This window comes from Demequina aurantiaca, assembly GCF_000975135.1.
In the GTDB taxonomy this organism is placed as follows: Bacteria; Actinomycetota; Actinomycetes; order Actinomycetales; family Demequinaceae; genus Demequina; species Demequina aurantiaca.
The window spans coordinates 808,380-1,037,937 of the sequence record NZ_BBRF01000001.1 but is presented as its reverse complement, the minus strand read 5'-3'; the positions used below and the strand labels follow the sequence as shown (position 1 = coordinate 1,037,937).

The 229,558-nt window shown below is 64.9% G+C and carries 205 protein-coding genes, 6 tRNA genes, 1 other RNA gene, 1 pseudogene and 1 riboswitch (1 of these 214 running past the window's edge); of the genes and pseudogenes, 109 read left to right on the top strand and 104 right to left on the bottom strand.

Annotated elements, in window-relative coordinates; translation table 11 throughout:
* Positions 1–596, top strand: partial view of a potassium channel family protein gene (locus AOP73_RS04650; RefSeq protein WP_061963413.1) — the 3' portion only. Its footprint begins 70 nt before the window's first position; the window shows 596 of its 666 coding nt (coding positions 71–666); its start codon lies beyond the left edge, outside the window; the stop codon is at positions 594–596.
* Positions 597–629: 33 nt separating this feature from the next.
* On the opposite strand, the gene AOP73_RS04645 is transcribed toward AOP73_RS04650, so the two are convergent.
* The 4 genes from AOP73_RS04645 to AOP73_RS04630 all read right to left on the bottom strand — a co-directional run bounded on the left by AOP73_RS04645 (position 630) and on the right by AOP73_RS04630 (position 3,849).
* Positions 630–1,493 (bottom strand): anti-sigma factor, encoded by an 864-nt coding sequence (locus AOP73_RS04645; RefSeq protein ID WP_061963412.1) that lies wholly within the window; start codon positions 1,491–1,493, stop codon positions 630–632.
* Positions 1,480–2,079: an RNA polymerase sigma factor gene (locus AOP73_RS04640; RefSeq protein WP_084626561.1), complete on the bottom strand. Its 600-nt coding sequence runs from the start codon at positions 2,077–2,079 to the stop codon at positions 1,480–1,482. Before AOP73_RS04640 ends, AOP73_RS04645 begins: the two co-directional genes overlap by 14 nt.
* A 41-nt stretch (positions 2,080–2,120) precedes the next feature.
* Entirely contained in the window at positions 2,121–2,843 is a 723-nt protein-coding gene (locus tag AOP73_RS04635; protein WP_084626560.1) for a class F sortase, read from the bottom strand.
* Positions 2,844–3,024: 181 nt separating this feature from the next.
* Positions 3,025–3,849 carry a DUF4397 domain-containing protein gene (locus AOP73_RS04630; protein ID WP_061963410.1) on the bottom strand — a complete coding sequence of 275 codons (825 nt, stop codon included), beginning with the start codon at positions 3,847–3,849 and terminating at the stop codon, positions 3,025–3,027.
* A gap of 179 nt (positions 3,850–4,028) precedes the next feature.
* Between AOP73_RS04630 and AOP73_RS04625 the strand changes: the two genes are divergently transcribed.
* The gene (locus tag AOP73_RS04625) at positions 4,029–5,060 is read left to right on the top strand and encodes a DUF4349 domain-containing protein (protein WP_160295433.1); all 1,032 of its coding nucleotides are present in this window, start codon (positions 4,029–4,031) and stop codon (positions 5,058–5,060) included.
* Positions 5,061–5,211: 151 nt separating this feature from the next.
* Here AOP73_RS04625 and AOP73_RS04620 read toward each other — a convergent pair whose 3' ends face one another.
* On the bottom strand, positions 5,212–7,635 hold the full coding sequence (locus tag AOP73_RS04620) for a glycoside hydrolase family 94 protein (RefSeq protein WP_061963408.1): 2,424 nt from the start codon (positions 7,633–7,635) through the stop codon (positions 5,212–5,214).
* A 218-nt stretch (positions 7,636–7,853) separates the two neighbouring features.
* Between AOP73_RS04620 and dcd the strand changes: the two genes are divergently transcribed.
* The 6 genes from dcd (at position 7,854) to AOP73_RS04590 (ending at position 13,910) form a co-directional block, all read left to right on the top strand.
* A complete protein-coding gene (dcd, locus tag AOP73_RS04615) occupies positions 7,854–8,429 on the top strand; it encodes a dCTP deaminase (protein ID WP_061963407.1) in 576 nt (191 codons plus the stop codon).
* Positions 8,430–8,579: 150 nt separating this feature from the next.
* A complete protein-coding gene (locus AOP73_RS04610; RefSeq protein ID WP_061963406.1) occupies positions 8,580–9,671 on the top strand; it encodes a DUF2510 domain-containing protein in 1,092 nt (363 codons plus the stop codon).
* Positions 9,672–9,779: 108 nt separating this feature from the next.
* Positions 9,780–10,184, top strand: coding sequence for a DUF2510 domain-containing protein (locus AOP73_RS04605; protein ID WP_061963405.1), 405 nt, complete (start codon positions 9,780–9,782; stop codon positions 10,182–10,184).
* A 110-nt stretch (positions 10,185–10,294) separates the two neighbouring features.
* Positions 10,295–10,412: riboswitch (TPP riboswitch) on the top strand.
* A 24-nt stretch (positions 10,413–10,436) separates the two neighbouring features.
* Positions 10,437–11,546, top strand: a complete 1,110-nt coding sequence (locus tag AOP73_RS04600) for a thiamine ABC transporter substrate-binding protein (RefSeq protein WP_061963404.1) — start codon at positions 10,437–10,439, stop codon at positions 11,544–11,546.
* Positions 11,547–11,580: 34 nt separating this feature from the next.
* Positions 11,581–13,221: an ABC transporter permease gene (locus AOP73_RS04595; RefSeq protein ID WP_061963403.1), complete on the top strand. Its 1,641-nt coding sequence runs from the start codon at positions 11,581–11,583 to the stop codon at positions 13,219–13,221.
* Positions 13,218–13,910, top strand: a complete 693-nt coding sequence (locus AOP73_RS04590) for an ABC transporter ATP-binding protein (protein ID WP_061963402.1) — start codon at positions 13,218–13,220, stop codon at positions 13,908–13,910. Before AOP73_RS04595 ends, AOP73_RS04590 begins: the two co-directional genes overlap by 4 nt.
* Here the strand turns inward: AOP73_RS04590 and AOP73_RS04585 are convergent.
* Entirely contained in the window at positions 13,907–14,401 is a 495-nt protein-coding gene (locus tag AOP73_RS04585; RefSeq protein ID WP_061963401.1) for a rhodanese-like domain-containing protein, read from the bottom strand. The genes AOP73_RS04590 and AOP73_RS04585 overlap by 4 nt on opposite strands.
* Positions 14,402–14,609: 208 nt before the next feature.
* Between AOP73_RS04585 and dnaK the strand changes: the two genes are divergently transcribed.
* The 7 genes from dnaK to AOP73_RS04550 all read left to right on the top strand — a co-directional run bounded on the left by dnaK (position 14,610) and on the right by AOP73_RS04550 (position 20,930).
* Entirely contained in the window at positions 14,610–16,490 is a 1,881-nt protein-coding gene (gene dnaK, locus AOP73_RS04580; RefSeq protein ID WP_061963400.1) for a molecular chaperone DnaK, read from the top strand.
* Positions 16,491–16,571: 81 nt separating this feature from the next.
* The gene (locus AOP73_RS04575; protein WP_061963399.1) at positions 16,572–17,186 is read left to right on the top strand and encodes a nucleotide exchange factor GrpE; all 615 of its coding nucleotides are present in this window, start codon (positions 16,572–16,574) and stop codon (positions 17,184–17,186) included.
* A 33-nt stretch (positions 17,187–17,219) separates the two neighbouring features.
* Positions 17,220–18,179 carry a DnaJ C-terminal domain-containing protein gene (locus AOP73_RS04570; RefSeq protein WP_061963398.1) on the top strand — a complete coding sequence of 320 codons (960 nt, stop codon included), beginning with the start codon at positions 17,220–17,222 and terminating at the stop codon, positions 18,177–18,179.
* A gap of 45 nt (positions 18,180–18,224) precedes the next feature.
* On the top strand, positions 18,225–18,638 hold the full coding sequence (locus AOP73_RS04565; RefSeq protein ID WP_061963397.1) for a heat shock protein transcriptional repressor HspR: 414 nt from the start codon (positions 18,225–18,227) through the stop codon (positions 18,636–18,638).
* Positions 18,639–18,686: 48 nt separating this feature from the next.
* Complete coding sequence (locus tag AOP73_RS04560; protein WP_061963396.1) at positions 18,687–19,073, top strand: VOC family protein; 387 nt, start codon at positions 18,687–18,689, stop codon at positions 19,071–19,073.
* Between the two features lie 58 nt (positions 19,074–19,131).
* Positions 19,132–20,127, top strand: coding sequence for an ATP-binding cassette domain-containing protein (locus AOP73_RS04555; RefSeq protein WP_061963395.1), 996 nt, complete (start codon positions 19,132–19,134; stop codon positions 20,125–20,127).
* Complete coding sequence (locus tag AOP73_RS04550) at positions 20,124–20,930, top strand: ABC transporter permease (protein WP_061963394.1); 807 nt, start codon at positions 20,124–20,126, stop codon at positions 20,928–20,930. The genes AOP73_RS04555 and AOP73_RS04550 overlap by 4 nt, the downstream gene beginning before the upstream one ends.
* 124 nt (positions 20,931–21,054) lie before the next feature.
* On the opposite strand, the gene AOP73_RS04545 is transcribed toward AOP73_RS04550, so the two are convergent.
* A complete protein-coding gene (locus tag AOP73_RS04545) occupies positions 21,055–21,828 on the bottom strand; it encodes a hypothetical protein (RefSeq protein WP_061963393.1) in 774 nt (257 codons plus the stop codon).
* Between the two features lie 174 nt (positions 21,829–22,002).
* Between AOP73_RS04545 and AOP73_RS11720 the strand changes: the two genes are divergently transcribed.
* Positions 22,003–25,218, top strand: coding sequence for a sigma-70 family RNA polymerase sigma factor (locus AOP73_RS11720; protein ID WP_084626558.1), 3,216 nt, complete (start codon positions 22,003–22,005; stop codon positions 25,216–25,218).
* 40 nt (positions 25,219–25,258) lie between these two features.
* Here the strand turns inward: AOP73_RS11720 and AOP73_RS04535 are convergent, their stop codons facing one another.
* The 4 genes from AOP73_RS04535 to AOP73_RS04520 form a co-directional block, all read right to left on the bottom strand.
* Positions 25,259–25,876: a DJ-1/PfpI family protein gene (locus tag AOP73_RS04535; protein ID WP_061963392.1), complete on the bottom strand. Its 618-nt coding sequence runs from the start codon at positions 25,874–25,876 to the stop codon at positions 25,259–25,261.
* A 22-nt stretch (positions 25,877–25,898) separates the two neighbouring features.
* Positions 25,899–27,200, bottom strand: coding sequence for a multidrug effflux MFS transporter (locus tag AOP73_RS04530; protein WP_236683502.1), 1,302 nt, complete (start codon positions 27,198–27,200; stop codon positions 25,899–25,901).
* 287 nt (positions 27,201–27,487) lie between these two features.
* Positions 27,488–28,474, bottom strand: a complete 987-nt coding sequence (locus AOP73_RS04525; protein WP_061963391.1) for a ribonucleotide-diphosphate reductase subunit beta — start codon at positions 28,472–28,474, stop codon at positions 27,488–27,490.
* Positions 28,475–28,501: 27 nt separating this feature from the next.
* Positions 28,502–31,471 carry a ribonucleoside-diphosphate reductase subunit alpha gene (locus AOP73_RS04520; RefSeq protein WP_439645228.1) on the bottom strand — a complete coding sequence of 990 codons (2,970 nt, stop codon included), beginning with the start codon at positions 31,469–31,471 and terminating at the stop codon, positions 28,502–28,504.
* A gap of 597 nt (positions 31,472–32,068) precedes the next feature.
* On the opposite strand from AOP73_RS04520, the gene AOP73_RS04515 reads away from it, so the two are divergent.
* Both AOP73_RS04515 and AOP73_RS04510 read left to right on the top strand, forming a co-directional pair.
* The gene (locus AOP73_RS04515; RefSeq protein ID WP_061963390.1) at positions 32,069–32,722 is read left to right on the top strand and encodes a TetR/AcrR family transcriptional regulator; all 654 of its coding nucleotides are present in this window, start codon (positions 32,069–32,071) and stop codon (positions 32,720–32,722) included.
* A gap of 29 nt (positions 32,723–32,751) precedes the next feature.
* A complete protein-coding gene (locus AOP73_RS04510) occupies positions 32,752–34,548 on the top strand; it encodes a sulfatase (protein ID WP_061963389.1) in 1,797 nt (598 codons plus the stop codon).
* A gap of 149 nt (positions 34,549–34,697) precedes the next feature.
* Here AOP73_RS04510 and AOP73_RS04505 read toward each other — a convergent pair whose 3' ends face one another.
* The 4 genes from AOP73_RS04505 to upp all read right to left on the bottom strand — a co-directional run bounded on the left by AOP73_RS04505 (position 34,698) and on the right by upp (position 40,753).
* Positions 34,698–36,158, bottom strand: coding sequence for a sulfatase family protein (locus tag AOP73_RS04505; RefSeq protein WP_061963388.1), 1,461 nt, complete (start codon positions 36,156–36,158; stop codon positions 34,698–34,700).
* Positions 36,158–38,809 carry a glycoside hydrolase family 3 protein gene (locus tag AOP73_RS04500; protein ID WP_061963387.1) on the bottom strand — a complete coding sequence of 884 codons (2,652 nt, stop codon included), beginning with the start codon at positions 38,807–38,809 and terminating at the stop codon, positions 36,158–36,160. The genes AOP73_RS04505 and AOP73_RS04500 overlap by 1 nt, the downstream gene beginning before the upstream one ends.
* Positions 38,810–38,897: 88 nt before the next feature.
* The gene (locus AOP73_RS04495; RefSeq protein ID WP_061963386.1) at positions 38,898–40,049 is read right to left on the bottom strand and encodes an ROK family transcriptional regulator; all 1,152 of its coding nucleotides are present in this window, start codon (positions 40,047–40,049) and stop codon (positions 38,898–38,900) included.
* Between the two features lie 68 nt (positions 40,050–40,117).
* On the bottom strand, positions 40,118–40,753 hold the full coding sequence (upp, locus tag AOP73_RS04490; protein ID WP_061963385.1) for a uracil phosphoribosyltransferase: 636 nt from the start codon (positions 40,751–40,753) through the stop codon (positions 40,118–40,120).
* Between the two features lie 88 nt (positions 40,754–40,841).
* On the opposite strand from upp, the gene AOP73_RS04485 reads away from it, so the two are divergent.
* The 3 genes from AOP73_RS04485 to AOP73_RS04475 all read left to right on the top strand — a co-directional run bounded on the left by AOP73_RS04485 (position 40,842) and on the right by AOP73_RS04475 (position 42,705).
* On the top strand, positions 40,842–41,297 hold the full coding sequence (locus AOP73_RS04485; RefSeq protein ID WP_439645227.1) for a nucleoside deaminase: 456 nt from the start codon (positions 40,842–40,844) through the stop codon (positions 41,295–41,297).
* Positions 41,298–41,386: 89 nt separating this feature from the next.
* Positions 41,387–41,477, top strand: a tRNA-Ser gene (locus AOP73_RS04480).
* 148 nt (positions 41,478–41,625) lie between these two features.
* Positions 41,626–42,705: an FUSC family protein gene (locus AOP73_RS04475; RefSeq protein ID WP_152650530.1), complete on the top strand. Its 1,080-nt coding sequence runs from the start codon at positions 41,626–41,628 to the stop codon at positions 42,703–42,705.
* Here AOP73_RS04475 and AOP73_RS04470 read toward each other — a convergent pair.
* On the bottom strand, positions 42,702–43,412 hold the full coding sequence (locus AOP73_RS04470; protein WP_152650529.1) for a LytR C-terminal domain-containing protein: 711 nt from the start codon (positions 43,410–43,412) through the stop codon (positions 42,702–42,704). The two genes, AOP73_RS04475 and AOP73_RS04470, sit on opposite strands and share 4 nt — an antisense overlap.
* A 265-nt stretch (positions 43,413–43,677) precedes the next feature.
* Positions 43,678–43,765: transfer RNA gene (locus AOP73_RS04465), tRNA-Ser, on the bottom strand.
* Positions 43,766–43,830: 65 nt separating this feature from the next.
* Between AOP73_RS04465 and ffs the strand changes: the two genes are divergently transcribed.
* Positions 43,831–43,927, top strand: an RNA gene (ffs, locus tag AOP73_RS04460) — signal recognition particle sRNA small type.
* A gap of 61 nt (positions 43,928–43,988) precedes the next feature.
* The gene (locus AOP73_RS04455) at positions 43,989–46,142 is read left to right on the top strand and encodes a DNA polymerase III subunit gamma and tau (RefSeq protein ID WP_061964842.1); all 2,154 of its coding nucleotides are present in this window, start codon (positions 43,989–43,991) and stop codon (positions 46,140–46,142) included.
* Positions 46,143–46,151: 9 nt separating this feature from the next.
* On the opposite strand, the gene map is transcribed toward AOP73_RS04455, so the two are convergent.
* The gene (gene map / locus AOP73_RS04450; RefSeq protein WP_061963381.1) at positions 46,152–46,934 is read right to left on the bottom strand and encodes a type I methionyl aminopeptidase; all 783 of its coding nucleotides are present in this window, start codon (positions 46,932–46,934) and stop codon (positions 46,152–46,154) included.
* A 67-nt stretch (positions 46,935–47,001) separates the two neighbouring features.
* On the opposite strand from map, the gene AOP73_RS04445 reads away from it, so the two are divergent.
* Complete coding sequence (locus tag AOP73_RS04445; protein ID WP_084626555.1) at positions 47,002–47,325, top strand: helix-turn-helix domain-containing protein; 324 nt, start codon at positions 47,002–47,004, stop codon at positions 47,323–47,325.
* Between the two features lie 4 nt (positions 47,326–47,329).
* The gene (recR, locus tag AOP73_RS04440; RefSeq protein ID WP_061963380.1) at positions 47,330–47,926 is read left to right on the top strand and encodes a recombination mediator RecR; all 597 of its coding nucleotides are present in this window, start codon (positions 47,330–47,332) and stop codon (positions 47,924–47,926) included.
* A 131-nt stretch (positions 47,927–48,057) separates the two neighbouring features.
* Here the strand turns inward: recR and AOP73_RS04435 are convergent, their stop codons facing one another.
* Both AOP73_RS04435 and AOP73_RS04430 read right to left on the bottom strand, forming a co-directional pair.
* Complete coding sequence (locus AOP73_RS04435) at positions 48,058–49,221, bottom strand: ABC transporter permease (protein ID WP_061963379.1); 1,164 nt, start codon at positions 49,219–49,221, stop codon at positions 48,058–48,060.
* Positions 49,218–50,171 carry an ABC transporter ATP-binding protein gene (locus AOP73_RS04430; RefSeq protein ID WP_236683501.1) on the bottom strand — a complete coding sequence of 318 codons (954 nt, stop codon included), beginning with the start codon at positions 50,169–50,171 and terminating at the stop codon, positions 49,218–49,220. Before AOP73_RS04430 ends, AOP73_RS04435 begins: the two co-directional genes overlap by 4 nt.
* 191 nt (positions 50,172–50,362) lie before the next feature.
* Between AOP73_RS04430 and AOP73_RS04425 the strand changes: the two genes are divergently transcribed.
* The 4 genes from AOP73_RS04425 to AOP73_RS04410 all read left to right on the top strand — a co-directional run bounded on the left by AOP73_RS04425 (position 50,363) and on the right by AOP73_RS04410 (position 55,616).
* A complete protein-coding gene (locus AOP73_RS04425) occupies positions 50,363–50,938 on the top strand; it encodes a TetR/AcrR family transcriptional regulator (protein ID WP_061963378.1) in 576 nt (191 codons plus the stop codon).
* Positions 50,939–51,042: 104 nt separating this feature from the next.
* Positions 51,043–52,314 carry an aspartate kinase gene (locus AOP73_RS04420; RefSeq protein WP_061963377.1) on the top strand — a complete coding sequence of 424 codons (1,272 nt, stop codon included), beginning with the start codon at positions 51,043–51,045 and terminating at the stop codon, positions 52,312–52,314.
* Positions 52,311–53,348 carry an aspartate-semialdehyde dehydrogenase gene (locus AOP73_RS04415; RefSeq protein ID WP_061963376.1) on the top strand — a complete coding sequence of 346 codons (1,038 nt, stop codon included), beginning with the start codon at positions 52,311–52,313 and terminating at the stop codon, positions 53,346–53,348. The genes AOP73_RS04420 and AOP73_RS04415 overlap by 4 nt, the downstream gene beginning before the upstream one ends.
* Positions 53,349–53,408: 60 nt before the next feature.
* A complete protein-coding gene (locus AOP73_RS04410) occupies positions 53,409–55,616 on the top strand; it encodes a RecQ family ATP-dependent DNA helicase (RefSeq protein ID WP_061963375.1) in 2,208 nt (735 codons plus the stop codon).
* A 14-nt stretch (positions 55,617–55,630) separates the two neighbouring features.
* Here AOP73_RS04410 and AOP73_RS04405 read toward each other — a convergent pair whose 3' ends face one another.
* A complete protein-coding gene (locus AOP73_RS04405; protein ID WP_061963374.1) occupies positions 55,631–57,253 on the bottom strand; it encodes an L-lactate permease in 1,623 nt (540 codons plus the stop codon).
* 101 nt (positions 57,254–57,354) lie between these two features.
* Positions 57,355–58,470: an ROK family protein gene (locus AOP73_RS04400; RefSeq protein ID WP_236683500.1), complete on the bottom strand. Its 1,116-nt coding sequence runs from the start codon at positions 58,468–58,470 to the stop codon at positions 57,355–57,357.
* 247 nt (positions 58,471–58,717) lie between these two features.
* Between AOP73_RS04400 and xylA the strand changes: the two genes are divergently transcribed.
* The 4 genes from xylA (at position 58,718) to AOP73_RS04380 (ending at position 64,726) form a co-directional block, all read left to right on the top strand.
* Complete coding sequence (gene xylA, locus AOP73_RS04395) at positions 58,718–59,911, top strand: xylose isomerase (RefSeq protein ID WP_061963372.1); 1,194 nt, start codon at positions 58,718–58,720, stop codon at positions 59,909–59,911.
* Between the two features lie 111 nt (positions 59,912–60,022).
* Positions 60,023–61,441 carry a xylulokinase gene (gene xylB / locus AOP73_RS04390; RefSeq protein WP_061963371.1) on the top strand — a complete coding sequence of 473 codons (1,419 nt, stop codon included), beginning with the start codon at positions 60,023–60,025 and terminating at the stop codon, positions 61,439–61,441.
* An 88-nt stretch (positions 61,442–61,529) separates the two neighbouring features.
* Positions 61,530–63,191, top strand: a complete 1,662-nt coding sequence (locus AOP73_RS04385) for a DHA2 family efflux MFS transporter permease subunit (RefSeq protein WP_061963370.1) — start codon at positions 61,530–61,532, stop codon at positions 63,189–63,191.
* Positions 63,192–63,463: 272 nt separating this feature from the next.
* The gene (locus AOP73_RS04380) at positions 63,464–64,726 is read left to right on the top strand and encodes an IS481 family transposase (protein ID WP_236683499.1); all 1,263 of its coding nucleotides are present in this window, start codon (positions 63,464–63,466) and stop codon (positions 64,724–64,726) included.
* Here AOP73_RS04380 and AOP73_RS04375 read toward each other — a convergent pair.
* From AOP73_RS04375 to AOP73_RS04365, 3 genes are all read right to left on the bottom strand, one after another.
* A tRNA-Pro gene (locus AOP73_RS04375) sits at positions 64,708–64,781 on the bottom strand. The genes AOP73_RS04380 and AOP73_RS04375 overlap by 19 nt on opposite strands.
* A gap of 51 nt (positions 64,782–64,832) precedes the next feature.
* Positions 64,833–65,738, bottom strand: coding sequence for a metallophosphoesterase (locus AOP73_RS04370; protein WP_061963369.1), 906 nt, complete (start codon positions 65,736–65,738; stop codon positions 64,833–64,835).
* A 3-nt stretch (positions 65,739–65,741) separates the two neighbouring features.
* Positions 65,742–68,312 (bottom strand): penicillin-binding protein, encoded by a 2,571-nt coding sequence (locus AOP73_RS04365; protein WP_160295432.1) that lies wholly within the window; start codon positions 68,310–68,312, stop codon positions 65,742–65,744.
* Between the two features lie 118 nt (positions 68,313–68,430).
* Here AOP73_RS04365 and sp36 point away from each other — a divergent pair, with 118 nt between their 5' ends.
* Entirely contained in the window at positions 68,431–68,589 is a 159-nt protein-coding gene (gene sp36, locus AOP73_RS11715) for a Sp36 family protein (protein ID WP_084622294.1), read from the top strand.
* Positions 68,589–69,062 (top strand): RidA family protein, encoded by a 474-nt coding sequence (locus AOP73_RS04360; RefSeq protein WP_061963367.1) that lies wholly within the window; start codon positions 68,589–68,591, stop codon positions 69,060–69,062. Before sp36 ends, AOP73_RS04360 begins: the two co-directional genes overlap by 1 nt.
* Here AOP73_RS04360 and AOP73_RS04355 read toward each other — a convergent pair.
* Entirely contained in the window at positions 69,059–69,694 is a 636-nt protein-coding gene (locus tag AOP73_RS04355) for a Crp/Fnr family transcriptional regulator (RefSeq protein WP_236683498.1), read from the bottom strand. The two genes, AOP73_RS04360 and AOP73_RS04355, sit on opposite strands and share 4 nt — an antisense overlap.
* A 49-nt stretch (positions 69,695–69,743) precedes the next feature.
* Positions 69,744–70,118, bottom strand: coding sequence for a hypothetical protein (locus AOP73_RS04350; RefSeq protein WP_152650528.1), 375 nt, complete (start codon positions 70,116–70,118; stop codon positions 69,744–69,746).
* A 169-nt stretch (positions 70,119–70,287) separates the two neighbouring features.
* On the opposite strand from AOP73_RS04350, the gene nth reads away from it, so the two are divergent.
* Complete coding sequence (gene nth / locus AOP73_RS04345; protein ID WP_061963364.1) at positions 70,288–70,986, top strand: endonuclease III; 699 nt, start codon at positions 70,288–70,290, stop codon at positions 70,984–70,986.
* A gap of 16 nt (positions 70,987–71,002) precedes the next feature.
* Here nth and nhaA read toward each other — a convergent pair whose 3' ends face one another.
* Positions 71,003–72,358 (bottom strand): Na+/H+ antiporter NhaA, encoded by a 1,356-nt coding sequence (gene nhaA / locus AOP73_RS04340; RefSeq protein ID WP_084626553.1) that lies wholly within the window; start codon positions 72,356–72,358, stop codon positions 71,003–71,005.
* A 45-nt stretch (positions 72,359–72,403) separates the two neighbouring features.
* Positions 72,404–73,123, bottom strand: a complete 720-nt coding sequence (locus AOP73_RS04335; protein ID WP_061963363.1) for a response regulator transcription factor — start codon at positions 73,121–73,123, stop codon at positions 72,404–72,406.
* A 55-nt stretch (positions 73,124–73,178) separates the two neighbouring features.
* On the opposite strand from AOP73_RS04335, the gene AOP73_RS12005 reads away from it, so the two are divergent.
* The 11 genes from AOP73_RS12005 (at position 73,179) to AOP73_RS04280 (ending at position 82,059) form a co-directional block, all read left to right on the top strand.
* Positions 73,179–73,913 (top strand): hypothetical protein, encoded by a 735-nt coding sequence (locus AOP73_RS12005; RefSeq protein WP_061963362.1) that lies wholly within the window; start codon positions 73,179–73,181, stop codon positions 73,911–73,913.
* A 59-nt stretch (positions 73,914–73,972) separates the two neighbouring features.
* On the top strand, positions 73,973–74,407 hold the full coding sequence (locus tag AOP73_RS12000) for a thioredoxin family protein (protein WP_061963361.1): 435 nt from the start codon (positions 73,973–73,975) through the stop codon (positions 74,405–74,407).
* 51 nt (positions 74,408–74,458) lie between these two features.
* Positions 74,459–74,935 (top strand): DUF4395 domain-containing protein, encoded by a 477-nt coding sequence (locus AOP73_RS04320; RefSeq protein ID WP_084626551.1) that lies wholly within the window; start codon positions 74,459–74,461, stop codon positions 74,933–74,935.
* A 150-nt stretch (positions 74,936–75,085) separates the two neighbouring features.
* Positions 75,086–75,715 carry a heme-binding beta-barrel domain-containing protein gene (locus tag AOP73_RS04315; protein ID WP_061963360.1) on the top strand — a complete coding sequence of 210 codons (630 nt, stop codon included), beginning with the start codon at positions 75,086–75,088 and terminating at the stop codon, positions 75,713–75,715.
* 34 nt (positions 75,716–75,749) lie between these two features.
* Positions 75,750–76,913: a CAF17-like 4Fe-4S cluster assembly/insertion protein YgfZ gene (gene ygfZ, locus AOP73_RS04310; protein ID WP_061963359.1), complete on the top strand. Its 1,164-nt coding sequence runs from the start codon at positions 75,750–75,752 to the stop codon at positions 76,911–76,913.
* Between the two features lie 45 nt (positions 76,914–76,958).
* The gene (locus tag AOP73_RS04305; protein ID WP_061963358.1) at positions 76,959–77,219 is read left to right on the top strand and encodes a type II toxin-antitoxin system Phd/YefM family antitoxin; all 261 of its coding nucleotides are present in this window, start codon (positions 76,959–76,961) and stop codon (positions 77,217–77,219) included.
* Between the two features lie 3 nt (positions 77,220–77,222).
* The gene (locus tag AOP73_RS04300; protein WP_061963357.1) at positions 77,223–77,654 is read left to right on the top strand and encodes a type II toxin-antitoxin system VapC family toxin; all 432 of its coding nucleotides are present in this window, start codon (positions 77,223–77,225) and stop codon (positions 77,652–77,654) included.
* A 4-nt stretch (positions 77,655–77,658) separates the two neighbouring features.
* Positions 77,659–78,000, top strand: coding sequence for a DUF2516 family protein (locus AOP73_RS04295; RefSeq protein WP_061963356.1), 342 nt, complete (start codon positions 77,659–77,661; stop codon positions 77,998–78,000).
* A gap of 62 nt (positions 78,001–78,062) precedes the next feature.
* Complete coding sequence (gene dtd, locus AOP73_RS04290) at positions 78,063–78,488, top strand: D-aminoacyl-tRNA deacylase (RefSeq protein ID WP_061963355.1); 426 nt, start codon at positions 78,063–78,065, stop codon at positions 78,486–78,488.
* A 174-nt stretch (positions 78,489–78,662) separates the two neighbouring features.
* The gene (locus AOP73_RS04285) at positions 78,663–79,265 is read left to right on the top strand and encodes a Clp protease N-terminal domain-containing protein (protein WP_061963354.1); all 603 of its coding nucleotides are present in this window, start codon (positions 78,663–78,665) and stop codon (positions 79,263–79,265) included.
* 223 nt (positions 79,266–79,488) lie between these two features.
* A complete protein-coding gene (locus AOP73_RS04280; RefSeq protein ID WP_061963353.1) occupies positions 79,489–82,059 on the top strand; it encodes an ATP-dependent Clp protease ATP-binding subunit in 2,571 nt (856 codons plus the stop codon).
* Between the two features lie 252 nt (positions 82,060–82,311).
* On the opposite strand, the gene AOP73_RS04275 is transcribed toward AOP73_RS04280, so the two are convergent.
* Both AOP73_RS04275 and AOP73_RS04270 read right to left on the bottom strand, forming a co-directional pair.
* Positions 82,312–83,040 carry an endonuclease domain-containing protein gene (locus AOP73_RS04275; RefSeq protein ID WP_160295431.1) on the bottom strand — a complete coding sequence of 243 codons (729 nt, stop codon included), beginning with the start codon at positions 83,038–83,040 and terminating at the stop codon, positions 82,312–82,314.
* 342 nt (positions 83,041–83,382) lie between these two features.
* The gene (locus AOP73_RS04270) at positions 83,383–83,760 is read right to left on the bottom strand and encodes a DoxX family protein (RefSeq protein WP_061963351.1); all 378 of its coding nucleotides are present in this window, start codon (positions 83,758–83,760) and stop codon (positions 83,383–83,385) included.
* Between the two features lie 135 nt (positions 83,761–83,895).
* On the opposite strand from AOP73_RS04270, the gene AOP73_RS04265 reads away from it, so the two are divergent.
* Positions 83,896–84,909: an aldo/keto reductase gene (locus tag AOP73_RS04265; protein WP_061963350.1), complete on the top strand. Its 1,014-nt coding sequence runs from the start codon at positions 83,896–83,898 to the stop codon at positions 84,907–84,909.
* Between the two features lie 30 nt (positions 84,910–84,939).
* Here AOP73_RS04265 and AOP73_RS04260 read toward each other — a convergent pair whose 3' ends face one another.
* The gene (locus tag AOP73_RS04260; protein WP_236683497.1) at positions 84,940–85,878 is read right to left on the bottom strand and encodes an HhH-GPD family protein; all 939 of its coding nucleotides are present in this window, start codon (positions 85,876–85,878) and stop codon (positions 84,940–84,942) included.
* Positions 85,879–85,935: 57 nt separating this feature from the next.
* On the opposite strand from AOP73_RS04260, the gene AOP73_RS04255 reads away from it, so the two are divergent.
* Entirely contained in the window at positions 85,936–86,574 is a 639-nt protein-coding gene (locus tag AOP73_RS04255; protein ID WP_061963349.1) for a hypothetical protein, read from the top strand.
* Between the two features lie 15 nt (positions 86,575–86,589).
* Here the strand turns inward: AOP73_RS04255 and radA are convergent, their stop codons facing one another.
* A complete protein-coding gene (gene radA / locus AOP73_RS04250; protein ID WP_061963348.1) occupies positions 86,590–87,975 on the bottom strand; it encodes a DNA repair protein RadA in 1,386 nt (461 codons plus the stop codon).
* 82 nt (positions 87,976–88,057) lie between these two features.
* Here radA and AOP73_RS04245 point away from each other — a divergent pair, with 82 nt between their 5' ends.
* Positions 88,058–89,644, top strand: a complete 1,587-nt coding sequence (locus tag AOP73_RS04245) for a hypothetical protein (protein ID WP_061963347.1) — start codon at positions 88,058–88,060, stop codon at positions 89,642–89,644.
* 23 nt (positions 89,645–89,667) lie between these two features.
* Positions 89,668–90,516, top strand: a complete 849-nt coding sequence (gene proC, locus AOP73_RS04240; RefSeq protein ID WP_061963346.1) for a pyrroline-5-carboxylate reductase — start codon at positions 89,668–89,670, stop codon at positions 90,514–90,516.
* A 3-nt stretch (positions 90,517–90,519) separates the two neighbouring features.
* On the opposite strand, the gene AOP73_RS04235 is transcribed toward proC, so the two are convergent.
* Genes AOP73_RS04235 through AOP73_RS04225 form a run of 3 tightly spaced genes read right to left on the bottom strand, consistent with a single transcriptional unit; the run spans position 90,520 to position 93,631 of the window.
* The gene (locus tag AOP73_RS04235; RefSeq protein ID WP_152650527.1) at positions 90,520–92,214 is read right to left on the bottom strand and encodes a CDP-glycerol glycerophosphotransferase family protein; all 1,695 of its coding nucleotides are present in this window, start codon (positions 92,212–92,214) and stop codon (positions 90,520–90,522) included.
* Between the two features lie 30 nt (positions 92,215–92,244).
* Positions 92,245–92,952 (bottom strand): SDR family NAD(P)-dependent oxidoreductase, encoded by a 708-nt coding sequence (locus AOP73_RS11705; RefSeq protein WP_084626550.1) that lies wholly within the window; start codon positions 92,950–92,952, stop codon positions 92,245–92,247.
* Complete coding sequence (locus AOP73_RS04225; RefSeq protein WP_061963344.1) at positions 92,945–93,631, bottom strand: IspD/TarI family cytidylyltransferase; 687 nt, start codon at positions 93,629–93,631, stop codon at positions 92,945–92,947. Before AOP73_RS04225 ends, AOP73_RS11705 begins: the two co-directional genes overlap by 8 nt.
* A gap of 204 nt (positions 93,632–93,835) precedes the next feature.
* Here AOP73_RS04225 and AOP73_RS04220 point away from each other — a divergent pair, with 204 nt between their 5' ends.
* Together AOP73_RS04220 and pntB are read left to right on the top strand one after the other, a co-directional pair.
* Positions 93,836–95,386 carry a Re/Si-specific NAD(P)(+) transhydrogenase subunit alpha gene (locus AOP73_RS04220; protein ID WP_061963343.1) on the top strand — a complete coding sequence of 517 codons (1,551 nt, stop codon included), beginning with the start codon at positions 93,836–93,838 and terminating at the stop codon, positions 95,384–95,386.
* A 1-nt stretch (position 95,387) separates the two neighbouring features.
* Positions 95,388–96,815, top strand: coding sequence for a Re/Si-specific NAD(P)(+) transhydrogenase subunit beta (gene pntB / locus AOP73_RS04215; protein WP_061963342.1), 1,428 nt, complete (start codon positions 95,388–95,390; stop codon positions 96,813–96,815).
* Between the two features lie 43 nt (positions 96,816–96,858).
* On the opposite strand, the gene AOP73_RS04210 is transcribed toward pntB, so the two are convergent.
* On the bottom strand, positions 96,859–97,902 hold the full coding sequence (locus AOP73_RS04210) for an aminotransferase class V-fold PLP-dependent enzyme (protein ID WP_061963341.1): 1,044 nt from the start codon (positions 97,900–97,902) through the stop codon (positions 96,859–96,861).
* A gap of 79 nt (positions 97,903–97,981) precedes the next feature.
* On the opposite strand from AOP73_RS04210, the gene AOP73_RS04205 reads away from it, so the two are divergent.
* Positions 97,982–98,860, top strand: a complete 879-nt coding sequence (locus AOP73_RS04205) for a LysR family transcriptional regulator (protein WP_061963340.1) — start codon at positions 97,982–97,984, stop codon at positions 98,858–98,860.
* On the opposite strand, the gene AOP73_RS04200 is transcribed toward AOP73_RS04205, so the two are convergent.
* The 8 genes from AOP73_RS04200 to AOP73_RS04165 form a co-directional block, all read right to left on the bottom strand.
* Positions 98,857–99,258, bottom strand: a complete 402-nt coding sequence (locus AOP73_RS04200; protein ID WP_061963339.1) for an FKBP-type peptidyl-prolyl cis-trans isomerase — start codon at positions 99,256–99,258, stop codon at positions 98,857–98,859. The genes AOP73_RS04205 and AOP73_RS04200 overlap by 4 nt on opposite strands.
* A gap of 75 nt (positions 99,259–99,333) precedes the next feature.
* The gene (locus AOP73_RS04195) at positions 99,334–99,828 is read right to left on the bottom strand and encodes a GyrI-like domain-containing protein (RefSeq protein WP_084626547.1); all 495 of its coding nucleotides are present in this window, start codon (positions 99,826–99,828) and stop codon (positions 99,334–99,336) included.
* Between the two features lie 55 nt (positions 99,829–99,883).
* Complete coding sequence (locus tag AOP73_RS04190; RefSeq protein WP_061963337.1) at positions 99,884–100,372, bottom strand: methylated-DNA--[protein]-cysteine S-methyltransferase; 489 nt, start codon at positions 100,370–100,372, stop codon at positions 99,884–99,886.
* Positions 100,372–101,901, bottom strand: coding sequence for an AlkA N-terminal domain-containing protein (locus AOP73_RS04185; RefSeq protein WP_061963336.1), 1,530 nt, complete (start codon positions 101,899–101,901; stop codon positions 100,372–100,374). The genes AOP73_RS04190 and AOP73_RS04185 overlap by 1 nt, the downstream gene beginning before the upstream one ends.
* Positions 101,902–101,934: 33 nt before the next feature.
* A complete protein-coding gene (locus AOP73_RS04180) occupies positions 101,935–102,375 on the bottom strand; it encodes an HNH endonuclease (protein WP_061963335.1) in 441 nt (146 codons plus the stop codon).
* A gap of 221 nt (positions 102,376–102,596) precedes the next feature.
* Positions 102,597–104,492 carry a carbohydrate-binding domain-containing protein gene (locus tag AOP73_RS04175; RefSeq protein ID WP_084626546.1) on the bottom strand — a complete coding sequence of 632 codons (1,896 nt, stop codon included), beginning with the start codon at positions 104,490–104,492 and terminating at the stop codon, positions 102,597–102,599.
* 13 nt (positions 104,493–104,505) lie between these two features.
* Positions 104,506–105,300 carry a polyphosphate polymerase domain-containing protein gene (locus AOP73_RS04170; RefSeq protein ID WP_061963333.1) on the bottom strand — a complete coding sequence of 265 codons (795 nt, stop codon included), beginning with the start codon at positions 105,298–105,300 and terminating at the stop codon, positions 104,506–104,508.
* Positions 105,297–105,926 (bottom strand): DUF4956 domain-containing protein, encoded by a 630-nt coding sequence (locus tag AOP73_RS04165; protein WP_084626545.1) that lies wholly within the window; start codon positions 105,924–105,926, stop codon positions 105,297–105,299. The genes AOP73_RS04170 and AOP73_RS04165 overlap by 4 nt, the downstream gene beginning before the upstream one ends.
* A 184-nt stretch (positions 105,927–106,110) precedes the next feature.
* Here AOP73_RS04165 and AOP73_RS04160 point away from each other — a divergent pair, with 184 nt between their 5' ends.
* From AOP73_RS04160 to AOP73_RS04150, 3 genes are all read left to right on the top strand, one after another.
* The gene (locus AOP73_RS04160; RefSeq protein ID WP_061963332.1) at positions 106,111–106,794 is read left to right on the top strand and encodes a response regulator transcription factor; all 684 of its coding nucleotides are present in this window, start codon (positions 106,111–106,113) and stop codon (positions 106,792–106,794) included.
* A complete protein-coding gene (locus AOP73_RS04155; RefSeq protein ID WP_061963331.1) occupies positions 106,791–108,200 on the top strand; it encodes a sensor histidine kinase in 1,410 nt (469 codons plus the stop codon). The genes AOP73_RS04160 and AOP73_RS04155 overlap by 4 nt, the downstream gene beginning before the upstream one ends.
* A 75-nt stretch (positions 108,201–108,275) precedes the next feature.
* Positions 108,276–109,922 (top strand): SulP family inorganic anion transporter, encoded by a 1,647-nt coding sequence (locus AOP73_RS04150; RefSeq protein ID WP_061963330.1) that lies wholly within the window; start codon positions 108,276–108,278, stop codon positions 109,920–109,922.
* Between the two features lie 11 nt (positions 109,923–109,933).
* Here the strand turns inward: AOP73_RS04150 and AOP73_RS04145 are convergent, their stop codons facing one another.
* Positions 109,934–110,494, bottom strand: a complete 561-nt coding sequence (locus AOP73_RS04145; protein ID WP_061963329.1) for a TetR/AcrR family transcriptional regulator — start codon at positions 110,492–110,494, stop codon at positions 109,934–109,936.
* Positions 110,495–110,700: 206 nt separating this feature from the next.
* Here AOP73_RS04145 and AOP73_RS04140 point away from each other — a divergent pair, with 206 nt between their 5' ends.
* On the top strand, positions 110,701–112,164 hold the full coding sequence (locus AOP73_RS04140) for an MFS transporter (RefSeq protein WP_084626543.1): 1,464 nt from the start codon (positions 110,701–110,703) through the stop codon (positions 112,162–112,164).
* Between the two features lie 105 nt (positions 112,165–112,269).
* Here the strand turns inward: AOP73_RS04140 and AOP73_RS04135 are convergent, their stop codons facing one another.
* The 4 genes from AOP73_RS04135 to AOP73_RS04120 all read right to left on the bottom strand — a co-directional run bounded on the left by AOP73_RS04135 (position 112,270) and on the right by AOP73_RS04120 (position 116,899).
* Positions 112,270–113,361, bottom strand: a complete 1,092-nt coding sequence (locus tag AOP73_RS04135) for an alanine/ornithine racemase family PLP-dependent enzyme (RefSeq protein ID WP_061963328.1) — start codon at positions 113,359–113,361, stop codon at positions 112,270–112,272.
* A complete protein-coding gene (locus tag AOP73_RS04130; RefSeq protein ID WP_061963327.1) occupies positions 113,358–114,482 on the bottom strand; it encodes an N-acetyltransferase DgcN family protein in 1,125 nt (374 codons plus the stop codon). Before AOP73_RS04130 ends, AOP73_RS04135 begins: the two co-directional genes overlap by 4 nt.
* Positions 114,483–114,629: 147 nt before the next feature.
* Positions 114,630–115,202 carry a dienelactone hydrolase family protein gene (locus AOP73_RS04125; RefSeq protein ID WP_061963326.1) on the bottom strand — a complete coding sequence of 191 codons (573 nt, stop codon included), beginning with the start codon at positions 115,200–115,202 and terminating at the stop codon, positions 114,630–114,632.
* A 59-nt stretch (positions 115,203–115,261) separates the two neighbouring features.
* Positions 115,262–116,899 carry an ABC-F family ATP-binding cassette domain-containing protein gene (locus tag AOP73_RS04120; RefSeq protein WP_201774491.1) on the bottom strand — a complete coding sequence of 546 codons (1,638 nt, stop codon included), beginning with the start codon at positions 116,897–116,899 and terminating at the stop codon, positions 115,262–115,264.
* 295 nt (positions 116,900–117,194) lie between these two features.
* Between AOP73_RS04120 and AOP73_RS04115 the strand changes: the two genes are divergently transcribed.
* The gene (locus AOP73_RS04115) at positions 117,195–119,027 is read left to right on the top strand and encodes a cation:proton antiporter (protein ID WP_061963325.1); all 1,833 of its coding nucleotides are present in this window, start codon (positions 117,195–117,197) and stop codon (positions 119,025–119,027) included.
* Here AOP73_RS04115 and AOP73_RS04110 read toward each other — a convergent pair.
* From AOP73_RS04110 to AOP73_RS04100, 3 genes are read right to left on the bottom strand one after another with little or no spacing between them, the layout of a single operon-like run.
* Positions 119,024–119,299, bottom strand: a complete 276-nt coding sequence (locus AOP73_RS04110; RefSeq protein ID WP_084626541.1) for a DUF4287 domain-containing protein — start codon at positions 119,297–119,299, stop codon at positions 119,024–119,026. The genes AOP73_RS04115 and AOP73_RS04110 overlap by 4 nt on opposite strands.
* Positions 119,296–120,273, bottom strand: coding sequence for an SRPBCC family protein (locus AOP73_RS04105; RefSeq protein ID WP_061963324.1), 978 nt, complete (start codon positions 120,271–120,273; stop codon positions 119,296–119,298). Before AOP73_RS04105 ends, AOP73_RS04110 begins: the two co-directional genes overlap by 4 nt.
* 2 nt (positions 120,274–120,275) lie before the next feature.
* On the bottom strand, positions 120,276–120,641 hold the full coding sequence (locus tag AOP73_RS04100) for an ArsR/SmtB family transcription factor (protein WP_061964828.1): 366 nt from the start codon (positions 120,639–120,641) through the stop codon (positions 120,276–120,278).
* A 184-nt stretch (positions 120,642–120,825) separates the two neighbouring features.
* On the opposite strand from AOP73_RS04100, the gene AOP73_RS04095 reads away from it, so the two are divergent.
* A complete protein-coding gene (locus AOP73_RS04095) occupies positions 120,826–121,905 on the top strand; it encodes a Fic family protein (RefSeq protein WP_061964826.1) in 1,080 nt (359 codons plus the stop codon).
* 20 nt (positions 121,906–121,925) lie between these two features.
* Here the strand turns inward: AOP73_RS04095 and AOP73_RS04090 are convergent, their stop codons facing one another.
* Positions 121,926–123,971: a GMC family oxidoreductase gene (locus tag AOP73_RS04090; protein WP_061963323.1), complete on the bottom strand. Its 2,046-nt coding sequence runs from the start codon at positions 123,969–123,971 to the stop codon at positions 121,926–121,928.
* A gap of 72 nt (positions 123,972–124,043) precedes the next feature.
* Positions 124,044–124,610: a helix-turn-helix domain-containing protein gene (locus tag AOP73_RS04085; protein ID WP_061963322.1), complete on the bottom strand. Its 567-nt coding sequence runs from the start codon at positions 124,608–124,610 to the stop codon at positions 124,044–124,046.
* Positions 124,611–124,766: 156 nt separating this feature from the next.
* Between AOP73_RS04085 and AOP73_RS04080 the strand changes: the two genes are divergently transcribed.
* From AOP73_RS04080 to AOP73_RS04055, 6 genes are all read left to right on the top strand, one after another.
* The gene (locus AOP73_RS04080) at positions 124,767–125,195 is read left to right on the top strand and encodes a hypothetical protein (protein ID WP_061963321.1); all 429 of its coding nucleotides are present in this window, start codon (positions 124,767–124,769) and stop codon (positions 125,193–125,195) included.
* On the top strand, positions 125,192–125,737 hold the full coding sequence (locus tag AOP73_RS04075; protein WP_061963320.1) for a hypothetical protein: 546 nt from the start codon (positions 125,192–125,194) through the stop codon (positions 125,735–125,737). The genes AOP73_RS04080 and AOP73_RS04075 overlap by 4 nt, the downstream gene beginning before the upstream one ends.
* Before the next feature lie 2 nt (positions 125,738–125,739).
* Positions 125,740–125,973 carry a helix-turn-helix transcriptional regulator gene (locus tag AOP73_RS04070; protein WP_061963319.1) on the top strand — a complete coding sequence of 78 codons (234 nt, stop codon included), beginning with the start codon at positions 125,740–125,742 and terminating at the stop codon, positions 125,971–125,973.
* Between the two features lie 96 nt (positions 125,974–126,069).
* Positions 126,070–126,786 carry a DUF4386 domain-containing protein gene (locus tag AOP73_RS04065; protein WP_061963318.1) on the top strand — a complete coding sequence of 239 codons (717 nt, stop codon included), beginning with the start codon at positions 126,070–126,072 and terminating at the stop codon, positions 126,784–126,786.
* On the top strand, positions 126,783–127,802 hold the full coding sequence (locus AOP73_RS04060; protein ID WP_061963317.1) for an NAD(P)-dependent alcohol dehydrogenase: 1,020 nt from the start codon (positions 126,783–126,785) through the stop codon (positions 127,800–127,802). The genes AOP73_RS04065 and AOP73_RS04060 overlap by 4 nt, the downstream gene beginning before the upstream one ends.
* 79 nt (positions 127,803–127,881) lie before the next feature.
* Positions 127,882–129,240 (top strand): MFS transporter, encoded by a 1,359-nt coding sequence (locus AOP73_RS04055; protein ID WP_061963316.1) that lies wholly within the window; start codon positions 127,882–127,884, stop codon positions 129,238–129,240.
* Between the two features lie 52 nt (positions 129,241–129,292).
* On the opposite strand, the gene AOP73_RS04050 is transcribed toward AOP73_RS04055, so the two are convergent.
* The 3 genes from AOP73_RS04050 to AOP73_RS04040 form a co-directional block, all read right to left on the bottom strand.
* Positions 129,293–129,643 (bottom strand): putative immunity protein, encoded by a 351-nt coding sequence (locus tag AOP73_RS04050; RefSeq protein WP_061963315.1) that lies wholly within the window; start codon positions 129,641–129,643, stop codon positions 129,293–129,295.
* Between the two features lie 98 nt (positions 129,644–129,741).
* Positions 129,742–129,972, bottom strand: a complete 231-nt coding sequence (locus tag AOP73_RS04045; protein ID WP_061963314.1) for a DUF6458 family protein — start codon at positions 129,970–129,972, stop codon at positions 129,742–129,744.
* 162 nt (positions 129,973–130,134) lie between these two features.
* Positions 130,135–130,707: a hypothetical protein gene (locus tag AOP73_RS04040; RefSeq protein ID WP_152650526.1), complete on the bottom strand. Its 573-nt coding sequence runs from the start codon at positions 130,705–130,707 to the stop codon at positions 130,135–130,137.
* Between the two features lie 124 nt (positions 130,708–130,831).
* Between AOP73_RS04040 and AOP73_RS04035 the strand changes: the two genes are divergently transcribed.
* The 7 genes from AOP73_RS04035 to AOP73_RS04010 all read left to right on the top strand — a co-directional run bounded on the left by AOP73_RS04035 (position 130,832) and on the right by AOP73_RS04010 (position 138,039).
* The gene (locus AOP73_RS04035; protein WP_061963312.1) at positions 130,832–131,767 is read left to right on the top strand and encodes an aldose epimerase family protein; all 936 of its coding nucleotides are present in this window, start codon (positions 130,832–130,834) and stop codon (positions 131,765–131,767) included.
* Positions 131,768–131,777: 10 nt separating this feature from the next.
* Positions 131,778–134,003: a phage holin family protein gene (locus tag AOP73_RS04030; protein ID WP_061963311.1), complete on the top strand. Its 2,226-nt coding sequence runs from the start codon at positions 131,778–131,780 to the stop codon at positions 134,001–134,003.
* Between the two features lie 87 nt (positions 134,004–134,090).
* The gene (locus tag AOP73_RS11840) at positions 134,091–134,246 is read left to right on the top strand and encodes a DUF6131 family protein (protein WP_152650525.1); all 156 of its coding nucleotides are present in this window, start codon (positions 134,091–134,093) and stop codon (positions 134,244–134,246) included.
* Between the two features lie 109 nt (positions 134,247–134,355).
* On the top strand, positions 134,356–135,237 hold the full coding sequence (locus AOP73_RS04025; protein ID WP_201774490.1) for a diacylglycerol/lipid kinase family protein: 882 nt from the start codon (positions 134,356–134,358) through the stop codon (positions 135,235–135,237).
* A gap of 65 nt (positions 135,238–135,302) precedes the next feature.
* Positions 135,303–135,373: transfer RNA gene (locus AOP73_RS04020), tRNA-Gly, on the top strand.
* A 42-nt stretch (positions 135,374–135,415) separates the two neighbouring features.
* The gene (locus AOP73_RS04015; protein WP_160295430.1) at positions 135,416–137,152 is read left to right on the top strand and encodes a SulP family inorganic anion transporter; all 1,737 of its coding nucleotides are present in this window, start codon (positions 135,416–135,418) and stop codon (positions 137,150–137,152) included.
* A gap of 59 nt (positions 137,153–137,211) precedes the next feature.
* A complete protein-coding gene (locus AOP73_RS04010; protein ID WP_236683496.1) occupies positions 137,212–138,039 on the top strand; it encodes a Cof-type HAD-IIB family hydrolase in 828 nt (275 codons plus the stop codon).
* A 22-nt stretch (positions 138,040–138,061) separates the two neighbouring features.
* Here the strand turns inward: AOP73_RS04010 and AOP73_RS04005 are convergent, their stop codons facing one another.
* Both AOP73_RS04005 and AOP73_RS04000 read right to left on the bottom strand, forming a co-directional pair.
* A complete protein-coding gene (locus tag AOP73_RS04005; RefSeq protein WP_061963309.1) occupies positions 138,062–138,430 on the bottom strand; it encodes a DoxX family protein in 369 nt (122 codons plus the stop codon).
* Positions 138,427–138,948 (bottom strand): MarR family winged helix-turn-helix transcriptional regulator, encoded by a 522-nt coding sequence (locus AOP73_RS04000; RefSeq protein ID WP_061963308.1) that lies wholly within the window; start codon positions 138,946–138,948, stop codon positions 138,427–138,429. The genes AOP73_RS04005 and AOP73_RS04000 overlap by 4 nt, the downstream gene beginning before the upstream one ends.
* Positions 138,949–139,011: 63 nt before the next feature.
* Between AOP73_RS04000 and AOP73_RS03995 the strand changes: the two genes are divergently transcribed.
* Positions 139,012–139,890, top strand: a complete 879-nt coding sequence (locus AOP73_RS03995) for an NmrA family NAD(P)-binding protein (protein WP_061963307.1) — start codon at positions 139,012–139,014, stop codon at positions 139,888–139,890.
* A 660-nt stretch (positions 139,891–140,550) separates the two neighbouring features.
* Here AOP73_RS03995 and AOP73_RS03990 read toward each other — a convergent pair.
* On the bottom strand, positions 140,551–142,419 hold the full coding sequence (locus AOP73_RS03990) for a bifunctional copper resistance protein CopD/cytochrome c oxidase assembly protein (RefSeq protein WP_061963306.1): 1,869 nt from the start codon (positions 142,417–142,419) through the stop codon (positions 140,551–140,553).
* Positions 142,420–142,524: 105 nt separating this feature from the next.
* Between AOP73_RS03990 and AOP73_RS03985 the strand changes: the two genes are divergently transcribed.
* Entirely contained in the window at positions 142,525–143,658 is a 1,134-nt protein-coding gene (locus tag AOP73_RS03985) for a winged helix DNA-binding domain-containing protein (protein WP_061963305.1), read from the top strand.
* A gap of 48 nt (positions 143,659–143,706) precedes the next feature.
* On the opposite strand, the gene AOP73_RS03980 is transcribed toward AOP73_RS03985, so the two are convergent.
* The 11 genes from AOP73_RS03980 to hisC all read right to left on the bottom strand — a co-directional run bounded on the left by AOP73_RS03980 (position 143,707) and on the right by hisC (position 157,671).
* Positions 143,707–145,221, bottom strand: a complete 1,515-nt coding sequence (locus tag AOP73_RS03980; protein ID WP_061963304.1) for a dihydrolipoamide acetyltransferase family protein — start codon at positions 145,219–145,221, stop codon at positions 143,707–143,709.
* Positions 145,222–145,231: 10 nt separating this feature from the next.
* On the bottom strand, positions 145,232–146,263 hold the full coding sequence (locus AOP73_RS03975; RefSeq protein ID WP_061963303.1) for an alpha-ketoacid dehydrogenase subunit beta: 1,032 nt from the start codon (positions 146,261–146,263) through the stop codon (positions 145,232–145,234).
* Positions 146,263–147,393, bottom strand: coding sequence for a thiamine pyrophosphate-dependent dehydrogenase E1 component subunit alpha (locus AOP73_RS03970; protein ID WP_061963302.1), 1,131 nt, complete (start codon positions 147,391–147,393; stop codon positions 146,263–146,265). The genes AOP73_RS03975 and AOP73_RS03970 overlap by 1 nt, the downstream gene beginning before the upstream one ends.
* Before the next feature lie 112 nt (positions 147,394–147,505).
* Entirely contained in the window at positions 147,506–148,774 is a 1,269-nt protein-coding gene (locus AOP73_RS03965; protein ID WP_152650524.1) for a DUF6716 putative glycosyltransferase, read from the bottom strand.
* A gap of 21 nt (positions 148,775–148,795) precedes the next feature.
* Complete coding sequence (locus AOP73_RS03960) at positions 148,796–151,558, bottom strand: glycosyltransferase family 4 protein (RefSeq protein WP_061963300.1); 2,763 nt, start codon at positions 151,556–151,558, stop codon at positions 148,796–148,798.
* Between the two features lie 88 nt (positions 151,559–151,646).
* Complete coding sequence (locus AOP73_RS03955) at positions 151,647–152,522, bottom strand: N-acetylneuraminate synthase family protein (RefSeq protein WP_061963299.1); 876 nt, start codon at positions 152,520–152,522, stop codon at positions 151,647–151,649.
* Entirely contained in the window at positions 152,515–153,684 is a 1,170-nt protein-coding gene (locus tag AOP73_RS03950; RefSeq protein ID WP_061963298.1) for an acylneuraminate cytidylyltransferase, read from the bottom strand. The genes AOP73_RS03955 and AOP73_RS03950 overlap by 8 nt, the downstream gene beginning before the upstream one ends.
* Entirely contained in the window at positions 153,677–154,648 is a 972-nt protein-coding gene (locus AOP73_RS03945; RefSeq protein WP_061963297.1) for a hypothetical protein, read from the bottom strand. The genes AOP73_RS03950 and AOP73_RS03945 overlap by 8 nt, the downstream gene beginning before the upstream one ends.
* A 96-nt stretch (positions 154,649–154,744) precedes the next feature.
* Positions 154,745–155,506: an ABC transporter ATP-binding protein gene (locus tag AOP73_RS03940; RefSeq protein WP_061963296.1), complete on the bottom strand. Its 762-nt coding sequence runs from the start codon at positions 155,504–155,506 to the stop codon at positions 154,745–154,747.
* Positions 155,499–156,359: an ABC transporter permease gene (locus tag AOP73_RS03935; RefSeq protein ID WP_061963295.1), complete on the bottom strand. Its 861-nt coding sequence runs from the start codon at positions 156,357–156,359 to the stop codon at positions 155,499–155,501. The genes AOP73_RS03940 and AOP73_RS03935 overlap by 8 nt, the downstream gene beginning before the upstream one ends.
* Positions 156,360–156,567: 208 nt before the next feature.
* Entirely contained in the window at positions 156,568–157,671 is a 1,104-nt protein-coding gene (gene hisC, locus AOP73_RS03930) for a histidinol-phosphate transaminase (RefSeq protein ID WP_061963294.1), read from the bottom strand.
* Positions 157,672–157,708: 37 nt separating this feature from the next.
* On the opposite strand from hisC, the gene AOP73_RS03925 reads away from it, so the two are divergent.
* Positions 157,709–158,101 (top strand): phage holin family protein, encoded by a 393-nt coding sequence (locus AOP73_RS03925; protein WP_160295429.1) that lies wholly within the window; start codon positions 157,709–157,711, stop codon positions 158,099–158,101.
* On the opposite strand, the gene AOP73_RS03920 is transcribed toward AOP73_RS03925, so the two are convergent.
* Both AOP73_RS03920 and AOP73_RS03915 read right to left on the bottom strand, forming a co-directional pair.
* Positions 158,098–159,540, bottom strand: coding sequence for a hypothetical protein (locus AOP73_RS03920; RefSeq protein ID WP_152650523.1), 1,443 nt, complete (start codon positions 159,538–159,540; stop codon positions 158,098–158,100). The genes AOP73_RS03925 and AOP73_RS03920 overlap by 4 nt on opposite strands.
* A 41-nt stretch (positions 159,541–159,581) precedes the next feature.
* The gene (locus AOP73_RS03915) at positions 159,582–159,881 is read right to left on the bottom strand and encodes a hypothetical protein (protein WP_061963291.1); all 300 of its coding nucleotides are present in this window, start codon (positions 159,879–159,881) and stop codon (positions 159,582–159,584) included.
* 117 nt (positions 159,882–159,998) lie between these two features.
* Here AOP73_RS03915 and purB point away from each other — a divergent pair, with 117 nt between their 5' ends.
* Positions 159,999–161,432 (top strand): adenylosuccinate lyase, encoded by a 1,434-nt coding sequence (gene purB / locus AOP73_RS03910; protein WP_061963290.1) that lies wholly within the window; start codon positions 159,999–160,001, stop codon positions 161,430–161,432.
* A gap of 92 nt (positions 161,433–161,524) precedes the next feature.
* Here the strand turns inward: purB and AOP73_RS03905 are convergent, their stop codons facing one another.
* Together AOP73_RS03905 and AOP73_RS03900 are read right to left on the bottom strand one after the other, a co-directional pair.
* Complete coding sequence (locus tag AOP73_RS03905) at positions 161,525–162,922, bottom strand: mercuric reductase (RefSeq protein WP_061963289.1); 1,398 nt, start codon at positions 162,920–162,922, stop codon at positions 161,525–161,527.
* A 109-nt stretch (positions 162,923–163,031) separates the two neighbouring features.
* Positions 163,032–163,730, bottom strand: coding sequence for an MOSC domain-containing protein (locus AOP73_RS03900; protein WP_061963288.1), 699 nt, complete (start codon positions 163,728–163,730; stop codon positions 163,032–163,034).
* Positions 163,731–163,802: 72 nt separating this feature from the next.
* Here AOP73_RS03900 and AOP73_RS03895 point away from each other — a divergent pair, with 72 nt between their 5' ends.
* On the top strand, positions 163,803–164,600 hold the full coding sequence (locus AOP73_RS03895) for a CPBP family intramembrane glutamic endopeptidase (protein WP_061963287.1): 798 nt from the start codon (positions 163,803–163,805) through the stop codon (positions 164,598–164,600).
* A gap of 29 nt (positions 164,601–164,629) precedes the next feature.
* On the top strand, positions 164,630–167,179 hold the full coding sequence (locus AOP73_RS03890; RefSeq protein WP_061963286.1) for a lysylphosphatidylglycerol synthase transmembrane domain-containing protein: 2,550 nt from the start codon (positions 164,630–164,632) through the stop codon (positions 167,177–167,179).
* 31 nt (positions 167,180–167,210) lie between these two features.
* Here AOP73_RS03890 and AOP73_RS03885 read toward each other — a convergent pair whose 3' ends face one another.
* Entirely contained in the window at positions 167,211–167,549 is a 339-nt protein-coding gene (locus AOP73_RS03885; protein ID WP_061963285.1) for a hypothetical protein, read from the bottom strand.
* Between the two features lie 225 nt (positions 167,550–167,774).
* Here AOP73_RS03885 and AOP73_RS03880 point away from each other — a divergent pair, with 225 nt between their 5' ends.
* A complete protein-coding gene (locus AOP73_RS03880) occupies positions 167,775–168,803 on the top strand; it encodes a cytochrome c biogenesis CcdA family protein (RefSeq protein WP_061963284.1) in 1,029 nt (342 codons plus the stop codon).
* Between the two features lie 93 nt (positions 168,804–168,896).
* On the opposite strand, the gene AOP73_RS03875 is transcribed toward AOP73_RS03880, so the two are convergent.
* The 7 genes from AOP73_RS03875 to rpsF all read right to left on the bottom strand — a co-directional run bounded on the left by AOP73_RS03875 (position 168,897) and on the right by rpsF (position 173,803).
* Entirely contained in the window at positions 168,897–169,577 is a 681-nt protein-coding gene (locus AOP73_RS03875; RefSeq protein ID WP_201774489.1) for a redoxin family protein, read from the bottom strand.
* Between the two features lie 145 nt (positions 169,578–169,722).
* On the bottom strand, positions 169,723–170,301 hold the full coding sequence (locus tag AOP73_RS03870) for a redoxin family protein (RefSeq protein ID WP_061963283.1): 579 nt from the start codon (positions 170,299–170,301) through the stop codon (positions 169,723–169,725).
* Between the two features lie 67 nt (positions 170,302–170,368).
* Complete coding sequence (gene dnaB, locus AOP73_RS03865; protein ID WP_061963282.1) at positions 170,369–171,736, bottom strand: replicative DNA helicase; 1,368 nt, start codon at positions 171,734–171,736, stop codon at positions 170,369–170,371.
* A gap of 512 nt (positions 171,737–172,248) precedes the next feature.
* A complete protein-coding gene (gene rplI / locus AOP73_RS03860; protein ID WP_061963281.1) occupies positions 172,249–172,692 on the bottom strand; it encodes a 50S ribosomal protein L9 in 444 nt (147 codons plus the stop codon).
* Positions 172,693–172,706: 14 nt separating this feature from the next.
* Entirely contained in the window at positions 172,707–172,943 is a 237-nt protein-coding gene (rpsR, locus tag AOP73_RS03855; RefSeq protein ID WP_061963280.1) for a 30S ribosomal protein S18, read from the bottom strand.
* A 29-nt stretch (positions 172,944–172,972) separates the two neighbouring features.
* Positions 172,973–173,455: a single-stranded DNA-binding protein gene (locus AOP73_RS03850; RefSeq protein ID WP_061963279.1), complete on the bottom strand. Its 483-nt coding sequence runs from the start codon at positions 173,453–173,455 to the stop codon at positions 172,973–172,975.
* Positions 173,456–173,512: 57 nt separating this feature from the next.
* Positions 173,513–173,803: a 30S ribosomal protein S6 gene (gene rpsF / locus AOP73_RS03845; RefSeq protein ID WP_061963278.1), complete on the bottom strand. Its 291-nt coding sequence runs from the start codon at positions 173,801–173,803 to the stop codon at positions 173,513–173,515.
* Between the two features lie 221 nt (positions 173,804–174,024).
* Here rpsF and AOP73_RS03840 point away from each other — a divergent pair, with 221 nt between their 5' ends.
* Positions 174,025–175,245 carry a carboxylate--amine ligase gene (locus AOP73_RS03840; RefSeq protein ID WP_061963277.1) on the top strand — a complete coding sequence of 407 codons (1,221 nt, stop codon included), beginning with the start codon at positions 174,025–174,027 and terminating at the stop codon, positions 175,243–175,245.
* Here AOP73_RS03840 and AOP73_RS03835 read toward each other — a convergent pair.
* Positions 175,226–176,395 carry a DegT/DnrJ/EryC1/StrS family aminotransferase gene (locus AOP73_RS03835; protein ID WP_061963276.1) on the bottom strand — a complete coding sequence of 390 codons (1,170 nt, stop codon included), beginning with the start codon at positions 176,393–176,395 and terminating at the stop codon, positions 175,226–175,228. The two genes, AOP73_RS03840 and AOP73_RS03835, sit on opposite strands and share 20 nt — an antisense overlap.
* A 63-nt stretch (positions 176,396–176,458) precedes the next feature.
* Here AOP73_RS03835 and AOP73_RS03830 point away from each other — a divergent pair, with 63 nt between their 5' ends.
* On the top strand, positions 176,459–177,505 hold the full coding sequence (locus tag AOP73_RS03830; RefSeq protein ID WP_061963275.1) for a lipid II:glycine glycyltransferase FemX: 1,047 nt from the start codon (positions 176,459–176,461) through the stop codon (positions 177,503–177,505).
* Here the strand turns inward: AOP73_RS03830 and AOP73_RS03825 are convergent.
* Positions 177,502–179,868 (bottom strand): transglycosylase domain-containing protein, encoded by a 2,367-nt coding sequence (locus AOP73_RS03825; protein ID WP_061963274.1) that lies wholly within the window; start codon positions 179,866–179,868, stop codon positions 177,502–177,504. The genes AOP73_RS03830 and AOP73_RS03825 overlap by 4 nt on opposite strands.
* 264 nt (positions 179,869–180,132) lie before the next feature.
* Between AOP73_RS03825 and AOP73_RS03820 the strand changes: the two genes are divergently transcribed.
* Together AOP73_RS03820 and AOP73_RS03815 are read left to right on the top strand one after the other, a co-directional pair.
* Positions 180,133–180,723 carry a PadR family transcriptional regulator gene (locus tag AOP73_RS03820; RefSeq protein ID WP_061963273.1) on the top strand — a complete coding sequence of 197 codons (591 nt, stop codon included), beginning with the start codon at positions 180,133–180,135 and terminating at the stop codon, positions 180,721–180,723.
* A gap of 10 nt (positions 180,724–180,733) precedes the next feature.
* Positions 180,734–181,825 (top strand): inositol-3-phosphate synthase, encoded by a 1,092-nt coding sequence (locus AOP73_RS03815; RefSeq protein ID WP_061963272.1) that lies wholly within the window; start codon positions 180,734–180,736, stop codon positions 181,823–181,825.
* Positions 181,826–181,908: 83 nt separating this feature from the next.
* Here AOP73_RS03815 and AOP73_RS03810 read toward each other — a convergent pair whose 3' ends face one another.
* From AOP73_RS03810 to AOP73_RS03790, 5 genes are all read right to left on the bottom strand, one after another.
* Positions 181,909–182,289, bottom strand: a complete 381-nt coding sequence (locus AOP73_RS03810) for a DUF805 domain-containing protein (RefSeq protein ID WP_061963271.1) — start codon at positions 182,287–182,289, stop codon at positions 181,909–181,911.
* 104 nt (positions 182,290–182,393) lie between these two features.
* A complete protein-coding gene (locus tag AOP73_RS03805; protein ID WP_061963270.1) occupies positions 182,394–183,068 on the bottom strand; it encodes an SDR family oxidoreductase in 675 nt (224 codons plus the stop codon).
* Between the two features lie 137 nt (positions 183,069–183,205).
* Positions 183,206–183,829 (bottom strand): DUF805 domain-containing protein, encoded by a 624-nt coding sequence (locus tag AOP73_RS03800; protein WP_061963269.1) that lies wholly within the window; start codon positions 183,827–183,829, stop codon positions 183,206–183,208.
* A gap of 79 nt (positions 183,830–183,908) precedes the next feature.
* Positions 183,909–184,322, bottom strand: coding sequence for a DUF805 domain-containing protein (locus tag AOP73_RS03795; protein ID WP_061963268.1), 414 nt, complete (start codon positions 184,320–184,322; stop codon positions 183,909–183,911).
* Positions 184,323–184,398: 76 nt separating this feature from the next.
* Positions 184,399–184,800: a DUF805 domain-containing protein gene (locus tag AOP73_RS03790; protein WP_061963267.1), complete on the bottom strand. Its 402-nt coding sequence runs from the start codon at positions 184,798–184,800 to the stop codon at positions 184,399–184,401.
* Between the two features lie 174 nt (positions 184,801–184,974).
* Here AOP73_RS03790 and AOP73_RS03785 point away from each other — a divergent pair, with 174 nt between their 5' ends.
* Complete coding sequence (locus tag AOP73_RS03785; RefSeq protein WP_160295428.1) at positions 184,975–186,267, top strand: MFS transporter; 1,293 nt, start codon at positions 184,975–184,977, stop codon at positions 186,265–186,267.
* Positions 186,268–186,324: 57 nt separating this feature from the next.
* On the opposite strand, the gene AOP73_RS03780 is transcribed toward AOP73_RS03785, so the two are convergent.
* Positions 186,325–187,803, bottom strand: coding sequence for a CCA tRNA nucleotidyltransferase (locus AOP73_RS03780; protein WP_061963265.1), 1,479 nt, complete (start codon positions 187,801–187,803; stop codon positions 186,325–186,327).
* An 87-nt stretch (positions 187,804–187,890) separates the two neighbouring features.
* On the opposite strand from AOP73_RS03780, the gene AOP73_RS03775 reads away from it, so the two are divergent.
* The 8 genes and pseudogenes from AOP73_RS03775 to AOP73_RS03745 all read left to right on the top strand — a co-directional run bounded on the left by AOP73_RS03775 (position 187,891) and on the right by AOP73_RS03745 (position 197,440).
* Entirely contained in the window at positions 187,891–188,436 is a 546-nt protein-coding gene (locus tag AOP73_RS03775; RefSeq protein WP_174435861.1) for an NUDIX hydrolase, read from the top strand.
* Positions 188,436–190,478 carry a DUF6049 family protein gene (locus tag AOP73_RS11995; RefSeq protein WP_160295427.1) on the top strand — a complete coding sequence of 681 codons (2,043 nt, stop codon included), beginning with the start codon at positions 188,436–188,438 and terminating at the stop codon, positions 190,476–190,478. Before AOP73_RS03775 ends, AOP73_RS11995 begins: the two co-directional genes overlap by 1 nt.
* Entirely contained in the window at positions 190,471–192,204 is a 1,734-nt protein-coding gene (murJ, locus tag AOP73_RS03765; protein WP_061963263.1) for a murein biosynthesis integral membrane protein MurJ, read from the top strand. Before AOP73_RS11995 ends, murJ begins: the two co-directional genes overlap by 8 nt.
* 32 nt (positions 192,205–192,236) lie before the next feature.
* Positions 192,237–193,673: a protein kinase family protein gene (locus tag AOP73_RS03760; RefSeq protein WP_061963262.1), complete on the top strand. Its 1,437-nt coding sequence runs from the start codon at positions 192,237–192,239 to the stop codon at positions 193,671–193,673.
* 95 nt (positions 193,674–193,768) lie between these two features.
* A pseudogene (gene trxB, locus AOP73_RS03755) lies at positions 193,769–194,728 on the top strand (thioredoxin-disulfide reductase); the annotation flags it as partial.
* Positions 194,726–195,088, top strand: a complete 363-nt coding sequence (gene trxA, locus AOP73_RS12165) for a thioredoxin (RefSeq protein ID WP_236683549.1) — start codon at positions 194,726–194,728, stop codon at positions 195,086–195,088. The pseudogene trxB and the gene trxA, both read left to right, overlap by 3 nt.
* A gap of 94 nt (positions 195,089–195,182) precedes the next feature.
* Positions 195,183–196,484, top strand: coding sequence for an aminotransferase-like domain-containing protein (locus tag AOP73_RS03750; protein ID WP_061963261.1), 1,302 nt, complete (start codon positions 195,183–195,185; stop codon positions 196,482–196,484).
* 20 nt (positions 196,485–196,504) lie between these two features.
* Entirely contained in the window at positions 196,505–197,440 is a 936-nt protein-coding gene (locus tag AOP73_RS03745; RefSeq protein WP_061963260.1) for a D-alanine--D-alanine ligase family protein, read from the top strand.
* A 77-nt stretch (positions 197,441–197,517) separates the two neighbouring features.
* On the opposite strand, the gene AOP73_RS03740 is transcribed toward AOP73_RS03745, so the two are convergent.
* From AOP73_RS03740 to rpmH, 8 genes are all read right to left on the bottom strand, one after another.
* Positions 197,518–198,570, bottom strand: coding sequence for a ParB/RepB/Spo0J family partition protein (locus AOP73_RS03740; protein ID WP_061963259.1), 1,053 nt, complete (start codon positions 198,568–198,570; stop codon positions 197,518–197,520).
* Positions 198,567–199,781, bottom strand: a complete 1,215-nt coding sequence (locus tag AOP73_RS03735; protein ID WP_304524099.1) for a ParA family protein — start codon at positions 199,779–199,781, stop codon at positions 198,567–198,569. The genes AOP73_RS03740 and AOP73_RS03735 overlap by 4 nt, the downstream gene beginning before the upstream one ends.
* 1,388 nt (positions 199,782–201,169) lie before the next feature.
* Positions 201,170–201,913, bottom strand: a complete 744-nt coding sequence (gene rsmG, locus AOP73_RS03730; protein ID WP_084626534.1) for a 16S rRNA (guanine(527)-N(7))-methyltransferase RsmG — start codon at positions 201,911–201,913, stop codon at positions 201,170–201,172.
* 83 nt (positions 201,914–201,996) lie between these two features.
* Positions 201,997–202,488: a Jag family protein gene (locus tag AOP73_RS03725; protein WP_061963258.1), complete on the bottom strand. Its 492-nt coding sequence runs from the start codon at positions 202,486–202,488 to the stop codon at positions 201,997–201,999.
* A 100-nt stretch (positions 202,489–202,588) separates the two neighbouring features.
* Positions 202,589–203,536 (bottom strand): membrane protein insertase YidC, encoded by a 948-nt coding sequence (gene yidC, locus AOP73_RS03720; RefSeq protein WP_061963257.1) that lies wholly within the window; start codon positions 203,534–203,536, stop codon positions 202,589–202,591.
* 8 nt (positions 203,537–203,544) lie between these two features.
* Positions 203,545–203,901, bottom strand: coding sequence for a membrane protein insertion efficiency factor YidD (gene yidD, locus AOP73_RS03715; RefSeq protein ID WP_084626533.1), 357 nt, complete (start codon positions 203,899–203,901; stop codon positions 203,545–203,547).
* Positions 203,898–204,242, bottom strand: coding sequence for a ribonuclease P protein component (rnpA, locus tag AOP73_RS03710; protein WP_061963256.1), 345 nt, complete (start codon positions 204,240–204,242; stop codon positions 203,898–203,900). Before rnpA ends, yidD begins: the two co-directional genes overlap by 4 nt.
* 3 nt (positions 204,243–204,245) lie before the next feature.
* The gene (rpmH, locus tag AOP73_RS11700) at positions 204,246–204,383 is read right to left on the bottom strand and encodes a 50S ribosomal protein L34 (RefSeq protein WP_084622331.1); all 138 of its coding nucleotides are present in this window, start codon (positions 204,381–204,383) and stop codon (positions 204,246–204,248) included.
* Positions 204,384–204,621: 238 nt separating this feature from the next.
* Here rpmH and dnaA point away from each other — a divergent pair, with 238 nt between their 5' ends.
* Positions 204,622–206,007: a chromosomal replication initiator protein DnaA gene (gene dnaA, locus AOP73_RS03705; RefSeq protein WP_061963255.1), complete on the top strand. Its 1,386-nt coding sequence runs from the start codon at positions 204,622–204,624 to the stop codon at positions 206,005–206,007.
* Here the strand turns inward: dnaA and AOP73_RS03700 are convergent.
* Positions 206,004–206,498, bottom strand: a complete 495-nt coding sequence (locus AOP73_RS03700; RefSeq protein ID WP_061963254.1) for a tetratricopeptide repeat protein — start codon at positions 206,496–206,498, stop codon at positions 206,004–206,006. The genes dnaA and AOP73_RS03700 overlap by 4 nt on opposite strands.
* Positions 206,499–206,959: 461 nt before the next feature.
* On the opposite strand from AOP73_RS03700, the gene dnaN reads away from it, so the two are divergent.
* From dnaN to gyrA, 5 genes are all read left to right on the top strand, one after another.
* Complete coding sequence (gene dnaN, locus AOP73_RS03695; protein ID WP_061963253.1) at positions 206,960–208,087, top strand: DNA polymerase III subunit beta; 1,128 nt, start codon at positions 206,960–206,962, stop codon at positions 208,085–208,087.
* An 11-nt stretch (positions 208,088–208,098) separates the two neighbouring features.
* Positions 208,099–209,301, top strand: coding sequence for a DNA replication/repair protein RecF (gene recF, locus AOP73_RS03690; RefSeq protein WP_061963252.1), 1,203 nt, complete (start codon positions 208,099–208,101; stop codon positions 209,299–209,301).
* Positions 209,294–209,851 carry a DciA family protein gene (locus tag AOP73_RS11695; RefSeq protein ID WP_160295426.1) on the top strand — a complete coding sequence of 186 codons (558 nt, stop codon included), beginning with the start codon at positions 209,294–209,296 and terminating at the stop codon, positions 209,849–209,851. Before recF ends, AOP73_RS11695 begins: the two co-directional genes overlap by 8 nt.
* 136 nt (positions 209,852–209,987) lie before the next feature.
* Positions 209,988–211,979 (top strand): DNA topoisomerase (ATP-hydrolyzing) subunit B, encoded by a 1,992-nt coding sequence (gene gyrB, locus AOP73_RS03680; RefSeq protein WP_236683494.1) that lies wholly within the window; start codon positions 209,988–209,990, stop codon positions 211,977–211,979.
* Between the two features lie 73 nt (positions 211,980–212,052).
* Complete coding sequence (gyrA, locus tag AOP73_RS03675) at positions 212,053–214,668, top strand: DNA gyrase subunit A (protein ID WP_152650594.1); 2,616 nt, start codon at positions 212,053–212,055, stop codon at positions 214,666–214,668.
* A 137-nt stretch (positions 214,669–214,805) separates the two neighbouring features.
* Here the strand turns inward: gyrA and AOP73_RS03670 are convergent, their stop codons facing one another.
* The gene (locus AOP73_RS03670; protein ID WP_061963249.1) at positions 214,806–216,209 is read right to left on the bottom strand and encodes an MFS transporter; all 1,404 of its coding nucleotides are present in this window, start codon (positions 216,207–216,209) and stop codon (positions 214,806–214,808) included.
* A gap of 80 nt (positions 216,210–216,289) precedes the next feature.
* Here AOP73_RS03670 and AOP73_RS03665 point away from each other — a divergent pair, with 80 nt between their 5' ends.
* From AOP73_RS03665 to AOP73_RS03645, 5 genes are all read left to right on the top strand, one after another.
* Positions 216,290–217,279, top strand: coding sequence for an alpha/beta hydrolase (locus AOP73_RS03665; protein WP_061963248.1), 990 nt, complete (start codon positions 216,290–216,292; stop codon positions 217,277–217,279).
* A gap of 45 nt (positions 217,280–217,324) precedes the next feature.
* Complete coding sequence (locus AOP73_RS03660; protein WP_061963247.1) at positions 217,325–218,095, top strand: glycerophosphodiester phosphodiesterase family protein; 771 nt, start codon at positions 217,325–217,327, stop codon at positions 218,093–218,095.
* A gap of 65 nt (positions 218,096–218,160) precedes the next feature.
* Positions 218,161–218,646 carry a Fur family transcriptional regulator gene (locus AOP73_RS03655; RefSeq protein WP_061963246.1) on the top strand — a complete coding sequence of 162 codons (486 nt, stop codon included), beginning with the start codon at positions 218,161–218,163 and terminating at the stop codon, positions 218,644–218,646.
* Between the two features lies 1 nt (position 218,647).
* Positions 218,648–220,159, top strand: a complete 1,512-nt coding sequence (locus AOP73_RS03650) for a catalase (protein ID WP_061963245.1) — start codon at positions 218,648–218,650, stop codon at positions 220,157–220,159.
* A gap of 384 nt (positions 220,160–220,543) precedes the next feature.
* A complete protein-coding gene (locus AOP73_RS03645) occupies positions 220,544–222,157 on the top strand; it encodes a SulP family inorganic anion transporter (RefSeq protein ID WP_084626530.1) in 1,614 nt (537 codons plus the stop codon).
* A 98-nt stretch (positions 222,158–222,255) separates the two neighbouring features.
* Here AOP73_RS03645 and AOP73_RS03640 read toward each other — a convergent pair whose 3' ends face one another.
* Positions 222,256–224,616 carry a bifunctional lysylphosphatidylglycerol flippase/synthetase MprF gene (locus AOP73_RS03640; RefSeq protein WP_061963244.1) on the bottom strand — a complete coding sequence of 787 codons (2,361 nt, stop codon included), beginning with the start codon at positions 224,614–224,616 and terminating at the stop codon, positions 222,256–222,258.
* A gap of 236 nt (positions 224,617–224,852) precedes the next feature.
* Between AOP73_RS03640 and AOP73_RS12160 the strand changes: the two genes are divergently transcribed.
* The 4 genes from AOP73_RS12160 to AOP73_RS03625 all read left to right on the top strand — a co-directional run bounded on the left by AOP73_RS12160 (position 224,853) and on the right by AOP73_RS03625 (position 225,959).
* A complete protein-coding gene (locus tag AOP73_RS12160) occupies positions 224,853–225,566 on the top strand; it encodes a DUF3566 domain-containing protein (protein WP_236683492.1) in 714 nt (237 codons plus the stop codon).
* An 84-nt stretch (positions 225,567–225,650) separates the two neighbouring features.
* Positions 225,651–225,724 (top strand) — tRNA-Ile (locus tag AOP73_RS03630).
* Between the two features lie 12 nt (positions 225,725–225,736).
* Positions 225,737–225,850: a DLW-39 family protein gene (locus AOP73_RS12155; RefSeq protein ID WP_236683491.1), complete on the top strand. Its 114-nt coding sequence runs from the start codon at positions 225,737–225,739 to the stop codon at positions 225,848–225,850.
* A 36-nt stretch (positions 225,851–225,886) separates the two neighbouring features.
* Positions 225,887–225,959, top strand: a tRNA-Ala gene (locus AOP73_RS03625).
* Between the two features lie 51 nt (positions 225,960–226,010).
* Here the strand turns inward: AOP73_RS03625 and AOP73_RS03620 are convergent.
* Complete coding sequence (locus AOP73_RS03620; RefSeq protein ID WP_061963243.1) at positions 226,011–226,547, bottom strand: PH domain-containing protein; 537 nt, start codon at positions 226,545–226,547, stop codon at positions 226,011–226,013.
* A gap of 218 nt (positions 226,548–226,765) precedes the next feature.
* Between AOP73_RS03620 and AOP73_RS11990 the strand changes: the two genes are divergently transcribed.
* A partial coding sequence (locus AOP73_RS11990; protein ID WP_500778257.1) for a lamin tail domain-containing protein occupies positions 226,766–229,558 on the top strand: 2,793 nt, incomplete at its 3' end.

The window sequence follows — 229,558 nt, the reverse complement described above, 5'->3', positions numbered from 1 at the left end:
CGGACACGTTGGACACCATGGACGTCGAGGTGCTCGCTGTCGAACGCGACGCGGATCTCGTCGAGCGCTGGTCCAAACGTCTGCCGGTCGTCGAGGCCGATGCGACTGACCCCCGCGCCCTCGAGCAGATGGGCGCCCGCGAATTCGCCGCGGCCGTCGTAGGAGTCGGTACGTCACTTGAGGCCTCCGTGCTGATCACCGGAAACCTGGTCGACATTGGCATGCCAGAGATCTGGGCCAAGGCCATCAGCGACGAGCACGAGCGCATTCTGCGACGCATCGGCGCCCACCATGTGGTTCTTCCCGAGTCCTCAGCCGGCGCCCGAGTGGCCCACTCCGTTGGGGGCAAGATGCTTGACTACATCGAGGTCGAGGACGGTTTTACGGTCGTCAAGATGCGCCCGCCAAAGGAAACGCACGGCTTCACTCTCGATCAGATGGATCTGACGGAGAAGTATGGCGTCCGTGTCATTGGCGTCAAGAGCCCCGGGCGCGACTTCGAGTACTCCGGCCCGGACACCGTGGTTAACTCCGACGACCTGCTGGTGGTGGCGGGCGACGGCGAGCTGCTCGAGCGCTTCGCACAGCGCCCGTAGGTAGCACCCAGTCCAACCTGGTGCGCCCGGCTCCTAGGACTCCAGCACTCCGCGCGTGACCGAGTCGCCGCTGTGCGTCGGCACGCCGTCCAGCGGTTCCACGGAGATGTCCACGATCGGGAACGCCGCCACGGAGTAGCCATTGGGGATGACGAACTCCTCGTTAGCCTGGGTGAGGTGCCCCAGGCTGACCATGCCCTCGATGTTCGGGTCGATGAGCCACACCTCGAGGTAGCCGTCGGAGACGTCCTCAAAGTCCGTCGTGGTGTCCACCACGAGCACCTCGCGGCCGTCGTCGAGCGTCTCGACGCGCGCGGTGCCGGCGTCGGCCTCGGTTGCGAGATCAGTCAGCGCGGCCTGCGCGATGATGCTCCCGGTGGGGTCGGAATTGTCCAGAATACCGGCGACGATGCCGCCGCCTACGACCACACCCACGACACCTGCGGCGACGCCAATCAGCCAGGGGGTGTAACTCCGGTGGCTCGCGTGAGCACCCTCGGCGCCGGGCTCGCCGCGCGACTCCGCCTGTGCATCCCTGCGCGAGGAAAGGTCCGTGATGAAGTCCTCCGTAGCATCGGCCGATGCCGTGGCTTGTTCCGTGCGGTCGTCCCCACCGGCGACGGGCAGGTTGGTCACTCCGGTCGCGGGCGGTACCTCCGCAGCGGATCCGGCGAGGAGCTCGTCGCCGAGCTCGTTGGCAATCTGCTCCCACACGCGATCTGGGGGCGTCAACATTCCGGAGGTGCGGCCAAGGGCGCCAATGCGGTCCGCGAGGGTGCGCATGTGCTCGACTCTCTCCGTGCACTCCGGACATTCGGCGGCGTGGATTGCCGCCGTGGCGTCCTGGTCGTCCCCGACCGCGAGGCTGGCGACGGCCTCGTCATCAAGATGCGACATCGGACACCTCCCAGCGGTTGCGCAACGTTATGAGGCTACGGCGTATATGGCTCTTCACTGTCCCCAGCGGCATTTCGAGCTGCTCCGAGATCTGCTCGTGAGTCTGGCCGTCGACGAACGCGAGCGCCATGATGGTGCGTCGCGGGTCCCCCAGCGTCTCGAGCTCATAGGACAAAAGCACCTGGTCAAGTTCTGCATCCAGGCTCGACGAGTCCTCGACGACAGAACGCACGGCATCCACCTTGCGGTTCTCGCGACGGCGCTTGTCGAGGGCGTCTGCGATGCGGCGACGGGCGATTCCCACGACCCATCCGCGGACCTCGCCGCGCGACGGGTCGAACGTGTCGCGAGCACGCCACGCGGAGACGAATGTTTGCTGTGTCACGTCTTCCGCCTCGTGAGGGTCCCCGAGGGCGCGCACAGCGAGCGTGTAGACCAGCGCCGATGCGTCGCGATAGACGCGTTCCAGCGATCCTTCCGCTCCTGCGGCAAAGGCAATCCCAGCATCGTCCGCTGTGACGTTGTCGGCGGGTAGGTAGTCCGGGCGCTCATCAGCGGGGCCGTCGTTGGGCGGCTGTGAAACCATCCGCGTAACCCCCTGAATTGAACCGACTGTCCCGCGCGCAGCTAGTCATTGATCCGCTCCGCCCAGACAATCACATTGTCATCGTAATGACGAGTATTCCAATTAAATTCCCCTCCACACGTGACCAACACGAGGTGATGGCCCAGCGAGCCGTCCAGGATGCGTTCAAAGTCCACAGTGTCCTTGGATGTCTGCTCAACGGCCGCAACCCGGTAGCGCGCCGTGGCGCCGTCCTCAAGCCCCACATCCACCTCGGCGCCCTCGCTCACGTCCTTGAGCGCAGCAAACGGCCCCAGCCCAGTGGGCGAATCCACGTGCGCAGCCAGAAGGGCGATTCCGTCGTCGGCCCCCGGGGCGGCCATGGCGCGGTACCAACCGGCGACCGTTGCGGTCTCGGGGATCTCGAGCGTGCCGTCGCGAAGGAGTCCGACGTCGGTGACGTCCATGTCGATGCCGAGTTCTGGGACGGTGAGGCGCACCGGTTCTTGGTCGCGCTGTTCGGCAAGGTAGTCGAGGTCGGCGGTGTACACGGGGGTCCGCGGCGCGACGACTGGTGCTCCCACGCTCGGGATCTCTCCGGAGTCCGTCCCTGCCGCCGCATCGCCGCTGTCATGGGGCATCAGACTAGAGGTGGCCGCTCGCTCAATCGCGCTGGGGACACCCGAGCGCTCGCTCGTCGTGGTGGCACAGCCCGCGAGCAAAGCGACCATCATCAACGCTCCTGAGACGGCTACGGCGAGGCGACGGGGATCCGCAGAACGCATGGATCCTCCCACCGCGCGCTTACCGCGGTGGGCGAGATCTGTTGAAACACGCACCTGCTCACACCCTTCGTAAGTCCCCCTGCGTGGGCTCGCATCTGACGACGCGAGCGGCAGGGACGCCCCCGGGGGGAGAGGGACGCCCCTGCCGTGAGTGTCACGCGACAGCCACGTGACGTCCTCTTTAGCGGCGGCTACGCGCCACCGCCGCGGTTGCACCAAAGCCTGCGAGCCCCAGTGCCGCGATGATCCCCACCGTCCAGATGACGGTCGAGTTGGAGCCGGTGTCGGCAAATCCCGAGGTTCCGGCCTGGACAGCGGTGGGAGCCGCTCCAGCAGTGGCAGTATCAACCGTCTGCACCGCGAGCGCGAGGTTGTCATCTGCCGCACTGCCCCACGCATAGACGATGGTGTTGACGCCATCCTCGATCGGCACATCGGCCGGACCAATGACAGGGTCGCTCTCGCCGGCGAGCGAGACCGCCGCCTCATACGTCGCAGCGGGCACGTCGGCCATCATCTCGTTCGGGTTGGAAAGGTCCTTGAACAGCACCTCACCATCGGCCCAGATGTCGACCGCGGGAGCCGCGGCGACGTGACGGACCGTGAGGCGGCCATTGCCGGACGGGACCGACGAGATGTCGTTCGTGAAGAGCGTCGCGGTGGGATTGGCGTCCGCGTCGAGGTGAGCAACTGCGGTGTAGCTCATGTCCGCCTCAAGTTCGAGGTCAATAGGCCCGAGCACGGGATCCGAGTCGTCTGCCGCATCGGCCGCAGTGATGGCGACCGAATACGTGTCCGGCGCCAGCTGCAACGGTCCGCCCATGTCACCGGGCTTGAAGTCGTCGAGCGTGAGGTCGCCGTTCACATAGACGTCGACGGTCAGGTCGGGAACGCCGTGCAGTACTGACAGTTCCGCCTTGCCATCGTCAACAGCCATTGCGGGTGCCCCAAGTCCAGCGGCGAACACTGTGCCCGCCGCAAGTGAGGCGAAAATAGTCTTGCGCATCTTGCCTTCTCCATTCCGGGGGTCACGTTGTTGTGACCCGCCTTCATGAAGTACTTCCGACGCAGTGACCGATCTGGATGCAGCGCCTTCGATAACTTTTTGGGTAGCCCTGATACCAGGATGATTACAGTTGCACCCAACGCTTTCGCGTCGGCATGCGTCTCCCTACTATGAACACCATGACAAGCACTCGCACCCACGCACCGTCGCGCCGCGTTCGCATTGGCGGGGCCCTCACCTCACTCGTCGTCATGGCGGGGATACTCACCGGATGTTCGTCATCGAGCGAGGACTCCGCAGGCACCTTCGAGGGCGGTGAAGCGGGAGCAGATGCCGCATACATCGATGAGTCCATGGCCCAAGCGCCCGACTCTGAGATGGCTCAGATGCCCGGCTCCGAGATCACTCAGACGTCGGCCACCGACCGCTCCGTCATCGTCACCGGCTCCATGTACATGACCGTGGAGACGCCGATCGCGGCCGCAGACCAGGCGGTAGGCATTGTGCAGGGCTCGGGCGGGCGTATCGACGCCCGTAGCGAGACGGCACCCGACGAGTTCAACGGCGGCTCGGCCTACCTCACTATGCGGATCCCGTCGAGCAAACTCGACGCAGTGGTCGACGACCTGCGCGAACTCGGAACGGTGGACGAGTTCAGCACCCAGTCCAGCGACGTCACCACTCAGGTGACGGACCTGGAGGCGCAGATCTCAACTCTGCGCGCCTCGACGGCGCGCATCGAGGCCCTGCTGGTGGAAGCCGAGGACATCTCTGACATCATCAAGCTGGAAGCCGAACTGGACAGCCGCCAAGCGGAGCTTGAGAGCCTCGAGGCGCGCCAGCGCGGGCTCAATGACCTGGTGTCGATGTCTACCATCGACCTGTCTCTGACCACCGAGCCGATCGTCATCGTGGATGACGAGCCACAAAACTTCTGGGATGCCCTGGCGTCCGGGTGGAATGCGCTCGTCGCGTTCCTCTCCGGAGCTTTGATCGTGCTCGGGGTCGTACTGCCCTGGCTCGTGGTGGCGGCAATCGTCGCCCTCGTGATCCTCCTCCTGATCCGCGCCGGACGGTCGCGCAGGGCTCGCCGACCCGCGAAGCCCCAGCACCAGACTCCCGCTTACGCTCACGCTGGAGCACCACCCCAGCAATACGACGCCGCCGGATCGGACGCCCCCAAGCCAGCATCGGCCGACGAGGACAAGTAGCCAACCAAACGCCCACCAAGGCTCCTGCGCTTACATCTGAGCGCAAAATCAGCCAATCTTGGGCGCAGATGTAAGCGCAGGAACAAAGAAGCCGCCTGGCTCACCCATGGAGAGGTGCGCCAGGCGGCTACGTCTTTGAGCCGACGGGTTGCTAGACGACCGCGTCAACCACCACGGTCGAACCGGCGGGCGCATACGGCACGGTGGTGCCGTCGATGGCCTGGCCGTCCACGGTGAGCTTGGCGCCCTTGCCGCCCGAGTTCGTCACGTTGATGACGTACTCCGCGCCGCGGATCTGGCGCTTGACGGTGAACCGGTTGATCTCCGCTCCGATGCACGGGTCGACGACCAGGCCGTCGTAGTCCGCGCGCACACCCAGCAAGTACTGCGACACAGTCACGAAGTTCCACGAGGCGGTTCCGGTCAGCCACGAGTTCTTGGCCTGGCCGTGCCGCGACGCGTCCTTACCGGCAATCATCTGCGCGTACACGTACGGCTCGAGCTGGTGAACCTCGGACATCTCCTCGCGATACGCGGGGGCGATCTGCTTGTAGTACTCCCACGCATACTCGGCGCGACCCACGACGGTCTCGGCGATGATCACCCACGGGTTGTTGTGGCAGAAGATGCCGGCGTTCTCCTTGTAGCCCGGTGGGTACGTGGAGACCTCGCCCAGCTCGATCTTGTATTCGGTGAAGGCCGGGTTCAGCAGCACGATGCCGTGAGGCGTGTTCAGGCGCTCGCGCGTCGCGTCCAGCGCCTTGATGGCGCGGCCGTCCTCGACACCCAAGCCACCCATGATGCAGTAGCCCTGCGGCTCGATCCAGATCTGTGCCTCGTCGTTCTCGTGGCTGCCAATCTTGTTGCCGTAGAAGTCGTAGGCCCGTAGGAACCAGTCGCCGTCCCAGCCGTGCTCCATGACGGCCTCGCGCATCGTTTGAATGGCCGCCTCTGCGCGGTCAGCTTCGGCATCGTCACCGCGACGGCGAGCCAGCTCGACGTAGTCGGGGCCAATGGCGACAAACATGCCCGCGATGAACACGGACTCGGCGACACCTCCGGCCTGGTTCTCCGTGGTCTGGAAGGACTCACCGGGAGTGTCAGAGAAGCAGTTCAGGTTCAGGCAGTCGTTCCAGTCAGCGCGACCAATCAGCGGCAGGCCGTGGGGGCCCAGGTTGTTCGTCACGTGGTCGAACGAGCGCTTGAGGTGCTCCATGAGCGGAACCTCAGTCGCGGGATCGTTGTCGAACGGCGTGGGTACATCGAGGATCGAGTAGTCGCCCGTCTCCTTGATGTACGCCGCGGTGCCGAGCACCAGCCACATGGGGTCGTCGTTGAAGCCCGAGCCCACCGCGTTGTTGCCACGCTTGGTGAGCGGTTGGTACTGGTGGTAGGCGCTGCCGTCCTCGAACTGCGTGGACGCGATGTCGATGATGCGCTCCTTGGCGCGCTCAGGCACCAGGTGCACGAACCCGAGCAGGTCCTGGTTGGAGTCACGGAAGCCCATGCCGCGGCCAATTCCGGTCTCGAAGTATGAGGCCGAGCGCGACATGTTGTACGTCACCATGGACTGGTACTGGTTCCAGATATTGACCATGCGGTCGAGCTTCTCGTCGTTCGAGCTCACCGTGTAGGAGCCCAGCAGGTGGTCCCAGTAGGAGTTGAGCTTCGCGAACTGCTCGTCGGTCTTCTCGTTGGTGTCGAACTTCTCGAGCAACTCCAACGCGGGCGCCTTGTTGACGATGCCCTTGGACTCCCACTTCTCATCCTTGGGGTTCTCCAGGTAGCCCAGGGTAAACGTGTAGGTCTTGGACTCGCCGGGGGCCAGCGTCACGTCGAGCGAGTGTGAGCCGATCGGGTACCAGCCCGAGGCAAGCGAGTTCGCCGATGCGCCGGCAGCCGGCACCTCCGCCTCGCCAAAACCGTTCTGGTGGCCGAGGAAGGTGTCGCGGTCAGTGTCGAAGCCCGCGATGGGCGCGTTGACGCCGTACACGGCGAAGTGGTCGCGACGCTCGCGGTATTCGGTCTTGTGATAGATGTTGCCATCGACTACCTCTACCTCGCCGATGTTGAGGTTGCGCTGGTAGTTGGTCTGGTCATCCTCGGCGTTCCACAGGCAGAACTCGACGAAGCTGAAGAGCGTGACTGACTTCTCAGCATTGGATTCGTTCGTCACGGTGACCTGGTGGATCTCCGCGTTGATGTCCACGGGCACAAAGAACAGCGTGGAGACCTTGAGCCCACCGCGCGAGCCGGTGATGCGCGAGTAACCCATGCCATGGCGGGTCTCGAAAAAGTCGAGTTCTGCCTTGTACGGGAAGTAGCCGGGGCTCCATACGTCGCCGCCGTCGTTGATGGAGAAGATGCGTCCGCCGGAGTCCACGGGGGTGTTGTTGTAGCGGTACCGCGTGAGGCGACGCATCTTGGCGTCACGGTAGAACGAGTAGCCGCCGCCGGTGTGGGAGATGAGTCCGAAGAACTCCTGCGATCCGAGATAGTTGATCCACGGATACGGAGTGTGTGGTGTGGTGATGACGTACTCGCGTGCGTCATCGTCAAAGTGTCCGAACTTCATTATGCCCTTCCCCATTGAAGGCGGTGCTACCCAGCCCTCGACTGCCCGAGCGGGGCAAGAGATGCTGGATCGCGCCCAACCCGTGCGTTATCGAAACGATTCGTTATCGCCCTACGGTACACGCTCGCGGACGTATCCGGGAAACTTTCTTTCACTCAACACTACGCACCACGCGCTTCCGTGCCACCTCGTGCGCGCTCGACCGGTAGGTTTGGCACATGCTGCTGTCAGATCGCGATATCCGGGCCGAACTCGACGCGGGCCGCGTGGCCCTTGACCCCTACGAGCCGGACATGATCCAGCCGTCGTCCATCGACGTGCGGCTCGACAAGTTCTTTCGCGTGTTCGACAACCACAAGTACGGCGTGATCGACCCGTCTATCGACCAGCCGGACCTGACGCGCCTGGTCGAGGTCGAGCCGGAGGCTCCCTTCGTGCTGCACCCTGGAGAGTTCGTGCTGGGCTCAACGTTTGAATCAGTCACACTTCCCGATGACATCGCCGCGCGGCTCGAAGGCAAGTCTTCGCTGGGTCGCCTGGGCCTCATGACGCACTCGACCGCAGGCTTCATCGACCCCGGGTTCGTGGGCAACGTGACACTCGAACTCGCGAATGTCGCGACCTTGCCGATCAACCTGTGGTCCGGCATGAAGATCGGTCAGCTGTGCTTCTTCCGGCTGTCCTCCGCCGCCGAGCACCCCTACGGGTCGGCAGCGTACGGCTCGCGTTACAGCGGCCAGCGCGGCCCCACGGCCAGCCGAGGATCACAGAACTTCCACCGCACCGAGATCTGAGGCCCTCCGCAGCTGTCACGAGTCGCTGGCGAGCCAGACGCGCCTAGTCGCATCGGCCAGCCCGAATGGACCCCCGGGGCCCGTGACACGCGAACAATTGACATGTGGGACCCTACGGCTAGGCTGATGCCGTCTTGAGGAGGACCAACAATGACTGACTCCCCCGTACCCGGCTGGTACACCGACCCGCACGACTCGACCGGACTTCGATACTGGGACGGCGCACGCTGGACCGAACACACCCACAGCGCGGCCGATGCCGCGGCAGGTGCGGCGACCACTTCGCCTGTGCCCGAGCAGACTGCCGCCGCCCAATCTTCTTATGCCGCCCCGGTCACCGCATCGGGTGGATACGGGGCGGGCGTCGCCGCCAGCGAGGGCGCCGCGCCAGCTGTCGCCTACGGCTCCTATGGGTCACCAGAACAGTCCGCCGTCGGAAGCCCCCACGAGCCTCAGAGTGGCCTGAGCAAGGGCGTACTCGTCGGCATCATCGTCGGCGCTGTCGTCGTCCTTGCCGCAATCATCGGCGCCGTGATGCTGTTCATGAACAGCGGCTCCGACGACACCGTGGACAACGACCCCGTCGCCGGTGAGGACTCGGGAACCGTCACCGACGACACCACGGCGGACGATGCGACGGGCACGGATGCAGCAGAGGACGACACCCCTGCGGAGGACACCCCGGCAAACGATGCGGCATCCGCCCATGGCGCCGCCGTGATCCCCGATGGCTGGACGTCAGTCACGAGCGAGAGCGGCGCGGTCACGTTTGCGCACTCTCCCGACATGAGCGACGCCTCCGAGTTCATCGACCTGGGCGCGCTCAACGATCAGATGTCAGCTGCCCTGCCCGGCTCGACCTCCGAGATCAGCGGGATGTGGGTAGACGTCACCGCGACCGACACCTCGGGTTCGTCCGTCATGGTCCTGGCGACTGACAGCCCAGTGAACTCCAGCGACCCCTCGGTAGAACTCGAAGCGTTCGCGCAGTCCGCGACCGGGGGCGCCGAGGACCTCGTCATGGGCGAGACCGTGGACTCTGTGACGGCGGCTGGCTACGACGCTTCTACCCTCGACTATTCCTCGACGTCACTGGACGTCAAGGGGTACTCATCGGTGACGATCCTCACCAGTGACGACGCCTCGTTGTTCGTGTTCGCCTCGAGCACTCACGACGCCAACCAGGCGGCGGAGCTCAACCAGAAGACGGTCGACTCCGTCGTCATCAACCACGCGCCGTAACGCGTGCCTCGTTCGGCGACGCCTCTCGACCTCGGCGGCGCCGGTCTCTGCGACCGGCGCCGTTCGCATGCGCCCCAGTACGCTCAGAGGAACTGAGAAGGAGATGCCATGACACACATGCCCGTATCAGGCTGGTACACGGACCCATTCGACGTGAGCGGACTGCGGTATTGGAGCGGCGAGCGGTGGACCACAGAGACTCGTCGGTCGAGCGGGGTGGCTTCTGCCCCTCCCCTGGAGTCCGAACTTGCGGTTGCGGTGCCGCCTCCCGGGGCGCCAGTGCCCGACCACATGTCGGCCCCGCCTCCCACCTCACACTCCGAGAAGAAGGGCATTGGTGCGGGGGGCATCATCGGCATCCTGATCACGGTGGGCGTGGTCATCATCGCGGTGATCGTCGTGTTCGCCGTGCTGCAGAACTCGAGTGACGACGGCGGGCTGGATATCAAGCCCAGCAACATCGAATTACCTGCTGGCGGCGGTGGCGACTCAAGCCCTGCACCGTCGAACTAGGACACGTCCTTCCCTATCCGCCGGTGCGTGAACGCCGCATCGGCCCTCTCCCAACCCCCGCGGACGGGCCGAGGGGAATTCTGCTGCCGCGGCATCGGCGCTATGCTGGCGGCTTACGACAGGGGAGCGTTTCCCGCGAGGGACTAGAACGCTGAGAGTGCGGAACCGCCGCAGACCCTCGAACCTGATCCGGCTCACACCGGCGTAGGGAGTCGAGTCTCGTCCCCTCCTTGAGTTTCGGGAGGATTCACCATGCGCACACTGCGCACCGCCGCGATCGCGGCAATCACCATGTCCACGCTGGCGCTCGCCGCTTGCTCATCCGACGATCCGGACACCGAGTCGAGCGACTCGCCCACCGCCGCTGTGACCGGATCCTCTGAGCCAACCGCCGCAGCGGGAGGCCTGGGCACCGAGGTCACAGTCGTGACGCACGACAGCTTCGCCGTGCCCGATGACGTGATCAGTTCCTTTGAAGAGGAGAGCGGGCTGAAGGTCACGTTCGTCGCCCCCGGCGATGGCGGCACGCTGGTGAACCAGCTGATCCTCACCAAGGACGCGCCGCTCGGCGACGTAGTGTTTGGGGTGGACAACACATTCGCATCGCGGGCCATCGACGAGGATGTCTTCGCCGACTACACCTCGTCCGCACCGGCCGCTGCGCAGGCAGCGCAGTACGCCGTCCCGGACAGCGCCGCACTCACCGCCATCGACTTTTCGGATGTCTGCCTCAACATCGACACCACCTGGTTCGATGCTGAGGGAGTAACGCCGCCGGCGACGCTCGAGGACCTGCTCAGCCCCGACTACAAGGGCCTGCTCTCCGTGACCAACCCCGCGACGTCCTCGCCCGGACTCGCCTTCCTGCTCGCGACCATCGCGGCCGAGGGTGATGGCTGGCAGGACTATTGGAAGGCGCTCGACGAGAACGACCTGCGCGTCACGTCCTCCTGGTCGGACACCTATTTCACGGACTTCTCCGCCCCCAACTACGGCGGCGACTATCCTATTGTGCTGAGCTACGCGTCGTCCCCGCCCTCCGAGGTCACCGAGGACGGCACTCCCACCACGGCGGCACTGCTCGACACGTGCTTCCGTCAAGTGGAATACGCCGGCGTGCTGAACGGTGCCAAGAACCCAGCCGCAGCTGAAGCCGTCGTGGACTGGATGCTGTCCGATGCCTTCCAGGCCTCCATCCCAGGAGAGATGTACGTCTACCCGGTCTCTACCTCGGTCGATATCCCCGCTGCGTGGGAGGAGTTCGCCCCCCTCGCCACGACGCCGTGGACCCTGACCCCCGCTGAGATCACCGCGAACCGCGACGACTGGATTCGGCAGTGGACGGACATCGTCACGCCGTAGCGCGAGACTGAACCGTCGAGGCCGAGAAACGCCGATGCTGCGCCGCCGCCCCCTCCACCCCGCGTGGTGGGCACTTGCGCTAGCGCCCGTGGCGTTTCTCGGCCTCTTCTTTTTGTGGCCGTTGCTCACGATCCTGGGGCGTGGTCTCGTGGTCGACGGGCACCTGGACGTGGCCGGCGCATGGGAAGTACTGAGCGAGCCGCGGACCGGCAAGGTGGTCGCCACCACGATCTGGCTCGCGGTGCTCGGCACCACGGGCTCTCTGCTGCTGGGAGTGCCCGCCGCCTATGCGCTCTTCCGCCTGCGCTGGCGCGGCCAAAAGGTGGTGCGAGCGCTCGCCACCGTGCCGTTCGTGCTGCCCACCGTGGTGGTGGCCGCGGCCTTCTCCGCACTGCTGCGACCGTCCGGGCTGCTCGGACATTTCTCTCTCGACCAGTCGTTGGCGGCAGTAGCCGCCGCGCTGGTGTTTTACAACGTGGCCGTCGTGTTGCGGGTCGTGGGCGGCACCTGGGCGGGCCTCGACCCGTCAACCGTCGCCGCCGCGCGCGTCCTCGGCGCCAGCCGTTGGCGAGCCTTCCGCGAGGTGACGTTGCCAGCGCTGATGCCAGCCGTGGCATCGGCCGCCGCCATCGTTTTTCTGTTTTGCGCCACGTCCTTTGGGGTGGTGCTGGTGCTCGGCGGCACGCGTGTGTCCACGGTTGAGACCGAGATCTACCTGCAGGTCAACCAGTTCCTGGACCTGCGTGCGGCGGCGGTGTTGTCGATCCTGCAGTTGCTAATTGTGGGGCTCGCGCTGTGGGTCGCGGACCGGGCGCGCAAGCGTCGCGAGCGGGCGACATCGGGCAGGCGCCTGGATGGGACTCGGGCCGCACGGCGGCGCGACCTGCCCGTGGTCGCAATGATTCTGGTGGCGCTGGGACTAGTGTTGCTGCCGCCGCTGTATGCCTTGGTGGAGCGCTCACTGCGCACCGCTTCAGGCCATGGCTTTGACCACTACGCGGCGCTGTTCCAACAGCCGGGTCGATCGATTCTGCCCGTACCAGTGTGGGAGGCGGCGGTGAATTCCTTGGTGACGGCCGCCCTCGCCGCGGCCGTGGCGACCGTGCTGGGAATTGTCGTGGCTCATCTCGTGACGCACCGGTCACGGCGCTCGGCCCTGCTCGACACCCTGGTGATGCTGCCGCTGGGAGTCAGTGCGGTGATGGTGGGACTGGGCATGCTGCTCACCCTGAACCGCCCCATCTTTGGCGTGAACATCGGTGGCTCGTGGTGGCTGGTGGCCGCCGCGCAGGCGGTGGTCGCGCTGCCGCTGGTGGTGCGCAGCATCGTGCCGACGGCGCGGGCAGTGGACCCGCGGCTGCGTATGGCGGCATCCTCGCTGGGCGCGAGTCCATGGCGCGTGTGGCGGGCCGTGGACTGGCCACTGCTGCGTGGGACCACTGGGCTGGCACTGGGCTTCGCGTTCGCGATAGCGCTCGGCGAGTTTGGGGCGACGAGCTTTCTGGCACGCCCGGACCGACCCACGTTGCCCACGGCTATCTATCGACTGCTGGGGCGCCCCGGCCTGGAGAACATCGGCATGGCGTTTGCGGCCTCGGTCGTACTCGCCATCATGACCGCATCCGTCATGATGGCCTCGGAGCGTATGCGTACGCAGGTAGGAGCTGATCTGTGAATGATTCAACGCTGAGCGATGCGCCCACGGGGACGGCGGGAACGGGACTCGAGGTCTCGGGACTGCGCGTGACGTATCCCGGCAAGCCGCCCGTCGAGGCGGTTGCTGGCGTGGATTTAGGTGTCGCGCCGGGTCAGATCGTGGGCTTGTTGGGGCCAAGTGGTTGTGGCAAGTCGACGCTGCTGAGCGCGATTGTGGGGGTGGTGGAGCCCGATGCCGGCACCGTCGCTTGGGACGGCGTCGACGTCACGCGCACGCCCATCCACCAGCGGGGGTTCGGCTTGGTGTTCCAAGACGGACAGTTGTTCCCTCACCGCACGGTGGCGGGCAATGTGGGCTTCGGCCTCGACATGGCAGGGGTCGCCCGCGAGGAGCGCGACGAACGGATTTCCGAGTTACTCGACGTCGTGGGGTTGGCGGGCTACGGAGCTCGCGAGATCACTGAGCTGTCCGGCGGGCAGCGTCAACGCGTGGCCGTGGCTCGGTCTCTGGCCCCGCGTCCGCGCCTCTTGCTACTGGACGAGCCGCTGTCCGCGCTGGACTCGGAACTGCGCGGGCGCCTGGCAGCGGACCTAGGCGAGATCCTGCGGCGCTTCTCGATGACCGCCGTGATGGTGACGCACGACCCGCGCGAGGCGGAATTGGTGTGCGACCGCGTGGTGCGGATGCGGGACGGGGTACTGCTCTAGCAGTCGCAGGCGATGCGATTGCCGGCCTGAAGCGCCGGTGCCGTGAGCGAGTCCGGGGCGCGGGTCGCATCCACGGTCGTGGCAACGCCCGTGATGGGGTCGGAACCCGCGGCGTCCACGGGGTAGCCCTCGCGGGCCCAGTACTCGAAGCCGCCGATCATCTCGCGGACCTCGTAGCCCAACTCTGAGATGATCAGGCCCGCGCGGGTGGCACCATTGCAGCCAGGTCCCCAGCAGTACACGACGAACCTCGTACCGGCGGGGTACTCAGGGATGCGCGCGAGCATCGCGGGCTTGGGCATGTGAGTCGCGCCACGCGCGTGACCCTGGTCCCAGGCGATCTGGTCGCGGGTGTCGATGAATACGAAGCCCGCGTCCTCGCGCTCGAGTGCGGCGTGCACGTCTGAGGCGTCCGTCTCGTAGGCGAGCTTGGCCGCGAAGTGGGCGGCAGCGGCGGCCGTATGGGTTGTCGAAGCGGCATCGATTGTCATGGGGCGAATCTACCCGAGCGTCCGATTTCTCATCGCAACGGAGCCGCGTCAACCAAAGTTGAGCGCTATCGGCTCAAGTTTTGCGTTTTCGCTTGACAACTCGCCCCAGATCCGCATACTTGAGTGTAGGCGGCTCAACTTTGAGAGCCGGACTCAACCGTGGGCCACGAAGGGCCCAGCGGCGCAAGCCGCAGACAAGGAGAATCACATGTCACGTGCAGTAGGCATTGACCTCGGCACCACGAACTCGTGCGTTGCCGTACTTGAAGGTGGCGAGCCCACCGTTATCGCAAACGCAGAGGGCGCCCGCACCACCCCATCGGTGGTCGCGTTCTCGAAGACCGGTGAGGTGCTCGTAGGCGAGATCGCCAAGCGCCAGGCCGTCACCAACGTTGACCGCACCATCGCGTCGGTCAAGCGTCACATGGGAACCGACTGGGACCAGCAGGTGGACGACAAGAAGTACACCGCGCAGGAGATCAGCGCCCGCATCCTGGGCAAGCTCAAGCGTGACTCCGAGGAGTTCCTGGGCGAGAAGGTGACCGAGGCGGTCATCACCGTTCCCGCATACTTCAACGACGCCGAGCGCCAGGCAACCAAGGACGCCGGCGAGATCGCGGGCCTCAAGGTTCTGCGCATCGTCAACGAGCCCACCGCTGCCGCGCTTGCCTACGGCCTCGATAAGGGCAAGGAGGACGAGCTCATTCTGGTTTTCGACCTCGGTGGTGGAACGTTCGACGTCTCGCTGCTCGAAGTTGGCAAGGATGAGGACGCGTTCTCGACCATCCAGGTCAAGGCAACCGCGGGTGACAACCGCCTCGGTGGCGACGACTGGGACCAGCGCATCGTTGACCACCTGATCAAGGAGGTCAAGAACTCCGAGGGTGTGGACCTGTCCAAGGACAAGTCCGCGGTCCAGCGACTGCGCGAGGCATCCGAGCAGGCCAAGAAGGAACTCTCCACGGCCAACTCGACCAACATCTCGCTGCAGTACCTCTCCATTGGAGAGAACGGCCCGGTCCACCTGGACAGCAAGCTCACGCGTGCCCAGTTCCAGGAGATGACGAAGGACCTGCTCGAGCGCACCAAGGCTCCCTTCAAGCAGGTCATCAAGGACGCTGGCGTTCAGCTCAGCCAGATCGACCACGTCGTGCTCGTGGGTGGTTCCACCCGCATGCCCGCCGTGACCGAGGTCGTCACCGAACTCACCGGCGGCAAGGAGCCCAACAAGGGCGTCAACCCCGATGAGGTCGTCGCCGTGGGTGCAGCCCTGCAGGCCGGTGTCATCACCGGTGAGCGCAAGGACGTGCTGCTGATTGACGTCACTCCCTTGAGCCTCGGCATCGAGACCAAGGGTGGCGTGATGACGTCGCTGATCGAGCGCAACACCGCGATCCCGACCAAGTCCTCCGAGGTCTTCTCGACGGCCGACGACAACCAGCCGTCCGTGATGATCCAGGTCTACCAGGGTGAGCGTCAGTTCGCCCGCGACAACAAGCTGCTCGGCACGTTCGAGCTCGGTGGCATCGCACCCGCACCCCGCGGCGTGCCGCAGATCGAGGTCACGTTCGACATCGACGCCAACGGCATCGTGCACGTGCACGCCAAGGACCGCGGTACGGGCAAGGAATCGTCCATCACCGTGACCGGCGGCTCGGCACTGTCCAAGGAAGACATCGAGCGCATGGTTCAGGATGCGGCCGAGCACGAGGCAGAGGATAAGCAGCGCCGCGAGGACGCTGAGACCCGCAACAACGCCGAGTCGTTCGCGTACTCCACGGAGAAGATTCTGGGCGAGAACGAGGACAAGGTTCCCGCCGAGGTGGCCGAGGACGTGAAGGCCGCGATCGCCGAGGTGAAGACCGCGCTCGAGGGCGAGGACACCGCAGCAGTCAAGACCGCGCACGACTCACTGGTCGAGAAGGCTCAGAAGATCGGCGAGGCCGTGTACGCGGCTCAGCAGGCCGAAGGTGCCGAGGCCGGCGAGGGCGATGCCCCCACCGGTGACGACGCCGCTTCCTCCAACGACGAAGAAGACGTCGTTGACGCCGAGATCGTCGACGACGAGGAAGACGAAGAGAAGAAGTAGCGCCCGATGCGACGGGCGGGTTGGCATTGGCCGCCCGCCCGTCGCGCGCTACCCCCACTCAACGCTCCTTAGGAGGACACCGTGAACGACACACCAGAAGACAAGCCCAACGACGACGCGACCCCCAGCGACGCCACCGAGAACACCGCGGCACCGCACACTGAGCCCGCGGTCAGCACCGGCGACGATGCGCTCGCGGACGTCGAGTCGATCCTCAACGAGGCCGGCGCGAACCTCGACGCCGACCAGGATGGCGCCGGAGACGCACTGACCAAGGCGGCAAACATGGCAGCCGAGCACCTCGAGGATCTGCGCCGACTGCAGGCCGAGTTCGTGAACTACCGCAAGCGCGTCGACCGTGACCGCGCCGTGCTTGGTGACCAGGCTCAGGCCAAGGTCATCGAGTCCCTCATCCCCGCCCTCGACGACATTGCCGCCGCGCGTGAGCACGGCGACCTCACCGAAGGTCCGTTCGCATCCATCGCCACCAAGCTTGAGGAGTCCCTGGGCCGGCTTGGATGGGAGCCGTATGGCGCCGTCGGCGATGAGTTCGATCCCCAGATTCACGAAGCACTGATGTCTCAGCCCAGCGCTGAGGTCTCCGTGCCCACCGTTCAGCAGGTTGCCCAGCCCGGCCACCGCATCGGCGACAAGGTCTTGCGTCCCGCACGCGTCATCGTCGCTCAGCCCGAATAATCATCCGCTAGTGCTTCGCGAAGGGAGGCGCCCATGACGAGTCAGGACTGGTTCTCAAAGGACTTCTACAAGACGCTAGGCGTCCCCAAGGATGCCGACGAGGCAACCATCAAGAAGGCGTATCGCAAGCAGGCCAAGGAGCTGCACCCCGACCGCAATCCGGGCAACGCTAGTGCCGAGAAGCGCTTCAAGGATGTGGGCGAGGCGTACGCGGTGCTGAGCGACAAGACTCAGCGCGAGCAGTACGACTCCGTGCGCGCGATGGGCGGCGGACCCCGCTTCCAGGCGGGCGGCCAAGGCGGCGGCGGCTTCGAGGATGCCATGGGCGGCATGTTCGGTGGCGGGCGCACGCAGAGCGGATCGTTTGGCGGAGGCCGTGCCCAGACCGGCGGTGGTTTCGAAGATATTCTGTCGAGCATGTTTGGTGGTGGACGTCGTGGGCCCACTCCGGGCCAGGATGTGGGCGCCACCACTGAGGTGGCCTTTCGCCAGGCAGCGGATGGCGCGACGATCTCACTCACGCTGGACGGCCACAAGTTCTCCACCCGCCTCCCGGTGGGCGTCAAGGATGGTCAGAAGATCCGCATCCGTGGCAAGGGACGTCCGGGGCAGAACGGTGGCCCTCCCGGCGACCTGATGCTGACGGTCCGCGTCGCCAAGCACCCCGTCTTCACCGTGGACGGCAACAACCTGCGGTTGACCCTGCCCGTCGCCTTTGACGAGGCGGTGCTGGGAGCGAACGTCGAGGTCCCCACTCTGGACGGCACTCGCGTCAAGGTCAAGGTCCCCTCCGGCACCAACTCCGGTCGCGTGCTGCGCGTCAAGGGCCGTGGCCTGAATGGCGCAACCGGGACGGGTGACCTGCTGGCGACGGTCAGCGTGACGGTGCCCGGCAAGGTCTCACGCGCAGCCAAGGAAGCGTTGCAGGCATTCGCCCTAGAGACCGCCAAGGACGACCCGCGCGGCGACCTCTACAAGGACGCCGTCAAGTAGTTTTGGCACAGTAGGCCCGGCACGAGTTCACGAAAGGAGTCAGGCATGGAACGTCCCGACGTTGACGAGCCTGTCTTCCTCATCTCCGCCGCGGCCGAGTTGGCCGGCATGCACGCTCAGACTCTGCGGCAATACGACCGTGTGGGGCTCGTCGTTCCTCGCCGACGTCCCGGAGGCGGACGCCGCTACTCCTTGCGGGATGTCGCCGTGCTGCGCGAAGTTCAGCGCCTTAGCCAGGACGAGGGAATTAATCTCGCCGGCATCGCACGTATCCTCACACTGTCGCGCGAGGTGGACCGGCTCGAGGCCGAGGTGGAGAAGTTGCGCCACCGTGCGGACCCCGGATCCCGCGTCTTTGCGACCGGTTCCCGCGGCAACGTCGTGATCGTCGAGCGTGGCCAGCGCGGCGCGCGCGATGAGGGACGTGCGCTGGTGCTCTGGCGCAGTCACCACGAGTAGCACGCGGCTCTCTCTTGACACCAGCACCAGGCCACGCCAGCATGAGGCATGGCTGACGACACCCCGCACCTGCATCACTCGTTCGACTACATCGAGATTCCCACTCATGACATCGGTGCGGCGGAGGCGTTCTATCGGGACGCGTTCGGCTGGCGCTTTACCGCCTACGGACCCGGCTACCTTGGCATCGTGAGCCCCAATGGCCGCGAGATAGGCGGCATCTCGCTAGGTGGCCAGGCTGGCTCGGGCGACCTGCTCGTCATCTTGTACTCCCGCGACCTCGAGGCCAGCCGTGACGCAGTACGGGCGGCTGGGGGAACGATTCGCCGCGATATCTTCCAGTTCCCCGGCGGTCGTCGTTTCCACTTTGCGGACCCGAGTGGGAACGAGTTGGGCGTCTGGGGCCACGAGGTTGACCACCCCGTCGCGCACTAGCGGGGCGGTCGGCCCGCATCCGTTGCCGCGTGTCGGTTCCTAGTCGTAGGCTCGTCCCATGACTTCAGACAATGCGGTCGAGGCCGAGGGCCTCGTCAAGAATTTCAAGGAAACCAAGGCGTTGAAGGGCATCGACCTGGCGGTGCCTCGCGGTAGCGTGCTGGGCGTCCTGGGACCCAATGGCGCAGGTAAAACTACTGCCGTGAGGATCCTCGCCACCCTGTTGAGGGCGGACGGTGGCCACGCCAAGGTCGCGGGCTACGACGTCGCCAAGAAGCCATCGGAGGTGCGCAAGCGCATCGGCCTCACGGGGCAGTACGCATCGGTCGACGAGGAACTGACGGGCCGCGAGAACCTGCACATGATCGCCGCACTTCTCAACATGTCCGGGCGCTCTTCCAAGGCGCGCGCCAAGGAGCTGTTGGAGTGGTTCGACCTCACCGATGCCGCCGATCGCACGCTGAAGACGTATTCGGGGGGCATGCGTCGCCGGCTGGACCTCGCCGCTTCACTCACCGGCCACCCCGAGGTGGTGTTCCTCGACGAGCCGACCACCGGCCTTGACCCCGCCAAGCGTGAGGACATGTGGGACGTGGTGCGTGACATCGTCAAGCGCGGTACGTCGGTGCTATTGACAACGCAATATCTCGAGGAGGCCGACGCATTGGCCGACGACATCGTGGTGATCAACCACGGCGAGGTCATCGCACACGACACCGCCGACAAGCTCAAGCGCGTGGTCGGATCGCAGACTCTGCGGGTACGTCCCAGCGATGCGTCTCAGGTGGACACGGTGAACGCAATTCTCGCGGAGGTCGCCACCGACGGGGCTCCCGTCGACGAATACCGTCCCGGCGAGTACTCGGTTCCCGTGGTCGACGACTCCGCTCTGGCGACCGTCGTGGGCAAGCTCGCTGCTCAGCAGGTCGCGGTCACCGAGCTGTCACTTCAGTTACCCAGCCTTGACGAGGTGTTCTTTACCCTCACCGGAGAAAGGCAACGGCCCACGGCGGACGATGCCACGGCCGGCCAGGAACAGGAGGTGTCGGCATGAGCACCGCATCCGTCACGCACGACGTCGACGTCATCCAACAAGGACCCTTCGACATGTTCCGCCACTCGTGGGTGCTCGCCAAGCGATCACTGGTGAAGACATGGCGCACGCCCGAGGGCCTGATTGACGTCACGCTGTCGCCGATCATGTTCACACTGCTCTTCACATTCATCTTTGGTGGCGCCATCGCGGGATCCACCGCCGACTATTTGGTGTTCCTCATTCCTGGGTTGATCGGTCAGAACATTGCGTTTGCATCCGTCGGCATCGGTATCCAGCTGAACTCAGACATGTCCAAGGGTATTTTTGACCGCTTCCGTGCGCTGCCGATCTCGCGCGTTGCACCGCTACTCGGCGCGGCCCTGGGCGATGTGGTGCGCTACGTGCTGCTGATCGGAATCATGGTCGGTACTGGCTATGCGCTGGGCTACCGTGTCACGACGGACCCCTTGAGCTTCCTTGGTGGTTGCCTGCTCGCCATCCTGTTTGCACTGTGCCTGGCCTGGGCGCCCATGCTCGTGGGCCTGATCGCACGTTCTGAGCGAGCGGTGCAGGGCATCGTGTTTATGACCCTCTTCCCGCTGACATTCGCATCCAACGCCTTTGTGCCCACCGAGACCATGCCCAGCTGGCTCGCCGCGTTCGCCAATGCGAACCCGCTGTCGCACCTCATTGAGGCGCTGCGCATGCTGTGGAGCGGCGGCGACTGGCACGCGCCCGTGGGGTGGACGCTGCTGTGGTGCGCGGTTTTCGTCATCATCTTCGCGCCGCTGGCGATCAGGGCATACAACCGCAAGGCGTAGCGAAAGCCGATGGGCCGGCCGCCCTGGTCGGAGCATCGGCGCCGCGTGTTTGCCATACCGGCCCCAGAGACAGGAATGGCCGATGGCGCCCTCAGCGCGCCATCGGCCGTCCTCCCGCACTGGACTATCGCTGCAGCGACTCCAGCAAACTTGTGATGTAACTGTGCTCGGCCGGCAGTGACTCGATCCAGACCCGCGGGGGCTGGCGCATGAGGTTGCCGACGCGCAAGGCGGTCGCGCGGTCCGAGATGTGATCACGCAGTGTCGCGATTCCCGTGCCGAGCGACATCCCGCGTTCGACCAGAACGGCGTAGAGGCCATCCGAGATACGAGCCATCGGGTAGCCCTCGCCGTACGCGTTCGTGAGGGCTTGGCCCACAGCGGCGTTGCGTGCCATGCGCTGCCAAGGGTCAGGGTCAGCCACGGCCACATCGACCACGACGAGCGCGTGAGTCTCCGTGACGAGATGTCCACTGCGCTGGGCTGCGCCGTAAACCTCGGCAAGGCGACGCGTCAGGTACTCGGAGGTGCCAAGTCCCGACTCGGGGTCCTTCATGGCCGGAGTGGCCACCGGTGCGGTATCGCCCTCGGTCCACCCCTCGCACAAAGCGCGAATGCTACGAATGGGGGCCGACTCGTATCCGGCTGACTTGAAGAGCACAGCCATGTCGTCGATCGCCTCGGTGATACCCACGCCTGCGACGGATCGTGCCTGCCCCAGACGGAATGCCGCGGGCGCGGTGTCGAGACGGGCTTCGAGCGCCTCGACCAGCGCCTCCGCGGCGGGCGTGTACCAGTCGCCGGGCCGGAGCCAGACGGACTCGACGCTCGCGCTCTCCCACTGGCGCAGCAGCACATCACTGGCTGGGCGCCCCGGGAGATTCGCTTCGGTGGTCATGCACTATGAGACGCGCTTCATGTTGGGTTATGACGCAACCTTTGAAAAAACTTTTCTACAGCCAACTGAGCCCGAGTGTGATCAATGCCTCTCGGAGACCCTTGCGCTCACCAGTGCATTAAGGGGACTATAGGGGCTGACTATCTATAGGCGGACGAGGAGCAACGCTGATCCATGAGTTCTGAGGCGATCGCGCTATGGACGGAAACGTCCAGCGACCCCGAGTTGATCGCTGGCGTGCGCGCCGGCGACACGACCGCCTTTGGCCTGCTCTACGAGCGTCACGCGGACGCCGCGCGCAAGGTGGCGACGCAGTACACGAATAGCGCCGCGGACGTCGATGACGTCGTCTCTGAATCCTTTTCGCGGGTGTTGCGCGCACTCCAACGCGGCGACGGCCCTGACCTCGCCTTCCGCGCCTACCTGTTTACGATTGTCCGTCGCACAGGCATGGACCTGATCAACAAGGGCATCCGTACCAAGCCTCGCGAGGATATGGGCGAGTACGAGGCGAACCTCGGATATGAGGCATCGTCCGACGAGCCGGCCCTCGAGGGCTTTGAGCACGGCATGGTCGCCGGCGCCTTCAAGTCGCTGCCCGAGCGCTGGCAGGCAGTGCTCTGGTACACCGAGGTGGAGAAGAAGAGCCCCAAGGAAATCGCCCCGCTACTCGGCCTGAGTGCCAACGGCGTCGCCGCTCTCGCCTACCGGGCACGCGAGGCCCTCCGCCAGGCGTACCTCCAGCAGCACCTCAATAGCGCCGACACGCTGAACTGCCTTGAGGCCAACACCCAGCTGGGCGCCTACGTCCGCGGCGGCCTCAACAAGCGCGAACACGGCCGCATCGACGAGCACGTCAAGGAATGCGAACGTTGCACCGCCCTGGTGCTCGAACTTCAGGACGTCAACCGCGGTATGCGCGGAATCATCGCGCCCATCGTTCTTGGCACGCTCGGCATGGGTGCACTCCAGGGCGGAATGCCCGTCGGAGGCGCTTTTGGCTCCGGTGGTGCTGCCGGAGGTACCTCGGCAGGTGCTGGTGGAGCTGGCGTTGCCGCCGGATCGTCCTCCGTAGGTGCCTCTGGACTCGCGGCCGCATTCGCCGGAGCGTCGAGCTTTCTCCTGCCCACCGCGGCTGTAGTCGGCGTCGCCGCGATCGCGATCGGCGGCGCCAGCTTCCTCGGGTTGATCGACCCGCTCCACACCAACTCGCCGGAATCCGCGACGCAGCAGACGGGGGGCGGCTCGGAGAGCGCCCCGAGTGCGGGCACCAGCTCAGCTGCGGACGATGCTGCGGATTCCGACTCCTTGGTCGATGGGCTTAGCGGCGACGATTCTCTCGTCGACGGGTCGGGACCCGGCGCCGATGCTGATGGGTTGGGCGTCGATTCTGGTGACCCGAGCTTCAGTGGTGGCCTAGGAGTCGACAGCGGAGTGGGATCTGCTCCATATCCCGGGCCCGGCAACTACTTCACGAACCCGTCTGTTGGCGGCAATGGCCCTGGCTACACCGGCGGAACCGGACCCGGAACGGGTGCGGGAACTGGAGCGGACGCCGGAAACGATAGTGGGACTGGCACCGGCGCTGGATCCGGCACCACTGCCGGGTCGGGGAGCGGAAGCGGCACTGGAACCGGGACGGATAGCGGTAGTGGCTCTGGCAGTAGTGCGGGAGCCGGCGACGGCAACGGATCGGGTACTGGGGCCGCGCCCGGACCGGGCACTGGCAGCGGAACCGATTCTGGAACGGGAAGCGAAACCGACTCCGGCACAGGTTCCGGCACCGACTCGGGCACTGACAGCGGATCCGGCACCGACTCCGGCTCAGGGTCAGACACGGGCTCGGGCAGTGGCGACGGCACAGATGCTGGCGACGGATCAGGCACTGCTTCAGGCACGGACACCGATGACGGCGGCTCGACAACGACTCCGACTACTCCCCCAAAGTCTTCGGCGAACGTCACCGTCGAGGCACCGCTCAATTTCCTTGAGGTCTCTCAGAACTCACCAAGGATCGCGGCCGCCGTGAAGAACGACGGTGAGTCAGACGCCGGCTCGGTGCAGGCGACTGTCACGCTCCCGACTGGTCTGCTGTTCTCCGCCCCCAGCGGGTCGGGTGGTGGGTCCACTGATGCGCTCCGGTCAACGCCCAGACTCGCGAGTTTCCTGGCCTATGCCTCCACGGGCACGTTCACCGCTGACGACTGGACGTGTGAGCTGAGTTCCGACCACTCCGCAGCTACGTGCACGATCGATGAATTGCTGGCGGCTTCCACTGCGGACCTGACCCTGCCTGTCTCGATTGACACCTTTACCGGGTTGGCAGACGACGCGGAAACCTCGTTCGACGTCTCTGTCGGCGAGGTCGCAGCGCGGTTCAAGGTGCCGACCGGACTCCAGCGGGTCGACGACAACCTCGACGTCGCCTTCGCAGCTCGGGGCCATGTCGCCGCTAAGACTGTCGGCTCGCCGCTGATGGGCTGCGACCTCACCAAGGTCGCGTGCCGAACCACGATGCAGTCGATCACGAGCACCGCAGGCAACAATAGCCAGACGATGGTCCCCATCAACCAAGCGGACGGCGTACGCAACTCCGCGTCCACGCGACTGGAGTTGCCCGAAGGCGCGAAGGTTCTCTATGCGGCCCTTGAGTGGTCCGCGAATGCCAGCGTCAAGGACGCGCCCCAGGGGACGGAGAGTTCGCCTGAAAAGTGGTTCGACTCCGATATTTCGAAGGCTCAGATCAAGGTGCCCGGCGCCAGTACTTGGACTGCCATTGAGGGTGCCGTGGTGTCCCCCGTGTACCTCGACGGATCCAAGCGTGCGTACTACCAATCACGTAAGGACGTCACGGACCTGGTCCGGGAGTACGGTGCGGGCGACTGGGCCGTCGGGGACATTGCGCTCAGTCTGTCGCGCAAGGACAACGACCCGACCTACTACGGCGGCTTTGCCCTCACCGTGATCTACGAACAGGCAGATCTTCCGATGGCCCGGGTAGCCATGTTTGACGGCAGCCGTTGGGTAAGCCAGGGAAATAGCGCGGAGTTCTCCTTCTTTACGGGCTCGACTTCCTCGGTCGACTTGTCGTGGGTCGCGTGGGATTCGGACCGGAACAACACTGGTGATGCCGCGAAACTTGATGGCTCCCCGCTCGTACCTCAGCGTTGGGACGGAACCAAGAGGGCCTTCACCACTGGCGGCGTCACGAAAGATGCCGCCGATGCGACGGCCGTGGGATCGGAGTTCTCGAACAGTCTCGGCGTTGACGCCAAGCCCTTCGTCACGAGCAACAACATCGCAGCAGGCAAGCACACCCTGACCGCCACGAGCAGCGGCGACAATTACCTGCTGAGCTCGGTGACCGTCACGGTGACTTCGGCGAACTAGTAGGTCGCGGTCTCGCGCCCCTCAGTTGCCCGCCACGTGCCTAGCGGACGCTGCGCTCTCCCGCGGGATCCCAGTCGACATCAAGTTGGCGTGCCGTGCGTTGTGCCATCTCACGCCCATAGTCGCGTTCGACGAGGTGCAAGGCCATGTGGATTCCGGACGTCAATCCGCCACTGGTCACGACGGCACCGGTGTCGACCCAACGAACGTCCGTGACTCCCGAGCCGATTCTTCCCTCGCTAGCCAGCAGGTCAACATCCTCCCAGTGCGTGGTTGCTGGTCGCCCCTCCAGCAATCCCTGATCGGCGAGAAGGAACGCGCCGGTGCACACGGACGCCACCACCGTGGACGCCGCCGCGATCGACGCGACGGCCTCACCAACGGCGGGGTCGTTGCGCGCCGCCTCAATATCCACGAGCCCCGGCACGATCAACGTGTGGAGGGAACCAGCATCGGGCGCTGACGTCGTTCCGGTGACCGTCATGCCGCCGAACGCGGTCACGTCACTCCCCTGCGGAGAGATCAGCCGAACGTCGTACAGAGCCGCGTCCCCATCGCGCTCCGCGAGCCTGGAAGCGGTGAGAAACACCTCGTAGGGGCCACCCGAGTCGATCAGGTCGAAACCGTCGTAAAGCAGAATGCCGATGCGTAGCGCCATGGCCCTACGTTAGCGCGACAAGCTACGCGACAACGGTGGTCTGGACACGAGGGCGCACGACGAACCAGTAGGTAGCGTGAGCAACGAGCAGGGCACCCACCATCACGATTCCCATGGACAGCACCGAGATTCCGAGGATCCCGACGAGCGGTGAAATCAGGCCCGCGATACCGAAGTTGGCTGCGCCAATAAGCGAAGCCGCCGTTCCGGCCTCCTGGCCGTGATTGGCCAGTGCGGTCACCTGCACGGCCGGTCCGATCAATCCCACGGACGCGACCACAAAGAACAGCGGGACCATGACGCCCAGAAGACCCAGGTCAAAGGCGGAGCCAATCAACAACGCGAGCGCACCGGTCATCATCACGGACAGACCTAGCGCGATCACGGCGCGCGGCGGGAAACGACGCATCAGGCGGCTCGCGACCTGCGTGCAGATCATGATGCCGGCCGAGTTCACGCCAAAGACGATGCCGTACTGCTGCGCGCTCAAACCATAGATGTCCTGCAACACGAACGACGAGGACGACAAGTACGCGAAGAGCGTCGTAAACGTCATGGCGCCAACGATGGCGACACCCACAAAGGCAGGATCGGTCAGTAGCTTCCGGTAACGCTTGCGGACGATGCCGGGCTCAGAGGTGCCGCGGCGCTCCTTGGGCAGGGTCTCCACCAGACGGGTGGTGACGATCAGGCCGATCAGAATTCCGTACGCCGCGAGCACATAGAACACCTCGCGCCAGTCGACAACGCGCAGCAATTGTGAGCCGATCACGGGGGCGAGGACCGGCGCCAAGCCCGTCACGAGAGCCATGCGCGAGAGCATGCGGATCAGCGACTGGCCAGCAAAGAGGTCACGCACCACGGCCATGGCCACGACCGCGCCACCCGCGGCACCGATTCCCTGGAACACCCGGCCAACCATGACCCACTCGACGGTGGGTGCCAGCGCAACAGCGATACTCGCCACGACGTGAAGCGTGGTGGCGATGATGAGTGGCTTCTTGCGCCCAAAGGAATCGCTCAGGGGCCCAACGATGAGCTGCCCCAAACCGAAGCCGATCATCGTGGCAGTCAGCGTGAACTGGATCGCGGCATCGCTCGCGTTGAGGTCCGCGGCCACCTCAGGGAAGGCTGGCAGGTAGAGGTCGATCGTGAACGGCCCGAGTGCCACGAGTGCGCCGAGCATAAGGATGTAGCCGATGCGTCCACTGCGTGACAGGGTCTCGCCGAGCTGGCGAGTGGGCGGCAGCGGGGGCGAGGTCGCCTCAGCGGCAGTCGTTTCGTTCGCGTCTGGCGCGGGCCTGGTGGCGAGGTCTGAAGTCACGGTGTACGTCCTTGAATGGTGATGGCATCCGGCGACGCTGCCGTGAAAGATGTTGGGCAAGACAATGGGCGTCCCGTGACGCCCTTCACAGACGAAACGTTCATGCACTCAATAAGATTCCGGCATGCGAAAAACTAACTGAATATCAAACTTACCATGTGGTCAGTTTCGTTGCCTAGTGTCTACGCAAGATAATTCGCCTGGGCACGCAAAAGGCGATGTCAGCACATGGACGTCGGTAGTAGACCACCCTCGTGCTGGCACCGCCTTGTCGCGGCCGTATTGGCTTACTTCTTGGTCGACTGCGCGTTGACCTCGTACGACGTGTTGGTGGCCTCGAAGAAGTTCACCAGCTGCAGGGTGTCGTTCGCGGTCGCCATCCACTTTGCAGGGTTGGACACGTTGTAGTGCGCGTCGAAGCCCAACTCTTCGAGACGACGGTCGGCCAGATACTTCACGTACTGGTTCACGTAGTCAGCGTTGAGGCCCAGGATTCCGGTGGGGAGAAGGTCGCGGTTGTACTGCTCCTCCATCTCGACGGCATTGATGATCATCTGACGGATCTCTTCAGCGAAGTCGGGATCCTGAAGATCGTCGTTCTCCTCGAGCACCGTCAGAATCAGGTTGATGCCGAACTGCAGGTGCAGCGACTCGTCCCGAATAACCCAGTCCATGAGGGAGCCAAAGTTGCGCAACAGGTTGCGCTGACGGAAGCTCAACGCGACCATGAAGCCCGAGTAGAACCAGATGCCCTCGAGGATGACGTTGTACGCGACCAGGTTGCGGACAAAGTCCTTCTTGCCCTCGGTCGTCGAAATGTCCAGAGTCTCTTCGGTCATCCGCTTGATGAAGTTGACCTCGAACTCTTCCTTGGCGGCCATGGAGGGCACGGTGACATGCGAGTCGTAGGCTGCTGCGCGGTCGATCGGGAACGTCTCTAGGACGTACTCGAAGGACATGCAGTGGTTTGCCTCTTCCCACATCTGCTTCGCGAGGTACAGGTGACACTCGGGAGCGTTGATGTACGGGTAGACGCCAAAGGCGAGTGCCTTGTTGACGAGCAACTCGTTCGGGTTGAAGTACGACATCAGGAAGGTGATGGCGTGACGCTCTTCGTCCGTCATCTTCTTGAAGTCACCAAGGTCCTCGCCCAACTGGATCTCGTTGGGGAACCACGTGTTCGCGACGGCCTGCTCGTACAGGTCCATTGCCCACGGGTATGTGACGGGCTTGAGCAGCAACCCATCCTGAATGCCTGTTCCTAGAATTCCCATAATCTGTTCCTCACTCTTCCTGGGCCGCTACTGGCAAGACTCGCACTGCAGCGCTTCCATGGGATCGACGGGGCACGCCACGCCACCAATCATTTCAGTGTCACCACCGGCGACACTCGAGACCACATTCAATTCGGCGACGCCGGCCGGAGCCGCCGCCTCCGACACAGGTGCGGAGTCATGTGACTCAACTGCTTCGGGAGCCGCTTCCTGCTCGGGGAGCGAGGTGGGCGGAACCGCGGGCTGCTGGGTAGGCGCAGATGAGAACGCCTGCGTAGCAACTGCAGACAACACTGCCGCGGGTGCGGTCGTGATCGCAGAAGCTGCGGGGGCCCCGGCTGGAGCGGCAGCTGCCACCGCACCGAACCCCTTGCGAGGTGCCGTCTCAGCTGCAGGCGCGGCGGAGATTGGTTCGGCAGCCACAGCCTCGGCAGGAGCGTCGGCGATGGCGTCAGCCACCACGGCCTCGACCTGTGCGACCGCAGCTGTCGCCTTGGCTGCGCCGAAGCCCTTACGAGCGCCGAAGCCCTTGCGTGACGGTCCGCCTGCCGAGCCACCGCTGGGCTTGTTGCCCGCGCTGTTGGTGGGCATCTTCTCCGACTTGTTGACACGCACCGTGGACTGCTCGGCGGTGTGACGCGGCTTCATGTGCAGGTAGTACGTGGTCTTGACGCCACGCTCCCAAGCGGCCGAGTACAGCGCCATCATGTCGTCGATGTCGCGCGACTCGAGGTAGATGTTGCGGCTGATGGCCTGGTCGATCCACTTCTGAGCGCGCGCGGCAACCTCGATGAAAGCGTACGGCGACAGCTGGAACGAGGTCTTGTAGACCTCCTGCAGGTGCGCGGGAACCTCCTCGATCTGGCTCAGGTCGCCCTGAACCTCGAGCAGACGGTCGCGCACGTCCTCCCAGATGCCCTCGGCCTGCAGGTCGCGGACCAAGTTGCGGTTGACCTCGAGGAACTTACCCGACGAGGTGGCTCGGGAGAAGATCTGCGAGAACTGGGGGTCGAAGCCGGGCGTGGTGCCGGCCACGAGGCCGATGGAGGCGGTGGGTGCGACGGCCAACAGGGTGGCGTTACGGATGCCGCCCTTGACCTTCTCACGCAACACGTCCCAGTCGAGGCGCATGGTGCGGTTGACGTCAATCTTCACGCCACGGTCCGCCTCAGTCGAGGCGATGGTGTCGAACGGCACCTTGCCCTGCGACCAGCCGGAGCCGGCGAAGTTGTTGTACGAGCCACGCTCGCGAGCGAGATCCGCGGACGCATCGATCGCGTGATACGACACGAACTCCATGATCTCGTCGATGAGGTCGTAGGAGGCCTCCGACTCATAGGCGAGGCCGAGACGCTCCGTCATGTCGGTGAAGCCCATGACGCCCAGGCCGACCGCGCGGTTCTCGCGATTGGCGTGGTCAGACTCCTTGACGGCAGACAGGGTGATGTCGACCAGGTTGTCGAGCTGGCGCACCGCGAGGCGCACCGAGCTCTCCATGCGGTCCCAATCGATCTTGCCGTCGACGAAGTGCTCGGAAAGATTCACCGATGCCAGGTTGCAGACTGCGATGTTCTCGCGGTCCTGAGGCAGGCAGATCTCGGTGCACAGATTCGACAGGTGGATGGTACCGGTGTTCGTGTTAAGAGCACGGTTGTTGATGGTGTCCTTCCACGTCAGCCACGGGTGCGATGAGCCCTGCAGCATGAGCAGGATCGACTTGTACTGCTCGCGGGCACGCATCTTCTTAAAGGTGCGTAGCTTGCCGGCCTCCGCCAGCGAGACGAGCTCGGCGTAGCGTGCGGAGAACGCGGAGCCAGTGAGCTCGACGAGGTCAGGCGCCTCGGCGGGGTCGAAGAGGTACCAGTCCTGGTCGGCAGCGACGCGCTTCATGAATTCGTCGGAGATCCACACCGCGGTGTTGGCGGTGCGGGTGCGGCGGTACGGGTCACCGGAGTTCTGACGCAGGTCGAGGAACTGCGCGAAGTCCATGTGCCAGTTCTCCATGTAGAAGCACAGCGCACCGAACTTCTTTCCGCCACGGGACACGGCGCGCAGCGTCGAGTCGATGGTGTGCATGAAGGGGATGGGACCGGTCGAGGTGGTGTTGTTCGACTTGATAGGCGAACCCTCGGAGCGCAGCTTGGTGACCGACAGGCCGATGCCGCCCGTGCCCTTGGTGAGCCACATGACGTCGCCGACGGTCTTGGCGATGTGGTCCATGTCGTCTTCCATCTGCATGACAAAGCAGTTGGACAGCTGCGGGTACGAGGTACCGGCGTTGACCAGAGTCGAGCCGGCAGGAAGGTAGTCGAGCTTGGAGATCTTGTCGTAGAACTTGAGCGCCATCTCCGTGGGGTTTTCCTCATTGAGGGAGAGCCCCATCGAGACGCGCATCCAGAAGTACTGGGGAACCTCGAGCGACTTACCGTGGCGGTCGGTGATCATGTAGCGGTTGCGCATGGTGACAGTGCCGATGTACTTGAGCAAGTCGTCGCGCTCGTGGTCGATCGCGGCGGCGAGGGCGTCGAGGTCGAAGATCGTGGTGAGGCGCGTGTCAAGCAGGCCCTCCTCCACGGCGTCGCGAATGTAGCCCGGGAAGCGTGCCTGGTGCAGCAGGGCCAGCTCGAGCGAACTGTCGAAGCCACCAAGGACGCGCTTGTAAATGACCTTGCGGAGCAGGCGAGCCGCGATGATGTCGAAGTCGGGGTCATCCTTGACGTTCTGAACGGCCACACCGATGGCGGCCTCGTCGAGCTGCTCCGTGGTGATGCCGTCGAACAGGGTGATGCCCAGCTCGGTGGCGATCTGAGTGGTCTTCGAGATCTGGTCAGAAAGGCCCTCGGCCGAGCGCTCGATCGCCTTGTTGATGCGGTCGGCGTTGTAGGGCTCGCGGGTGCCGTCACGCTTGGTGACGTGGATGCCCGGCTTGGTGAGTGCCGCGGTGGCCGAAACGTCGCCGTTGACGTCGGTGTTTGCGGAGTTTTCGGTAATCGTCACAATGCTCCCCTGCAAGTGATTGGAACGGTGGCCGTGCGGCCCTGTATGGATACTGCGTGACACTCTGAGTGAGGGTCTCGATGGGGCGTGCTCACGGCATCGAAATCCTGGTGAAGCGTTCCTAGAATGTATCTCGAATTACAACGGTGTGCAACTAGATATGGGGGTGTTTTCTTAAAACAGCCCCTAGATGTTGTGGTCCTGTGTAAAACCCTGTGGATACGTTGTGTACAACTCGGCGTGTCCTCCACAAGCGCACGAAAACTCTGGGGAAGGATAAGCCACCTCGAGTTTTTGGGCATGAGTCAAGTATGCCAACGGGGTCTGACATCGCGACTCGATGAGCCCCGATCGCCGCGCCGCACGTGACGCCACCCAGCCCCTCCAGCCAACGGCCACCCGTCCACTGCCGCGCGCCCGAAAAACCTTAAACCTACTAACCAGTCAGATTATGAGTTAGACTGCACTCGCACCCTGGCTGAGCACCGGCCAACCCGCGCCATCGACATTGGAGTCGACGAATGCACCGTCTACCGAACCCCGTCAGTTCCGACAGGACTCCGCGCACACGCGACACCTCGCACCAGGACAATCACTGTGAGTGAGACGACGGAGATTCGCAGACGCCGCAGCCCCAAGGGCGAGCAACGCCGCGAGGCCATCATCGACGCCGCCGCAGAACTCTTCGCCCAAGGCGGCCTGGACTCTGCCAGCGTTGCCGACATCGCCACCCGAGCCGGGCTGACTCAGGCCGGTCTGCTGTACCACTTCCCCTCCAAGAATGCGCTCCTGCTCGCCGTGCTGGACCGGCGCGACCAGGAACCCGCCGCGGAATTCACCCCCGAGGGCGTCGCCTTCGTCATCGGCTACCTCGAGATTCTCCGAGGTCACGAAGCCGACCGGCGCGAGATGCAGTTCTTCGCGATGCTCTCCACGGAGAGCATCGCGCCTGACCACCCAGCGCACCAGCACTTCCTCACACGACACCGCAACCTCGTCCAGGCGTTCGGTCACGCCCTGGAGACGGTGTTCGACGCGACCAAGCTCCCCAGCATCGTCCAGATCGCCGACATCGCGGACTGGCTGATCGCGATGTCCGATGGGCTCCGCGCGCAGTGGCTCCGCGATCCCGATTCCGTTGACCGGTCGGAGTCGATCATCCGCCTTCTCGAGTCCCTCAGCCCCTACATGTTCGACGATGCTCGCGCCGAGCTCGACACCTATTTCCAGGAGCGACGCAAGGAAGCGTAGCTCCGTGTTCCACTCGAAAGGGGAACCCAATGAAGGCCATCATGGTCATGTTCGACAGTCTCAACCGCAAGTACCTCCCGCAGTATGGGGCAGACTTCAACACGCTGCCCAACTTCCAGCGCCTGCAGGACCGCAGCATCACGTTCGACACCTGCTACGGCGGATCGATGCCCTGCATGCCCGCGCGCCGCGAGATGCACACGGGACGCTACAACTTCCTCCACCGTTCGTGGAGCCCGCTCGAGCCCTTTGACGACTCGATCCCGGAGATGCTTAAGAACAACGGCGTCTATACCCACCTGGTCACCGACCACGGGCACTACTGGGAAGACGGTGGCGCTACCTATCACAACCGTTTCTCCACCTACGAGTTCTTCCGTGGCCAGGAAGGCGACCCCTGGAAGGGTCAGGTCAAGGATCCTGAGATCCCCGACACCGTCAACTGGCGTGCGGGTGCGGCATGGCGCCAGGACTGGATCAACCGCGAGTACATGCAGACCAAGGAGCAGCACTCGCAGTACCAGACCGTCGAAGCCGGCGTCGAGTTCATTGAGACCAACAAGGCCGAAGACAACTGGTTCGTCCAGATCGAGTGCTTCGACCCCCACGAGCCGTTCTTCAGCTATGACGAGCACAAGGAGCGCCGCCCGCACACCTACGACGGCGATCACTTTGACTGGCCCGACTACCGTCGCGTGGTCGAGGATGAGCAGACGGTCAACCACGTCCGCGAGGAGTACAACGCGCTACTAACCTTCTGTGACGACTCGCTGGGACGCGTGCTCGACACGATGGACGCGAACAACATGTGGGAGGACACGATGTTGATCGTGTGCACCGACCACGGCCTCATGATTGGTGAGCGCGGCTGGTTCGGCAAGAACATCCAGCCTTGGTACGACGAGACCATCCACACGCCGCTGTTCATCTACGATCCCCGCAATGTCGCCGCCGGCGAACGTCGTGAGTCGCTGGTACAGACGGTCGACTTCGGCCCCACACTGCTCGGCTACTTTGGCGTGGACCTCACCGATGACATGCGTGGCAAGGATCTTGCGCCCGTCATCGCGAATGACGAGCCTGTGCGCGAGAGCGGCTTATTCGGAATGTTTGGCGGCCACACCTGTGTGACCGACGGCAAGGTGGTCTACATGCGGGCCTGCGCGACTCCGCAGAACCAGCCGCTGTTTAACCACACACTGATGCCGATGCACATGAATACTCTGATGTCCGTGGAGGAGCTATCGAAGTCCGAGCTCATCGATCCGCTTCCGTTCACCAAGGGTGCGCCGGTGCTCAAGCTTCCTGCCGGTTCGTGGGGAAGCCCCGTGGCCTTCGGCACACTGCTGTACGACCTCGAGACGGACCCCGATGAGCTCGAGCCGCTGCGCGACCCAGAGTTGGAGCTTCGCATGATCCGCCTGATGGTGGACGCTATGGTGGCCAACGAGGCTCCCGAGTCGCAGTTTGAGCGCATGGGCCTGCCCCTGACCTCCGACGCCGTCACCGAAGAGCACTTGCTCATCGAGAAGCAGTGGGCACAGGTGCAGAGTGGCCTGCAGCAGGCGCTCCCCGCGGAGGAGTTCCCCAAGGATCGCCTGGGCGTCCACACGCCCATCAGCGAACTGTTTGAGAATCCCGCAGTCAAGGGCATGCTGACCCAGGCACTCCCCATCCCGGCCGGCATGATGAGCCGTCTTGGATCCATGACGTTGTGGCAGATGTCCGTCATGAACCCCGCCATGGGCGAGCAGGCACTCAAGGGTCTGGATATGGGCATTCAGCAGGCGGTGGCAGCAGGCGCGGCCGCAGGACAACCCGCCTAGGTCACACTCCCCTCGCGTGAGAAGAAGACCCCGCCTCCTGAGGGAGACGGGGTCTTCTGCGTTGGCGACGCCCCAAAGAGCCGCGTGAGAACACCAAAGGCCGGTAGCCGGACACCACGTGTCCGGCCACCGGCATGGGAGGTCGTGGGTCAGGCCAGTTCAGGAACTGACTGACTCACGTGCGGGGCGTCGCCCAGCTCGTGCTGTGCACGCCACATCTTCGCTTCCATGTCCTTCTTCACCTCGGCGTAGGCGGGGTCGTCGGCGACATTGTTGAGTTCCTCGGGGTCCTCCTGCATGTCGTAAAGCTCCCACTCGGCGGAGTACGTAAACGGGCCAGTTCCCGGGATGCCAAGGCCATCGTTGTAGAAGTAGATGAGCTTGTAGCGATCGGTGCGGTACCCGTAGTGCGCCGGCGCTTTGTGAAACACGTCGTCATGCTCCCAATACCGGTAGTACATGCCCTCGGCATCGGGCAGCGGCGCGAACGACGGCGCAATGTCTCCAGCGAACGACCGTCCCTGCATGCGGTCGTGATGGTCCACGCCCGCGAAGTCGAGGATGGTCTGCGCGAAGTCCACGTTCGTGACGATCCCCGTGTGTTCCTGACCCGCCGGCACGGCACGCGGGTAGGACATCACGAGCGGCATCTGCAGCGACTCCTCGTACATGAAGCGCTTGTCGAACCAGCCGTGGTCGCCCAGGAAGAAGCCTTGGTCGGAGGCGTACATCAGCACCGTGTCGTCAAGGTCGCCACGCTCTTCGAGCCAATCGGACACGCGTCCCACGTTGTCGTCGACGCTCGCAACGGTGCGCAGGTAGTCCTCCATGAACCGCTGGTATTTCCACAGCGCGATTTCCTCGTAGGTCAATCCAGCGGGGGGATCAATCTTGAGGTCTTCTGCGTTGAGGTGCTCGGCGATGCGCATGGCGGCCCGACGGGCGGAGATACTGCGCGTCGACAGGTCGTCATTGAACGTCGATGGCACCGGGATGGGCTCCTTATACATGTCCTCGTACTGCTCTGCCGGCTCCCAGGGGCGGTGAGGCGCCTTATGCCAGATCAGGATGCACCAGGGCTCATCTCCTTCGAGGGACTCCACCCACTTGGTGGACAGGTCCGTGACGATGTCCGTTGCGTAGCCCTCCTCGATGCGCAGCCCTTCCTTGGAGAGCATGCGGGGGTTGTGATATTCCCCTTGCTCGATGAAGACGTCCCAGTAGTCGAAGTTCTCCGGGTTGTGGCCCTCGCCATCACCCATATGCCACTTGCCCACCATCGCGGTGCGGTAGCCCGACTCCTTGAGCTGGGAAATGAAAGTGGGCTGGCTGGCATCCAGTGGGGTCACCAGGGTGGAGACGCCATTGACGTGGCTGTAGGTGCCGGTGAGGATGCTGGCACGGCTAGGCGAGCACAGGGAGTTGGTCGCGAAGCAGTGATCGAAACGCACGCCGCGGTTGGCGATCTCGTCAATGCGCGGCGTCTGATTGACCACCGATCCGTACGCGCTGATCGAGTGAGCCGCGTGGTCGTCAGTCAGGATCACCACGATGTTGGGGCGCCGGGCGGGCGCCTCCGCATGTGCCTCGTTGGTGGTGGGATCGGCCATCATCGCACCTCGAATCCAATGGCTGCGTTGAGATCGGCAGACGACGTGCCGACGTGGAGTGTGAATGAGCCAGGGACGAAGGTCCAGCCACCGGAGTGAATCTGGAAGGCCCTGGCCGGAACCGGTAGGGAAACCACTGCGGACTGACCGGCATCAAGCTCGACACCGTCGAAGGCGGCCAGCGACGGCGCGGGCTCCTCGGCGACGGTGGGGAACTCTAGGTAGACCTGCGGAACGGCACGGCCGGCCCGGTCACCGGTGTTGGTGACCTTGACGGAGACGGTGACCACGGCATCGTCTAGCGGCACAGCCTCGAGGTCGGTAGCGGCAATGTCGCTGCCACCCACAACCACGTCGCCAAATTCGAAGGTCGTGTACGACAGCCCAAAGCCGAACGGGAAGGCTGGAGCAGGACCACCATCGGCGAGGTAGTGGCGGTAGCCCACGCGCAAACCCTCAGTGAACTTGCTCACCTTGTCCACTCCGGGGAACTGCTCGGGAGCAGCGGCGGGCAAGTCGGCATCGGACTGGGGGAAGGTCACGGGCAGGCGGCCAGCGGGCGCCGTGGCCCCGGTGAGGACCTGGGCGACTGCCGCGCCACCGCGGGAGCCTCCGTACCAAGCCTCGATGACACCCGCAACATCGTCGCGCCACGGGGTCAGAATCGCACTCGACGTGCACAGCACCACGATGGTGTTCTTGTTCGCTGCGGCGACGCGTTCAATGAGCTGATCCTGGCCAGCGGGCAGCGCGAGGCTGTCACGGTCGAGGCCTTCGGAGGCGGCGTCGCGAACAACGACGATCGCAAGATCGGCCGATGCCGCGGCGGCTACCGCCTCTGCCTCGCCCGTTCCACGCGTTGCGTCGGTACGCTCCAGGCCGACCTTGAAGGACTGGGGCGTGTGAGACATGAAACCAAGACTGTCCAGACTGCTGACCGCAAAATCTGCGTGGATGTCATAGACGCCCGGCTCGAGGTCGATCGATCCGTCGACCGAACTGAGTCGCGGTCCTTCCGCCTTCTCGAGGAAGGTGCGACCGTCGATGGAGATGGACACGCTTCCGGAGGTGGTCGCGTCAAAGCGATAGGTGCCAGCAGTGTCGATGGTGATGGTGCCGCGCCACTGGACCACGGTGGCCGTCTGAGCGGCGAGGCTCGAGGGTTCGGCGTCCAGCGGGGTACCGAAGGACATCCCAATCTGGTCAATGCGGTCGGTCTCGCGACGCTTCACCTCGGCACCTGAGGCATCGAAGCTGACCTCGGTGATACTTGGGGATCCATCGGCGTTGCGGAACATGTGGCGTGGGACCGCTGGCAGGCCGGGGATCATGTCGGTGAGCACGAGCGGATCGTGGCCAACTGCGGTGCTGATCGTGGCATCGGGAATCGCACTGGTCAACGCGCCCAGGACGGTGTCACACCCCTCAAGTGCGGCGAACGGGCCACCCGCGATCTGGTCGTCGCTGGCAGCGGCTCCGATCACGGCAATGGTGGCAGTCGAGGAGGCATCGAGCGGCAGGACGCCGTCGTTCTTCAGTAGCACGATGGCGCGTGCAGCTGCTTCCTGAACAATTGCGCTGTGCTCATCGAGGCTCTCGATTCCCGTGCGCTCGGGCGGCGAGTCGAGCATGCCGTAGTCGGCCATCGTGGTGAGGATTCGCGTGATGGCGGCATTGACGTAGTCCTCGGAGATGCGGCCCTCGGCGATCTCAGTGCGCAGGACGGCGCCAAACTTGTCCTCGTCGCGGAACTCCTGGTCGAGCCCGTAAGTGAGCGACTCCACCGTGCGGTGGGCTCCGGCGTCGGTGCGCACGATGCCCTCGAAGCCCCACTCCTCGCGCACGATGCCGCGCATCAGCGAGGGGTCGTTATGGAAGTGCTCGCCGTTGATCTGCGCGTAGCAGGTCATCAGCATCGCGGGAGAGGACGTGCGAATGACGTCGCGGAAGGGAGCCAGGTAGATCTGGTGCAGCGGGCGCTCGTCGATGTGGCAGTCGACCTCGAGGCGATCCGTCTCGACGGTATTGAGGCCCACGTGCTTGAGGTCGGCCATGATGCCGGTCGCCTGGACCGCGTCGACGTATGCGGCGCCCATGGTGGCGTTGAGCTTGGGGTCCTCGCCAAAGTTCTCGTGTGAGCGACCGTGGCGCGGATCACGCGTGACGTCCATGGTGGGAGCGTGGATCACGGCATATCCAAGTGCGCGGAACTCCGCCGCGATCACGCCGGCGGCCGCCTTCACCGTCTCCGTGTCAAAGGTGGCACCCAAAGCAACTTCGGACGGAATTCTGGTCGCCTTCTGTGCGCCGAGCAGGGGCGCAGCAGGACTATCAGCCTGGGTAAAGTCGGGCACGCCCAGGCGGTCGATGCCGTGGACGAATACCTGCCAGATGTCGCGTCCGCTCATGCGCAGGCCCGCGCCGTAGAGCAGCGACGTCTTCTCGTCGAGCGTCATCTCGGCGATGAGCGCCCTCACGCGCTCAGCCGTAGGCGCTTCGGTGTTGGCCCAGGACGCACCCTCGGGGAAGTCCACGTTGATTGCGTCACGCTGCACGGCGGATCGCGACAGGATGGCCCAGATGTCAGTTCCGGGCCCGAAGGACTCTACGTCGGAAAACTCTGAACCGGTCGGCTCTGAGGACTGCGTCATGGTTGCTCCAGTTGAATAGGTTCCGCCACGTTGCGGATCGCCATCAACGCTATGACAGTCCGTCATTTCCGTCAAAGGTCGGATTAATTCAGCGTCGGTACCCATCGAGGAGGTGAGAGGAGCGCAGCGCGAGCGCAACTCCGCCCCGTGCAGGCGCGTCGTCTCCCATGGCCGAGCGCACCAGCACGACGCCATCGGTGGCGTGGCGACCGGCAGTCGCAGCTACCTGCTTGGCGACTGCCGCGACAAACCCCGGCACCTGCGCAACCGAGCCGCCTAACACCACGCGCCCCACATCCACCACTGACACAATGCCGGACACCGCTTGCGCAACCCTGAGAGCCGCATCATCGACCGCCGGCACCACGCCCTGGGTCGCCGCCTCCGCCAGTTCGTCGCTCGACTGCAGCCGGGCCGCCTTGAGGATCGCATCCATCGACGCGTACATCTCGAGGCATCCCACGCCGCCGCACCAGCATCGGGGGCCGACGGGGTCGACACACAGGTGACCAAACTCCGAGCCCGTTCCACGCGCTCCGGTCGCGAGGCGACCGTCAAGAATGAGCCCGCCACCCACGCCGCGGTCGAGGTGAAGGTAGGCGAAGTCCCGGTATCCGCGACCGGCGCCCCACTGGGCCTCCGCCAGCGCCGTCAGGCGAGAGTTGTTGTCCCACTCGGGATGCACGCCTACTGCCTCGGCGAAAGCCTCGCCGCGTTCAGCAGGAGGTCGTCGCCGCCCCGGCCGCGTTGCCGTAATCGGGCGCGGCAGCCCCACCGCCAACGCAGCAAGGCCGTGCTCGCCATCGGCGCCTCGCAGCAAACCTGCCAGCGCCGTGGCCGCATCGGAGGTCGCCGCAGCAAGGTCGAAGGGTTCGGGGGCGGCAATCCGCGTCGCCGCTGTCACCTCGCCGTCAAGGCCGGCCACGAGAATGGTCGAACCCGCGCGGGTGAGGGCCACTCCCGCGACTCTCGCGATCTCTCCGCTGAGTCGAAGGGGTCGCGTGGGGCGCCCACGACCCTGGCGTTCGGGGGCTGCGTCAAGCTCCTCAACTACCCCCTCGGCGATGAGCGCCTGCAGGACGTCGGAGAGGGTTGAGCGCGACAATCCCGACTGTGATTGGATCTCGGCGCGACTCAGTTGAGCCTCGCTGATGAGGCAGTCGATGACCGCCTGCTGGTTCTCGCGGCGCGCACGGTGCGGCGCGCGCCCGGACGGCTGGTTCTCGACAGTGCCACTCATAGTGGCACCACCGTAACCATTTTTTCCGAAAGTGGCCACAATTCGGAAGAAGAAGGTCGGTGGAGGAGTTAGACCAGACCGTAGAGGCGGTCGCCCGCGTCGCCCAGTCCCGGCACGATGAAGCCCTGCTCGTTGAGCCTCTCATCCACCTGCGCCACGACCACAGATACGTCGACACGCTCGCCCATCGCGGTCCGGACGCGCTCGATTCCCTCGGGGGCGGCCAGAAGACAAACACACGTCACGTCAGTCGCGCCACGCTCGAGGACGTACTCGATCGCAGCCACGAGCGAGCCGCCCGTCGCCAGCATCGGGTCGATGAGGAAGACCTGGCGCCCGGTGAGGTCGTCCGGCAGGCGGTTCGCGTAGGTAATCGCCTCGAGGGTCTCCTCATCGCGCTTGAGCCCCAGGAATCCCACCTCGGCGCTCGGCAGCAACCGCGTCATCCCGTCCAGCATCCCGAGTCCGGCGCGCAAGATCGGCACGATCAACGGCGCGGGGCTCGCGATCTTGGTGCCGGTCGTCGGCTGGAGCGGCGTCTCTACCTCACATTCGACTACGCGCACCTGGCGGGTCGCCTCATATGCGAGGAGCGTCACCAGCTCGTCAACCAACAGCCGGAACGTCGGCGACGGCGTGTTCTTGTCCCTCAGGACGGTGACCTTGTGGGCAATGAGCGGGTGATCCGCGACGTGAAGCTGCATGGCTTAACCCTACTTCGTAGCGGCGCCGCGCGCGCCTGCCTGGCCCCAGCATCGTCCGCCGGCAAGTCGCCCCGGTAACCTGACCTGCATGCACGGTTTCTACGAAGCAGCCATGGGCGAGGCGCTGATGCTCGCGCGCGCGGCAGGCAACATCGGCGAGGTGCCCGTGGGGGCCGTCGTGCTGGACGCCGAGGGATCGGTGATCGGTCGCGGGTTCAATCAGCGCGCCGTGAGGTCCGACCCCACCGCGCACGCCGAGGTCTTGGCCTTGCGAGAAGCGGCCGAGCACGTGGGCAGTTGGCGCCTTGAAACGTGCACGCTCGTCGTGACGTTGGAGCCATGCGCGATGTGCGCTGGCGCGTTGCTTGCGGCACGCATCCCCCGCCTCGTGCTGGGCGCTTGGGATCAGAAGGCGGGCGCCACCGGGTCGCAGTGGGACCTGGTGCGTGACGCTCGGATTGGCGCCAAAGTGGAGGTCATCGCGGGCATCCGCAGCGACGAGTCCGCCCTGATCCTGCGTGAGTTCTTTGAACAACGCCGCTAGCGGCGCAAGCGGCGCGGCCGATGCCGGGGCCAGGCACACAGGTGCGCCCAGTTTGGTCGGGGCCACTCCCAGCAGGTATCCTCTCCCACGGTGACGTGTCCGAGCGGCCGAAGGTGCAACACTCGAAATGTTGTGTACGGTACCCCCGTACCGCGGGTTCAAATCCCGCCGTCACCGCCACTGACCCGGTCCCGATTCTCGCGAATCGGGGCCGGGTTCTTTGCGTTCTCAGCGGGGCTGGGCGGGACGCTCGTCCCGACGTAACGCGGCGCACTCTGGCAATAATGGGAGACAGGGGCCGTCAGCGTGCCTCGCGAGGGGAGCACCGATGAGTCACAGCGCCGCTCGCGAGCGCCGTGACCGCTGGACGCATGGAACGCACCGGGCGGTGAAGAGCCTGCGGACCTTTCAGCCGTACACCGGCCCTCGATGGCACTTGGGGCTGCAGGCGGCCCTGGTCATGGCGGTGCCCATCGCGGTTGGCGCGGCGCTTGGCTCGGAGACACTGGGCATCTTGGCCGCCACCGGCGGATTCACGGTGCTTCACGTCACCAACCTCAACGTCCTCGAACGGATCCGGGTCCTCCCCCTAGTCGCGGCCTTCCTGCTTTTCGCCTCTACTCTTGCGACCGTGCTCGCGCCATACCCCCTGGCGGCTTCCGTGGGCCTCGTGGTGGTGACGGTCGCCGGGGCGGCGCTGTCCTTCGGGTATCGCATGGGCGCCCCGGGACCGCTCTTTGTCGCCCTCGCCTATGGTCTGTCCGCACGCGTGACCGCGGTGGTCGACGGCGAGAGGGCCATCGCTCCGGCCTCGCTGATCATGGCGGTAGCGGCCGGCATGCTGTTCGCGCTCGCGGTCGCGGCGTCCCCGATCCTGCTGGCGCGCAATCGCCACCTCCCCGCGCGTCCGCTGCGTCAGATCTTGTCCGTGTTCAACCTGGGCCGCGACGGTCGCACCCTGTTGATGCGCGTCGCGATCGTAGCTGTGGTGGGCACGGCTATCAGCGTCACGGCCATCGATCCGGAGCGCGCGTACTGGACCGTGGGAGCGGGCATAGCGGTCATCGGCACCCGGGCGGGGCGCGGCGATGCAGCACGCCGCGGACTCCACCGCATCGTCGGCACTGTCGCCGGTGCGCTCATCTTCTTGGCCTTCGGCTCGCTCGACCTGGCGCCTCTCGCCCTTGCGGTAGTACTGGGGTCGCTGCAGTTCGTCACGCAACTCGTCACGGTGCGCAACTACGCGCTCGCGCTGCTCTTCATCACGCCGATGGTCCTGCTGTTGACAGGTGCCGCCACGGGCACCATCGGCTCATTCTCAACCCTCACGGAGCGGGTTGTAGATACCGTGATCGGTGCACTGCTGGGCACCCTGACCGGGTTGCTACACCGGCCACACGCGCGTTAGTTGTCGCCCTCCTGGGGCACGTCGCTCGCCTCTGCGCTGGGGCTGGAGCTCGCTTCAACCAAGGGGTTGTCTGGGATCACGCGAGGCGCCGGCTCAGGCGCGACTAGCTCGACTGGCACACACTGCTGGGGACGAACGAAGGGCGTCTCGGGGTCGAGCTCGGGCGCACCCTGCGCGCGCAAGGTGGTTGCGGGGTCGTAGGCGTCACCGATCACAAGGTCAGACACGGCGCTATCGCGAGTGTCCAGAACCATCTCAAACTCCGTGAAGTAGTTCGACAGCGTGTACGCCTCAACCAGCCCCTCTTCGCCGTAGATGATGCGCACGCTGCCGTCGTAGGGGCGCGGATAGTTGCCTGCTCCGGTCACCACAAAGCCACGACCCTTGAGGTCGGCCGCCGTCGTGCCGGCTAGACCGGACTTGTCCGTAGCGTTCAGCACCCGGATCGGGATCTCGGTGGGCTCCATGGGCAGGGCGCCACCGGGAGGACACGCGACGTTGACCTCAGTCTCAAACTCGCTGGCGGGAGTGACGAACGGTTCGGCGAAGGGACCTTCGGTGTCGCCCTTATAGACGGAGGCAAAAAACACTCCGGCGACCGCCATGCCGATGAGGAGTAACCCAAACAGCAGGATCTGACGCTCGCGCCGATGCCGGCGCACGGTCGCGCGCTTGCTGGCGGTTGGGTCCATCGGGGGCTGAGTCACGGGCACCACTTTAGTAGAGAGACAGTTCTTCACGGAACGAAGCGCGCTGAGTACGGTTGTCCGCACCTACAACGAACAATGGTGACCACGCGCTCCAGTTCGAATCGCAACACCCGTAAAAGCACTTTGGACCCCAGCAAAAAGCGCTGAGGTCCAAGATGCTATGGCGGAGGATAGGGGAGTCCGTCGCAGGCTCCTCCTCGAATCGCAGCACCCGTAAAAGCACTTTGGACCCCAGCAAAAAGCGCTGAGGTCCAAGATGCTATGGCGGAGGATAGGGGATTCGAACCCCTGAGGGCTTGCACCCAACACGCTTTCCAAGCGTGCGCCATAGGCCACTAGGCGAATCCTCCAGGCTCATGAATGGTACCCGAGCGGCGGCGTTATAACGAATCACGCGGTTCTGGTTAAACTTGAGCCCGGCCCCTCACGTGGCGCCATCTCGCTTAACTCCCCCAGGGCAGGAATGCAGCAAGGGTAGGTGGGCTCTAGCGGGTGCGTGAGGGGTCCTTTTATGTCCCGATGCTTTTCCACCGGCCGATGCGACTGTCGCAGGGCGGCACTAGAGTCGTCTCTGTGACTGCCGCCTTGTACCGCCGATACCGCCCCGACACCTTCGCAGACGTCGTGGGGCAGGAACACGTGACGACGCCGCTCATGCAGGCACTGCGGGCCGACAAGGTCAACCATGCCTATTTGTTCTCCGGCCCCCGTGGCTGCGGCAAGACCACGTCCGCCCGTATCCTCGCGCGCTGCCTCAACTGCGCCGAGGGCCCCACGGACACCCCCTGTGGGGTCTGCGACTCGTGCACCGAGCTCGCCCGTGGAGGCACTGGCTCGGTCGACGTGGTGGAGATTGACGCGGCCTCCCACAACGGCGTCGACGATGCTCGTGAACTGCGCGAGCGCGCCGCCTTTGCTCCCGCTCGCGACCGCTACAAGATCTTCATCCTGGACGAGGCCCACATGGTCACTCCGCAGGGCTTCAATGCGCTTCTGAAGCTAGTAGAGGAGCCGCCACCCCACGTGCGGTTCATCTTCGCGACCACGGAGCCGGAGAAGGTCATCGGCACCATCCGCTCCCGTACGCACCACTACCCGTTCCGCCTCGTTCCCCCCGGCGTTCTCACTGACTACCTTCAGAGCCTTTGCGAGGCCGAAGGCGTAACCGTCGCTGCGGGAGTACTGCCCTTGGTCGTCCGCGCGGGCGGAGGTTCGGTGCGGGACTCCCTGTCGGTTCTGGATCAACTCATGGCCGGTTCCGGCGTCGACGGCGTGACGTATGACCGAGCCATTTCCCTCCTGGGCTTCACCGATGCGACTCTCCTCGACGACGCGATCGACGCGATCGCTGCGGCCGACGGCGCCTCGCTATTCGAGGTCGTGGGCCGCGTGATTGGCATCGGCCACGAGCCGCGCCGGTTTGTCGAGGACCTGCTGGAGCGCTTGCGTGACATCCTCGTACTCACCGCGTCCGGTGAGGCCGGCGCGAAGGCCCTGGGCGAAGTGCCCGAGGACCAACTCGAGCGCATGAAGGACCAAGCCCGCCACTTGGGACTCGCGCGTGCCTCACGCGCAGGAGACCTGGTGAACGACGCGCTGACAAACATGGTGGGAGCGACGTCACCCCGCCTTCACCTGGAACTTCTTTGCGCCAGGCTCATCGCGGCCGATGGTGCGGGTGCCCCCGGTGTCACACGCGAGGCCGCGTCGGCTCCAGAGGGCAACGCACCCGTGGCTCAGGCCGCGGCCCCGTCGCGACCTGCCCCCACCACTGCCGCTGCGCACGATCCCGCCTCTTCCACGCGCTCCGCCGCCGCAGAGTCCACTCAGTCTGACTCGACCCCGCCTGCGGCGGCCCCAGCTCAGGGCGCGCCCACCGGTGCTGCGGCCGCGCGGGCTGCGGTGGCCAAGCCTGCTACCGAAACTGCCGCCCCCGTGGCACCTGCTCCCGCGCCAACACCGGTCCCGTCCACCCCTCCTTCCCCCGTCACGTCGACCCCGACCGCCACTCCCGACTCCAACACGGGTGCGGGCGATACCGCCGGTGGCCCCGAGGACTCCGAGCTGGTGCGTCGACGCTGGGACGAGGTCCTCGGCACGCTCGAGCGCCGTCGCGTGACGTGGGTACTCGTCAAGCAGAGTGCCCAGGTAGCCGAGGTCGACAACGGCGTGCTCAAGCTCGCCTTCGATGGCGCTCCATTGGCCTCCCGCTTTGCGACCGGCAATCACGCGGAGAACGTGGGCCTCGCGGTGCGCGAGACCTTGGGGCTGCACGTGCGCGTCGAGGGCATCGTCGGCCCAGCCGGCGCGTTCCCGGCCGCGGCTACGGCACGCCCTGCCGCATCGGCGCCCGTCGCCTCTGCTCAGGACTCGGACCAGTCGCCACCCACGGAATCGATTCCCACCCAACCCGCGACGAGTGCGATCCCCCAGCCTCCAGCATCAGATGTACCGCCGTGGGATGACGCACCACCGGAGGACGACGAACCGCCCCGTGAGCCCTCCGGGCGCGCTCCCTCCAAGCCCGAGACCGGCGCCGCTGCACCCGTCAGCCGTCAATCGGCACCACCATCTGCATCGGCTCCCGCGGCGCAGGCCGCAGGAGGTTCCGCGCCGTGGGACGACGACGAGGAGGTCAGCGAACACGACGCCGCTGCACCTGACGCCGGACTCAGCGGCGCGGACATGGTCGCCAAGATGCTCGGCGGCAAGATCATCGACGAGTAAGCGCTCCGGCTAGCGCAACGACCGTGGTGCGAGCGTAAGGATTTCTGCTCCTTTGGGCGTGATCGCGATGGTGTGCTCACTGTGGGCGGTGCGGCATCCGGTCTCACTGCGAAGCGTCCAACCATCCGAGTCGGTCACCAGGACGGACGTATCCGCCATGACCCAGGGCTCGATGGCGAGCAACAAACCCGGACGCAACTGATATCCGCGGCCTGGGCGACCAGTGTTGGGTACATGCGGGTCCTGGTGCATCGTGGACCCGATACCGTGCCCACCGAACTCAGTGTTGATCGAATACCCCGCCCCGCTCAAAACCGTACCGATCGCGTGCGCAATGTCGCCGATTCGGGCACCGGGCTTGGCCGCGGCTATTCCCGCGGACAGGGCGCGCTCCGTCGCCTCGATCATTGCAACGCTTTGCGCGGGTCGCGCATCGCCAACGATGAAACTGATAGCCGAGTCCGCAGCGATCCCTTGCTTGGCCACTGCCAAATCTAAGGTCAGTAGGTCGCCATCGACCAGGGCATAGTCACGCGGAAGGGCGTGCAGGACTGCGTCGTTGACCGCGGTACAGATGTAATGCCCGAACGGGCCACTACCAAACGAAGGCGCGTAGTCGACGTAGCAAGACTCTGCGTCGGCATCGAGGATCATCTCCTTCGCCCACTGATCAATTTCCAGGAGGTTGGTCCCCACCGTCACGCGCTTCTTGATCGTGTGCAGGATGGTGCCCACCAAAGTGCCAGAAAGCTTTGCTCGGCCCAGTTCGGTGGGGTTCAGAATCTCGATCATGTGCTTCCAATTCTCAAATCACGGATAACTATCCCGGTAATAGTATCCCGGTATTACAATAGGCAGCATGGTTAGATTGCCCCTCACTGAAGAAGATCTGGAGCGTGGCCAGCGACTGGGCGCCCTCCTTCGCCAAGCTCGCGGACAGCGGCCGATGCTGGCGACCGCGCTTGAGGCAGGCATCTCGCCAGAAACGCTACGCAAAATCGAGTCCGGACGGGTGGCCACGCCGTCCTTCCCCACCATTGCCGCGATTGCGCAGGTACTCGACTTGTCCCTTGACACCGTCTGGGCGCAGATCAGTCAGACCGACCCTCCCATGGGGATTCCACGTGAGGGCGACCCGGACGGCGCAATGGCATCAGTCGCTGGCGCGCACGCTTACGCTTGACCCCATGTACGACGGCGCCATTCAAGACCTCATCGACGAACTCGGGCACCTGCCCGGGGTCGGCCCCAAGAGCGCCCAGCGCATCGCGTTCCACGTGCTCGCAGCTGACCCGTCGGACATCTCGCGTCTCGCGGACGCACTGCGGACAGTCAAGGACAAGGTCCGCTTCTGTGCGACCTGTGGCAACGTCGCGGAGTCCGACCAATGCCGCATCTGTGCCGACCCTCGCCGTAGTGACGACGTCATCTGCGTGGTCGAGGAGCCCAAGGACGTCATGGCCGTGGAGCGCACCCGAGAGTACCGTGGCCGCTACCACGTGCTGGGCGGCGCTATCGATCCCATGAATGGCGTGGGACCCGACGACCTGCGCATCCGCGAGCTCCTCACCCGCCTGGGCGACGGCACGATCGAGGAGGTCATCATCGCGACGGACCCCAACATCGAGGGCGAGGCCACCGCGACCTACCTTGCCCGCATGCTGTCACCGATGGGGCTGACTGTTTCACGGCTTGCCTCGGGCCTGCCCGTGGGCGGCGACCTGGAGTACGCCGACGAGGTCACCCTGGGCCGCGCCTTCGAGGGACGCCGCAAGGTCTCCTAGAACCCCGCGACCATTGAACAGCGGTGCGAGGCGCCTCTCTCGCAACGCGGGCTGCCGGGATCTGACTCCGGAGCGTTGCCCGGCACGAACGTGGACCGTGGGGGCGTTGCGAAAGTGGCGCCTCGCGACCTCTAGGCCACGCGGGTTCCCGCGCGAAGCTTCTTGTAGGGCACGCGGAGTCGGCGTATGACGATTCCCATCGCGCCAACGAGCAGCACCGCCTGGAGCGCGAGACCCAGCCACGGGTTGCGGGGGAACAGCGCCTGCTCCTCCTGCTGCTGGTCCCACTGGTCCGACCATGCCTGGCTATTGGGATCACCGCACTCGTCATAGCCCAGCGGCGCACCCTGTGACCCCAGTTGCGCGCCCCCCACCGCCTGATGCATGAGCGCGAAGGCGCCTGGGGCGGCGCGGTCATCCTCCTCGTACGTGTTCGGGTTCACCACTGGCGCTGCTTCACCAATGACCACCACAGGGTTCAGAAGCAACAGCCACGCGATCGTGTCGGTGTGCACCACGGAGGTCTCATAGGTCTGTTCGGTGCACTGCACGGTGGAGTAGTCGAGCTCTCCCGCTTCGTACGCCTCTTGCTCGTCAGGTGTCAGCGTGCCGTAATCCACATAGCGATCGGTCACCGTCACATTTTCAGAGACCAGCGGCATCGCGAACGCGTAGATCACCAGCGTGCCAAGCACCAAGAAGCCGGTCGTAAGGTGCGCCAATGACACCGACGCGACTGCGCGAGCGGCAAGAGCCGACCACGCCAATCCAATGGCCGTGAACGTCAATACCGCGAACAAGATGGCGCCAAGCACAGCAATCAGTTCGTACCAATGCCAGCCGGAACGTGAGAAGGCATAGACCAGCAATGGGGTCGTGGTGATCAGCACCGCAACCGCAAACAGCCACGAGGCAAGCAGTTTCCCCAACGCGAGATCACCGGCGGTGAGCCGGGTCATCTGCATCGGCGCGAGGACTCCTTCGCTGGAGTCGCCATTGATGGAGGTTGATGACAGCGACGGGGCGATGAGAAGCCCCGCGCCCAACACAAGGATCAGCACGAGCTCCATGGGGGTGGAGGTCTTTCCTGGTGGCGCCAACGCCGCGACCAGTATCCCCAGACCGAGAATTGCGGCCACCAGGATTCCGTAGAAGATGTAGCCCTTGGTGGTGGGGCGGCGGCGCGTGAGCTCGATCCGGGTCACCAGGCCCACGCCACGCCACGAGGGCCACCAAGGGTTGCCGCGAGGCGCCGCAGAAGTTGTCGGTGTTGCGCGTTCCGCCGTGGTGGTCATCGTCGCTCCTCGTTCATTGCCATGTACGTCTGTTCGAGCGCACTGCCGAAGGGTCCAAAGCGGTGAACCTTGGCCCCGCCCTTGACGAGCGCCTCGAGGATCGACGCCGCGTGCTCCTTGTTCTGCGCACGAATCACGAGTCCGCCGTCCACCTCCTCGAAGGGCATGTCCCAGTGAGCAAACGCGTCACGAAGCACGCTGTCGTCGAGCGACTCGATTCGGTACCGGGTGCGGGCATCGGCCACCATGGCATCGGTGTCCGCACCCAGCGTCTTGCCCTTGGACATGAACACGGCCTCGTCGACCATCTCGTCGAGCTCGCTCAGCACGTGGCTGGACACCAGGACGGCACGTCCCTGCGCAGCGAAGCCGCGCACCAGCTGGCGCAGCTCAACCCGCGAGCGGGGATCGAGTCCGTTGGCCGGCTCGTCGAGCATGAGGACTTGAGGGTCATTCATCAGAGCTCGCGCCAGTGAGAGTCGTTGCTTCTGGCCACGCGACAGCACCCGCGCCGGCCTGTCGGCAAACTCACTGAGGTGCACCGTGCCCAGCACCTCGGCACCACGCTCACGCGCGACGGCCTTGGGCAGCCGGTAGGCGCGACCTACGAGGGTGAGCGTCTGCAGACACGTGAGGTTGTCCCACGCGCCCAGCTGATCGGGCATCCAGCCGATGGCGTTGCGCACCGCGGCAGAGTCTTTCCGTGGGTCCGCTCCCCCGACGGAGATCTCGCCGTCGTCGGGTAGCAGCAGCCCCGCGAGCATCAGCATCAGCGTGGTCTTGCCGCACCCGTTGGGACCGATGAGCGCAGTCACCGTACCCGGCGCAACCTCAAGGTTGGCGTCCACGACCGCGTGAACCGCGCCAAACGATCGCCGCACCCCATGGGCACTCATCACGGGTGGCAGAGCCACCAATGTGGCACCCGACTTTTCGTCTAGTTTCTCCATGTACCTGACCTTAGTGAGTCAAGCATCACTTTCGCGTGATGCTGCGCTATCGAGTCTTGCCCGTTCTCCGGGACCATGCCATCGGGTAATCCCCCGATATCCACCCTGATTTCTACGCGTCCACCCCTTGCGCCTAGACACGTAGCGGGATAACTTACTATTACCAATACCGAGACCAGCCAGGAGACGCCATGCCCCGCCCCGCCAGCGACAAGAAGCAACGACTCACCACCGCAGCGACCACGCTGACGCTAACCCAGGGATTCGAGCGCACATCCATCGCGGACATCGCGCGCTCCGCGGACGTCCCCTCCGGCTCGGTCTACTACTACTTCAAGACCAAGGAGGACGTGGGCAACGCGATCATCGATGCACTGCTCGCGGAGAACCGCACCCTCATGGCGGAATGGGACGGCGGGTCCGGCCCGCGTGAGCGCCTGTTGGCTTACATCGACAGTTCCGCCGGTGCTACCGAGGCCCTGGTTGCCTACGGCAGCCCTGCCACGGTGCTCGCCGCAGACCTGCGCCGCCACAGCGACGACCTGGGCGTCGCAGCATCGGCTGTCCTGCAAGAACTCATCGACTGGGCGGCGGGCCAATTCGAGCAACTCGGGTTCTCCACCGAGGCGGCGGGCGCGCGCGCCATGCACCTGGTCGCCGGCTTCGAGGGGGGCGCGGCACTGTCGCACACACTCGGCACTACGGCACCGATCGAGCGCGAGGCGGCTCACCTGCGCCGCTGGGTCGAGAACACCAAGACTCAGTAATCGCGGCCTCACAGCGCGGTTTCGGCCCCACGCATGCTTCCGTCTAGAATGGGGCACCGTGCCCCGCGTAGGCGCACACCCCCTTTTTATCTCGGAGATTTCGCATGTCCCTTGTGGTGCAGAAGTACGGAGGCAGCTCCGTCGCGGATGCGGACGCGCTCAAGCGCGTAGCGCGCCGTGTCGTGGAGACCGTCCGCGCGGGCAACCAAGTGGTCGTGACCGTCTCCGCGATGGGTGACACCACGGATGAGCTGATTGACCTGGCGCAGGCCGTCACCGACTCTCCCGACCCGCGTGAGATGGACATTCTGCTCACCGCCGGAGAGCGCATCTCCATGGCACTCCTGGCGATGGCCATCCTCTCTGAAGGCATCCCCGCTCAGGCTTTCACTGGTCCGCAGGCCGGCGTCATCACCACCGAGCACCACGGTCGCGCCCGCATCATCGACGTCACTCCGGGTCGCCTCAGCCGCGCGCTCGACGAGGGCAAGGTTGCGATCGTCGCCGGCTTCCAGGGCCTGCACCCGGAGACCCAGGACGTCACCACGCTGGGCCGCGGCGGCTCCGACACGACCGCCGTTGCACTGGCCGCCGCCCTCAACGCGGACGCCTGCGAGATCTATACCGACGTGGACGGTGTCTTCACCGCCGACCCCCGCATCGTCCCCGCGGCCCGCAAGCTGGATCGCGTCTCCTATGAGGAAATGCTGGACCTCGCAGCATCGGGCGCAAAAATCCTTATGCCGCGCTGCGTCGAGTACGCGCGACGTTTCAACGTACCCATCCACGTGCGTTCGTCTTTCTCGGGTCTTGAAGGGACCTGGGTCATGGGCGAACCTGAAGAGGGAGATGACATGGAAGACCCCATCATTGCCGGAGTGGCACACGACCGTTCCGAGGCCAAGATCACGGTCATCGGCGTCCCCGACGTGCCCGGCAGTGCCGCGCGCCTGTTCGAGGCCGTGGCCTCCGCGGACATCAACATTGACATGATCGTGCAGAACGTATCCGCCACCATCACGGGTGTCACGGACATCTCGTTCACGCTCCCCACGGCGCAGGTGCCCGAGGCCCACGCCGCCATCGCGGCCGATGCCGCGGCCATCGGGTACGCCGAACTCACCGTCGACGACACGATCGGCAAGATCTCCCTGATCGGCGCCGGCATGCGCTCCAACGCGGGTGTCAGCGCGCAGTTCTTCTCCGCACTACGCGACGCGGGGGTCAACATCGAGATGATCTCTACCTCGGACATTCGCATCTCCGTCATCACCCGGTCCGAGAAGTTGGACGATGCCGTGCGTGCCGTCCACACGGCCTTTGGCTTGGACACCGAGGACGGCGAGGCCGTCGTATATGGAGGTAGCGGACGATGACCGTCACTATTGCGATCGTTGGGGCCACCGGCCAGGTGGGTTCCGTCATGCGTGAGCTCGTCGAAGCCCGCTTTCCCGATGCCGAGGTTCGCTTCTTCGCGTCCGCTCGCTCCGCGGGCACTACCTTGCCGTTCCGTGGCCGCGACATTACCGTCGAGGACACCGAGTCCGGTGAGTACTCCGGTATCGACATCGCGCTGTTCTCTGCCGGCGGGGCGGCGTCAAAGGTCTTCGCCCCCAGGTTCGCCGAGGCCGGTGCGATCGTCATCGACAACTCGTCTGCATTCCGGTCCGACCCCGACGTGCCACTGGTGGTCTCCGAGGTGAACCCTGACGCGCTGAACGACATCCCCAAGGGCATTGTCGCGAACCCCAACTGCACCACCATGGCGGCCATGCCGGTCCTCAAGGTGTTGGCCGATCACGCGGGCCTCGAGCGCCTGGTGGTGTCGACGTACCAGGCCGTTTCAGGATCCGGGCTGGCCGGGGTGCGCGAGCTCGACTCGCAGGTTCAGGCCGTAGCGGGCGAGGCGACCAAGCTCGCCCTCGACGGCGAGGCGGTCGAGTTTCCGTTGCCTAAGACCTACGTGGAGCCCATCGCGTTCAACGCGCTGCCCATGGCCGGATCGGTGGTGGACGACGGTTCCAACGAGACCGACGAGGAGCAGAAGCTCCGCAACGAGTCACGCAAGATTCTTGGCCTGCCCGACCTTCGCGTGAGCGGAACGTGTGTGCGTGTGCCCGTGTACAGCGGTCATTCGCTGTCCATCAACGCGGAGTTCAACGAGGCCATTAGCCCGGAGAAGGCGTACGAGCTACTGGCCGACGCTCCCGGCGTCACGGTCGAGGAGATCCCCACCCCGTTGAAGGCTGCGGGCAAGGACAACGTGCTGGTCGGTCGCATCCGTCAGGATGGCGCCGCTCTGTACGGCAAGGGCCTGGTGCTCTTTGTGGCCGGAGACAACCTGCGCAAGGGTGCCGCACTCAACGCCGTGCAGATCGCAGAACTGGTCGCGGCCAAACTCACCAAGTAGTCGCGGTGCGCCGGCCACCGGCGCATCGGGTTGTCGGCGGTCGGGCCTACGATCGACACGATGACTTCCTCACCTGACCCGGCCGTGTCCACCTCCCTGCGCGAGCAGGCCGAGTCCGCGCTGCGCGCGCTGGTCGGACGTGACGACGCCACGCTCCGGGATGACCAGTGGACCGCGATCGAGGCGCTGGTGAGCCGCCATGCGCGCGCGCTCGTGGTGCAGCGCACCGGCTGGGGAAAGTCAGCGGTCTACTTTGTCGCCACCGCCTTGCTCCGCGCACAAGGGGCCGGGCCCACTGTCATCGTGTCCCCGCTGCTCGCGTTGATGCGCGACCAGGTGGCCGCCGCCCAGCGCGCAGGCATCCGTGCGGTCTCCATCAATTCCTCCAACATGACCGACTGGGACTCAATCCACGCGGACATCGCTGCTGGCAGCGTCGACGTGCTGCTGTGCTCGCCCGAGCGGCTCAACAACCCCGACTTCCGCGACCAGGTCCTGCCGCGTCTCGCCGCGAGTGCCGGCCTGGTGGTCATCGACGAGGCCCACTGTATCTCCGACTGGGGCCACGACTTCCGCCCTGACTACCGCCGTATCCGCACCCTGCTCGGTGACCTCCCCGAGGGCATCCCCGTGCTCGCGACCACCGCCACAGCCAACAAACGCGTGACCGCCGACGTCGCGGAACAGTTGGGTGTCTCACGGGTTGCCGGACTCGAAAGCGTCGCCAAGGAAGTTCTGGTCCTGCGCGGAGCGCTCGACCGAGCGTCACTTCACCTCGCCGTGCTTCGGTTGCCGGATCAGGCGACCAGGGTTGCGTGGCTCTCCAAAGCGCTCAGAGAGATTGACGGCTCAGGGATCGTCTACTGCCTCACCGTGTCGGCTGCCGAGCAGGTGGCCTCACAGTTGCGCGCTGCGGGTCTTGCTGTTTCGTCCTACACCGGCCAGACCGACCCCGCCGAGCGCGAACAGCTCGAGGCTGACCTCAAGTACAACCGAGTCAAGGCGCTGATCGCGACATCAGCGCTCGGCATGGGTTTCGACAAGCCCGACCTCGGGTTCGTGGTTCACCTTGGCGCCCCGTCCTCACCCATCGCCTACTACCAGCAGGTGGGGCGTGCGGGACGCGGGGTCGACAAGGCCCTGGTGGTGCTGCTGCCCGGCCAGGAAGACAAGGCCGTGTGGGAGTGGTTCGGAGCCCAGGCCTTCCCTGCCGAGGACCAAGTGCGGGTAGCGCTCGGCGCTCTCAGCATCTCCGAGGTCCAGTCCGTGGCGAAGCTCGAGACCAGCGTGGACCTCAAGCGAACCCGGCTCGAGTCCATGCTCAAGGTCCTCGACGTCGACGGTGCGGTACGCCGCGTCAAGGGTGGGTGGATCTCCACCGGCGCCGACTGGGAGTATGACCAGGAACGCTACGCCCGCGTCGCCCAGACGCGCCTCGACGAGCAGCAGTCAATGCTCGACTACATCGCGTCTGACGGGTGCCGCATGGCCTATCTGCGTTCCGCACTCGACGACCCAGACCTCTCTCTAGGCTGGCGATGCGGACGATGCGACGGCTGCGGCGGCATCGAACTCCCCGCTGCACCTGGGGCCGAGGACATTGCACGATCACGGGCCGACATGGATCGGGTGGGCGTCGACGTCACCGCGCGGCGCCAATGGCCCAGCGGTATGTACACGCTCGGGGTGAACCTGCGCGGTCGCATCGCGCCGTCGTTGCAGGCCGAGCCGGGTCGGGCTATCGCTCGTCTCGATGGACTCGGCTGGTCAGGTGCGCTGCGGGACCTGTTCGCGACGGTGCCCAGCGAGGACGGTGGCGAGCGCAGCAGCACTGACGGAGAGATTCCGATCCCGCTGCGCGAGGCGGCGGTGCAGGTACTGGACGACTGGGAGCCGCTTCGGTCGGCCGATGTCCTGATCATCGACGGCGTCGTCGGCGTGAGCTCCTTCACGCGACCTATCCTGACGGGCCACCTCGCGACTGGGCTTGCACGCTACCTGGGCGTTCCCGTGCTGGGTTCCTTTGGATCTGCATTGGGCCTCGAGGCCCCCGCCAGGCACGACGTGAACTCGGCCATGCGGCTCGCGAGCGTCGAGAAGCGGCTCCGACTTCACCTGTCCGAGGCCGCCGAGGGCAGCCTCGAGGGGCGCACCATACTGCTGGTCGACGACTACACCGACTCGGGCTGGACCCTCACCGTTGCCTCGCGCCTGCTACGCGAGTACGGTGCGACTGCGGTCTTTCCGTTTGTTCTCGGGGTGCGTTAGCCGCCCCTGAAGTCCTAGCTGACGAAGTAGGCGGCTACTCCCACCAGCGCGATCGCAATCAACGCCGCCGGCAAGGTGCGCTTGAGCACCTCGCCCTCGCGACCACTCAATCCCACCGTGGCCGCCGCGGCAACTACGTTGTGCGGGCAGATGATGTTGCCGACAGCCGCGCCGGAGTTTTGTGCGCCCAGCAATGGCAGCGGGTTCAGACCGGCCGACTGTGCGGTCTGATCCTGGAACTCGGTGAACAGGAAGTTCGATGCGGTGGCGGAGCCGGTCATGAACGTTCCCAGGGCACCCACGGCGGGAGCAAGGAACGGCCACGCGGCTCCCACGCCGGCTGCGGCGAGGGCCAATTGCGCCGTCATGCCGGACTCGGACATGGTGAACGCCACCGTAACCATGGCCACTAGCGCGAGGAAGACCGGGCGCAACTGGAGCGTGGCATCCACGAACGCCTGGCCCATGTTGCGCGCACCCGAGCGCTGGATCAGCCCGCCTCCCACAAACGCGAGCGCGAGCAGGATGCCCGGGTGGTAGAAAGGCTCGATGCTCTCGCCGAACGCACCAAACAGCTCCCAACTCCAGGTGACAGATCGGGCGGCGTCCCGCACCGGCGGAACCAAACGCGTCACGAGAACCAGCGCCACCAGTAGCAGGTAGGGAGCGCCGGCGGCGAGCATGCTCATCTCGGGAGCACGGGAGGCCGTCGACTCTTTTGGTGCCGGCTCGATGTGAGAGTCGCTCGCACCCAACTCGAGCGCCGGGTCAGCAATCGCATCTGGAATCTCGACGTACTCACCCCCGCTGCCGACGAGGGCCGGCACGGGCGTGCTCGCTCGACGCTTGGCGACCCAGCGAATGACGCCGATGAACACCAGCGCACCCACCAGTGACCCCGCGAGTGAGGGCAGCTCCGGGCCGACGAACTTGGCGAGCAAGAGGAATGGGATGAAGAAAGCCACGTAGGCGATGGCCATCCACCTCCACGGCGGCCCCTGCTCGGTCGACATGGTGCCCAGCAGTCGCGCGATGAAGACCGCGAGCACGGCTCCCACGATCAGTTGGTACGGAGCCACGGCCCAGGACAGGTCGCCGAGGCTGTAGTCGGTAAGCGCGCCTTGTGCGAGCGTCGGTGTACCGACGGCGGCGAATGGCACCGCGGTCGCGTGTCCGATGAGTGCACCCACCACGGCGGTCACCGGCTTGAAGCCGGCCGCCACGAGGAATGGTGCGGCGAGGGCCACCGGGGTACCAAAGCCGGCCGCGCCCTCGATGAACATCGTGAAGAACCATACGATAAGAAGTGCGGCGACCCGGGGGTCAGGCGTGATCCGGGAGAGGCCCCGTTCAAGAACGTTGGTGGCACCCGTCCGCTGCTGCAGGTGGTGAATGCCCAGCGCCGGTCCAATAATCAGCATCACGGTGAGCGCGGTCCATGCGGCACGCGCGACTATCCCAATCACGCCCTCGACCGATGTGAACCCCCAGTCCTCGCCCCCAAAGTCGAAGGCGGTGAGGGCAAGCACCATGGCACCTACGGCTGCGACGGCCCCCGCTGCGACGGCCGACCACTTCGCGACGACCATCAGTAGCAGCACGGCCACGATGGGGATTGCCGCGACCGCGGTTAGCACGTGTGGCTCTTGACTGGGCTACCAGGGCGATTGGACCTCATAGCCCAACTTTGCCACGGCCCGCGGCGTGCGGCACACCGTCACCCCACAAGAAGGCCGAGCTAGGACTTGGCCTTCCACCCGCTCGGGTCATGCAGCAGCGGCCCGAACGCGAGCTCCGCGGCACCCACCAACAGCAGCTCGTCACCCAGCTGTGCGCGCTCGATGCGCACGTTGTCGCCTAACGGAGCGAACGCATCGGCGAGGACGCCGGTGCGGATTCGTTCTTGGCGGGCACCGTACAAGTCGCCGAGGAAACCACCAAGAACGACAGCCTCGGGGTTGAACACGGAGATGAGGTTGGCGATGCCGTGGGCGAGCACGTCGGCCTCACGGTCCACCTCAGCCGCAAATGGCCCCGACGAGGTCGCAGCCAACTGAGCCACGGCATCGGCCGCGGCAATGCCCGACGCCTCGGCGGCGGCGTGCAGACGATTGAGGTTCACCTCGGTCTCGAGGCAACCCTTGCGACCGCAGTAGCAGGCGTCCCCCTCACTGTTGACGAGCGTGTGGCCGAGCTCGCCCGCGAAGCCGTTCGCGCCCACTAGCCTGGTGCCGCCAGCGATGACGCCACCACCAATCCCTGAGGCCGAGCCATTCAGGTACATCAGGTTGGCGGCGCCTTGCCCCGCACCAAAGACGGCCACCGCGACCACGGCGACCGCGGCATCGTTCCCCACCTGCACGGGTAGGCCCAGCGCGTCGGACAACTGTTCGCCCCAAGCGACGTCTTCCCAGCCCAGGTGCGGGGCGCGTGTCACCGTGCCGGAGTCCGCCTCCACGAGGCCCGGCACCGCCACCCCGACGCCAACGATCGTGGTGCCAGACGCAAGCTGTGAACGAACGTCCTCAATCAGTTCGAGTGCGATCTCGAGGGCCTCGCTGGGCGTCGGAACGCTGGCGGTGGCGCGACGTGCGCGCGAGAGCACCTCTCCGCCGAGGCCGACCGCTCCGACCTCGATGGCGTCGATGTCCGGGTTGATCGCCAGCGCCACGATGTCAGCGCTCGGGTTGACCATGGGGCTTGGCCGACCGACGGTCCCCGACTCCTGCGCGGCGGACTCGAACACGAGTCCCGCTGAAGCGAGTTCGGTGTTGAGCGCCCCAATGGTGGAGCGATTGAGGCCGGTGAGTTTAGTGAGCTCGGCACGGGACAACGCACCGTGGTGATGTACCAACGTGAGGAGCGTGGAGAGATTGTGGCGTCGCGTCTGTTCGTTACGGGAACCTGCACTCGCTGTGAGGTGCGAACCAGGGGTGGGGACATTCACCGGGATCGGCCTCGCCTTCGTTTGTGGTCGAAACGAACATAACCTACGGACACCCACCAGGGCAATTGTTGTTTCGCGTTGACACCGCGCCCGCGGCATGGTTATGTTGGTGCCTACAACGTTTGGTCGCCGTCGACCAGGAACAGGACTCACCATGGCTCTTACGCCCACCCCCGAAGATCGCTTCTCCTTTGGTCTATGGACCCTCGGATGGGAGGCACAGGACCCGTTCGGTCCCGCGACCCGCCCGCGTCTCGACACCGTCAAGGCCATCCACGGCCTCAAGGAAGCCGGCGCTTGGGGCATCACGTTCCACGATGACGACGTCTTCCCGTTCGGCTCCTCGGACGCCGACCGCCAGAAGGCGATCGACGACCTGAAGGGCGCGTGCGACGACACGGGCATCGTGGTCGAAATGGTGACCACCAACCTGTTCAGCCACCCCGTGTTTAAGGACGGTGGCTTCACCTCCAACGACCGCGGCGTGCGCCGCTTCGCCATGCGCAAGGTCATTCGCAACATCGACCTCGCCGCAGAGCTGGGCGCCAAGACCTTCGTCATGTGGGGCGGCCGCGAGGGCGCCGAGTACGACAGCGCCAAGGACATCGGCGCTGCACTCGAGCGTTACCGCGAGGCCGTCAACGTGCTGGGTGACTACGTCACCGACAAGGGCTACGACATCAAGTTCGCCATCGAGCCCAAGCCCAACGAGCCGCGCGGAGACATCCTGCTGCCGACCATCGGCCACGCGATCGCATTCATCAACACGCTCGAGCGCCCGGAACTTGTGGGGCTTAACCCCGAGACCGGCCACGAGCAGATGGCGGGCTTGAACTACACGGCTGGACTCGCGCAAGCACTTGACTGCGGCAAGCTCTTCCACATCGACCTCAATGGCCAGCGCGGCATCAAGTACGACCAGGACCTGGTCTTCGGTCACGGCGACCTGCACAACGCATTCTCGACGGTTGACCTGCTCGAGAACGGCAGCCCCAACGGCGGCCCGACGTACGACGGCCCGCGTCACTTCGACTACAAGCCCTCGCGCACCGAGGACGAGAACGGCGTCTGGGACTCCGTCAAGGCAAACATGGGCATGTACCTGATGCTCAAGGAGCGCGCACTGGCGTTCCGTGCGGACCCCGAGGTCCAGGAGGCTCTCGAGGCCGCCAAGGTCTACGAGCTAGGCCAGACCACCCTGGGCGAGGGCGAGGACTACGACGACCTGATCGCAGACCGCGCCTCGTATGAGGACTTTGACGCCGACGCGTACTTTGGCGGCAACGGCTTCGGCTTCGTTCGCCTTCAGCAACTCGCGTCCGAGCACCTGCTCGGCTTCCGTAGCTAGCACCTCCCAAGTCGCCCCGCTGGGGTGTGCCGCCCTCCTTGGCGGCGCATCCGAGCGGGGCGCACCTCTTCAACCCCCGCATCACTCACAACAGGACCGGAGAATCGCGCAATGACGCTCGTAGCAGGAGTGGACTCGTCCACGCAGAGTTGCAAGGTGGTCGTGCGCGACCTCGAGTCCGGTGCGGTGGTCCGTTCAGGGCGTGCCTCACACCCCGATAGCAGCGAGGTCCCACCGGCCGCTTGGTGGGACGCACTGCGCGAGGCCATCGCCGATGCTGGCGGGCTTTCCGACGTTGACGCCGTCTCAGTGGGCGGACAGCAGCACGGCATGGTCGCGCTCGACAAGGATGGCCGCGTCATCCGCGACGCGCTGCTGTGGAACGACACCCGTTCGGCCGATGCCGCCGTGGACTTGATCTCCGAGGTTGGCGCCGAGCAGCTCGCCGAACGCACGGGGCTCGTTCCTGTCGCATCGTTCACCATTACTAAGTTGCGCTGGCTCCGCGACAACGAGCCCGCGAACGCCGAGCGCGTCGCGGCGGTGGCGCTGCCACACGATTGGCTCACGTGGCGATTGCGTGGCTACGGTCCCGCGGATGAATCGCCCTTGGGGCCTGACCTGAACGCGCTGACGACGGATCGATCCGACGCCTCCGGAACTGGATACTGGAGCCCCGCCACCGGCGACTACGACCGCGGGTTGCTGATCCAAGCGCTGGGGCACGATGTGATCCTTCCGCGCGTCCTCGCTCCTGGCGACGTGGTCGATACCCAGGCCAGCGGCATTGACCTGGACAGCATCGTGATCGGCGTGGGCGCGGGAGACAACGCGGCGGCTGGCCTCGGGCTTGGCGCCCGCGAGGGCGACGTGGTGATCTCGATCGGCACGTCCGGCACGGTCTTCGCCGTGACGGACTCAGTAGTGCGGGACACGTCCGGAACCGTCGCTGGCTTCGCCGACGCCTCGGGCGCGTACCTGCCCCTCATCGCAACTCTGAATGCCGCGCGAGTGCTGGACGCTTTCACTCGTGTGCTCGGCGTCAACCACGACGAGCTGGGCTCAATGGCGCTTGAGGCGGGGCCCGGCGCGCAGGGCGCCGTCCTGGTCCCCTACTTTGAGGGCGAACGTACGCCGAACCTTCCCGATGCCACGGCAGGGCTTTCCGGGTTGACGCTGGCTTCCACGACACGTCCCAACCTTGCTCGCGCGGCAATCGAGGGCATGCTGTGCGGCCTCGCAGATGGTCTTGAAGCCATCCAGTCGCTGGGCGTCAAGGCGGACCGCGCATTGCTTATTGGTGGCGCGGCCCAGAACTCTGCCGTGTCAACCATCGCGGCACAGGTACTGGGCATCCCCGTTTCCGTCCCCACCCCCGGCGAGTACGTGGCCATGGGAGCCGCAGTGCAGGCGGGATGGTCGCTGACCGGCACGCGCCCCTCATGGAGCGTCGACGCCGTCGAGGTAACAGGGATTGAGTCGGAGCCGGTGATCCGCGAGCAGTACCGCGCGGCGCAAACCAAGGCGTGACGCACCCCAATTCAATCGTTTGACTGACGCGTCAGCGTTGGTTCCGCTGTAGGTTGAGTCTCCTGAGCAGGATCTACCAGGGAGCACCGTGAGCGACACCGCCGACATTCCGATCCGTGCTGGCCGGAAGCAGTGGCTATCGCTCATCGTGCTCGCCGCGGCGTTGTCGATGATTGTGCTGGACGGCACCGTCGTGAGCGTCGCGCTGCCGACCATGATTACGGATCTGAGCCTCGACTTCAGTGAGGCCCAGTGGGTCAATGGAATCTACTCGGTGATCTTCGCTGCGTTGCTTCTGACCACCGGTCGCATGGGTGATCGGCTTGGTCGCCGAAATCTGATGGTTGCGGGTGTCGTGCTGTTCGTGGCAGGAAGCATCATCGCCTCTACCGCCGCAGACGGCGACCAGCTGATCATCGCCCGGTTCGTCCAGGGAATCGGCGGCGCCTTCATCCTGCCGACCACGCTGTCGACGGTCAATGCCTCGTTCCGCGGTCGCGATCGTGCGGTGGCCTTTGGGGTGTGGGGCGCGGTGATTTCCGGAGTTGCCGCGCTAGGGCCCCTCCTGGGTGGCTGGCTGACCCAGAACTTCAACTGGGAATGGATCTTCCTCATCAACCTGCCGTTCGGCATCGCGATCCTGATCGCCACGTTCCTGGTTGTCCCCGAGACCCGTGCGAAAGTTATCGCCCCTGGCCTGGACATCCTCGGCCTCCTGCTTTCCAGCATCGGGTTTGGCGCCCTGGTTTTTGGTCTCATCGAAGGCGGATCGCTTGGGTGGTGGACACCCATCAAGGAGTTCGAGATTCTCGGCTTCACTTGGCCCACCGACTGGGCGATGTCGCCCGTCCCAATCGGCCTCGGCATCGGCATCCTGTGCCTGGCTCTGTTTGTCCCCTGGGAGCGCCACCGCGCGGCCGTCGGCAAGTCGGCCATCCTCGACCTCACACTGTTCAGGTTTGCCACGTTCCGGTGGGGAAACCTGGTTGCCTTCTGCATCGCCATCGGCGAATTCGGGATCCTTTTTGTCCTGCCGCTCTTCATCATCAACGCCATGGGGCTGTCGACGCTCACGGCGGGCTTCATCCTGGCCGCCATGGGAATCGGCGCCTTCATCTCCGGCGCCAGCGCACGTCACCTTTCTGCGAGATTTGGTGCCCCCACCGTGGTGGTCATCGGCGTATCCATCGAGGTATTGGGCGCGCTACTGGTGTCGTTCCTGCTCGCCCCTGCGGTATCCGGCTGGCTGCTCGCCGCTGTGCTCACGTTCTACGGCCTCGGCCTCGGCCTCGCCTCTGCTCAGCTCGCCGGCACAGTCCTCGTGGACGTGCCAATGGAAGAGTCGGGACAGGGATCCGCCACCCAGAGCACGTCGCGACAGGTCGGATCAGCCATGGGCACGGCAGTCGTGGGTGCGATGCTCGCCGCTGGACTCGCCTTCTACCTGCCTACGCAGCTCGACACCGTTGACGGGCTGTCCACCTCAGCGGCCACACAGATTGAAGCCGCCACTGAGCAGTCCGCGGGAAGTTCTATCACCCAGATTCGCGACTCCGGCACGGACGGCCAACTCGGTGCCGATGGGCCGGCGGTGGTGGAGGCCCTTTCTGCGGGCATGGCCGACGCTTCACGTTGGGCCCTGTGGACCGCCGCCGGATTCCTGGGCGTAGGCGTGCTCGGGTCGCTGCGGCTGCGCGCGAAGTCCAAGGACAGCGCTGGCCAGCAGGCGATCGACGCCGACACTGTTTGAGTCGCCCAGCATTCGTGCCCGCACAAGAAGAAGTGTGTGTGCCGGCTTGTGCCGACCCGCCTCCCTATCGACTCTCTCTGTTGGGGCGACAGGAACCGTCGGAGCCCCACCGGGGCTCCTTCCTCCCACATCCTGCGGTACACCACAGCAAAAATGACTAGGGACCGCCCTCCGGGCGGTCCTTAGTCATGTGGTCGGGGTGACAGTGTTTGGTTTCACGACATCCTTCACACATGTGTCGCGACATCGTTCACACCCGTCCACGATGAGGAATGGCGAACTCAGATCGAAACCAGGTCATCGTTTTAGCGGTCATCGAGGGCAGTATGACCGTCTCCGAAGCAGCCATTCGCTTCAACGTCTCTCGACGCTGGATCCACACTCTTTTATCCCGCTATCGAACGGGAGGGCTAAGCGCTCTAGAGCCCGGCTCCCGGGCCCCTAAAACCTCGCCCCACGCCACCGCACCTCAGCTTCGAGACAGAGTTCTTCAACTACGCACGAACCTGAAACTCGACGGCCTAGACGCTGGCGCAGAGTCCATCCACGACCGCCTCACCCTCGAGGTCGACACCCCACCATCGGTCTCCACAATCTGGCGCATCCTGCGCACAGCAGGATTAGTGACCCCCCAACCGCAGAAACGACCACGCTCGTCGTGGATCCGGTTCGAAGCCCCCGCTCCCAACGGCTGCTGGCAGTCCGACATGACCCACTGGCACTTAACCGGCGACACCGGGGTCGAGATCATTACTTGGCTCGACGACCACTCCCGCATGGTCTTACATCTCAGTGCCCACCCAGCCGTCACCGCCAACATCGTCACCGACACGTTCCTGGCCACCACCAAAGCACACGGCCTACCAGCGTCAACACTGACAGACAACGGCATGATCTTCACCACCCGATTCGCCCGCGGCAAAGGCGGACCCAACCACTTCGAACACGTCATCGCTTCTTACGGCATCACCCAAAAGAACGGCCACCCCGGCCACCCGCAAACCCAAGGCAAAATCGAACGCTTCCACCAAACCCTCAAGAAATGGCTCGCTGCCAGACCCGCAGCCGACACCCTAGACGCCCTCCAAGACCAACTGAACACTTTCCAACACGTCTATAACCATGAGCGCCCCCACCGCTCCCTGGCACGACGCACCCCCGCCGCCACCTACGCAGCACTACCCAAAACCGGGCCCACCATCGAACTGCTCAAACGCCACTGGAGAGTCCGCCACGACACCGTCGACAAAGCCGGCCTCATCACCTTGCGATGGGCCGGACGGCTCCGCCACCTCGCGATCGGACGCGCCCACACAGGCCACGCAATCCTTCTCCTCATCGCAGCAAACGACACCATCGTCATCGACCACACCACCGGAGAAATCATCGCCGAACACTCCCTCAACCCGAACCGCGACTACCACCCCAAGAAACAACAAAAGCCCCTCCCGAAGGAGGGGCTCTCGCCGCGAAAAACCCGAGACACCTGTGAACGATGTCCCGACACTTCACACCGTCGGGGTGACAGGATTTGAACCTGCGACCTCGTCGTCCCGAACGACGCGCGCTACCAAGCTGCGCCACACCCCGATTGAAGCCTGCCTAGAATATCCGACCCAACGACGGAAAGCGAACTGCCGCCTAGCCGCGAGGAACGAGCGTCAAGACGGTTGCTTCCGGCCGACACGCAAAACGCACTCGTGCGTACGGCGAGGTGCCGACGCCGGCCGACACGTGCAGCCACATTGACGCCGGATCCCCCTCGTCCGGCCGCAGCCCGGGATAGCCGTGCAGTCCCTTCGCGCGTGCTCGATCGATGTCGCAGTTAGTGACCAGCGCACCCATTCCTGGGACGCACACCTGGCCACCGTGAGTGTGGCCCGCGAGGGTGAGTGCCACACCATCCGCCTGGAGCGCGTCGAGGGCACGGCGGTAGGGGGCGTGCACCACGCCAACATGCAAATCGCCGCGCACCCCGTCATCAGACGGCATCGAGTCCCGCTGAATATGCGGGTCGTCCATGCCGACGAACGAAATCTCATGTCCCGCCACGGAGACCACCCCGCGAGCATTGTTGAGGTTGGTCCAGCCCACCCCCTCCAGCACCGTGGTGAGCGAGTCCGTAGGCAGAAGCGGGCGCGTGGACTCCAAGCCCGATGGTGCCTTGAAGTACTTGAAGGGGTTGATGGGCGTGGGCGCGTAGTAGTCGTTCGAGCCGTACACGAACGCTCCGGGCAACTCGAAGAGTGGCGTCAACGCGCGAGCGACCGCTGGCACGGCATCGGCGTGCGCGAGGTTGTCGCCCGTGGTGACTACTAGGTCAACCTCCTCGCGAGCAAGCGACCTCACCCAGTCGATGCGACGCTCCTGAGCGGGAGTCAGGTGAAGATCCGAGAGGTGGAGGATTCGCACGGGCGCGGAACCGGGTGGCAGCAGCGGAACTGCGACCCGTCGGGTCGTGTACGCGTGAGCCTCAGCAAGCCCCCAGGCCAGACCGGCGGCCGCGGCCGCTCCCGCGACCGCGAGCACATTTCTCGCGTATGGCACCGCTTAGTCGTTGTCCCGGTTCTTCTTGCCGTTACCGTTGCCGTTCTCTCCGCCGTCACCCGGCACCGGGAAGTCCGGGTCGGGGGTCGGCGTCACGATGGGGTCCGGCTCGGGTAGTGCCCAACCGTTGGGCGGGTTGGACGAGAACTCAGCGGGCGGCCATGCCGAGCCCCAGTAGTCGTCGGGTGCCTTCAGCGGGTCCCAGCCGGAGGGCCAATTGGTCCACCAGTCAGGACGCTGATCGGTGGCCACGATGATCTGAACCGTCGTGCCTGGCAACGCCTTGCTTCCAGCGCGCGGGCTCTGGCCGATGATCGTTCCGGCTGAGACACTCGGGTCGTAGCGCGTACTGGGGTTCGCAGAGGTCTGGAATCCAGCATCGATGATGATGTAGCGCGAAGAATTCTCGCCCTGGCCGATCACCGAAGGTACCGTCTGTGGCACGCCATTGAGAACGGTGTCTACGGGGGTGGCCAACGGGAGCTTCTCCTCGCCGTCGAGCGCGCGGTCCATGAAGTTCTTCCAGGTGGGACCAGAGATGGTGGCGCCAAAGAAGTAGCGCTGCCACTGGCCACCAATGGTCATGAACTGAGCAGGGACATCCTTATCAGGGTTACCCATCCACACCGTCGTGACCAGCTGAGGGGTGAAGCCCATGAACCACAGGTGAGTGTTCTCGTTCGAGGTACCGGTCTTGCCCGCTGCTGGGCGGCCGTCGGCGAGCTGGACGAAGCGTCCCGTGCCCTGCTGAATCACCTGCTGCATGCCGTACGACACGCCGTCTGCGATCTCGGCCGGGATGGCCTCCACGCAGTTCTTCGGTGGCACTGCGACGTCGTTGCCCTCCGCATCTGTGATGCTGAGGATCGCGATGGGGTCGCAACGCACGCCGTGATTCGCGATAGTCTGCGCGACATTGGCCATGGTGAGCGGAGAGGCGTTCTGAGTACCGAGCGCCATCGACGGCACGATCTCGATGTCCGCACCATCAGCACGGTGGAAACCAAGCAGTTGAGCCATGTCCTTGACACCGCAGAGATCGAGTTGGTTCGTCATCGCCACGTACGCGGTATTCACCGAGTTCTGCGTCGCGCGCAACACCGTCTGCGACGTCGAGCTCTCACCCGAGTTTGCCGGCTTCCAGTCCGGCTGGCCCTTAAAGGGTGTGTCACCCAAGCATTCGGCGCGCCAACTGTCAGCTTCCCAAGCACGGATGTTTCCACTCACCACCTGGTTGAGGGCGTGGCCGGTAGACAACCAGTCAGCGAGGATGATCGGCTTGAAGGTCGAGCCCGGGGAGAAGCCTCGTGATCCGCCATACTCGCGGTCAACCGCGTAGTTGATGGCCGTCGAGTTTGGCTCCTTCGCGGAGGGGTCGAAGTCACGGTTCTGTGCCATCGTCAGGATTTCACCAGACGTCGGCTCCAAAGCAACCAACGCCATGGCGAATCCGCTGGGGTCATCCGCTGGAATCGACTTGCGTAGTTCCTCGTTCGCGATTTTCTGCTTCGACACGTCAAGAGTGGTGATGATGTTCAGGCCACCCTTGCGAAGCAGGTCGTCACCCTTGAGCGAGAGGTCGTCCGAGTTGAAGATGGGGTCCTTCGCAATGATCTTGGTGACGTAGTCACAGAAGAACGGCGCGTCAGTTGCGGCGGCGCAGGAGACCTTGGGGTGGTGGATGTCGAGGTAGTCCTCGATCGGCGTCGCGACGTACTCGTCGTACTCGTCGTCGGTGATCATGCCTTGCTCGTGCATGCGGTCCAGCACCAAATTGCGGCGCTCGGTACCGTTCTCGGGGTGACGGTCAGGGTCCCACTTGGAGGGGTTCTGTGTGATGCCCGCGATGGTGGCAGCCTCAATGGCATTGACCTCAGCGGCCGACTTGCCAAAGTAGAACTGTGACGCCGCCTCCACGCCGTAGATGTTGATACCGAACTGAGCAATGTTCAGGTACTGCTCGAGAACCTGCTCCTTGCCACAGTCGACCTTGGGATCGTCGGTGCAGATCGTGCCCTTCGTGGCATCGAGGCTGTCCTCATAGGCCAGCGCCAGGCTCCACTCACGAATCTTGCGCGCCAGCGACGTCTCGACGGCGGCCTTCTTGGCCTCCTCGTCACCCGCGGATTCCGCGTTCTGAAGGAGCGTGTTCTTAATGAGCTGCTGGGTCAGGGTGGACGCACCCGGAGACGAGTCAGAGGTCAGGTTCTTAACGGCGGCACTCAGCACACCCTCACCGTCGACGCCGTTGTGTTCCCAGAATCGCTTGTCCTCGACGGACACCACGGCCTTCTGGATCCATGGGGAGATGTTCTCGAGTGGCTCGACTACGCGGTTCTGCGAATAGAACGTCGCGAGGAGCACCTTGCCTGAGCGGTCGTAGATGTTCGACTGCTGCGGGAGGTCAGTGAACTCCAGCTCGGTGGGCAGTTCCTCGAAGAGCTCCGAGGTGCCGTTGGCTGCCGAGCCCGCGACGGTGACAGCGGGAAGCGCCAGTCCGGCAATCAAAAAACCGCCCATGACGGAGAACGCCACGAACAGCAATAGCCCCGTGAGGAGCTGAACAAGAGTCACGCGGCCATCTTGGCGCGCGCGATCAGATGTGAATAAACCCATGTACCAACCTTACGTCTCATGCCTAACGATTGGCATAACAGATACGTTGCGACGCGAGGAGAGATAGGCTCAATCCATGACTACGTGGGAATACGCAACCGTGCCGCTCATCGACCATGTTACCAAGCAGATTCTCGACCAGTGGGGCGAGGATGGCTGGGAACTCGTTCAGGTGGTGACTGGCCCCACCGGTGGGCTCGTCGCTTATCTGAAGCGTCCACGCGAGGGCCAGTGATGACGACGGCAACCGAGCGACTCGCACGGCTGGGTCTTGAGCTTCCCGCCGTGGCCACGCCGCTGGGGGTCTACGTGCCCGCATTGCGCCACGCGGACATGGTCTACACGTCGGGCCAGTTACCCCTTGTCGACGGCGATCTGCTGGCCACGGGCCTGGTGGGTCACCGCGACGAGGACGTCACGCCCGAACGTGCCAACGAGTGCGCTCGCATCGCCGCCCTGAACGCAATCGCCGCCGCGGCCGATGCTGCGGGGGGCCTCGACAACATCGTCCGCGTTATCCGCGTGAACGGCTTTGTCGCATCGGCGCCGGGCTTCACGGCGCAGCCGGCCGTCATCAATGGGGCTTCGTCGCTTATCGGTGAGGTTTTCGGCGATGCCGGACGCCACGCGCGATCAGCGGTGGGTGTCGCCTCGCTTCCCGTGGGAGCGCCTGTCGAGGTCGAACTCACGGTGGCCGTCGCCAGCTAGCGGGACCGGGCGCGCAACTTCTCCGGCTCGTACACCTCGACGGAGCCGATGCGCACGTCGATCCATCCCCGCGCCGCAAAGTCAGCGAGCGCCTTATTCACGGTCTCTCGCGAGGCACCAACGAGCTGAGCGAGTTCCTCCTGCGTCAGCCCATGCCGCACCGTCACGTGGCCGCGTTCCATGCGTCCAAAACGGTGGCCAAGGTCCAGGATCGCCTTCGCTACACGCCCCGGCACATCTGAGAACACTAGGTCGGCCATCGTGTTCGAGGTACGCCTGATGCGCTGGGCGAGCGCGCGCAGCATGTGTCGCGACATCTCGAGGTGATCGTCTAGCCACGGGTCCAAGACAGACTTGGGCAGCTCGTAGACGATGGAATCTTCGACGGCGTGGGCTCGTGACAGACGCGGGCCCGGGTCAAACACGGAGAGCTCGCCGAGCATGTCTCCCACGCCCAGCAATGCGAGCAGGTTCTCCCGCCCGTCGCGTGCAGTGCGGGCCAGCTTCACCTTGCCGCGCACCACGATGTACAGCGCCTGACCCTCATCGCCCTCGTTGAAGATCGTCTCTCCACGGGACAGCTCCATACGCGTCATCATCGAGATGAGCGAGCGGGCACTGTCACTGTCCATGCCGCCAAAAAGCGGGGACGAGCGTAGGAGTTGTTCTTCGCGAGAGGCCTCAGGCATTGCTGCCTTCCGAGGAGTATCGCCCGCTCTGCAGGCGCACTCCGCCGTCACGGGCATCGCCCATTGCCTTCACCATTTGCGTGGTCACGGTATCTAGGGTCTCACTGACTCGGGCTTCATACGACTCAAGACGCTTGTCGAGATCAGAAAGTTCGTCGAGATCGCAGGCCGTTGCGCCGCTTCCCCGCGGCCAAATGGTCTCGGCCAATTCTTTGGAGGTCGGCGCATCGGCCGCGAGAGCCTCGAGGGTGACGTCCATGCCACCAGCGGCAAGGGGATCCGGGCAGGAGAGCTGGGCGACGACCAATTCCTTGCGCGCCTGCGCGAGCCGCCGCCACCAGCGCACGCGCGCGAGTTCGCGCCTCATCGCGCGTCGCCGATGCGTCAAGTCGGCTACCAAGGAGGCTGTCGCCGTTTGGCTCACACGCACTCCTCGTCACCGGTTGGGCCGACTTGCGTCGGGAGAGCCGAGAGGCCCCGTAGTGAAAGTATCGGCGCACCATAGGCGTGGCTTGAGCATCGCCTACAGTGGCGGGATGGCAACCCGAACAGCCCTGACCGTCGCCCGCTCCGATCAGGACACCCCGCCTGTCGCTCTGGTGCGCCGAGCGCGCGCCGCGAATCGCGAGTTAGCCCTCGTATACCCCGATGCGCACTGCGAACTCGACTACCAGACTCCGTTTCAGTTGCTGGTCGCGACCGTATTGAGCGCCCAGTGCACGGACGTGCGCGTCAACATCGTCACCCCAGCGCTGTTCGCCCGTTTTCCCGATCCCGAGGCGATGGCGAGCGCAGACCGTGACGAGTTGGAGGCGCTCATCAAGTCGACCGGCTTCTACCGCTCCAAGTCGGAGTCACTGCTGGGACTGAGCCACGACATCGTTACCAAGTTCGACGGCGAGGTACCCGGGCGCCTCAAGGATCTGGTCACGCTGCGCGGCGTGGGTCGCAAGACCGCCAATGTGGTGCTCGGCAACGCTTTCGGTGTCCCCGGCATCACCGTCGACACCCACATGGGCCGGCTGGCCCGCCGCCTGGGGCTCACGGTGAACGAGGACCCCGTGGCGGTCGAGCGCGACCTCATGGCGCTCATCGAGAGGCGCGAGTGGACCCTGTGGTCGCACCGCATCATCTTCCACGGGCGCCGGCGCTGCAAGGCTCGCAAGCCCGAATGTGGAGCGTGCGAGATCGCCGCGTTATGTCCCAGTGCGCCCGGCGCCAAGGTGCGCGCCTAGTCGCACGTCGCCGTCGCTAGTTCGCGGACTTTTGGTCCTCGGCAATCAGTTCCGCGTCGTCCTCATGGAGATCGGCGCCGCGCTTCTTGAGTTCCTTCGCTAGCTCGGCACGATCCGCCAACCTGTTGTCGGGCAGCGGGGTCGAGCGCACCGTGTACAGCTTGCGGTAGTGCCGGTCGCGCCAGATCAGCAAGAGGGCACCGATGATCGCCGCGGTGAGCGAGGCGATCAGCACGGAGACCTTGACCTCCTCAACACGCTCGCCGTTAAAGGCCAGGTCGCCGATGAGAAGCGAGACGGTGAAGCCGATTCCGGCCAGGAAGCCCATGCCGATGACGTCCCACCACGACAGCCCGCGATCGAGTTGCGCCTTGGTGAAGGTCGCGACGAGGAAGGTGGCGAGCACAATGCCGAGCGGCTTGCCGAGCACCAGGCCGATGACCACGCCCTGAGCGACGGGGTCCTGGGCGGCGGTGAGCAGTGTCGCGCTGGAGACGACGACGCCGGCAGAGAGCAGCGCGAAGACGGGAACCGCGAAGCCAGCCGAAACTGGACGCCACAGGTGCTCCCAGTGCTCCGCGAGGGAGGACTTCTTGCCGTTGCGGACAATCGCAGGCACGGACAGGCCAAGGGCGACTCCCGCGATCGTGGCGTGAACGCCAGATGCGTGCATGAACGCCCAGGCCACAAAGCCGAGGGGGATCAGGATGAACGGGTTGGTGAATCCCTTGCGCGCCAACAGTCCAAAGACGACGATGCAGGCAAGCGACGCTGCCAGCCACTGGAAGTGAACCTCATCCGTGAAGAACACCGCGATGATGATGATGGCGAGCAGGTCGTCGACCACCGCGAGCGTGAGCAGGAAGGCACGCAGGGCGTTGGGCAACCAGCGGCCCACCACCGCGAGCACGGCGACGGCGAACGCGATGTCCGTGGCCGTCGGAACCGCCCAGCCATCGGTGGAGCCGCCGTCCTGAAGCACGTTCACCAAGACGTACAGCAATGCCGGCACAGCCATACCGCCGATCGCGGCGACGATGGGCACAATGGCGGTCGACGGGCGGCGCAATTCTCCCGCGACGATCTCGCGCTTGAGTTCCAGGCCAATCACAAAGAAGAAGATGGCGAGCAGCCCGTCCTGGGCCCATGCCTCGAGCGACAGATTCAGGTGCAGCGCCTCTGGCCCAATGTGAAACTCGCGCAGTTTGTCGTACGACTCCGCCCACGCTGAGTTCGCCCAGATCAGCGCGATGATGGTTCCGATGAGGAGCAGGACTCCGCCCGCGCGCTCAGTGCGCAGCATGTCAGCGAGGTTGCGCTCGCTCGACGGCGTCAGCTTCGAGAAGAGCCGTCCGGCGGCAGTGCGGGCCAAAATGTCGTCCTTAGGTAGCGGTGCGTGCGGTGGCTACCAGCCTACCTACTGGGAAGGAGTGGAAACCGCTCCAGTCGGCGTAGTCACCTTGGGCGTGGGCGGGTCAAATCGATAGCCGACGTTGCGTACGGTTCCGATGAGGTGCTCGTGTTCGGAGCCCAACTTGGCGCGCAGGCGTCGGACATGCACGTCGACGGTGCGGGTACCACCGTAATAGTCGAAACCCCAGACCTCCTGGAGAAGTTGGTCGCGGGTATACACGCGGCCAGGGTGCTGCATCAAATACTTGATGAGCTCGAACTCCTTGAAGGTGAGATCGAGCGGCACACCCTTGAGGCGCGCCGTATAGCCACCCACGTCAACGGTGAGGTCACCGGAGGAGAACTCTGAGGCCTTGGCGAGGGGGTCTGCCTGATTGGCGCGTCCGCTCAGCAGCCGGATCCGCGCCTCGACCTCGGCTGGACTCGCTCCCGCGAGCACCACGTCATCCGCGCCCCACTCGGCGTTGACGATGGACATGCCACCCTCGTGAAGCACCAGGAGCAGGGGAACCGTCACACCGGTGACCTGAATCAACTTGCAGTTATTGCGCGCCTCCGCAAGATCATCACGCGCGTCCACGATGAGCACGTCCGCATCCATCGCCTCAAGCATCGCCGATGGTTCGGGAGCCACCACACGGGCACGGTGAGAAAGCAGTGCAAGGGCGGGCAAAACCTCGAAGGGGCCGTCAGTGGACGGTGTGAGTACTAACAGGTCGGCCATAGGCACCTCCGAATGGCAACACTTTACCGGCGCGAGTAGTGAGAGACTAACCACCATGATTCCCACCACGCGGGCGACTATCACCGCTTCAGCGGCTGCCGTCATCGCCGCGACGGGTTATTTGGGCACGAAGTACCTGGCTGGTGGCATTCTCCTGTGCGTGCTCGCGCTCGCCTGGGGATGGCCGCACCTCGCGCACGTGTCGCGCACCATGGTCAGCTCGCTCGTCATCGCGGGCGGTGGCGCGCTCGCCATCTTCGCCGTGGCTCTGGGCCGCAGCGAGCCGTACCTCCGCTACATGGTGATCGCCGTCGCCGCGGTCACGATCGCGGCGCTTGCCTCGGAGATCTTCTTCGCGTCTCAGCGGGGCCATGCCGTGACGTCGGTCGCAGGCACAGCCGCGGGAGGCGCGATCGCCACGTCGGGAGCTGCCTGGTTGGCGGCAAACCGCACCGTGGGAGCCGAGGACCTCGTGGTGGCTGGTGGAACCGTCCTCGCTGTCGCGGCCGTTGCTGCGGTACTTACCTCAAACGGCAACGTCAACGCCGTACTCACCATCGTGCTCGGCACAGGTGCGGGCTCGGGCATGGGCCAGCTCCTGCCATCGATGAGTTGGTGGGGCGGAGCCCTCGTGGGGCTCTCATGCGCGGTCACCGTGGTGCTCACCAACGAGCTGTACCGACGCGAGCCGCGCCCCCGCACACACATGGCGGGAATAGCATCGGGCATCACGCCTGTTCTGGTAGCGGGAATGCTGGTCTACCTAGGCGGGCGTCTGCTCGTGGGCTAGGCCCCCATCCCACGCCTGCGCACCGCGTAGCGTCCCCTCAATTCTGCTTGGATCAAGAAATGCTCATCCGGATTATCGTCATCGTCGGCCTGCTGGCCGTGGCGTCGCTCGCCTTTCTTTGGTGGTCGCGCCGCAACGGCGTCGTGCGCCACGTCGAGCTACCCGGAACGCTGTCGAGCGAATCGTTGGGCACACCTCGCGGATTCCGGGCCACTTTTGTCCAGTTCTCCACCCCCATGTGCGCCAAATGCCCCGGAACTGCCGTGCTTCTCAAGCAGGTCGCGAGCGAGTACAAGGACGTGGTTCACATCGAGATTGACGCGACTGAGCGTCTGGACCTGGCACGGCGTTTCGACGTCATGCGTACTCCCACGATCCTCGTACTCAACACCGATGGCGTGGTGGTGGCGAGGATGTCCGGCCCGCCCAGCATTGCGCAGGCGCGCGAGGCCCTCGACGCGGCCCCGCCGGAGTCCGCGCCGTATTCAATCTAGAAGCGGCAACACAACGGCGCTTAAAATAGAAGTCACTCCAGGAGGACCACCATGACCAGCGAGACCCCCGCAACCAAGCCCGCACCAGCATCGGGCGATCTGCAGATCGATCCCCGTGGCCCGCGCTTTGGCGCGGCCATCACGTTAGTACTCGCGATCGCCGCGCTCGTCGTTGGCGCCAACATCATCGGTGTCGTCATCATGGCCGTGCTCGCATTGCTGTTCGTTCCCGGTGCCGTCGTAGGGCCGCAGGCCACCGTCCAGGCGGCGTTGTTCAAGCGCTTCGTTCGTCCCAAGCTCGCGGCGCCCACGGAGACGGAGTCGTTCCGCGCCCCGCGATTCGCCCAGCAGGTGGGGCTTGCCTTCTCCATTCTGGCGGTCGTCTTTGGTGCACTCGGCTCGGGCGTCGGGTTCTTTATCTTCGCCGGGTTTGTCGCCGTGGCATCGTTCCTCAATTCTGTGTTCAATTTCTGCTTGGGTTGCGAGATCTACCTCCTCACCAAGCGCCTTTCCACCCGCAACGCCTAAGCGAGCCTTTGGGCGTGCCACAGGCGGAGGTTAGACTCGTCGCATGACCGCACTCGAAGTCACCTTCATCGCCCTCGCCGTGGCCGCGTTCCTCGCAGTGACCTGGATTACTGGCGTGGTCGCGTGGCGTCTGCTCAAGGTTTCCAAGCGATGACCTTCGCCATCCCCGAGGACCTCGCCCCCGAGGTCTACCCGCTCGCTTGGTTGGTAGGCACCTGGGCCGGGCATGGCGTAATCGACTACCCCGACATCCCCGCAGCGGACTTCCGCCAGGAAATGTCCTTCACGCACGACGGCGGCCCCTATCTGAACTACACGTCGACCATCACGACCATCGGCATGGATGGCGAGGTTGGCCAGGTGTGGTCGGTCGAATCTGGCTTCTGGCGCGTGGCACCCACGACTCCCGACGGCATCGAGCTCAAGGAGTTCCAGCACCCGCTTGAGGTAGTCATGGCCGATGCCGCGGGCCTTGTCGCCGTCTACGTCGGCGCCGTGGGCAATGGCCGCATCGACCTCGCGACCGACCTCATGGCACGCACCGAATCCGCCGCCGAGGTCAACGGCGCGACTCGTCTCTACGGAAACGTTCAGGGCGAACTCATGTGGGCCTGGGACTTGGCTGCATTCGGCCACGAGCTCCAGTCCTACGCGTCAGCCCGCCTGTCCCGCGTCACCGATGCGACCGGCGCCCGCGTCGACGGCTCCGCTTCCACGGCCGATGCCGCGGACGAGTCACACTCCACCCCTCCCGGCGGCGACGCCGATACCAACTCCTAAGGAATCGCACGCGCCCCAGGCGCGTTCACCCCACATGACTTCCCCCACACTTACCTCGCCGATGCTCATGCGTCACGGTGCCGTCCCCGACGCGGGAGCCGATGCAGGGGTCGCCTGGCACTACGGCGACCCGGCTGCCGAGCAGCGCGCCTTGGCCGCAGGTCGCGCGGTGGTGGACCAGTCTCACCTCGGCGTCGTCTCGGTGTCCGGCCCTGACCGCCTCACGTGGCTGAACTCGCTCACTACGCAGGAGGTCGCGGCCCTCGCCCCCGGCGTCAGCACCGAGTTCATGATCCTCAGCCCTCAGGGTCGCATCGAACACGTCGCGAGCGTCGTGGACGATGGCGAAACCGCGTGGCTCATTACCGAGACCCCCGCTGGCCTCGCCACCTTCCTGGACCGCATGAAGTTCATGCTGCGCGTCGAAGTCACCGACGCGACGTCCGATTGGGCGGCGCTCGGCGAAGCCATCTCGGCCCCGGCTGCGCAGGGTGAGCCGGTGACCTGGGTGGACCCATGGCCCAACATCGCCGTCGGCGGCACTACCTACGCGGCCGACACCAGCACCCACCCGGGAACCGAACGCGCCTGGCGCCTGGTCCTCGTGCCCCGCGCCGTCCTGGAATCCGAGATTGACGCACGCCTGGAGTCCGGCTGGTCGCTCGCCGGCACCTGGGCCAGCGAGGCCTCCCGCATCGCGGCCTACCGCCCACGGGCATCGCACGAGGTGGACGAGACCACGCTTCCCCACGAGCTCGATTGGCTTCGGACCGCGGTGCACCTACACAAGGGTTGCTACCGCGGCCAGGAAACCGTCGCGAAGGTGCACAACGTGGGACGGCCCCCGCGCCGGCTCACCATGCTGCACCTGGACGGCTCCAACCACGCGATTCCCGAACTCGGGGCCGCCGTGCTCATCGGTGAGGGTGAGGACGCGAAGCAGGCGGGCCGTATCACCTCCGTGGGCCGCCACTACGAGTATGGTCCCATCGCCCTCGCCATGATCAAGCGCGCAACCGACCCCTCCGCTCAGCTCAACATCCCCACGGACGGTGGCGACGTCGCTGCTGCGCAGGAGCTGATTGTGAATGCGGATGGCTTCTCCGCGGACCGCCCCGCCAAGCCCGGCCCCACCATGCGCGGACTGATGATGGGGAAGGGATGCGCCGCCAACGGCGGCGACCTGCCAGAAGAGTAGGCGTTGTTCCCCGCGCATTGGAGCTGGCGGGAGTACGGTGAACGCGTGGACATTACCGCGAAAGAACTCAGTTCGGGCCTGACCGAGGCGCTCGCGAGCGCCCGTGCGGGCGAAGACGTCGTGATTACCGAGGACGGCGTGCCCGTCGCACGGCTCAGCGGAGTCGATGGTGCCTCGCTGCTCGCCAAGCTCGAGGCCGAGGGCCTGATCACGCCGCCCGCGGAGGATCGCGCAGTGCCGCGTCTGCCCCAGGCCGAGGCCGCGAAGGACGCCCTATCGAGCCTGCTCGGTCGGCTGCGCAGGTAACCCATGTCGCTGGTCTACTTTGACACGTCCGCGCTCGTCAAGCTGTGCGTGCTCGAGACTGGAACGCCGCTGGTGGTGGGCCTCTGGAAGCACGCCGATGCGCTGATTACCTCCCGTATCGCCGACTCGGAGGTTCGTTCCGTACTAGCGTCTGCCGAGCGCATCGGCCGTATTGACGCGGCTCCCGCCGCGCAGGCTCGCGAGCGCTGGAACGAGCTATGGCCCTGCCTGCACAAAGTGGAGGTGACGGCGGCCGTAGCCGATGCATCGGGCGCCCTCACGGACCGCCGGCCGCTACGGGCTGGCGACGCGATTCACCTCGCCAGCGCGCTGGTGCTGGCCGAGGCGAAGCCAGTTTTTGCCGCGTGGGACCGTCGTCTCGCGAGCGCGGCGAGCGCCGAAGGACTGCTCGTCCTGCCGCCTGCGTTAGCGTAGGGGCATGTTCGCATTCCTCCAAGCCGCCATCATTCTGGCGATCTCCGTTGCGGCCTTCATCGCCGCGATCTTCGCAGTAGTGCACGCCGCCAAGACCTCCGACGGCGCCTTCAAGGCCGCCGGCAAGCAGAGCAAAGCGCTGTGGCTGGTCCTCATGATCGCCGCCACCGCCATCGCGTTCGTCAGCCTGCCCTGGCCACTCGGCAACGGCTCCGGCACTGTGGGCCTGCTCGGAATCATTTCCTTGGGCGCGGTGATCTTCTACCTCGTAGACGTCAAGCCCAAGGTGTCCGGCTATTCCGGCGGCCCCAGTGGCCCCCGCAACAACAACCGCGGCACCTGGTAACCCCCTGGTCCCCCGCCCCACGTGACTAATCCGCACGCATCCCGCCCCAGCATCGGCCGCTCGTGAAGGCCGTGCTACAGCGGGCGTCTCGCGCATCGGTGACCGTCGATGGCGCAGTCACCGCACAGTTCACCCGGCAGGGAATCGTCGCCCTCGTGGGCGTGACTCACGGAGACGGTCCCGAGCAGGTCGAGGTGATCGCGCGCAAGATCGCCGAACTGCGCATCTTGGACGACGAAAAGTCCGCGACCGACGTTAACGCGCCCATCATCGTGGTGAGTCAGTTCACGCTGTACGCCGACGTGAGGAAGGGCCGTCGGCCTTCGTGGAACGGCGCCGCACCCGGTCCCGTGGCTGAACCACTGGTGGAAGCCGTGACGAATGCGCTGCGCGAGCGTAGTCTGTGTGTAGGCACGGGTGTGTTTGGTGCCCACATGGATGTGGAGCTCGTCAACGACGGACCCATCACCATCATCGTGGAGGCCTGACATGATCCTTGAGGCACTGGCGAGCGTCTCCGACGCCATCGCTGGATTTCTGTTTCCCGAGCCTTGGCGCCAGAAGCTGCGCACCCGACGCGCCCGCCGGCACCACGCGTAGGGCGCCGCTCACCCCCTCCCTCCCGGCTATTGTGGGGGCCTACCAGCGACGAGGGTTGGAGCATGATCAATCGCTACACGCAGTCCGCGCTGGAGTCACTAGAGGTCGCCAGAGCCATTGCTGTGCACAGCAATGCTGACACTATTCAACCCGTGCACTTGCTCGCGGCCAGCGCGCGCGAACCGCATTACGTCGCGGCTCGCGCATTCGCTACTTTCGGCGTCGAATACCCAGCTTTCCGCCCCCTTCTGGGCATTGACGCTGGTGAATGTCACGAAATCCATCCTCCAATGGCCTTCAGCAAGCCGCTGCGGAAAGTTCTCTACTCGGCTCTGGAAGAAGCCGCCTTCAGTGGGCATCAGGACATCTGTACTGGCCATTTAGCAGTGGCCAGTCTCGCGACGTCCGATCCAGCAGTTCTCACGCTGCTCAACGCATTGCGGGTGAGTCCTAGACAGCTCAGGAGTTCACTCTTTGCTTTACTGGCAGAGGATCCACAAGCCATTGCTCGCGAGTCCCCTCAGCCCTTCGCGTCAAATGCGGAGCGTGCCGAATGGGAGAAAATCGTCGCGTCCACCAAGCGCCTGCACCTGGGGTTTTGGAAAGGCTTTGTCCGGCGCCAAGGCAACGATGTACGCGACAAGCGCAAGGAGCTCGGCTTCTAATCGCGTGGCGGCCAGCAGGCGGCCTTTCAGGAAGCCCCCGCGCGAGCATCGGCGCGCTGCAGCGATGTCAAGGGGCTGAGCGGCAGTGTGTCGGCCAGGTCACGGTTGTCACGCCCCTGGCGAACATCGCAATAACCACCCCCTGACCGTGGTTAGCCTGGTTGCAACACCACAGGTGACTGTGGAGACCCCGGCACCCGCCGGACGACGAAGGAGGATGAAAATGTTCGAACGGTTTACCGATCGGGCCCGACGTGTAGTGGTGCTCGCCCAAGAAGAGGCGCGCATGCTCAACCACAACTACATCGGCACGGAGCACATCCTGCTCGGCCTCGTCCGCGAGGGCGAAGGCGTCGCAGCCAAGGCACTCGAGGCCATGGACATCAGCCTCAACGGCGTGCGCGAGCAGGTGCAGGAGATCATCGGCGAGGGCTCACACGCTCCCTCCGGTCACATCCCCTTTACGCCTCGCGCCAAGAAGGTACTCGAGTTGTCACTGCGCGAGGCGCTGCAGCTCGGCCACAACTACATCGGAACCGAGCACATTCTGCTCGGTCTCATCCGCGAGGGTGAGGGCGTCGCAGCCCAGGTGCTCGGCAAGCTTGGAGCAGACCTCGGTGGCGTGCGTCAGCAGGTCATCCAGCTGCTGTCCGGCTACGAGGGCAAGGAGCCCGCGACCGCCGGTGGCGGCCCAGCGGAGGGCACCCCTGCCGGCTCGACGGTCCTCGACCAGTTTGGCCGCAACTACACGCAGGCCGCGCGCGAGGGCAAGCTCGACCCCGTCGTGGGCCGCGAGCTCATCATGGAGCGCGTGATGCAGGTGCTGTCGCGCCGTACCAAGAACAACCCTGTTTTGATTGGCGAGCCCGGTGTCGGCAAGACCGCCGTGGTCGAGGGTCTGGCCCAGGCGATCGTGCGCGGCGACGTGCCGGAGACGCTGAAGGACAAGCACCTCTACACGCTCGACCTCGGTTCGCTCGTGGCTGGTTCGCGCTACCGCGGTGACTTCGAGGAGCGCCTCAAGAAGGTCCTCAAGGAGATCCGCACTCGCGGGGACATCATCCTGTTCATTGACGAGATCCACACCCTGGTGGGTGCGGGTGCCGCCGAGGGCGCGATTGACGCAGCCTCGATTTTGAAGCCGATGCTGGCACGAGGTGAACTCCAGACCATTGGCGCCACCACGCTCGACGAGTACCGCAAGCACATCGAGAAGGATGCCGCACTCGAGCGTCGCTTCCAGCCGATCCAGGTTCCCGAGCCGGAGCTCGCTCACGCGATCGAGATCCTCAAGGGGCTGCGCGATCGCTACGAAGCGTTCCACCGCGTCACGATCACGGACGACGCGATCGTGGCCGCGGCTCAGATGGCAGACCGCTACATCTCCGACCGCTTCCTGCCAGACAAGGCGATCGACCTCATCGATGAGGCGGGCGCGCGCCTGCGCATCCGTCGCATGACGTCACCTCCCGAGCTGCGAGACCTTGACGACAAGATCGCCAACGTCCGCCGCGACAAGGAATCCGCGATCGACGAGCAGGACTTCGAGAAGGCAGCGTCGCTGCGTGACGTGGAGCGCCGCCTCACCGAGGAGCGCTCCGAGAAGGAGGAGGCCTGGAAGTCAGGCGACCTCGACGTCGCCGCAGTCGTTGACGAAGAGCTCATTGCCGAGGTGCTCGCCATGTCCACGGGTGTTCCCGTGGCCCGCGTCTCCTCCGACGAGTCCTCGCGTCTCCTCCAGATGGAAGGCGAACTGGGCAAGCGCGTCATCGGCCAGAGCCAGGCCGTCAAGGTGCTGTCTCAGGCCATTCGTCGTACTCGTGCAGGCCTGAAGGACCCCAAGCGTCCCGGTGGCTCGTTCATCTTCGCCGGTCCTACCGGTGTCGGTAAGACGGAGTTGGCCAAGGCGCTCGCCGAGTTCCTGTTCGGCGACGAGAGCTCGCTCATCAGCCTCGATATGTCCGAGTACGGAGAGAAGCACACGGTCGCTCGACTGTTCGGTGCCCCTCCCGGATACGTGGGCTTCGAAGAGGGTGGCCAGCTGACCGAGAAGGTCCGCCGCAAGCCGTTCTCCGTGGTCCTGTTCGACGAGGTCGAGAAGGCCCACCCGGACATCTTCAACTCACTTCTCCAGATCCTGGAAGACGGCAAGTTGACCGATGCTCAGGGTCGCGAGGTCAACTTCAAGAACACCATCATCATCATGACCACCAACCTCGGTGCCGACGCGATCTCGCGTCGTCAGGCCACGGGATTCTCGGTCGCGACAGAGGGTGGACAGAGCTACGAAGAGATGACCAAGCTGGTGAACACCAAGCTGAAGGATCACTTCAAGCCTGAGTTCCTCAACCGCGTGGACAACGTGGTGGTCTTCCCGCAGCTCACACAGCAGGAGATCGTGCAGATCGTCGACCTCATGGTCGCCAAGTTGGACATCCGCATGCAAGACAAGGACATGGGTATCGAGCTCACGGACGCCGCAAAGCAGTTGCTCGCGGTGAAGGGTTACGACCCCGTCCTCGGTGCTCGACCCCTGCGCCGCGCCTTGCAGCGCGAGCTCGAGGATGCCCTGTCGGAGAAGATCCTGTTCGGCGAACTCACTGCAGGGCAGATCGTGCGCGTCGACGTCAAGGGCGAGGGTTCCACCGCGGAGTTCACGTTCGAGGGCCTCGACAAGGACGACATCACGGGTGGCCCCATGACGATCGAGCACGCTCCGGTCGGAGCGTCCTCGGAGCTCGCGGGCGACGGTCCTCACGAAGGTGAAGACGTTCCCAAGGGCACCGGCGAATAGCAAGTCTTAGTTCCGCGAAGGGCCCCATCTCCAGACGGAGGTGGGGCCCTTCGCGTTGCCGGGCGACGGCATCGGCCGTCTGGCGGTAGACCTGGCCGATTCTGGTGGCGAGACTTGCCGTTCCGCGCCGGAGCCCGCGCCAACTTCCGCGCCCGCGCCCCCATCGGTGAGACGCCCCCCACCAGCTCTCCTCCTATGCTTACATCTGGGCGAAAAACTGACGAGTTTTGCGACCAGATGTAAGCGCAGGGGTTAGCGAGCATCGTCGAGACGGGTCTTGAGGACTCGGCGAACCCTGTCGCGGCACCACGAGGGCCTGTCGTGAAGGTCACGCCAACCAAAGCGCAAAGTGAGATAGCCGGCTGCGGCGAGCTCGACGTCGCGCTCACGATCCGCCCGACGCGCCTTTGCCGAGCCATGAAAGGCCTCGCCATCGAGTTCGATCAAGACACGTGCTTCTCGATGAAGGGCGTCCGCGACTCGACGTCGGCCACTGGTAGTGATCTCTGCTTGCCACTCAAGCTTCGCAAAATCAGCACCTGTGAACACCTCGTTCCGTGCGAGCACCTCAAGCGGTGACGTCGCACCCCGCGCAAAGTGTGCGACGAGGTGTAGAAGCGTCCTTCGTTCGGGGACTCGTGGTGCCCATTCGAGTGCTTCGAACAGACGAGCGACAGAGCAGCATCGCTCCCACATCGCCTCGTAGAAGGTTGACCTGCGATCACGCGGATGCGCGGCACGCCACGCGTCAACCAGCGCATGGGCGGGCGTGGCCAGGCGCACCAGGTTGCGAACACGACTTGGCGGTAGTTCGGCGACCGACCGCACGCGGATCCAATCCGGGGCTCTCACGGTATAGGGCCGCTCGATCAGGACATCCGCAATCTCGGGTGCAGCCAACTCGGACCGTTCAAGGTGCAGTGCCAGTTGCCCCGTCACGACGGCGCGGTGGCACCAAGCGCTGATCGCCTGGGCTCTCACGGTGGGATTTTGCACGTGTGCTCGTGCAACGATCAGACCAGGCAGCAGGGCTACGGCGTCGCCACTGTGCAACGCAGCTCTCACGCGGTGCTTAGACCACTCGCTCTCGAGATCTGATCGTCGACAAGGAGCGCGTACGCGGTCGAGATACTCGCTCACCGTCGTCGGCTCGTCAAGGTGAAGAGGTAGTGCCATGCCACGACTCCACCACGTGGAAGTCACGTGCGATGCGGCTGCACATCAATCTGTGGATAGCCCCACCAACTCCTGCGCTTACATTTGGGCCCAGAATCCCTCGATTTTGGGCCCAGATGTAAGCGCGGGAGATAGGGGGTAGCCGGGCTAGCCTCCGAAGAGGACAATCCAGAAGCGACCTACGGCCACAAACAAGGCGAGGGCACCAAGCACGATGCTGGGCGCGAAGGCCTTGAGGGGGTCGCCATCCTTCGCATGTACAACTACAGCACCGATCATTGTGATGAGCAGTCCGGTCGCTGCGATAGGCACCAGGATCACGGCAATTCCTGTCACAGCCGGCAGGATCAGCCCCAATCCACCGAGGATCTCAACCGCGCCAATGCCTCGTACCTGCGCGTCAGAGAAGTGCCTCATCCAGGCCATCTCGCCTTCGGACTTCTTTCCCTTAGACAGTTTCATGGCGCCGGCCATGACGAACGCTACGGCCACGAGAGCGGCGGCGATCCAAAGTGCGATATTCATTCAGCATCCATCCCTATTGAAGTGTCGTCTCACCTAATGTCCAACGCAGTCACGGACGCAGAATTCCCCTTCGCCGAGTCGCGTTTCCTACCAGGTGGTTAGCGATCAAATCTTCGACACAATAGGCTGGGCAACATGACTCACACACCCCATGTGGCCAGCGAGGCCCGCTACGACACCATGAGCTACCGCCGCTGCGGCAAGTCCGGAATCCGCCTTCCCGGCGTGAGCCTGGGCCTGTGGCAGAACTTCGGGGGAGCCAACGCTCTAGACACCCAACGCGATATCATCCTGGACGCATTCGACCAGGGCATCACGCACATCGACCTGGCCAACAACTACGGCCCTCCGGCGGGCAGCGCCGAGGAGAACTTTGGCCGTGTGTTCGCGTCAGACCTCAAGCCATACAGGGACGAGATCCTGGTCAGCACCAAGGCCGGCTACTACATGTGGCCCGGCCCTTACGGCGAGTGGGGCTCGCGCAAGTCGCTACTCGCCTCACTCGACCAGTCGCTGACCCGCATGGGGCTCGACTACGTCGACATTTTCTACCACCACCGCCCAGACCCCGACACCCCCATCGAGGAGTCGATGATGGCGCTCGACGCCGCGGTGCGGTCGGGCAAGGCCCTCTACGCGGGCATCTCGAACTACGGTCCCGAGGACACCCTCGAGGCCATCCGGATCCTGCGTCACCTCGGCACGCCGATGCTGATCCACCAGTTCCCGTACAACATGTACGAGCGCACCCCGGACAAGGGCCTGCTCGATGTACTCGAGGCGGAGGGCGTGGGATCGATCGTGTTCTCCCCGCTCGCGCAGGGCATGCTGACCAACCGCTACCTGAAGGGCGTCCCCGAAGGCTCGCGTGCGACTCACTCGCAGTTCCTATCCGAGAAGCAGATCAGCGAGACGTACCTCGAGCGCACCCGTGCGCTCAACGAGATCGCGGAGGGCCGCGGTCAGACGCTCGCGCAGATGGCCGTTCAGTGGGTGCTACGCGGCGACCGCGTGACATCGGCTCTGGTGGGCGCGTCCTCCGTCGCTCAGCTGCGCGACACCGTTGGCGCACTGTCATTCGACCCGCTCACCGACGACGAGATCGCCGCCATCGAGCCGTACGCCGTCCACGGCACGCAGCGCGGCTAACCCAGAGCAAGCCTCAAGGCGCGTGCGCCCTCACCCGAGGGCGTACGCGCCTTTTTGCTCGTCTACCAGGGCAATCAGACGGTCGTCGACCAGCGAGCCGATGCATCGGTCGAGTTGTCCCGGTTCGACGTCTTCCAGCACGGCCAGCCCTGTCACGTTCACCGGCGCCGATGCCTCACGCAGCACCGCAAGCACGCGCCCCCTAACCTGGCGGTCGGAGCCGTGCCACGCCTGGGTGCGCTTGGGTGCCTCCTCGAGACCTGGCTTCCCCGCGGCCAGCCACACACACTCCGTGGCCAGCGGGCACTCCTCGCAACGGGCAACCCGCGCGGTGCACACCAGGGCTCCGAGTTCCATCGACCCGGCACTCCAAGCCACCGCTTCTGTCGCGACCTCCGGAACCAACGCCGCGGCGAAATCCCGCTCCCGCTTGGTCAGGTGCGCAGCCGGGAGCGCCTGCCCGTGCCACGCGCGCCCGATGACCCGTCGAATATTCGTATCCAGCACCACCGCTCGCTCGCCAAACGCGAAGGCTCGCACTGCGGCTGCCGTGTAGTCGCCGATGCCGGGAAGGGCGAGCAGCTCGGCCTCACCCAGGTCAGGGTCGGCGCCCGGCACGTCGCCGCCGTGACGTTCGACGATGACGCGAGCGCATTCCCACAGCCGCTGAGCGCGCCGGGGGTAGCCCAGCCGTCCCCAGGCCCGAACGGCATCGGCCTGCGTGGACTCGGCGAGTGCGGCTGGCGTCGGCCACCGCAGCATCCACTCGCGCCATACGGGCTCGACCCGTGCCACGGGGGTCTGCTGGAGCATAATCTCGCTGACCAACACCCCCCATGGCGTGCAGTCGGCGCGCCGCCAGGGCAAGTCGCGCGCCTCGGCCACGAACCAATCGATGACGGCCTCAACCATCGCCTCGTCGTGTGGGGCCACCCGGGTGAGCGGTGCGGCTTGCGGAGGCTTCGGCATGGCTTCATTGTTCCAGCCGCACGCGGGTTACCGTTAGTGAGAGAGCGAGGAGGAGTCGTGGACGGACTGCGAAACCCTATCGGCGAGGAACCGCCCGAGGTCTACTGGAAACGACGCCTCATCGTGGGCATCGGAATTGTGGTTCTGATCGCCCTCGTGTGGTTCATTGTCGCCAAGGCGACCGACGGCAGTAATGACCCTGCGGCCACGCCCTCTGATGCAGCCACCACCTCGCCCGCGCCCACGTCAGGCGCGACAACGTCGCCGGATCCAAGTGCTTCTGCGAACGCAGCCGCCGCGTCACGTGCGTGCGGCCCCGAGGACCTCACCATCACCACCACCGCAAATCCCGCTGATGTAGCCGCCGGCTCGCCCGTCACGTTCGATGTGGATCTGGCTCAGGATGGCTCGAGCCCATGCCTGCTCGACACCACCGCCGACGGCACCGAGTTGCTGATCACCTCGGGTTCGGACCGCATCTACAGCTCCACCGACTGCCCCGCGGACGAGGCCGTCGCCGCCACGCAACTGGTGCTGGAGCCTGGCACCGAGGACACCGTCGCGGTCACCTGGAACGGCAAGCGTTCAGCTCCCGACTGTGAGGAGGTCAGCGCCTCTCCCCGTGCCGGCACGTACAACGCGGCGCTCACGGTGCAGGGTATCGAGAGCGACTCGGCCGTCTTCCGCCTCCAATAACTCCGCGGCCAACCGCTAACTGCTGGCGGGAAGCGCGAGGGACACCGCCTCGGCAAGCGTCGACGCGTGATGAACCCTGATACTCACGGGTGACTTGTCTCGCGACGAGCCACCGGTCGACGTCGGCACCACGATGTCGGTGAACCCGAGCCGAGCGGCCTCGGCCACGCGTTGCGCCGTGCCCGACACTGGCCGGAGGGCGCCGGACAGTGCTACCTCTCCCACGGCCACCCAGCCGTCACGCACCGGTCGGTCGGAGCGCGCCGATGCTAGGGCGAGGGCCAGCGCCACGTCCGCTGCGGGTTCGGTCACCCGCGCACCTCCGATGGTCGACACATAAACGTCGTCCGCCGCGACGGCGACGCCGACGCGCCGATGCAGCACCGCCAGAATCATCGAGACCCGCGACGAGTCCATCCCCGACGTTGCCCGGCGGGGGTTTGCCAGGGCACTCGGGGCCACCAGAGCTTGGATCTCCGCTGGTAGCGGTCGCTTGCCATCGATCGTGATGGTGGCGCAGGTGCCCGGCACCGGCGTGGTTTCGCGAGAGAGAAATAGGCCGGAAGGGTCACTCACTCCCTCGATCCCAGCATCGACTAGCTGGAAGCAGCCCACCTCGTCCACGGAGCCGAAGCGATTCTTGATGGCGCGCAACAGCCGCAGTTGGGAGTGCTGCTCGCCCTCGAACTGACACACGACGTCGACCAAGTGCTCCACAATGCGCGGTCCCGCGACGGATCCATCCTTGGTGACGTGGCCCACGAGCACCATCGGGAACCCGCGTGTCTTGGCCGCCTGAATGAGCGCGGACGCGACCTCGCGGACCTGGCCCACGCCTCCCGGAGTGCCCTCAATCTGAGCCGAGGCGATGGTCTGAATCGAGTCCACCATCACCAAGTCCGGCTGCTGGGCGTCCAAGTGCGCGAGCACTGCACCAAGGTCAGTCTCCGCGGCCAACAACAGATTGGGCTCCAAGGCACCGATGCGCTCGGCCCGCAGTCGCACCTGGCCGGCCGACTCCTCGCCAGTGACATAGAGCACTGTGCGTCCGCTGCGTGCGGCGCGGGCGGCGACATCGAGCAGCAGAGTCGACTTGCCGACACCGGGCTCTCCCGCGAGCAAAATGACTGCTCCTGGCACGAGGCCTCCACCCAGGACGCGGTCAAACTCCCCCACGCCGGTGGGCAGCCGCTCGGAGGCAGCCTCCGACACCTGGGAGATGGGCACGGCCGGCTGAGAGGCGGCGGTGGCTTTGGTGGCGGGCCCCGACGGGGTCGACCCGTTTTCCACGACAGTTCCCCACGCTTGGCACTCGCCGCAGCGTCCCACCCACTTCACGGCCATCCAGCCGCACTCGGTGCAGCGGTAGGCCGGAGTGGACTTGCGGGTGCTGGTTGCCATGGGGTTCACGGTAGCCGAGGGATCAGACACACACCGGCAAGGAACGAGGTCAACTCGGCAGTTTTCGCCGTAGGCTGGCGCTATGTCAACCGAGTCCGAGACGCCCCGTCGCGCTTCGCCGTGGCACCGCGTCTCCCCGGGCGAGGAGCCCGCCGCTCGGCAAGCATCGGACGAGGACTCGGGTGAGCAACCGCGATCCATCTCAGATGCACACGGCCTCACCCCCGTGAAGCCACCCCTCCCTAGCGTCGCTAAGCGCACCGGAGTGCCCACGCCCATCGATGCGGACGCCGCCGAACTAGTCCCGGCCGTCACGCTGCCCGATGCCGCGGAGACGTTTCCCACGGCCGCCGTCACGACCGAAATCGCTGTCAATGCCCCCAGCAGGGACGATGCATCGGCCGGCCCCGCCGCGACCTCGCCATACCTCGCCCCGTTCACACCCGGGGCGGGAATCGAGACTGCGCAGCCCAACGAGGACAGCGTCGCTGCGGACGTCTCCACGACAGCGCCAACCGAGCCCCCGGCTCCTCGAACTGGCACCGTGCGCAAGCTGGCACCTTCCGCTGCCACCCTGTTGGCGATCGGCGAGCTCCCCACCTTTGACGACGAACCGGCATTCGTTCCGCTCTACGAGCCCTCCCCGGCCGGCGATGTGGAGGATGCCGAATCGCCTCTCGCGCACACGACTCTGGTGGAATCCAATGAGCCCGCCTACGAGCCGGCAGTTGCCGCGCCGCCGTCCGTGCCTACGCCCATCGTCGTGCCCCAGGATCTCGAGTCCCAGACGTCTCACGAAACCCCTACTGCATCCACTCCGGAGGACACCATGGCTACCGCATCACACGACGACGACGCCACGACAGACATGCCAGCAGAGGGAACAGCGGGCGACCAGCCGAACCCCCAGACGGAGCCCATCACCGATGGGCCAACCCCCACCGACGCCGACACCACGGCAGTATCCCCAGATCCCGACGAGGATCCATCCGCCCAAGCAGAATCTGCCGAGGAGCCGGAGCCAGAAACTGGTGAGGACGATGGCGACAGTGGACTCCCCGTGGTCCCGCCTGTCAGTGGTGATGACGATGGCAGCGATGGATCCGGACCGATCTGGAAGTCTCCGGCGTTCCTCATTATTGCCGGAATCGTGGTGTTGCTGGGAGTCGGCGTCGCGGTGTGGGCACTCTTCTTCAAGTCGTCCGAACCGATGGAACCCGTCGAGGTGACGGTGACGACGGAGGCCACCCCCACCATCGAACCCGTGGCCCCCACGGATCCCTCCGACTTCCTCGCGGCCATGCCCACGACGGTGGGTGCGTACGCGCTGACGAACTCGGTCGCGACCCTCGCGGATCCGGACGAGGGGCCCGACGAGAGTGGCGTCGCGGAGAGCGACACGCTGACCTACTCGGATGGCACCATCGAGATTGTCGTCACCGCGTGGCAGCACTACGACGTGGGTGCAGCGCAGACGACCTTCGAGGCTCTGAATGTGGGCGGCACCGACCCCGAACCCGTCGTGGTCGATGGCGCCGAGGTTGGCAGCCAGGTCACGATCGCCAATGGCGCGGACTCCACGATCCTGTGGATCAACGGCACCGCGGTCTTCACCGCCGTAGGTCCCGCCGATGCTGTGGCCGGCTTTGTTGATGGGTTTGGTTTCTAGCCAGCGCGGGTAGCCTGGTTGCTATGAGCGACACTGCGACCAACACCGCGCCCAACGCACCCCGGATTGCCATTCTTGGCGGCGGCGTCATGGGCGGCACCATCATCACCGCACTGCGCGTGGCCGGCTGGCCGGCGGACAAGATCGTCGTCGCCGACCGCGGTTCGGTGCGCGCCGCAGCACTACAGGAGGCGCACGGCATCGATACCACCCAGGAGATCGCCCCCGCGGTCGACGGTGCCGACATCGTGGTCATCGCCGTCAAGCCTCAGCAGGCGGGCGACATTATGGGCGACATCGCGGACAACCTCCGCGACGGCGCACTCGTCATCACCGTTGCTGCCGGACTGTCCTGCGAGTACTACGAGCAGCGCCTGCCCGAGGGCACGCCGGTGGTACGCGCGATGCCCAATACTCCGTCGATCGTGGCCCGCGGAGTGACCGGCATTGCCGCCGGCGCGCACGCTGACCAGGCTCACCTGGACCTCGTCGCCGGAATGCTCAGCGCCACCGGCATGGTGGTGGGCATCGAGGAGGCACAGATGGATGCGCTGTCCTCAGTGTCCGGCTCGGGACCCGCATATTTCTACGCAATGGTCGAGGCACTCACCGAGGCGGGCGTGGCTCAGGGACTCGACCGAGAGCTCGCCGTCGCACTCGCTGCCCAGACCTTCATTGGCGCCGCACATCTCCTCCAGGAGACGGGCGACGAGCCACAGGAACTACGTAGGCGCGTCAGTTCCCCCAAGGGAATCACGATTGCGGCGCTCGAGGCCATGGAGAACGCCGGCTTGCAGGGCGTAGTTGCCGCTGGCGCGAATGCCGCAGTGGCTCGCTCACGAGCGCTCGGCGTGGAACTCAGCCAGGACTAAGCGCTACGACTCGAGGTCGAGTTCGCCCACGAACTCGTGGTTCTGAATGACCTCGTGCAACGCATCGACAAAGTGCGCCTCGTAGCCCTCGTGGCCGAAGGGCCCCAAGTAGTACTCGCGCGCCGCTTCGCGCTCGCCCGGTAGTTCCTTGTCCGCAAGGAGGCGTGCGATCCACGGGGCCACGTCGTCGTCAGGCTGGGCGATGTAGGACGCCGATGCGAGAGTGGGCCGGCCGTCAATGCGTACCAACACATCGGGGCGCATCTCCATGATCGCGATGGGTTTGGCGCTGAAGAGATAGTCAATCGGGACCGCAGAGATGTCAGTGACTGCGGCGTCGGACGCGTTGAAGCAGTCGACGAGCGTCATCTCCGCAAACATCTGAGGGCCAAAGCGATGCGCACGACCCGTCGCGGCGGCATCGGCCGCCAGCAGGTCCTGAATCTCTTGAACATTCTGCGCGAGCTCGGCCGACTTGTTCGAGTACGGGTGCTCCCTGAAGATCACGGTGGCACCCTGGTCGAGCAGCGCCGTCACGATCTCGACTCCGCGGGGTAGCGACGAGTAATTGGCATCGTTGAAAAAGCCATTCCATGTGGGCGCGTACACCACAGTCTTGGGTCCGGTCACGGGCATGGGACCGGAGATCTCTGCCACTTGCGGGCGGCCCACAATACGGAACTTGTTGCGCGGGATCTCGATCCCGTTGTCCCAGTAACGATCGATTGCTGCCTGGCCCGCGACGAACAACTCGTCGTACATCGCGCTCACCGGGTTTCGGCTGGACGGCTTGTCGCTGTCTCCGTGCAGCAGCTGGACGTGGTGAAGTTGACCGCGGCGAATCAGGTGCGTATTGGCGGCGGCGTTATTCACGTAGAACACCGTGCCGATTCCCATGGCTAACACGTCATCGACGGCACGCAGGGTACTGGAGTAGACCACCGGTTGATCCGTGAGCTCGCAGATCTCCGCGTACAGCGACTCCTCGCGCACCATGATGACAAAGCGCTCGTCAAGCTTGTCGAAGAGGGGCAACCACGTGTTGAGCTGGTACGAGGAGTTGGCTGGGCCCGAGATATGAATCGCGAAACGTGCGCCGATACCCTCAATACGCAGTCGAGTGCGCTCGCGGTAAACATTCCGATTGACGATGCGCCGCAGCACATAGAAGGCCCCCAGGAGGAACAGCACCGCCGCGATGGTCGCGAGAATCCGTGCGGGAATGCCGGGCCACGTGCCGAGCGCCAGGATGGACGAGCTGGCGGACAGCGACAGCGCGGCAAGCGCCCACGGAAGGGATCGAGAGACACGTACCGAATCGAGGTTGAGCCGCAGGTCACCGCGGGTCGCCGGCTTCAGTGCCACGGTGGCCAATGCCACCGCGGCGACGCCCACGGCGACGATCGCAGCAGCTTGCCATGACAGGTCACCGCCTTCACGCTCGGCATACACCGCGAGCGCGCCCAGGGCGAACCACTTCGCCGCCGCGCCGTCTGCGGCGCCAGCAGCCAGGCGGCCCACCGGACCGATATTGGGGAAGCGCGAGTGCATCCGCTTGGACACAGGGGTCGCCAGAGACGTCGCAATGAGCAGCACGACGAGGGCGATCACGGCCCAATCGAGCCATTCCGCGTCGATGGCGGCCGCGACAACGACAACGCCGCCCATGACGAGCGGAGCCACGCGCCGCGGCTTCACGAGGGAAGTCAGCGAACCAAACACCGGCGACTACTGACGGACGATGACGTTTTGCTGGTCGACGTACTGACCTGTGGGGCCGAGCATCGTCTCGATCACCTGTGCCACGTGTTGCGGCTGCATGATGGTGCTCGGGTCTTCCTCGGGGGCGAGCACGCGGCGCAGCGCGGTGGCGGTGCGGCCGGGCGAGAGGCACACCACGCGGGTGCCGTAGATCTTGAGCTCGTCGCGCATGACCTCGGACATGTTGATGACCGCTGCCTTGGAGGCTGAATAGGTCAGCCAGCCCGAGCGGCCGTTGATACCGGCCGTCGAGGCGATGTTGACGATGACGTCGAATCGGTTGCCGAGGTGCAAGAGCTCCTGTACGAGGGTGAACGGCGCATAGACGTTGACTGCCATGGTGCGCTCGAAGTCCGCGAAGTCGACCTGGTGAATCGGCACGGGGTTGGTATACCCGGCATTGTTCACGAGGTAGTGGATGGTGCCGTGGGCCTCATACAGCTCGCCGATGGCGACAATGAGCGCGTCGCGATCGCCCACGTCCACGATGCTGCGCACCAGGGTGACGCCGTCGCCTACCTCGGCCTCGAGGGCCGCATAGTTCGCGTCGAAGTCGTCCGACTGGCGAGCCATCAGGATGACCGTGGTGATGTCCAGGTCGGATGCGGCAAGGCGGTGGGCGGTTTCCAGGCCGATGCCCTTGGAGGCACCGGTGATGAGAGCAGTCTTAGACATTTTCGTCCCCCTCGCGGCGCAACAGCATGGTCGCGAGGTTGACGTCGCCTGGCGTGGTGACCTTCAGGTTGTGCTCCGAGCCTTCGACAAAGAACACGTCGATACCAGCATCGGCGCACATCGTCGCGTCCTCGGTGTAGTGAGTGCCGGAGGCGCTCGCAAACTCGTGGCCCCGACGCAGATCATCGAGATTGAACTTTTGCGGCAACTGAACGTTGCGCAAACGGGAGCGCTCGAGGCTACCGGTCACGCGACTCGTGTCGGGGTCGACAGGCGCAACGGTGAATGAGATTTCACGCATGAAGCCCACGTTGGCGTGATCCGAGTTGATCAGCGTGCGGAAATCGTCGGCCGTGACGATCGGCCGTGCGCTCTCGTGTAGCAGCACGTCGTCGTTGGTGACCTGATCCAGAAGCAAAGCGACAGACTGCTGGCGCGTCTGGCCAGCATCGGCATATTTGACCGGGGTCTGGATGGCGTAGTCGCGCACCAACGCCTCGAGAGTGTCGCGGTGCCCCGGAGGAAAGTTGAGCACAATCTCGGTGATTTCAGCGACCTCGTCGGCGGCCTTCAACGAATAGACGACGATCGGCACGCCGTTGATCTTCACGAATTGTTTTGGTCCGGCGGTGCGCGCACGGGCACCCACCCCACCGTTGAGCAAGATCAGAGAAATCACGATTACTCCATAGTCTGGGGAATCTGCAGTCGGCACAGTCTATCTTGCGAGGTTTATCGGGTTCGAACGCTCCCGCTGGGCAAGTGGGCAGAAGGTCCCGCGGTGGGTCGCATAGTTCCACCTATATTGGCTTGTGTGACCCTTGACCGCGCCGAGGACCCCAACACTGGGCTCGGAGCAGTGCCCCCAACCGAGGAGTAGACGATGCGCATCGGAGTCCCCAAGGAGTCTCGCTCCGGCGAGCGGTTGGTTGCCGCATCCCCCAAGACGGTTGCCCAACTCACCGCCCTGGGCTACGAGGTAGTGGTGGAGACGACCGCCGGCCTGGCCGCGAGCTTCCCCGATTCCGCCTACGTCGACGCCGGCGCAACGATCGGCGACTTTCACGACGTCTGGACGTCCGACGTCATCACCAAGGTCAACGCGCCCACCGAGGACGAGATCGAGACGTTGCCCCAGGGCGCGTTGCTGGTGTCGATGCTGTCTCCCGCTTCTCGCCCCGAACTGTTGGACGCGCTGGCCGAGCGTGGCGCGAGTGCCATGGCGCTCGACGCGGTGCCACGCATCTCCCGGGCTCAGGCGCTCGACGTCCTCAGCACCATGTCGAACGTGGCCGGCTATCGCGCTGTGATCGAGGCCGCCGAGGAGTACGGCGGCATGTTCACCGGTCAGGTCACCGCCGCGGGCAAGACCAACCCTGCACACGTGTTCGTGATCGGCGGTGGCGTGGCCGGCCTCGCCGCAATTGGCGCGGCCGGCAGCCTAGGCGCCCAGGTGCGCGCATACGACGTTCGCAGCGAGGTGGGCGAGCAGATCGAGTCCATGGGCGCACAGTTCGTGCAGGCCAAGTCCGCCCAGCAGGAAGTAAGCGCCGACGGCTACGCGAGTGAACTCACTGCGGAGCAGGAAGAACTCACTGCGCACATGTACGCGCAGGAGTCCGCAAAGGCCGACGCCATCATCACCACTGCGCTCATCCGCGGCCACGCACCCACCACCATCACCGCAGACATGGTCGCGCGCATGCGGCCCGGCAGCGTCATCGTCGACCTCGCTGCTCCCGCCGGCGGCAACTGCGAATTGACGGTTCCTGGCGAGAAGATCGTCACTGACAACGGCGTGATCATCATCGGCTACACCGACCTCAGCAGCCGCATGCCGCAGCACACCTCGCAGCTCTTCGGCACCAACATCGTCAACCTGATGAAGTTACTGACCCCAGGCAAGGACGGCCAGGTCGCCCTCGACATGGAGGACGTCGTCCAGCGCGGAATGACCGTCGTCAACGCCGGTGACATCCTGTGGCCGCCGCCGCCCGTTCAGGTCTCAGCCGCCCCCGTGGTGGACGAGCCGACACAGGTGGACCCCGTCGAGCAGGCCCGAGTCACCGCCGAGGCGAAGCGCCGCAAAGGCCAGAAGCAACTCGTAGGCTACGGCCTCGCCGCCGTGCTGCTCATGTTGGCGATCACGTTCTCACCGCCCGCCTTCCTCGGCCACTTCACCGTGTTCATCCTGGCGGTATTCGTGGGCTACTACGTGATCTCCAACGTGAGTCACTCGCTCCACACCCCGCTCATGGCCCAGACCAACGCGATCTCCGGGATCATCCTCGTGGGTGCCATGCTGCAGATCGGCAGTGACCAGTGGTGGGTGACGATCCTGGCGGTCGTGGCCGCCACCCTGGCGAGCATCAACATCTTCGGTGGCTTCCTCGTCGCATTCCGAATGATCGGGATGTTTAGGAAGGACGCCTGACATGATGACTTCCTTCGTGCAGGCCGTGTACGTGCTCGCGGCCATCCTCTTTGTTCTGAGCCTCGCCGGCCTGTCCCGGCCCGATGCTGCCCGCCGGGGAAGCATCTTCGGCATGGTTGGCATGGGACTCGCCGTGGTGGCGACCATGCTACTGAGCCTCGAGCAGAGCCAGCGTGAGTGGTTCGTGACACTCCTGCTGATCGCCCTGGCGCTTGGAATCGGCGCGACCGTCGGCACCTGGCGTGCACGCAGAGTCGAAATGACCCAGATGCCCGAGATGATCGCCATGCTGCACAGCTTTGTGGGCCTCGCGGCGGTGCTCGTTGGCTTCAACTCGTACCTCACCGAGTCACACGCGGATGCGGTCCACCTCGTGGAAGTCTACCTGGGCGTCCTTATTGGCGCGGTGACGTTCACCGGGTCCGTCGTCGCGTACCTGAAGCTGTCCGCACGCATCAAATCCGCGCCTCTGACCCTGCCTGGACGGAACCTGCTCAATCTGGGCGCCCTCATCGCATCGGCCGGTCTGCTCGCCTGGTTCCTCGCCAGCCCGTCGCTGCTGCCCTTGATCCTCATGACGCTCATGGCGCTACTGCTCGGCTGGCACTTGGTTGCGTCGATTGGCGGCGGCGACATGCCGGTCGTGGTGTCGATGCTGAACTCCTACTCCGGCTGGGCGGCCGCCGCGGCGGGCTTCGTGCTCAACAACAACCTGCTCATCGTCACCGGCGCATTGGTGGGGTCGTCCGGAGCCATCCTGTCCTACATCATGTGCAAGGCGATGAACCGGTCGTTCATCTCCGTCATCCTGGGCGGCTTTGGCTCGGAGGGCGGGACGGTCGTCGCAGCCGACGGCGAGCACGGCGAGCACCACGAGACACACGCGGCCGAGGTCGCGGAGCAGCTCTCGCAGGCGCGCCGAGTCGTCATCACTCCTGGTTACGGCATGGCAGTCGCCAAGGCGCAGTACCCGGTCGCGGACCTCGTCGCGCGCTTGCGCGGCGCCGGCGTGGACGTGCGGTTTGGCGTTCACCCGGTGGCTGGTCGCCTCCCCGGACACATGAATGTGCTTCTCGCGGAGGCCAAGGTTCCCTACGACATCGTGCTCGAGATGGACGAGATCAACGACGACTTTGCGAGCACCGACGTCGTGCTCGTCATCGGCGCCAATGACACCGTCAACCCCGCCGCCCTGGACGACCCCCACTCACCCATCGCGGGCATGCCCGTCCTGGAGGTGTGGGACGCCAAGCAGGTGGTCGTGTTCAAGCGGTCGATGGCCACCGGCTACGCGGGCGTGCAGAACCCGCTGTTCTTCCGAGACAACACCGCGATGCTCTTTGGAGACGCCAAAGCCCAGGTCGAGAACATCGTGCACGCGCTCGCAGCTGTCACCGACCAGGACGGACCATCGGTACGCACGCACTGACCGCGCACGGCTCACTCCGCAACGTCGCGGGCGGGCGGGCGACCTAGGCGTGCTGCAGCGCAGTCTTCGCGAGCGTGCGAGCGGCGAGGTCGACATCCGCTGCATCGTTGTAGATGTAGAAACTCATGCGTGCCCGTCCGTCACGGGCGGAGGCCCTGACCCCGGCATCGGCGAGTGCCTGGGCGTCGACACCGGTCACTGACAGGATCGCGCTGTTGCTCGCGGGCATCCCCAACTCGGCACGCAGGTCGTTGGCCAGGCCCGTGCAGTAGGTGTACGACGCGTGGATGTCCTGCGCGGCTAGGGTCTCCAGCGCCACGGCACCAGCCTCGACGAGCTGCCACGGGGGCGAGGTGTCGAGGCGTCGGCCCAGCGTGCTGAGCTTGAGATCGGGACCATAGAGCGAGCCCCACGGGTCATCCGAGCCGTACCAGCTGGCGCACACGGGTCGGATCCAGGTGGCCTTGGGGTGGATGGCCGCGAGCGCGATGCCGCGCGGGCAGGTCAGCCACTTATAGGCGCCAGCGACAACCACGTCGAAGTCGCGCGCATGAATGGGGAGCCAGCCGGAGGACTGACTCACGTCGATCAAGGTCTTCACTCCTGCGGAGTGGGCGGCCATCGCGAGTGCGGTCAGGTCGACGACCCGACCATCGCACGACTGCGCGGCGCTGACCGCGACGAGGTCCACCCCCGGGCGGATCTCGTCGACCAGGCTCTCAAGCGGCACCAGGGTGACATTCAGGCGCGGGTCCGCGAGGAACGGGTAGACGACGGAGGAGAAGTCGCGCTCCACGGCAAGGACGCGGGCGCCATCGGGCAAGGACGCGGCGACCATGCCCACCATCTGAGAGACGGATCCCCCAAGTGCCACATCCGTGGGCTGCGCGCCCACGATGGTCGCGTATGCGTCACGCATGCGGTCAACGGTGGCATCGAGCGCGTAGGGGTCCGTCTTGGCGAGCGACCAGTCGTGAGCCGCGCGGGCCAACGCGGCCGAGGTGGCGTGCGCGGGAAGCCCGTAGGAGGCCGTGTCGAGGTAGCCCGGGATGTGCGGGAAACTGGCGGAAATCGTCGTGTTCAGCATGTCAACAATTTTCCGTCAGTTCACAGACCCGCACAAGATGAGGTTGTCAACACCTAGACCTCGATGGCATGATGGTCTCATGATAGACGTCGAACGCCTTCTCATTCTCCGCGAGGTTGCCCGCGCCGGCTCCAAGGCAGCCGCGGCGCGCGCCATGGGACTGAGCGAGCCTACCGTCGCACACCACCTCAACGCGCTCGAGCGACGGGCCGGCGTGCCGCTGACCAGGCGGGTTGGCAGGTTTACCAAGTTGACCTCCGCTGGCGAGGCCCTGCTCGAACACGCCAACGTGATCGCCGCGAGCCTTGAGGGCGCCGAGCGCACGCTTCACCGGCACGCGGATCTGAACGTAGGACGACTACGAATCGCGGCCTTCCAGTCGTACTGCGCGGGGGTGCTGCCTGGGCCACTCGCACAGTTCGCACGCACGTATCCGGGCATCGAGGTGGGCCTAGTCGAGACCGAGACTGACGACGCCCTCGCCCTCATGCGTGCCGGGGATGCGGACCTCGTCATTGGCTTTGCGGACAACGCCACACCACCGCCCACCGACGTGCCGGTTCGCCCGCTCGACCGCGACGAGTACCTCGTGGTGCTGCCGGACTCGCACGAGCAGGCCAAGCGCAAACGCGTGGACATCGCCGAACTGGCCGGCGAGCGGTGGATCTCCGGCTGCTCGCGTTGCCGCGCTCACCTCACCGCCCACGCGGCCGATGCTGGCTTCAGCCCCGACGTAGCCTTCGTTACGGAGGACTACGTCACGGTGCAAAAGCTCATCGCCGAGGGCCTAGGCGTCGCGATCTTGCCCAGCATGGCACTCGGCGCCAGCCCGGCCGTTCCCGGCATCGTGACCGCGCGCACTAAGCCCGCGAGCTACCGGGAGGTGTTCCTGAGCGTGCCGCTCGATGCCGCGCCGGCCGCCCAGGCGTTCGCGAGCCTGCTGGTCGCCGGCCGCTAGTTGGCGGCGAGGACGTCGACTGCGAAGACCAGCGTCGATCCCGCGGGGATGGGACCCATGTCGCTGAAGCCGTAGCCCAACTCTGGGGGCACCACGAGCAGTAGTTTGGAGCCGACGGGCTGTCCGACGATGCCCTCCACCCAGCCATCGATGAGCGACCCGCGCGCGATGCCGAACGAGATGGGCTCGCCGCGGTCCCACGACGAGTCGAACTTGTTGCCGTCCCACAGCCAGCCCGTGTAATGGACCGTGATGGACTGGCCCTCGATGACAGCGTCCCCTGTACCGGACTCAAGGACGACGACGGCCAGGCCCTCGACCTGCTCGGCGCCGGCGAAGTCAACGGCGGGAGCGCCGTTCGCGTCGCGGGTGATCGTGGGGTGCTTGGCGTCAGTCATGGTTGCTCCTCGTAGAGTTCGCGGTGGTGCGTTGGGTCGAGCCTATTAGAGGAAGCAACCCCCCAAGCCCGACTTTTAGTCCGCCGGCCGGTAAGGGAACGTGATGTCGCACACCTCATCGTCCGGACCCGCCTGCGGAACCTCGGTGACGTAGACCTCGCGACTCGGCAACTCCTCCAGCATCTCGCCGTGCTCGTTGACCCAGGCCGCCACGGCATCGTACGACTCCAGAATGGCGGGAAAGTCGAGCCCGGCCTTGGTCACCGTCAGGTAGGCCTCGTGGTGTTCCGGCTCGGTCTTGGTGGTGATCTCGCCCTGATCCTCGACGTTGCCCACGAATGGAACACATACCTCCACGAGCGCGCTCTGATCCGGCGTCACCGGCCCATGAAAGATGACGTACGTTGGTTCGTCGCGCGTGGTGCCGTTGGTCCGATATCCGGCATCGGCGAGGCGGTCAAATATCTCGGTGAAAGCCCAGCGGATGAAGCCTTCTAGCTCGGGCTGGAGGACCTCTCGGCCAATGACGGCCATGTCCCGCTGCGGAACGAACCTGCTCTGTACCTGCATCTCTCGTGACCCCCGTCTCGTGGTTGCGGCGACCCACCGGACCGCTCTCCTCTGACTATAAGACCGAGCCCTCGCGCGTGAGAAGAGATCGCTTCACGTCGACTCCCCACGCGAATCCCGTGAGCTTGCCGCTCGCGCCTACCACCCTGTGGCACGGCACGAACAGCGCGACGGCGTTGCGCCCGCACGCGGCACCGACCGCGCGGCTCGCGCCCGTGGTGCCGAGGGACTCGGCTACCTCGCCGTACCGGCGCACCTCGCCTGCCGGTATCTCACGCAGCGCCGCCCACACCCGCGACTGAAACGCGGTGCCCGACTGCTCCACGGTGATCGCGTCGAGAGCGTGTGTGTCACCCGCGTACCAGGCTCGTACGGCATCGGCCGATGCCGTGGTTCGGGCGGCGATGTCGCCCGGTTTGATTCGGGAACGGCTCGCGACGGCGGCGGGGTCGGCCGACCAGCCCGCGGCCACGACCACGCCATCGGGTCGTTCGATGACGGTGAACGGCCCGTCGGGTGTGTCGACAATCTCGTATGCGTGCATCAGGAGTCCTTCCGCTGGAGTGACGCGGCGCGCCACAGGTGAGTCATCAGGTAGCTGCGCCAGGGCGCGAAAGCCGCCACGGAATCGGCCAGGTCAGTTGGCTTTGACGGCAGGCCGAGCGCGGCCGCGCCGGCGCGCACCGCCGAGTCACCGGTGAGCAGGACGTCGGGGCTACCGAGCAGTCGCAGGGCGAGGTAGTTCGACGTCCACGGGCCGATGCCGCGTAGCGCCTCCAGCGCTCCCGTCAGGTCCGCGCGGGTCTGGGACACGTCCAACGGAAGGGAGCCGGCGGCGATGTGGCGCGCGAGGCGGGCCACAGTCTCGCGGCGGGCGAGCTGACCGGTCAAGACATCGACCGCGGACTCGGCGAGCGCATCGGCGGCGGGAAAGAGCGTGTCGACACCCAGGCTGTCGAGTGCTGGCGGCAGCGGCTCGCCCACCGTTGCCACGAGGCGCTCCGTGGCAGTGCGGGCCGCGGCCACCGAGACCTGCTGGCCGACGATCGCACGAACGGCCATCTCCGTCGCGCCCATGGATCCGGGAATCCGTGTACCGGGGTGGGCCGCGATGGACGGGGCGAGGCGCGGGTCACGCGCCAGAGCCTCGTCGATTGCGAGCGGGTCAGCGTCCAGGTCGAACAGTCTGCGGGTGCGGGAGATCAGCGAGGGAAGGTCGTCGAGGTGCTCGAGGGACGCGGTGAGGAGGACCGCACCCGCCTCCACGCGAACCGTCATCACCGCCGCCCCCCGTGCCAGCCGCACGGTTCGGGTGTACGCGATGTCGTGGTCGCCGTTGTCGCCGTGCTCCACCAGCTCGAGTCCCGCGACGGCGCGCCTTTCCAGCCACCTCAGAACATCCACACCATTGAATGGCTCCCGCGTGCGCAGCTTGAGCGCGATCGCGCCAGCTCTCGGTCGATCAAGGGTGCGGACGTTGCGTGTGGTCGGTTGCTCGCTGAGGCGTGCCCGTCCGCGCAGCTCCGTGGGCGTCATGCCGAACACCTCGCCGATGGTGTCGTTAAACTGGCGGATGCTCGCGAAGCCGGCGGCGAAGGCAACCTCACTGGCCTGCATCGGGGTGGACACCAGCAGCTGTCGCGCGCTTTGAGCACGTTGGGCACGGGCAAGCTGAAGAGGGCCGGCCCCCAGCTCCTCGGTCAGGATGCGCCCGAGCTGCCGCTCCGAATAGCCCAGCCTGCTGGCAAGTCCGGTGACGCCTTCCCGGTCCACGGTCCCGTCCGTGATGAGTCGCATCGCACGCGCGGCCACGTCCTCGCGCATATTCCACTCGGAGCTACCGGGAACCGCCTCCGGCAGGCAACGCTTGCAGGCGCGATAGCCCGCGGCGTGGGCAGCGGCGGACGTGCGGTAGAACGTGCAGTTGCTTGGCTTTGGCGTCCGCGCCGGGCAGCTGGGGCGGCAGTAGATGCCGGTCGAGCGGACGGCCGTGATGAACTGGCCGTCAAAGCGCTTGTCGAGGGACGCCACTGCCGAGTAGCACGTGTCGAAGTCCAGCGGCGCGGTGGTCATGCCACCACTGTGCCCTGCGACCGCGGCTGGGCGCTAGCGGAAATCAGACACGGCGGTGGAGCTGATCGGTGCGGCTGTCTCCGTGGTGGGCTCGGAGACGGGCTGGCTGGGGTTCGTGAGGGCCCGCGGTCGCAACGTGGCGTTCACTTCGTAGAGCTTCACGAGGAACGCGCTCTCATCGAGGCGCTTACGGCGCAACCAGTGCGTCACTTCCTCGTTGCATTTGCTCGCGTTACACGAGCGACAGGCCGGCACCACGTTGTCTACGGTGTAGCGGCCCCCGCGGGAGATGGGCAGCACGCAGTCTCGCTGAAGTACCGCATCGTCCGTGGGTCCCGCCCCGCAATACGCGCAACCGCCCCAGGCATCCAGAATTTGCGCCCACTGGGCGGGGGTGAGGTCGTTGTCCGCGGCGGCGACGCGACGCGCGCGCTTACGCGACTGACGCGCGCGCCGGCTCGGATTCACTGCCATGCGTGCCAGCCTACGAGCGACGGGCGCGCAACCGACGTGGGCGCGCGGGTGACGCCAGCCGGACACGAGTGTGGCCACCGAAGACCTCCGCTCTGGCAGGAAACGGAACCCTTCGGTGGCCACGTGTTCGAGGAGCGCCGGCCGTGGGGGGGACGGCCGACCGGCGGGCGGGCCGCTCGGCCTACGGCCGACGCTCCACGTTCTACTGGGCAGTCACCGCCTTATTCGGCCGTGATGGTGCCGATGGCATCGCCGCCGGAGACCGAGCCATCAACGGTCAAGCCGCCGATGCTGTCGCCGGTGGCGCTTCCGCCAACGGTCACGGTGTAGTCATCTCCCGCGACGATCTGGTCGGTTGAGAACACCAGCGACTGTGAGACCTTGGTGGTCGTGAAGGAGCCCACGGGGTTTCCAGAACCGTCCGAGATGGTGATGACCGTCTCCGCTGGCAGAGCCATATCGAAGATGATTCCCAGCGAGCCCTGACCGCCGGCCTCGGGCCCCACTGCCATCCCCGCCGCACCGTTGGCCGCGAGCGTTCCACCGGTGATGGTGAAGGCGTCATCGACGTCGAGTGCGCCCTGATCGTTGTCTGAGGTGCTGGAGATCACCACCACACCACCGGACATGGTCATTGAGCCGTTGACGTCGATGCCGTCGCTCTGGGTGTCGATGACATAGGTGCCCCCACTGATCTCGAGGAAGCGGTCCCCGTTGTCACCCTCAGCGGGTCCACCAAAGCCGCCGTCCTCGAGCGCAGACACGGTCACCGAGCTCAGGTCGGTCGCGACGGTGACTGCTGCACGGGGGTCTCCCGAGCCGGAGCCGCTCGTCGCCTGGCCCGGGTCGCCAGGCAGTGCGGAGTCGCCACCGGGGCGTTCGGGACGCGTGCCATCGCCAGGCATGCCGCCTCGCTGAGGCATGCCCTCGGGGCGCGCATCGTTGGCGGGCACGTCACCGCCGGGCAAGTCTCCGCCGGGCGCCTGACCGGCGCCGGCAGCATCGGCGACGGACTCTGCCGTGGCATCGGCCGTCGAGTCAGTGCCGCCGGAGACGTTGATGCCGTCATCGCTGGCGACCACAACGACGTCACCGCCGGAGAGATACATGTACGCCCCCTCGATGCCCTCGTAGCTCTCGGAGATCTTCACCGTGCCGCCGTCAATGCGCAGAACACCATCGGAATGCAGCCCATCGTCGTCGGCGGCAATGGTCAGGTCGCCGCCGTTGATGGTGACTTGTCGGGCGGCATCGGCCGCGTCGGAGCCGGCCTTCAGGTCAATGATGCCGCCGTCGATCCAGATCACGCCCACGACCGCGGTGGGGTCATCGCTCTTGCCCTCGTTGTCGGACTTGAGCGCATCTCCTCCCGCATCCACCGTCAGTGAGCCATCGCGAATCACGAGGTGATCCTTGCCGCGCACTCCGTCGTCACCTGCGGTGACCGAGACGGAGCCAGAAGCAATGACGAGCGAGTCCTTGGAGGTGATGCCATCGTTGACGCCCGTGACGCTCAACGATCCCGTCCCCGCGACCCACAGGTCCGCGGTCGAGAAGACGGCCGCGTTCGGGGCGTCGTCGTCGTTTTCGTCCACCGCCGCGCCATGCGCGTCGGACAGCGAGTTCTCGGAGCCGTCGGCGAGATAAACCACCACATTCTTGGCCTCCACGACAGTGAAAGCGCCGACCCCGGCCGCAGTGACGTCCACGCCGTCGAGGATCACGGTGACATCCTCCTCGGGAGCGTCGACCACGATGCTGCCTGCAGTCAGTGAGCCACTGAGCTGGTAGGTTCCGCCGGAGGTGATGGTGACGATGTTGCCGTCAACACTCACCCCGGAGTCACCTGAGGACGCGCCGTCCGCCAACGTCACCTTGACGGCAGTGGAGGCGTCCACCGAGGTATCCATCTCCTTGATGTCGAGGTCGTCGTACTGAACCTCGCCGTCACTCGACATCGTGCCAACGGTCTGGGCAGAGGTGTCAGCAACGTCCTGGATAGACGTGCTGGTGGCGGCACCGCCGGCGGTCGTGTCCTCCGCTTCAGTGGAGCAGCCGGTGAGGACGAGGGCGCCGGTCATAGCGAGGCCGGTAAAGACGAGCACAGGGTTTTTCATGAGAAGGTCCGTTCTAGAAGGCGGCCGGAGTGGCCGGAGCGTCGACGATGTGGCGGCGCAAGGTTCGCGCCCACCGGTTGGAGGGAAGCTCGGGGCGCAGGGCCGCGAGTGACGTGCAGTACTTGCTGACGCGTGCGGGGCGAATGCCGTGCGCCCACAGCGCGCGGTCGACCGAGCCGGCCCGCGACGCGGACTTGGTCTCGACGATGAGCGCGCTGCCAAATCCGGTCTGTGCCCCGCCTGCGGCGGTGGCACTCACGGAGCTGTCGACGGTGATGCGGGCATCATCGCCGGTCAGCGTGGTGCGTTCATATGACGTGGTGAGTACGCGAGTGAGTAGATCCACGTCGTGACCGATCTGGTCAAACGAGCCCACGAACACCCGCGACTCAAACGTCAGGTTTACGCTGCGTGCGGCCTCCTGCGGAAGCCACTCGCGATGCTTGACGGTCTCGCCACGCGCGCTGCGCAGTTTGACCTCAATAGCGCTGAGGCCGGAGTCGAGGTAGTGACGAGTCCGCACCTTGTAACGGCGAGGACGACGGCGCGCAGCGTCGTGATACGCGGCGAGGTCGGCGGTGTCGAAGTAGTCGGACTCGTAGCCAAAGCCGCGGCGGCCGTCCACCTCGAGCACCCTGAACCCTTGGCCGAGCGACGCGAATACGGTGGCCCACTGGTCTGCGGGGACGATGTACTTGCGGTCCACACGGGTCTGCAGGGCTGCCTGCTCATTGAGCGACTCGAGCGAGATGGGGTCAAGGTCCGCCACCGTGGCCGCCCAAGCGGACCTCGTGACGAGGGCGGTCATCGTGCGCCTACCGTCATGGCGTCACGGGTGACGGATCGGGCCTGACCCAAGTCAGCATCGGCGCGTGACGTCTTGGCAACTGCGGGCAGCCGCGTGAAACGCACATCACAGATGGTGGTGTCCGTCACGAGGTCAACCTTGCGGATCTCCACACGGTGAATGGTGGCGTGGAGCATCGTCGCCAGCAGGTCGCGGGCCTTGTCCTCATCGGTGAAGGCCTGGTCGAGCACCATCATCTGCTGACGCGTGCGACCGAACAGCTTGGGATGGTCACCCACGGCGATGACCGCGATGAGCACGCCCATCAGCGTGAAACTAATGGCCGGTGAAACGGAGGGGAACCCACCGAGGAGACCAATCGCGATGGCGGTGAAGTAGTAGGCGATCTCGGCGTGCCCCATCTCCGTGGAGCGCAGCCGGATGATGGACAGCACGGCGAAGATGCCGAGTCCGAACCCGAGCGATAGGTCCGAGGTGGACATGGCATACGTGACGCCCATGACGCCCACGTTGATGGACAGAAAGGCGACGAGCATGTCGCGGCGCCGGTGGCGCGGGAAGTAAAGGCCGAACACCAAGATGAGAATGGCGACGAGGTCCGCTGCGATGAAGGCGAAGGCTGACATGAGGATCCTTTTCGATAGTGACTGCAGCGCTTTGGCGGGCGCCGAATGCCGTTGATGTATTAATGACACCGCGGGTACCTGGGAACTACCTGAGAGCGTCCACAGAGTTCATCGGGAGTGAGCTCTGCGCCGCTTGGCGGCGAATTCCCAGCAAATCCTCAGGCTGAGGTGTGAAACTGGGGTCATGTCACCACGCCACATACTCGTCGTAGACGACGAAGACAACCTCCGGACGATGCTCGTCGCAGCCCTCCGCTACGAGGGCTACGAGGTGTCCGCCGCCTCCGACGGGGCGGAAGGACTCAAGGCGGTTCGCGACGGCCACCCGGACCTGATCGTGCTCGACGTGATGATGCCCAACGTCGACGGCTTCGCCATGTGCAGGCGCCTGCGCGAGGCCGGCGACCGCACGCCCATCATCTTCCTCACCGCGCGCGACAGCGCCAAGGACAAGGTCGAGGGCCTGACCATTGGCGCCGACGACTATGTTCAGAAGCCCTTCGCGCTCGACGAACTCGTGGCACGTGTCGAGGCGGTGTCGCGCCGCGTGGAGCGCGAGCCCAGCGCAGCCGACGTCTACAAGGTGGCGGATCTCGAGCTCGACGACGTCTCTCACCGGGTTTCCCGCGGCGGCGTCGAGGTGGCACTGTCGCCCACCGAGTACAACCTGCTGCGGTACCTCATGCAGAACGTGGGGCGCGTGATGAGCCGCGGCCAACTACTTGAGAACGTCTGGGGCTACGCCCCGGATGACGATGCCGGGGTGGTCGAGACCTACATCGGTTACCTGCGGCGCAAGGTCGATCGTGTCGAGCCGACCCTCATCCACACCATCCGCGGCGTCGGTTACACGCTCAGGACATCATGACTTTTCCCGGCACCGGCACGCCCGCACGGCTGTCCTTGCGCACACGCGTGCTCATTGGCTTCTCGGCCATCGCGGCCATTGCCGTCCTTGTCGCCTGTGTCGTGACCGCGACCACGCACAGCTTCCTGGTGCGTCAACTAGACGACCGCCTGGCCTCGTTCGCAGGGGCAGCGCCCCTTGGCGGCAATCAGGAGCAACGCCCACAGTTGCCCGCTGGGGGTCCCGGCGATGAGAACTCGCGCCCCTCGGATGTTCTGCGCGCGTGGGTCGACCCCTCCGGCGAGGTGACGGTGTTCTTCGCCCCCAATGTGGGCGACGAGGACTCCGGCGCGCCGATCCTGGACGTTGACGACCTGCCCACACAGGGAAACACCTACCTGAACGCGCCCTCCACCGCCGGAGGTGACGACTTCCGCGTCTACGCCCGCGCCACCCCGCGCGGCTGGGACATCACCGCGCTGTCCCTCGCCGACGTGTCCTCCGCCACGCAGCGTCTCGTCCTGATTGAGACCATCGGCATTGCGGCCATGCTGGCGGGCCTCGGCCTCGTCGCGTGGTGGGTCATTCGGCTGGGCATCGCGCCCATGCGTCGCATGGTCGATGCCTCCTCACGGATTGCCGAGGGCGACCTGGATGTGCGCCTCGACGGCGCCGGCGGCTCAACGGAGACCGCGCAACTCGCGGACAGTCTGAACGCCATGATCGGCACCCTGACCGCCTCCCTCACGGAGCGCGAACGCTCCGAGGCGCGGTTGCGCGAGTTTGTCGCCGATGCGTCCCACGAGTTGCGTACTCCCATCACCACGATCTTGGGCTACTCCGAGCTTTACCGGCGCGGCGCGCTGAGCAAGAAGGCCGACGCCGCGGATGCCTGGTCTCGCACCGAGGCCGAGGCGGGCCGCATGCGTCGTCTGGTCGCGGACATGCTGGAGCTCGCGAAGTACGACGCTGAACCCGTTCTCAATCGAGTGGATGTCGACTTGGAAGCACTCGCCAGTGAGGTGGTGGCTGACGCATCGACGGCTCATCCCGACAACTCCTTCCGGGTCGATGCGACGGGCAGCGTGCACACTCACGGGGATGCGGACAAGCTCCGCCAGGCGCTCATCAACGTGGTGGCCAACGCCGCGGAGCACGGCGGCACCAATGTCACGGTGACGGTGACGGCTGCCACCGGCGGTGCTCAGCTCGCCGTCTCCGACGATGGACCTGGCATGACGCCGTCCGTGGCAGCCCGTGCGACGGAGCGGTTTGTGCGTGGCGACCACTCGCGCACCCGTGCAACCGGAGGAGCCGGACTCGGACTCGCCATCACTTCAGCGATTGTCGAAGCCCACGGCGGCACTCTCACGGTCGAGTCGGGCGAGGGCAGCGGAACCTCCGTCACGATGAACTTTATTGACTAACCGTCCCAGTTCCCGAGCAGTCCGATAGTGTCGGAAGCATCCGAACCGCACTAGGGAAGTAGGCCGACTCGCGTGATGACTCGACTCATCCCCGGCCTCACCCGCTCGAATCTTGTTCGGGAGTCCACCGCTGGCGTCACTCTGCTCGCCATCGCCATTCCCCTGAATATTGGCTACGCGCAAATAGCCGGACTGCCTCCGACGGCGGGACTGTACGCGCTCGTGCTGCCGTCGATCATCTATGTCTTCACCGTATCCAGCAGGCAGGTTGTCGCCTCTCCTGATGCGGCCGCAGCCGCACTGGTGGCATCGTCCATCGGCGGACTCGCCGTCGCCGGGTCCGACGACTACACCTCGCTCGCGCTTGCCCAGGCGATCATCAGCGGAGTGATGTTCCTCCTTCTCGCCGTGTTCAAGTTGGGATTTCTCGCCAACTTTCTGTCCAAACCCATCCTGGTGGGGTTTGTGGCCGGCTTGGCACTGGACATCATGGTCAGCCAGATCGCAAAGATGCTCGGAGTGAAGATCGACTCCGGCGCGGAGTTCGTCGAGAAGGTCATCCAACTGGCGGAGGGGCTCAACTCCGTTCACGGTTGGTCAGTCCTCATTTCTCTTGCCAGTGTGGGGGTGCTTTTGCTTGGCAAGCGCTTCGCTCGCGCGGTCCCGTGGGCACTGGTGGTTCTCATCGGGTCCACGATCGTGGTGGTGGTGGCGAATCTCGCGGATCAGGGAGTGGCCGTCCTAGGCGAGGTGGAGGCGGGCCCGCCCTCGCTGACATGGCCGTCTCTCACCGTTCAGCAATGGCTGAGCTTAGTCGCCTCTGCCATGGCACTGACGATGGTGACGACCGCGGAGGGCCTGCTCGTCGCACGTTCCTACGCGGAGAAGCGCGGCTACCCCCTCAAGCCCAATCGTGATCTGATGGCACTCGGCCTCGGCAACGTCGCCGCCGGAGTCAGCGGCGGTTTCGCGGTGGGTGCCTCCACCAGCCGAACGGCCGCGATGGATCAGGCCGGCTCTCGCACTCAATTTCCCGCGATCGTGACAGCCGTCGGAACCCTCCTGCTCCTCATCTTTGGTACCGCGATTCTGGCGGACATCCCTTCGCCCGCGATCGGCGCCATCGTTGCGGTGGCAATCGTTTCGCTGCTCGGGGTGGCTGACTTCCGCATGCTGTGGCGCGTTGACCGATTCGAGTTTCTGGTGGGCGCTGCTTGCTTTCTGGCGACGCTGCTGATCGGGGCGATCGCCGGAATTCTGGTGGCGTTTGTCCTCGCCCTCGTCAACCTCGCCGGGCGCGCCTCACGCCCCGCCATCGATGTCTTGGAGACCGATGGCAACCCCAAGGATTCTCTGCTCGACGACGCGCCAAGGGGATCATCCACGGCGCCGGGGATCGTGGTGATTCGACTGGCCGCGCCGCTGTTCTTCGCCAACGGCCCCGTCTTTGCGGACGCCGTCAAACGTGCGGCCGAATCCGAGCCCACGGGCCAGTTACGTCACGTGGTGATCGACATGGAGGCAGTCACGGACCTGGATGTCACTGGCGCCGAATCCTTCGAGTCCCTCATCGAGTGGCTCAAGGATCGCGACATAGAACTGAGTTACAGCCGCACGCGCGACGATGCGCGTGAGCGGCTGGACTTGTTCGGCCTGAGCGAAGGCGCACAGTTCTTTGACACAAACCGTGAGGCGCTGGCGGCGCTAGCCCCCAAGGATTAGGGGCTCTAGGCCTATGCGCCGTTGGGTCGCCAATACATCTCGAGGATGCCGTCGGTCTGAGCACCGGTGCAGTAGTCAAAGAGTTCTGCGGCGTCGGGTTGCTCGTCCAACACGTCGGGGATGCGCATCGCAAGGAGGGTGTTCACGAGCATGCCCTGCGCCATGAACTGGGTCGCCTCGCCGGGGCCCATTCCCGCATCGTCCCGTACCAGGCGGTAGATGCGCAGGAAGCACTCCCGCGAATTGGGACCGAAGGTCGGGTCATGCCCCATGGTGAAGAGGTGCATGAGTACCAGCAGAATGCCGCGATCGGCCACGAGATCCGCGTAGACCTTGCCCAGGATGGCCTGCTTCTCGTGAGCCGTCTCGTTGCCTGCGAACTCGGCGATCGCGGAGCGAAAGCCGGCGGCGACCCGATCCGCGGCGCGTTTGGCAACCTCGACGAAGAGTTGCTCCTTCGATCCGAACATGCGCACTACGTACGCCTGCGAAATACCCGCCTGCTTCGCCACGGCATCGGTCGTGCCGCCGGCGTACCCCCGCTCGGCAAACACCACGGAGGCGGCCTGCATAATCTGTTCGCGCCGGTCCTCATTGCTGAGCCGCGGATGAGGGGCTGCAGAATCCTTGGCGACGTTCATGTTGACAGGTTATCAAGTTATTACTACGGTGACCAATAGTTGTAATCAACTGATTACTACAGCGACGGCCAACCGATCGTCGCGTTGGCCCATTCGGGTCGATACTCGGAACGCTGGACAGTCACAAAGGATCGAGAATGAGTACTACCTCCCGCAAGCCGCTGGGCCTGATCATTGCCGCAGCATCGCTGCCGATGTTCATGGCCACGCTCGACAACCTCGTCGTCACCAATGCACTCCCGGTCATCAAGCAGGACATTGATGCCAGCATCGAGCAGCTTCAGTGGGTCATCAACGCCTACTCGCTGTCGTTCGCGAGCATGATTCTGATGGCCGTCGCGCTCGGCGACCGCTTTGGCCGTCGCCGCATCTTCGTGGCCGGCATCGCACTCTTTACGGTGGCATCCGCGCTGTGCGCGCTGGCGACCACCCCCGAGCTGCTCATCGCCGCACGAGCGCTGCAGGGCGCCGGTGGTGCCGCCGTCATGCCACTCTCACTGGCGCTCCTCGCCGGAGCGGTACCGGCCGCCAAGCGCAACCTCGCGATCGGCATCTGGGGTGGCGTGGCCGGGCTCGGCGTCGCGCTTGGACCGCTCATCGGCGGCGCGGTCGTTGAAGGGCTCACCTGGCACGCCATCTTCTGGCTCAACGTGCCGATCGGCATCCTGGCCATCCCGTTCTCCTACTGGGCGCTCGAGGAGAGCAAGGGACGGCTCGCAGCGGATGGACGTCGCCAGCGCATCGACGTGGTGGGAATGTTGCTCGCCGGCATCGGAGTATTCGGGGTGGTCTTTGGGATCGTCCGAGGCAACGACGCGGGGTGGACCAGCCCGCAAGTCCTCACCGGACTCATCGGCGGCAGCCTGCTCCTCATCGCCTTCGTCGCCTTCGAGTCACGCACCCGCGACCCGCTGCTGCCCCTCGCACTGTTCCGTGATCGGAGTTTCTCGGCGGCCAATGGCGTGGGCCTGACGTTCAGCATCGGCATCTTTGGCGCCGTCTTCATCCTGATTCAGTTCATGCAGGTCGTCCAGGGCAAGTCACCGCTCGAGGCGGGCGTAATGACCATGCCGTGGACCCTGATGCCACTGATTGTCGCTCCGCTGAGCGGAATCATCGCGCCTCGCGTCGGCACCCGCATCCTCATCGTTGCCGGAACCGCGTTTCAAGCTGCGGGCCTCGCCTGGCTCGCCGTCGTCATGAGTCCGGACGTTGCGTACGCCACGATGGTTCCCGGCTTCGTGCTCGCTGGAATCGGTATGGGGCTGGTGTTCGCGCCCTCGTCGACGGCAGTGCTCGCCAACATGAGGGGCGAGGACCAGGCCAAGGCGTCCGGAACCAACTCCACGATCCGGGAGGTAGGGGTGGCGTTGGGCATCGCGATCTTGGCCGCGGTTTTCACCGGTGCGGGTGGCGAGTTCACGCCCACGGGTTACACCGATGCGGCCATCCCAGCCGTGTGGGTGGGAGCCGGGTTCCTCGTCCTCGCCACGCTCATCGGGTTGATGCTGCCGGAGGGCAAGGGCAACCCGAATGCCGACGCTGACCCCCTCGAGGACACTCACGCCGAGCCACGAGTACTCGAGGGTTCTCCCGCCTAGCCCTCGATGTCCACGCCCTCAATCACGCACGCTCCCCACCGCTTGTGGAGGAGCGGGAACGGGAGTGCCGATTCAGGATGCGGACGGTGCGGGAGGTCAGGCGCCCTACCTCTTGGAGGTAGGGCGCTCCGCCGGGATCGCCGCGATCACGCGTTCGGCCACGAACGGCGACGTCATGGCACGTAGCAGGCACGAGTAGTCGACACCGAAGCGGATCTCGGTTCCCGCGACCATGCGAGCCGGCGTCTCCAACACCAAATGATCGCTACTGGCGGCGAGCACTGTGATGCCGGTCGGCGGAACCAAACCGCGGGCGTCGACGTCCTGTTCGCCCAGGGAGACGATGGTCTGAATAATGGTGCCGCGGTCCCGAGGCGCCGAGACAACTCCGAGCGCGGGGTGCCCCGCCGTTCCCCACGACGATGACGGCTTCTCGATTGACTCGATGACCGCGCCCACCACAACAAAAGCGTCGTGGTGAAGACCCTCGATGGGGGTGCGCGTCAGTGGGTCGGCGCCGAGCAGAATGGCCTCGCCCAGGCGCAGGTCATTGACCCGTCCCACCTGACCGCGCCCGAGCGCCCAGTTCAGGTTCGCCGAGTTCCCACCCGAGACCACGAGGTCGGGGATTCCGAGCTTGCCCGACAGTAGGCCAGCAATTCCTGACAACTCCTGCATCTGGTCATCGCCGGGAATGACTCCGCTGCGGCACGCGAGGTTGGTGCCGATGCCCGCGAGTTTGAGGTGGCGCGTGCGAGAGATGATGCGAGCCAGGTTGAGCACGTCGCTCGCCAACACTCCCTCGCGCAGGTCCCCCAGTTCGACCATGAGCACGATGCCGTGGTCAGAGCCGCGCTTGCCGGCCGCGGCGGACAGAGCGTAGGCGACGTCGAGGTCGCTCACCAGCGAGGATTGCGCGACCGCGACAGCACGGTCGGCCCAGGCTGGGTCGGGGGCTCGTAGCAGCGTCATGGGGGCACGAATGCCGGCCTCCTTGAGTGCCTCGAGGTTGTCGACGCGCGAGTCGCCCAGTCGCGTCACGCCGCCACGCAACATCGCCCGGGCCACGTCGGGCGAACCGAGGGTTGACTTAGTGACTCCGGTCACCTGAATACCCCGGTTGCCCAGGCGATCAACGAGCGTGCGTGTGTTCTGCTCGACCTTGCCGAGGTCAATCTCGATGCGGGGCGCGATCATGCGACGACCTGGTCTCCGCGCACCAGCAATGCTGGGAAGGCATCGGTGACCATGGCCACGAGGGCCTCCGGCGAGCCCCACAGCGCATCGGTGGCGGGGATACCGAGCTCGACCTCATAGCCGGCAGCGGCGGCCGTCACCTCTGCATCGGTCATGTGCTCGTGGTTAATAGTTAGTCCGATCACTCGGGTCTTGCCGAACAGCTCGATCAGGGCAATCTCCGAGGCGGGCGTCGGCATCGGGCGGTCGGGGTAGTCGCTGAGCATCCGTCTGGCCGGAGCGTGCTGCATCACGACCGCATGTGGGCGGCTCGCGCGCAGCACCACCGTGGAACTCAGGTACGCGGGGTGGCTCAGGGCTCCCTGACCCTCCACCACGATGACCTCCGGCTGCTCGCTGTCCCAGGCGGCGACCACCGCCCCCTCGAGCTCACCCACCCCAAACTGCGCGGGAATCGCGTCGAGCGCGACACCATAGGCCGCACCCTGAATGAGTCCGGTCTGTCCTGTGCCCACCATGACTGCACGGATTCCGGCGTCGTTGAGAGCCTTGGTCAGGATGGTCGAGGTCGTGCGCTTGCCAATCGCACCATCGGTTCCGAGCACGGCGATACGCACGCAATCGACCTGGTCGATCGCTCCAGTGAACATGCGCAGGTGCTTGGTGGGCCGGGGTCGGCGAACATCGTGCAGCGTGACGCCCATGGTGCGTGCGGCGTCGGCAATCTCGACGTCGTCTTCGAGAAACTCGTGCAGACCGGAGACGATGTCCATGCGTTCCGCGATCGCGGCCAGCACCACGGAACGATCGGCGAGCGTCATCAGTCCGGATAGTGGTGCGAGCCCAAAGATCAGCATGTCAGGGCGGTCGAGCACTGCCTCGGTCCAGGCGTCGAGCGACGCGATGATTGGGATGCCGGCGGGAATGTCGTCAAGCACGAGCCCCGCATCCTGACCCGCAAGGGTGCTATCGATCACGGCGACGATGCGGTAGCGCTCACTCGCGCGAACGAGGCCGTTCGCCGTCTTGCCGTCAATGCGTGCGAACTGACCTTCGCAGTAGACGATCGCAGCGGGGCGATCGTCGATTGGCAGGGTGGGGTCAATAAGGGCGGTATGCATGTTGCGTCCTCGAGATAGCTCAGAGGAGGCGACGGAATCGTTCCGACTGCGTGGCCGGTTCAACGAGAGGTCCCCGCTAAGGGTGTGGGTGTGTGCTCACTGTACGCCCAGTACTACCGTCCCGTTTGCCCGCGCGAATGTACCAGGCTAGAAGCCGTCCAGGAACTCCGCGATGCGCTCAAAGGTGAGTTCGGATGCCTGCTCGTCGTAGTCATCGAAGTTCGCGAAGGCGTAGAGGTGGGACTCGCCAGGATAGGTGAACTCATCAATGGCGCCAGCCGGTGCGAGGGCTCGCAAAGCGGCGACTTCGTCCTGCTCGACCCACTCGTCGTCGCTCATGTAGTGCAGTTGCATGCGCAGGCGGGTGGGCCAGGTGGTGATGTCGAACCAGGCCGGCGACATTGCTCCATGCAGCACCACGGCCGCGACCGCATCGGGCTCCTGTAGAGCAAGTATCTGGGCGAGTGCGCCACCAAAGGAGAAGCCAATGTAGACACGCGGGCCCTCCACTCCAGCCGTCAATTCACGGGCCCTCTCCAAGTGGCCGACCATCCCGAGGGAATCGACGCGGTCGACGCCCGCGTCAATGGAGTCGAACGTGTCACCATCGAACAGGTCCGGGACATGGACCTCGTGTCCCTGGCCACGTAGGCCGTCGGCCCACTCCTTTACGTCCTCGGTAAGACCCAACGCTGAATGCAAGAGAACAACCTGAGTCATGAACTCCTCCTCGGCTCGATTATCTCGATACTAGGTCGGCGCCCTCATGCTCGCCACGTTTACGCTGAGGCCAGCACCACCTCCGCTCCCGTCACATCGACGGCTCGGGTCACTCCGATGTGCTCGAGGAAGTCTCGGTCGTGACTGACCACCATCAGTGCACCTTGATAACCCTCGAGCGATTCGATCAACGCCGCCCTTGACGCGAAGTCGAGATTGTTGGTGGGCTCGTCGAGTAGCAACAATTGAGGCGCCGGACGGGCAAGCAGGAGGCACGCCAGCGATGCCCGGAACCTCTCGCCGCCGGACAGGGTTGCCGCGAGCGCGTCTCCGGCCCTCCCGCGGAACAGAAAGCGCGCGAGACCCTCGCGTACCTGGTGCGGGGATGCGCCGCGAGCACGCGTTGCGACGTTCTCCACCACAGTCAGCGAGTCATCGAGCACGTCAAGGCGCTGAGGCAGGTAGCCGACCGGAACGTGAGCCACCGCTCGGCCCCGCTGTGGCGGCAACTCCCCTGTGATCGCGCCCAACAGGGTGGTTTTGCCCGCACCATTGCGCCCGGTGATCACGATGCGCTCTGGCCCCTGCACCAGGAGGTTCGCCTCGACTCCGGCGCGTAGCAGCGCTGCCTGAACGGTGACCACTTCGCGTCTCGGGGGGACCTTGGTGTCAGGCAGGTCGACACGAATGGTCTTGTCCGCGTCAACCGCGTCCTCGGCGGCGTCCAACTCGGCCCGCGCATCGGCGAGCCTGTCCTCGTGAACTCCCGTCACCCGCGCGAGTGTTTGCTGCGCTTGGCGCTTCTTTCCCCCCGCAATGATCGCCGGCATGCCATTCCTTGCCGCTTTCTCTCCTTGCTTGTTGCGCTTGGCTCCTCCCTCGACGTACGTTCGCAGTTCACGATGCTGCTTTGCCACCTTGGCTGTAGCCGTGCGCAGGTTCTGCTGCGCCACCTCGGCCTCGTCTGCCAACACTTGCTCGTAGAGGTCGATGTTGCCGCCGAACCACCGCAGCCCCGACCGCCGCAGCTCACCTATTCCATTGACGCACGCGAGGAGGTCGCGATCGTGCGTGACCACCAAGGTTGCTCCGGCCCGCTGCATCAAAGCGCGTATCACCGCCTCCTTCGCGGGGCCGTCGAGGTTGTTCGTGGGTTCGTCAAGAAGTAGAACGTCGGGCCGTGCCAGCAGCGCCGATGCCAGGGCCAGTTGGGTGGCCTCGCCACCCGACACTTGCGTGACGGTTCGGGACAGGTCCATTCCCGCGAGCCCGATGCTCGCGAGAGTCATCTGGGCACGAGCCTCGACATCCCAATCGTCCCCAACAACGTCGTAGTGCGCAGGGTCGACTGAGCCCGCCTCGATCGCGCGCAGTGCCGCCAGGGTGCCGCCCACGCCGAGGACGTCGGCCACGGTGACCCCGGCCACAGCATCGGCCACAGCATCGGCCGCCGTGGTGGGGGTGCCGAGCGCGACATCCTGCGGGACGTAGCGCACCGTACCGCTGGTAGCCACGTGGCCGCCCGCGGGCGTGAGATCGCCCACGAGCAGGCGTAGCAGGGTTGACTTGCCGGCGCCATTCGCGCCCACCAACGCGGTGAGTCCGGAGGAGACGGCACCGGTGACGTCGTCAAGCACGGGGGAGCCGTCGGGCCACATGAACGTCAGGTGTGAAAAGGAAAGAAAAGGGGAAGACAAGGAAGCCTCGATCTGGGTCTGGGTCGACGCCGCACGCGGAGTGCAGCAAGTGGACGCATGGCCAGACATCGTGTCTGGCGACCTTAGATCTTCAACGGGGGCTCCTGGAGCTCGGGGACTTTCCGTCTCAATTCTGACGCAACCGCTAGGGATGCGCAAGACAATGACGCGCGCTGCGTCCGCACCATACATTGATCAATCAAATGAGCGCCCAGACACAAACCGTCGTCGACAGCGTCGAATTATGGTGCGGACGTAGCGCGCCGTTCGGGTCGCGACTGCCTAGACTCACCTCATGAACTACGTCGCCCTTCTTGTCTTTGTGCTCGCCTTGGGCATGGTGAGTCAGCTCGTCGCGAATCGCTTCAAGATCCCGGCGATCGTGGTGCTGATCGCGGTGGGTCTGACGGTGGGCCCGTTTACCGGCCTGGTCACGATTCCCTCCGACTCGGAACAGATCTCGGAGTTCATTGGGCTCGGCGTCGCGGTGATTCTCTTCGAGGGCTCACTAGACCTGCGGATCGGGGAGTTCCGGCGCGTGGGACACGGGGTGGGACGCCTGGTGATTTTCGGCCCACCGATCGCGATGGCGCTGGGCGCCACGTTCGCGCACTACGTTGCCGGATTCAGCTGGCCGGTCGCGATCGTCACGGGCGCGATCCTGGTGGTGACTGGACCAACGGTGATTGTCCCTTTGTTGCGGCAAGCGCGCATGAATAAGGACACCGCGTCGCTGCTCAAGTGGGAGGGCATCGTGAACGACCCCGTGGGCGTGCTCCTCGCGGTCGTCACGTTCCAGTACTTCACGCTGTTCCAAGACCGAAGCTTTGGCGCCATCGTGGTGGCCTTCCTGGTGGTGCTCGCGACGGCCCTCGTGCTCGGCGGGGTGGGCGGCTGGCTCATCGGGAGGATGTTCCGCAGCGGCATCATCCCCGCGCACCTGAAGTCACCGCTTCTCCTTGTCCTCGTCCTCCTGGCCTACGTACTGGGCAATCGCATCGAGGATGACGCCGGGTTGCTGGTGGTCACGGCCATGGGGTTGGTCATCGGCAACATGAACCTGCCCGACCGGGACCAACTGGTGTCCTTCAAGGAGAGCCTGACGGTGCTTCTCCTGTCGAGCCTGTTCATCATCATTCCGGCACAACTGTCGTTGGCCGAGTTGCAGTTGATCGACTGGCGCATCGTCGCCTTCGTACTGGTGCTCATGTTTGTGGTCAGACCCGCGACCGTCCTGATCTCCACGGCCTGGGCACCCATGCGGCGGGAAGACAAGACCCTGCTTGCCTGGATTGCACCGCGCGGAATCGTGGCCGCCGCCACCGCGGGTGTCTTTGGTCCCGCCCTGGTCGACGCGGGCTACGCCGATGCGGATCAGCTGCTACCCACGGTGTTCCTCGTGATCATCGTCACCGTGCTCGCTCACGGCCTCACGCTGGGACCCCTGGCCCGGAAGTTGGGGCTCGCGGCCAAGAGGTCAAATGGTTTGCTCATTGTGGGCGCCTCCGACTTCACCCGCGACCTCGCCTCCGTCCTCCACCGCAACGACGTCGACGTGCTCGTCGCCGACGCCTCGTATCGCAACCTGCAGCCCATCCGCATGGACGAGGTACCGGTCTTCAACGGCGAGGTGCTGTCGGAGCATGCCGAGGACTCGCTAGATATCCCCAACCTCAGCTATGTCCTGTGCGCCTCCAGCAATGACTACTACAACGCCCTGGTCAGTCGCGCGATGGGCGGCGAGTTCGGCTTCCACCGCACCTTCCAACTGACCACCCACGAGGAGTCGCTGCATGAGGCCAAGCGGCTGACGCTGCAGCAGCGCGGCTCGTTCGCGTTCGACGGCAAGTCAGACTCCGCCATCCTTCAGGAACGCATGGACGACGGCTGGAGCATTCACACCACCAAAATCACCAAGGACTACGCGTGGGCCGATGCCCGTGCCCGACTAGAGGCGGACACGGACGGGGACGGGTGGATGTTGGTGGCCGGGTGCTCGGCCGACGGCACGTTCCGCCTCGAGTCCCTCGAACACCCGCTCAAGCCGGAGGCGGGCTGGCGCGTGTTCTACTTCGCGCGCAACACGGTTCTACCTCGACAAAGTGCTGGTGCAGAGGCGACCAACTAGCGGCCCAACTTTGCCCTCACATACGCGACGATCGCATTCGCGTGGCCGTGGCCCATGCCGTGCTCGGCCTTGAGCCAGGCCACGGACTCCGAGTGCTTCTCGTCGGCGGGTCGAGCCGCGACCATGTCTAGCCACTCCTGAATGGGCCTGCCATAGTTCTTCTCGATCGACGGGAAGTACGAGGCGGGACCTTTGACGGGGCCGCCCGACAGGTCGGGTGCCGCGACCCGACCGTCGGCGCCGTCGCCGGCCACGGCATCGGCCGTCGTCATTGCCCGGCCACCACGGACTCGAGGCGCGCGTAGCTGGTCTCCATGCCATCGGTCATGCCCGTGGCGAGGACCATGTCGCGGACCTCGGCACTCGGGTAGGTGATGACCAAGCTGAGCAGCGTGCCGCCCTCGACAGAGGTGAGCGTCATCTCGTTGAGCGTGCTCGGATAGTCGGTATCGATCATGTGCTCGGTGGTCACCGAGCGATGTGGCGCGTTGGACTCGAGCAGCTCACCGTCGAAGCCGAACGCGCCCTCGCCGCCACCCTCGGGCTCCCACTCGTAGCGGTAGGTGTCGCCCACCTTAGTGGCGATCTCGCACACGGGCATGGTCCAACCGTCCGGACCCAGGAGCCACTGCTGCATGAGCTCGGCGTTGTTGTGCGCCTCCCAAACCTGCTCCTTGGAGCCGCGGATGACTCGGGTCACGCGGACCTGGGTGTCGGACAGGATGTCGGCGTTGGTGCCGCGACCGGCGGCGAACGATGCGAGGTCCGCGAGGACGTCGTCGATCTGGCCCATCGCCTCGGTCATGCCCTGCTCCATGCCCATGGCGATGAGCTGCTCGAGCTGCTCGGCGGAGTTGAAGTGGGTCACCGTGGTCAGTCGCGAGCCGCCGTCGGTGGACTCGAACGTAAACGTCATGCGCATGGTCGGCATGTCGGTGTTGTCGGAGCCGTCCTCGTTGGAGAAGCCGTCCTCGACCTCAAAACTGTTGGGGGCATCGACCGCGAGGAAGTTCCAGTGGCCCGGCGCCTTGTCCCCGTCGGGGCCAGTCATGACGTAGTCGGTGCGACCGCCCACGGCCATGTCGTGGCGCGTGAACTTGGCGGGGTACGTGGGTGGGCCCCAGAACTGCTCGATCTGACGCGGGTCCGCGTACGCGTCCCAGAGTCGCTGCTGCGTGGCGGCGAAGTCGGCGATCACCGTCATGGTGAGGGCTTCAGGATCCTTGGTGACTGACGTGATGGGCATGACTACTCCTTTGGTGCTGCGGTAGTGGTGGGCGAATCTTCGGCGAGCAAAGCATCCAGGCGGCCGATGCGGCCACGCCAGATTTGCTCGAATTGGTCCAGCAGGGTCTGGGCCCGGCGGATAGCGTCGGGGTTGCCGCGAATCATGCGCTCGCGGCCGCGAGGGTGCTTGGTCACGAGTCCCGCTCCTTCCAGGACTGCCACGTGCTTCTGCACGGCGGCGAAGGACATGTCGTAGTCCGCCGCCAGTTCGCTGACGGAGGACTCGGCGGTGAGCGTGCGCCAGACAATGTCGCGGCGCGTCGCATCGGCCAGAGCGTGGAAGATGCGGTCCACGTCTGCGTCGGAGAGTTCAGTATCTACAACCATTTGGTTGTACGTTACACCCGACGCGGCGAGCGCGCAAGAGATTGCGGCCATGCCCCGGCTTCAACCCAAATCGCCGCACAATATCGCCAACTGCGGTATGTCACATTTCTTGGCACAACCACCGAACGTGTAAAAGAATCGCGATTTTCTTTACATGTTCCAACTACTGTGCAAGAGTTTTGACATGACCTCTTGGGATGCGAACGAACCGTACAACACCCTTCCGCCACCGCCGCCAGCTACCGATCTAGAGACTCCAGCAGTGCTCAAGGCAGCCATAGGCGCAAACGCTTCATTGGCGCGCCTCGACCAGGCAGCAGCCTCGATGCCGAACCCCACCGTGCTCATCAATACGATCCCGCTCCTCGAAGCACAGGCGAGCTCCGAAATTGAGAACATTGTCACGACCACTGATGCCTTGTTCCAGCACGCCGAACACGACGCAGGTGCAGACCCAGCGACGCGCGAAACCTTGCGGTATCGCACGGCGTTACGTATCGGCTCTGAGCTCACCGAACAGCGTGGCGTGACAACTAATACCGCAACAGCAATCTGTAGCGCGATCAAGGGCGTCGACATGCGGGTGCGCACTCTTCCCGGCACCCGCATTGGAAATCAACAGTCCGGGAAGATCGTCTACAGCCCACCGGAGGGACAAAGTGTGCTCAACGAGAAGCTCTCCGAGTGGGAGCGGTTCATCCACACTGAAGACGACCTCGACCCTCTCATCCGAATGGCTGCAGCTCACTATCAGTTCGAAGCCATCCATCCCTTCAGCGACGGCAACGGTAGAACTGGGCGCATCCTTAACGTCTTGTTGCTCGTCGAGGCTGGCCTCCTCCAGTACCCACTGCTCTACCTATCGCGGTACATCATCGACACTAAGGATGAGTACTACGCACGTCTGGTTGGCGTCACCGCCGAAGGCGCCTGGGAAGCGTGGCTCACGTACCTATTGACGGGCATCGACCAGACCTCGAGAGCGACGGTGGCCAAGATCGGCGCAATCGTGGAACTTCAGAATGTATTCATGCACGATGCTCGCGCGGCTTTAGGCGGTCCCGTTGACGTGGAATTTCTAGCGGTGCTCTTCGAGCAGCCCTACGCTCGCATTGGGACGGTTGTTGAGCGGTGTTCCGTATCCCGACCCACAGCCACAAAGTGGCTCAATGCACTCGTTGACGCCGACATGCTTGTCAGCGCAAAGATTGGCCGCGAGAGACTGTTCATCAACTACCGGTTCCTCCGACTGCTGAGAGGCTGACTTCCTGCCACCTAGGTCGACTATTGGGCGAGCTCGCGGACCAGGTCCTCGGCGATGCGCATCGCGTTCGCCAGGATCGTCAGGACTGGATTGACCCCACCGTTGGTCACGTGGGTGGAGGCGTCAATCACGCGAAGATTGTCGTGACCCCAGACTCGACCGTAGGGATCCGTCACCGAACGCCCGGGGTCCGTTCCCATGCGCGCGGTGCCCGCCTGGTGCTGGCCGCCGCTGGGTCCGGCGTCCGCGGGGCGCGGCTCCCACGGCACCATCGTGGTGGCGCCGGCGGCGCGGAGCCACTCGGCGGCGCGGTCGTTGAGAAAGCGCTGCGTACCGAGGTCTAGGGGATGGACACTTCCGCTAAGCCTGGCGACGGGCATGTCGAGCGCGTCCTTCACAGTGGGGTCGAGCGTGACCCGGGAGGATGCCATGGTGACCTCATGCACCGGCCCCACCACGCGCTGCATCCGGGGCGACAGCTTTGCCAGGTCGCGCAGCATGTCCTCGCCGTGCCACCCCACCAGGCCCGCATCCTGCAGGTAGGACAGCGTGCTCGCCGGGGTGGGAACGAACTCGTTGGCTAGCATGCCGCCACCCACGATCCCGTCATTGCCATGCCGGAAGTCATTGGTCGCGATGGCGGGCCCGGGGCCCACAAAGTCGTTGACGTCATCGTCGAAGATCCCCAGCGCACCCCCGTAGACATGGCCCTGCAGGTGCCGTCCCACTTGGTCGTGGCCGTTGCCCTGCCCTCCTGGCTCCCGCTCGGAACGGCTGGCGAGCAGTAGTCGCGCCGTCTCGATGGCCCCCGCTGCCAGCACCACCTGGTCCGCGCGCACCAGGGTTTCCCACGGCGCGCCTGCGCCCGCCTCACTGCGTGCGCCGCGCAACCGCACGCCCACCACGCGACCGTCGCTGTCGGTGACGAGTTCCGTCGCTTGGGTGTCGACCACGATGCTGAGTCGCCCGGTCAAAGCCGCACGTGCAAGTGTGGTGTTCTGCGATCCCGACTTCGCGCTCACTGGGCAGGCGAAGCCGGGGCACTGCGCGCAGGCTACGCACGCGGCCCTGCCGGCGCGTTCGACCGAGTTGATCAGTAAGGGAGGGGGAAGCGTCGCCCAGCCCAGCCGCTCGGCACCGGAGCGCAGTCGCTCGGCCGGCCGCGTCATCGGCAGCGGGGGCATGGGGAAGGGTCGCGAGCGCGCGCCCTCGGTCCGGGCGGAGCCGGGCGCCCCACTCACGCCGAGGTCGTATTCCGCGCGGGAGTAGTACGGCTCCATGTCCGCATAGGTCACCGGCCAGTCCGCGAGTGCGCTGCCCTCCGGGACGCCATAGGTGCTGGCCATCGCGAAGTCTTGGGGCGCGAACCGCCACGCCTGCGCGCCATACACGCGCGTCCCACCGCCCAGGGTCATGGCGTTGTTGTTCCAGCGAGGGTCGGTGGCGTCGACTGTCGACTGCGAGCTGCCGCTGTCTGCCACCCGCGGATTGCCGGCGACGGGTGGTCCGGTCAGCACGCCCAGTCCCGAGTCCGACCGGGGGTTGCGCAGATGATCGCTCGTGAGCTTCGCAGCGGGCGGGGCCGATCCACGCTCGACGACCAAGACCTGCATTCCCGCCTCAGTCAGTGCCTGCGCGGCGACGCCGCCGCCCGCTCCGGAGCCGACGATGATCGCGTCGTAGCGGCTCGCGACCGAGCCGTGGGGGACGATGCTGTCGCGGACGTCGGCGGGCACGTCGTCACTAGGCGTGAAGTCGCGAGGGTAAGGCCGCCAGCCCACTGACTCCCATGACGCGGGGTTCGCGAGGTGGCCGTGGGCGACCAGACGGGCAAGGCGACGAAAGCCAGCATCGGCCGTGAGGGATCGGAGCGCCGCGGTGCGCGCGGCATCGTCCGCGACGGCGAATCCGCCCGCGCGGCGATCCAACTCGCCAAGCACCCGTGCAAAGTCGGGGGCCCACTCCGGATGGTCTCGTGTCAGGGCCTCGGCGACGAGCGCGCCCGGGTGTGCCGCGGCGGGGACGATGGCTCTGGCGACAAGGTCGAGCAGCGCGTCATCGGTCACGGTCTCATCGTAGGACGCCGTCGTCGGAGGTCGCCGACATGGCGAGGAGGCCTCACCTCAGAAGCGGCGCGGCTAGGCCGTGCCGGCGACGGGCCCGCCGTAGGACGCGTAGGACTGTCCGCGGACAATCTGGCTAATAGCCTGCTGCTGGGTGTCGAACTGCTGGGCGAGGTCGCTCTGCGAGGTTCCCTGGCTGAAGAGGGTGCGCATGCGTATGACGTCATCCTCACTGAACTTGCGCTCGGGCTCCTCGGAGCGGCCCTTGCGGCGCCCACTCATGATCGAGTGCACGGTGTGGATCGAGACGCCAAGCTCGGTGGCCACGTCGGCGCGGCTCTCACCGGCACTGACTCGGTTGCGGATCTGGTCGACCTGCTCGGTGGACATGGGTGGCGTGCGAGGGTTCGCTTTGGGGGGCGCGGCCTGCGGGGTGTCCGCCGAAGTGTTCCGGCTAGCGGGGACCTTGATGGGCCCACCGGCGGCGACCCGCGTGCGGCCCAAGACGAGCGCCGAGACGGTGTTCTGGCTCACCCCAAATGCCTCGGCGAGTTCCACCTGCCGCGCGCCGGCCGCATACCGCTCGCGCAGTTCCACCACCTGGGCGTCGGAAAGCCTCACTCCGCCCGCTGATCGCGCCATCAGAACCCCTCGCCTGGCAGGCCCGTGCGCCCCGCCTCCCCTCACAGTAGCGAACGAGGAGACGGACAGCGCATGCCGCGATGTAAAGAACTCTTGACATTAGGACCCAGGGGGCCTACCTTGGCAATGTAAAGAAGTCTTGACATCGGAGGAATCATGTCGTTCGAACATCGCCAGCAGGTCATCGGCCTCGTCCTCGGCTCGGTCCTCTTCCTTGCCTATTGGGCAGTCATCGTGGTGCGCGCCGCTGGCGATGGCCTCCCCTTTACCCAGGTCGATTGGCAGGCGCCGATGCTGTGGGCGCTGATCATCGGGGGCGTGACCTTCGCGGTGACCTACGGAGTCTCGCGCTTTCGTGCACGCGGCACGCCCGTCTCTGACGAGCGCGACACCGTCATTCTGATGCACGGCGAGGCGTCGGGATCCGGAATTGTGGGCATCACAGTGCTCGCCACGCTGATCATGCTCACCTTGGGCGCGGACACCTTCTGGGTCGCCCACGTTCTCTTTGTGGGCTCCTTTCTGGGATCACTTGCCACCGCCGGTGTCACGATCTCGGGATACCGAAACGGAGAGCCCGCATGACCGACCAGGAACGCTCTGCGGATAGCGGCACCAGTGAATTGTCCGAACCCCGAGCCCCCATGTCCTACGGCGAACGCTATGTGTGGGCGCAGGGACTCGCGCTCGGATTGTCCGGGGCCGCCTACCTCGCCGTGGTGATTCCGCGCGCCATTGCCGGCCCCATCGCGGACGTCTCGTGGGTCACACCGATGCTGTGGGCCATCGGGGCGGGAATCGTGGGCACCATCGCGCTCACCATCCTCATCGCCATCGGAAGTGAGGTCTCGGGAGCCGTGGGAGTCGCCCTGCGTTCATCGCTGACGGGGCGCACGGTGGAACGCGAGGCACCGGTTCACGAGGAGGACGTTCGTGACCGCGACATCGGCGCCTACGGAGATCGCCACACCATGTACATCATGAGTTGTGGCGCACTGGGGGCCCTAGTGCTGGCGATGCTCGACGCAGACACCTTCTGGATCGGCAACGCACTCTTCGTGCTTGGGCTCATCGCCACGCTATGGGGTTGCGGCGTCAAGATCCGCGCCTACCGCCGGGGCTTCTGATCATGGGCGGCAAACCCACCACACGGGTCACCAACAGCATCCGAGCGCTTCGTGCCCAGCATGGAGACATGACTCAGGCGGGACTCGCGGCGAGCATCGGCGTCACACGACAAACGGTCATCGCAATCGAGCAGGGCAAGTACTCGCCGTCGCTGGAGATGGCGTTCCAGATCGCCCGCGTCTTTGGCGTGCCCCTCGACGAGGCGTTCTCGTACCCGGAACCCGAGGAGGGCTGAGCATCCTCCACTCCCTCCCTTCCGCGCCCTAGGCGCACTCCACTATCCGCAATCCACCTGACGTGTACTTCTCGCACCCAAAAACAGGAGACCACCATGCCCAACCTCACACGCACCGCCCGCATCACCGGCCTGCTCTACCTTGGCCTTGCCCTGACTGGAATGCTCGATTTTCTGATCATTCGGGGCGAGCTCTTTGTCCCTGACGACGCGTCCACCACGCTCGCGAATCTCGTCAGCGACCCAACGCTTGCCCGGCTTGGCATCGCCGCCGAACTTGGAGTCGTTCTCACCCAGTCGCTGGCTGCAGTGTGGTTCTACAAACTGTTGAGGGCCGCGAACCCCATAGCCGCCGGAGCCACCACAGCCTTCGGTTTGGTCAACGCCGCAGCAATCCTCGGCAGCACGGCCTTCCTCGCCAGCGCACTCGCGGTCGCCGGCGATCCGTCCCTCGCACCCGGAGGCGACACCGCGGCAACGGTGCAATTGATGTACACGATCTCCGGCTATTTCTGGGGCGCCGGGGCCATCTTCTTTGGCCTGTGGCTCATCCCCATGGGCTATGCCGTCAAACAATCGGGCCTCATGCCCGCAGCCCTTGGGTGGGTGCTCATGGTCGGCGGGATCGGTTACATCGCGAGCGGCTTCTCGGCAGCCTTGCTCCCTGACCTCACGGCACTCAACAACGCGCTCACCATCCCCGCGAGCATCGGCGAATTCTGGATGATCGGCTACCTGATTCTTGTGGGGGTGCGCGCGAGCGCCGTCTCCCCGAGCGCCAGCGCCGCGCCAATGGCTAAGGTCGTCTCATGAGCAGCGAGTCATCCCGTGCACCGTCCGCGCCGACCATGCGCGCGATCCAGTTTTCCGACTACGGCGCACCGGGCGACGTGCTCCACGAAACGCAGATACCCGTTCCCGAGCCGCGTCCGGACGACATCCTGGTGGAGGTTAAGGCCGCCAGCATTAATCCCTACGACTGGCACTTCTACCGCGGCGACCCCTACATGATCAGAGCCACCAGTGGCATACGGCGCTTGCGTCATCCTCGTATCGCCGGGGCCGACTTTGCCGGCGTCGTCGCCACGGTGGGCACCAACGTCACCACCTTCAGCATCGGCGATCGAGTCTTTGGCGAACGGGGCGAGGGCGGGGCATTGGCCGAGTTCGTCGCAGTGCCGGCCGACAACGCGGCGACGATGCCACGGACAGCGTCGTTCGAAGAGGCCGCCGCCGTGCCCATGGTCGCCCTCACCGCCTCTTCCGCGCTGCGCGACGTGGGCAAGCTCGCACCGGGCCAGTCGGTGCTGGTCAACGGCGCATCGGGCGGAGTGGGCGTCTTCGCCGTGCAACTCGCCAAGGCATGGGGCGCCTCCCGCGTGGTGGGCGTGTGTAGCGGTCGCAACAAGGAGTTGGTCCTCTCCCTGGGCGCCGATGCCGTGGTCGACTACACGAGCGAAAACTACTGGGAGGGCGAGGAAAAGTTCGACCTCATGGTCGACATCCAGAACTCGCAGCCTCTGCGACGCTCCCTCACGGCCGTGAAGGAGGATGGCACCTACGTCATTGTGGGTGGCGGCGGCGGCAAGTTAATGGGACCTGGCGGACCCGTGATGCGCGCCATGGCCCAGGGACTCTTCAAGCGCCAGCGGGTGGCCGCGGTCTTCGCGCAGTCGCGGGGCGAGGATCTCGCGCGCGTCGCATCGTTGATCGACGACGGCAAGGTCACCGTGCCCATCGAGAAGGTCTACGACTGGGCGGAGGCCACTGCTGCGATGGAGCGCCTGGAATCCAACCGGGTGAGCGGAAAGCTTGTGATCCGGATCTAGCCAACGGGCGTCCTCCGGGTGGGGCGTAACGTAGACGTATGCCACAAATGCCCTCTCACTCGCACCGCGGGTGGGGCGTATGAGCCGCACCTTCGCTTCCCTGAGCATCTACAACTACCGGCTGTGGTTCGCCGGGGCCATCGTCTCCAACGTCGGCACCTGGATGCAGCGCGTCGCCCAGGACTGGCTGGTGCTCACCGTCCTCAGCCAGGACTCCGGCGTGGCGGTCGGCATCGTCACCGCTTTGCAGTTCCTGCCGTTCTTACTGCTCACGGCTTGGGCTGGCGTGCTCGCGGATCGCGTCGACCAACGCAAGTTGCTGCTGTTCACCCAGAGTGCGTCGGCCGCTCTCGGTATCGGGCTAGGTGCGTTGGTGCTGCTGGGCCACGTGCAACTGTGGCACGTCTACATCTTCGCGCTGCTACTCGGCATCGTCTCGGCCATCGACGCCCCCGCGCGCCAGACGTTCGTCGCCGAACTAGTTCCTACCGAGAATCTGCCGAATGCGGTGGGTCTCAACAGCGCATCGTTCAACGCCGCCCGCCTGGTAGGCCCCGCCGTGGCCGGCCTCGTGATCGCCTGGCTGGGCATCGGCTGGGTCTTCATCGTCAACGGCTTTACGTTTATCGCGACCATCCTGGCGCTACTCGCCATGCGCTCTTCGGAACTTGCCGGGGCAGAACGCGCGCCGCGCAAGAAGGGCCAGATCCGTGAGGGCTTCCGCTACGTGCGGCGACGGCCGGACATTGTGGTGGTGCTCATCATCGTCTCCGTGGTGGGCATGCTGGGACTGAACTTCCAGCTCACCAGCGCGCTCATGGCGCGCACCGAGTTCGGCATGGGCCCCAGCCAATACGGAATCCTGGGCTCGGTCTTGGCCATCGGCTCGCTCGCCGGCGCCCTTCTCGCCGCCCGGCGCTCGCGGGTGCGGGTGCGGCTGGTGATTGGCGCCGCGTTTGGATTCGGCATCGCCACCGCCATCAACGCGACGATGCCCACCTTCACTCTGTACGCCATTACCTGCATCCCCGTCGGCTTCGCCGCGCTCACCATGATCACCTCGGCTAACGCGATGGTCCAGACCACCACCTCGCCCGCCATGCGCGGTCGCGTGATGTCTCTCTACATGATGCTGTTCGTGGGCACCACGCCCATTGGCTCACCAATCGTCGGCTGGGTCGGCGAAGAGTTTGGAGCACGGTGGGCGATCGGCGTGGGCTCCATCGCGGCGCTGCTGGTCTCCACTGGCGCCGCGGTCTGGGCCGTGCGCTACTGGAGACTTGACGTGAGCTACCACCTGCACAAGCCACGCCTCCGGATCACCTACCCACCGACCGTCGCGGCACGGGACGCTGCGGATGCGGACCGCCAGGCGCGCGAGGAGGCCAGTAGCAAGATTCGCAGTCAACAGATCGAAGACAAGCGTTCCCAGGCCTAATCCCCCGCGCGCTCACCTGGGCGCTTTTCGGCATGAACTGAGCGAGAGTTAGTCACGCCATCGAATAGCGACGATGGGCCAACCGCTCGGCCTTCTCCGCGAAACTCTCCGCAAGTTCGGCATGGGACGCGACGTAGGCTGTCGCCGCGGCATGGCCGGCAGCGCGGGCTGCTGCGCGGGCGGCCTTGGTTCGAGCATCGGCCGCCGCGGAATTGGCTGAGAACGCGGCGGCGCGCGCCTCGCTAACGGAGACACCGCCGTGGGCCCAAGCACGAATGGTGGCGATGGCGTCGCGCGGGCGATGATCGCTCGAATCCTCGAGTTCGAACAGGTACAAGACACGACCCGCCGCGTTGGCGGCTTCGATCGCCAACGTGCGGTGCTCGTCGTCGTGCACGCTCATATTTTCTACCGTACGCCTGTCGTCGACGACTCGCAGGGGGAAAAGAACACCGCCCCGCGGCACAAGGCGGCGGGGCGGTGCTGAGGTCGCTGTGGCCTCTAGTTCTCGATGTTGTTCTGGTGGGTGTCAACGTGCTTTTCAACGCGCTCGGTGTGAACCGTGTTGCTGCGCTGAGAGCTGACGATGAGCGAGATGATGATCGCGAGGACACCCGCACCCATGCAGATGTAGCCGATCATCACGAAGTCGACAGAGTCGACGTTGTCTTTCACCGCGAACGCCATGATCGCGCCCACGACCAGTAGAAAAATTCCTGAACCGAGTGCCATGTGCATCTCCTTTGAACTCGCGCCATCGTGCGGAGACGCGCGCCACGGTGACGCCCGTCGCAACTCCGCCGACGGAATCTAGCATGACGCTAACAACGCGGATTTGCCGGGTGATATTCCAGATTTCTCAGGTCGCGTGCCGTGTATCAGGCACGATGCCGGTCAGCGCATCTGCGCCGGGTTGTAGGTGGCGTACTCAGGGACTGGCTGATCTGCGTTCGCGGCGGCCCTCGCGACGATGGCCGGGAGCTCGTCTGATTTCTTGGAGAAGCCGCGCCACTTCACGAGGAACGGTGCGAGCAGGAAGCCGTAGACGACGTGCACCACGGCCTCGAAGGGCTGATTCGCAATCTCGAATACCGGGTAGAACAGCGGCACTAGCAACAGGAAGTTGAACATGTAGACCACCAGGCCGTAGAAGCCGGCGAGTGCCACGCGCGAGGCGTTGGACTTGAACTCTGTCGCGAGCAGGCCGAGTAGCGCACCGTAGGTGATGGACAGGCCCACGTGAACTGCCCAGCCAACGGCGAGGGACGTGGTCCCGGCCGCAAAGTACTCGTCCGGCTGCACGATGGTGGCGATCATGTGGATGATCGTGTCCGCTGGCACCCCTGCGTCGGCAAGGAACCACATTTGGAAGAGCCCAAAAATGACTCCTGCCACGAGGCCGCCGATGGCACCCCGCAACATCATGTAGAAGTGACCGTCCCATTTAGACGTAGGTGCCTCAGACATTTTCTTACCCCTCGAGCGATGTGATGGCGCGCCTGCCGCGCTACTTCTACTTCGTGCCTCGCCGCACGGCGGATTGGTTGGCGACCCTGCGAGTTTTCGTAGGGCCTTGCGCTACCGTCACAGTATGAGTAAATCGCCTACCGTCATTACCCTCGAGAACGACCACTGGCGCGTGGGCCTCGTGCCCGCCACGGGTGGTTCCGTCGCGTTCGGCCAGGTACGCATCGACGGCGCATGGGTCGACGTGCTGCGTCCCACTGCGGAGCAAGACCTCGGCAACCGCACGGAGTGCGCATCATTCCCGCTGGTGCCCTGGTCCAATCGTATCCGCGAGGGCAAGCTGTTGTGGCAGGGACGCACCTATCAACTGCGCACCAACCCGGGCGATGGCACCGCGCGTCACGGCGCGGCGATCGAGTACCCGTGGGCCGTGGTCGAGCAGTCGGCTACCTCGGTGATTCTGGAGTTCACCTCGCGCGACGTCTACGGAGTCAATTTCCCCTGGACCTTCGCCGCGCGCTTCGAGTACACACTCGAGGGCGACCGCTTCACGTGGGGGCTGTCCGTGACCAACACCGACCATGAGACCTTCCCCGCTGGCCTGGGTCAACACCCCTACTTCCAGCGCCACCTCGCGTTGCCCGATGGCACCGAGTCCGCGGCCCCTCACCTCCAGATCAACTGCGACCAAAGCTACGAGCTGATCAACTCCCTCCCGGAGGCCGCCGCCGGACCCATCTCTCCGCGAGCCGACTTCCGGTCCAGACGCGAGTTGGGCACCGACGTGGTCGACGACTGCCTCACGGGTCGCACGTCCCCCACCGTCGCCGTCATCGAGTATCCAGGCGCCTTGGCAGTCACGATGCAAGCGGGAGAGCTGCTGTCTCACGTGATCGCGTTCGCGCCAGAGGGCAAGCCCTTCTTCGCGATCGAGCCCGTCACCAATGTCAACGACGCTTTCACGCTCGACGCGCAGGCAGTCAAGGGCACCGGACTGTTCTTGGTCCAGCCAGGCGAGACGCGACACACCGAGTTTTCCCTGACCGCGTCGACCGCCTAAACGCGCCCGGATGAGCAACAACTCTGGCCGCCCTGGGGCCTCCACCAGCACAGCTCGCACGGCGCAATCCGTCGCCGATGCCATGGTCGCCTCAGGGGTGGGGCACGAGCGGTATTCGCGCGGCAGGGGCGCGGCCGATGTACTGATCCGGGCGGCCGCGTTGGGCCTCACGGTGTGGATCTCCCCCGGTATCTCGCAGTCGTCATGGTGGTCACTTCCCCTCGCGGTGGTGGCCATCGTGGCCGCCAGTTGGGCGCTGCGTCCACTGTTGGTGCGCATCGCTGGCCTATTTGGGTGGATCGGCGCACTCGCACTCGCCCTGTTCGCCAACGCGGTGTTTGTGGGCGCGGGGCTGTGGCTGACGCCCGGCATCGAGACCTCGAGCGCCACCGCTGCGATCATCGCGTCCTGGGTCTATGCCCTGCTCCTCACGGTGATTGCCTGGTGCTTCTCCGTCAGCACCCAGGACTACCTCATGGTGCACGCGTTGCGCATGAGCGCCAAGCGGCAGGGCTCCGCGCGGGGCAAGGCCAACGCGGCAACACCGGGCCGGGCGCCCATCGAGGACCCAGATGTCACCGGGGTACTGTTTGTCCAACTGGACGGCGTGCCCGCGCCGGTGCTCCGAGGCGAGATTCGCGCGGGCAACCTGCCCACGCTCAGCCGATGGATTCGGTCCGGTTCCCACAAACTCGTCGAGTGGCGTGCCGAGGTTCCATCCACCACCCCGGTCAGCCAAGCCGGAATCCTGCACGGCAACAACGACAACATCCCCGCATTTAGGTGGTGGGACCGGTCGTTGGGTCGCCTGGTGGTCGCCAACGTGCCGGCCGATGCCGCGCTGATCGAGGAACGCGTGAGCAATGGCCGCGGTCTGCTCGCCGACGACGGAGTGTCCATCTCCAACCTGTTTTCCGGGGACGCGGCCGTGGCTCAGGTGACTGTCAGCGGGCTGCGCAACAAGACCGAGGGGCTGGGACCAAGCGAGTCCTATGCCTCGTTCTTCACGCACCCCGCCGGCTTTCTGCGCGCAGTCATCCTGTCCATCGGGGAGGCCGTGAAGGAGCTGTTCCAAGCCCGTCGGCAGGAACGCCGGGATGTCACACCGCGCATCAAGCGAGCCGGCAATTACGTCGCCTTGCGCGCCATCACCAACGTGTTCCTGCGCGACCTCAACGTCGCACTAATTGTCGAGGCCATGATGGCCGGACGGAAGTCCATCTACGTGGACTTTGTGGACTATGACGAGGTGGCCCACCATGCCGGCGTCACCCGACCCGAGTCGCTGGCGTCGCTCTACGGCCTGGACGACGTGATGCGTGGGCTCGAGGCGCTGGCCAGTTCGGGCGCGACTCCCCGTCCCTACAAGATCGTGGCGATCTCCGACCACGGTCAGAGTCAGGGATCGACGTTCCTGCAACGCTACGGGATGAGCCTCGAGGAGTTCGTCACCGCCCACATCGACAATCCCGACGCCCCCACGTCAGCGCATGCACATGGCCACCGGGCCGAGGCCGGCACCACCCGCGACAAATCCGAACAGTGGGGCTTGGCGAACGAACTCGCGGCCGAGTTGGGCGGCCAGTCCAGCGTGACGGGACGACTGACGCATCGGGCACTCGCGCGGGATGAAGCCGCCCACGCTGCTGCGGCCGAGGGCACGGATCGACCGCGCGTAGCCGTGATCGGCTCGGGGAACTTGGGCGGCATCTGGTTCGCGCAGCACACCAAGCGCCTCACGCTCTCCGCCATCGAACGTGGCTACCCCGGTCTGGTGGAGGCATTGGCAACGCACCCCGGCATCGGCTTCCTGGTGGTGGCGACACCCAACGGGCCTGTCGCGATCGGCGCCGCCGGCGTCGTGAACCTGACCACGGGCGTGGTGACGGGCACCGACCCGCTGGCCGCCTTCGGGGACGATGCGCGGGCGGACTTTGCGCGCGTCGCGGAGTTTACGGACGCCCCCGATATTTACGTGAACTCACTCTACGACGCGGACCTGGACGAGGTCGCGGCCTTCGAGGAACTCGTGGGCTCGCATGGCGGCGTGGGCGGCTGGCAGACCCGGCCACTACTCGTCTACCCGAGCGACTGGAAGATCTATCGCTCGCTGCTGGATGACCGCGGTCGCCTGAGCGGTGCGGAGACCGTGCATCGACAACTCGTCGAATGGCTCGAGCAGTTGGGGCATCGCCAAAGCCTGGCCCAAGCGGCGGACGCGCACGACGCGCCGTAGCGGCCCAACGGTGCCCATTACCGCGCCTAGTCCCCTCACGATCCTTAGAATGAACTCGCAGTACTCAACATCTAACAGGGAGTTCACATGATCATTCTTGGTGTCATTTTGCTCATCATTGGCCTGCTCCTCCCCGTGCCATTTCTCGCGACCATCGGTGGAATTCTCATCATTGTGGGCGTGATCCTCTGGATCCTCGGGGCAACGGGACGTGCCGTAGGTGGGCGCAAGCACTTCTGGTGAACCGCCGACGTTTCACCTAGTTCAGTAGTTTTCAACTGAGCCGAACGGCGTGCCGATCCGGGACTTCTCGGGTCGGCACGCCAATCCCCTCGCCAATTGGAGAATCCCCGTGCCTACCATTGCGGTCATCGCTCATTCCAAAAAGTCATTCGGCGGAGGGCTTGGGGAACTGCGTCGCGTGCTCCACGACGCGGGGCACCCCGAGCCACTGTGGTACGAGGTCGCGAAGAGTCGCCAGGTACCGAAGTGTGCGAATGACGCCATGGCAGAGGGGGCAGACCTCATCTTTGTGTGGGGCGGGGATGGCACCGTTCAGCGGTGCATCAATGCGGTTGCGCAGACCGATGCGGTGATCGCCATCTTGCCCGCGGGGACGGCAAACCTTCTCGCCACCAACCTGGGTGTACCTCAGGACGTCGCCGACGCTGTCGGCATCGGACTCCATGGTGAGCGCAAGCAGCTTGACCTCGCAAAGGCCAATGGCGAGTACTTTGCCGTGATGGCCGGCGCCGGGCTCGACGCCCTGATGATCGATGGCGCCGATTCGGGGCTGAAGGATCGCCTGGGACGCGCCGCCTATCTGTGGACCGGCGCCCGTAACCTCAAGACCAGTCCGGTGAAGGCCAAGGTCGAGGTGGACGGCCGCACGTTCCACAAGGGCGAGGTGACGTGTGTGCTGGTGGGCAACGTCAAGGACGTCTTTGGCGACATCGAGGTGTTCGACGGCGCGCGCCCCGATGACGGTCTGTTGGAAATCGGGATCGTCACCGCGCAGAGTCAAGCCGAGTGGATCCGCACCCTCGGCACGGTAGTGCTGGGCAAGACCGAGAATTCCCCGTTCGTGATCACCGCTCGCGGATCTAAATTCAAGATGACGTTCGACGCACCTACTCCGTACGAGATTGACGGCGGGGTACGCAAGAAGGTTGAGAAACTGAAGGTCAAGGTGCGTCCCAAGGCGATCACGATCTGCGTGCCTACTGCGTCCTGACCGCGAACGCCGGAGGGTTCGCCGCCGGAGGCTAGTATGGTGAATTCATCGAGGTAACTCGATGCGCGGGTGTAGTTCAATGGTAGAACTTCAGCTTCCCAAGCTGATAGCGCGGGTTCGATTCCCGTCACCCGCTCGTGGCTCGTCGTTCGTAGCGCCAGACGAAGGGATCATCTCGGTGACCGAAAACCCCTCGGAGGGCGTCTCTCCTTCCGCCGCATCGGCCGGCAAGTCATCGGAAACTGGTCGCAAGAAGCGCGGAAAGCTGGGCCGCCCGACTCCCAAAGACGCGATCTCCGGCCTCGTCACCGGCCTCTTCTCGATCCCCGAGGGCATGGCGTACGCGACCATCGGCGGATTCTCGGCGCCGATGGGCCTGTGGTCCGGCATCGTCCCCACCATCCTGGGCTCGATGTTCGCGCGCACCGTGCTGATGATCACCACCCTGACAAGCGCGATCGCGCTGTCCGCCAAGTCGGTGCTAACCGACGCGGGGCTAGACCCGGGTGACATTGGCGCCGTAGCAATGCTCACCATCATGGTGGGCCTGGCGATGCTGGCCCTGGGCCTGCTCAAGCTGGGCTCGGTGATGTCGTTCGTCTCCACCGCGGTCATGACTGGCTTCACCGCGGGCATTGCCGTGCAGATTGTTGCGGGCGTCATGAAGGATGCGACGGGGTACGACTCGGATAGCTCGAACACCGTCGGCAAGCTCATTGACTCCGCCATTCACATCGCATCCTGGGACCCGTGGTCCGTCGCAGTCGCAATCGGGACGGTGGCCGTGTGGGCGGTGGTTCGCCTTATCCCCAGACTCACGTCCCTCGCCACGCTGATTGCCCTGCTTGTCGTCACGGTGATTGTCGCCATCGCCAAGATTGACGTCGAGCTGGTCTCCGACATTGCCGACGTGCCGCGCTCGCTCCCGCCGCTGACCTTGCCGGACCTGTCGGCCATCCCGAGCCTCGCGGTCGGTGCCGTCGCGATCGCGCTCGTCGCCCTCGCCCAGGCGGCCGGCATTGGCGCCTCCGTCCCCAACCCCGACGGCAGCCGCTCGGATGCTTCCAAGGACTTCACCGCCCAGGGCCTCGCGAACATCGGCGGCGGGTTCTTCGCCGCGCTACCGACGGGCGGCTCACTGTCTCGCACTGGCATCGCCACCAGCAGCGGAGCGATGACGCGATGGGCCGGAATCTTCGCCGGACTGTGGCTGCTCATCATCGTCGTGACCATCGGACCACTCGCCGGCCTGATCCCGATGCCGGTCATTGGCGGCCTGCTGCTCGTCATCGGGGGCGAGCTGGTGGTGGGTCGAATCCCCGACATGAAGCTGGTGTGGCGCACTTCTGCGTTGTCAGCCTTCGCGATGGTATTGACCTTCGTGGCGACCACAGGCTTGCCGCTGCAAGTCGCGATCTTCTTTGGCGCCGGCGTCTCGATCGTTCTCTACGCCGCCCAAGCCTCCAAGCAAGGCCGCATCGTCCGCCTGATTCGCTCGGACACGGGAGACTGGTCGGTAGCCGAGCTACCCACCTCCTTCCCCGAGAACCAAACCACCGTGCTGCACTACGCGGGCAGCGGGTTCTTCGCCGAGGTCAACCGGCTCGAGAGCGAATGGCCGGAGGCGACCTCCGGGCACCACGCCGCCATCGTCCTCTCACTACGGGAGGGTGCCGGGATCCCCTCCGCTACGTTCCTCAAGTCTCTCGATGCCAAGCTCGAGAAGTGGCATCAGGATGGCATTGAGGTGGTGTTGTGCGGGGTGTCGGACACGCTTCGCGACCACCTGGCCAAGGACGGCACCGTCAAGCGGCTATCCGACGCGATCATCCCCCAGACGCCGTCGATCATCGGCAACCTGGACGCCGCGTACGAGCTCGCAGAGCAACGCCGCACGGAAAACAGCGCCCCGTAGACTAGTCCTGTCGCAGAGTCGCGTCCCCACCCGTAGTCAATCCCTTGGAGAGCGCCGCCGTGAGCGACACCAACCCCGACATCCGCCTGATTGCCGTTGACATGGACGGCACATTCCTGGATGCCGACCACAAACTGCCCCACAACTTCGACGCATTCCTGGACGCCCTGGGCGAGCGCGGCATCACCTTCTGCCCTGCCAGTGGGCGCCAGTACTACTCGCTCTTTGAGCAGATGGGCGAGCGGGCCGACGGCCTGGACTTCATCGCGGAGAACGGCGCCTACGTGCTGCAGGGCACCGAGGAAGTCAGTTCTACGCTGATGGACGATGCGCTGGTCAGGCGCGTAGTGACCCGACTGCGGGAGCACGCGGCCGGAGGCGGAGACATCGGCGTTGTCGTCTGCGGCAAGAAGTCCGCGTATGTCGAGCGCGCCGACGAGGCCTTCCTGGCGGAGACCTCGCGCTACTACCGCAGCCTCGCCACCATCGACGACCTGCTCGACTGGCCCGAGGACGGCATCCTGAAGATTGCCGTCTTTGACTTTGACGGGTCCGAGCACGGAGCCGCACCGGTGCTGACGGAGTTCAGCGATGAGGGGCGCGTGGCCGTGTCCGGCAAGCACTGGGTGGACCTCATGGGTCTCACCACCAACAAGGGCGGGGCGCTCCGCGCGCTCCAGGACGCCCTAGGCGTCACTGCCTCCCAAACCATGGCGTTCGGCGACTACCTCAACGACCTCGAACTCCTCGACGCCGCCGAGTGGTCCTACGCGATGGCGAACGCGCACCCGCAGGTCAAGGAAAGGGCCCGCTTCGAGGCGCCTTCCAATACGGAGAACGGCGTGGTGGTCACTGTCTCGCGCACGCTCGGACTTGGGCTGCACTAGCCCCAAGAGTCGCGTGTCGGGCCTAGAACCGACCAATCGCGACCAGAATCGCGAGCGCGCCCAGCACGAGGTTGACCGGGTAGGCCTGCTTCTCGCCGTGCTTGGCGTGATCGACGAGCGCTCCCACCATGATGAGCGCCAATCCCACGGCGGCGATGGGCGTCAAGATGGGGGCGATGCCGGTGGCCCACGGCACGATGAGCGCGATGGCACCCAGCAGCTCCAACACGCCGAGTGTCTTGAAGAACGGCGTCGATAGTCGCTCCGCGAAGGTCGTCATGGGGGGACGGTTGGCCGCGTAGGTGAGACGGTCGTCCTTGAGTTTGGTGATGCCGGCGCCCAGGAAAGCGAGGGCCAACAGGATCTGAGCGATCCACAGTGCGATGTTCATGAGGGGATCTCCTTTGATGGGTAGGCAGAATCATTCACAGCCTCGGCAAGAGCGCCGATGCTTTCGATCAGTTGTCGCGTCGCGTCGTCTTCCCAGTCTCCGAGGAGGTCACGCAGGCGCGCGAGACGAAACTCCTGCGAGCGCAGCTGTAGCTCCACCCCGGCTGGGGTAACCGCGAGGCTCACGGCCCGTGCGTCGCGGTGCGAGCGTTCGCGCACAATCATGCCCGCGTCCACAGCCCGGCCGACGAGCCTGCTCGCCGTCGAGTGAGTCACTGCGATCTCGCGGGCGACTGCTCCCACCGTGGCGGGCTCGTTCGCCTCCGCGAGGCGCGCGGTGGCGTCGACAACGAGGATGGTCGAGGTTTCGACCGGCCCCTCGGTCCCGCGGACGGCGTGGGCTGCAGGGGGTGCCGCGAACCTCCGCAGCTGCAGGAGCGCGGCGTCCAGCGCCGCGAGGTCGGGACTCGTCACTCCCGACGCGTCGTCAACCACTCCGTTGCCCTGAGATGTGAACATACATGTATAGTACACATAAGGACACGATCGCCACACCTCAACTCACAGAACGGAAGACGCATCATGACCGCACCCATCCTCGTCACCGGCGCCACCGGCAACATCGGCAAGGTCGTGGTCGCGGGCCTACTCGCCGCCGGCGTGCCGGTGCGCGCCGCGGGCTTCCACGCTCAAGGCGTAATAGATGAGTTCGGCGACACGGTCGAGGCCGTCGCGCTCGACTTCACCAACCCAGATACCTGGGCCGCCGCCTATGAAGGTGTCGATCAGGTCTTCCTGATGCGTCCTCCGCAGTTGTCCAAGATTGCCCGCGACATGGTGCCGTCGCTCGAGGCCGCCAAGGCGGCCGGCGTGGAGTCGATGGTGCTGCTCTCCCTCCAGGGTGCGGAGCACAACAAGACCGTCCCTCACCACGACCTCGAGGTGTGGCTCAAGGAGTCCGGCCTTGACTGGACCTTCGTGCGGCCGTCGTTCTTCATGGAGAACCTCACCACCACGCACCTCACGGACATTCGCGACCGTGACAACCTCATGGTTCCCGCCGGAAACGGCGCGACCAGCTTCGTCGCGGCGGACGACATCGCTCGCGTGGCGGTCGAGGCGCTCCTCCACCCCGCGGATCACGTGAACAAGGGCTGGACCCCCACTGGCCCGGAGGCACTCACCTACACTCAGGTTGCCGCGACGATCTCCGACGTGCTCGGCCGAGAGATCACGTACGCGAAGCCCGGCATCTTCCGCTACGCACGCCACGCCCGCTCGGTGCTGGGCATGCCATGGGGCATGGTGTTCGTGACCATCATGATCTACTCGATAGCTCGCGCCGGTAAAGCCAGCGGACTCACCGACGACGTCAAGACGGTGACGGGCAACGAGCCCATCGGCTTCGCGCAATGGGCCAAGGACCACGCCGAACAGTGGGCGCCGGAGCCTAAGCACTAGTTCCCGCGCGCCACCTGGGCGTGTCCTGACCGATTTCGCTGCGGGAGGCACTTACCGTATTGCCAGCGGACGATGCCCGGGCGGAGAAATCCTCCAGTGTCGCCCCTGGCAAGGCGAAGGCCCCCCGAAGTAAGCGTTCGGGGGGCCTTGCCATGACCTCAAGTTCTCGAGGGCCACGGCGAACCGCTTCCCCCGACGGCCGCGATTGACGATGCGGCGACACCTCCCTAAGGAAGTGACCTCTCGGTCGACCCTCCGGGCCGCCAGTCCCTGCGCCGTCACGCACAGTTCTCAGTAGCGCCGAGCAGCTGATGCGACCCGGGCCCCTTGACGTGGACTGTCGTTGTCCGAAGTGTCCGGAACTTGCCTCGACTGCGAACCCTGATCCTGAGGCCAGGTCTCCGGTTGCCCGGGGATCCGGCAGTGATACTTGGGCCATCTGAGCCGGTTTCCCAACTCAACTCAAGCGGTCTCAGCGCCTTCCGATGTCCCTATTCGTACTCGCCTCTGAGGTCTCACGCAAGGTGAATCCAGCACTATTTTTCCTCCACCTTTTACCCACACGGTTTTCCACACCTGAGGAGCGCGCGTCACCGATTGTTCACAGTCCTGTGGACGAAATCTGTGGATAACTCATGGGGGTCACGGTGGCCACGCAGACTATTCGCCGCGTTGCCCGTCCTGGTCTGCCACCTGCGCCAGCATGGCGTTGTACTTCTTGAGCTCCGCGTCGTCGTCGCGGTCAGCCTGACGATCCTTCCGCTTGCCCTCGCGCGCGTCGGCCGCCCGCCATGCGATCACCACTCCGATCGCTAGCAAGACGGTCGGCAATTCGCCGATTCCCCACGCAATCTGGCCACCGTACTGCTGGTCGGTGATCGCATCGGGCCCCCAGGGTCGACCCATCAATCCAAACCACGTGGGAGCGAGCAGCACCTGCGACGCCATGAGCGTCACACCGAAGAATGCATGGAACCCCATCGTGGCAAAGAGCAGAACTATCCGTAGTGGATAGCGCGGGCGCTTGGGGCCGGGATCGATTCCCACTAGCGCGTTGGCGAACAGGTATCCCACCAGCGTGAAGTGCAGCACCATCCATAGGTGTCCGGCGTGGTTGCGTAGCGCGAACTCGAACACCGGCGAGTAATAGAAGGCGACCAGGGAGCCGGCGAAGTTGATGGCCGCAACCACGGGGTTCGCAAGGAAGCGCATGATTCGCGACTCGACGATCACCCTGATCCACTCGCGCGGACCGCGTGACTTGTCCGCTCGCGGCGGGAGCGCCCGCAGCGCGAGCGTCACGGGGGCTCCAAGTGCGAGGGGAATCGGCGCCACCATGACTAGCATCATGTGCTGGAGCATGTGCCCACTGAAGGTCACTGAGCCGTAGATCGCGGGGCCACTTTGCGTGATCCAGATCATGGCGACGATCCCAAAGATGAACGAGAAGCTGCGATACCAGGGCCAACCATCCCCACGGCGATGGAGGCGGCGCGCCCAGATCAGGTACACAACACCAAGCGCCACCAACACATACGCGCTGATGATCTCGAACCTCCACTGGCCAAACCAGGTGAGGAAGGTAGGTGCGGGCGGCAGGTCATAACCGGTGAGGAAGTACGCGGGGGTCGGGGCATCGATCGGCGTCAAGTCCGCGGGCGGGGCGGTGCCGGAGAGTACGGCGGCGACCGTCACCACGCCCACGAGCGCCCACACGTCCACTGCCATGACCTTCCAAAAGCGCTGCTGAACGTCGGTATTACTCAACCGCGGCATCGTCCGCCGTCTGTGCCAAGCGGCGAGCGCGACGACCACGGCCATCAGCGCGAGCTTCAGCAACAGAATGCGACCGTACGTGGACGTGAACAGATCCAAGGGATCGTTGAAGCGCAACCACGCGTTTCCCACACCGGAGACCGTCACCAGAATCGCGGCCCACAGCGCGATGCGTGACATGCGGAACACGACGTCCTTGGTTGAGGCGCCCAGGTGGCGACGGCCAAGGGCAACCGCGGTGATGATGCCGATCCACACCGCCGAGCCCGCGACGTGCAGGAACATGGAACTGACCGCGAGGTGGTGGTCGGCCGCACCCGCGGCATGGCCGGTCTGCGCCTGCCAGCCGAGCGCCCACACGACGGGCACCAGCGCCCAGGCGGCCGCCGAGGGTGTGCGCACAAATCCCACCACGACGGAGGCCACGATGGCCGCGAGCGCCATCTGCAGGAACGCCTTGCCCAGGTCGATCGTGGTCGCGAACGACCACACCTCCTGGATGAACCCGGCTCCATACGAGGCAGTTTGCCCGGTGCCCGTCCGCGGCACGATTTGCGCATACGAGGCCACCAGGTACGTGACGGCGCTCACCGCCCAGACGGCCGATGCGACACGGGCCACGAGTCCCATGCGATTCACGGCGCCGTGGCCACGCGGCAACAGGGCCATGATCACAAGCAGCGCACCCACGGTGACGCCCAAGGAGATGTCTCGAACACCCGCCGACGCGAAGACGAGGGTACTCATGGACATGGGCTAAGCCTACGTCCGCCGAGGGGGCTTCCTGAGCAGAGTCTGCGCGCTCGGATTGCGCCCCGCGCATCCGGTGCGGGTCGCGGGGGTCGCTAGGTTGGAGAGATGACTCTCACCTCCGCTCACGTGCTCGCGGCCCGCATGCGCGCGCTGCTCCTCGACGGCTATGGCACGTCGACCGATGCCGCCGCCGGGCCCGAGCGAACCGTGGCCGGGATCGTCGAGTGGTGTGGGGCCATGCAGGCCCAGGACCTGGGCAGCGTCCTGTGGTCGTTTGGAGTACGGATTCCAGGGGCGACCGAGTCGGACATCACCGACGCTCTTGAGCGCAAGGAGGCACTACGGACGTGGCCCATGCGCGGCACCGTGCACTTTGTGCCACCGCGCGATGCAAAGTGGATGGTGACACTGATGGGCGCGAAGCCACTGGCTGGAGCAGCCAAGCGTCGCGAGTACCTGGGGATCACGGACGCGACCGTGGAGCTGGCCGTCGATACTCTGCGCGATGTGCTGAGCGGCGGCAAGCGACTCACTCGTGCCGAGTGCATCCAGGCGCTGAATGAGGCGGGCATCTCCAGCGCAGGCCAGGTGGGCTATCACCTGCTCTGGTACGTGAGCCAGAAGGGGGTGACCTGTATCGCGCCGCACGTGGGCAAGGAGCAAACCTTTGTCCTGCTGGATGAGTTCGTGCCGGATCCGCACACCCCCGAACGCGATGAGGCACTCGGTATCGTGGCGCTGCGCTACGTCCGCAGCCATGGGCCGGTCACCGTCACAGAGATGGCCCGCTGGACCGGCATGGGCGTACGCGACTGCCGCACGGCGGTGGCCGCGGCCGGCGACGCGATAGTGGAGGTGGCAACCGAGGACGGGCCGATGCTCGTCACTCCTGAGGCGCTCGACGCCCCTGCCCCCCAGGCGAAGGGTTTCCTCACCCCGCCAGGATTTGACGAATACATGCTGGGCTATGGCGACCGCTCAATCATGCTGGATCCCGAGGGGTTCAAGGAGGTGGTGCCCGGCAACAACGGCGTCTTCCGCTCGACCCTGGTGCGGGATGGTCGGGTGATGGGTACTTGGAAGCGGACGATGCGCGCCAAGTCGTGCGTGGTGGAGGCCTCACCCCTTACGACGGCCGAGGGCACGTCGCTCACCACGAAGGACCGCTCCTCCTTTGAGGAGGCGTTCGAGCCCTACGGAGTCTTCGTGGGCAAGCCCGTCGAGGTTCGTTGGGTGTGACTTCCGCTTGAAGGCGGGGGCGCGCAGGACGTGCCTGCACGCTGAGCCCTAGCCCCAGACGAGTCCCTGCGACGGGTCGTTCATCACGCGGCCCACGTCGTACAGCAGGCGTGCCCCAAGTTCGCCGTCGACCAAGCGGTGGTCGAAGCTGAGCGCGAGCTGCGTAACCCAACGAATCTGAATCTCACCCTCGTGCACCCACGGCTGCTGACGGACGGCGCCGAAGGCAAGGATGGCGGCCTCGCCGGGGTTCAGGATGGGCGTGCCGGTGTCGATGCCGAGCGCACCCACGTTGGTGATGGTGATGGTGCCATCCGACATCGCGGCGGGCTGCACGCGTCCGGCGCGGGCCTCCGCCGTGAGGTCCTGCAGCTCGACTGCAAGGTCGTGCAGCGACAGGCGGTGCGCGTCCTTGATGTTGGGCACCATGAGGCCCCGAGGGGTTGAGGCCGCGATGCCGAGGTTCACGTAGTGCTTGTAGACGATTTCTTGAGCCTTGTCATCCCACGAGGCGTTGACCTCGGGGTGACGACGCACCGCGAGCAGCAGCGCCTTGACCACGATCAAGAGAGGCGTGACGCGCACGTCCGCGAAGTCGCGATCCTGCTTGAGCTTGGCCACCATGTTCATCGATTCGGTGACGTCCACGGTCAGGAACTCGGTGACGTGCGGGGCGGTGAAGGCGGACACCACCATGGCCTCCGCCGTGCGCTTGCGCACCGACTTCACCGGCACACGCGTGCTCCGACCATCGGGCGAAACCTTGCCCGACTCGAGCCACGGCTGGTCGTCGCCCGGGTAGGTCGCGAGAGTCTTGGCGGATCGCGCCTTGGACTGCTCCTCGACGTCGCCGCGCGTCACGATACCGCCGGGGCCCGACGGAGAAATGGTGGTGATGTCGATGCCGAGTTCACGGGCAAGTTTGCGCACCGGAGGCTTGGCCTTAACCGGGTAGTCGCCCTCGCCCTCGCCGCCGATGGGATCGAGCGAGCCCTCCTTACGGGGACGGCGGGTCGCCGACCCGGCCTTGACGCCGTAGCCCACGAGGACCGCACCCGACTCGCCGTCCTGAGTCTCGGGAGCCGCCGCCTGGGCGGACGCAGCCTCCGAGCCAGCCGTGTCGCCTGTCGCTGAGCCGGCCGCGGCATCGTCCGCCTGTCCCGTCGTGAAGGACGATTCACCAGAACCACCTTCAGACTGGTCGCCCAGTCCCTCGCGGAAGGACGATTCGTCGTTCGCTCCTTCAGGAGCGGACTGTTCGGCCGATGCTGCGGCGTCCTGGGCAGGCTCAGCGGGCTCGGGTGAGGGCTCGCCATCCGGGTCAACGTCGATCTCGACGATCGGCTCGCCCACCTCGACCGTGTCTCCCTCGGCGGCGAGCAGCTTGGTGACCACACCATCGAACGGGCACGGGAGTTCCACGAGGGACTTCGCTGTTTCGATCTCGACCAGGGGCTGATTGATCTCGACCGTGTCTCCGACGGCGACGCGCCAGGTGACGATGTCGGCCTCCGTCAGGCCTTCGCCGGCATCGGGCATCTTGAATTGCTCAAAGGTAGGCATCCGTGTCTCCTTAGTGCTTCATCACGCGGTCAACAGCGTCGAGCACGCGGTCGAGGTTCGGCAGGTACTCGTGCTCGAACGTAGCCCCAGGGTAGGGGGTGTGGAAGCCTCCCACGCGGAGGACGGGGGCGTGGAGGTGGAAGAAGGCCTGCTCGGTGACCCGCGCGGAGACCTCAGCGGCGACCCCAAAGGTGGTCACGGCCTCGTGAGTGACGACCACGCGGCCAGTCTTCTTGGCGGACTTCACGACCGCGTCGGAGTCGAGCGGGGAGATGGAGCGCAGATCGATCACCTCGACGCTGGTGCCAGCCTGGGCCGCGAGCTCGGCGGACTGCAGCGCGAGCCGGACCGTCGGGCCGTAGGCGACCAACGTGACGTCGGTGCCCTCGCGGGCGACTCGGGCGCCACTGATGCCGATGGTGGCCGCGGCATCGGATAACCGGGACTCGACCGCTCCGGTGTTGACCTCGCCCTTGTCCCAATAGCGGGCCTTGGGCTCAAAGAACAAGACCGGGTCGGGGGCGGCAATCGCCTGCTGGATGCCGTCGTAGGCATCCTGAGGCGTGGCCGGGGTGAAGATGCGTAAGCCCGGGGTGTGCGCGAAGAGTGCCTCGGGGCTCTCGCTGTGGTGCTCGATGGCGCCGATCCCGCCTGCGTAGGGCACGCGGATGACCAGGGGCAGCGTGATGTTGCCCTGGGAGCGGTAGTGCATCTTGGCGAGCTGCGTGGTGATCTGGTTATACGCGGGGAAGATGAAGCCCTCGAATTGGATCTCGCACACCGAGCGGTAGCCGCGCATTCCCAGGCCGATAGCCGTCCCGACGATGCCGGACTCGGCCAGCGGAGTGTCGATGACACGGTCGTCACCAAAGTCCTTGTGAAGGCCGTCGGTCACGCGGAAGACGCCGCCGAGCGCGCCGATGTCCTCACCCATGAGCAGCACCTTGGGGTCACGTTCCATCGCGGTGCGCAGGCCGGCGTTGATCGCACCGGCCATGGTCATGGTGGTGGTGCCGGTCGCGTTGTTTGCTACGTCACTCATCAGTTCTTCGCCTCCACGTCCGCGAAGGACTGCTCATAGCGCTCGAACCAGGCGCGTTCCGCCTGGAGCGTCGAGTGTGGCTGGGCGTACACGTGGTCGAACATCTCGAGCGTGGCCGGCTTGGACCAGCCGCGCACGCTCTCGCGAGTGCGGGCGCCGAGCGCCTTGCCCTCCCCAGCGACGGCCTCGCGGAACTCGTCCGACAGTTCGCCGGTGCTGTCGAGGTAGGCGGTGAGTCGTGCGATCGGGTCACGCTCGATCCAGTATTCCTCGTCGGCCTTGGTCCGGTAGCGGGTGGGGTCGTCCGAGGTGGTGTGAGCACCCATGCGATACGTCAGCGCCTCGATGAAGACGGGGCCGTTGCCGGCGCGGGCGTACTCGAGTGCCCACTGAGTGACGGCGTGGCACGCGATCACGTCATTGCCATCGACGCGGATGGAGGGCATGCCCCACCCCTTGGCGCGGTCCGCCAGTGGGATGTTGGTCTGGCGCGTGACCGACTCGGAGATTGCGAACTGGTTGTTCTGGCAGAAGAAGACGATGGGTGCCTTGTTGACGGACGCGAACGTCATGGATTCGGCAATGTCGCCCTGCGAGGTGGCGCCGTCTCCGAAGTAGCACACCACCGCGCCGTCCTTATTCGCATCACCGCTGGCAACCAGACCGTCGCGGTCCATTCCCATCGCGTAACCCGTGGCGTGCAAAGCGTGCGCGCCGATCACCAGCGTGTAGAGGTGGAAGCCATGCTCGGCTGGGTCCCACGAGCCGTGTTCGAGGCCGCGGAAGATGCGCAAAATGCTGGGCAGGTCGACGCCGCGGGTCATGGCAACGCCGTGCTCGCGGTAGCTAGGAAAGACGAAGTCGGGATCACGCAGCGCGTGGCCAGAGCCTATCTGTGCGGCCTCCTGGCCATACGACTGGACCCACAGCCCGAGCTCACCCTGGCGCTGCAGGCTCATGGCCTCCATGTCCCACGCGCGCAGCACGGACATGTCGTGCCAGAACTCGCGCAGCTTCTCTGGAGTGAGGTGCGATGCGTAGGGCGAGAAGGTCGGGTCTTGGAGCACCTCGCCCTGATGATTCAACAGGCAAACGAGGCCGTCTTCGGAAAGCGGGCCTAAATTCTCCACGTACTTCTCCCTTGCGCGCCGTGCGGTGCATATGTGCGGCGGGAAGCAGCATTTGTGCCTGGCCCCGCTAACTTACGCAAGCGTAGGCTACGGAACCGTAGGTTGGCAATACTTAGGCGTCGACCGACCGTGTCTCCAACTCCAGGGAGCGCGCCGATCGTGCTCGCTCGCCCCTCACCACGACCTCCCGTGCCGCGAGGGCGGGACGGATGATGAGCCCCGTCGACAACCTACGCCACCGGGTGTCTGCGGACCCGAGTGCTTGCGCACGCACCCGCATGCGCCTCACCTTGCCACGCGCGCCCGCGGGGGTAACAGCGACGGGCCTGCGTTCTCTGAGGTCCGCCAGTAGCGACCGATCCTCCGCGAGTGCCGTTGCAGCCTGCACCCAATTGGACTCGTGCGCGTCATGAAAGTAGTTCTCGTACATCCAACACGGATCTGGCTCGGGGAAGTCCAGCCGCGCGAGACGGTCGAGGTCGCCCCACAGCCCGCTTCCCTCGAATACCAGGTTGAGGTTGTCCGCTGACACCCCAAAATCTCGCAACACCATGGTGGGGACACCCATGCCGACGGCCTCGAGCGCCGCGGTCGAACTCACGGTCACGAGCCCACGGGCATCGTCGAGGTAGGTGCTGAGTGCGCCACGGACAAATCTGAGGTTGCGTGGCCGCTCGACTCGCAGTTCACGGGCCAGCGCGGGGAACGAGGCAAATTCGCTGTGTGTCTGAGCCTCGTCCTCGTCGCCGCGAAGCTTCACGAGTACGGGGGTCGACGGGTTCTCCTGGGCCACGTGGACCAGGCCGTCGAGCAGCCTTCGCCGCTCCGCGCGCGTCCCCGGCACCAGGGCCTGCGGGGCGAATACCACCGCTCCCGATGTACGCGGGGCCACGAATTGGGCACCCGGGTGCGCGTGCTCTATCAAGGTCGCGAGGGTTACCTGAGGGCCCCCGTTCCGATTAGCCGCGTCCACGGCCTCCCGTTCGTGCCTGCTGTGAACGACAAGCATGTCTGCGTCCGCCCGGAAGTCGAGCCCACGTCGCGTGGGAGGAAACCACAGACCCGGGATGCCGGTGACGATCACTGGCCGCTCCGGTAACTGGGTGAGAATCTCCGTAAAGAGGAACTCGATGAGCGGGCCCCGGCAGGCCAACACCAAGACGTCCACCCCAGCCTGGATCTTCTCCTTCGCCTGCGCGAAGGCAATGACCGGAACATCGACCCACCGGCCAGCCACGGCATCGGCGCGTTGACGCGAGCTGGGGGTGACCGAGTTGCGGACAACCACCACCTCCACCTCCCACTCCGATGGGAGATCGCGTGCGCGGGAGACTCCCCACTTGAGGTACGAATCGGAGTCCGCGAGGACTAGTGCGCGCATACGGGCCCCCACGTGGAGCGCCTAGCGGCGCCGGGATACATGTGGCCGTACTCGGCGCCAGGCGCGCTGAGTCGCGTTGCGCAGCGTCCATCGGTCGAGCTCGCGCGCGTTGATGCCGAATCGCGAGAAGTCCACCGCGACCGCCGTCTTGAAGGTCTCGTCGTTGTCGGCGAGCAGATAGCCGGTCCGCAGCAACGCGAGCGCGTAGTCACGCTCACCTCCCGCGAGCCACGCCGCCGCGAGCGCGCGCATGCCACCCGGAGTCGGATTCGAGCGCGCGAGTTGCCTCGAGAGCACCCGCGCCTCGTGGAAGCGTTCCGCACGCACCGCCCTGGAAATCTCCCGGATCGGAACCGCGCCCCCCGCGATCCCGGAGGCCGGCGCGTCCGTCAGCGCGGCGAACGCGGAGGCTCCCTCCGCCCGCACCACCGCCAGTAGCCGCTCAGAGAAGGCCTCTGCGCTAAACATGTCGACAACTTCACCAAATGCCGCCTGGTCTGGCTCGGTCTCGAGCACCCTCATGATCGCGTCGAGGGCCGCCTCGGGGCGGTAGTCGGCAAACGACTCGTAGCCGGGAACGCCGGCCATGATCTCGTGGGTCCCCACGCCTGAGTAGCTGACCACGCGACGCCGGGCGGCGATGGCTTCGAGGGCGGACAAGGGCATCGGGTCGTCGATGCTCGAGAGAAAGAACACGTCCGAGGAGTCGAGTGCCGCCTCCGTTCCCGCGCGGGACAGGTGACCGGTCCAGTTCACACGGTCGGACAGAAACAGTTCAGGGGTCGGATTCCCACCGCCGACCCAGGTGAAGTCGATGTCAAGGCCGCGTTCGGCCGCGAGCTCCGCGACCTGCGAGAACAGCGTCGCTCCCTTGCGCGCCTGCACCGAACCGACCATGACCACCGACGAGCGCTCACGGATAGGAGCAACCTCGCGTGGGCGGTCGACCACCCCCGCGCTGGTGTTGAAGATGGTGCGGGAGGTGGGAATGCCCATCTCCGTGAACATCTGTCGCTGGGCATCGGAAACGCACAGCATCACCGCTCCGGGCAGCGCCTCGAGCATCGCCGCGTGCGAGCTCCTGAAGGCGGCATGTTCCCTCTCGACCACTGCGCGGGTCTCGTGCGCGTACACGAATGGCGTCCGTCCGGCACCGCGCAGCCTCTCCACGAGGGTCGACATCCATGGCTTCACCCAGAAAGGTCTCAGGCTGTTGATAATGACGATCTCGTCGGCGTCGAGTTCCGCTAGAACGTCGCTCACTGACGCGTACTGCATCACGTCGATGAGCCGCACCTCACCCTGTCCGGTCGCCGCGAGGTGGCGGGCGAACGCCATGATGGGTAGCGAAACTCCTACACGCTGGATGAATCGCTCCCCCAGCACTGCGATGCGTACCGTCGGGGCGGGTGGCCGAGCGAGATCCGCGAGGGCCCGCGCGCGACGAGTAGCGTGCGGCACTACCGGGGCTACGGCCCCGTCGGTCCCGGCATGTTTGGGGTGGGGAGAGAGCGCGACGTGAGCGCGCGCGTCATCCACCGGTGCCTCGATCACCGCATCGATGATGGCGGCCACAACGTCGGCCTCAACGTCCGCATTCATGCGCAGGAGCGCGTCGGGGACGATTCCGGCGGCGTTGGCGCGGAACACGCCTCGCTCGCGAAACTCCGTGAGCACCTCGAGTGCCTCGTCCACCGAATACGTGTTGCGCAGCAACTCGCTCTTGAGTTGCGGCATCACGACGTTGACGTCGGGGATACCCACAAAGACCATCGGCACCCCGGCGGCAAGCGTGTCAAGGTACGAGGTCGAGAACCAGGTGAGGGCCACGTCAAACTCGCGAAGGTGCGAGTCGCCCAGCGTTACCCCTGGGCCGAGCACGGTGACTCGCGGGAGCGACTCGAGAAATCGCAGGTGAGAGTCGTCCGAGGACGGATGGGGCTTGATGGTGACGCGATCACCGCGTTCGACGACCGACACCAGGGCCTTCAGCGCGTTCCGATGCGCGCCACGGGAGGTCTTGCGCTGGCCGGCCAGCGGCTGATCCATGATCAGCACGTCGAGAGGCTCGCGTGCGTCGCCGCGGCGACGCAGATCCTCCTTGTGCTCGTACGCGCCGGCGAGCTGCACGTCGGCGGAGTGCATGACGGATCCCGTAACACGCACCTCCGGGACTGTGCCGGCCTCGGCCAGCTTCCCCAGGAGTCGCTGGCGCCCTTGAGTTCCCCACACGCACACTCGGTCCACGCCCGACGTGCCGTAGTACCAGTTCTGGTCCTGCCGTCCGAGCGACATGACCCGCGACTCAAACTCCAACGTGCCGTCCTGAATGAGCACCACTGCGGCCGTCGGGTGGGCGGCCCGAACCACGCATCGCCCCCGCACCGACTGGTCGTTGAAGAGCACCACACGGTCCACGCCACGGTTCTCGATCCACCGGCGGAGCTCCCGGGTGATCACCTCGCCGAGGTCGGCTGCCGCGACGTGCGGCCGAGCATCCAGGACGTTCTCGACCACCGGCAGGCCGGGGTGGCTCGCCCACTCCTCAGCGACCCACGCCGAGATCAACCCACCCGCGTCAGCGGTCACGAGCGACACCTCGGTGGCGGGGTCAAGCGCGGCTGCGAGCCGGGCCACAATGCGCACGGCGTTCCTGTTCTCGACGAAGAACGCGACGCTGGTCGCGACAGGAAATTTCTCCTCAGCATCGGCGACCCCGGGCAGACTGGCCGCGCCCGCGATAGGCGCCGAGGCATCGGCCGCCGTGTGTGTGATCGTTTCCATGGATCCTTAACCTCGAATGTGGCGGTGCCGCGCCACGCGCAATCGCTGCGGGTGACGCGGCACCTTTCGCCGATGACGTGTTGCTGGGTTACGCGCCGACGCGACGCAGCTTGCTCAGCGGAGCCTGCTCACCGGGGAAGACGCGCTTGACACCGTCGCCCAGGCCGGTCTCGATGATGCGAATATCGCGCACCAGGTGGTCGAGCCCCTGCGGCTCAAGCGAGGCGGCGTGGTCGCTGCCCCACATCGTGCGGTCGAGGGTGATGTGGCGCTCGACGACGCAGGCGCCCAACGCGACCGCGGCCAGCGAAATCTGCAAGCCGGGCTCGTGGCCCGAGTAACCCGTGGGGACGCCGTAGCGCTCCATCAGCGTCGGGATCATGCGTAGGTTCGCTTCCTCGGGGGGAAGCGGGTAGGTCGAGGTCGCGTGCAGGATGATCAGGTTGTCGAGGCCCAACGTCTCAACCGCTGCGTCGACCTGCTCGATCGTAGACATGCCGGTAGACAGGATGACGGGCTTGCCGGTCTCCCGGATCTTCGCGAGCATCGACAGGTCGGTGACCGAGGCGGAGGCAATCTTGTATGCCATGGCGTCGCGGTCCTCGAGGAAATCGACGGACGGCTCGTCCCATGGGGAGGCGAACCAGTCCATGCCCTTGGCGTGGCAGTACGCCGCAATCTGGTCGTACTCCTCCTTCTCGAACTCCACCTTGTAGCGGTAGTCGAGGTACGTCATGGTGCCCCAGGGCGTCTCGCGAGGGGTGTCCTTCATGTGCTCCGGCGTGGAGATTGCGGGGGTGCGCTTCTGGAACTTGACCGCCTGGCAGCCGGCGTTCGCAGCCACGTCGATGAGCTGCAGCGCAGTCTCGACGCTGCCGTTGTGGTTGAGGCCGATCTCGGCGATCACATAGACGGGTCGGCCTTGGCCGATCTGGTTGGAACCGATGGTGACAACTTCAGACATTGTGGGGACTCCTTCCGGCGAGGATCATCTCCGCGAGTTCGCGAAGCGCTCCGCGCCCGCCGTTCCGGGTCAGGGTGATCCGGGCGGCCCTTTGGGCTAATGGATGGGCATCTGGGACTACAACTGGCCACCCCACAACCTCAAGGCAACCAACGTCATTCACATCATTACCGACGTAAATCACGCTCGAGAGCGGGATTCGCCGTTGTTCACACCACTGCCGCAAAACGTTCACCTTCTCGTCAACGCCGTACACCGTTTCGACACCCAATTTGCGTCCGCGGGCCTCAACAACCGGGTTGCGTTCCTTGGACAGGATCAGCATGGGCAGCCCCGCGTCGCGCAACATTCCGAGGCCCATCCCGTCCGAGCGGCTCACCGTCACGGACTCGGTTCCGTCCTCGGAGACCTCGACGCGGTCGTCGGTGTGGACGCCGTCAAAGTCCATGACGAGCGCTTGTGCGTCGATGGCTTGAGCCTCGTCGAGGACGGGGGCGAGCGCGCGTGCCATCTCCAGCTCCGCTGGTTCGTCTATCTCCAGGCCCGATGCCGCGGTCACCTCCTGGATTCCCACGCGGCCGAAGAAGCGGAACCGGTGGCGCTCCAACCCGGCGGCATCCATGACGTAGAACGCGCCAGTCTCCTGGAAGTGGGGCTCGCGGTCCTGCCGGCGTGGACGGAACGAATGGTCGTGGTTGACACCCTGGGCACCGTGCTCGGCGTTCTGCCACAGAAATGCATACGTCTCGAACGCGGAGAACACCACGTCCTCGTCGCCGTCCTGGACGCGCGCGACTGCCCGGTTCAGCGCATCGGCGTCGATGAAGGGAGAGGTTGCCTGCATGAACACCACGGTGCTGGGCGAGAGGCCCGATTCACGGATGGCCGCAAGCGCGTGCAAGATCGCGTCCTCCGACGTGGCCTGATCGCCAGCGAGGTCTGCGGGACGGCGGACGATGCTGGCACCGGCCTCGCGCGCGGCGACGGCTATCGCTTCGTCATCGGTGGAGACGTACACGGCGCCGATGCGGGGGGCGGCGAGCGCGGTCCGTACGGCTCGGGCGACGAGAGGAACGCCACCGACCCTGGCCACGTTCTTACCTGGGACTCCTTTGGAGCCACCGCGAGCGGGAATGATGGCGATGGCCGTAGGTTCAGACACGAGCGACTGCTCCCCTGGGCTTCGCGATGCGGCGCAGCGTGGTGCGCAGCGCTTCGTCGGCGCTCTTGGTGAGCCAGTCCTCGGGGACCGGGAACACCGTAAGTTGGACACCGTCCGGCAGGATGTTGCGCAGCGTGGCGACCACGCTGGACGGCAGGGTGACGACCGCGGTGAGTTCGCGCGACGACGCAAGCACAATCTCGATCGGTAGCACCGCCTTGCGCACTTTCAGGCCCTTAATCTCCTTGAGTCGCTTGAGGCTCTTGCTCTTCTCGCGCCGGTGCGGAAAGTAGACCGTGGCGCCCGCAGCCACCTGGGCTTCGACCCAGGAGCGGTACGGCGATCCCTTGACGTAGCCATCGTCGTGGAGGGCGCTGCCAAGAATCACGGATTGCATCGCGCCGTCATCTTTCACGAACTTGGTTCTGCGCACCCACCGGTACTTGTTGTGCAACACTCGGCCCCCCGCATGCGCAAGGGCATGCAGCTCCTCGTCACGGGAGTAGGCGGTGAATGCCCGCAGGCCACCGGTCGTCAACGTGTGGTGGAGGCGCCTCCCGGCAATCGTCCCCAGCCGGCGCGCTAGCCACGACTCGGTGCGGCCGTGGCGTGCCAGCGGACGGTTCTCGCGCACCTGGTCTACGAATCCCAGCATCGCGGAGCCATCATCCACGGCGACCAGGTCACGCACGCCGGTGAGCGCGACGGCCAGCCTGAACTGACCTGAGTATGGGTCGCCGGCAAGGCGCTCGCGGGCGACGATGAATGGGGACAGGAACGCGAAGTTCCACACGCCAGCGATCTGCACGCCCTCCGGCAGGTGAGGGGCGAGCACGTCGGCGGTGTATTGGAGTTGCTTGGAGTTGGCGCGCAGGCAGATGCGCAGCGGCTCACCGGTCGCGGCGGCGTACTCCACCGCATTAACCAGTTGTAGGGGCGACTCCACCCAGGCGACTCTCGTCATAGGCGCCATCGCACCACACGGATCTGAACGCGCGGTTAAAGAAAGGTGGCCGCCAGGCGACGGTTAGTCGTACCCCACGGCGAGCTTTGGCGCGCCCTACTTCTTTGCGGAGGCCTGGTAGGCCTTCACCACCGTCTTGGGGTCACCATCCATCTTGAGGTTGCCGTGGTCAATCCACAGCACGCGCGTGCACGTGTCCAGGATGGAGCGCATCGAGTGGCTCACCAGGAACACCGTCCCAGCCTGCTCGCGCAGATCGCGGATCCGCTGCTCCGACTTGTCGCGGAAGGCCTTGTCTCCCACGGCGAGCGCCTCGTCGACCAGCAGAATCTGGTGATCACGCGAGACCGCGATGGAGAAGCGCAGGCGTGCCTGCATGCCGGAGGAGTAGGTCTTCATGGGCAGATCGATGAACTCCGAGAGTCCGGAGAACTCCACGATGTCCTCGTACTGTGCCTCGGCGTCGGCCTTGGAGTGCCCCATCGCGAGCGCACCCAAGAGAACGTTCTTTTCCCCCGACAGGTCAGGGATGAGGGCGGCATTCACACCAAGCAACGCGGGTCGGCTGGCCGCATAGACGGCGCCCTGGGTCGCGGTCGTCAGTCCGGCGATGGTCCGCATCAGCGTCGACTTGCCTGAGCCGTTGTGGCCGATCACGCCGATGGATTCGCCCTCGCGGACCTCGAAGGAAACACCCTTGAGGGCGTGCACCACGCGGATGCCCTTCTGGCGCTTGAACAGCGATCCACCGTTGGCGAGGGCCTTGCCGGACGCGTGCGTGCGGTACTCCACGTGAACGTCGTTCGCGACAACGATGGGGGCACCCAGTTTGGGGGGAGCGGTGGGGGTCTCAGTCACGACCGTACCTTTCCTCCGCGCGCCAGAAGAAGATCACGCCCACCACCAGCATCGTGATGGATGACCCGATCACGACCCACCACATAGTGGGCGAGGCCTCGTTTCCGGTCACCATCTGGGCGCGCACCAGCGTAATGAAGTCGTGGATGGGGTTGAGCTCAACGACCTTCAGCACCCATGCCGGCTTGTCCTCAAGCACCTGCTCGAGCGAGTAGAAGATTCCCGACGAGTAAAAGAGGATGCGCGTGAGCAGCGGAATGATCTGCGTCACGTCACGCAAATGAACGGTGAGTCGCGCGGAAATGAGCGCGATCCCGAGGTTGAACATCGTCATGAGCGCCAGAATCACCGGCACGAGCAACCACGCCCAGGTGATGGGCTCCCCAAATCCGACGATGATGAGTGTCATCACGGCGATGATGGGGACAAGCTCGAATACCTGCTGGATCACCGCTGCGATGGGCAGCAACATCCGAGGAAAGTTCAGGCTCCGCACGAGCGAGGCATTGCTGGTGATCGACTTGGCGCCAGCGCTGAACGACTTTGAGAAGAACTCGAAGATGAACACACCCACCACGAGGAACGGCACAAAATTGTCGGGACGCGAATCGCTCGACATGATCACGCCGAAGATGGTGCCGAAGATGATCGCCGTGAAGATGGGCCGGATGACGATCCAGCCCAGTCCCAGGCGGTTCTCGCTCATCGTGGCCTGGATGCGATACCTCGCCAGCGTGTAGGCGAAGTGGCGGCGAGCCCAGAGTTCCTTCAGGTACTCACCCAGCGGCGCGCGAGCGCCCACGCGTTCGAGACCGGCATCCGTCGCTAGCTTCTCGTAGTCGGTATCCGTCACGCGTCGGCCCCCGCGATAGCGCGCGCAGGAGCGCAGGCGCGTCGCGTCATCTGAGTCATGTGGGGCACAGGTGTCCTCATTCGGGGTCCGTGGAGCGCGGCATTTTGGGAGCCGCGTGGAGGCTAGTCTGCCAAGATTCTAGTTCACGCGCCACAATCGCCCGCATTCCGGGCACGTCGCGTCGCACCCCAAACAAACGTGCGACCGCCTATTTCCGCTCCCGGAATGCGCTCAGGCCGCCCAGCATCGCATCGTTTTCCGCCACGGTTCCGATCGTGACGCGCACACCGTCGCCGGCGAACGGGCGCACCAGGACGGACGGCTCACGGGCCCCGAGCGCCTGCGCGAGCGGCACCGCGTCATCGCCCACGGGCAGCCAGAGGAAGTTGCCATCAGCATCGGGAACCTCGAAGCCGAGCTCACGTACCGCCGGCACGACGCGGTCGCGTTCGGCCACCACCTGAGCGACTCGCTCGAGCAACTCGTCGGTCGCATCGAGCGAGGCCACCGCCGCGATCTGCGCGATCGAGGACACCGAGAATGTCGTCACACAGGCTCGTACGGGCGCGATCAAATCCTCGGGACCCACCGCATAGCCGATGCGCAGGCCGGCCAGGCCGTACGCCTTGGAGAACGTGCGCACCAGGATGAGATTGGGGTGCCGGTCCAGCGCACGGGGCCCATTGACGGTCTCCGGGTTGCGCACAAACTCGACGTACGCCTCGTCCAACACCACCAGCACGCGACGTGGCACGGCAGCCATGAAGGCCTCGAACTCGTCGTGAAGGATGCTCGGTCCGGTGGGGTTGTTGGGTGAGCAGAGGATGACTACCTTGGTGCGCTCTGTGACGGCCGCAGCCATCGCGACCAAGTCGTGCCGACCATTCGCCGCGTTGGGCACCTGCACCGACTCGACTCCACTGATGGCGGCGATGATGGGATACGCCTCGAAACTGCGCCACGCGTAGACGGCCTGGTCGCCCGCGTCGCAGTAGGCCTGGAGCACGTGAGCAAGCACGGCGACCGAGCCGCCCCCGGTGGCTACGTTTGCCTCGGACAGACCCACATGCGCGGCGAGCCGCGCGTGGAGTTCAACTGATGCCGCATCCGGGTAACGGTTGACCGCACCGGCGGCCCGCGCGATCGCCTCGGCAACCGAGGGCAGCGGCCCAAAGGGGACCTCGTTGGACGACAGCTTGATGGGTGGCGCGGCATCCACCGCGCCACGCGCACCGGGCACGTAGCGAGGCATAGCGCCGACGACTGCGCGAGGCCGCGGGGTGGAATTTTCTGAAGACGGCGGTGTGGACATGGGTCAAGCATCCCACCCACGTGCCACAATTCACTTCATGAGATTCCTTTTGAATTCGATCATCATGGCCGTCGCGGTGTGGTTCGTCACCATCCTGCCGTTCGACGTCGCCGTTGAGGGCGGGGACAACTCCACCTGGGCGCGTCTGCTCGTCTTCCTGCTGGTCGGCGCGGTCATGGCGGCCGCGAATGCGATCATCTACCCGATCGTCAAGGTCCTCGCGTTCCCCATCATGATCCTTACGCTGGGTCTGTTCTCGCTGGTCATTGCATGGTTCATGCTGTGGCTGACCGCGTGGCTCACCACGCTGGTCCCCTGGGCAGACCTCACCATCGGCGGGTTCTGGGACACGCTATGGGCAGCCGTCGTGATCGCGATCACGAGCGGCATTCTGGGCGCCATCATTCCCGGTGCTGGCAAGGGTGACTAACTAGCCATAGGCGGTTCCGGCTGCACACCGGGCGATGGGCTGGGCTGAGGCCGCGGGATCTCGTCAACGGGTGCCGCCACGGGTGGCGACGGCACCACGGGCACATACTCCTTGAGCGTGCTGGTCTCACCGGTAAAGAAGCCCGCGGCCGAGTCACGCCATGCGCTCGCCGAGGACCCCGCGCCGCCAGCGTCGACCAACGCACCTGTCGTGGCATACGCCGGGAGGCTATGCGCATCGGGGATGGTCTGGCCGAGGCTCCTGGCCCGTGGGTCCTCTGAATACCTCAGGTCTCGCTCCACCGTGGTTCGCGTCGGGGTGTTCGGGTTGGGCACGGCATCCAGGCCACTCACCAGGTCCTCGGTGTGTTCGAGTTGCAAGACATTGACCGATGGCGGCAGGGACATGCGCCCCACGGGGCTTCCCACCGTCACCACGTGGGTCACAGTGAACTCGTCAAGAAACTCGGGGCGCGAGGCAAGGGCGACGGCGTTGATTCCACCCTGACTGTGCCCGGCCAGCATGACCTCCTCGCCTGGCTCGATGCCAGCCGCGCGCATGGCCTCCACCACGGCCATCTGAGCGTCGGTCGACTGCTCCACCATCGCCGCCAGGTTGGCCTGGGCGTCGTGAGGATTGTCAGCATCAAGGCCCCAGTCCTCCGTCCCAGGAATCGTCACCACAAAGGAACGCGTGCCGTCCGCATGTGTGATCGTCTCGATGGAGACCGAGCCGTCCATGCGGTTCTCTTCGTCCTGAATTCCGTTCATGAGGTCCGCTACTCCGGTCGGCTGCCGAGCCGCGTAGCTGGTTTCGCGCTCCTTGACCGTGATCGCGTGGCCCTCTCCGAAGAGTCCCTCAAGCGTGGACAGCACCGCCGCAAGTGCATAGACCGTTGCGGGAAACCCCACCGCCGACGAGTCCAGCTTGGCAGCCATCCATTGCGCAGTGTCCTTATTGAGAAATCCCGTGGTGGGTGGCAGCCCCTCCGGACGGATTGAGCCCGCAACCCTTTGGGGCGCCCCCGTCATCAGGAGGGGAGGCGTTGCGACCAGCACTCCGGCCGCCCACACGTGACGCGTCACCCACCATCCGGTCCCCCACATCGAGGTGATCGCTCCTCCGGCGCGGGTCATCGCGCTCACGTGACTCATCGCTGCCTCCTCTGCCTCGTTAAAGTGGGTAGCCACCGCCCTCAGACGATCACCCAATCCGTAGGCACTCAAACTCACCGGGCCCGTGCCATAGCTTCCCACCTGCGCATCTGCCAGCGCATTCTTGACACGTTCGGCGGCGCGACGAGTCGCATCGCCACCACGCTCGTACGCTTCGATGGCCCGGCTCTCCACCGCGCTGAGACTCATTCCGGCGTCTTCCAGCAGATCCCTCAGGGAACGGATGATCCTCGCGGCCCGCTCGAGGTCTTCAATCACGGCCACCTGGCCGCCCGCTCCTCCATAACTCCGTACCGAGTCGGCCATCATTCTCCGTTCATGTGGGCAACAAATCTCAGGTGCCTATAGAGACGGTCTGCCTCGTGCACGTGATTGCGCAACAACGTCACGTCCCGGGTGAGGTCGTCGAGCTCGCCGCGGTACGTGTCCGCGAGAACGGACTGCCAGCCCATCACGCTGGCCATCTGAAGATCGCGTAGCGCGGTGTCGATCGAGTCGAGAGCCGCCATCAGCGGAAACAACGGCAGGTACAGCGGCGCTTTGGGAAAGTAGTCGGGCGTCGCATTCGCGTCTACCACGACATAGAGATCGTCGTTGTGGCTCATGCTTTGACGCTAGGCAAAGCCGAGCCCCCGCACCCCAGCCCGCGGTGATCTGTGGATAACTTCCCAGGGCGCGACCCGCGCGCGGGCGCATCGGTGGAAAAGTGGAACAATGGGCGCGTGACTTCCTGGACTGCACTCGCTGACATCACTCCTGCCATCGCCCTCGGGCCCCTCGACGGTCGCTACCGCGGCGCCGTGGCTCCGCTGGTCGACCATCTGTCGGAGGCCGCGCTCAACCGCGCCCGCGTCCACGTGGAAGTCGAGTGGGTCATCCACCTGACGGACCAGGGCGCGGTCCCTGGCACGTCACCGCTGACCGATGCCGAAAAGAGCTACCTACGCAACGTCGTCGAGACCTTCGCCGCCGATGAGATCGCGGAGCTCGCCGAGACCGAGCGGGTCACGGTCCACGACGTCAAGGCGGTGGAGTACTTCCTCAAGAAGCGTCTCGAGCGGGCCCCCGCAACGCTCGGCGCCGACACGCAGCTACCGGCGCTCAGCGAGCTCGTGCACTTCGCGTGCACGTCCGAGGACATCAATAACCTGTCCTACTCCGTCATGGTGCGCGGGGCCGTCGAGGACGTCTGGCTTCCCTCGGCATCGGCTTTGGTCGGCCAGATTGGCGACATGGCTAAGGCCAACGCCTCGCAGCCGATGCTGTCGCGCACCCACGGCCAGACGGCCACCCCCACGACGCTCGGCAAGGAACTAGCGGTGCTCGCGCATCGTCTGGGTCGCCAGCTCATGCGCGTGCGCAACCAGGAGTTCCTGGGCAAAATCAATGGCGCGACCGGTACGTACGGCGCGCACGTCGCGGCCGTGCCCGACACCGACTGGGTTGCCGTCTCCAAGTCCTTTGTCGAGCACCTGGGACTGACGTGGAACCCGCTGACCACTCAGATCGAGAGTCACGACTGGCAGGCAGAGTTGTACGCGGACATGGCTCGCTTCAACCGCATCCTGCACAACCTCGCCACCGACGTGTGGACCTACATCTCCTTGGGCTACTTCGCGCAGGTGCGCGGTCAGGGCACGGTCGGTTCCTCGACCATGCCGCACAAGGTCAACCCCATTCGATTTGAGAACGCTGAGGCCAACCTCGAGATCAGCTGCGCGCTGCTCGACACCCTAGGCGCCACGCTCGTCACCAGCCGCATGCAACGTGACCTCACCGACTCGACCAGCCAGCGCAACATCGGACCCGCGTTCGGCCACTCGCTGCTCGCGATCGCGAACGTCGCGAAGGGCCTGGACGGCTTGGACGTGAACCCCTCCCGCCTGGACGAGGACCTTGACGCCAACTGGGAGGTACTGGGCGAGCCCATCCAGTCCGCGATGCGCGCGGCTGGCATTGCGGGCACACCCGGCATGGAGAACCCATACGAGCGGCTCAAGGACCTCACTCGCGGCCGTCGCATCGGCGCGGACGACGTGACTGTCTTTATCAAAACACTGGGCCTGCCCGCAGATGTCGAAGAGCGCCTCGTCAAGCTCACTCCTGCCAGCTACACCGGCCTCGCCGAGGACCTGGTCGCCTACCTAGGCAAGTAGCTGGTTTACTCCACCGCAACCGCAACCGCACTCCACCCCTCGCGCCACCCGCTATTGGTCCGATTTCGCACGGCCTGAGCGGTCCGCGCGCGCTATTGGTCCGATTCCCCCGGCGCCTCGAGCGCACCGTAGAACGTGGGCAGGAACTCTGCCGACGTCGGATGAATGGGGAGCCAGGTCGCGAGCGCGGATGCCGGCGCGTCCACGTGCATCAGTACTGAAACCGCCTGTACGGCCTCGTCGCCGTACAGCCCAAAGAACGACGCACCCACCACGCGATCCTTGTCCTTGTCGACCACGAGCTTCCACAGGCCCTCGGTCTCGCCGTCGAGCGCCGCCTTGGTCACGCCATCCCCGGGAGTGATCGCTACCTCCACATTCAGCCCCGCGTCCTGGGCCTGCGTGAGGGTCATGCCCACGCGGCCTAAGGGCGGATCAGTAAACAGTCCGTAAGTGGGGATGCGGCCCGCGACCGTCATGTCGCCCCCGCCCAGGTGGTCCGCCAGAATCGTGCCATCCTGATAGCTCGTGTGGGTGAAGGCTCCGCGCCCATTGACATCACCGACCGCGTAGACACCGTCCACATTGGTGGCGAAGTGCTCGTCGGTAGAAATGTAGCCATGCTCGTCCGTCTCGACGCCAACGGTCTCGAGTCCAAGGTCGTCACTGTTGGGGATTCGTCCCGCCGCTACGAGCACGTGACTGGCATCGAGGTTGTCACCACCGTTGAGGTGAAGCCGCGCGCCGCCTTCTGTCACATCGATGCGGGAGACCCCCACACCTTCGCGAACGTCGAGTCCCTCTCGGCGCAACATTGAAGCAACGGCCTCGGAGATATCAGGGTCCTCGCGGCCGATGACGCGGTCGGCCATCTCAACGATCGTCACCTTCGAGCCAAACCGGGCGAACATCTGCCCGAACTCGAGGCCGATGTAGCTGCCACCGAGGACCACAAGGTGGTCGGGAGTCTCGGTCAGTTCAAGGATGCTGTGGTGGTCGAGCCAATTGATGCCATCAAGTCCGGGCACAGGTGGCGGGACGGAGCGTGCGCCAGAGTTGACGATGACGCGCTTGGCGGTGACGACTCCGCCGTCATGCTCGACGGTGAAGAGGTCGCCGTCGCGGCCGGTGAGCCGCGCAGTGGACAGGACGTAACTGATGGACTCGTGGTTCTTGTAGTAGTCGCTGCCACCCTCTCGCCATGCGTCGATGAGTTCGTCCTTGCGGGCGACGGTCTCCGCGAGGTTGACGGTCACGTCGCCGGTGTGGACGCCATGCTTGGCCGCGGTGCGTGCCAGGTGAGCCACGCGGGCCGATGCTCGCATCGCCTTGGTGGGCCGGCACCCGTCGTTCAGGCAGGTCCCGCCAAACGCGCGCTGCTCAAAGAGCGCAACCTTCTCGCCGCGACCGTCGAGCGCCGAGGCGAGGCCCGGGCCGGCCTGACCCGCGCCGATGATGATGGTGTCAAAGGACTGATGATGGAGTGCCATCTCCTCAGTATGCGCCACGGTCCGCACACGTCAACCAGGCTACGTCCGCTCCGTACATCGGGCATCGTCGGACGACCGCGTGCGAAGCGACGCGGGTTGAAAAGTTGATTTAGGGCACGGACGTCACTGGGAAGTGGACGGGGTCGCCGATCCGGACCGCTCCGGGTGTGACGACATCGCAGTAGATAGCGACACAGGCGTCACGGGTGTCGCCCAGCGCCTTGAGCCAGCGCGTGGTCTGCTCGACGCCGTCTTGCACCAGATCAATGGTGCGGCAACGCCCCAGCCGGCCGACAGGCCTCAGGACCGCGCCGCCCACGCCCACGTCGCCGCTCCACAACTCCTCCTCGAAGGGTTCCGAGGTCTCGACCACCATGTTGACCCGCAGTCGGCGCGGATCCGCGTCGACTCCTAGCTCGCGCGCGCACCACTCCAGCGTGGCGGTACCGACCACCGACACAGGACCCTCGTCAAAATGAGAAACGCCCTGCTCGGCGCTGACCCGTACCTCGGCCGCAAGCGCATCGGTCAACCGCGCGTCCAGCGCCGGATCCCCGACCGCCCATTCGGCCTCGCCGTCGGAGACCAGCACCGCAGCATCGGCCGTCCGGGCGGTAAACCCGAAGACCCCATCCCGCCGCACCATGCGCCGCGTGTTCTTACCCGAGGCGAACCGGCCGTCACCGTCGCTGACCGCGAAGGCACGATCTCCGGCGAAGCCGCGAGCCTCGACGTCAACCGAGTCGAGCGACTCGCCGCCCATCGACTTCACTGGATACCTGCGCAGGCTCGCCACCGTCTTGTCCATGAGCCCAGCCTAGGCTCGCTCGGGTGCCGCGGGAGCCGCATACGTTGGTCGCTCGTTAGAGTGAGCGTGACCATGGACGAATCACGCGCTGAGGGCGCCCTCACCCTGCCATCGCGCGGTCGGCTGCGCGCCGAGGTCGTCATCGTGCTGGGGTTGTCACTCGGCCAGGCTGCTATCTACGCCGCCATCCGGCTGATCGAGCGGTACCTCGCTCCGGCGCCCATCGGGAGTCAGACCTCGACCCTGAATCCCAGCCAGTCGGCGATCAACTACGTCGATCTGCTCATTCAGGTGCTGCGCATCGGGTTCTCTCTCATGCCCGTGGCCCTCGCCCTCTATCTCCTCTCCGCGAACGGGACCAGCGCGCTCAAGAGGCTGGGGCTCACCGGGCGCGGACGAGTGTGGTGGTCGGACATCGGCTGGGGCTTTGGTCTCGCCGCCGCCATCGGCATCCCTGGCCTCGGGCTCTATGCGGTGGGACGTGCGCTTGGTCAGAGCGTGAAGCTCAATACCTCAGGACTTCCGGACCAGTGGTGGGCGGCTGCGATTCTGCTGCTCTCGGCCGCCGCCGCCGCGATCCTTGAAGAGGGGATCGTGGTGGGATTCCTGGTGACCCGGCTCCGGGACATGCGCTGGTCCGTGCCCGCGGTGATCATCGCATCGGCGTTACTTCGCGGTTGCTACCACCTGTACCAGGGCTGGCCGATGGCGTTGGGAAACGTCGTCATGGGACTGGTCTTCGCGTATGTCTACGTGAGGCGAGGACGCCTCGCGCCGCTGATCATCGCGCACATGTTGTTGGATTCAGTGGCGTTCATCGGCCCTGAAATCATTCCCGCACACGTGCTGGACAGTCTTGGAATCACCTAGTTTTGTCAGTTACCTCATAGAATCGACCAATGGCTTCCGACCCCTCGACGCATGACTCCGCGCCTGCGCGTGCGTCCGCGGCAGAGGGATTGGTCACAGCAACCGCAGTCGACGGTCCCGCAGAGAACACGGTCGATGCCCCGACGGTGCAGATCATTGATACCCCCGAGGTGCGAGTCCACCGATTCTCGGACCTCCTTGCGTCGCTTGCCGCCGTACTCGGGGTGGTGCTGGTGTTGCTCATCGGCGCCTTCGCACACGAGACGACGATTGGCCTCAGCGAGGACATCAGTGGATTCTCGGCGTTCTTGCAGCGTCTGCTCGTGGCCCCCGTCAACGTCTTCTCCGGCATCGTCACCCTGGTGGTGCCGGCCCTCGTTCTCGGCGAACTCGCCCTGCGCAAGGAACCACGCCGCATGCTTGAGGTGCTTGGTGCCGCAGTTCTCGCCTTCATCGCAACGGTCATCGCCACCGCTACCACTGAACACTGGGGCGCCACCGAGCTCCTCGACAGCCTGTCCGTCCCCGGTGCAGGCGGCGTCATGGAGGTTCAGCTCCCCGCATACATTTCCGCGGTCGCAGCCATGCTCACGGCAGCGGGACGACGCACCGACCGCAAGATGCTGTCCGCTTCTTGGAACATCCTGTGGATCGCATTGGCCGTCGCCGCCATCTCCGGCATTGTGACCGTGCCGGCGGCCGTGGTGACCGTGCTGATTGGCCGGGCAGCTGGACTGCTGTGGCGCTACGCGCTCGGCTCAACCGCGGACCGTGCCTATGGAGATGCACTCGCCGACGGGATTCGTCGCGCCGGGTACGAGCCCAAGCGTCTGGTGCGCGCCGATGGCACCGATGGTGTGGCGTCCGCGGCCTCGATCGATCGCGTCTCCACGGCGATGGGCCGCACTCGTCAGGGTCGCGTCTACGAACTCACGACCGTGCAAGGTCATCAGCTTCTGGTCATCGCCCTCGATGGGGACCGCCAGGCTGCGGGGTTCTTTGCCAAATGGTGGAAGTCCATTCGCCTGCGCGGCATCAACGCGCGCGCCGACGTGGGACTGCGCCACACCGCAGAGGCCACCGCTCTCGTCTCGCACGCCGCACGGACCGCTGGGGTGCGCACCGCCCGCGTGCTGGGCATGAGCCACGTCCGCGACACCATGCTGCTGATCTATCAACGCCCGCTCGGCGTGCAACCGCTCGCTGACCTCCCCACCGAGGACATCAGCGACGAATTACTTGACACGATGTGGAAGGAAGTCGAGATCGCGCATCACGCGGGCATCTCGCACCGTTCGCTGAGTTCCGACACGATGCTGGTGGGCACGGACGATGCCACGGGCGACCCGATCGTGTGGCTCACGAGCTGGGAGCTTGGCGAGGTCGCCTCGTCCACCCTCGCGTGGCGCATCGACCGCGCGCAGATTCTCGCCATGACCGCGGTGAAGGTCGGCGCCGAGCGCGCCGTCGACGCCGCCTTCCGCAACCTGTCCACCGAGGAGCTCGAGCAGTCCGGCCCCCTGTTGCAGTCCATCGCGCTTCCGAGCACTACACGTCACGAGATCAAGCAGCAACACGGCGTCAAGGTGCTGCAATCCGTACGCGAGGCAATCGTGGATCGCCTCCCCGATGCCGACGTCGAGCAGGAGAACATCGCCCGCTTTGGCGTTCGGCAAGTGGTGATGATCAGCGCCGCCGTGGTCGCGATCTACCTCGTGCTCGGTTCCTTCAACACCGAGTCGATCCTCGACGCGTTGCGTGGCGCGAACTTTGCCTGGCTCGCCGCCGCCTTCATGATGGCCTTGCTCACCTTCGTGGGCGCCGCGCTCGCGATGGCCGCCTTCTCTCCCATCAAGCTTCCCTGGACGCGAGTGCTACTCGCGCAGGTGGCTGCCGCCTATGTCGCATTGGTTGCCCCCGCAGGGGTTGGCCCGGCCGCCCTCAACCTACGGCTGCTGACCAAGCGCAAGGTGCCGACCCCCCTCGCCGTGGCGACGGTGGCCCTCGTTCAGGTGTCCGCCGTCGTCGTGACTGTTCTTGGTCTGATCATCCTGACCCTCGCCTCCGGCTCGCAGGGAACGCTCACCGCACTTCCCAGCACCTCGGTCCTCGTGGGAATTGGCGCCGTGGTCGCGGTCGTTGCCCTGGCGCTCCTCGTCCCCAAGGTGCGTTCGTGGGTCGCGAAGAAGATCATGCCGATGGTGCGTCAGACATGGCCGCGTCTCGTCCAGGTCCTGGGCCAGCCATGGCGGCTGGTGCTCGGCCTTGGCGGGAACCTACTGATGACGGTCGCCTACGTGGCGGCCTTCCAGGCGACGCTTCTGGCCTTCGGCCAACATCTCGCCATCGTCGACGTTGCGGTGGTCTACCTGCTCGGAAATGCCGCCGGAGCGTTGATCCCCACGCCCGGCGGTATCGGCACCATCGACGCGGCGCTCGCCGCAGGACTCACCACTGCCGGACTCGATGCCGCCACAGCCCTGTCTGTTGCGCTGATCTTCCGACTGCTCACGTACTGGGCCCGCATCCCGCTCGGCTTCTTCGCAATGAAGTGGATGGAGAAGAAGGGCGAGCTGTAGCTCTCAGCACGTAATAGTTACGGGCAGTACTTCAGTCCCTCGTGGAGCCAAACTCGGAGTTCCGACGCACCACTCGGCCAGTTTCTGGGTCGAGCCGCATGGAGGACACCGCCGTGGCATCGCCGCATGACTCACACTCCTTGAAGCGCAGATCCAATGCCGGGCCGAACTCGCGAGTCGTCTGTTCGATCAATGCCTTGGTGTTTGCACGGCGCTCTGGATCATCTTTGATGTGCTCCGAGAACTCAGCCAGGGTGAACCAACGGACGTCCGATCCGCATTCCCCGCAGGAATCATTAAAGGGGCTCGAAAGAGCGTCCTTCGGTGCGTTGGTGTCATCACTCTGAGTTTGCGAGTCATGCGTGCTCATGCTGTGCTCCTCGTTGCACTGGAAGGGGTCACTCTGGCGTCCAATATCTCGTTTCGAAGCGTCTCACGTCCTCGGTGGTTCGACAAGTCGGAGGCGATCGACGTTGAGTGAGCGCCAACCATCTGACCGTCCTGACCCAAACCCATCGCGGCACGCCACCACTCCGAATAGCATTGGGGTCTCACCCTGAGGCACGCCCATTAAGACTTCGACAAGGGGACAACCATGCTCGACGGAACCGCCGCGGCGTACGCGCTGCTCCTAGGGGTGGTGGCCGCCTTCAACCCGTGCGGTTTCGCCCTCTTGCCCGCCTACATCACCGTACTGGTGACCGGTAGCGCCGAGGAAGGCGTCACCCGGCCGATGGCGGTGCGGCGTGCGCTGCTATTTGGACTGGCCATGACGCTGGGTTTCATGGCGGTCTTCACCGCGTTCGGACTGCTGTTTGGCGGTGTGAACGCGGGCCTGCAGGGGTCGATCCTGCCGTACCTGTCCTACGTCACCGCCGCGATGGGCGTCATCCTCATCTGGCTCGGAATCGTGCTTGCGAAGGGCGGCGAACTCAAGGGACCGGGACTGCGCCTGAATTCCAATGCCCCGGGCAAGTCCTTTTGGTCGCAGACCGCCTATGGCGCATCGTTCGCTGTCGCATCCCTCAGCTGCACCATCGGGCTCTTTCTCGCGATCGTCACGCAAGCCCTGGCCGCGACCAACCCGCTCGGCGCCGTGGCACCGTTCATCATCTATGGTCTCGGCATGGGGACGTCAATCCTGATCGTCTCACTCATCGCCGCGCTGGCTGGCTCGGGTGTGGCCAGCGCGTTGCGCTCCAAGACGCCGGCCATCATGCGGGCCGGCGGAGTGCTCATGATTCTCGCCGGCATTTACGTGCTGCTGTTCGGCCTCTCGGAGATCCTGCCCAAGTTCGGCATCCATACGCTCGACCCGGTGCTCACCACCACCGCGAAATGGCAGGGCTCGGTGACGTCCGCCATTCAGTCGTGGGGGACGCCGGTGCTGATCGGCCTGGTCGTCGTGACCACGCTGGTTGTGCTGTGGGTCTTCGTCGCAGGCAAGACCAAGAAGGGCGCCAATGCCGCGGCAGCCCCCGCTTCGATGTCACCCGAGGCAGGGGGCGGGGACTCGGTGGCACTCCACGGCACGACGGAGCCCACACCCTCAGCCAAGAAGTCCGGCCCACGCATCGCGGATGCCTCCACTCTTGACGCCATCCGCGGATCCATCAAGAAGTAGTCCGCGGACGTAGGCCCCGAGCATTCGAGGCGCCAGAAAGCACTCAGCCGCAAGCACCTCGCGGTGCTTGCGGCTGAGTTCAGCGGTATCGAGCTAGCTTGCGGCCAGCTCGTTCGCGGCGTCGATGACGCCCTGTGCGCTGAGCGAGCCAGGCAGGGTCTCGACCGTGCCGTCGTCGTTGATGAAGGCAAACGCTGGCTGGTAGGCCACGTTGAATCCCGACCACAGTGATCCGTCCTCGTCCACGAGGTGGTCAAAGTCCTCGAGGCCGTACTTCGCGGTGAACTCCTTCATCGCGCCAACGTCTGAGCGTCCCGGAACACCGACGATGCTTACGCCCTCGGGAAGGTTGGCAGCGGCGGCCGCGATCTCGCTCGCCTCGGCCTGGCAGGTGGGGCACCACGGTGCCCAGAACCACAGCAGGGTGTCCTTGCCGGCAAGCGAGACACCGTCGAACTCCGCGCCGTCCGCCAGCGTGGTCGTGGTGAACTCCAACTGCTTGGGGACGTCGATGTTTGCTGCGGGCTCTTCGGATTCTTCCTTGGCCATCGCCTCGTCATCGGACATGGCGTCCTCAGCCATGGCATCGTCCGTCATGGCGTCGTCTTCCATGGCGTCGTGGCTGGGCGTGGGCTCCATGGCATCCGCCGATGCCGTGGCAGCGGCGGCGCTTGGGGATTCGGCTGGCGCGTCGGCGCCGCTCGAGCAGGCGGCCAGCGTGAATCCGGCCACCGCCACGAGGCTAATGGTGTGAAGCGAGGTACGTAGGTTCATGAGGGTGTTCCTTTCCGGTGGCGGAACGAACGGCGGAATGCTTTGATTCCATAGCTGCCCTTGATGGGCACACTCTCGCTCCACCGCGATTGCCCACTATTCGGAGCCCTCCGCGAAAAGGATGGGTTTGACTCGCGGCCGCAGGCTAGTTGTTGAGCAACTCGTTGGCGTAGTAGTCGATGTCGTCCGCGGTCAGTCCGCCACCGGACCCCTGCATGGTGCCATCGTCATTGACGAAGATGAACGCCGGCTGTGAAACCACGGAGAAGTTCGCCCAGATGCTGCCGTCGGTGTCCGCGAGATGCTCAATGCCACCCACGCCATAGTCGGTCACAAACTCCTGCATGGCCGCCGGGTCGTCCGACCGTCCCGCCACGCCCATCATGGTGACGCCCTCGGGCAGTCCGTCGATCGCCTCCGCGATGATCGGTGCCTCTGCTGCACACGTCGGGCACCACGGTGCCCAGAACCACAGCACAACGTCCTGGCCAGCCAACGAGGTCGCGTCGAAGTCCTCGCCCGACATCACGGTCATGGCGGTGAAATCGAACGGGCTCGCTGCCTGGGAAGTGGACTCGTCCGCGTCCGGGCTAGCACTGTCTGCCTCGCCGGCCGGGGCAGTCGCGCCGCCCGATGCGGGGTCAGCGTCTCCCGCGCACCCTGCGAGGAGCAGCGCGAGTCCAGCGGTGGTCGCTCCAATAAAGGCCCGAACCTGAAGAGTCATGACGAGGTCCTTCCGGACGGTGAGGCATGTGCGATCGCGCGGCGCGCGCGTTCGTGAATGCTCCACGCTACATGTCGGGCGCCATGTCCGCGAAGTGCGCGAAGTCCTTACGGAAGGCGACGGCGATGGTGTCGGTGGGCCCGGCGCGGTGCTTCGCGATGATGAAGTCCGCCTCACCAGGGCGGTTGTCCCGGTCGTACGCGTCTTCGCGGTGGAGCAGGATCACAATGTCGGCGTCCTGCTCGATCGAGCCCGATTCACGCATGTCCGAGAGCATCGGCTTCTTGTCGCCGCGCTGCTCAGCCCCACGGTTCAGCTGCGAGATGGCGATGACCGGCACCTCGATCTCCTTGGCGAGCAGCTTGAGTGCACGCGAGAACTCGGAGACTTCCTGCTGCCGCGACTCCACCTTGCGGCCGGAGCTCATCAGCTGGAGGTAGTCGATCACCACGAGTTGTAGATCGTGCTGCTGCTTGAGTCGGCGGCACTTGGCGCGGATCTCCATGAGCGACATGTTGGGGCTGTCGTCAATGAAGAGCGGAGCCTTAGAGATCGACGCCGCAGTCTGCGCGAGCCGCTCCCAATCGTTTGGACCCATGGGGCCCTTGGTGAGCTTGGTGAGCTTGACGCTCGACTCCGCGGACAGCATTCGCTTGGTGATTTCCTCGCGGCTCATTTCCAGCGAGAAAATGACGGAGGCCTTGCCGGCACCGATGGCCGCCGCCCGGCAAATGTCGAGGCCAAGCGTGGACTTGCCGATGGCGGGTCGCGCGGCAATAACCACCATCTGCCCCTTCTGCAGTCCACCGGTGAGCTCGTCGAGCTCACGGAAACCGGTGGGGATGCCGCGCATCGAGCCGTCCCTGATCGATGAGGCTTCGATCTCATCGATGGTGCGCTCCATCACCTCGCCAATGGGGAGGTAGTCCTCGGAGTTGCGTCGCTCGGTGACCGCGAAGATCTCCGACTGCGCGCTGTCCACGATGTCGTCCACCTGCGAGCCGTCGGCCTCGTAGCCCATGCCCGCGATGCGCGTACCGGCCTCAACCAACTTCCGCAGGATGGACTGCTCGCGCACGAGGCGCGCGTAGTAGCCGGCGGATGCCGCGGACGGAACCATGGAGATCAACGTGTGCAGGTACTCGGCGCCGCCGATGCGGCTAATCGATCCATCGCGCTGGAGTTCGGCGCTCACCGTCAGCGCGTCCACCGGGTTGCCGGAGTTGTAGAGCTTGACCGTGACATCAAAAATGGTCTCGTGCGCCGGCTTGTAGAAATCATCGGCACGAATCGTCTCGATGACGTCGGCCATTGCGTCCTTCGACAGCATCATCGCTCCGAGGACACTCTGCTCGGCTTCGAGGTTCTGGGGCGGGAGTCGATCGAACGATGCGGCGTCATTGCCGTAGGGAGGAGCCATCTCGTCAATAGACATCGGTGCTCTGTTCCTCTCTTCCAGCGTCGACCTTCGCTACTCAGCACGGGCCCCGCCGTGGGGGCGTGCCACCAGCCACTTTTTAAGTGTCTCGAATGGGACTGACACGCCACCCTATGGCTCGCCCGAGGCTACGCAAAACGGTGGAGCCTGGGACCCGTGGATAGGACGCGATTCTCCGTGGATGAATTGTGAACAACTCCCGTTGGGCCCTGTGGACACATATGTGTATTACCCGAAATCACTTCCACACGAACCCGATCTACCTGGGGTTTTATGCCCCTCACCACTGGGGATAAACCTCGGGTATAAAGTTCCGGGCGTGTCGCGCATGGGCGTGTCGGACCTCGTGCGAAACGGACTCTCCACAAGCACCGCATCGGCTCACCGTCACTAGCTCACGCCACCATAAAGCAGCGTGTCTGGGGTCTGAGCATCAGGCACGCAAAAGGCCCGGCACCCCTGGGATGCCGGGCCTTGAGACCAACGGGCTTTAGCCCGCCAGAAGTGCGTTAACCAGCGACCACGTTCACGGTCACGGTGGCGGAGACGCCATCGTGCAGTGACACCTTCACCGAGTACTCACCCGTCGACTTGATCGGCTGAGCGATCTGGATGCGACGCTTGTCGACCTTGGCACGGTCGCCAATGGCGCCCGCGATCTCAGCCGTGGTGATGGCACCGAACAGGCGACCGGACGGGCCGGCCTTCGCTGACACGGTGACCGGGTTGGCCTGAAGAGAGTCGCGTGCGGCCTGAGCCTCTTCAACGCTGGCAATCTTCTTCTCGTTCTGCGACTTGCGCAGTGCGGCGATCTGCTTCTCCGCGCCAGCTGACCAACGAGTGGCGAGCGAGCGGGGAACCAGGTAGTTGTTCGCGTAGCCGTCCTTGACGTCAACGACGTCACCGGCGACACCGAGGTTGCCCACTTCGTGGGTCAAAATAACCTTAGCCATGAGGGGTTCCCTTTCTAGCGGCCGGAGCCGGCGTAGGGCAGGAGTGCCATTTCACGGGCCACCTTGATGGCGCGCGCAACCTGACGCTGTTCCTGAGTGTTGATGCCCGTCACGCGACGCGAACGGATCTTCCCGCGGTCGGAGATGAACTTGCGAAGCAGCGCGGTGTCCTTGTAGTCAACCGTCGTGACCTTGGCGGCCTTGAGCGGGTTCACCTTCTTGCGCGGCTTGCGAATTTCGTGCTTAGCCATGAGTTGTCCTTAAGAGATAAAAGAAGTGTTTAGAACGGCGGCTCGTCGGACGCGGGGGCCGAGGCCCACGGGTCGTTTGCCGATCCACCGGCAGGTGCGGAAGAACCGCCGCCGCCACCAAAGTTGCCACCGCCGCCTTGGCCGCCACTGCGCTGCGTACGCGTCACCTTGGCGGTGGCGTAACGCAACGAGGGACCAACCTCGTCGACCTGCATCTCGGTCACGGTGCGCTTCTCACCGTTCGTCTCCCACGAACGCGAAACCAGGCGGCCGGTCACAATGACCCGCATACCCTTCGTCAGCGACTCAGCCACGTTTTCCGCGGCCTCGCGCCAAAGGGAGCAACGCATGAACAGGGTCTCGCCGTCCTTCCACTCGTTCGACTGACGGTCGAACGTGCGGGGCGTGGACGCCACCGTGAAGTTAGCTACTGCCGCGCCGGACGAGATGAAGCGGAGCTCCGGGTCGCCGGTGAGGTTACCTACTACGGTGATTTGCGTGTCGCCTGCCATGGTGTTTCCTTCGGTTTCGTGTGTTGTATTTAGTGAGAGTCGGAACGAGCGTCCGGACTAGTGTGCGTCCGGACGAAGCAGCTTGGTGCGAAGAATGGACTCGTTGAGTCCGAGCTGACGCTCGAGCTCCTTGGCGGTAGCCGACTCGGAGGTGAAGTTCACCACCGCGTAGATACCGTCTGCCTTCTTCTTGATCGGGTAAGCCAAACGACGACGGCCCCAGATGTCGAGCTTGTCGACCGTGCCCTTGTCATTGGTGATAACCGTCAGGTACTTCTCGAGCGACGGCTGAACCGTGCGCTCTTCTACCTCGGGGTCAAGGATGACCATCATTTCGTACTGGCGCATTAATACCCACCTCCTCTGGACTAAAAACGGCCACGGACGATCCGTGGCAGGAGGGTTACGCAGTAGTGGAGATTCCCGCCGATGGCGGCAGGACCTTTTCCACAACGCACAAGAATACCTTGCTGGCCCGACATTCGGAAGTGCAGGGGCCAGGCTCACCCCTTCGGCGCTCCCGTAGGATGCCTCTGACGTGAGTTTCACCACCCGGAGGGCAGCACCGCATGAAGCTTGGCAACGACGATTTTGTTCCCGTCATCCTCGGTACGGGAGTCGGCGCCTACAACATTGCGCGATCGCTTCACGAGGCCTACCAGGTGCGCAGCCTGGTACTCGGGCGTGCTGCACTTCACGAGACCGCGAAGTCTTCGATCATCGAGGTCCGTGCGTCACGGGATTTTGACGCTCCAGAGGCGATCGTCGCGACGCTCCTCGGGATCGCCGACGAGCACCGGGATCGTCAGTTGCTGCTGATTCCGACCATCGAGTACTACACGAACGTCGTGATCGACCACCGTGACGTGCTTGAGGAGCGCTACATCGTCCCCCTCGTGGACCGCCAACTCGCGGACAAGCTGATTGACAAGACGGCGTTCTATCGCACCTGCGAGGAGTTCGGCATTCCCCACCCCCGCACCACCGTGGTGACGTCCTCGCAACAGGGCGACCAGAGCATCGGCGAGGATCTGCCCTTCTCGTATCCGGTCATTGCCAAGCCCTCCAATACTGATATTTACCAGCGCCTATCCTTTGCCGGCAAGCAGAAGATCTATCGCGTCGACAACGCGGCGCAACTGCGCGATGTGGTCGAGCGCGTCTTTGGCGGCGGCTACGACGACGACATGATCGTCCAAGAGTTCATCCCGGGCGACGAGACCGTCATGCGCGTCGCCAACACCTATTCCGACGTCCAGGGCAAGATGCGGCTCGCCTCGGTCGGCCAGATCGTGATGGCGGACCAGCACCCGGATCGCGTGGGCAACTACGACGCCATCCTGACCATCGATGATCCCCAGCTAACGGAGTCGATGCGCAGCCTGCTTGATGCGGTGGGATACACCGGCACTGCGAATTTCGACGTGATGCGCGACCACCGAGACGACACCTCCAAGGTGCTCGAGCTCAACCTGCGCCAGGGTGCCGCGTGCTATTACACGATGGCCGCCGGGGGCAACATTGCCCGAGCGCTCGTCGAGGATCGTGTGTACGGTCGCGATCCCGGTGATCAGGTCACCACCGTTGAGGCGCTGTGGATCAACCTGCCGCGCCTGGTCTCGCGCCTGTTTATCCCGCGCCCCCTACGCAAGCGAGTGCGCGCCGCCGCCCGCCGCCGCACGGCACACACGCTCTGGTACCGACCGGATATGGGCGTAAGTCGCCTCCTGATGGTGCTGCGCATCGACCTGCGTCATACGCTGTCGACCTTTAAGTACTCGCGTTCCTAAGCACTTCGAGAACGTCGAGGGTGTCACGTGCAATGCGTTCCGCCTCGGCCTCGGTGACGGACGTCGGCAGGTTCACGATGCGCTCGATCACGTCCCGAGTGACGCTGAGATTGGGGTCGTTGGGGTCGTAGCAGTACGCCTCCGGGTCGGCTACCCCAGGAAAGAGCGCCGGCCGGTACCAGGTGCCCACGTAGATGCCCCGGTCCCGCAGAGCGTCAACTACGGCAGCCGTATCCACAGCATCGGGCGTCAGTAGTGGCATCCGAATGAGCGGCTGGCCCACCACGTCCGCGCTCCATGGCATGAGGTCCGACAGCACCTTCGCGTAGACGCCGACTGCCGCAATGCGGGTGGCCTCCAAGGCCGCAAGGCCGGGCAAATGCTCCGACATGTGGCCCACCACCCAAGGCGAGGCGCCCACGTCGGAGTGGGCGAGCCTGCCCTCCTGCTCGGAGGGTGCGACCGGGGGCTCGAACAACTTCGCGGAGGTCAACGCGCGTCTTGTGGCGCGGCCCACGCCACCCGGCAGCCTGCGCAGGACGGCCATTTGCAGTCGGTACGTGCGTGCGGCCAACGCCAACCGGGATCCAGGGGGGCGCATGCTCTCGAGCCGTCGCGTGATGTCCTCGCGCACAGCCGTGTCGGCCATCTCAGGGTTTACCCAGATGGCTCCACCGAATTTGGTCGGCAGGGACTTCTCTGCGCCAAACGAATGGATCGAGACATCCGCAAGCGGCGTGCCGTCGGCGGACCGCACCATGCGCCCAAGGGCATGTGCGGAATCCTCCACCACCAGCGCTGAATTGGCACGCGCGGCAGCCGCAAGACGTGCCGACCGCGCCGCGTCGACGATGCCGAATGTGTGTTGGATCACGACCGCGCCCCAGGATGCGGGGGCCGGGAGACGGTCGGGGTCCAGCGCCAACGACTGCTCGCTGATGTCTCCGTACACGGGCCGCTGGCCAGCCACCATGATGGGATCGACGGCAGTCGCACAGGTCAGCGACTGGGTCACCACGCCGCGAACCTCGCTGGCGGCGTTGAGAGCCGCGAACACCTGCTGCATTCCGTACCGCGCCTTGAACACCAGGTGCCAGTCTTCCGCGGCCGTCGAGGTCAATTCCGCCAGAGAAGTCCGCACCGTGTCCACGCGCCCATTATCACCCACCGTGTCTGATTACTTCCCTGCGCACGCGCGGTCTAGGCTCGGCACATGAGTTCTCCGACTGAATCCGTGCGTATCGAGGCCCTCGATGATGCCGCCTACCTCGCCTTTGCCGATACGGCCGCGCACGCCATCGCCATTGAACAGACACCCCCCTGGGATGCGTACGATGCCGTGGTTGACGGCCGTATGCCGTGGCGCCGTGTCGGGGCTTTCGCGGGCGATGCCACCGAGCCATTCGCGCTGATCGCCCTGACCGAATACGCCGGGCGCGGCTTCGATTACCTGTGGGCTAAGCATGGTCCCACCTGGATTGGGGAGCAGACCGAGTCCAGCGAACGCGCTCTCCGCGACGCGCTGACAACCTATGTCAAGGCCGAAGCGCCTCATATTGTGTTTCTGCGCATGCACGCACGCCACAGCGCGCCGGACCTGCACGAACTGCTGCAGACCATCACGTATGACCGCACCGTGGTGATCGACCTCACGCTCGATGATGATGCCTACCTCGCGAGCCTGTCCAAGAAGTCGCGCGCCCGAATGAGGCGCGCATTGCGAATCGAGGGCACCACCGCAAGCTGGGAGAAGGACCTGACACGCGAGGCCTTCGACGAGCTCTACGCGATCTACGAGGAGACCGCCGGCCGCGACGAGTTCGCGATCTATCCGCCCGAGGTGTACTGGGGGATGCTCGAGGCGCTCGGGGAGAACGCACGCATGTATGTGGCACGGCGTACCGACGTGGGCCCCAATGGCGAACCGGCGGGCCGCGCCGTCGCTTGGGTTCTCTCCACCGTCTACGGCACCGGCGCTGTCTACTACTACGCCGCCGGTAACGCCGAGGCGCGCGACATCGACGCCGCCGCAGTGCTCGTGTGGACCATGCGTGCGTCGCTGCAGGAGGCCGGCGCTACGGCGCTCGATCTCATGGGCGTGGAGTCCGAGCGCGCACCGTCGCTGGCCAGCGTTGGGGACTTCAAGCGCAAATGGGGTCCGGAGAGTGCCATCGACGGCGCCTGGGATGTACTCGTCAAGCCCACCAAGTACCGCCTGCTCAAGGCCGCTCTCAAGGCCAAGCGCACCATCCGCGGCTAGGGGACTGCTGGTACCGCGGCACCAGCGGCCGCCGGTGCCGGTGTTACTGACGGCTGCGGCACCGGAGCCTGCGTGGGCTGCGGATCTGGCGTTGCCGACGGCTGGGGCACCGGAGCCTGCGTGGGCTGCGGATCTGGCGTTGCTGACGGCTGCGGCACGGGTGCCTGCGTGGGCTCCGGAGTCGCGGACGGGGTGACCGACGGCGTCGGCGAAGGCTCAGGCTTAACGATCTTGTGATCGGTGCCCACGCTGGCGCGCGCCGGGAAGTCAACGACCGGCATGTCCTCAAGGATGGGGTCCATCATCCATGTCCATACTCGGACCGGGACGGAGCCACCCGTGATCTGGTTGAACCCAGCGAACGGTGTAATCGTCTCGGCGGAGCCGTCCTCGCCTACCTGATACATGGCCACCGCTCCCACCATGTTGGGGGCGAAGCCCACGAACCATGCGGACTTGTTGTCCGTCGACGTGCCGGTCTTGCCCGCCAGCGGACGACCGATCTCCTTGGCGAAGGTGCCCGAGCCGTAGTTGACGACCTGCTGCATCGCGTAAGCGGTGTCGGCCATCACATCCGCGGCAAAGACGTCCTCGGTCGTGACCTCATGCTTGAAGAACTCTGTGCCGTCACTTTCGAGCACCTCGCTCACCATGAAGGGCTCGGTGCTGACTCCCGCGTTCGCGATGGTCGCGTAGGCGGACGCCATGTCGATCGCGTGAGGGGACGCGTTTCCCAGGACGTTGTTGAGACTGGCGTCCAATCCATTCGTGTCCTCGGGGATACCGGCGCGGATCGCGGTCTCCATGACGGACTGCGAGCCCACCTCCTCGGAGAGCTGGATGTACGCCGTGTTAATGGAGTCCTGGGTTGCCTTGATTAGATTGACCTTGCCAAAGCTCTGGTTGCCAAAGTTCTGAACTGGCTTCTCGAATCCAGGGAAGGACATCGGACTATTCGCGATGTACTCGGTGCCCAGGCCGATTCCGCGCTCAAGCCCACTGATCAGCGCGAACGGCTTGAACGTCGAGCCAGCCTGCGCGATGTCCTGTGTCACGGCGTTGCGCTGAATCTCCAAGTAGTCGTCGCCGCCGTACATCGACGTCACTGCGCCGGTGGTGGGGTCCATCGTGACCGCAGCGACCCGCATGTTGGGGTCGGCCCCCTCTGGCATCTGCTTCACGGCCGCCACCGCATCGGCCTGGTGCTCGGGGTTGATCGTCGTGGTGATCTTGAAGCCACGCGTCTCAATGTCTTCGCGAGTCACGCCCGTGTCTGCGACCGTCTCGTCGATGGCGGCTTGCAGCAGGTAGCCCTTGGTGCCACCGAAGACATCGTTCTGCTTGTACTCGATCGTCTCGGGGAACGTCTGGGCGTCACGCTCGGTCTGCGTGATGAAGCCGGTCTCGACCATGCCGTCGAGCACGTAGTTCCACTTCTGCTCTGCCGTCTCGGGGTCGAGGCGCGGGTCCCACGCACTCGGCGCCGGCACGATTCCCGCGAGCATCGCTGACTCCGACAGCGTCAGGTCCGCGGCGTGCTTGCCAAAGTATTCGTTCGCGGCGGCCTCGATACCGTAGGCGCCACGGCCAAAGTAAATGGTGTTGATGTAGTTGCCGAGCACCTCGGACTTGTCCTGCTGCGAGTCGATCTTCATCGCCATCAGGGCTTCCTTGATCTTGCCCGGAATGTCCGTGGTGGTCTCGCCCACGTAGTAGCGCTCGACGTACTGCTGCGTGATGGTCGAGCCACCCTGAGTCTTGCCCTCGACCACGGTCTTAAATAACGCGCGTCCCATGCCCAACACGTCCACACCGGGGTTGGTATAGAAGCTGCGGTCCTCGGCAGCGACGAACACGTTGCCGACGTAGTCAGGGAGGGTGTCGATGTCGACGATCTCGCGATTCGCCTCGCCTAGGCGTCCCATCTCGGAGCCGTCGGCGTAGTAGATGATTGAGGACTGCTGGAGAGCGAAGTCATTGGGCTCTGGAACCTCGAGCGTCGAATACACGACGACCAGTCCGATGACTGCTGCGGTGGCCGTGACCAGGCCGCCGATGAGCGCCCACAGGCCCACTCCTCGCAGAATCCGCTTCCAGCGTGGCATGTCCGCGCGACGTTGCTTGCGTGCGCCGCCCTTGCCTCCACCAGATCCACCGTTTCCCGAGCCCTTGCCCGCTCCACCGGTCTTAGTTGCGGGCGCCGACGCCTTCACGCTGCCCGATGCCGCGGCCGGCTTGGCCCCGGCGGCTCGCGTCGACTTGCGAACGGGAGCACCCGCAGCAGGGCGTGCCGAGGTGGCCTGCGTCCCGGTGACGGGCTTGAACGCGGACGTGCGTTGTGGGGTGGACTTGGGTTCTGTCACGTGATTTGTTCCCGGGGATTAGGAGATGGATATGGCGGCGCCACCTGCGTTGTATAGAGATTGGAGCGGTGGCGGTGGCTGCGGCGCCACACCTTTAAACGAACGGGACATCCAATACGTGCCAGCGAACTTGCTGCGACAGTCTGTCCCGCAGCCTCGCAACACACGCTACTCGATGTATCGCGCCGATACAACGGTTTGCTATGATGATGTTCGCGCACCGCATCCAGCGGGACCGCAACCCGACACCGAAAGGAGGGGACGATGGCCAAGACGGACGTACTCACGCTCGCAATCTTGGGCATGCTCAGCGAGCAGCCCCTCCACGGTTACCAGCTTCGCAAGCAGCTGGGGTCCGAGCTTGGCGCGTTCCGCGCACTGAGCTACGGATCGTTGTACCCCGCACTCAAGCGCATGGTCGGCAGTGGGCTCATCGCCGCCGATGCGAACGAGGCCGAGGACGCCCACGCGGCAACCTCGCGTCGCTCGCGCATCGCGTACCGCCTCACCGACGAGGGCAAGAAGCGTCTCGCTGACGAGCTCGCCTCGGCCGGAGCGTCATCGTGGGACGACGACGCCTTCGACGTGAGGTTCTCCATGTTCGACAAAACAGACTCAGCGACGCGCCTACGCATCCTCGAGGGGCGTCGCTCTCGGCTCGCGGAGAGGCTCGAAGAAGTCTCTGAATCAATGCAGCAGCGCCGCGAGCGCAACGATGCGTACACCACGGAGCTTCAACGCCACGGCCTCGAAAGGGTCGAACGCGAGGTTCAGTGGCTCGACCAACTAATCGAAACCGAACGATCCGCCCCCGGCGGAAACACCAAAGCCGCCACCGGCGGGGAAAACAACTAAGGAGACAATCATGGCCTCATTGCGCGTCGCCATCGTGGGCGTTGGCAACTGTGCCACGTCGCTCATCCAGGGCGTTGAGTTTTACAAGGACGCCAAGGCGGGCGACACTGTTCCCGGCCTCATGCACGTCCAGTTCGGTGACTACCACGTCTCCGACATCGAGTTCGTAGCGGCGTTCGACGTCGACTCGCTCAAGGTCGGCAAGGAGCTCGTGGAGGCCACACAGTGCTCCGAGAACAACACCATCAAGATCGCCGATGTCCCCAAGACCGACGTTCAGGTGCTGCGCGGCAACACGCTTGATGGACTCGGCAAGTACTACCGCGAGACCATCACCGAGTCTGACGAGGCCCCCGTGGACGTCGTCCAGGTCCTCAAGGACACTGAGGCCGACGTACTGGTGTGCTACCTGCCCGTGGGTTCGGAAGAGGCCGCCAAGTTCTACGCGCAGTGCGCCATTGACGCCAAGGTCGCGTTCGTCAACGCACTGCCCGTCTTCATCGCTTCGGACCCCGTCTGGGCCAAGAAGTTCGAGGATGCTGGCGTTGCCATCGTCGGTGACGACATCAAGTCACAGGTCGGCGCGACCATCACGCACCGCGTGATGGCCAAGCTGTTCGAAGACCGCGGCGTGCGCCTCGACCGCACCTACCAGCTCAACGTCGGTGGAAACATGGACTTCAAGAACATGCTCGAGCGTGACCGCCTTGAATCCAAGAAGATCTCCAAGACGCAGGCCGTCACCTCGAACCTTGCGGGTCCGCTCGCGGGACTCAAGGACTCGAAGAACGTGCACATCGGCCCGTCCGACTATGTCGCGTGGCTCGACGACCGCAAGTGGGCCTACGTGCGCCTCGAAGGTTCCGCCTTTGGCGAGGTGCCCCTGAACCTTGAGTACAAGCTCGAGGTCTGGGATTCCCCCAACTCAGCAGGCATCATCATCGACGCCGTGCGCGCCGCGAAGATTGCCAAGGACCGCGGCGTCGGTGGCCCCATCCTGTCCGCAGCGTCGTACTTCATGAAGTCCCCGCCGGTCCAGGTCGAGGACACGCAGTCAGCCAAGAACGTCGAGGCATTCATTGCCGGCGACGTCGAGCGCTAAGCGATCACACGCTAGCGTCGATTGGCGCAAAAAGGCCGGGTCACCCGCAAGGGTGGCCCGGCCTTTTGCTGTTGCGTTGAGACTTACGCCTTGGGGTCAGCGCCGTACTGGGTCTCGCCAGTCTTTCCAGGAATGAAGCCCACGATGAGCGTGATGAGCGGAATGATCAAACCGAGAATAACCAAGGCGCCGGGAAGACCGACGTCCTGGTAGCGACGCCACGCCACCGACAGTGACGGAATGATGATGTACAGCCCGAACCCGATCGCGAGGATCAGTCCGACAATCGCCAGCGGCCCGCTGAAGGTTCCCTCGCCATCGCTGATCGCGGCCGAGATCGCGATGAGGCCGAAGATCACGAGGCCGATGAGGTAGACCGTGATGTGAAAGCCCCAGAACTCGCGGCGGCGCGACCGACCGGAGAACTTTGCGTACTTACTAAGCGCTTCCTTGAAGCCGTTCATTGCCATTTCCTTTGACAAGTAGTGATATTGCGCGACGAATTGTAGCAACGCGCGACCCTACTGAAAAGGAAGGTCTGACTTCATAGGTACTGCCCACATCTGGCCTACTGGGTCGAGGCCTCCCTGATGGCCTCGTCAATTGGGGAGTTGCCCGAGACCACTTCCCACTGGTGCCCGGCACTCTGTGGGATTCGCAACGTCGCGGCGATGACCGCGGCAACGTCGGCACGCGGCACCGTACCCCGCTCGACCTCGGTCGCCAGCTGTACCCGGCCCATCGGGTCATCGTCCGTTAGCCCGCCGGGCCGCACGATAGTCCACGCCAGGTCACTGGCCCTGAGCGCAGCATCGGCGTCTCGCTTGGCCGCCACGTACGCTGCCCACACCTCTCCAGCATCGTCCGGTACCGGCTGGTCAACGCCGATGGCGGAGATCTGCACGAATCGGTACGCGCCGGAGGTGCGTGCGCCCGCGATGGACTTCAGCGAACCCTCGAGGTCCACCGTGCGCTTGCGCTCAATGTCTCCATCGGCCCCTCCGCCGGCGGCAAAGACGACCGCGTCGCTACGGCCAAAGGCGGCGGCGAAGTCGTCCTCACTTGCCTTCTCGATGTCGAGGCGCCGCGGGATTGCCCCGAGGGTGGCGAGGTGTTCGAGCTGCTCGTCGCGCCTAGCCAGCGCGACCACCTCATGGCCCTGGTCGATCAACATAGGGATGAGTAGGCGGGCGATCTTTCCGTGTCCGCCTACGATGGCAATTCGTTCCGGTTGAGTGCTCATGTGGAGTACAACAAGGATGGGCGCTCGTACCTTCCCGAGGTAGCGATGCACCGTGCGTGGACGTCTCGCGCACCACATGACAACGGCCGGACCCCGGTGGGGCCCGGCCGACGTCGGTAAATCCTGGGTGTGCGGTCCTACTGCGCGGGAGGTGCGGGCGGAGCCGGCGGCGCGGGAGGAGCAGGTGGCGCCGCCTGCTCAGGAGGTGCGGGAGGAGCTGGAGGCGTGGCTGCGGGCGGCGCGGGAGGCGCGTAGCCCTGCTGCGGAGCCGCGTAACCCTGGTTTTGGTAGCCCTGACTGGGGTAGCCGCCCGGAAGTTGGCCGCGCTCGGCAGCCTTGGGGTCTTCGCCCCACTGATTGGCACCCACCTGGGTCTCCATGAAGGCCATGATGAGCGGGACGATTCCCAGTCCGATGAGGCTCAGGAGCACCCACCAGCCAGGCTGTCCCATGTCGTGGAGGCGTCGCACCATCACTGCGTACGTCGGCAGGAGTAGCGCGAGCGCAACCACTCCGTACAGGATGCCGCCGATCAGCATCGGCGCCCAGTTCACGGCGGAGGCATCGATGTTGCCATTGGCATCGGTCGCCTCCACCGCGGAGACGACGGAGATGATGTACGTGACCATGAAGATGAGCCCGAAAGGAAGCAGCACCAGGAAACTGAAGAGCTGCCACCACCAGAACTCACTACGGCGGGCACGTCCACTAAACGTGGCGTACTTGCTAAAGACGGACTTGACGGCCTGTCCAAAACTCATGGTGTATCTCCCGTATTGATGTGTGGCCCGGCGAGACGCCAGGTTCAGGCGATGACCGCTCGCGCGGCCTTGGCGGAATTCAGCGTTCGAGCTCTTTGGGGTCCGGCCCGTACTTGTTGGGCTGCGCGTCACCGTCAAAGAGAGCGATGATCCAGACCACGATGGGTAGGAAGAGCAGGAAGATCGCCCACCAGCCGGAGCGGCCCGAGTCGTGCATGCGGCGCACGGTGACGGCGAGGTAGGGAACGACAAGCCCGAGGGACACGACGAGCGCGGCGATGTAGAAGATCCACCCCGACACGCCAATCTCGCCGACGTCGAGCGTGGTGCCATCGAGGGCACCGCTTTGCACCGCCATGACCGCGAACATCGCCACCAGGAAGCCGATGACGAACCACTGGATGAGAACGAACCACCAGAATTCCCGACGACGCGCACGGCTGTGGAAATCCGCGTACTGCGTCAGGGCCTTCATGAACCAACCAATAGTCATCGCTCAAACTCCGCTCGTAGGCATGTGTCGTGACAGAACGTACCGCGTGCACGCGCGACGCACAATCACGCGCAGACTACACGTCTGTTGAAATGGGGTCCGGACCGTACTTGTTGGCGGTCGCGTCTCCCGGCAACAGCGCGATGATGTAGACAACGATCGGAAGAATGAACAGGAAGAGCACCCACGCGCCGGACTTGCCCGAGTCGTGCATGCGGCGCACCGACACAGCCAAGTGCGGAATGATCAGGATCAGGATGATCGCGAGCGCGGCGACAAGGAATGCCCATCCCGAGGTCGTGACCGCGGAGCTGTTGAAGGTGGAGCCATCGACTGCGTCACCCGACGTCGCGGCGAATCCGGCCACCAAGAGCCAGACGAGGATCCAACTGATGATGACGAACCACCAGTACTCCTTGCGGCGCGAGCGGCCGCTGAATTCGCCGTAGCGACCAATTGCCCTGAAGAACCAGTTCATGACGTCCCCCGTCCTCTGTGCCCGCGCGTGCCTGCACGGCGTGATTCCAATATAGGACACGCCTGGCACATCAGAGCGGCAATCGCGCCTAGGGTGTGAGCCATGTCGTTACCCCGGGATTTACGCAAACTGTGGCATTCGCGCGGGTTCCGGAAGCTCACGTACACCCGTGCCTTGTCGCAAGCCGCAGACGGCATGTTCCAGGTGGGCATCGCGACAGCCTTTTTCTTCGATCCCACCCAAGCCGCGACAGCCCACGACATTGCCATCGGGTTCATTGTCCTGCTTGCACCCTTCACGTTGGTGGGTCCGTTTGTGGGTCCGCTGATCGACCGGTGGCAACGCCAGCGCATTTTGCTGGTGGGGAACTTGGTCCGGCTGGCATTGGTGCTCGCAATCTGCGCGGTGCTGGTGGTGGACGCGGATGGCTCCACGTGGGCGCTATACACGCTGGCCCTTCTCGCCTTGTCGGTGAACCGCTTCCTCAACGCCGCGATGACTGCGGGGATCCCCAAGGTGGTCGAGCCACACGAACTGCTCGCGGCCAACTCGATCATGCCCACGCTCGGCACCATCGCATCGGCTATCGGTGCCGCCGCCGGCGGGATCGCCACCATCGTGGCGCCGTCCGCAACCGACGCCAACCTTGCCTTGGCGGCGTTGGCCGGCTCCACCATCGGCTTCGCAGCTGCGGCATGGGTGGTCACGGCCCTCGGCCGACGTGAACTCGGCCCCGATCACCCGCTCGAGTCGCTCCACCTGATGCAGCAGGTCCGCAGCCTCGGCCACGAACTTCGCGAGGGGATCACGTACCTCCACGCCCGGGTCACACCGTTCCAAGGGCTCGGAGTCATGGCGGCACAGCGTCTCCTCTACGGAATCATGTTCGTGGCGGCGATCCTCATCTCACGCAACGTGCTCGGCGACCCCGAGCACCCTGAGCAGGCCATTCAAAAGTTCACGCTGGTCCTTGGCTTCGCGGCCGTGGGCTTCTTTGCCGCCGCCGTGATCACGCCCTCGATCGTGGACCGCATGGCACCGCAGCAGTGGATTGTGCTCTCGCTGATCATCGGCGCGATCGGCCAGGCCATCTTCGCCATCTCGTCCGAGCCGTGGACGCTGTTCGCCGCGACAATCGTCGTGAGCTACGCCGTGCAGGCCGGGAAAATTGCGGTCGACACGATCGTGCAACGCGACACGGACGATGCGGTGCGCGGCCGCGCCTTCACGCTCTACGACATGGCGTTCAACGTCGCCTTTATCCTGGCGGCCGTCGTGGGCGCCATCGTGCTTCCCGACTCGGGCTACTCGCGCCCGGTGATCTTTGTGCTTGTCGGTGCCTACCTGGTGGTGGCCGCGCTGTACTCGCGCGCACCCAGGGAGCCGATGCCGGCGCCGGTTCCGGCGCAATTGGATAGCTACTCCGAGGGTCGCGGCGGTGACGGAGGCAAGGAGCGCGCCTCCTAAAACTTGGGACCCATGGTTGCCGATGCAACTCCAGGCCGCCGATGCTGCAGCGTCACCTTAGGAGCGTTCGGCCCACCACGCCAGCAACTCGGCGCGCGCCCGCTCATCGCCAAGCGGCCCATGCTCCATGCGGAGTTCAAGCAGGTGCTTGTACGCCTGGCCCACCTCGCGGCCCGGTGCGATGTCGAGGATCTCCATGATCTGAGTGCCGTCGAGGTCCGGGCGGATGGAGTCAACCTCCTCACGCTCGCGAAGCTCCGCGATGCGCTGTTCCAAATCGTCGTAAGCGAACGACAACCGGTCGGCCTTGCGCCGGTTGCGCGTCGTCACGTCCGCGCGAGTGAGGCGATGCAGGCGCTCGAGTTGCGCGCCGGCATCTGTCACATAGCGCCGCACGGCCGAGTCCGACCAGCGGGCATCGCCGTAACCGTGGAATCGGAGGTGTAGCTCCACGAGGTGTGCGACCGCCTTGATGGAGTCCTTGTCAAACCTCAAGGCCTTCATTCGCTTGACGGTAAGTTTGGCGCCCACTACTTCGTGATGGTGGAAGCTCACGCCGCCACCCGGCTCGAGGCGGCGCGTCGCCGGCTTGCCAATGTCGTGCATCAGGGCGGCTAGGCGCAGGATGAGATCCGGTCCCGGTACGGCACCGTCGGCGCCCGTCTCAAGATCGATGGCCTGCTCGACCACCGTCAGCGTGTGCTCGTAGACATCCTTGTGGTGATGGTGCTCGTCGATCTCGAGCTTCAGCGCGGGCAGTTCGGGAAGAACCACGGCGGCAAGGCCCGAGTCCACGAGTGCCGCCAGCCCCTCGCGAGGGTGAGCACCCAGCAGGAGCTTGCACAGTTCGTCGCGCACACGCTCAGCGGACACCATGCCAATGCGTTCGGCCATCGCGGTCATCGCCGCGAACGTGGCCGGCTCAATCTCAAAGCCCAACTGCGACGCGAAACGCGCACCGCGCATCATGCGCAATGGGTCGTCGCCAAAGGACACGGCTGGGTCGATCGGGGTGCGGAGCAGGCCGCCGGCGAGGTCCTCAAGGCCACCATGCGGATCAACGAACTCGAGGCTCGGCACGCGCACCGCCATGGAGTTGACGGTGAAGTCGCGGCGAGCGAGGTCGCCCGCGAGCGAGTCGCCAAAGGCAACGACGGGCTTGCGGGTCTCGCCGTCGTAGGTATCCGCACGGTACGTCGTGATCTCCACATCCACGTCGCCACGACGGCCGCCGATGGTGCCGAACTCGCGACCCATGTCCCACGTCGCGCGGGTCCAGGATTTCAGAATCGCCTCGGTCTGGTCCGGGCTCGCCGAGGTAGTGAAGTCCAGGTCCGCGCTGGAACGCCCCAGGAACGCATCCCGGACGGGTCCTCCCACGAGGGCGAGCTCATGGCCCTGCTTGTCGAACAGCTCAGCGAGTTCAAGGACCTCGGCAGGAAGCGCGGCCCACAAACTGACGGCGCGCTGTCGTAAGACGTCAAGGCTGACGCGCGCGGCGGAGGCGCCTTCTCGTTTGGGGTGTGGAGTGGTCACGAATCAAGTCTCCCAGAAACGCACGAGCATCACCCGCACCGGGCACGGGTGCTACGCCTAACGGCCCACCGTAGTTAGAGTGGGGCCATGTCCATGCGCCCCGTTCCGCGCCCCAGCGGGACTCCTATGCCACCCGGCGGTGCGTCATTGCGCCAGCGGCGTGACATCGCAGCCGGCCGGGCTTCGCACCTCCCGGTGAGCAACGAGACGTCGTCCGGAGGTATCGCCGTGCGCATTGAGAATGGCGTCGCCGAGGCGGCGTGCATTGGCCGCCGCAACCGTGCTGGCCGTCTCGAGTGGTGTCTTCCCAAGGGACACATCGAGGCTGGCGAGACTCCAGAGATCGCGGCAGTTCGCGAGATTGCCGAGGAAACTGGGATCGACGCCGAGATCATCCAGCCGCTGGGCACCATCGACTACTGGTTTACCGGGGACGACCGGCGCGTTCACAAGGTGGTGCATCACTTCCTTCTGGAGGCCCGCGGCGGCGTCATCACGGTTGAAAACGACCCCGACCACGAAGCAGAGGTCGCAAAGTGGATACCCGTGCATGCCCTTGCGGGCGAGCTTGCCTTCCCCAACGAGCGCAAGATGGCGGAGGCTGCCGCCGCCCTGCTTGACGTAGCGGTGTGATGACGCTCAACCGCGGCGTGCATCGACACGCGCACGTGTCGCCTCGCCTGCTTGCCGGCCTCGCCGTCGGCGCCCTCGCGGCCCTCGTCGGGGCATCGGCCGCCGTGGCCGCCCCCATCGCTGTGGATCCCGAGCCGTCGCCCAGTCCCAGCGCCACGCCCGAGCCCACCGGAACCGTAGACGACGTCTCCGCGGTACTCGACACCTACGGTCCCTTTGTGGTGGCCGGGGGTCAGTCGCTGTCCGCAAACGTCACTCTCACCAACGACGCCGTCGACCCGGTACCCGAGGTCGCCGTGCGGCTATCCATTACTGACAGCCCGATCGAGTCGCGTGAGGCACTCGCTGACTTCTTCGACGATCCCTCCGTCGCGCCAATGCGGGTGATGAAGTCAGTGGCCGCGGGTACTCCCGAGGTAGACGAGGACGACGAGCCGCTGAACACCGGCACCCTGCGGCCCAGTAGTCCGACTCAAGTTCGCGTGGCAGCCTCCTCCAAGGACCTCGCATTGCCCGACGGGACGGCAGGTGTCTACGGCGTCACCGCATCGTTCACCGTGGGATCGTCCACGGTGTTCATCAACTCGATGGCGGTCACGTGGCTCGACGCGGACATCGCTACGCTCCCCGTCACCGCGATCGCGACTATTGCAGGTGCGCCGTCGCGAGCCGCGAGCCTCCTCGCGGGGGCGGACGTGGAGGGCGTCACGTTCGCTGTCGACCCCACATCATTATCGGCGGCCGGCCCCCGGGACGTACTCACGGGCCGCGAAACGTACCTCCTGCCCGCGACCAACCCGGACGTTGCCTCCCTCGCCCACGCGGGCGACACTGACCTGATTGAGTTCGCCCTCGATGATGCACGGTCTCGCATCTGGACACCCATCGCTGAACGCCCTTGGCTCGCACTCTCCGCAGTCGCAGACCAGTCCGTCGCCAGTTGGACCAACGCGAACGGGGCAGTAGCCACGCTCTTTGACGACGAGCACGCCACCAAGTCCCCCACCCTCGATGAGGTCGATGGCTGGGTACCAGCCGTTGTTGGCGTCGAGACGGCAGACGATGAGACTGCGCCGATCATCGTGCCCGATGCGGGACTCAGCACCCTTGTCGCAAACTTCCGGCCTGCCGACCCCGCCGGGCCCTCGAGGATCGTCGCCGAGTCCGCGCTACTCGCATTCGATGGTGATGGCACCAAGGGGGTGGTGGTCTCGCCTGGACTCGACTGGAACGTCGCCGGCGATGCCCCCTCCGCCAATCTTTCCGCCCTCATGTCAGCGCCCTGGGTCACGCACCGGTCACTCACCGAAGCGCTCGCGGATCCGCGCCAGGGCGAGGAGACCATTCCGCGGGTACAAGGGGCACAAGAGGACGTCCCTGTCGACAACATCACCGCACTTAGCGCGCGGCTCGCGGGACTTGAGCGTCTCGCCGAGACACTCAACAACCCCAACGCCATTCTGCAGCCGGACGGCCGCACGCTCCTTGGCGCGGTCTCGTCGGCCTCACGTGGGAATGAGCAACAGCAGGCCACCGCGTACGAAGTGGCCATCACCGACGTGGGCACCACGCTGGACTCGGTCGGCATCGTCCGCAGCTCCGACATCAACCTGATCGCAACCAGCGGCGAGGTGCCGATCACGATTCACAACGACCTCGCGTTCGACTCCACGGTGACAGTCGTGATGCGGTCGACGTCGCCAAACCTGCAGGTGCGAGACAGGCCCGTCATCACCGTGCCGGCGGGCGAGGAGGCCACTGCGATGGTGCCTGTCGAGGCCGTCTCAAGCGCCAACGTCTCGCTCAGCGTGTGGCTGGTCAACGCCGATGGCGATCCCGTCTCCGAGGCTCAGGACTTTACGATGCGCGTCAGGGCAGACTGGGGCAACGCGGCCACGGCCGTCTTCACCGGACTTCTCGTGTTGGTGCTCATTGGCGGGGTCATCCGCACTATCCGCCGCGGCCGCAAGGACACCCGTACCGGTCCCGGCAAGCCAGCGGAGGGTGCAAAGATCGTCGACGAGGAAGAGATTGATGACTGACGCACCCGGAGCGATCCCGCCCTCTGACCCGGCGCCTTCCGAACTCCGCGCCAAGTCGCTGGGCAAGAACACCGCGATCATGGCATCGGGAACCCTGGTGTCACGCGTGCTCGGGCTCATTCGAAACGCGATGCTCGTGGCTGCCATCGGCGTCAACGTTGGCGTGGCCGACGCTTACGACATCGCCAACAAGCTGCCCAATACGCTCTACGCGGTGGTTGCCGCTGGGGTCATCAATGCCGCACTCGTGCCACAGATCCTCAAGGCCTTTGGTCGGCGCGACGGCAAGCGCACCGTGGACCGGATCCTCACCGTTGGCACGGTGATCTCGCTCGGCGTGACGGTGGTGTTGACCATTGCCGCGCCGCTGCTCGTGATGGCCTACGCGCCGTCCAACTGGTCCCCAGAACTCATGGCGCTAGCCGTCGCCTTCGCACTGTGGTGCATCCCGCAACTGCTCTTCTACGCGATCTACACCTTGTTCGGCCAGGTTCTGAACGCCAAGGAGCAGTTCGGCCCGTACATGTGGGCACCCGTGGTCAACAACATCATCGGAATCGTGGGACTCGCGGCGTACCTGGTGATTTTTGGACCGCAGGTCAAGGGAGTGCCGGCCCTGACTGGCGAAGCCCTGACGATCGCGTGGACGCCGTTCCGGATCGCGCTTATCGCCGGCGTCGCCACCCTTGGGATTGCCGCCCAGGCACTCATCCTCATCTGGCCCATGGTGCGTGGTGGCTATCGCTTCGCGTGGGTCTGGCGTGGGCCTAAGGGAGAACTGTCAGGCGTACGCACCGTCATCTCGTGGGCCCTCGGCGCCGTCCTCATCGAACAACTCGGCGTGCTGTGGGCTACCCGCGTAGCAGCCGCGGCCCCGGCGGCCGCTCTCGCGGCTGATCCCAGCACACCTACCGGATCAATCGCCGGAAATGCCGCGTACTTTCAGGGTCTACTGATCTATCTCGTTCCTCACTCGTTGATCACGGTGTCGATCGTCACGGCCCTCACCACCTCGATGTCTCGCCTCTGGGTAGCCAACGACATCACCGGTCTGCGCGCAGAGATTTCGCGTGGCCTCAGAACCATCGGCGTCTTCACCATCTTCGCCACCGTCGTGACGATCGCCATCGCGCCATCGATCACCCGACTGATGAACCCGAGCGCCAGTCCGGCAGAGGTCACCTCCGTCTCGCAGGTCCTGATAGCCCTCGCACTGGGGCTAGCCGCGCTAGGCGCGATGGTGCTCATCAAGCGCGTGTACTTCATCCTTGAAGACGCCAAGGCGATCTTCATGATCCACATCCCCATGACGCTCGTGCTCATCGGGGTCTCTCTCGCCGTGCGTCAGTACATGGACCCCAAGTGGTGGGTCGTCGGGGTTGCGCTCGGACTGAGCCTGTCCAACGTCATGGGCGTTCTGCTGAGGACCTGGGGCCTGCGCAACCGGCTTGGAGGGCTGGATGGACGCAACATCATGCGCACCCACGTCAAGGCACTCGCGGGTGCGGTGCCCGCTGGCTTTGCGGGCTGGGGGCTCACCCTCGTGTTGCCCGACCCGGTCACCAATACAGGATTCGCCGGCTTTGCCGCGGCGGTCGTGAACATCGCTGCCAGCGGCATTCTCATGGTGGTCGTCTACGCACTAATCTTGAGATTGCTCCGCACTCCAGAGCTCGGTGAAGTGATGTCTCCAGTGACGCGGCGGATTTCACGCCGAGTACGATAGTTGCAGGACAAATTGGGCTTAAGGGGACTTTAGTGGTGCACATCGGAGCGAGGCTCGCGCGCCGTTTCACGCTCCTCAACACTGAGGCCGTGGACGTTCCCGGTCTCGAGCGCTTCACCGCGCATGACAGCCGATTGCACCGCGACGTGCGCGTCGATGTCATTACCGCGCTCGCACCGTCAGCGGTGCGCCAAGCGGCCGCTGCCGCCGCCCGCGTGCGCGACCCCCGTCTTCTCCGTGTGCTCGCCTCCGGTCGTGAGCGGATCGACGAGGAATCCTGGACCTACATGGTGACGGACCTTCCCGAAGGGCTGCCGTTCGCGGACCTCCTCACGCGCCGCCGGGTACCCGCCAGAATTGCCGGGACCATCATCGGCGATGCGGCGCGAGCACTCGAGAAGGCCGCTGACGAGGGAATCCACCATGGATATCTGCGATCGTCGTCGATCACCGTCGCCAACAACGGCCGCGTGACAGTCTCGGGCCTCGCCGTCGACGGCGAGCTCGCCATGCAAGCTGGTGTGGGGCGCGGAGCCAATGAGGCCACTGACGCGCGGGCGCTCGGCAAGCTCTACCTCGCCGCCGTCACCGGGGTCGAAGCGGACTCAGCCACCGAACGCGACCTTCCCTCAGACCTGGGGGTACGCGGGCGCAAGCTGTGCGTGCATGTGATCGATGGCACGGGACCTGTGACGCTCGACTCGGTGTTGCATTCGCTTACCCCCATCGACTCCCGAATCCTGAGAGACTTCCCCACCATCGTGCGCGGCATGCCCGCTCTCCCGGCCGCTACCCTCGAGCGTCAGGCGCGCGAGGCACGTGAGGCCGCCGAACCGGGCGGCGACGTCGCCGGCGGCATCATTGTGGGAGCCGATGCCCTTTCGCGTGCCGATCACGCCGCACAGGCGGATTTGGCCGACGAACGCTCGGATGCCGAACTCAGTTCCTCTCTTGCAAAAATCGACGCGAAGTCGAAGCTGGGGGTAGTCCCCGACACGGACGACGCTGACCCCGCGGCTCACGATGACGCTCCCATTCTGCGGGAAGTGCTGGAGAGCCACCCAGAGGTCGACGAGCCACTGGGCGCGAACGAACTTCACGACCTGTATGAGTTCGACGAGATGGTCGACGTCCAGGACGTGAACAACACCACCTCCGTGTGGGAGGCACTGCTCGAACGGCTACATCACCGGTGGCCAAGTTCCGAGGGACTGACGCGCCGCCTTGAACACGCACACGCTCGTGCCAATCGCGCCGGACCCATTAAGGCCGCGCCGGTCCTTCTTCCCCTGTTTGTCATCGCGGTCATTGTGATCTCGGTATGGGCCTTCTCGATGCTCAAGACACCTCTTGACCCCGATGTTCTTGGCCCGGACTCGCCCCAGAACACCTATCCGGCGTTTACCCACTCTCCTTCCCCCTCACCCTCCGCTTCCGCATCGGCCTCCGCCGAGCCGGGCGACGAATAGGACGCGATGCCTCAGAGGCGGGAACACATCCAGGCGGGCTGCTGTTACGAACTACGGCTATACACTTACCGCCAAACCCAAGCAAGGAAGTCACTGTGAGCGACACCCGCAACGTCATCATCGTCGGATCCGGCCCCGCCGGTTACACGGCCGCCATCTACGCCGCGCGCGCCGGACTGGAGCCCCTGGTGGTCGCCGGTTCCGTCACCGCTGGCGGAGCCCTCATGAACACCACCGAGGTAGAAAACTTCCCCGGCTTCGTCGAGGGAATCCAGGGCCCCGAACTCATGGAGACGCTGCAGGCACAGGCTGAGCGCTTTGGTGCCGAGGTACTCTTTGACGACGTCACCGAGATGTCGCTTGAGGGCGACGTCAAGACGGTGACCACCGGCATGGGCAAGACCTTCTCCGCCAAGGCAATCATCCTCTCGACCGGCTCCGCGTACCGCGAACTCGGCCTCGAGGATGAGAAGCGTCTCAGTGGCAAGGGCGTCTCCTGGTGCGCGACGTGCGACGGCTTCTTCTTCCGCGACCAGGAGGTCGTGGTGGTCGGTGGCGGCGACTCTGCCGTCGAGGAGGCTACCTTTCTCACGCGCTTTGCTTCCAAGGTGACGCTGGTCCACCGCCGCGGCGAGCTGCGCGCTTCCAAGATCATGGCCGACCGTGCGGCAAACGACCCCAAGATCGAGTTCGAGTGGAACTCTGAGGTGGTCGGCATCGAGGGCGGCGACAAGGTCTCCGGCGTGATCGTCAAGAACGTCGAGTCCGGCGAGGAGCGCACCATCGCGGCCACCGGACTGTTTGTCGCCATCGGCCACATTCCCCGCTCCGAGCTTCTGACCGACGTCATCGACACCGACGCCGAGGGCTACGTCCTCGTCCAGGGTCGCACCACCGCGACCAACGTGGCCGGTGTGTTCGCGGCCGGCGACCTGGTGGACAACCGTTACCGCCAGGCCATCACCGCCGCGGGCTCAGGTTGCGCCGCAGCCCTGGACGCCCAGCACTACCTGGACGCTCTCGAGGACTCAGCCGTCGCATCGGGCGACGCCGTGGTGGTCGAGGAGGAGGCCCCCGCGGCCGCCGTCCTCACGTCCCCTGTCGCCGCGTCCGAGGACACCTTCAAGGCCGAGGTACTCGAGTCCGACATTCCGGTGCTCGTGGACTTCTGGGCAACGTGGTGCGGTCCGTGCCGCGCCGTGGCACCCATCTTGGACGAGATCGCCTCTGAGTACGCCGGCAAGGTCAAGATCGTGAAGATCGACACCGATGCCAACCCGGAGCTCGCGATGGCATACGGCGTGACGTCTATCCCGACGCTGAACTTCTTCAAGAACGGCTCGATCGTCAAGTCGGTTACCGGAGCGAAGCCCAAGCCCACGCTGACGGGCTACATCGACGAGGTTTTGGCCTAAGTCCAGGTGCCGCGGGGCGCCATACTGGCGCCTCGCGTCATTTGACCGCCGCCGATGCTGTTGTGAGTGGCCGCGGCGTGGGAGACTGGCTCGCATGAACGCGTCCGAATCCCGTGGCAGCCGACTCGACCCCTGGTTTGACTCGTACGCCGCGCGAGCCCACAACATGCGCGCCTCAGAGGTGCGTGCGCTGTTTTCGGTGGTCGACAGGCCAGAGGTAGTCTCTCTCGCAGGCGGCATGCCCTACATCGGCGGACTCCCCCTTGAGGAAATCGGCGAGATGATGAAGCGCCTCGTCGTCGAGCGCGGTGAGAAGTCACTTCAGTACGGGTCCGGTCAGGGTCACGAGGAGTTGCGCGAGCACATTGTCGAGGTGATGGAGCTCGAGGGCATCAACGCCCATGCGGACGATGTTGTAGTGACCACCGGCTCGCAGCAGGCTTTGGACCTGGTCACCAATATCTTCATCGATCCGGGTGACGTGGTGGTTGCCGAGGCCCCGTCCTATGTGGGCGCCCTGGGAGTGTTCCGTGCCCACGAGGCGGAGGTCGTTCACACGCCCATGGACGCCGACGGGCTCATCCCGGAGGACCTCGAAACCACCCTCGCCGCGCTCAAGGCCGACGGTAAACGGGTGAAGTTTCTCTACACGGTGCCCAACTATCACAACCCTGGCGGCGTGACCCTGTCGCTTGAGCGTCGGCCAAAGGTACTGGAAATTTGCGCCCGCTACGGCGTCCTGGTCCTCGAGGACAACCCGTATGGGTTGCTCGGCTTTGACCGCGAGCCGCTTCCCGCGATGCGCTCAATGTCTGAAGATGGCGTGGTTTACCTGGGGTCATTCTCCAAGACCTTCGCTCCTGGTTTCCGTGTCGGGTGGGCCGTCGCGCCTCACGCCGTCCGCGAGAAGTTGGTTCTCGCCTCCGAGGCCGCCATTCTTTGCCCCTCCAATGCCTCGCAGCTTGCCATTTCGACCTACCTCACGCACGCGGACTGGAAGGGTCAGATCAAGAAGTTCCGTGAGCAGTATCGGGAGCGCCGAGATGCCATGATTCGTGCGCTCGAGGAGTACATTCCGTCTGCGTCGTGGAACGTTCCCGACGGCGGTTTCTACGTATGGGTCAAGCTTCCCGACGGCCTGGATTCCAAGGCGATGCTGCCGCGTGCGGTGACGGCGCGTGTCGCGTATGTTCCGGGCACCGCGTTCTATTACGACGGACAGGGCGCCAACTTCATGCGCCTGTCCTACTGCTACCCGACGCCTGAGGCGATCCGAGAGGGCGTGCGACGCCTAGCGGGCGTCATCGACGACGAACTCGAGACCGTCAAGATCTTCGGCACCAATGGTGGCCGGCCCTCAGGGCAAGTCGACTTCCCCTCACCCAACATCGTCTGAGCACTACCAAGGAGGCACTGATGGATGTCACAATCCTGGCTGGTGGCATGTCGCACGAACGCGATGTGTCCGTCCGATCGGGCCGGCGGGTTCGCGAGGCTTTGCGTGCGCGTGGAGTCAAGGCCCGATTGCGCGACGTTGATGCAAATGTGGTAGAAACTTTGCGCGATATTGACGATGGCGTGGTGTGGCCGTTACTTCATGGCGCCGCCGGTGAAGATGGGTCCCTTCAGGCGCTGCTCGAGCTGACGGGTGTGCCCTTTGTGGGCACCTCGTCGAGCATTGCGCGTGTCGCATGGAGCAAGCCCGTCGCCAAAGAGGTGCTCCGTCGTGCCGGCGTCACCACGCCCCACGGTGTTGCGCTGCCCCAGACGCTATTCCGCGACGTGGGCGCCGAGCACGTGTTGGATGCCGTCGAGGAGAGCTTTTCCTTCCCGCTGGTGGTCAAGCCGGCCCGCGGCGGATCGGCGCTGGGCGTGACGCTTGTGACGGAACGCTCCGAGTTGTCACGAGCTATGGTGCACTGTTTTGCCTATTGCGAGGCTGCCCTCGTGGAGAAGGCGCTCGTGGGTACCGAGGTGGCTGTCTCCGTGGTCGGTACCGGCGACCAGGCACGCTCACTGCCCGCGGTCGAGATCGTCAGCAACGGACCTTACGACTACGATGCCCGATACAACGCGGGCCGTGTCGAGTACTTCGTACCCGCCAGGCTAGGCGCCGAGGAGATCGAGCAGGTCGAGAGGGCCGCCTTGATGACGCACCAAGAGCTTGGTTTGCGGGACTACTCGCGGATCGACATCATCCTCAGTGACGGCGCCGCGAACGTGATCGACGTCAATATCGCCCCCGGAATGACAGAAACCTCGCTGTTTCCGCAGGCCGTCGGTGCGTCAGGAGACAATCTGGGCGCAATCTGCGAGCGAATTGCCACCGAGGCAATGCGGCGCGGCGCTTAGAATCGCTCTCACACAACTTTTCGGGGTCTAATCTGGCGCAAATTGCTGGCCCTCACCCCGTTAACGGACGATCTTGTCTACTTAAAGACGCCCGGGTCCGTCGGGTCGATCAGGGCGACGAGCCTATTGAGGTCCTCAACAGTTGCGAAGTCGATGGTGATCTTCCCGCGAGCGCGACCCAGTTGCACCTTCACCCGAGTGTCGAGGTGATCTCCTAGTCGAGCGGAGAGGTCATCAAGCGCCGCAGTGTGGCCACCTGAGCGCACTGAACCCTTCTTCTCGGGCTTGACCTCCACCCCTAGCGTGACGGCCTCCTCAGTGGCACGCACGGAAAGTCCTTCCGCCACGATGCGCGTGGCCAGCTGGTCCATTGCGTCAGGGTTGTCGAGGCCCAGCAGGGCGCGGGCGTGTCCGGCGCTCAAGACTCCCGCTGCGACCCTGCGCTGCACGGGCGGGGGAAGCTTCAGCAGGCGGAGCGTATTGGAAATCTGTGGGCGTGAGCGAGAAATCCGCTCGGCAAGCTGCTCGTGGGTGATCCCGAAGTCGTCCAGGAGCTGGCGGTAGGCAGCGGCCTCTTCGAGAGGGTTGAGCTGACTGCGGTGCAAGTTCTCCACGAGCGCGTCGCGAAGCAGGTCCACATCCTCGGTCTCACGGACAATCGCGGGGATCTCCGTCAGGCCGGCTTCCTTGGACGCCCGCAGACGGCGCTCACCCATGATGAGCTCAAATCCCTCACCTGTGGGGTTGGTGCGCACCACGATGGGCTGGAGCACGCCGATCTCACGAATAGAACCGACCAGTTCAGCGAGGGCCTCCTCGTCGAACACCGTCCGTGGCTGACGAGGGTTGGGAACCACCGCGTAGGGGTCGATGTGAGCGAACGTCGCTCCGGGTACGGGCACCAGGGTTGACTCAGACTCCCCCGCGTCGGACGACATGGGCTCGCTCGCCGTCGCTGGGGGCGGCGTGTCGCTCGCCGATGTGTCAGGTGCCTGCTGCTGGGCCGGGTCCTTGGCCGACTCGCCAAAAAAGACGTCGCTGGGGCGCGGACCGGAGGGCGCCTGCGGGCTCGCTTCAGTGGGGATCAACGCACCCAGGCCACGACCTAGTCCTCGTTTTGGCTTGCTCACAGCTGTCCTCCTGGGTCGGAAGCGGTCTGTCCGCGTTCCGCAATGTCCTTGGCTGCAGCCAGATAGGCGACTGCACCGGTCGAGTGGGGGTCGTACGTCATCACGGTTTGCGCGAAACTGGGGGCCTCAGATACCCGCACGCTGCGCGGAATCGTCTGTTCAAGCGTCTGTTCCGGGAAGTGCGACCGCACTTCGGACGCGACCTCGCGTGCCAGATTGGTGCGGGCATCGAACATCGTCAGCACGATCGTGCTGACGTGAATCTCCGGGTTCAGGTGCTTCTTGACCATATCGACGGTCTTAATGAGCTGCGTGAGGCCCTCGAGCGCGTAGTACTCGCACTGAATGGGGATGAGCACCTCGTTGGAGACCACCATCGCATTGAGCGTCAGCAGCCCCAGGCTGGGCGGGCAGTCAATGAAGATGTAGTCAAGGTTCTTGCCCGCGCCCTTGAGGAGTTCGTGAATAGCCGTGTGGAGACGGAATTCTCGTCGGACCACTGAGACGAGTTCGATGTCCGCGCCGGCAAGGTCAATCGTCGCAGGAACGCACCACAGGGTGTCGATGTCGGGGCAACGCTGCGCGACCTTGGAAATCGGCTCATCATCCAGGAGAACGTCGTAGATCGACGGTGTCCCTGCGTGATGCGGAACGCCCAGCGCGGTCGACGCGTTGCCCTGAGGATCGGAGTCGATCACCAATACATTGGCGCCCCGCGAGGCTAACGCTGCGGCGAGGTTCACGGAGGTCGTGGTCTTACCCACGCCGCCCTTTTGGTTAGTGACGGTGATGATGCGGGTCTTCTTAGGCCGGGGAAAGTCCGTCGCCTCAAGCGCGCGGCGCTTGCGTTCGGTCTCGATCATTTCCCTCGCCAACGGGCTCTCGTCGTCTTCGGTGATTCCTGCGAATGCGTCATCGGCAGTTTCACGTGAAACATTGAGTGCGTCGACGACGTCGGAACCCTCCCCGGCGCTAGTACCTCCCGTGGGCAGGGCCGCTTGAGCTTCCTTAGGAGTAGCAGCGTCACCCAGGGGCCCGGCGCCCCCGGAATCCACCTCCCGAGCGACTCGTCCCGACTCTACCGGCGTGTACACGGGGACTCCGCGCCGACCACCCTTGGACGACGAGCCCGCGATGGGCGTCGGCTCGTCGCTGGTGGAGTTTGCAGATGCTGTTGCACCGCCCTGATTCAGGGGCGTCGACTCCGTCACGCACTACTCCTGTCCGCGCCATTGACCCGAGGCCCTAGCGCACCGCACGCCACCCTAAGAGGTGTCGCAACTACTTGTTAAAGAATCCCGAGCAGTACTTCGACTCGGGGCCAGCAATTCTGAGCGAACTCAACGGGCGTCCGCTAGCTGGATCCTGCTAAATCCTATCCGTCATAGAGCCGGCCATGGTTGCCTCGGCGCCTCACCACTGCGCCACCGTCGCTCAACTCAGGAACTGCGCCTCAAGACAACGTCTCCACCCGCGTCGCTCCGTGGCAGTCAATCGAGGCGGTGTGCCTTCGCTTCACATCACCCTTCGTGCACCAACAGGACGCCGATTGACCACCAATTGCTGATCAGTTCACGCCCCCACTGCTGAAAACACGCAACCCGACTACCGTAGCGCCCTCATGCGAACCCGCGCTATGTGGGGAAACCGTGCTTCCCCTGTGTTTCACGTGAAACACAGACCTTCGATGCGTCGATGCCTCGATAAGTCACTGCGTTGAATCAACACCGCATTGAAAAGACACCGTATTGAATAGACACCGTATCGAAACATCACCGTGTCGTTTCACCACCGCAAGTCTCACCACGGTGCCACGTCACTACCGCGTGCGGGAGTCACCGCGTGAAACTGCCACCTCACAGCAACGTGACTGGGTCTACGTATCACCGCACGGCCTGACACCGAACGGAACTGGCACCGAACCGCGGCGAGAGAGGTTCCGAGCAGGGCAAGTCGCGACAGCACATTGAGGCGAGCGTGCAACCGAAGTCCCCCAGGCCCCCGCTCCGCCACCGACCAAGCAAGCCACCAATCCGACCCCCCGCTATCTCGCCCTCCTAGGTCTGACCTGTACCAGCAACATTCAGCCAGATCCTCCTCAACCATTCCTCGGAACAGCGCCCGTTTGCATCGCGCCCGTTTTCATTGAGCGAGCTCGGACTCCGCACAAGCAATACAAGCACTTCCGGGCGAGGCTCCTCCCAAAGCTGTCACCCGGGCACGCTCGCTCGACAGCGCGCCCAAAGCTACGAATCCCACCCGACAGGGTCGTGCTCGCCCACGTCATCCCCGGGAACCGCAGCGTCGCCCAACCTCGTCCACCCCTACCCCCGGCGGTCTGGACCAACTGCCGTTCAGCATCGACCGCTCTCAGACAACTCCACAGCCAGACGCGGAGCTCGGCATATCACGGTGAACACTCCACACTTGTTTCACGTGAAACAGCCCGTCTGTGCGGCGACGAGACGCCGCACCACGAACGCTCAGCGAGTGCGCATCCCTGTGGAGAGGCGGTGCATATCGCACCATTTCCCGCTTAAAACGTCTGTGGATAACTGTGGGGATAACTCGAGCGCCTAGTGACAGGGCGAGGGGGACGCTACGACCGAGTCAGCGTCACGACGGTCGTGGCGTCAACCCCCGCGATCGTGGGGGCTGAATGCACGGCACCCTGAAGACCATGCTTGCGCAGCACGTACTTAGCACGCTCTAGTTCATCAGGGGCTGACCGTCCCTTGAGGAACACCATCTGACCGGTCGGCGACAGTAGCGGGGCACACCATTTCACGAGCTTGTCGATCGAAGCCACGGCCCTCGCAGTAATGACGTCGGCCTCGACCACGTCGGAGACCTCCTCGGCTCGACCACGGACGACGGTGACGTTGTCGATTCCCGTCGCCTCGGCAGCCTCAAACAACCAGGCCGTGCGACGCTCCATGGGCTCTACTAATACAACGGGACGCGATGGCTCCATTGCCGCGAGAACCATGCCCGGCAGGCCAGCCCCTGAGCCGACGTCTACGAGCGTGCCGTTCGGTAAGAAGGGGGCCAAAGCAGCCGAGTTCAGGATGTGCCGCTCCCAAATGCGGGTCAACTCACGCGGGCCAATGAGCCCACGCAGGATTCCCTGGTCGGCGAGGAGCTCAGCGAACGACCGCACGCGTCCGAGCGATTCACCAAAGAACTCTTCGAGTGCGGGGGAGTCGTTGAGGGGATCCCCCGTCAGGGTACGCAGCGCGGGGTCAACATCATCAACCACTGAACCCGACCTTGGGGTAGACGAAACCACAGGGTCGCCGCCTGATGCTGAGGAGCCGGACTCCTCGTGATGCGATTCGGTCATCCCCTACACCTCCCCGGTTGTTTCACGTGAAACACTACGCGCCACCCCGTCACTACAGTGGAGGCGGCGACGAGATCTCGTCTCTATTCGCCTGCAGGCAGAATAACGACGTGGCGCGAAGGGTCTTCACCCTCGGACTCCGACTTCAGCCCAGACTCCAGAACCACGTCGTGAACAACCTTGCGTTCGAACGCGTTCATGGGGTCGAGCGCCAGCGCCTGGCCGGACTCCTTGACCTTGGCCACCGCTTCGCGTGCTGCCTCCGCAAGGCGCTCGCGTCGGCCCGCACGGAAGTCAGTGATGTCCAGCATCAGACGGCTCATCTCTCCAGTCTCGGACTGCACCGCGAGGCGGGCGAGGTCCTGAAGCGCATCGAGCACCTCACCATCGGGGCCGACGAGCCGACGGAGGTTCTGATTGGGACCATCGGACACGATGGCAACCTTGGCGCGGCCGGCCTCGACAGAGATATCGATATCGCCGTCCATGTCCAAGATGTCGAGCAGTTCCTCAAGGAAGTCCGCGGCGGCGTCGCCCTCAGCGTCGAGGGAGGAGGTATTGGTTGATTCAGTCATCGGGATTCTTTCGGTGATAGCCACGGGAGAGCAACTGCCCGCGGTGCGGCGGTGGAAATTCTATGGGGTGAAGTAGCGCCGGGCGCTAACCAGTCGAGGGCTATCGCTTCTTTCGCGGCTTCTTCTTGGGCTGCACACGCTGGCCACTGCTCTCGCCGGCCTCGATCACGGGGTGCTCGGGATCGGTGTTGTCGATGAGCGGCGTGCCCTTCTTGGCCGCCTTGGCTGCCATACGCGCCTTGTACGTCTTCTCAGCATCGGAGCCCGGAGTGGGGTTGCGCCGGATCACGTAGAACTGCTGTCCCATGGTCCACAGGTTGGTCGTGGTCCAGTAGATCAAAACACCGATGGGGAAGTTGGGTCCAGAGATCACGAAGATGAATGGGAGGACGTACATCAGCACCTTCTGCTGCTGAGCCATAGGGCCCTCGAGCGCCGATGCTGGCATGTTCTTGCGGGTCAATTGGCGCTGCGTGGTGAAGGTGGTGGCGACCATCGCGATGATCAGCACAGCCGCGAGAATTTGAACGTGAATGTTGCCATCTGCCTGCAGGAACGTGGCCGACAACGGTGCGCCAAAGAGGGTCGCTGAATCTGCCTGTGCGGCGAGTTCAGGGGTGAGCCAACCGATACCAGCGGCATCGGGACTGATCTCGTAGTTGAGTACTCGGAACAGCGCGAAGAAGATAGGCGCCTGCACCAGCATGGGCAGACACGAAGCAAAGGGGTTGGTCTTGTGTTTGGAGTACAGCTCCATGGTCTCGCGGCTCATGGCCTCACGAGACGCCGCATCCTTCTTGCCCTTGTACTTGGCCTGCACGGCCTTCAGCTCTGGCGCGATCATCTGCATCGCTCGCGACGCTTTGATCTGCTTCACGAACAGCGGCACCAGGATGAGGCGAATGGTCACCACGAGGCCCACGATCGACAACGCCCATGCTGCACCAGAGTCAGCAGGGATACCCAGCCAGGTCAGCATGGTGTGCCAGACCACCATGATGTCGGCCACGACAATCTCGATGGGCCGGAAGATGATCATAAAGTTCATGGTTGTCCTTAGTTGCTGGTCAGAGAATGAAGGCGAGGGGAGGCGACGGCATCATCGGTGGTCGCCATCGCGGCGTTGTTGCGGGAAATTCGAAAGCGCTTCTGACCCGGAGCAGGGACGTCGTCGACGCCGCCGTTGCTCCACGGGTTGCACCGAAGCACACGCCATGCCGCCAGCGCACTACCCGTCAGGGCTCCGTGGCGCTGGATGGCCTCGAGGCCGTAGTGAGAGCACGAGGGGTAGTACTTGCAACGCGGACCGGTCAGGGGAGAAATTACCGACTGGTAGCCGCGAATAGTGAAGATGAGCGCCGCACTTGGCGCGGATGCCACGGCTCGCGCCGCCTTCGCCACCTGACCTGTCATGCGGCGACCTTCGCATCGGCCGCCGCAAGGGCGCCGGAAAGGTCGGCATGCAACTGAGCAAAGGTAGCGTCGGCCGATGCCGGGAGGGCGCGCACGACTACGCCGCTACCAGGGGGAAGAGTGGGAAGGAGCTCGGCCATGATGGCGCGCATGCGACGTTTGACTCGATTGCGAATCACGGCGCCTCCCACTGCTTTAGATACGGCAAAACCGGCCATGCTCGTCGCATCGCCGGTTCGCGCTAGGTAAACCACTGCCGTCTTCCGACCGCTCTTGGAACCGCGACGCATCACGAACTGGAAGTCCGAGGCCGCGCGCATCCGAGAGCTGGCAGGAAGCAAGTGTTATGCCGAGATCTTGCCGCGGCCCTTGCGACGACGGGTGGAAAGAATGGATCGGCCGGCACGGGTGCGCATACGCAGGCGGAAGCCATGCGTCTTAGCGCGCTTGCGTACATTCGGCTGGAAAGTCCGCTTGCTCACGGGAGTACTCCAAGACGTTTGAGGGGTGGGTCAAATCAGCGACCTAACGTTACGCCGAACTAGAACCGTGGTCAAATCACACGTCTCGCGTTGGTTACACCGCCTGAACAAGATAGGCTCCACCATCTCGGCCTCGTTTGTTGGCAGCGACACGCCGATGAGCTGAGTAACGAAAAGATGACAGCCCATTCACCCCTGTGGATAATGCTGTGGACAAGCAGAAAGGGCGAACGCAAACGTGGCTTCAGACGAGTTGACTCAGACCATAGATGAAGTGTGGTCGCAAGCGGTCGACTTGCTGCATGAGGACGATGAACTCTCGCCACAGAACCGTTCATTCCTCCGGCTCATCAAGCCCCTGGCGGTCGTCGAGGGCAACGTGTTCCTTGCCGTCGCCGAAGAGTTCACCAAGAACAAGGTCGAGTCCACCATTCGAGGGCCACTCACCGAGGCTCTCAGCGAGGTGATAGGCCATGACATTCGAATCGCCGTCACCGTGGATTCCTCTATTCGCCCACCGAGCCCAGCGCGTGCCAACGATGACGGTGAGCACCACACGCCGCGCCCACCACGCAGGGTCGCGCCCATCGAGGATCCGCACCTCAACCCCAGGTATACGTTCGATACCTTCGTCATCGGCTCATCCAATCGCTTCGCGCACGCCGCGGCACTGGCAGTCGCTGAGTCACCCGGCAAGACGTACAACCCGCTCTTCATCTACGGAGACTCGGGACTTGGCAAGACGCACCTGCTTCACGCGATCGGTCACTACACGCGTCACCTCAAACCGGATACCCGTGTGCGGTACGTGAACTCCGAGGAGTTCACCAACGATTTCATTAACTCGATTCGTGATGATCGGTCGCTGAGCTTCAAGCGCCAGTACCGCGAGGTCGACGTCCTGCTGGTGGACGATATCCAGTTCCTGCAGGGCAAGGAACAGACGCTCGAAGAGTTTTTCCACACTTTCAATGCTCTGCATAACGCCGGAAAACACGTCGTCATCACGGCCGACGTCAGCCCCCGCAATCTGGCAGGCATCGAGGACCGCATGCGCACCCGCTTCGAGTGGGGCCTCATGACGGACGTTCAGCCCCCTGACCTCGAGACCCGCATCGCCATCCTTCGCAAGAAGGCACAGGCCGATGATGTTCAGGCCCCGGGTGACGTGCTCGAATACATCGGTTCCAACATCACCAGCAATATCCGTGAGTTGGAGGGTGCGCTGATTCGTGTGACCGCTTTCGCGGCGCTCAACAAGCAGCCGGTCGACCTGAGCCTCGCCCAGGTGGTGCTCAAGGACCTGATTTCAGACGACGACTCTGAGATCACCGCGGCCACCATCATCTCGATCACCGCCGAGTACTTCAGTATTACCATCGACGAGCTGACCGGTACGAGCCGTAGTCGTGTCTATGTCACGGCGCGGCAGATTGCGATGTACCTGTGCCGCCAGCTCACTGATCTGTCGCTACCCAAGATTGGTGACCACTTTGGCGGCAAGGACCACACCACGGTGATGTACGCGGTCAAGAAGGTCGAGGACCAGATCGCGCAGCGTCGTCAGATGTACAACCAGGTCAACGAGATCCACGCCCGCATCAAGCAGCAGTCGCGCGGCTAGTTTTTCGTCATGGCCTCGGCGTAGGCCTTCATGGAGCGGCTATACCGAGGTAGAGTCTCCGCCAGCCCCATCAGGGCCACCTGTAGGCCAAACGTGGTGAGTCCCAGATCGTGTAGCGCCAAGGCGCGCACAACCGCTGGCGCTTGCCCCACCACGGCCGATGCATCGGTTCCGGTCGCCTCCCAGGCATCTAGGACGGCGAGGCACTCCTTTGGGGAGCCCTCGGCGCGCAGCGAACTCGCCAACTGGAGCGAAGCCTGAGGCGCACGCTCGTCGTCGAGACCCGCTTCTATGGCGTGACGATACAGCTCGATCGCACTGCGGGTTCTGCCCAACGAGTCGTGAACGGATGCCCACTCGAACAACGCAGCTCCGTCACCGACGTCACGTTGAGCGATGAGTTCACGCATCTGGTCGAGCATGAGATCCGGCTTTGAGTCATCCATCTGGTCCCAAAACTGATCAATGCGGTCTTCCCACGAGGTTTCCATGCATCCATTCTGACCAATTTTCTGAGATGACCACGACCTTGGCATCATGTCGTTCTGTCCGATTTGATGTCATTCGCCCGTAGTGCACACCTGTGAATAACTATGTGCATACTCGTGGACACAAGCGTGAGTGTTCGTGGACGAGTTGTGAAGAAATCACAAGTTCTGTGAGCGCGCGATCCGTCGTTCACAAGCAACGTGTCATTCATCAACGTTCTATCCGCAATCCGTGCACATCCCAATATTGTGATTTACCAGCCTGATCGAAGGATCTCCACAGTTTCACCAGTGCCTATGACTACTACTCATCTTCTCTTCTCAGTTTTCCACTGGTCCTTCATTGGGCACGCGCCGCCCGGGCATCGCTCCCGTTGTCGGGGCTTGCTGGTTAGATGGCGTCAACCCTTGTCATTCAGACCCACTCTTGGCGTAGTCTGTCCGACAGACCCGAGGAGTATTCAATGAAGTTTTCCGTCGACCGCGACGTGCTGGCTGACGCCGTTGCTTGGACTTCGCGCGCCGTTCCGGCGCGACCACCTGTTCCGGTGCTGGCCGGCGTCCGCATCGTCGCCGATGACTCAGGAACCGTGAAGCTCGCTAGCTTTGACTACGAGGTCTCCGCCCGCAGTGAATTCGCTGCCGACGTTGAGGCTCCGGGCGAGGTCCTCGTTTCCGGTCGTCTCCTCAAGGAAATCGCCAACGCACTTCCCCACAAGCCGGTGCAGTTTGTGCTCGATGGCACCAAGGTGGCCGTCACATGTGGCGCCTCAAGGTTCACGCTCGCGACCATGCCCGTGGATCAGTACCCCACGCTTCCCGAGTTCCCGGCACAGTCCGGCACAATTGACGGCGCTGAATTCCAGCACGCTGTCAGCCAGGTAACGTCCGCCGCGTCGCGTGACGAGACGTTGCCGATTCTGACTGGCGTGCGGATGGAGATTGAGGGCTCGCACATTTCGTTGCTCGCGACGGACCGTTACCGTCTCGCGCTGCGTGAGGTGAGTTGGAAGCCTTCGTCGCCCGATGCATCGGCCGTCGCCTTGGTTCGAGCCAAGACGTTGAACGAGACCGCCAAGTCGCTGAGTGCCGGTGATGTCACCGTTGCGCTGAGCTCCGGCCAAGGCGTCGACCTCGTCGGATTCGAGGCCGGCGGCCTGGTGACGACGTCGCTGCTTATGGATGGTGACTACCCGCAGGTGCGTCGACTCTTCCCCGACGAGAGCCCCATCACGGCAGTGGTCAAGACGTCCGACTTGATCGAGGCAACCAAGCGCGTATCGCTCGTCGCCGAGCGAAATTCCTCTGTGCGACTTGCCTTCACGGAGGGCGAGGTCACTCTCGATGCAGGTCAGACCGATGACGCCCAGGCCTCCGAGGCACTCGAGTGCACCCTGGATGGCGAGCCGATTGTGGTCGCCTTCAATCCTGCGTTCCTGTTGGATGGCCTGAACGCCCTGGGTTCCGAGTACGTGCAACTGGGATTCACGCAGGACACCAAGCCTGTCGAGTTCGTTGGACTCGACAAGCCGGGCGGAACCGTCGCGTCCGAGTTCAGGTACCTGCTCGTCCCCATCCGTATCGCCTCCTAAAGCGCGCGCCGATGCGCGTCACCCACCTGCAGCTCACGGACTTCCGCTCATACGAGGGGATCGACGTGAAGTTCGGCCCCGGCGTCACCACGCTGGTCGGTCGCAACGGGCAGGGCAAGACGAATGTGGTTGAGGCAGTGCGCTATTTGTCCACCCTGTCGAGCCATCGCGTGGCGACCGACGCACCGTTGATTCGGTTCGGTGCTCAGCGTGGGGTGATCGGGGCCCGGGTAGACAAGGCGGGCAGGTCGCTGTCTCTCGAGGTGACCTTGGTGCCAGGCAAAGCCAACACCGCCCGGCTGAATCGCGGCGCAGCCCGTCCGCGTGATCTCATCGGAATTGTGCGAACCGTGGTCTTCGCCCCCGAGGACTTGGCACTGGTCAAGGGAGATCCCGGCGGGCGACGGACCTTCATGGACGAACTGTGTGTGGCGCTGCACCCTGCGCTTGCCGGTGATATGGCTGACTACGACCGAGTACTCCGTCAGCGATCCAGCATGCTGAAGAGTGCACGCCATGCCCGCGGCGACCTGACGATGCTCGACATTTGGGATGAGAAATTGGCCGATCTTGGTGGTCGGATTGTCGCGGCGCGCCGCCGCGCGGTCACCGCTCTTGCTCCCTACGTCTCGACCGCTTACGCGGATGTTGCGCCTGACGGCGGTGAATGTGTAGTCGCGTACGCGACTTCCTTAGACCGTGGGGAGGGACGCGACGATCACGTCGAACCTCTTCCGGCCGATGCATCGGCGGCGGATATTAGTGCTCGGCTCTTGGAGCGCCTGGGGCAGCTTCGCCCCAAGGAACTCGACCGCGGTGTGACGCTAGCGGGTCCGCACCGGGACGACCTGGAGATTCGCTTGGGCGAGATGCCAGCGAAGGGGTACGCAAGTCACGGTGAAAGTTGGTCGTGTGCGTTGGCGCTGCGGCTGGGTTCCTACGATCTGTTGACCGCAGACGACGGACCGGATGCTGGCGAGGATGGCGAGCCGATCCTCATTCTGGATGACGTGTTCGCGGAGTTGGATGCCGGCCGTCGCGCCGCACTCGCCGAGCGCCTAGTCAATGCGAGCCAGGTGTTAATTACCGCGGCAGTGGCTGAGGATGTTCCTGAGGCCCTCACCGGAGAAGTCATTCGCGTAGCCGATGGAAAAATTTTCGGCGGCGGCTCCGCCGCCGCATCTGAGTCGACATCGGGTGACGACGATGAATGAGATCGACGAGCCGACCGAGGAATACGAGGTCACGAATTCGTCCCCTGCCCGAAAAGACGGGGCGGATTTGGCTCGCGAGGCGATGGCCCGGGCCCGAGCATCGGCCCGTGAGCGAGGTGCGTTTCGCACGTCCCCCAGGGCAGCACGCGTCACGCGTGAAACTAAACGTCGTGAGAGCCAGCCGTTCCAGGGCGGCCGCGATCCGCTAGCGATGAGCGACGCCGTGGACACGCTGATGCGTCGCATGGGTTGGACTGAGCAACTCGAGGTGTCCGGCGTGACCGGCCGTTGGCGCGAGGTGGTGGGCGACCAGATCGCGGATCACTGCGAGCCGCTGGGCTTTGACGAGGGCATCCTGACGGTGAAGGCAAGTTCTACCGCGTGGGCCACTCAGCTGACCATCATGTCGGGACAGATACGCCACCGCATCAACGAGGAGTTTGGTCGCGACATCGTGCGTGAGATCAAAGTCGCGGGACCCACGACGCGCTCCTGGACCAAGGGTCCGCGCACGGTGAAGGGTCGTGGCCCACGGGACACGTACGGATGATGTCGTTTTTGGTGGGGTGTCCCGTTCTTCACAGATAGCCGAAAATCACACAAATTCCGGCCTAAACCGCGCTAGAATGATCCAAGTTATCCTGCGTGCCGTCTAGGCGTGCGACATCCGCTTAAAAGGGGAATTTGTGGCCAAGAACGACGCACAGGCGGTCGAGCCTGAATACGGTGCCGGAAACATCACCGTACTAGAGGGACTCGAAGCAGTCCGCAAGCGCCCCGGTATGTACATCGGTTCGACCGGTGAACGAGGCCTCCACCACTTGGTCTACGAGGTTGTCGATAACTCCGTTGACGAGGCCCTCGCCGGCTACTGCGACACCATCACCGTCACGCTTTTGGCCGACGGCGGCGTGCGCACTACCGACAACGGTCGCGGCATCCCCGTCGACATTCACCCCACCGAGGGCAAACCCACGGTTGAAGTTGTCATGACCATTCTGCACGCCGGCGGTAAGTTCGGCGGCGGCGGCTACGCGGTCTCCGGTGGACTCCACGGCGTGGGTATCTCCGTCGTTAACGCGCTGAGTTCCAAGGTTGAGACGGTGGTGAAGCGCCAGGGCAACGTGTGGCGCCAGACCTTCGCCAACGGTGGCGCCCCGCAGGGCACGCTGGAAAAGGGCGAGGCCACGGAGGAGACCGGAACACAGCAAACGTTCTGGGCTGACGACACCATCTTTGAGACCACAGACTATGACTTCGAGACGCTGCGTGCTCGCTTCCAGCAGATGGCCTTCCTGAACAAGGGCTTGTCGATCTCGCTGACGGACGAGCGTCCCGAGCACATGGAAGAGGACGAGGACGGCAACCAGACGCTGCGGTCCGTCACCTACAAGTACGACGGTGGCCTGGTCGACTACGTCGCGCACCTCAATGCGGCCAAGAAGGCCGAGCTGGTCCACCCCGAGGTGATCAGCTTTGAGCAGGAGAGTCCAGACAAGAAGATCTCCGCCGAGCTCGCGATGCAGTGGACGAACGCCTACTCCGAGTCGGTATTCACCTACGCGAACACGATTGCCACGACCGAGGGTGGTGCGCACGAAGAGGGCTTCCGTGCGGCGATGACCTCGCTCATCAATCGCTACGCGCGGGAGAAGGGCATCCTCAAGGAGAAGGACGACAACCTGACCGGTGACGACGTCCGCGAGGGCCTCACCGCCGTCATCTCCGTCAAATTGGCCGAGCCGCAGTTTGAGGGCCAGACCAAGACCAAACTCGGTAACACCGAGGCAAAGACGTTCGTCCAGAAGGCAGTCCACGAACTGCTCACGGACTGGTTCGACGGCCACCCCAACGAGGGCAAGGAAGTCATCCGCAAGGCGATCCAGGCGTCGCAGGCTCGCATGGCCGCACGTAAGGCGCGCGAGGCGACGCGCCGCAAGGGTCTGCTCGAATCCGGCGGCATGCCCGGCAAGCTCAAGGACTGCCAGTCCAAGAACCCCGAAGAGTGCGAGATCTTCATCGTCGAGGGTGACTCGGCAGGCGGTAGCGCTGGCGCTGGTCGCGAGCCTCACAACCAGGCCATCCTGCCGATCCGCGGAAAGATCCTGAACGTCGAGCGCGCTCGCCTCGACCGCGCGCTCGGCAACAACGAAGTCCAGGCCCTGATCACCGCGTTCGGCGCGGGCATTGGCGAGGACTTCGATATCGACAAGGCCAGGTATCACAAGATCGTGCTGATGGCCGATGCCGACGTCGACGGCCAGCACATCGCCACCCTGCTACTTACGCTGCTGTTCCGCTACATGCGCCCGCTGATCGAGGCCGGCTACGTGTACCTCGCACAGCCGCCGCTGTTCAAACTCAAGTGGACGAACGCGGACCACGAGTACGTGTACTCGGACCGCGAGCGTGACAACCGGCTCGACGAGGGGATCAAGGAAGGCAAGAAGATCCCTAAGGAGAACGGCATCCAGCGTTACAAGGGTCTGGGCGAGATGAACGACGAGGAACTTCGCGTCACCACCATGGACCCAGAGACGCGCACGCTGCTCAAGGTCACCATGGACGATGCCGCAGCCGCCGAGGAAGTGTTCGTCACCCTGATGGGCGACGACGTCGAGGCACGCCGTAACTTTATCCAGCGCAACGCGAAGGACGTGAGGTTCCTTGACATCTAATCCCATTACACCCGGCATCAGCGAGCGGGTGGTCAACCACGGAACCATCGAGGCGGTCGACCTCAATACCGAGATGCAGCGGTCCTACCTGGACTACGCCATGTCGGTCATTGTGGGACGTGCTCTTCCGGACGTCCGCGACGGACTCAAGCCCGTTCACCGCCGTGTCCTGTATGCCATGTTCGACGGCGGCTACCGCCCCGACCGTGCGTATTCCAAGTGCTCGCGCGTGGTGGGCGACGTGATGGGTAAGTTCCACCCCCACGGCGACTCGGCCATCTACGACGCGATGGTTCGCCTGGTTCAGCCCTGGGCCCTGCGCTACCCGCTGATCGACGGTCAAGGAAACTTCGGTTCCTCCGGCAACGACGGCGCGGCCGCCTCGCGGTATACCGAGTGCAAGATGGCGCCGCTCGCGCTCGAACTTGTCCGCGAGATCGACAAGGACACCGTCGACTTCCAGGACAACTATGACGGTCGCACCCAAGAGCCCGTCGTCCTGCCCGCACGCTTCCCCAACCTGCTGGTTAACGGGTCGTCGGGAATCGCGGTCGGTATGGCCACTAACATTCCCCCGCACAACCTCCGCGAGGTTGCCGAGGGCGTGCAGTGGTACCTGGACAACCCCAAGGCGTCTCGCGAGGAACTCCTCGAGGCACTCATCGAGCGCATCAAGGGACCCGACTTCCCCACCGGCGCCACGATTCTGGGCCGTCGCGGCATTGAGGAGGCGTATCGCACCGGTCGCGGCTCCGTCACGATGCGCGCGGTTGTCAACATCGAGGAAATCCAGGGGCGCATGTGCCTGGTCGTCACCGAACTGCCGTACCAGGCCAACCGCGACAACCTGGCGATCAAGATCGCTGAGTTGGTCAAGGACGGCAAGGTCCAGGGCATCGCCGACCTGCGCGACGAGACCTCCGGCCGCACCGGCCAGCGCCTGGTCGTGGTGCTCAAGCGCGACGCCGTCGCCAAGGTGGTCCTCAACAACCTCTACAAGCACACGCAGCTGCAGGAGTCCTTTGGCTGCAACATGCTGGCGATCGTGGACGGTGTGCCCCGCACGCTCGCCCTCGACGGCTTTGTGCGCCACTGGGTCACGCACCAGCTCGAGGTCATCGTTCGCCGCACGCGGTACCGTCTGCGCGAGGCTGAGCGTGAGGCTCACATTCTGCAGGGTTATCTCAAGGCGCTCGACGCGATCGACGAGGTTATCGCGCTGATCCGCCGCTCCCCCACGGTGGACGAGGCCCGCGCTGGCCTGATGGAACTGCTCGACGTGGACGAGGTCCAGGCGACCGCAATCCTCAACCTGCAGTTGCGCCGCCTCGCCGCACTCGAGCAGCAGTCGATCGAGACTCAGTACGAGGCACTCATGGCCGAGATCAAGGACCTCAACTCGATCCTTACCTCACAGGACCGTCAGCGTGCCATCATCGGCGAAGAACTCGGTGAGATTGTCCGCAAGTACGGCGACGACCGCCGCACGGAGATCTCACTGTTCGACGGTGAGGTCAACATGGAGGACCTCATCGCCGAGGAGGAGGTCGTCGTCACGATCACGTCCGGCGGCTATGCCAAGCGCACCCGCTCGGACCAGTACCGTGCGCAGAAGCGTGGCGGCAAGGGAATCCGCGGCGCCACGCTACGCAGCGACGACATGGTTGACACGTTCATGGTCACCACGACACATCACTGGCTGCTGTTCTTCACCAATATGGGTCGTGTCTACCGCGCCAAGGGTTACGACCTGCCCGAGGGCGGCCGCGATTCCAAGGGCCAGCACGTCGCGAACCTGCTGGAGTTCCAGCCGGGCGAAGAGATCGCCCAGGTCATGGACTTGCGCACCTACGCCGACAAGCCGTATTTGGTGCTCGCCACCAAGCGCGGCCTGGTCAAGAAGAGCCGCCTGGAGGATTACGACTCGAACCGTTCGCGCGGTCTGATCGCGATCAACCTGCGCGACGTCGAGGGTGAGGACGGCGAACTACGGCCCGATGAACTGGTGGCGGCGCGACTCGTTTCCGATGATGACGACCTGATGCTGGTCTCCCGCAAGGGTCAGTCGCTGCGCTTTAATGCGCACGACGGTGAGCTGCGCCCCACCGGACGCGCGACGTCCGGCGTCAAGGGCATGAGCTTCCGCGACGAGGACGAGCTCCTCGCCATGGATGTCATCGCGGCGGGAGTGCCCGAGGCTGGCGACGATGCGGAAGGCGACGCGGCGGACGATGCTGTGGTCACCGACACCGAGGGTCCCTATTCGTTCGTGGTCACCGAACACGGCTTCGCCAAGCGCACCGCGGCATCGGCGTGGCGTGCGAAGCACCGCGGTGGTCTGGGCGTCAAGGTTGCCAAGCTGACCGAGGAGCGTGGCGACTTGATCGGCGCGCTACTCGTGGACGAGGGCGACGAGGTGCTTGTCATCATGCAATCCGGCAAGGTACTTCGGTCAAGTGTGGATCAGGTCGACGCGCGCGGCAAGAACACTATGGGTGTCACGTTTGCGAAGCCCGCCAAGGGTGACCGCATCATCGGCATCGCACGCAACGTCGAGCGCAAGCTCGCGGGCGATGACGACGCCGAGCCGGACGGTGACGCGGGAGCGCCGGCCGCCGCGGCATCGGCCGACGTAGTGGAAACCGCTCCCGAGGCAACGACCGAAGCCGAGCCGACGACCGAGGACTAGTCAGCATCGCCAAAGCCCGGGCGCCCTCCAGCTGAAGTGGGGGGGTGACCCGGGCTTCTGCGTTTGTGCTGATGTCGCTCTGTGCGTTGAGACGGACAACCGACCGGGTTGACCTTCTCAACGTCCAGTTCTTCGGTTTAGACGGATGACTGGGCGACTTGTCCTTCTGAGCGCGCCGCCGGGGGCATCTTCACGAACAACAGCATGATCATGCCGGCCAGCACCACCGCGATGATGCCGAACACTCCCCAGATGGTGGCGCCGGTCAGCGCAATGACGAGAGACCACATGCCGGGCGCGAGGAAAGACGCCGCGCGCCCCGTGGTGGCGTACAGGCCAAAGATCTCGCTCTCGCGTCCGGGAGGGCTGACCCGCGCAAGCAATGACCGAGACGCCGCTTGCGCGGGGCCAACGAAGGTGGTGAGCAACAGACCGAACACCCAGAAGACGATGTCGCCGGCAGAGTGGAAGATGACGACGGCGAGGCCCGATGCGACGATGCCGCCGAGTGCGAACAGGATGACCGTGCGGGGTCCGAAGGTGTCATCGAAGCGCCCCGCGATCATGGTGGAGACTCCGGCCACGAGGTTGGCAGCGATGCCGAACATGATCACCTGCTGGTTGTCGAAGCCGAATGACTTGGAGGCGATGATTGCACCAAAGGTGAAGACTCCGGCCAGACCGTCTCGGTAGACGGCGGAGGCGAACAGGAACCATAGCGTGCTGCGCGCGTCTCGCCAGAGCTCCTTGAGGTCGTGAATCAACACGGCGTAGCCACGCCAGATGCTCACCCGCGCGTGCTGGGTGCCAGGCACCTCAGGAACGTAGGCGAAGATTGGCCACGCGAAGATGATGGTCCATACGGCACAACCCACCGCGATCAAGCGATACGCCATTCCGTTGGACGTATCCATGCCCCACCAGTCCGCGCCGTCCGCGACGACCACGATGACCAGCGCCACGATCCCGCCGATGTAGCCCAGGCCCCAGCCCAGACCGGACACTCGACCCACAGACTTCTTGTTGCTGACCTGCACCAGCATGGCGTTGTAGTTCACGCCGGCGATCTCATTGAAGATGGCGCCAATGGCGATAAGTGAGGCGCCGAGCAGGAAGAACGACGGCTGAGCCTGGACGAAGAACAGGCCGAACATGCAGCCGATCAGCACGGTCGTGCAGCCCGCGAGCCAGGCCTTGCGGCGACCGCTCGAGTCCGCTCGCTGGCCGATGACGGGTGCGATCAGGGCAACAAACACCCCGGCAATGGTGACGGCCCAGCCCACCTTGGAGACGAGCGCGGCGATGGCAGCGTCGTAGGTCGCGTTGCCCTCGCCCAGTGCGGCAATCGCGGGATCGATAAAACTGTCGCTCGCCAGGTAGAGCGCGACAAACACGAAGGTGATGATGACGGAGTTGAACGGCTGGGTCGCCCAGTCCCACAGCGCCCACGACACCACTCGCTTACGAGGGACTCGTTCCACGACATCGGAGCCGGGGTCGGCTGAGGCGAGCGGGTGCGGGGGCGTCGGCGCGTCCGTCATACGTCATAGTGTGCCGGTGGACGGTGGCCAACGGGTAACGAACGCGCGAACGTCACGAATTTGAGCGATACGATCGAAAAATGGATAAGCGTGACGCCCCCGTGAATGACAAGGCCACCGTGCTGGACTGGGAACCAGACATTCTTGCGGGCTATGAGGCTGCTCGGCTGCCGGAGCCCACACAGACTCGTCGCAACCGAGGCGTGGTGCGCACGTTAGTTCGCCGCATGGACCAACCCGCCCGGCCCCGCGGCATCGTGCTGCACGTCCACGGTCGCAATGACTACTATTTCCAGACCCACGTCGCCGACGCTTTTGCCGGCGACGGCCTGGCGTTCTACGCCGTGGACATGCGTCGAGCGGGAAGATCGCTGCAGCCGGGAGAGTTGCCTCACCACTTCACGCGCATCGCCGAACTGGGCGAGGACATCACTGCGGCAATTGATGCCGCGGTCGCCGATGCCGGCGACCTCCCGGTCATCGTCCACAGTCACTCGACCGGAGCGCTGGGCGCGGCCATTTGGGCCAGTGATGTCTCCCACCCCAACCTCGCGGGCGTCATTCTCAATAGCCCCCTCTTTGGGCTCAGACTCAAGAGCTGGAAGGCGGTGGGCATTGAGCTCACGCCGGTCATCGGCGCGCTGGCCCCCACGTTCGTCATGGATCCCGCGCCCACCGTCTATACGCAGCGCCTTGCCGCCCAAGACGGCGGCGGCTGGGTGTTTGATGGCGCCTGGAAGAAGTCGACGGGCGAGCCCGCGACGGCCGGGTGGCTCGGAGCCACAGTTTCCGCACGTCGTCGCGTGGCCAAGGGGTTGACCATCCAGGTGCCCGTGCTGGTCGCGCACGCCGACTCGACCGGTCCCGACAAGTTCGATAACCCACGGGTGGACTCGCAGGACACCGTGGTGGATGTGGATCCGATCCGTAGGAACGGCCCTGGTCTCGGGCCCAAGGTGACCATGCTGGAGGTGGAGGGCGCCATGCACGACGTTTCGCTGTCTGCGCCGGGGCCACGCCAGGCCTACTTTGACGCGGTGGGTGAGTGGCTCGACTCCATCCTGGACTAGGAGCGGCAGCGCCACGGACGTACTCGCCGTGGGTACCGTGGAGGCATGACCACTCGCCACCCGTACTTTGACAACCAGGGCTTCCCCATCGCGCTTGCCCACCGGGGCTTCTCCCTGGAGGGCCTAGAGAATTCGATGCGCGCGTTCCAGGCGGCGGTGGATCTGGGGTATCGCTACCTCGAGACTGACGCCCACGGAACCCAGGACGGCGTGGCGGTGGCGCTACACGACGAGACGTTGGACCGCACCACCGATGCCACGGGCGAGGTGTCGAACCGGCGCTGGGACTCTGTGAAGGTGGCCCGCATCGGCGGAATTGAACCCGTCCCCGCGCTCGAGGACGTGTTGGGGACGTGGCCCGACGTGAAAGTCAACATCGACGTCAAGGGTGTCTCGGCCATCGAGCCCGTGGCGAAGGTCATTGAGAAGACAAAGTCGCACGACCGCGTGTGCATCGGGTCCTTCTCAGCGGATCGTCGCCGCAAGACGCTCAAGTTGCTGAGCCGTCCGGTTGCGAGCCCCGCAGCTCAGCGCGAGGCGATTGGGTGGCTGATCGGTTCGGTCTTGGGTGCCGACCCGGAGATCACGCTCGGCGAGGTCGACGCACTGCAGATCCCCTGGCGCAACGGACGTGTGAAGTTTCTTCGCAGGCGCCAGGTTGAATCTGCGCACAAGGTGGGCCGTCAGATTCACGTGTGGACCATCAACGACCGCGACGAAATGGTGGAGTTGCTGGATCTGGGCGTCGATGGCATCGTCAGCGACCGGGCCGACATCCTCAAGGAGGTCCTGATGGAGCGCGGCCAGTGGGCTTGACGCTCGAGGCGCCCACAGCGTCGGCTTCTTTTGACTGAATCAAAACAACGGCCTAGGCTGAGCGAATGACCGCCACCCAGCCCGCCACTCTCGCGCCCGACGGCGCCAGCGTGTTGCGCGCGGCCGGGCTGAGAGTCACGGAGTCGCGCCTCGCAGTGTTGACCGCGCTTGCGGCACTTCCACACTCCGGCGCCGATGCTGTTTACGCCCGGGTGCGTGAGTCGCTGCCGAACACCTCGCGCCAGGCGGTCTACAACGTGCTTGGCGACCTGGCCCGCACCGGGATAGTTCGTCGCATCGAGCCTGCCGGCCAGCCCGGTCTTTTTGAGTTGCGCGTGGGAGACAACCATCACCACGTGATCTGTACTAACTGTGGCGTGGTCGCCGACGTCGATTGCGCCGTCGGTCACGCACCGTGTTTGACACCGAGCGCCGATGGTGGCTTTGCCATCGTCGAGGCCGAGGTCACCTACTGGGGACTGTGTGGCGACTGCCAGGCGGACCCTGGCGAGCAAGTTTCATCCAATCTCATCTCAACGAAGGAGAAGTGACATGACTGAAAAGTTCACGACCAACGATGCGGGCGTTCCGGTCGCATCCGACGACCACTCGCTCAGCGTCGGCCAGGACGGGCCCATCTCGCTGACCGACCACTACCTGGTCGAGAAGCTCGCACAGTTCAACCGCGAGCGCGTGCCCGAGCGCGTCGTGCACGCCAAGGGTGGCGGAGCCTTCGGCACCCTGACCGTCACCGAGGACGTGTCCAAGTACACCCGCGCGGCGCTGTTCCAGCCCGGCGAGAAGACGGAGATGCTCGCCCGCTTCTCCACCGTGGCCGGCGAGCAGGGTTCGCCCGACACCTGGCGCGACCCCCGCGGCTTCGCGCTGAAGTTCTACACGACCGAGGGCAACTACGACCTGGTCGGCAACAACACCCCCGTCTTCTTCATTAAGGACGGCATCAAGTTCCCTGACTTCATTCGCTCACAGAAGCGCCTGCCCGGCTCGCACCTGCGCGACAACGACATGCAGTGGGATTTCTGGACGCTGCGTCCCGAGTCTGCTCACCAGGTGACCTGGCTCATGGGCGACCGCGGCCTTCCCCGCACGTGGCGCGAGATGAACGGCTATGGCTCGCACACGTACCAGTGGATCAACGCCGAGGGCGAGCGCTTCTGGGTGAAGTACCACTTCATCTCTGACCAGGGCGTTCACAACATGACCGGTGACGAGGCCGCGCAGCTCGCTGGATCGGACTCCGACCACCACATTCGCGACCTGTACACGCACATCGAGGAGGGCGAGTTCCCCACCTGGACGCTGTACGTGCAGATCATGCCGTACGAGGAGGCGAAGGACTACCGCTTCAACCCGTTCGACCTGACCAAGATCTGGTCGCAGGCTGACTACCCGCGCATCAAGGTGGGCACCATGGAGCTCAACCGCAACCCGCAGAACTACTTCGGCGAGATCGAGCAGGCCACCTTCGCGCCGTCCAACTTTGTCCCCGGCATTGGTCCGTCGCCGGACAAGATGCTGATGGCCCGCATCTTCAGCTATGCAGACGCTCACCGCTACCGCGTGGGCACCAACCACGCTCAGTTGCCCGTCAACCAGCCCAAGAACGCCGATGCGAACGGTCACTCCTACTCCAAGGAAGGCTCGATGCGCTACAACTTCGCGTCAGCCGACACCCCGGTGTACGCACCCAACTCGAAGGGTGGCGCTCACGCCGACCCCGAGCGCGCAGCCGAGTCCGGTGGCTGGGAGACCGACGGCGAGATGACTCGCGCCGCCGCTACCCTGCACGCCGAGGACGACGACTTTGGTCAGCCCGGCACGCTCTACCGCGACGTGTTCAACGACGCCGAGCGCCAGAGCCTGCTCGACCAGATCACCGGTCACGTGGGTGCGGTGGTGTCGGAGGACATTCGCGAGCGCGCCATCCAGTACTGGACCAATGTGGACGGGGACCTAGGCGCCAAGCTGCGCGCCAACCTCGCGGGCGAGGCCCCTGAGGAGTTGGGCGACCCCGGTACCAAGTGGGAGCCCACCGACGCCTAGGTAGTTCGCCGCCGCGTCACTGCGTCACCGTGTCAGAAGGGCCGGGTTCTCGCCAGGGAACCCGGCCCTTCTGCGTCCCAGTACACAGCGATGCGGGTCTTCGTCTAGCAGTCACTTAGTGCGGATGTGGACTCTACTTCCGCACTGAGTGACTGCGGAGAGGCCTTCAGTGGCGCGGCACCACTGTTGGGTGACGGGACGAGAATCCCGGCCGCAGCTTCGCGCGACATGGGACGCAAGATTCGCGTCAGGTACCCTGGTGGAGGCCGTCGACGGCCACCACCCATTTTTTGCGCGGGGATACGCCTGCGCCCCGGCCGGTGCGCGCCTTGCGCCACGGCGACGATTTGAGGCGAGTATCGACTCGCCGCCGTGAGGATAGTCATGACGACGAGCAAGAAGAGCAACGAGTCGGAACAGCCGACACCCCCAGAACAGACGGCCGATGCCGCGGTTCAGACCATCGCGGAGGCCCGCACCGCGACGGGCGTGCCCGAGGTCACGAACGCCTGGGGCCGAATTACGCAGCCCAAGACGTGGGGTCGCCCCGAGTGGCTGAGCCCGCGCATCGCGCGTACCGAGATCCTGTCCGGCCTGGTGGTGGCGCTCGCGCTGATTCCCGAGGCCATCAGCTTCTCAATCATCGCCGGCGTGGACCCGCGTGTGGGGCTCTTCGCATCGTTCACCATGGCGATCTCGATTGCCTTCCTGGGCGGACGCCCCGCGATGATCTCGGCCGCCACGGCCGCGGTTGCCCTGGTGCTCGCACCACTCGCCCGTGACTACGGTCTCGACTACATGATTGCCGCGGTCATCCTCGGTGGAGTCATCCAGGTGCTGTTTGCGGTGCTCGGCATCGCCAAGCTCATGCGCTTCATTCCGCGATCGGTCATGGTCGGCTTCGTGAACGCGCTCGCGATCCTCATCTTCATGTCCCAGATCCCCCACCTGCAGAACGTTTCCTGGGTGGTCTACCCCCTGGTCATCGCGGGACTGGCGATCATCGCTTTCTTCCCCAAGCTCACCAAGGTGGTGCCCGCACCGCTCGTCGCGATCGTGGGCCTGACGTTGGTGACGACTATCTTCGCGATCGCGGTCCCGACCGTGGGCGACGAGGGCGCACTGCCTGAGGGCCTGCCCTCGCTGCTGTTCCCGAATGTTCCGCTGAACATGGAGACGCTCCAGATCATCTTCCCCTTCGCGCTCGGGATGGCTGCGGTTGGCCTGCTCGAGTCGCTGATGACGGCCAAGCTCGTCGACGACGTCACGGACACGCACTCGGACAAGACTCGTGAGGCCTGGGGTCAGGGTGCCGCGAACATCATCACCGGCTTCTTTGGTGGCATGGGCGGTTGCGCCATGATCGGCCAAACCATGATCAACGTGAAGGTGGGCCGTGCGCGCACGCGCCTGTCGACGTTCATGGCCGGCATCTTCCTGCTGATCCTGATCCTCGTGCTCGGTGACGTCGTCGCCTCGATCCCCATGGCCGCGCTCGTGGCCGTCATGATCTTTGTGGCGTGGGCGACTTTTGACTGGCATTCGATGCGGTGGAGCACCCTCAAGCGCATGCCCAAGTCGGAGACCGCCGTCATGCTGGTCACCGTCATCGTGGTGGTCGCGACCCACAACCTCGCCTACGGCGTGGTCGCCGGTGTGTTGCTGGCGAGCATCCTGTTCGCGCGTCGCGTCGCGCACCTCGCAACCGTCGTCGGCGGGCCCATCGAGGACAATACCCGCCGCTACACCGTCACGGGAGAGCTGTTCTTCGCAAGCTCCAACGACCTGTTCAGCCAGTTCGACTACGCCGGCGATCCTGAGAACATCGTGATCGACATGACTCAGTCGCACGTCTGGGACGCCTCGACCGTTGCGACCCTCGACAGCATCGTCTACAAGTATGAGAACCACGGCAAGAGCGTGGACATCCAGGGCTTGAACGATGAATCTCTCAAGTTCCACGGTCGCATGTCGGGCCACCTGGGTGGCGGTCACTAACACCGGCCGATGCGTGATCGCCTCAGGCGGTCACGGTAACGGTAGGCCGTGCCCGGCCGATGCGTGAGGCGACGGCTCGCCCCAGCATCGGCCGATCGCTAGTCGTCCTTCTGGACGGCTGCGCGAATCAGGTCGGTGGCCTTTGCGTCCGGTAGGTACGCGCGCAGGATGGCGACCGAGATTCCGGGCAACTGAGCCTCGTCCTCGTACGCGAGGTACATCGGCACGTGCTGCGGCTTGAACTTCGCCTTGAAGCGCTCCAGGCTGGTGAAGCCGTAGTACGGCTCCATCTTGTCCGCGAGGATATCGAGCATGCGCTCCAGCGGGCTGCCGGTCTCGGCGGAGTACGACAGTGGGGCACAGGACAGCGAGATGAACTCGTAGCCCTGCTCCTTGAACTCCATGGCGGTCTGAGCGATCAGGAACTCCATGACGCCACTCATCACGCCATCGTCTAGGCGGCGCTGCATGATGTCGATGGTCCAACCGACCACGTCACCGTCGCGGTAGACGGGCATCCAGCTGGTCATGCCGTGAACCGTGCCGTCCTCGTGGACCGCAAGGTGCATGACCACGTTGGGGTCATCGGCCTCCTTCAGCCCACCCAGCGTGAATCCCATCTCGGGCAGGGACTTGTCCCCCACCCACTGCGCGGCGATGGTTCCCAGCTGGTCTTTGAGGCCCCGGGGAGCATCGTGCATGCGCACGGCCGTCATGGTGACGCCCTCACGGTTGGCCCGGTTGATGGCGCTACGGACGTCCTGCCAGGCCTTGCCCTTGAACTCGAGTTCGGGCAGGCGGATGACGGTGTCCTCGGCTACCTGGATGGACCGGTAGCCGAAGGTCTCGAGGAGGTCGCGGAACTCCGCAGTCACGGAGAAGAACGTGGGTCGCAGGCCGTGCGAACGGCAGTAGTCGAAGAACTCGTGCATGTCCTCGCGTACGTCCTCTGGCCTGCCGACGGCATCGGACAGCACGATCGCCGTGCCGCCGATCTGCTTGAAGGCGATGGCGACACGCTCCGCGTCGGAAACCCAGTAGGCCAGGCCGTCCCAACGGGCCATGTAGCCCACGTCGGTCATTCCAGTGGTGTCCGTCTGGAGCTGAATGAAGCGTTCCTTCTTGGTGGGGTCCGTCGCAGCAGCCCTGCTGTTCAGCATGATGGCGGCGAACGCGATCGCGACGGCGATGAACCAAATCACGCCGATCGAACTCACGAGGAGACGTGCCGCAGTGGTGGTTGGTTCCGTCTCGCCGTTGGAGAGCCCAAAGATGCGCAAGACTGACTCACCGATGGCGGTGCCAAGGGTGGGGGTTGGCGTGAAGCTGTTGCGGAGCGCCATGATCGCGACCACGTTGAAGGCGGCGACGCCAAGGCCCAGGAACAGGATCCTTCGGTAGGTGCGGCGTCGGGTGCGCCGGTCGCCACGGACCATGAAGTGACGGCGCCAGATGAACAGAATCGCGATGAGCACCAGGTCGAGGAAGAGATCCAGCCACTGGCTGGGGTGCAGGTTGGGGATTCCGATCGCAATCAGCGCAGCACCCCCGATGGTGATGATGAGGATGATGATCCGTGCCGCCCGCCGTCCGCGGTGAAGCGCATAGGACAGGGTGAGCGAGATGATCGTGAATCCGAGTTGAGTCAGGAGCGAGATCTCGGAGGTGTCCTCGGGTACACCAAAGCTGAGGATGCCGCCCTCGCCCGGCCAGAGCCGCGTCAGGAGATGGTGGACGGCGCCAAACGCGACGATGATTCCCGCCAGATCGCGGATCTCCTGGCGGCCGAGGTGCCAATCAATTTTTTCATAGGGCCGACCCACGACGAGAGGACCAATCGCGAGGCCGATGAACAGTGCGGCGGCGTGTGTGAAGTCCCAAATCTCGCCTGCATAGAGAATCATCGCGATGACGTACAGGGAGCCGATCAGTCGGACGCGGCGGCGCCACAGTGGTGCCATCGCCGCGGAGGCGGCACCGAGGGCGCCGAATCCGCCGTTGGACAGCCCTACGTCACGAACCTTGGAAAGTTGCTGAATCCAAGCCACGTCAACGCCGCTCAAGGCCCAGAACATCGTGGCAACCAGCAGCACTGCCCCGATGTGAGTGCCGATCACGGCGAGCAGCATGCGCCAGGCCCCGAAGCGGTACTCGAGGTAGCCGGCGCCGATGGCGAAGGTGGCGAGGATCAGCGCGTACATCCACGGCTCGGGAGAGATTGCCGCACCCACAAAGACCGTGTACCACTGTCCTTCCTGGAACGCGGGAAGGCCAAAGCCCCACCGTTCGGTGAGCCCCATCTCCGTGGCGGACTTCCACAACGCCTGCGTTGAGATGCCGACGCCGAGCACCACCACGATGGTGATCAGGGTCGCGGGGATGCGCTTGAGGATCCCCAGCGCGTCCTGGAAGGAACTGCTGGAGGTGTCGTCTTCGGTAGTGGCCGTTGCCGTAGTCATGCGCCAAACTTAGCGCCCCGCAGCACCAAAGAGCATGAGCCGGCAACGCCGCGCCGCCTCTGTACGTTGATGAAACGTACTCGCCAGCGCCCGAGGCTATTGGCGCGGCCACATGACGATGGTCGCCGCCTCAAGTACGATGGCACTGACGTCCGCGCTTACGCGCGCCCATCAAGAGGAGTTATATGAACGCGGATGACCGCGCCAAGCCGTCTAGTGCGCGCATTTTTAGCCCGGTGAATGAGCAACCCGCGGCCGAGGCACAGCCCACCTCCGGCCAGACTCCCACCACCGGCTCGGTTCCGCAGCGCACCGCAATGCGTCCCGCCCCCTCCTCGCAGTTTGCGACCACGCAGGCTCCGGCCGCGACAACCAGCGCGCCGACGGCCCCCGCGCCTCAGCCAACTCGGACCACGTCCCCCGCCACGTCTGCACAGCCCACCACAGCCGGATCTGCTTTTTCCGCCGGTGCTGCTGGTGCGGCAGGTGCGGTCGGAGCCGGGATGGGCAAGCTCAAGGGCTACGCGAACAGGGCCAAGGAGTCGCTGACCGAGGGCGACGACGTCACCGCCACCCGGAGCAAGGGCGGCCCTCGCAAGGCGCGCGTGCTGCTCTCGCGCATTGACCCCTGGTCGGCGTTGAAGATGGGCTTCCTGCTGTCGATCGCCATCGGCATCATGATGGTTGTTGCAGTGTTCGTGCTGTGGAACGTCGTGAACCAGATGGGCGTCTTCGTCATGATCAACGACTGGATCGTGAAACTCTTCACGACCAACCAGGAAGTAGACCTGCTGCAGTTCACGAGCCTCGAGAAGGTGATGTCGGCGACCGTGTTGCTGTCGATCATTAACGTCGTTCTGCTCACGGCACTCACCACCATTGGTGCCTTCTTGTACAACACGGTGTCCTCGGTGGTGGGTGGCGTTTACGTCACCTTGACTGACGACTAGGCCTGTAAAACCCCACATCAGGCGCGAGTTTGAGTCTGCGCGCCTGAGTGGGGTATCCTAGGTCGCCGCGGCAACGCGGCATCAGGGCCCATAGCTCAGGCGGTTAGAGCGCTTCGCTGATAACGAAGAGGTCGGAGGTTCAAGTCCTCCTGGGCCCACAGAGGTGAAACATGAAGAAGTTAGTTTTGCTTGGACTCGCCTTTGTGGCGGGTGCGGTGATCTACACATGGATTGCTGACAACACGAACCGCGATCTGTGGGATGATGTTCATCGCGGGATCTGATTTACGCAGTAACTGAATGAGTGGCAGCACTCACTCGGGGCCTTAGCTCAATTGGTAGAGCGCCTGCTTTGCAAGCAGGAGGTCGGGGGTTCGATTCCCCCAGGCTCCACAGATGAGAAAGCCCCGGCCAACTGGCCGGGGCTTTCTTCGTTCGCCATAGCTATTGGCGTCGCGAGCTCCTGTCGCGGTAGTCGTCGTCGTCCTGAGTGTCGGAGACCTCCTGATAGAGCATCGAATGGACACGTTCGACGTTCGGGATGTCCTCGAACGACAGCGGGTCGTCGGAGGCGGACTCGATGATGAGTGTGCCGGTGCGAAAGATGCGGTCGATCATGCCGTGGCGAAACTGCACGGTGTTGATGCGGCTCACCGGAATGTCGATGCCACTGCGGGAGAGGACGCCCGTGCGGAACATGACGCGGCGGGTGGTCACCACAAAGTGGTTGGTCGCCCAACGGATGACCGGAACGGCAAAGAGCCAAATGACAACCACCAGCCATAAGGCGCCCAAGATGATCATGACCGTCAACTCCGCGCCTTCGCCCCAGTTCTGCGAGTTCGCCCAGTTCCAGGCAAGGACGGCAAGGGTGGTGCCGACCACAATGAAGAACACGGGGGCAATGAGGGCCTTCCAGTGCGTGCGGCTGTGAATGATGATTCGCTCGTCCTCGACGAGGTTGTCCTCCGGATATCCCACGGTTCTACTCCCAGCTAGTGATCAACACGATGCGTTGGTGTGATTCACAGCGTAGCGACAGTGCCCTCGCGCCGGCCTGCCCAACCATGGCGCATGGCCGTTTCCTGAACCTTGGGTGAAGGCTCGGTGAAGTGGCACGTATGGCGTTGACCCGCTCGGACTCGCTTGATTGACTCGCACTCGGCACCCGCCACAGACGCCTCAATCTTGGAGCACACGTGTCAGCAGTCGCTGCTGTTCGTTCATTGCCCATCGGTCGCATTTTCGGGACCTCCATCGCCCTGGTGGCGGCCGTCGCCGCCGGCTTGGTGGGCGCGCCGCCAGCCACGGCATCGGCCGCCGTTACGGCGTTGCCGACCCTGAACTGGCCTCCGCCGGAGCCGGTGCGGTACGACCCGCTCCTGCAGGTGAGCGAGATCGTCGCCAACTCTCCCAATGCAAAGGGTGCGGATGCCTTCGAGTACGTCGAGGTGCGCAACGCCTCTGATGCCCCCCTTGCCTGGGATGACTTCACTGTGCGCTACCTCTATCCCCTGGTGGACCACACCACTGTGGCTAGCGTGCTGTGGCCCACCGTCACCACGGGTGCGATCATCGAGCCGGGAGAAACTCTCGTGTTGTGGGTGCGCAACGCTTCGTCGGCGGGACGCAGCGTCGCGGACTTCAATGCCGCTTACGGCACGAGCCTGGTCGACGGTGAGAGCCTGGTGCAACTCGAGGGCGACGGGCTAGCAAACTCCCTCATGCGCGGGATCGAGATCCTCAGCCGCTCCGGCGTCCAACTTTCGCGGGCGTATTACAACGAGGAGGGATCGGCCGATGCTGCGGTTGCCTCGGGCGTCCAGTACGGCTCGGTCGCGGTGCAGGGTGAGATTCAGCCCCGTATGGGTCTTGAGGAGCCCTCGCCCGGGACGCTGACTCCGGAGCAAGCCGACGTCGAACTCCTGGAGGCGCCCACGGCAGGCCGCGAGCCCCGCATCCTGGATGAGGCACCAACGACTTTCACCCCTGGTAACGCCATCACCCTCGACGCGTGGATCACGGATGATGCCCTCCTGCACACCGTACAGGTGGAGGTCTCCACGGACCTCGACGCGACCGTGACTCGTGACGTGATGGTTGACGAATTGGGCATGTACGGCGTGGATCTGGGACGGGCGGACACCGTCGGTCGTGCTGAGCTGACCTACCGATTCATTGTCTTCGATGGATTTACTACCGTCGAGGGCCCCGAGCACACGCTGCGGGATTCGGCCACAGCGTCAGCATTGCGCGTGGGTGGGGGCCATGCCGGACGACCCATCGCGGACATACTGGCGGAGGTTGCGCCCCTTCGTCTCACTCGTGACGATGGCGACGACCTTGCTGGCACAGCGCTCATGATCGTGGGGGGCGACTCGTACCCCGCCACGCACGAGCTCTCCCTCGACGGCGAACGCGTCGAGGGCTCCGCCGAGCTGGAGCACGAACCGATCTTTGCCTTTGAGGCTACGCTGACCGACCCCTATTTCCGCAACGGAGTGGTGATGGACGGCGACATCCTCACGGTGTTTGATGAGGGCTTCTTTGGGGACACCCGCACCGTTGAGGCGTCGATTCCGCTCGACAAGGTCAACCCAGGCGAGGATGTCTCGGTGCGGATCTACTCGGGGACCAAGGCAGCTCCAGAGATCGACCAGGATGAAGTGAACGACGACTTTGTGGCACGGAACTTCCGACTGGCTCTGCCAGACGGGCGGGTCCTGCGCCCCCTCAACAACGCCGATCCCACGGAGTGGATCGACATTGGGGACAACACAGGGGCCAGTGACTTCCTTGAGGCCACGTTCCGTATTCCCGACGATGCGTTCACTGCCTTGGCGTACGAGTGGGACACCACGACCGCCACAGACGGTGAGCACCTCTTTGCCGCCTCGGACGGAACCCACAAGGTGGCGCTCAGGGTGAACGTCGACAACACCGGGCCAACGGTGACGTCCTCCGTCGAATCTGGCTCCGAAGTGCGCGGCGACGTGACTCTCGACGCGGAGGTCGTGGACAGTGGCGCCGGCGTGGAGTTGGTCACCGCGACTCTCGACGGCACCGCTGTGCGGCTACCGTACGCGCTGTCATCCCTCACCACCGAGCCGGGTGACCACCGGGCGGTCATCACCGCGACGGACCGTATCGGGAATTCCACCCAACTGCCGATCGACTACTCGATCCCGGCGGAGAAACCCACTGTGGCATCGGCCTGGCCGAACGACGGCAGGGCGGTGGGCGACTCGACGACACTCGCGGCGGTCATCGACGACTCGTCCGGCGACGACCTCGACGTCACCATCGCGCGCGGACAAGCACTCACGTTGGGCGATGACGTCACGGTGAGCGTCGGCGAGGCGACCGATGCCCTCGCGGTTGATCGCCCCCAGGCCCGGACCATCAACGAGGCAGACGTGGCTCGCCTGGGCAGCATGGACGGCACCTCGATGGAAGCCTCGAGCGACGCCAAACTGCCATATGTGCTCCTTGAGTCGACCCTGGCGAAGGACGCCAAGGGTCAGGCTCACGTGATGTGGAACGGAAGTGCGAACGCCAATGCGAAGGTGTTGCTGTACGTGCTCGACCCGACCACTGCCCAATGGGTGGAGGTCGATCGGCACGTGACGGCGGCATCGGCGACGACGGGCGATGTCTTCGCGCTCGAGGCGACCGTGCCGGTGGAGGAGTACGTGAAGGATGGCACCTTGGTGGCCCTCGTTCAGCACTCAGAGGGCTTTGCGGGGGACGACTTGTCGTCCCGCGACGACGCGATCGAGCCGAATCATCCCGAGGACACCCCTCGCAGCGAGTATGACTTCACGTTGGCGTGGGAGTCGGACACCCAGTATTACAACGCCCGCGCGGAGATCTACGACCGCCAGACCTCTATCCACGACTACTTGCTCAAGGAGCGCGAGAGCCTCAACCTCCAATACCTGATCCACACGGGCGACATTGTGGATTGGGCTGCGGACGAGGCGCAGTGGGAG

What these genes read in the sequence shown, in the direction of transcription:
- AOP73_RS04645 (WP_061963412.1), bottom strand. Translation starts at nt 1,493, where the DNA reads ATGTCGCATCTTGATGACGAGGCCGTCGCCAGCCTCGCGGTCGGGGAC.
- AOP73_RS04640 (WP_084626561.1), bottom strand. Translation starts at nt 2,079, where the DNA reads ATGGTTTCACAGCCGCCCAACGACGGCCCCGCTGATGAGCGCCCGGAC.
- AOP73_RS04635 (WP_084626560.1), bottom strand. Translation starts at nt 2,843, where the DNA reads ATGCGTTCTGCGGATCCCCGTCGCCTCGCCGTAGCCGTCTCAGGAGCG.
- AOP73_RS04630 (WP_061963410.1), bottom strand. Translation starts at nt 3,849, where the DNA reads ATGCGCAAGACTATTTTCGCCTCACTTGCGGCGGGCACAGTGTTCGCC.
- AOP73_RS04625 (WP_160295433.1), top strand. Translation starts at nt 4,029, where the DNA reads ATGACAAGCACTCGCACCCACGCACCGTCGCGCCGCGTTCGCATTGGC.
- AOP73_RS04620 (WP_061963408.1), bottom strand. Translation starts at nt 7,635, where the DNA reads ATGAAGTTCGGACACTTTGACGATGACGCACGCGAGTACGTCATCACC.
- dcd (WP_061963407.1), top strand. Translation starts at nt 7,854, where the DNA reads ATGCTGCTGTCAGATCGCGATATCCGGGCCGAACTCGACGCGGGCCGC.
- AOP73_RS04610 (WP_061963406.1), top strand. Translation starts at nt 8,580, where the DNA reads ATGACTGACTCCCCCGTACCCGGCTGGTACACCGACCCGCACGACTCG.
- AOP73_RS04605 (WP_061963405.1), top strand. Translation starts at nt 9,780, where the DNA reads ATGACACACATGCCCGTATCAGGCTGGTACACGGACCCATTCGACGTG.
- AOP73_RS04600 (WP_061963404.1), top strand. Translation starts at nt 10,437, where the DNA reads ATGCGCACACTGCGCACCGCCGCGATCGCGGCAATCACCATGTCCACG.
- AOP73_RS04595 (WP_061963403.1), top strand. Translation starts at nt 11,581, where the DNA reads ATGCTGCGCCGCCGCCCCCTCCACCCCGCGTGGTGGGCACTTGCGCTA.
- AOP73_RS04585 (WP_061963401.1), bottom strand. Translation starts at nt 14,401, where the DNA reads ATGACAATCGATGCCGCTTCGACAACCCATACGGCCGCCGCTGCCGCC.
- dnaK (WP_061963400.1), top strand. Translation starts at nt 14,610, where the DNA reads ATGTCACGTGCAGTAGGCATTGACCTCGGCACCACGAACTCGTGCGTT.
- AOP73_RS04570 (WP_061963398.1), top strand. Translation starts at nt 17,220, where the DNA reads ATGACGAGTCAGGACTGGTTCTCAAAGGACTTCTACAAGACGCTAGGC.
- AOP73_RS04565 (WP_061963397.1), top strand. Translation starts at nt 18,225, where the DNA reads ATGGAACGTCCCGACGTTGACGAGCCTGTCTTCCTCATCTCCGCCGCG.
- AOP73_RS04560 (WP_061963396.1), top strand. Translation starts at nt 18,687, where the DNA reads ATGGCTGACGACACCCCGCACCTGCATCACTCGTTCGACTACATCGAG.
- AOP73_RS04555 (WP_061963395.1), top strand. Translation starts at nt 19,132, where the DNA reads ATGACTTCAGACAATGCGGTCGAGGCCGAGGGCCTCGTCAAGAATTTC.
- AOP73_RS04550 (WP_061963394.1), top strand. Translation starts at nt 20,124, where the DNA reads ATGAGCACCGCATCCGTCACGCACGACGTCGACGTCATCCAACAAGGA.
- AOP73_RS04545 (WP_061963393.1), bottom strand. Translation starts at nt 21,828, where the DNA reads ATGACCACCGAAGCGAATCTCCCGGGGCGCCCAGCCAGTGATGTGCTG.
- AOP73_RS11720 (WP_084626558.1), top strand. Translation starts at nt 22,003, where the DNA reads ATGAGTTCTGAGGCGATCGCGCTATGGACGGAAACGTCCAGCGACCCC.
- AOP73_RS04535 (WP_061963392.1), bottom strand. Translation starts at nt 25,876, where the DNA reads ATGGCGCTACGCATCGGCATTCTGCTTTACGACGGTTTCGACCTGATC.
- AOP73_RS04525 (WP_061963391.1), bottom strand. Translation starts at nt 28,474, where the DNA reads ATGGGAATTCTAGGAACAGGCATTCAGGATGGGTTGCTGCTCAAGCCC.
- AOP73_RS04510 (WP_061963389.1), top strand. Translation starts at nt 32,752, where the DNA reads ATGAAGGCCATCATGGTCATGTTCGACAGTCTCAACCGCAAGTACCTC.
- AOP73_RS04505 (WP_061963388.1), bottom strand. Translation starts at nt 36,158, where the DNA reads ATGGCCGATCCCACCACCAACGAGGCACATGCGGAGGCGCCCGCCCGG.
- AOP73_RS04500 (WP_061963387.1), bottom strand. Translation starts at nt 38,809, where the DNA reads ATGACGCAGTCCTCAGAGCCGACCGGTTCAGAGTTTTCCGACGTAGAG.
- AOP73_RS04495 (WP_061963386.1), bottom strand. Translation starts at nt 40,049, where the DNA reads ATGAGTGGCACTGTCGAGAACCAGCCGTCCGGGCGCGCGCCGCACCGT.
- upp (WP_061963385.1), bottom strand. Translation starts at nt 40,753, where the DNA reads ATGCAGCTTCACGTCGCGGATCACCCGCTCATTGCCCACAAGGTCACC.
- AOP73_RS04485 (WP_439645227.1), top strand. Translation starts at nt 40,842, where the DNA reads ATGCACGGTTTCTACGAAGCAGCCATGGGCGAGGCGCTGATGCTCGCG.
- AOP73_RS04475 (WP_152650530.1), top strand. Translation starts at nt 41,626, where the DNA reads ATGAGTCACAGCGCCGCTCGCGAGCGCCGTGACCGCTGGACGCATGGA.
- map (WP_061963381.1), bottom strand. Translation starts at nt 46,934, where the DNA reads ATGATCGAGATTCTGAACCCCACCGAACTGGGCCGAGCAAAGCTTTCT.
- AOP73_RS04445 (WP_084626555.1), top strand. Translation starts at nt 47,002, where the DNA reads ATGGTTAGATTGCCCCTCACTGAAGAAGATCTGGAGCGTGGCCAGCGA.
- recR (WP_061963380.1), top strand. Translation starts at nt 47,330, where the DNA reads ATGTACGACGGCGCCATTCAAGACCTCATCGACGAACTCGGGCACCTG.
- AOP73_RS04435 (WP_061963379.1), bottom strand. Translation starts at nt 49,221, where the DNA reads ATGACCACCACGGCGGAACGCGCAACACCGACAACTTCTGCGGCGCCT.
- AOP73_RS04430 (WP_236683501.1), bottom strand. Translation starts at nt 50,171, where the DNA reads ATGGAGAAACTAGACGAAAAGTCGGGTGCCACATTGGTGGCTCTGCCA.
- AOP73_RS04425 (WP_061963378.1), top strand. Translation starts at nt 50,363, where the DNA reads ATGCCCCGCCCCGCCAGCGACAAGAAGCAACGACTCACCACCGCAGCG.
- AOP73_RS04420 (WP_061963377.1), top strand. Translation starts at nt 51,043, where the DNA reads ATGTCCCTTGTGGTGCAGAAGTACGGAGGCAGCTCCGTCGCGGATGCG.
- AOP73_RS04415 (WP_061963376.1), top strand. Translation starts at nt 52,311, where the DNA reads ATGACCGTCACTATTGCGATCGTTGGGGCCACCGGCCAGGTGGGTTCC.
- AOP73_RS04410 (WP_061963375.1), top strand. Translation starts at nt 53,409, where the DNA reads ATGACTTCCTCACCTGACCCGGCCGTGTCCACCTCCCTGCGCGAGCAG.
- xylA (WP_061963372.1), top strand. Translation starts at nt 58,718, where the DNA reads ATGGCTCTTACGCCCACCCCCGAAGATCGCTTCTCCTTTGGTCTATGG.
- xylB (WP_061963371.1), top strand. Translation starts at nt 60,023, where the DNA reads ATGACGCTCGTAGCAGGAGTGGACTCGTCCACGCAGAGTTGCAAGGTG.
- AOP73_RS04380 (WP_236683499.1), top strand. Translation starts at nt 63,464, where the DNA reads ATGGCGAACTCAGATCGAAACCAGGTCATCGTTTTAGCGGTCATCGAG.
- sp36 (WP_084622294.1), top strand. Translation starts at nt 68,431, where the DNA reads ATGACTACGTGGGAATACGCAACCGTGCCGCTCATCGACCATGTTACC.
- AOP73_RS04360 (WP_061963367.1), top strand. Translation starts at nt 68,589, where the DNA reads ATGACGACGGCAACCGAGCGACTCGCACGGCTGGGTCTTGAGCTTCCC.
- AOP73_RS04355 (WP_236683498.1), bottom strand. Translation starts at nt 69,694, where the DNA reads ATGGACAGTGACAGTGCCCGCTCGCTCATCTCGATGATGACGCGTATG.
- AOP73_RS04350 (WP_152650528.1), bottom strand. Translation starts at nt 70,118, where the DNA reads ATGAGGCGCGAACTCGCGCGCGTGCGCTGGTGGCGGCGGCTCGCGCAG.
- nth (WP_061963364.1), top strand. Translation starts at nt 70,288, where the DNA reads ATGGCAACCCGAACAGCCCTGACCGTCGCCCGCTCCGATCAGGACACC.
- AOP73_RS04335 (WP_061963363.1), bottom strand. Translation starts at nt 73,123, where the DNA reads ATGGCCGACCTGTTAGTACTCACACCGTCCACTGACGGCCCCTTCGAG.
- AOP73_RS12005 (WP_061963362.1), top strand. Translation starts at nt 73,179, where the DNA reads ATGATTCCCACCACGCGGGCGACTATCACCGCTTCAGCGGCTGCCGTC.
- AOP73_RS12000 (WP_061963361.1), top strand. Translation starts at nt 73,973, where the DNA reads ATGCTCATCCGGATTATCGTCATCGTCGGCCTGCTGGCCGTGGCGTCG.
- AOP73_RS04320 (WP_084626551.1), top strand. Translation starts at nt 74,459, where the DNA reads ATGACCAGCGAGACCCCCGCAACCAAGCCCGCACCAGCATCGGGCGAT.
- AOP73_RS04315 (WP_061963360.1), top strand. Translation starts at nt 75,086, where the DNA reads ATGACCTTCGCCATCCCCGAGGACCTCGCCCCCGAGGTCTACCCGCTC.
- ygfZ (WP_061963359.1), top strand. Translation starts at nt 75,750, where the DNA reads ATGACTTCCCCCACACTTACCTCGCCGATGCTCATGCGTCACGGTGCC.
- AOP73_RS04300 (WP_061963357.1), top strand. Translation starts at nt 77,223, where the DNA reads ATGTCGCTGGTCTACTTTGACACGTCCGCGCTCGTCAAGCTGTGCGTG.
- AOP73_RS04295 (WP_061963356.1), top strand. Translation starts at nt 77,659, where the DNA reads ATGTTCGCATTCCTCCAAGCCGCCATCATTCTGGCGATCTCCGTTGCG.
- AOP73_RS04285 (WP_061963354.1), top strand. Translation starts at nt 78,663, where the DNA reads ATGATCAATCGCTACACGCAGTCCGCGCTGGAGTCACTAGAGGTCGCC.
- AOP73_RS04280 (WP_061963353.1), top strand. Translation starts at nt 79,489, where the DNA reads ATGTTCGAACGGTTTACCGATCGGGCCCGACGTGTAGTGGTGCTCGCC.
- AOP73_RS04270 (WP_061963351.1), bottom strand. Translation starts at nt 83,760, where the DNA reads ATGAATATCGCACTTTGGATCGCCGCCGCTCTCGTGGCCGTAGCGTTC.
- AOP73_RS04265 (WP_061963350.1), top strand. Translation starts at nt 83,896, where the DNA reads ATGACTCACACACCCCATGTGGCCAGCGAGGCCCGCTACGACACCATG.
- AOP73_RS04260 (WP_236683497.1), bottom strand. Translation starts at nt 85,878, where the DNA reads ATGCCGAAGCCTCCGCAAGCCGCACCGCTCACCCGGGTGGCCCCACAC.
- radA (WP_061963348.1), bottom strand. Translation starts at nt 87,975, where the DNA reads ATGGCAACCAGCACCCGCAAGTCCACTCCGGCCTACCGCTGCACCGAG.
- AOP73_RS04245 (WP_061963347.1), top strand. Translation starts at nt 88,058, where the DNA reads ATGTCAACCGAGTCCGAGACGCCCCGTCGCGCTTCGCCGTGGCACCGC.
- proC (WP_061963346.1), top strand. Translation starts at nt 89,668, where the DNA reads ATGAGCGACACTGCGACCAACACCGCGCCCAACGCACCCCGGATTGCC.
- AOP73_RS11705 (WP_084626550.1), bottom strand. Translation starts at nt 92,952, where the DNA reads ATGTCTAAGACTGCTCTCATCACCGGTGCCTCCAAGGGCATCGGCCTG.
- AOP73_RS04220 (WP_061963343.1), top strand. Translation starts at nt 93,836, where the DNA reads ATGCGCATCGGAGTCCCCAAGGAGTCTCGCTCCGGCGAGCGGTTGGTT.
- pntB (WP_061963342.1), top strand. Translation starts at nt 95,388, where the DNA reads ATGATGACTTCCTTCGTGCAGGCCGTGTACGTGCTCGCGGCCATCCTC.
- AOP73_RS04210 (WP_061963341.1), bottom strand. Translation starts at nt 97,902, where the DNA reads ATGCTGAACACGACGATTTCCGCCAGTTTCCCGCACATCCCGGGCTAC.
- AOP73_RS04205 (WP_061963340.1), top strand. Translation starts at nt 97,982, where the DNA reads ATGATAGACGTCGAACGCCTTCTCATTCTCCGCGAGGTTGCCCGCGCC.
- AOP73_RS04200 (WP_061963339.1), bottom strand. Translation starts at nt 99,258, where the DNA reads ATGACTGACGCCAAGCACCCCACGATCACCCGCGACGCGAACGGCGCT.
- AOP73_RS04195 (WP_084626547.1), bottom strand. Translation starts at nt 99,828, where the DNA reads ATGCAGGTACAGAGCAGGTTCGTTCCGCAGCGGGACATGGCCGTCATT.
- AOP73_RS04190 (WP_061963337.1), bottom strand. Translation starts at nt 100,372, where the DNA reads ATGCACGCATACGAGATTGTCGACACACCCGACGGGCCGTTCACCGTC.
- AOP73_RS04185 (WP_061963336.1), bottom strand. Translation starts at nt 101,901, where the DNA reads ATGACCACCGCGCCGCTGGACTTCGACACGTGCTACTCGGCAGTGGCG.
- AOP73_RS04180 (WP_061963335.1), bottom strand. Translation starts at nt 102,375, where the DNA reads ATGGCAGTGAATCCGAGCCGGCGCGCGCGTCAGTCGCGTAAGCGCGCG.
- AOP73_RS04175 (WP_084626546.1), bottom strand. Translation starts at nt 104,492, where the DNA reads ATGAAAAACCCTGTGCTCGTCTTTACCGGCCTCGCTATGACCGGCGCC.
- AOP73_RS04170 (WP_061963333.1), bottom strand. Translation starts at nt 105,300, where the DNA reads ATGACCGCCCTCGTCACGAGGTCCGCTTGGGCGGCCACGGTGGCGGAC.
- AOP73_RS04165 (WP_084626545.1), bottom strand. Translation starts at nt 105,926, where the DNA reads ATGTCAGCCTTCGCCTTCATCGCAGCGGACCTCGTCGCCATTCTCATC.
- AOP73_RS04160 (WP_061963332.1), top strand. Translation starts at nt 106,111, where the DNA reads ATGTCACCACGCCACATACTCGTCGTAGACGACGAAGACAACCTCCGG.
- AOP73_RS04155 (WP_061963331.1), top strand. Translation starts at nt 106,791, where the DNA reads ATGACTTTTCCCGGCACCGGCACGCCCGCACGGCTGTCCTTGCGCACA.
- AOP73_RS04150 (WP_061963330.1), top strand. Translation starts at nt 108,276, where the DNA reads ATGACTCGACTCATCCCCGGCCTCACCCGCTCGAATCTTGTTCGGGAG.
- AOP73_RS04145 (WP_061963329.1), bottom strand. Translation starts at nt 110,494, where the DNA reads ATGCAGGCCGCCTCCGTGGTGTTTGCCGAGCGGGGGTACGCCGGCGGC.
- AOP73_RS04140 (WP_084626543.1), top strand. Translation starts at nt 110,701, where the DNA reads ATGAGTACTACCTCCCGCAAGCCGCTGGGCCTGATCATTGCCGCAGCA.
- AOP73_RS04135 (WP_061963328.1), bottom strand. Translation starts at nt 113,361, where the DNA reads ATGATCGCGCCCCGCATCGAGATTGACCTCGGCAAGGTCGAGCAGAAC.
- AOP73_RS04130 (WP_061963327.1), bottom strand. Translation starts at nt 114,482, where the DNA reads ATGCATACCGCCCTTATTGACCCCACCCTGCCAATCGACGATCGCCCC.
- AOP73_RS04125 (WP_061963326.1), bottom strand. Translation starts at nt 115,202, where the DNA reads ATGACTCAGGTTGTTCTCTTGCATTCAGCGTTGGGTCTTACCGAGGAC.
- AOP73_RS04115 (WP_061963325.1), top strand. Translation starts at nt 117,195, where the DNA reads ATGAACTACGTCGCCCTTCTTGTCTTTGTGCTCGCCTTGGGCATGGTG.
- AOP73_RS04110 (WP_084626541.1), bottom strand. Translation starts at nt 119,299, where the DNA reads ATGACGACGGCCGATGCCGTGGCCGGCGACGGCGCCGACGGTCGGGTC.
- AOP73_RS04105 (WP_061963324.1), bottom strand. Translation starts at nt 120,273, where the DNA reads ATGCCCATCACGTCAGTCACCAAGGATCCTGAAGCCCTCACCATGACG.
- AOP73_RS04100 (WP_061964828.1), bottom strand. Translation starts at nt 120,641, where the DNA reads ATGGTTGTAGATACTGAACTCTCCGACGCAGACGTGGACCGCATCTTC.
- AOP73_RS04095 (WP_061964826.1), top strand. Translation starts at nt 120,826, where the DNA reads ATGACCTCTTGGGATGCGAACGAACCGTACAACACCCTTCCGCCACCG.
- AOP73_RS04085 (WP_061963322.1), bottom strand. Translation starts at nt 124,610, where the DNA reads ATGGCGCGATCAGCGGGCGGAGTGAGGCTTTCCGACGCCCAGGTGGTG.
- AOP73_RS04080 (WP_061963321.1), top strand. Translation starts at nt 124,767, where the DNA reads ATGTCGTTCGAACATCGCCAGCAGGTCATCGGCCTCGTCCTCGGCTCG.
- AOP73_RS04075 (WP_061963320.1), top strand. Translation starts at nt 125,192, where the DNA reads ATGACCGACCAGGAACGCTCTGCGGATAGCGGCACCAGTGAATTGTCC.
- AOP73_RS04070 (WP_061963319.1), top strand. Translation starts at nt 125,740, where the DNA reads ATGGGCGGCAAACCCACCACACGGGTCACCAACAGCATCCGAGCGCTT.
- AOP73_RS04065 (WP_061963318.1), top strand. Translation starts at nt 126,070, where the DNA reads ATGCCCAACCTCACACGCACCGCCCGCATCACCGGCCTGCTCTACCTT.
- AOP73_RS04060 (WP_061963317.1), top strand. Translation starts at nt 126,783, where the DNA reads ATGAGCAGCGAGTCATCCCGTGCACCGTCCGCGCCGACCATGCGCGCG.
- AOP73_RS04055 (WP_061963316.1), top strand. Translation starts at nt 127,882, where the DNA reads ATGAGCCGCACCTTCGCTTCCCTGAGCATCTACAACTACCGGCTGTGG.
- AOP73_RS04050 (WP_061963315.1), bottom strand. Translation starts at nt 129,643, where the DNA reads ATGAGCGTGCACGACGACGAGCACCGCACGTTGGCGATCGAAGCCGCC.
- AOP73_RS04045 (WP_061963314.1), bottom strand. Translation starts at nt 129,972, where the DNA reads ATGGCACTCGGTTCAGGAATTTTTCTACTGGTCGTGGGCGCGATCATG.
- AOP73_RS04040 (WP_152650526.1), bottom strand. Translation starts at nt 130,707, where the DNA reads ATGTCTGAGGCACCTACGTCTAAATGGGACGGTCACTTCTACATGATG.
- AOP73_RS04035 (WP_061963312.1), top strand. Translation starts at nt 130,832, where the DNA reads ATGAGTAAATCGCCTACCGTCATTACCCTCGAGAACGACCACTGGCGC.
- AOP73_RS04030 (WP_061963311.1), top strand. Translation starts at nt 131,778, where the DNA reads ATGAGCAACAACTCTGGCCGCCCTGGGGCCTCCACCAGCACAGCTCGC.
- AOP73_RS11840 (WP_152650525.1), top strand. Translation starts at nt 134,091, where the DNA reads ATGATCATTCTTGGTGTCATTTTGCTCATCATTGGCCTGCTCCTCCCC.
- AOP73_RS04005 (WP_061963309.1), bottom strand. Translation starts at nt 138,430, where the DNA reads ATGAACATCGCACTGTGGATCGCTCAGATCCTGTTGGCCCTCGCTTTC.
- AOP73_RS04000 (WP_061963308.1), bottom strand. Translation starts at nt 138,948, where the DNA reads ATGTTCACATCTCAGGGCAACGGAGTGGTTGACGACGCGTCGGGAGTG.
- AOP73_RS03995 (WP_061963307.1), top strand. Translation starts at nt 139,012, where the DNA reads ATGACCGCACCCATCCTCGTCACCGGCGCCACCGGCAACATCGGCAAG.
- AOP73_RS03990 (WP_061963306.1), bottom strand. Translation starts at nt 142,419, where the DNA reads ATGTCCATGAGTACCCTCGTCTTCGCGTCGGCGGGTGTTCGAGACATC.
- AOP73_RS03985 (WP_061963305.1), top strand. Translation starts at nt 142,525, where the DNA reads ATGACTCTCACCTCCGCTCACGTGCTCGCGGCCCGCATGCGCGCGCTG.
- AOP73_RS03980 (WP_061963304.1), bottom strand. Translation starts at nt 145,221, where the DNA reads ATGCCTACCTTTGAGCAATTCAAGATGCCCGATGCCGGCGAAGGCCTG.
- AOP73_RS03975 (WP_061963303.1), bottom strand. Translation starts at nt 146,263, where the DNA reads ATGAGTGACGTAGCAAACAACGCGACCGGCACCACCACCATGACCATG.
- AOP73_RS03965 (WP_152650524.1), bottom strand. Translation starts at nt 148,774, where the DNA reads ATGCGCGCACTAGTCCTCGCGGACTCCGATTCGTACCTCAAGTGGGGA.
- AOP73_RS03960 (WP_061963300.1), bottom strand. Translation starts at nt 151,558, where the DNA reads ATGGAAACGATCACACACACGGCGGCCGATGCCTCGGCGCCTATCGCG.
- AOP73_RS03955 (WP_061963299.1), bottom strand. Translation starts at nt 152,522, where the DNA reads ATGTCTGAAGTTGTCACCATCGGTTCCAACCAGATCGGCCAAGGCCGA.
- AOP73_RS03945 (WP_061963297.1), bottom strand. Translation starts at nt 154,648, where the DNA reads ATGACGAGAGTCGCCTGGGTGGAGTCGCCCCTACAACTGGTTAATGCG.
- hisC (WP_061963294.1), bottom strand. Translation starts at nt 157,671, where the DNA reads ATGTCCACACCGCCGTCTTCAGAAAATTCCACCCCGCGGCCTCGCGCA.
- AOP73_RS03925 (WP_160295429.1), top strand. Translation starts at nt 157,709, where the DNA reads ATGAGATTCCTTTTGAATTCGATCATCATGGCCGTCGCGGTGTGGTTC.
- AOP73_RS03915 (WP_061963291.1), bottom strand. Translation starts at nt 159,881, where the DNA reads ATGAGCCACAACGACGATCTCTATGTCGTGGTAGACGCGAATGCGACG.
- AOP73_RS03905 (WP_061963289.1), bottom strand. Translation starts at nt 162,922, where the DNA reads ATGGCACTCCATCATCAGTCCTTTGACACCATCATCATCGGCGCGGGT.
- AOP73_RS03900 (WP_061963288.1), bottom strand. Translation starts at nt 163,730, where the DNA reads ATGGACAAGACGGTGGCGAGCCTGCGCAGGTATCCAGTGAAGTCGATG.
- AOP73_RS03895 (WP_061963287.1), top strand. Translation starts at nt 163,803, where the DNA reads ATGGACGAATCACGCGCTGAGGGCGCCCTCACCCTGCCATCGCGCGGT.
- AOP73_RS03890 (WP_061963286.1), top strand. Translation starts at nt 164,630, where the DNA reads ATGGCTTCCGACCCCTCGACGCATGACTCCGCGCCTGCGCGTGCGTCC.
- AOP73_RS03885 (WP_061963285.1), bottom strand. Translation starts at nt 167,549, where the DNA reads ATGAGCACGCATGACTCGCAAACTCAGAGTGATGACACCAACGCACCG.
- AOP73_RS03880 (WP_061963284.1), top strand. Translation starts at nt 167,775, where the DNA reads ATGCTCGACGGAACCGCCGCGGCGTACGCGCTGCTCCTAGGGGTGGTG.
- AOP73_RS03875 (WP_201774489.1), bottom strand. Translation starts at nt 169,577, where the DNA reads ATGAACCTACGTACCTCGCTTCACACCATTAGCCTCGTGGCGGTGGCC.
- AOP73_RS03870 (WP_061963283.1), bottom strand. Translation starts at nt 170,301, where the DNA reads ATGACTCTTCAGGTTCGGGCCTTTATTGGAGCGACCACCGCTGGACTC.
- dnaB (WP_061963282.1), bottom strand. Translation starts at nt 171,736, where the DNA reads ATGTCTATTGACGAGATGGCTCCTCCCTACGGCAATGACGCCGCATCG.
- rplI (WP_061963281.1), bottom strand. Translation starts at nt 172,692, where the DNA reads ATGGCTAAGGTTATTTTGACCCACGAAGTGGGCAACCTCGGTGTCGCC.
- rpsR (WP_061963280.1), bottom strand. Translation starts at nt 172,943, where the DNA reads ATGGCTAAGCACGAAATTCGCAAGCCGCGCAAGAAGGTGAACCCGCTC.
- AOP73_RS03850 (WP_061963279.1), bottom strand. Translation starts at nt 173,455, where the DNA reads ATGGCAGGCGACACGCAAATCACCGTAGTAGGTAACCTCACCGGCGAC.
- rpsF (WP_061963278.1), bottom strand. Translation starts at nt 173,803, where the DNA reads ATGCGCCAGTACGAAATGATGGTCATCCTTGACCCCGAGGTAGAAGAG.
- AOP73_RS03840 (WP_061963277.1), top strand. Translation starts at nt 174,025, where the DNA reads ATGAAGCTTGGCAACGACGATTTTGTTCCCGTCATCCTCGGTACGGGA.
- AOP73_RS03830 (WP_061963275.1), top strand. Translation starts at nt 176,459, where the DNA reads ATGAGTTCTCCGACTGAATCCGTGCGTATCGAGGCCCTCGATGATGCC.
- AOP73_RS03820 (WP_061963273.1), top strand. Translation starts at nt 180,133, where the DNA reads ATGGCCAAGACGGACGTACTCACGCTCGCAATCTTGGGCATGCTCAGC.
- AOP73_RS03815 (WP_061963272.1), top strand. Translation starts at nt 180,734, where the DNA reads ATGGCCTCATTGCGCGTCGCCATCGTGGGCGTTGGCAACTGTGCCACG.
- AOP73_RS03810 (WP_061963271.1), bottom strand. Translation starts at nt 182,289, where the DNA reads ATGAACGGCTTCAAGGAAGCGCTTAGTAAGTACGCAAAGTTCTCCGGT.
- AOP73_RS03805 (WP_061963270.1), bottom strand. Translation starts at nt 183,068, where the DNA reads ATGAGCACTCAACCGGAACGAATTGCCATCGTAGGCGGACACGGAAAG.
- AOP73_RS03800 (WP_061963269.1), bottom strand. Translation starts at nt 183,829, where the DNA reads ATGAGTTTTGGACAGGCCGTCAAGTCCGTCTTTAGCAAGTACGCCACG.
- AOP73_RS03795 (WP_061963268.1), bottom strand. Translation starts at nt 184,322, where the DNA reads ATGACTATTGGTTGGTTCATGAAGGCCCTGACGCAGTACGCGGATTTC.
- AOP73_RS03790 (WP_061963267.1), bottom strand. Translation starts at nt 184,800, where the DNA reads ATGAACTGGTTCTTCAGGGCAATTGGTCGCTACGGCGAATTCAGCGGC.
- AOP73_RS03775 (WP_174435861.1), top strand. Translation starts at nt 187,891, where the DNA reads ATGTCCATGCGCCCCGTTCCGCGCCCCAGCGGGACTCCTATGCCACCC.
- AOP73_RS11995 (WP_160295427.1), top strand. Translation starts at nt 188,436, where the DNA reads ATGACGCTCAACCGCGGCGTGCATCGACACGCGCACGTGTCGCCTCGC.
- murJ (WP_061963263.1), top strand. Translation starts at nt 190,471, where the DNA reads ATGACTGACGCACCCGGAGCGATCCCGCCCTCTGACCCGGCGCCTTCC.
- AOP73_RS03750 (WP_061963261.1), top strand. Translation starts at nt 195,183, where the DNA reads ATGAACGCGTCCGAATCCCGTGGCAGCCGACTCGACCCCTGGTTTGAC.
- AOP73_RS03745 (WP_061963260.1), top strand. Translation starts at nt 196,505, where the DNA reads ATGGATGTCACAATCCTGGCTGGTGGCATGTCGCACGAACGCGATGTG.
- rsmG (WP_084626534.1), bottom strand. Translation starts at nt 201,913, where the DNA reads ATGACCGAATCGCATCACGAGGAGTCCGGCTCCTCAGCATCAGGCGGC.
- AOP73_RS03725 (WP_061963258.1), bottom strand. Translation starts at nt 202,488, where the DNA reads ATGACTGAATCAACCAATACCTCCTCCCTCGACGCTGAGGGCGACGCC.
- yidC (WP_061963257.1), bottom strand. Translation starts at nt 203,536, where the DNA reads ATGAACTTTATGATCATCTTCCGGCCCATCGAGATTGTCGTGGCCGAC.
- yidD (WP_084626533.1), bottom strand. Translation starts at nt 203,901, where the DNA reads ATGACAGGTCAGGTGGCGAAGGCGGCGCGAGCCGTGGCATCCGCGCCA.
- AOP73_RS03700 (WP_061963254.1), bottom strand. Translation starts at nt 206,498, where the DNA reads ATGGAAACCTCGTGGGAAGACCGCATTGATCAGTTTTGGGACCAGATG.
- dnaN (WP_061963253.1), top strand. Translation starts at nt 206,960, where the DNA reads ATGAAGTTTTCCGTCGACCGCGACGTGCTGGCTGACGCCGTTGCTTGG.
- recF (WP_061963252.1), top strand. Translation starts at nt 208,099, where the DNA reads ATGCGCGTCACCCACCTGCAGCTCACGGACTTCCGCTCATACGAGGGG.
- AOP73_RS11695 (WP_160295426.1), top strand. Translation starts at nt 209,294, where the DNA reads ATGAATGAGATCGACGAGCCGACCGAGGAATACGAGGTCACGAATTCG.
- gyrA (WP_152650594.1), top strand. Translation starts at nt 212,053, where the DNA reads ATGCAGCGGTCCTACCTGGACTACGCCATGTCGGTCATTGTGGGACGT.
- AOP73_RS03670 (WP_061963249.1), bottom strand. Translation starts at nt 216,209, where the DNA reads ATGACGGACGCGCCGACGCCCCCGCACCCGCTCGCCTCAGCCGACCCC.
- AOP73_RS03665 (WP_061963248.1), top strand. Translation starts at nt 216,290, where the DNA reads ATGGATAAGCGTGACGCCCCCGTGAATGACAAGGCCACCGTGCTGGAC.
- AOP73_RS03660 (WP_061963247.1), top strand. Translation starts at nt 217,325, where the DNA reads ATGACCACTCGCCACCCGTACTTTGACAACCAGGGCTTCCCCATCGCG.
- AOP73_RS03655 (WP_061963246.1), top strand. Translation starts at nt 218,161, where the DNA reads ATGACCGCCACCCAGCCCGCCACTCTCGCGCCCGACGGCGCCAGCGTG.
- AOP73_RS03650 (WP_061963245.1), top strand. Translation starts at nt 218,648, where the DNA reads ATGACTGAAAAGTTCACGACCAACGATGCGGGCGTTCCGGTCGCATCC.
- AOP73_RS03645 (WP_084626530.1), top strand. Translation starts at nt 220,544, where the DNA reads ATGACGACGAGCAAGAAGAGCAACGAGTCGGAACAGCCGACACCCCCA.
- AOP73_RS03640 (WP_061963244.1), bottom strand. Translation starts at nt 224,616, where the DNA reads ATGACTACGGCAACGGCCACTACCGAAGACGACACCTCCAGCAGTTCC.
- AOP73_RS12155 (WP_236683491.1), top strand. Translation starts at nt 225,737, where the DNA reads ATGAAGAAGTTAGTTTTGCTTGGACTCGCCTTTGTGGCGGGTGCGGTG.